Source organism: Streptomyces sp. NBC_01450 (assembly GCF_036227505.1).
Lineage (GTDB): Bacteria > Actinomycetota > Actinomycetes > Streptomycetales > Streptomycetaceae > Streptomyces.
Window position 1 is genome coordinate 4,443,578 of record NZ_CP109480.1, and the last position, 230,686, is coordinate 4,674,263.

General features: G+C 70.2%; 195 protein-coding genes and 4 pseudogenes (2 of these 199 cut by a window edge). 83 read left to right on the top strand and 116 right to left on the bottom strand.

From position 1 onward, the window contains the following. From OG568_RS19765 to OG568_RS19800, 8 genes are all read right to left on the bottom strand, one after another. Nucleotides 1-504, bottom strand: the beginning of a protein-coding gene (locus OG568_RS19765; RefSeq protein ID WP_329532533.1) for an ABC transporter ATP-binding protein. Its footprint begins 642 nt before the window's first position; the window shows 504 of its 1,146 coding nt (coding positions 1-504); it begins with the start codon at nt 502-504; its stop codon lies off the left edge, out of view. Next, nucleotides 497-1,555: an ABC transporter ATP-binding protein gene (locus OG568_RS19770; RefSeq protein ID WP_329532534.1), complete on the bottom strand. Its 1,059-nt coding sequence runs from the start codon at nt 1,553-1,555 to the stop codon at nt 497-499. Before OG568_RS19770 ends, OG568_RS19765 begins: the two co-directional genes overlap by 8 nt. Before the next feature lie 11 nt (nt 1,556-1,566). Then, complete coding sequence (locus tag OG568_RS19775) at nt 1,567-2,514, bottom strand: ABC transporter permease (RefSeq protein ID WP_329532535.1); 948 nt, start codon at nt 2,512-2,514, stop codon at nt 1,567-1,569. Continuing rightward, on the bottom strand, nt 2,507-3,439 hold the full coding sequence (locus OG568_RS19780) for an ABC transporter permease (RefSeq protein ID WP_329532536.1): 933 nt from the start codon (nt 3,437-3,439) through the stop codon (nt 2,507-2,509). The genes OG568_RS19775 and OG568_RS19780 overlap by 8 nt, the downstream gene beginning before the upstream one ends. Nucleotides 3,440-3,595: 156 nt before the next feature. Further along, on the bottom strand, nt 3,596-5,221 hold the full coding sequence (locus OG568_RS19785) for a peptide ABC transporter substrate-binding protein (RefSeq protein WP_329532537.1): 1,626 nt from the start codon (nt 5,219-5,221) through the stop codon (nt 3,596-3,598). Nucleotides 5,222-5,941: 720 nt separating this feature from the next. Continuing rightward, nucleotides 5,942-7,849, bottom strand: coding sequence for a translational GTPase TypA (typA, locus tag OG568_RS19790; RefSeq protein ID WP_329364706.1), 1,908 nt, complete (start codon nt 7,847-7,849; stop codon nt 5,942-5,944). Between the two features lie 170 nt (nt 7,850-8,019). Next, complete coding sequence (locus OG568_RS19795) at nt 8,020-8,667, bottom strand: hypothetical protein (protein WP_329532538.1); 648 nt, start codon at nt 8,665-8,667, stop codon at nt 8,020-8,022. Between the two features lie 135 nt (nt 8,668-8,802). Next, the gene (locus OG568_RS19800) at nt 8,803-11,049 is read right to left on the bottom strand and encodes an ABC transporter family substrate-binding protein (RefSeq protein ID WP_329532539.1); all 2,247 of its coding nucleotides are present in this window, start codon (nt 11,047-11,049) and stop codon (nt 8,803-8,805) included. A 395-nt stretch (nt 11,050-11,444) separates the two neighbouring features. On the opposite strand from OG568_RS19800, the gene OG568_RS19805 reads away from it, so the two are divergent. Genes OG568_RS19805 through OG568_RS19820 form a run of 4 tightly spaced genes read left to right on the top strand, consistent with a single transcriptional unit; the run spans nt 11,445 to nt 15,349 of the window. After that, on the top strand, nt 11,445-11,735 hold the full coding sequence (locus OG568_RS19805) for a hypothetical protein (protein ID WP_329532540.1): 291 nt from the start codon (nt 11,445-11,447) through the stop codon (nt 11,733-11,735). Nucleotides 11,736-11,756: 21 nt separating this feature from the next. After that, nucleotides 11,757-12,578, top strand: a complete 822-nt coding sequence (locus OG568_RS19810) for a hypothetical protein (RefSeq protein ID WP_266436333.1) — start codon at nt 11,757-11,759, stop codon at nt 12,576-12,578. A gap of 18 nt (nt 12,579-12,596) precedes the next feature. After that, nucleotides 12,597-14,576 (top strand): fumarate reductase/succinate dehydrogenase flavoprotein subunit, encoded by a 1,980-nt coding sequence (locus OG568_RS19815; protein ID WP_329532541.1) that lies wholly within the window; start codon nt 12,597-12,599, stop codon nt 14,574-14,576. Then, nucleotides 14,573-15,349: a succinate dehydrogenase/fumarate reductase iron-sulfur subunit gene (locus OG568_RS19820; RefSeq protein ID WP_329532542.1), complete on the top strand. Its 777-nt coding sequence runs from the start codon at nt 14,573-14,575 to the stop codon at nt 15,347-15,349. Before OG568_RS19815 ends, OG568_RS19820 begins: the two co-directional genes overlap by 4 nt. Here OG568_RS19820 and OG568_RS19825 read toward each other — a convergent pair. From OG568_RS19825 to OG568_RS19840, 4 genes are read right to left on the bottom strand one after another with little or no spacing between them, the layout of a single operon-like run. Next, nucleotides 15,324-15,665, bottom strand: a complete 342-nt coding sequence (locus tag OG568_RS19825) for a hypothetical protein (protein ID WP_329532543.1) — start codon at nt 15,663-15,665, stop codon at nt 15,324-15,326. The two genes, OG568_RS19820 and OG568_RS19825, sit on opposite strands and share 26 nt — an antisense overlap. Beyond that, entirely contained in the window at nt 15,662-15,973 is a 312-nt protein-coding gene (locus OG568_RS19830) for a hypothetical protein (RefSeq protein WP_329532544.1), read from the bottom strand. Before OG568_RS19830 ends, OG568_RS19825 begins: the two co-directional genes overlap by 4 nt. A 45-nt stretch (nt 15,974-16,018) precedes the next feature. Beyond that, a complete protein-coding gene (locus OG568_RS19835; protein ID WP_329532545.1) occupies nt 16,019-17,026 on the bottom strand; it encodes a phosphotransferase family protein in 1,008 nt (335 codons plus the stop codon). Further along, nucleotides 17,023-18,198 carry a hypothetical protein gene (locus OG568_RS19840; protein WP_329532546.1) on the bottom strand — a complete coding sequence of 392 codons (1,176 nt, stop codon included), beginning with the start codon at nt 18,196-18,198 and terminating at the stop codon, nt 17,023-17,025. The genes OG568_RS19835 and OG568_RS19840 overlap by 4 nt, the downstream gene beginning before the upstream one ends. 105 nt (nt 18,199-18,303) lie before the next feature. Between OG568_RS19840 and OG568_RS19845 the strand changes: the two genes are divergently transcribed. Beyond that, nucleotides 18,304-19,890, top strand: coding sequence for a hypothetical protein (locus OG568_RS19845; protein ID WP_329532547.1), 1,587 nt, complete (start codon nt 18,304-18,306; stop codon nt 19,888-19,890). Here the strand turns inward: OG568_RS19845 and OG568_RS19850 are convergent. The 5 genes from OG568_RS19850 to OG568_RS19870 form a co-directional block, all read right to left on the bottom strand. Further along, nucleotides 19,853-22,732 (bottom strand): SpoIIE family protein phosphatase, encoded by a 2,880-nt coding sequence (locus tag OG568_RS19850; protein ID WP_329532548.1) that lies wholly within the window; start codon nt 22,730-22,732, stop codon nt 19,853-19,855. The genes OG568_RS19845 and OG568_RS19850 overlap by 38 nt on opposite strands. A 267-nt stretch (nt 22,733-22,999) precedes the next feature. Beyond that, on the bottom strand, nt 23,000-23,431 hold the full coding sequence (locus OG568_RS19855; protein ID WP_266585467.1) for an ATP-binding protein: 432 nt from the start codon (nt 23,429-23,431) through the stop codon (nt 23,000-23,002). 324 nt (nt 23,432-23,755) lie between these two features. Continuing rightward, nucleotides 23,756-24,157 (bottom strand): (deoxy)nucleoside triphosphate pyrophosphohydrolase, encoded by a 402-nt coding sequence (locus OG568_RS19860; protein ID WP_329532549.1) that lies wholly within the window; start codon nt 24,155-24,157, stop codon nt 23,756-23,758. 39 nt (nt 24,158-24,196) lie between these two features. After that, nucleotides 24,197-24,379, bottom strand: a complete 183-nt coding sequence (locus OG568_RS19865) for an SPOR domain-containing protein (RefSeq protein ID WP_266436355.1) — start codon at nt 24,377-24,379, stop codon at nt 24,197-24,199. A 341-nt stretch (nt 24,380-24,720) separates the two neighbouring features. Then, entirely contained in the window at nt 24,721-25,473 is a 753-nt protein-coding gene (locus tag OG568_RS19870) for a GntR family transcriptional regulator (RefSeq protein ID WP_266436357.1), read from the bottom strand. A gap of 302 nt (nt 25,474-25,775) precedes the next feature. On the opposite strand from OG568_RS19870, the gene OG568_RS19875 reads away from it, so the two are divergent. Next, a complete protein-coding gene (locus OG568_RS19875; RefSeq protein ID WP_329532550.1) occupies nt 25,776-26,882 on the top strand; it encodes a threonine synthase in 1,107 nt (368 codons plus the stop codon). Between the two features lie 32 nt (nt 26,883-26,914). Here the strand turns inward: OG568_RS19875 and OG568_RS19880 are convergent, their stop codons facing one another. Further along, complete coding sequence (locus OG568_RS19880) at nt 26,915-29,134, bottom strand: DEAD/DEAH box helicase (protein WP_329532551.1); 2,220 nt, start codon at nt 29,132-29,134, stop codon at nt 26,915-26,917. 395 nt (nt 29,135-29,529) lie between these two features. Between OG568_RS19880 and OG568_RS19885 the strand changes: the two genes are divergently transcribed. Further along, nucleotides 29,530-30,867, top strand: a complete 1,338-nt coding sequence (locus OG568_RS19885) for an IS110 family transposase (protein WP_329532552.1) — start codon at nt 29,530-29,532, stop codon at nt 30,865-30,867. Between the two features lie 98 nt (nt 30,868-30,965). On the opposite strand, the gene ychF is transcribed toward OG568_RS19885, so the two are convergent. Further along, nucleotides 30,966-32,054 (bottom strand): redox-regulated ATPase YchF, encoded by a 1,089-nt coding sequence (gene ychF / locus OG568_RS19890; RefSeq protein WP_266436363.1) that lies wholly within the window; start codon nt 32,052-32,054, stop codon nt 30,966-30,968. Nucleotides 32,055-32,230: 176 nt separating this feature from the next. Between ychF and OG568_RS19895 the strand changes: the two genes are divergently transcribed. Continuing rightward, nucleotides 32,231-32,821 carry a DUF6542 domain-containing protein gene (locus OG568_RS19895; protein ID WP_329532553.1) on the top strand — a complete coding sequence of 197 codons (591 nt, stop codon included), beginning with the start codon at nt 32,231-32,233 and terminating at the stop codon, nt 32,819-32,821. Between the two features lie 93 nt (nt 32,822-32,914). Here the strand turns inward: OG568_RS19895 and ppgK are convergent, their stop codons facing one another. Continuing rightward, complete coding sequence (ppgK, locus tag OG568_RS19900) at nt 32,915-33,661, bottom strand: polyphosphate--glucose phosphotransferase (RefSeq protein WP_329532554.1); 747 nt, start codon at nt 33,659-33,661, stop codon at nt 32,915-32,917. Nucleotides 33,662-33,690: 29 nt separating this feature from the next. Then, on the bottom strand, nt 33,691-34,716 hold the full coding sequence (locus OG568_RS19905; protein WP_266436369.1) for a 4-hydroxy-3-methylbut-2-enyl diphosphate reductase: 1,026 nt from the start codon (nt 34,714-34,716) through the stop codon (nt 33,691-33,693). Between the two features lie 199 nt (nt 34,717-34,915). Here OG568_RS19905 and xseA point away from each other — a divergent pair, with 199 nt between their 5' ends. From xseA to OG568_RS19920, 3 genes are all read left to right on the top strand, one after another. Beyond that, the gene (gene xseA / locus OG568_RS19910) at nt 34,916-36,124 is read left to right on the top strand and encodes an exodeoxyribonuclease VII large subunit (RefSeq protein ID WP_266585428.1); all 1,209 of its coding nucleotides are present in this window, start codon (nt 34,916-34,918) and stop codon (nt 36,122-36,124) included. Between the two features lie 9 nt (nt 36,125-36,133). Further along, complete coding sequence (locus tag OG568_RS19915; protein WP_329532555.1) at nt 36,134-36,379, top strand: exodeoxyribonuclease VII small subunit; 246 nt, start codon at nt 36,134-36,136, stop codon at nt 36,377-36,379. 366 nt (nt 36,380-36,745) lie between these two features. Then, a complete protein-coding gene (locus tag OG568_RS19920) occupies nt 36,746-37,336 on the top strand; it encodes a malonic semialdehyde reductase (RefSeq protein ID WP_329532556.1) in 591 nt (196 codons plus the stop codon). Between the two features lie 121 nt (nt 37,337-37,457). On the opposite strand, the gene OG568_RS19925 is transcribed toward OG568_RS19920, so the two are convergent. After that, a complete protein-coding gene (locus tag OG568_RS19925) occupies nt 37,458-37,976 on the bottom strand; it encodes a DUF4245 domain-containing protein (RefSeq protein WP_329532557.1) in 519 nt (172 codons plus the stop codon). 126 nt (nt 37,977-38,102) lie between these two features. Between OG568_RS19925 and glpX the strand changes: the two genes are divergently transcribed. Next, nucleotides 38,103-39,134 (top strand): class II fructose-bisphosphatase, encoded by a 1,032-nt coding sequence (gene glpX, locus OG568_RS19930; protein ID WP_266436379.1) that lies wholly within the window; start codon nt 38,103-38,105, stop codon nt 39,132-39,134. Nucleotides 39,135-39,311: 177 nt separating this feature from the next. Here glpX and OG568_RS19935 read toward each other — a convergent pair whose 3' ends face one another. Both OG568_RS19935 and OG568_RS19940 read right to left on the bottom strand, forming a co-directional pair. Next, nucleotides 39,312-39,683 carry a WhiB family transcriptional regulator gene (locus OG568_RS19935; RefSeq protein WP_075028724.1) on the bottom strand — a complete coding sequence of 124 codons (372 nt, stop codon included), beginning with the start codon at nt 39,681-39,683 and terminating at the stop codon, nt 39,312-39,314. 199 nt (nt 39,684-39,882) lie between these two features. After that, a complete protein-coding gene (locus tag OG568_RS19940; RefSeq protein WP_329532558.1) occupies nt 39,883-40,575 on the bottom strand; it encodes a DUF1707 SHOCT-like domain-containing protein in 693 nt (230 codons plus the stop codon). 180 nt (nt 40,576-40,755) lie between these two features. Here OG568_RS19940 and OG568_RS19945 point away from each other — a divergent pair, with 180 nt between their 5' ends. The 8 genes from OG568_RS19945 (at nt 40,756) to OG568_RS19980 (ending at nt 51,437) form a co-directional block, all read left to right on the top strand. Beyond that, nucleotides 40,756-42,426, top strand: coding sequence for a fumarate hydratase (locus tag OG568_RS19945; protein WP_266585416.1), 1,671 nt, complete (start codon nt 40,756-40,758; stop codon nt 42,424-42,426). Between the two features lie 177 nt (nt 42,427-42,603). Next, complete coding sequence (locus tag OG568_RS19950) at nt 42,604-43,125, top strand: SH3 domain-containing protein (RefSeq protein WP_329532559.1); 522 nt, start codon at nt 42,604-42,606, stop codon at nt 43,123-43,125. A gap of 385 nt (nt 43,126-43,510) precedes the next feature. After that, a complete protein-coding gene (locus OG568_RS19955) occupies nt 43,511-44,257 on the top strand; it encodes a helix-turn-helix domain-containing protein (RefSeq protein WP_329532560.1) in 747 nt (248 codons plus the stop codon). Nucleotides 44,258-44,359: 102 nt separating this feature from the next. Further along, complete coding sequence (locus OG568_RS19960) at nt 44,360-45,760, top strand: class II fumarate hydratase (protein ID WP_266585410.1); 1,401 nt, start codon at nt 44,360-44,362, stop codon at nt 45,758-45,760. Between the two features lie 126 nt (nt 45,761-45,886). Next, nucleotides 45,887-46,579: a cytidylyl-2-hydroxypropylphosphonate hydrolase gene (gene fomD, locus OG568_RS19965; protein WP_329532561.1), complete on the top strand. Its 693-nt coding sequence runs from the start codon at nt 45,887-45,889 to the stop codon at nt 46,577-46,579. Between the two features lie 377 nt (nt 46,580-46,956). After that, complete coding sequence (locus tag OG568_RS19970; protein ID WP_329532562.1) at nt 46,957-49,122, top strand: SpoIIE family protein phosphatase; 2,166 nt, start codon at nt 46,957-46,959, stop codon at nt 49,120-49,122. A 135-nt stretch (nt 49,123-49,257) separates the two neighbouring features. Next, nucleotides 49,258-50,721 (top strand): catalase, encoded by a 1,464-nt coding sequence (locus tag OG568_RS19975; protein WP_329532563.1) that lies wholly within the window; start codon nt 49,258-49,260, stop codon nt 50,719-50,721. Nucleotides 50,722-50,834: 113 nt separating this feature from the next. Beyond that, the gene (locus tag OG568_RS19980) at nt 50,835-51,437 is read left to right on the top strand and encodes an SMI1/KNR4 family protein (protein ID WP_266585402.1); all 603 of its coding nucleotides are present in this window, start codon (nt 50,835-50,837) and stop codon (nt 51,435-51,437) included. A 74-nt stretch (nt 51,438-51,511) separates the two neighbouring features. Here OG568_RS19980 and OG568_RS19985 read toward each other — a convergent pair whose 3' ends face one another. Both OG568_RS19985 and OG568_RS19990 read right to left on the bottom strand, forming a co-directional pair. Continuing rightward, nucleotides 51,512-55,888, bottom strand: a complete 4,377-nt coding sequence (locus tag OG568_RS19985; protein WP_329532564.1) for a hypothetical protein — start codon at nt 55,886-55,888, stop codon at nt 51,512-51,514. A 417-nt stretch (nt 55,889-56,305) separates the two neighbouring features. Next, nucleotides 56,306-58,603 carry a transglycosylase domain-containing protein gene (locus OG568_RS19990; RefSeq protein WP_329532565.1) on the bottom strand — a complete coding sequence of 766 codons (2,298 nt, stop codon included), beginning with the start codon at nt 58,601-58,603 and terminating at the stop codon, nt 56,306-56,308. Nucleotides 58,604-59,142: 539 nt separating this feature from the next. Between OG568_RS19990 and OG568_RS19995 the strand changes: the two are divergent. The 5 genes and pseudogenes from OG568_RS19995 to OG568_RS20015 form a co-directional block, all read left to right on the top strand. Then, nucleotides 59,143-59,265: pseudogene (locus OG568_RS19995) on the top strand (SPFH domain-containing protein); the annotation flags it as partial. Then, nucleotides 59,262-59,516, top strand: coding sequence for a hypothetical protein (locus OG568_RS20000; RefSeq protein WP_329532566.1), 255 nt, complete (start codon nt 59,262-59,264; stop codon nt 59,514-59,516). The pseudogene OG568_RS19995 and the gene OG568_RS20000, both read left to right, overlap by 4 nt. A 174-nt stretch (nt 59,517-59,690) precedes the next feature. Next, nucleotides 59,691-60,215 carry a PadR family transcriptional regulator gene (locus OG568_RS20005; protein WP_266436417.1) on the top strand — a complete coding sequence of 175 codons (525 nt, stop codon included), beginning with the start codon at nt 59,691-59,693 and terminating at the stop codon, nt 60,213-60,215. Continuing rightward, nucleotides 60,212-60,898, top strand: coding sequence for an ABC transporter ATP-binding protein (locus OG568_RS20010; protein ID WP_329532567.1), 687 nt, complete (start codon nt 60,212-60,214; stop codon nt 60,896-60,898). The genes OG568_RS20005 and OG568_RS20010 overlap by 4 nt, the downstream gene beginning before the upstream one ends. Next, on the top strand, nt 60,895-63,228 hold the full coding sequence (locus OG568_RS20015; RefSeq protein WP_329532568.1) for an ABC transporter permease: 2,334 nt from the start codon (nt 60,895-60,897) through the stop codon (nt 63,226-63,228). The genes OG568_RS20010 and OG568_RS20015 overlap by 4 nt, the downstream gene beginning before the upstream one ends. Nucleotides 63,229-63,249: 21 nt before the next feature. Here OG568_RS20015 and OG568_RS20020 read toward each other — a convergent pair whose 3' ends face one another. Beyond that, complete coding sequence (locus tag OG568_RS20020) at nt 63,250-64,203, bottom strand: LysR substrate-binding domain-containing protein (protein ID WP_266634645.1); 954 nt, start codon at nt 64,201-64,203, stop codon at nt 63,250-63,252. Between the two features lie 233 nt (nt 64,204-64,436). Between OG568_RS20020 and OG568_RS20025 the strand changes: the two genes are divergently transcribed. After that, on the top strand, nt 64,437-64,991 hold the full coding sequence (locus tag OG568_RS20025) for a peroxiredoxin (protein WP_054235005.1): 555 nt from the start codon (nt 64,437-64,439) through the stop codon (nt 64,989-64,991). A 6-nt stretch (nt 64,992-64,997) separates the two neighbouring features. After that, on the top strand, nt 64,998-65,531 hold the full coding sequence (locus OG568_RS20030) for an alkyl hydroperoxide reductase (protein ID WP_266436426.1): 534 nt from the start codon (nt 64,998-65,000) through the stop codon (nt 65,529-65,531). Nucleotides 65,532-65,745: 214 nt separating this feature from the next. Here OG568_RS20030 and OG568_RS20035 read toward each other — a convergent pair whose 3' ends face one another. The 4 genes from OG568_RS20035 to OG568_RS20050 all read right to left on the bottom strand — a co-directional run bounded on the left by OG568_RS20035 (nt 65,746) and on the right by OG568_RS20050 (nt 70,934). Next, nucleotides 65,746-67,224, bottom strand: a complete 1,479-nt coding sequence (locus OG568_RS20035) for an AI-2E family transporter (protein WP_329532569.1) — start codon at nt 67,222-67,224, stop codon at nt 65,746-65,748. Nucleotides 67,225-67,362: 138 nt separating this feature from the next. Further along, entirely contained in the window at nt 67,363-68,061 is a 699-nt protein-coding gene (locus OG568_RS20040; RefSeq protein WP_329532570.1) for a transglycosylase SLT domain-containing protein, read from the bottom strand. Nucleotides 68,062-68,537: 476 nt separating this feature from the next. Beyond that, the gene (locus tag OG568_RS20045) at nt 68,538-69,863 is read right to left on the bottom strand and encodes a PhoH family protein (protein WP_054235001.1); all 1,326 of its coding nucleotides are present in this window, start codon (nt 69,861-69,863) and stop codon (nt 68,538-68,540) included. Between the two features lie 297 nt (nt 69,864-70,160). Further along, nucleotides 70,161-70,934 carry an isoprenyl transferase gene (locus OG568_RS20050; RefSeq protein ID WP_266436433.1) on the bottom strand — a complete coding sequence of 258 codons (774 nt, stop codon included), beginning with the start codon at nt 70,932-70,934 and terminating at the stop codon, nt 70,161-70,163. A gap of 575 nt (nt 70,935-71,509) precedes the next feature. Here OG568_RS20050 and OG568_RS20055 point away from each other — a divergent pair. Together OG568_RS20055 and OG568_RS20060 are read left to right on the top strand one after the other, a co-directional pair. After that, the gene (locus tag OG568_RS20055; protein WP_266585385.1) at nt 71,510-71,845 is read left to right on the top strand and encodes a DUF192 domain-containing protein; all 336 of its coding nucleotides are present in this window, start codon (nt 71,510-71,512) and stop codon (nt 71,843-71,845) included. A 290-nt stretch (nt 71,846-72,135) separates the two neighbouring features. Then, nucleotides 72,136-73,284, top strand: a complete 1,149-nt coding sequence (locus OG568_RS20060; protein ID WP_329532571.1) for a winged helix DNA-binding domain-containing protein — start codon at nt 72,136-72,138, stop codon at nt 73,282-73,284. Nucleotides 73,285-73,358: 74 nt separating this feature from the next. On the opposite strand, the gene OG568_RS20065 is transcribed toward OG568_RS20060, so the two are convergent. From OG568_RS20065 to OG568_RS20145, 17 genes are all read right to left on the bottom strand, one after another. Then, on the bottom strand, nt 73,359-74,132 hold the full coding sequence (locus tag OG568_RS20065) for a class I SAM-dependent methyltransferase (protein WP_329532572.1): 774 nt from the start codon (nt 74,130-74,132) through the stop codon (nt 73,359-73,361). A gap of 12 nt (nt 74,133-74,144) precedes the next feature. After that, nucleotides 74,145-74,804: a nucleoside deaminase gene (locus OG568_RS20070; protein WP_329532573.1), complete on the bottom strand. Its 660-nt coding sequence runs from the start codon at nt 74,802-74,804 to the stop codon at nt 74,145-74,147. A 4-nt stretch (nt 74,805-74,808) separates the two neighbouring features. Further along, on the bottom strand, nt 74,809-75,270 hold the full coding sequence (locus OG568_RS20075) for a GNAT family N-acetyltransferase (protein WP_329532574.1): 462 nt from the start codon (nt 75,268-75,270) through the stop codon (nt 74,809-74,811). A 38-nt stretch (nt 75,271-75,308) separates the two neighbouring features. Next, on the bottom strand, nt 75,309-76,181 hold the full coding sequence (locus OG568_RS20080) for an LLM class flavin-dependent oxidoreductase (protein WP_266436444.1): 873 nt from the start codon (nt 76,179-76,181) through the stop codon (nt 75,309-75,311). A gap of 69 nt (nt 76,182-76,250) precedes the next feature. Next, nucleotides 76,251-76,907: an OmpA family protein gene (locus tag OG568_RS20085; RefSeq protein WP_329532575.1), complete on the bottom strand. Its 657-nt coding sequence runs from the start codon at nt 76,905-76,907 to the stop codon at nt 76,251-76,253. 2 nt (nt 76,908-76,909) lie between these two features. Continuing rightward, entirely contained in the window at nt 76,910-77,506 is a 597-nt protein-coding gene (locus OG568_RS20090) for a hypothetical protein (protein ID WP_266585373.1), read from the bottom strand. 15 nt (nt 77,507-77,521) lie between these two features. Next, nucleotides 77,522-78,127, bottom strand: coding sequence for a pilus assembly protein TadG-related protein (locus OG568_RS20095; RefSeq protein ID WP_329536392.1), 606 nt, complete (start codon nt 78,125-78,127; stop codon nt 77,522-77,524). Next, on the bottom strand, nt 78,124-78,327 hold the full coding sequence (locus tag OG568_RS20100) for a hypothetical protein (protein ID WP_266585371.1): 204 nt from the start codon (nt 78,325-78,327) through the stop codon (nt 78,124-78,126). The genes OG568_RS20095 and OG568_RS20100 overlap by 4 nt, the downstream gene beginning before the upstream one ends. Nucleotides 78,328-78,429: 102 nt before the next feature. Then, a complete protein-coding gene (locus OG568_RS20105) occupies nt 78,430-79,161 on the bottom strand; it encodes a response regulator transcription factor (RefSeq protein WP_329532576.1) in 732 nt (243 codons plus the stop codon). After that, the gene (locus tag OG568_RS20110; protein WP_329532577.1) at nt 79,154-80,572 is read right to left on the bottom strand and encodes a sensor histidine kinase; all 1,419 of its coding nucleotides are present in this window, start codon (nt 80,570-80,572) and stop codon (nt 79,154-79,156) included. Before OG568_RS20110 ends, OG568_RS20105 begins: the two co-directional genes overlap by 8 nt. Then, nucleotides 80,572-81,462, bottom strand: coding sequence for a DUF5936 domain-containing protein (locus OG568_RS20115; RefSeq protein WP_329532578.1), 891 nt, complete (start codon nt 81,460-81,462; stop codon nt 80,572-80,574). The genes OG568_RS20110 and OG568_RS20115 overlap by 1 nt, the downstream gene beginning before the upstream one ends. Nucleotides 81,463-81,478: 16 nt before the next feature. Continuing rightward, on the bottom strand, nt 81,479-82,420 hold the full coding sequence (locus OG568_RS20120) for a type II secretion system F family protein (protein ID WP_329532579.1): 942 nt from the start codon (nt 82,418-82,420) through the stop codon (nt 81,479-81,481). Nucleotides 82,421-82,454: 34 nt separating this feature from the next. Next, the gene (locus OG568_RS20125; protein ID WP_329532580.1) at nt 82,455-83,795 is read right to left on the bottom strand and encodes a CpaF family protein; all 1,341 of its coding nucleotides are present in this window, start codon (nt 83,793-83,795) and stop codon (nt 82,455-82,457) included. Nucleotides 83,796-83,839: 44 nt separating this feature from the next. Further along, complete coding sequence (locus OG568_RS20130) at nt 83,840-84,217, bottom strand: TadE/TadG family type IV pilus assembly protein (protein ID WP_329532581.1); 378 nt, start codon at nt 84,215-84,217, stop codon at nt 83,840-83,842. Beyond that, nucleotides 84,214-85,833, bottom strand: coding sequence for an AAA family ATPase (locus tag OG568_RS20135; protein WP_329536393.1), 1,620 nt, complete (start codon nt 85,831-85,833; stop codon nt 84,214-84,216). Before OG568_RS20135 ends, OG568_RS20130 begins: the two co-directional genes overlap by 4 nt. Before the next feature lie 153 nt (nt 85,834-85,986). Continuing rightward, a complete protein-coding gene (gene cpaB / locus OG568_RS20140; protein ID WP_266436464.1) occupies nt 85,987-86,700 on the bottom strand; it encodes a Flp pilus assembly protein CpaB in 714 nt (237 codons plus the stop codon). Between the two features lie 139 nt (nt 86,701-86,839). Next, nucleotides 86,840-87,715 (bottom strand): hypothetical protein, encoded by an 876-nt coding sequence (locus tag OG568_RS20145; protein ID WP_266436466.1) that lies wholly within the window; start codon nt 87,713-87,715, stop codon nt 86,840-86,842. A 360-nt stretch (nt 87,716-88,075) separates the two neighbouring features. Here OG568_RS20145 and OG568_RS20150 point away from each other — a divergent pair, with 360 nt between their 5' ends. Continuing rightward, nucleotides 88,076-89,773 (top strand): chitinase, encoded by a 1,698-nt coding sequence (locus tag OG568_RS20150; RefSeq protein WP_329532582.1) that lies wholly within the window; start codon nt 88,076-88,078, stop codon nt 89,771-89,773. Between the two features lie 116 nt (nt 89,774-89,889). Here OG568_RS20150 and OG568_RS20155 read toward each other — a convergent pair. Beyond that, nucleotides 89,890-90,293, bottom strand: a pseudogene (locus OG568_RS20155) (transposase); the annotation flags it as partial. A gap of 142 nt (nt 90,294-90,435) precedes the next feature. Here OG568_RS20155 and OG568_RS20160 point away from each other — a divergent pair. From OG568_RS20160 to OG568_RS20180, 5 genes are all read left to right on the top strand, one after another. After that, a complete protein-coding gene (locus tag OG568_RS20160; protein ID WP_329532583.1) occupies nt 90,436-91,005 on the top strand; it encodes a dihydrofolate reductase family protein in 570 nt (189 codons plus the stop codon). 62 nt (nt 91,006-91,067) lie between these two features. Next, a complete protein-coding gene (locus tag OG568_RS20165; protein ID WP_329532584.1) occupies nt 91,068-91,955 on the top strand; it encodes a GNAT family N-acetyltransferase in 888 nt (295 codons plus the stop codon). 108 nt (nt 91,956-92,063) lie between these two features. Further along, nucleotides 92,064-92,960 (top strand): Vgb family protein, encoded by an 897-nt coding sequence (locus tag OG568_RS20170; RefSeq protein ID WP_329532585.1) that lies wholly within the window; start codon nt 92,064-92,066, stop codon nt 92,958-92,960. A gap of 82 nt (nt 92,961-93,042) precedes the next feature. Continuing rightward, a complete protein-coding gene (locus OG568_RS20175) occupies nt 93,043-93,393 on the top strand; it encodes a YciI family protein (RefSeq protein ID WP_329532586.1) in 351 nt (116 codons plus the stop codon). 80 nt (nt 93,394-93,473) lie between these two features. Next, nucleotides 93,474-96,158, top strand: a complete 2,685-nt coding sequence (locus OG568_RS20180) for an ATP-binding protein (protein WP_329532587.1) — start codon at nt 93,474-93,476, stop codon at nt 96,156-96,158. Between the two features lie 155 nt (nt 96,159-96,313). On the opposite strand, the pseudogene OG568_RS20185 reads toward OG568_RS20180, so the two are convergent. Further along, a pseudogene (locus tag OG568_RS20185) lies at nt 96,314-96,790 on the bottom strand (ATP-binding protein); the annotation flags it as partial. Between the two features lie 190 nt (nt 96,791-96,980). On the opposite strand from OG568_RS20185, the gene OG568_RS20190 reads away from it, so the two are divergent. The 5 genes from OG568_RS20190 (at nt 96,981) to OG568_RS20210 (ending at nt 101,507) form a co-directional block, all read left to right on the top strand. Continuing rightward, entirely contained in the window at nt 96,981-97,832 is an 852-nt protein-coding gene (locus OG568_RS20190) for a helix-turn-helix domain-containing protein (RefSeq protein WP_329532588.1), read from the top strand. Nucleotides 97,833-97,840: 8 nt separating this feature from the next. Next, on the top strand, nt 97,841-98,035 hold the full coding sequence (locus OG568_RS20195) for a hypothetical protein (protein WP_329532589.1): 195 nt from the start codon (nt 97,841-97,843) through the stop codon (nt 98,033-98,035). A 65-nt stretch (nt 98,036-98,100) separates the two neighbouring features. Further along, entirely contained in the window at nt 98,101-98,616 is a 516-nt protein-coding gene (locus OG568_RS20200) for a SigE family RNA polymerase sigma factor (RefSeq protein ID WP_329532590.1), read from the top strand. Between the two features lie 88 nt (nt 98,617-98,704). Beyond that, the gene (locus OG568_RS20205) at nt 98,705-99,979 is read left to right on the top strand and encodes a hypothetical protein (RefSeq protein WP_329532591.1); all 1,275 of its coding nucleotides are present in this window, start codon (nt 98,705-98,707) and stop codon (nt 99,977-99,979) included. Nucleotides 99,980-100,169: 190 nt separating this feature from the next. Beyond that, entirely contained in the window at nt 100,170-101,507 is a 1,338-nt protein-coding gene (locus tag OG568_RS20210) for a M14 family metallopeptidase (protein ID WP_329532592.1), read from the top strand. A gap of 69 nt (nt 101,508-101,576) precedes the next feature. Here the strand turns inward: OG568_RS20210 and OG568_RS20215 are convergent, their stop codons facing one another. The 5 genes from OG568_RS20215 to OG568_RS20235 all read right to left on the bottom strand — a co-directional run bounded on the left by OG568_RS20215 (nt 101,577) and on the right by OG568_RS20235 (nt 106,164). Next, entirely contained in the window at nt 101,577-102,176 is a 600-nt protein-coding gene (locus OG568_RS20215; RefSeq protein WP_329532593.1) for a hypothetical protein, read from the bottom strand. Between the two features lie 64 nt (nt 102,177-102,240). Further along, nucleotides 102,241-103,728: a GntP family permease gene (locus OG568_RS20220; RefSeq protein ID WP_329532594.1), complete on the bottom strand. Its 1,488-nt coding sequence runs from the start codon at nt 103,726-103,728 to the stop codon at nt 102,241-102,243. Between the two features lie 185 nt (nt 103,729-103,913). Next, nucleotides 103,914-104,324, bottom strand: coding sequence for a RidA family protein (locus tag OG568_RS20225; RefSeq protein ID WP_329532595.1), 411 nt, complete (start codon nt 104,322-104,324; stop codon nt 103,914-103,916). Further along, complete coding sequence (locus OG568_RS20230; RefSeq protein ID WP_329532596.1) at nt 104,321-105,094, bottom strand: IclR family transcriptional regulator; 774 nt, start codon at nt 105,092-105,094, stop codon at nt 104,321-104,323. The genes OG568_RS20225 and OG568_RS20230 overlap by 4 nt, the downstream gene beginning before the upstream one ends. Then, nucleotides 105,091-106,164: a sugar kinase gene (locus tag OG568_RS20235; RefSeq protein WP_329532597.1), complete on the bottom strand. Its 1,074-nt coding sequence runs from the start codon at nt 106,162-106,164 to the stop codon at nt 105,091-105,093. Before OG568_RS20235 ends, OG568_RS20230 begins: the two co-directional genes overlap by 4 nt. 142 nt (nt 106,165-106,306) lie before the next feature. On the opposite strand from OG568_RS20235, the gene OG568_RS20240 reads away from it, so the two are divergent. Beyond that, nucleotides 106,307-107,587, top strand: a complete 1,281-nt coding sequence (locus tag OG568_RS20240) for an amino acid deaminase (protein ID WP_329532598.1) — start codon at nt 106,307-106,309, stop codon at nt 107,585-107,587. Nucleotides 107,588-107,625: 38 nt separating this feature from the next. Further along, a complete protein-coding gene (locus tag OG568_RS20245; protein ID WP_329532599.1) occupies nt 107,626-109,248 on the top strand; it encodes an N-acyl-D-amino-acid deacylase family protein in 1,623 nt (540 codons plus the stop codon). 21 nt (nt 109,249-109,269) lie between these two features. On the opposite strand, the gene OG568_RS20250 is transcribed toward OG568_RS20245, so the two are convergent. Next, nucleotides 109,270-110,151 carry a S1 family peptidase gene (locus tag OG568_RS20250; RefSeq protein ID WP_329532600.1) on the bottom strand — a complete coding sequence of 294 codons (882 nt, stop codon included), beginning with the start codon at nt 110,149-110,151 and terminating at the stop codon, nt 109,270-109,272. A 228-nt stretch (nt 110,152-110,379) separates the two neighbouring features. Then, nucleotides 110,380-111,087, bottom strand: a complete 708-nt coding sequence (locus tag OG568_RS20255; RefSeq protein ID WP_329532601.1) for a hypothetical protein — start codon at nt 111,085-111,087, stop codon at nt 110,380-110,382. Nucleotides 111,088-111,213: 126 nt separating this feature from the next. Here OG568_RS20255 and OG568_RS20260 point away from each other — a divergent pair, with 126 nt between their 5' ends. From OG568_RS20260 to OG568_RS20275, 4 genes are all read left to right on the top strand, one after another. Next, nucleotides 111,214-112,425: a pyridoxal phosphate-dependent aminotransferase gene (locus OG568_RS20260; protein ID WP_329532602.1), complete on the top strand. Its 1,212-nt coding sequence runs from the start codon at nt 111,214-111,216 to the stop codon at nt 112,423-112,425. Nucleotides 112,426-112,550: 125 nt separating this feature from the next. Beyond that, the gene (locus tag OG568_RS20265) at nt 112,551-112,967 is read left to right on the top strand and encodes an SCO4983 family protein (protein WP_329532603.1); all 417 of its coding nucleotides are present in this window, start codon (nt 112,551-112,553) and stop codon (nt 112,965-112,967) included. 370 nt (nt 112,968-113,337) lie between these two features. Further along, nucleotides 113,338-113,958 carry a tetratricopeptide repeat protein gene (locus tag OG568_RS20270; protein WP_329532604.1) on the top strand — a complete coding sequence of 207 codons (621 nt, stop codon included), beginning with the start codon at nt 113,338-113,340 and terminating at the stop codon, nt 113,956-113,958. Further along, on the top strand, nt 113,955-115,229 hold the full coding sequence (locus tag OG568_RS20275) for a glycosyltransferase (RefSeq protein ID WP_329532605.1): 1,275 nt from the start codon (nt 113,955-113,957) through the stop codon (nt 115,227-115,229). The genes OG568_RS20270 and OG568_RS20275 overlap by 4 nt, the downstream gene beginning before the upstream one ends. An 84-nt stretch (nt 115,230-115,313) precedes the next feature. On the opposite strand, the gene rfbD is transcribed toward OG568_RS20275, so the two are convergent. Both rfbD and rfbB read right to left on the bottom strand, forming a co-directional pair. After that, on the bottom strand, nt 115,314-116,231 hold the full coding sequence (gene rfbD, locus OG568_RS20280) for a dTDP-4-dehydrorhamnose reductase (protein ID WP_329532606.1): 918 nt from the start codon (nt 116,229-116,231) through the stop codon (nt 115,314-115,316). Continuing rightward, nucleotides 116,228-117,202 (bottom strand): dTDP-glucose 4,6-dehydratase, encoded by a 975-nt coding sequence (gene rfbB, locus OG568_RS20285; RefSeq protein ID WP_329532607.1) that lies wholly within the window; start codon nt 117,200-117,202, stop codon nt 116,228-116,230. The genes rfbD and rfbB overlap by 4 nt, the downstream gene beginning before the upstream one ends. A 267-nt stretch (nt 117,203-117,469) precedes the next feature. Between rfbB and OG568_RS20290 the strand changes: the two genes are divergently transcribed. Further along, the gene (locus tag OG568_RS20290) at nt 117,470-119,209 is read left to right on the top strand and encodes a hypothetical protein (protein WP_329532608.1); all 1,740 of its coding nucleotides are present in this window, start codon (nt 117,470-117,472) and stop codon (nt 119,207-119,209) included. A gap of 647 nt (nt 119,210-119,856) precedes the next feature. Here OG568_RS20290 and OG568_RS20295 read toward each other — a convergent pair. The 3 genes from OG568_RS20295 to OG568_RS20305 form a co-directional block, all read right to left on the bottom strand. Further along, nucleotides 119,857-120,462, bottom strand: a complete 606-nt coding sequence (locus OG568_RS20295) for a dTDP-4-dehydrorhamnose 3,5-epimerase family protein (RefSeq protein WP_329532609.1) — start codon at nt 120,460-120,462, stop codon at nt 119,857-119,859. Nucleotides 120,463-120,560: 98 nt separating this feature from the next. Next, nucleotides 120,561-121,514: a glucose-1-phosphate thymidylyltransferase RfbA gene (gene rfbA / locus OG568_RS20300; protein WP_329532610.1), complete on the bottom strand. Its 954-nt coding sequence runs from the start codon at nt 121,512-121,514 to the stop codon at nt 120,561-120,563. A gap of 268 nt (nt 121,515-121,782) precedes the next feature. Then, nucleotides 121,783-123,621, bottom strand: a complete 1,839-nt coding sequence (locus OG568_RS20305; RefSeq protein ID WP_266436529.1) for a phosphoenolpyruvate carboxykinase (GTP) — start codon at nt 123,619-123,621, stop codon at nt 121,783-121,785. 334 nt (nt 123,622-123,955) lie between these two features. On the opposite strand from OG568_RS20305, the gene trhA reads away from it, so the two are divergent. The 4 genes from trhA to OG568_RS20325 all read left to right on the top strand — a co-directional run bounded on the left by trhA (nt 123,956) and on the right by OG568_RS20325 (nt 127,763). Further along, entirely contained in the window at nt 123,956-124,669 is a 714-nt protein-coding gene (gene trhA / locus OG568_RS20310; RefSeq protein ID WP_266436531.1) for a PAQR family membrane homeostasis protein TrhA, read from the top strand. Between the two features lie 113 nt (nt 124,670-124,782). After that, nucleotides 124,783-126,351 carry a DHA2 family efflux MFS transporter permease subunit gene (locus OG568_RS20315; RefSeq protein ID WP_329532611.1) on the top strand — a complete coding sequence of 523 codons (1,569 nt, stop codon included), beginning with the start codon at nt 124,783-124,785 and terminating at the stop codon, nt 126,349-126,351. Between the two features lie 5 nt (nt 126,352-126,356). Beyond that, nucleotides 126,357-126,989, top strand: coding sequence for a TetR/AcrR family transcriptional regulator (locus OG568_RS20320; RefSeq protein ID WP_443075194.1), 633 nt, complete (start codon nt 126,357-126,359; stop codon nt 126,987-126,989). Nucleotides 126,990-127,022: 33 nt separating this feature from the next. Next, entirely contained in the window at nt 127,023-127,763 is a 741-nt protein-coding gene (locus OG568_RS20325) for a Mut7-C RNAse domain-containing protein (RefSeq protein WP_329532612.1), read from the top strand. On the opposite strand, the gene OG568_RS20330 is transcribed toward OG568_RS20325, so the two are convergent. From OG568_RS20330 to OG568_RS20350, 5 genes are all read right to left on the bottom strand, one after another. After that, a complete protein-coding gene (locus OG568_RS20330) occupies nt 127,750-130,152 on the bottom strand; it encodes a galactose oxidase early set domain-containing protein (protein ID WP_329536394.1) in 2,403 nt (800 codons plus the stop codon). The genes OG568_RS20325 and OG568_RS20330 overlap by 14 nt on opposite strands. 5 nt (nt 130,153-130,157) lie before the next feature. Next, nucleotides 130,158-131,363, bottom strand: coding sequence for a glycosyltransferase family 2 protein (locus tag OG568_RS20335; RefSeq protein ID WP_329532613.1), 1,206 nt, complete (start codon nt 131,361-131,363; stop codon nt 130,158-130,160). Next, nucleotides 131,360-133,030: an ArnT family glycosyltransferase gene (locus OG568_RS20340; protein WP_329532614.1), complete on the bottom strand. Its 1,671-nt coding sequence runs from the start codon at nt 133,028-133,030 to the stop codon at nt 131,360-131,362. Before OG568_RS20340 ends, OG568_RS20335 begins: the two co-directional genes overlap by 4 nt. 125 nt (nt 133,031-133,155) lie before the next feature. Further along, entirely contained in the window at nt 133,156-134,409 is a 1,254-nt protein-coding gene (locus OG568_RS20345) for a glycosyltransferase (protein ID WP_329532615.1), read from the bottom strand. Nucleotides 134,410-134,611: 202 nt separating this feature from the next. Next, complete coding sequence (locus OG568_RS20350; protein WP_329532616.1) at nt 134,612-136,642, bottom strand: thioredoxin domain-containing protein; 2,031 nt, start codon at nt 136,640-136,642, stop codon at nt 134,612-134,614. Nucleotides 136,643-136,778: 136 nt separating this feature from the next. Between OG568_RS20350 and OG568_RS20355 the strand changes: the two genes are divergently transcribed. Genes OG568_RS20355 through OG568_RS20365 form a run of 3 tightly spaced genes read left to right on the top strand, consistent with a single transcriptional unit; the run spans nt 136,779 to nt 143,346 of the window. Then, nucleotides 136,779-139,979, top strand: coding sequence for an NB-ARC domain-containing protein (locus tag OG568_RS20355; RefSeq protein ID WP_329532617.1), 3,201 nt, complete (start codon nt 136,779-136,781; stop codon nt 139,977-139,979). Nucleotides 139,980-140,014: 35 nt separating this feature from the next. Then, on the top strand, nt 140,015-142,006 hold the full coding sequence (locus tag OG568_RS20360; RefSeq protein WP_329532618.1) for a tetratricopeptide repeat protein: 1,992 nt from the start codon (nt 140,015-140,017) through the stop codon (nt 142,004-142,006). Nucleotides 142,007-142,011: 5 nt separating this feature from the next. Then, on the top strand, nt 142,012-143,346 hold the full coding sequence (locus OG568_RS20365; protein ID WP_329532619.1) for a hypothetical protein: 1,335 nt from the start codon (nt 142,012-142,014) through the stop codon (nt 143,344-143,346). A gap of 83 nt (nt 143,347-143,429) precedes the next feature. On the opposite strand, the gene OG568_RS20370 is transcribed toward OG568_RS20365, so the two are convergent. Beyond that, nucleotides 143,430-143,705, bottom strand: a complete 276-nt coding sequence (locus OG568_RS20370; protein WP_385074717.1) for a hypothetical protein — start codon at nt 143,703-143,705, stop codon at nt 143,430-143,432. Then, nucleotides 143,698-144,558 carry a mycothiol conjugate amidase Mca gene (gene mca, locus OG568_RS20375; protein WP_266438054.1) on the bottom strand — a complete coding sequence of 287 codons (861 nt, stop codon included), beginning with the start codon at nt 144,556-144,558 and terminating at the stop codon, nt 143,698-143,700. The genes OG568_RS20370 and mca overlap by 8 nt, the downstream gene beginning before the upstream one ends. Nucleotides 144,559-144,708: 150 nt before the next feature. Between mca and OG568_RS20380 the strand changes: the two genes are divergently transcribed. Together OG568_RS20380 and greA are read left to right on the top strand one after the other, a co-directional pair. Next, nucleotides 144,709-145,110 carry a DUF4307 domain-containing protein gene (locus OG568_RS20380; protein WP_266628060.1) on the top strand — a complete coding sequence of 134 codons (402 nt, stop codon included), beginning with the start codon at nt 144,709-144,711 and terminating at the stop codon, nt 145,108-145,110. 190 nt (nt 145,111-145,300) lie between these two features. Further along, nucleotides 145,301-145,798: a transcription elongation factor GreA gene (gene greA / locus OG568_RS20385; protein WP_266436557.1), complete on the top strand. Its 498-nt coding sequence runs from the start codon at nt 145,301-145,303 to the stop codon at nt 145,796-145,798. A gap of 105 nt (nt 145,799-145,903) precedes the next feature. Here the strand turns inward: greA and OG568_RS20390 are convergent, their stop codons facing one another. The 3 genes from OG568_RS20390 to ilvA all read right to left on the bottom strand — a co-directional run bounded on the left by OG568_RS20390 (nt 145,904) and on the right by ilvA (nt 149,231). Beyond that, the gene (locus OG568_RS20390) at nt 145,904-146,752 is read right to left on the bottom strand and encodes an ABC transporter permease (RefSeq protein ID WP_329532620.1); all 849 of its coding nucleotides are present in this window, start codon (nt 146,750-146,752) and stop codon (nt 145,904-145,906) included. Further along, nucleotides 146,749-147,804: an ATP-binding cassette domain-containing protein gene (locus OG568_RS20395; protein WP_329532621.1), complete on the bottom strand. Its 1,056-nt coding sequence runs from the start codon at nt 147,802-147,804 to the stop codon at nt 146,749-146,751. Before OG568_RS20395 ends, OG568_RS20390 begins: the two co-directional genes overlap by 4 nt. Nucleotides 147,805-148,001: 197 nt before the next feature. Beyond that, a complete protein-coding gene (gene ilvA / locus OG568_RS20400; RefSeq protein WP_329532622.1) occupies nt 148,002-149,231 on the bottom strand; it encodes a threonine ammonia-lyase in 1,230 nt (409 codons plus the stop codon). A gap of 165 nt (nt 149,232-149,396) precedes the next feature. On the opposite strand from ilvA, the gene OG568_RS20405 reads away from it, so the two are divergent. The 3 genes from OG568_RS20405 (at nt 149,397) to OG568_RS20415 (ending at nt 150,826) form a co-directional block, all read left to right on the top strand. Next, entirely contained in the window at nt 149,397-149,900 is a 504-nt protein-coding gene (locus OG568_RS20405) for a MarR family winged helix-turn-helix transcriptional regulator (protein ID WP_266438056.1), read from the top strand. Between the two features lie 168 nt (nt 149,901-150,068). Beyond that, nucleotides 150,069-150,581 carry a sigma factor-like helix-turn-helix DNA-binding protein gene (locus OG568_RS20410; protein WP_329532623.1) on the top strand — a complete coding sequence of 171 codons (513 nt, stop codon included), beginning with the start codon at nt 150,069-150,071 and terminating at the stop codon, nt 150,579-150,581. Further along, nucleotides 150,578-150,826, top strand: coding sequence for a hypothetical protein (locus OG568_RS20415; protein WP_266436566.1), 249 nt, complete (start codon nt 150,578-150,580; stop codon nt 150,824-150,826). The genes OG568_RS20410 and OG568_RS20415 overlap by 4 nt, the downstream gene beginning before the upstream one ends. A gap of 38 nt (nt 150,827-150,864) precedes the next feature. Here the strand turns inward: OG568_RS20415 and OG568_RS20420 are convergent, their stop codons facing one another. Beyond that, entirely contained in the window at nt 150,865-152,019 is a 1,155-nt protein-coding gene (locus tag OG568_RS20420; RefSeq protein ID WP_329532624.1) for a cystathionine gamma-synthase, read from the bottom strand. Nucleotides 152,020-152,141: 122 nt separating this feature from the next. Between OG568_RS20420 and OG568_RS20425 the strand changes: the two genes are divergently transcribed. From OG568_RS20425 to OG568_RS20435, 3 genes are all read left to right on the top strand, one after another. Beyond that, the gene (locus OG568_RS20425; protein WP_329532625.1) at nt 152,142-153,260 is read left to right on the top strand and encodes a hypothetical protein; all 1,119 of its coding nucleotides are present in this window, start codon (nt 152,142-152,144) and stop codon (nt 153,258-153,260) included. Nucleotides 153,261-153,347: 87 nt separating this feature from the next. Further along, nucleotides 153,348-154,064: a peptide-methionine (S)-S-oxide reductase MsrA gene (gene msrA, locus OG568_RS20430; protein WP_329532626.1), complete on the top strand. Its 717-nt coding sequence runs from the start codon at nt 153,348-153,350 to the stop codon at nt 154,062-154,064. Between the two features lie 190 nt (nt 154,065-154,254). After that, nucleotides 154,255-154,539 (top strand): hypothetical protein, encoded by a 285-nt coding sequence (locus OG568_RS20435; RefSeq protein ID WP_329532627.1) that lies wholly within the window; start codon nt 154,255-154,257, stop codon nt 154,537-154,539. A gap of 19 nt (nt 154,540-154,558) precedes the next feature. On the opposite strand, the gene OG568_RS20440 is transcribed toward OG568_RS20435, so the two are convergent. Continuing rightward, nucleotides 154,559-155,401: a hypothetical protein gene (locus tag OG568_RS20440; RefSeq protein WP_329532628.1), complete on the bottom strand. Its 843-nt coding sequence runs from the start codon at nt 155,399-155,401 to the stop codon at nt 154,559-154,561. Nucleotides 155,402-155,678: 277 nt separating this feature from the next. Between OG568_RS20440 and OG568_RS20445 the strand changes: the two genes are divergently transcribed. Further along, on the top strand, nt 155,679-158,114 hold the full coding sequence (locus tag OG568_RS20445) for a SpoIIE family protein phosphatase (protein WP_329532629.1): 2,436 nt from the start codon (nt 155,679-155,681) through the stop codon (nt 158,112-158,114). Nucleotides 158,115-158,154: 40 nt separating this feature from the next. Here OG568_RS20445 and OG568_RS20450 read toward each other — a convergent pair. Next, nucleotides 158,155-158,598: pseudogene (locus OG568_RS20450) on the bottom strand (hypothetical protein); the annotation flags it as partial. 91 nt (nt 158,599-158,689) lie between these two features. Between OG568_RS20450 and OG568_RS20455 the strand changes: the two are divergent. Continuing rightward, nucleotides 158,690-159,055, top strand: coding sequence for a MerR family transcriptional regulator (locus OG568_RS20455; protein ID WP_329532630.1), 366 nt, complete (start codon nt 158,690-158,692; stop codon nt 159,053-159,055). Between the two features lie 91 nt (nt 159,056-159,146). Here the strand turns inward: OG568_RS20455 and OG568_RS20460 are convergent, their stop codons facing one another. Beyond that, complete coding sequence (locus OG568_RS20460; RefSeq protein WP_329532631.1) at nt 159,147-160,955, bottom strand: S8 family serine peptidase; 1,809 nt, start codon at nt 160,953-160,955, stop codon at nt 159,147-159,149. 25 nt (nt 160,956-160,980) lie between these two features. Here OG568_RS20460 and OG568_RS20465 point away from each other — a divergent pair, with 25 nt between their 5' ends. Further along, nucleotides 160,981-161,490, top strand: a complete 510-nt coding sequence (locus OG568_RS20465; protein WP_329532632.1) for a hypothetical protein — start codon at nt 160,981-160,983, stop codon at nt 161,488-161,490. Nucleotides 161,491-161,654: 164 nt separating this feature from the next. Here the strand turns inward: OG568_RS20465 and OG568_RS20470 are convergent, their stop codons facing one another. The 8 genes from OG568_RS20470 to OG568_RS20505 form a co-directional block, all read right to left on the bottom strand. Beyond that, nucleotides 161,655-163,049 carry a hypothetical protein gene (locus OG568_RS20470; protein WP_329532633.1) on the bottom strand — a complete coding sequence of 465 codons (1,395 nt, stop codon included), beginning with the start codon at nt 163,047-163,049 and terminating at the stop codon, nt 161,655-161,657. Between the two features lie 175 nt (nt 163,050-163,224). Beyond that, nucleotides 163,225-163,770, bottom strand: a complete 546-nt coding sequence (locus tag OG568_RS20475) for a DUF3455 domain-containing protein (protein WP_329536395.1) — start codon at nt 163,768-163,770, stop codon at nt 163,225-163,227. A 224-nt stretch (nt 163,771-163,994) separates the two neighbouring features. Then, entirely contained in the window at nt 163,995-165,209 is a 1,215-nt protein-coding gene (locus OG568_RS20480; RefSeq protein WP_329532634.1) for a cytochrome P450, read from the bottom strand. Nucleotides 165,210-165,259: 50 nt separating this feature from the next. Further along, complete coding sequence (locus OG568_RS20485; protein WP_329532635.1) at nt 165,260-166,654, bottom strand: NAD(P)/FAD-dependent oxidoreductase; 1,395 nt, start codon at nt 166,652-166,654, stop codon at nt 165,260-165,262. After that, on the bottom strand, nt 166,651-166,878 hold the full coding sequence (locus OG568_RS20490; protein WP_329532636.1) for a ferredoxin: 228 nt from the start codon (nt 166,876-166,878) through the stop codon (nt 166,651-166,653). Before OG568_RS20490 ends, OG568_RS20485 begins: the two co-directional genes overlap by 4 nt. A 197-nt stretch (nt 166,879-167,075) precedes the next feature. After that, nucleotides 167,076-167,765: a GAP family protein gene (locus OG568_RS20495; protein WP_329532637.1), complete on the bottom strand. Its 690-nt coding sequence runs from the start codon at nt 167,763-167,765 to the stop codon at nt 167,076-167,078. A gap of 156 nt (nt 167,766-167,921) precedes the next feature. Continuing rightward, on the bottom strand, nt 167,922-168,398 hold the full coding sequence (locus tag OG568_RS20500) for a hypothetical protein (RefSeq protein ID WP_329532638.1): 477 nt from the start codon (nt 168,396-168,398) through the stop codon (nt 167,922-167,924). Between the two features lie 300 nt (nt 168,399-168,698). Beyond that, on the bottom strand, nt 168,699-170,339 hold the full coding sequence (locus OG568_RS20505; RefSeq protein ID WP_329532639.1) for a multicopper oxidase family protein: 1,641 nt from the start codon (nt 170,337-170,339) through the stop codon (nt 168,699-168,701). A gap of 147 nt (nt 170,340-170,486) precedes the next feature. Here OG568_RS20505 and OG568_RS20510 point away from each other — a divergent pair, with 147 nt between their 5' ends. From OG568_RS20510 to OG568_RS20520, 3 genes are read left to right on the top strand one after another with little or no spacing between them, the layout of a single operon-like run. Beyond that, a complete protein-coding gene (locus OG568_RS20510; RefSeq protein ID WP_329532640.1) occupies nt 170,487-171,548 on the top strand; it encodes an iron-siderophore ABC transporter substrate-binding protein in 1,062 nt (353 codons plus the stop codon). A 44-nt stretch (nt 171,549-171,592) separates the two neighbouring features. Continuing rightward, complete coding sequence (locus tag OG568_RS20515; RefSeq protein WP_329536396.1) at nt 171,593-172,579, top strand: FecCD family ABC transporter permease; 987 nt, start codon at nt 171,593-171,595, stop codon at nt 172,577-172,579. Next, a complete protein-coding gene (locus OG568_RS20520) occupies nt 172,576-173,670 on the top strand; it encodes a FecCD family ABC transporter permease (RefSeq protein ID WP_443077706.1) in 1,095 nt (364 codons plus the stop codon). The genes OG568_RS20515 and OG568_RS20520 overlap by 4 nt, the downstream gene beginning before the upstream one ends. An 86-nt stretch (nt 173,671-173,756) precedes the next feature. On the opposite strand, the gene OG568_RS20525 is transcribed toward OG568_RS20520, so the two are convergent. After that, nucleotides 173,757-174,800: an NAD(P)-dependent alcohol dehydrogenase gene (locus OG568_RS20525; protein WP_266436600.1), complete on the bottom strand. Its 1,044-nt coding sequence runs from the start codon at nt 174,798-174,800 to the stop codon at nt 173,757-173,759. A gap of 171 nt (nt 174,801-174,971) precedes the next feature. Here OG568_RS20525 and OG568_RS20530 point away from each other — a divergent pair, with 171 nt between their 5' ends. Beyond that, complete coding sequence (locus OG568_RS20530) at nt 174,972-175,862, top strand: helix-turn-helix domain-containing protein (protein ID WP_329532641.1); 891 nt, start codon at nt 174,972-174,974, stop codon at nt 175,860-175,862. A 77-nt stretch (nt 175,863-175,939) separates the two neighbouring features. On the opposite strand, the gene OG568_RS20535 is transcribed toward OG568_RS20530, so the two are convergent. The 5 genes from OG568_RS20535 to OG568_RS20555 form a co-directional block, all read right to left on the bottom strand. Next, nucleotides 175,940-176,710 carry a group II truncated hemoglobin gene (locus OG568_RS20535; RefSeq protein ID WP_329532642.1) on the bottom strand — a complete coding sequence of 257 codons (771 nt, stop codon included), beginning with the start codon at nt 176,708-176,710 and terminating at the stop codon, nt 175,940-175,942. 98 nt (nt 176,711-176,808) lie between these two features. After that, the gene (locus tag OG568_RS20540; protein ID WP_329532643.1) at nt 176,809-177,645 is read right to left on the bottom strand and encodes a carbohydrate ABC transporter permease; all 837 of its coding nucleotides are present in this window, start codon (nt 177,643-177,645) and stop codon (nt 176,809-176,811) included. Between the two features lie 15 nt (nt 177,646-177,660). Beyond that, nucleotides 177,661-178,656 (bottom strand): carbohydrate ABC transporter permease, encoded by a 996-nt coding sequence (locus tag OG568_RS20545; protein WP_329532644.1) that lies wholly within the window; start codon nt 178,654-178,656, stop codon nt 177,661-177,663. Nucleotides 178,657-178,721: 65 nt separating this feature from the next. Next, nucleotides 178,722-180,068 carry an ABC transporter substrate-binding protein gene (locus tag OG568_RS20550; protein ID WP_329532645.1) on the bottom strand — a complete coding sequence of 449 codons (1,347 nt, stop codon included), beginning with the start codon at nt 180,066-180,068 and terminating at the stop codon, nt 178,722-178,724. A 145-nt stretch (nt 180,069-180,213) separates the two neighbouring features. Further along, entirely contained in the window at nt 180,214-181,233 is a 1,020-nt protein-coding gene (locus tag OG568_RS20555) for a LacI family DNA-binding transcriptional regulator (RefSeq protein WP_329532646.1), read from the bottom strand. A gap of 180 nt (nt 181,234-181,413) precedes the next feature. Here OG568_RS20555 and OG568_RS20560 point away from each other — a divergent pair, with 180 nt between their 5' ends. Together OG568_RS20560 and OG568_RS20565 are read left to right on the top strand one after the other, a co-directional pair. Then, entirely contained in the window at nt 181,414-182,763 is a 1,350-nt protein-coding gene (locus tag OG568_RS20560) for a mucin-1 (RefSeq protein ID WP_329532647.1), read from the top strand. Nucleotides 182,764-182,774: 11 nt separating this feature from the next. Next, nucleotides 182,775-183,980, top strand: a complete 1,206-nt coding sequence (locus tag OG568_RS20565; RefSeq protein ID WP_329532648.1) for a glycoside hydrolase family 1 protein — start codon at nt 182,775-182,777, stop codon at nt 183,978-183,980. Nucleotides 183,981-184,098: 118 nt separating this feature from the next. Here OG568_RS20565 and OG568_RS20570 read toward each other — a convergent pair whose 3' ends face one another. The 5 genes from OG568_RS20570 to OG568_RS20590 form a co-directional block, all read right to left on the bottom strand. Next, nucleotides 184,099-187,341, bottom strand: a complete 3,243-nt coding sequence (locus tag OG568_RS20570) for a S8 family peptidase (protein ID WP_329532649.1) — start codon at nt 187,339-187,341, stop codon at nt 184,099-184,101. Between the two features lie 263 nt (nt 187,342-187,604). Further along, the gene (locus OG568_RS20575; RefSeq protein ID WP_266436608.1) at nt 187,605-188,288 is read right to left on the bottom strand and encodes an ABC transporter ATP-binding protein; all 684 of its coding nucleotides are present in this window, start codon (nt 188,286-188,288) and stop codon (nt 187,605-187,607) included. A gap of 86 nt (nt 188,289-188,374) precedes the next feature. After that, nucleotides 188,375-189,850 carry an ABC transporter permease gene (locus OG568_RS20580; RefSeq protein WP_266585242.1) on the bottom strand — a complete coding sequence of 492 codons (1,476 nt, stop codon included), beginning with the start codon at nt 189,848-189,850 and terminating at the stop codon, nt 188,375-188,377. Nucleotides 189,851-190,141: 291 nt separating this feature from the next. Continuing rightward, nucleotides 190,142-191,392, bottom strand: coding sequence for a L,D-transpeptidase (locus tag OG568_RS20585; protein ID WP_329532650.1), 1,251 nt, complete (start codon nt 191,390-191,392; stop codon nt 190,142-190,144). Nucleotides 191,393-191,674: 282 nt separating this feature from the next. Beyond that, nucleotides 191,675-192,022 (bottom strand): hypothetical protein, encoded by a 348-nt coding sequence (locus OG568_RS20590; RefSeq protein WP_329532651.1) that lies wholly within the window; start codon nt 192,020-192,022, stop codon nt 191,675-191,677. 110 nt (nt 192,023-192,132) lie between these two features. On the opposite strand from OG568_RS20590, the gene OG568_RS20595 reads away from it, so the two are divergent. Together OG568_RS20595 and OG568_RS20600 are read left to right on the top strand one after the other, a co-directional pair. Next, nucleotides 192,133-192,513 carry a hypothetical protein gene (locus OG568_RS20595; protein ID WP_329532652.1) on the top strand — a complete coding sequence of 127 codons (381 nt, stop codon included), beginning with the start codon at nt 192,133-192,135 and terminating at the stop codon, nt 192,511-192,513. Nucleotides 192,514-192,549: 36 nt separating this feature from the next. Continuing rightward, nucleotides 192,550-193,287, top strand: coding sequence for a DUF2625 family protein (locus OG568_RS20600; RefSeq protein ID WP_266585234.1), 738 nt, complete (start codon nt 192,550-192,552; stop codon nt 193,285-193,287). A gap of 125 nt (nt 193,288-193,412) precedes the next feature. Here the strand turns inward: OG568_RS20600 and OG568_RS20605 are convergent, their stop codons facing one another. From OG568_RS20605 to OG568_RS20625, 5 genes are all read right to left on the bottom strand, one after another. Then, nucleotides 193,413-195,065: a DEAD/DEAH box helicase gene (locus tag OG568_RS20605; RefSeq protein ID WP_329532653.1), complete on the bottom strand. Its 1,653-nt coding sequence runs from the start codon at nt 195,063-195,065 to the stop codon at nt 193,413-193,415. Nucleotides 195,066-195,200: 135 nt separating this feature from the next. After that, nucleotides 195,201-195,404, bottom strand: a complete 204-nt coding sequence (locus tag OG568_RS20610; RefSeq protein WP_028803001.1) for a cold-shock protein — start codon at nt 195,402-195,404, stop codon at nt 195,201-195,203. Nucleotides 195,405-195,624: 220 nt separating this feature from the next. Next, nucleotides 195,625-197,163, bottom strand: a complete 1,539-nt coding sequence (gene hutH / locus OG568_RS20615) for a histidine ammonia-lyase (protein WP_266591384.1) — start codon at nt 197,161-197,163, stop codon at nt 195,625-195,627. Nucleotides 197,164-197,262: 99 nt separating this feature from the next. Beyond that, nucleotides 197,263-198,417, bottom strand: coding sequence for a GGDEF domain-containing protein (locus tag OG568_RS20620; protein ID WP_329532654.1), 1,155 nt, complete (start codon nt 198,415-198,417; stop codon nt 197,263-197,265). Between the two features lie 101 nt (nt 198,418-198,518). Beyond that, entirely contained in the window at nt 198,519-199,325 is an 807-nt protein-coding gene (locus OG568_RS20625) for an enoyl-CoA hydratase/isomerase family protein (RefSeq protein ID WP_329532655.1), read from the bottom strand. Between the two features lie 225 nt (nt 199,326-199,550). Here OG568_RS20625 and OG568_RS20630 point away from each other — a divergent pair, with 225 nt between their 5' ends. After that, complete coding sequence (locus OG568_RS20630) at nt 199,551-200,474, top strand: hypothetical protein (RefSeq protein WP_329532656.1); 924 nt, start codon at nt 199,551-199,553, stop codon at nt 200,472-200,474. Between the two features lie 57 nt (nt 200,475-200,531). Here OG568_RS20630 and OG568_RS20635 read toward each other — a convergent pair whose 3' ends face one another. Together OG568_RS20635 and OG568_RS20640 are read right to left on the bottom strand one after the other, a co-directional pair. Further along, entirely contained in the window at nt 200,532-201,614 is a 1,083-nt protein-coding gene (locus OG568_RS20635; protein WP_266591382.1) for an adenylate/guanylate cyclase domain-containing protein, read from the bottom strand. Between the two features lie 493 nt (nt 201,615-202,107). Beyond that, nucleotides 202,108-203,004 carry a biotin--[acetyl-CoA-carboxylase] ligase gene (locus OG568_RS20640; protein ID WP_266648629.1) on the bottom strand — a complete coding sequence of 299 codons (897 nt, stop codon included), beginning with the start codon at nt 203,002-203,004 and terminating at the stop codon, nt 202,108-202,110. A gap of 322 nt (nt 203,005-203,326) precedes the next feature. Here OG568_RS20640 and OG568_RS20645 point away from each other — a divergent pair, with 322 nt between their 5' ends. From OG568_RS20645 to OG568_RS20660, 4 genes are all read left to right on the top strand, one after another. Continuing rightward, nucleotides 203,327-204,928 (top strand): acyl-CoA carboxylase subunit beta, encoded by a 1,602-nt coding sequence (locus OG568_RS20645; protein ID WP_266585222.1) that lies wholly within the window; start codon nt 203,327-203,329, stop codon nt 204,926-204,928. A 24-nt stretch (nt 204,929-204,952) separates the two neighbouring features. Then, complete coding sequence (locus tag OG568_RS20650; RefSeq protein WP_329532657.1) at nt 204,953-205,162, top strand: acyl-CoA carboxylase epsilon subunit; 210 nt, start codon at nt 204,953-204,955, stop codon at nt 205,160-205,162. 169 nt (nt 205,163-205,331) lie between these two features. After that, nucleotides 205,332-205,460 carry a morphogenic membrane protein MmpB gene (mmpB, locus tag OG568_RS20655; RefSeq protein WP_096239832.1) on the top strand — a complete coding sequence of 43 codons (129 nt, stop codon included), beginning with the start codon at nt 205,332-205,334 and terminating at the stop codon, nt 205,458-205,460. Between the two features lie 46 nt (nt 205,461-205,506). After that, on the top strand, nt 205,507-206,127 hold the full coding sequence (locus OG568_RS20660) for a Maf family protein (RefSeq protein WP_329532658.1): 621 nt from the start codon (nt 205,507-205,509) through the stop codon (nt 206,125-206,127). On the opposite strand, the gene OG568_RS20665 is transcribed toward OG568_RS20660, so the two are convergent. Continuing rightward, complete coding sequence (locus tag OG568_RS20665; protein ID WP_266627975.1) at nt 206,128-206,661, bottom strand: hypothetical protein; 534 nt, start codon at nt 206,659-206,661, stop codon at nt 206,128-206,130. Nucleotides 206,662-207,016: 355 nt separating this feature from the next. On the opposite strand from OG568_RS20665, the gene OG568_RS20670 reads away from it, so the two are divergent. Then, on the top strand, nt 207,017-208,789 hold the full coding sequence (locus OG568_RS20670; protein WP_329532659.1) for an acetyl/propionyl/methylcrotonyl-CoA carboxylase subunit alpha: 1,773 nt from the start codon (nt 207,017-207,019) through the stop codon (nt 208,787-208,789). Between the two features lie 131 nt (nt 208,790-208,920). Here the strand turns inward: OG568_RS20670 and OG568_RS20675 are convergent, their stop codons facing one another. From OG568_RS20675 to OG568_RS20685, 3 genes are all read right to left on the bottom strand, one after another. Further along, entirely contained in the window at nt 208,921-210,087 is a 1,167-nt protein-coding gene (locus OG568_RS20675) for an AI-2E family transporter (protein WP_443077874.1), read from the bottom strand. A 310-nt stretch (nt 210,088-210,397) separates the two neighbouring features. Further along, nucleotides 210,398-211,360, bottom strand: a complete 963-nt coding sequence (locus OG568_RS20680) for a DeoR/GlpR family DNA-binding transcription regulator (protein ID WP_266436649.1) — start codon at nt 211,358-211,360, stop codon at nt 210,398-210,400. A gap of 167 nt (nt 211,361-211,527) precedes the next feature. Beyond that, complete coding sequence (locus tag OG568_RS20685) at nt 211,528-212,976, bottom strand: NAD(P)H-quinone dehydrogenase (protein ID WP_266436651.1); 1,449 nt, start codon at nt 212,974-212,976, stop codon at nt 211,528-211,530. 143 nt (nt 212,977-213,119) lie between these two features. On the opposite strand from OG568_RS20685, the gene OG568_RS20690 reads away from it, so the two are divergent. From OG568_RS20690 to OG568_RS20705, 4 genes are all read left to right on the top strand, one after another. Beyond that, nucleotides 213,120-213,557, top strand: a complete 438-nt coding sequence (locus OG568_RS20690) for a gamma-glutamylcyclotransferase (protein ID WP_054233631.1) — start codon at nt 213,120-213,122, stop codon at nt 213,555-213,557. A gap of 168 nt (nt 213,558-213,725) precedes the next feature. Continuing rightward, nucleotides 213,726-214,550: a purine-nucleoside phosphorylase gene (locus OG568_RS20695; RefSeq protein WP_329532660.1), complete on the top strand. Its 825-nt coding sequence runs from the start codon at nt 213,726-213,728 to the stop codon at nt 214,548-214,550. A gap of 353 nt (nt 214,551-214,903) precedes the next feature. Further along, complete coding sequence (locus OG568_RS20700) at nt 214,904-216,535, top strand: phospho-sugar mutase (protein ID WP_329532661.1); 1,632 nt, start codon at nt 214,904-214,906, stop codon at nt 216,533-216,535. Nucleotides 216,536-216,723: 188 nt separating this feature from the next. Next, nucleotides 216,724-217,962, top strand: coding sequence for a hypothetical protein (locus OG568_RS20705; protein ID WP_443077707.1), 1,239 nt, complete (start codon nt 216,724-216,726; stop codon nt 217,960-217,962). Between the two features lie 277 nt (nt 217,963-218,239). Here the strand turns inward: OG568_RS20705 and OG568_RS20710 are convergent, their stop codons facing one another. The 10 genes from OG568_RS20710 to OG568_RS20755 form a co-directional block, all read right to left on the bottom strand. Continuing rightward, nucleotides 218,240-219,064, bottom strand: a complete 825-nt coding sequence (locus OG568_RS20710; RefSeq protein WP_329532662.1) for a hypothetical protein — start codon at nt 219,062-219,064, stop codon at nt 218,240-218,242. A 30-nt stretch (nt 219,065-219,094) separates the two neighbouring features. Next, nucleotides 219,095-219,976, bottom strand: coding sequence for a phosphate ABC transporter ATP-binding protein PstB (gene pstB / locus OG568_RS20715; protein ID WP_443077708.1), 882 nt, complete (start codon nt 219,974-219,976; stop codon nt 219,095-219,097). A 21-nt stretch (nt 219,977-219,997) separates the two neighbouring features. After that, on the bottom strand, nt 219,998-220,933 hold the full coding sequence (locus OG568_RS20720) for a sortase (protein WP_329532663.1): 936 nt from the start codon (nt 220,931-220,933) through the stop codon (nt 219,998-220,000). An 88-nt stretch (nt 220,934-221,021) separates the two neighbouring features. Continuing rightward, complete coding sequence (locus OG568_RS20725; RefSeq protein ID WP_329532664.1) at nt 221,022-222,476, bottom strand: Ig-like domain-containing protein; 1,455 nt, start codon at nt 222,474-222,476, stop codon at nt 221,022-221,024. Nucleotides 222,477-222,601: 125 nt separating this feature from the next. Beyond that, nucleotides 222,602-223,600 carry a substrate-binding domain-containing protein gene (locus OG568_RS20730; RefSeq protein ID WP_329532665.1) on the bottom strand — a complete coding sequence of 333 codons (999 nt, stop codon included), beginning with the start codon at nt 223,598-223,600 and terminating at the stop codon, nt 222,602-222,604. Nucleotides 223,601-223,770: 170 nt separating this feature from the next. Beyond that, nucleotides 223,771-226,206, bottom strand: coding sequence for a hypothetical protein (locus OG568_RS20735; RefSeq protein ID WP_329532666.1), 2,436 nt, complete (start codon nt 226,204-226,206; stop codon nt 223,771-223,773). Continuing rightward, complete coding sequence (pstS, locus tag OG568_RS20740) at nt 226,203-227,936, bottom strand: phosphate ABC transporter substrate-binding protein PstS (protein ID WP_329532667.1); 1,734 nt, start codon at nt 227,934-227,936, stop codon at nt 226,203-226,205. Before pstS ends, OG568_RS20735 begins: the two co-directional genes overlap by 4 nt. Further along, a complete protein-coding gene (gene pstA / locus OG568_RS20745) occupies nt 227,933-229,237 on the bottom strand; it encodes a phosphate ABC transporter permease PstA (RefSeq protein WP_329532668.1) in 1,305 nt (434 codons plus the stop codon). Before pstA ends, pstS begins: the two co-directional genes overlap by 4 nt. Before the next feature lie 14 nt (nt 229,238-229,251). Next, the gene (pstC, locus tag OG568_RS20750) at nt 229,252-230,181 is read right to left on the bottom strand and encodes a phosphate ABC transporter permease subunit PstC (RefSeq protein ID WP_241757179.1); all 930 of its coding nucleotides are present in this window, start codon (nt 230,179-230,181) and stop codon (nt 229,252-229,254) included. Nucleotides 230,182-230,471: 290 nt separating this feature from the next. After that, nucleotides 230,472-230,686 carry the 3' portion of a hypothetical protein gene (locus OG568_RS20755; protein WP_329532669.1) on the bottom strand. The gene runs 58 nt beyond the window's last position, so 215 of the gene's 273 nt are visible here — the last part of the coding sequence; its start codon lies off the right edge, out of view; it ends in the stop codon at nt 230,472-230,474.

The window sequence follows — 230,686 nt, forward strand, 5'->3', positions numbered from 1 at the left end:
CGGAGCCACCTCGGGGTGGATGTCGAAGGGCTCACCGATGATGTCGCCCACCGTCATACGGGGGTTGAGCGAGGTGTACGGGTCCTGGAAGACCATCTGGATGTTGCGGCGCACGGCCTTCAGGGCGCGCCCGGACAGCTTGGTGATGTCCTGGCCCTTGTAGAAGATCTCGCCCGCGGTGGCCCGCTCCAGGTTCATCAGGAGCTTGGCCACGGTGGACTTGCCACAGCCGGACTCGCCCACGATGCCCAGCGTCTCACCCTGGTACAGGTCGAACGAGATACCGTCGACGGCCTTCACCGCGCCGATCTGCCGCTTGAACAGGATGCCCTGGGTGAGCGGGAAGTGCTTCTTCAGGTTGCGCACCTGAAGGATCGGCTCGCCACGATCGACGGGCGCCTCGATCGCCGCGACCGCCTCCGCCTCGGAGTGGGCGTCGACGACCTCCACCTCGGAGACGTTCGGGGTGGCCTCCTGCTCGTCGTTCTTGCTGAGCTCAGCCATGGATCGTCTCCTTCCAGAAGTGGCAGGCCGAACCGCGGCCGACCAGCTCGGTGCCGTCCTGCTCGCTGACCGGGAGCAGCGCCGGGACGTCCGTACGGCAGATGTCCTGGGCCTTGGGGCAGCGCGGGTTGAAGGCGCAGCCCTTCGGAATGTGCAGCAGGTTGGGCGGCAGACCCTTGATCGCGTACAGCTCCTGGCCCTTCTGGTCCAGGCGCGGGATCGAGTCCAGCAGACCCCGCGTGTACGGGTGCGCGGGGCGCTTGTACAGCTCGTGGACCGGGGCACGCTCCACGATCCGGCCCGCGTACATCACGGCGATCTTGTCCGCGACGTCGGCGACGACGCCGAGGTCGTGGGTGATCAGGATCAGGCCCATGTTGTACTCGCGCTGAAGGTCCGAGAGCAGGTCCATGACCTGGGCCTGGACCGTCACGTCAAGCGCCGTGGTGGGCTCGTCCGCGATGATCAGGTCCGGCTCCAGGGCCAGCGCCATCGCGATCATGATGCGCTGGCGCATACCGCCCGAGAACTGGTGCGGGTAGTCGTTCACACGGGCCGCGGCGGCCGGGATCTTCACCCGGTCCATCAGCTCGATCGCCTTGGCCTTGGCCTCCTTCTTGGAGAGGCCCTGGTGCACCCGGAACATCTCGCCGAGCTGGTAGCCGACGGACAGGACCGGGTTGAGCGAGCTGAGCGCGTCCTGGAAGATCATGGCGATCTTCTGGCCGCGGATCTTGCGGCGCTCCTCGCCGGACATCTTGAGCATGTCCTGGCCGCGGAAGAGGATCTCGCCCTGCGGGATCCTCGCCGGCGGCATGTCGAGAATGCCCATGATCGCCTGCGCGGTCACGGACTTGCCGGAGCCGGACTCGCCGAGCACGGCGAGGGTCTCGCCCGCGCTGACGCTGTAGTTGACACCGTTGACCGCCTTGGCCACGCCCTCGCGGGTGTGGAACTCGACGTGCAGGTCACGCACTTCGAGCAGCGGCCCGTCGTCGGTGCCGCCCTTACGCGGGGCGGGCACCGGGACGGAGTCTTCGATGATGGTCACGTACGCCTCCCTCAGCGCAGCTTCGGGTCGAGGGCGTTACGGACGGCCTCACCGAGCATGATGAATGCCAGCACCGTGATGCTGAGCATGATCGACGGATAGAGCATGATCCACTGCGCCACGCGGATCTGGTTGCCGCCGTCCGAGATGTCGTTGCCCCAGGACACGCCGTTGAGGCCGAGGCCCAGGAAGGACAGGGTCGCCTCGGCGGAGATGTAGACACCGAGCGAGATGGTGGAGACGACGATCACGGGGGCGAGCGTGTTCGGCAGGATGTGCCGGAACATGATCCGCGGGGTGCTCGCGCCCAGGGCCTTGGCCGCGTGTACGTAGTCGGCCTGCTTGGTGGTGATCACCGCGCCGCGCATCACGCGGGCGATCTGCGTCCAGCCGAAGGCGGCCAGCGCGCCGATGACGACCCAGGTCGTGCGGTCCGGGAAGGAGGTCAGCACGACCATGGTGGCGAGCAGGAACGGGATGCCGAAGAAGACGTCCGTCAGACGCGACAGGATCGAGTCGACGACGCCGCCGAAGTATCCGGCGATCATGCCCATCAGGCCACCCACGACCGTCACCGCGAGGGTGGTGCCGAAGCCCACGGCCACGGAGGCCCGGGTGCCGTAGATGACACGGGCGTAGACGCTGCGGCCCTGCTGGTCGTAGCCCAGCCAGTCCCCGGAGAAGACGTGGCCGAACTTCGGCTTCTGCAGGAAGTGCTTGGCCAGGTCGCCCTTGATGGGGTCGGTGTCGGTGAACAGCCCCGGGAAGAAGGTGATGGTCAGCAGCAGCAGGATCAGCACCGCCGACACACCGAAGATCCAGCTGTGCCGGAGGTCGTTCCAGGCGTCGCCCCACAGGCTGCGGGACTTCTCCGGCTTGTTCACCGCAGGCGTCACCGGGGTCGCTCCGTCGGCGGTCGCCACCGCCGTCTGGACGTCGGTCTTGGTCACGTCAGGCATAGCGAATCCTCGGGTCCAGGACCGCGTACAGCAGGTCGACGAGCAGGCTGGCGAGGAGGTAGACGATGACCAGGATGGTCACCAGGCCCACGAGCGTGGTGCCCTCCCGGCGCACGATGGACTGGTAGATCGTGCCGCCGATGCCCTGGATGTTGAACAGGCCCTCGGTGACGACGGCTCCGCCCATCAGCGCGCCGATGTCGGTGCCCAGGTAGGTGATCACGGGGATCAGCGAGTTGCGCATGAGGTGGACGCCCACCACACGGCTCTTGGGCAGGCCCTTGGCGACGGCGGTACGGATGTAGTCGGCGCGCATGTTCTCGGCGACCGACGTACGGGTGAGCCGGGTCACATAGGCCAGCGAGGCGGTCGCGAGGACGAACGCCGGCATCAGCAACTCGTTGAAGTTCGTGGAGTCGTTCACGTTCGGCGGCAGCCAGTTGAGCTGGAAGGCGAAGACCACCTTCAGGATGAAGCCGAGGACGAACACCGGAACCGAGATCAGCAGCAGCGAGACCAGCAGGATCGCGTTGTCCGCGAACCGCCCGGCGCGCATGCCCGCCCAGACGCCCAGGACCAAGCCCAGGACCAACTCGATGGCGAAGGCCAGCCCGCCAAGACGGAGGGTCACCGGGAACGCCTCACCGAGGACGTCCGTGACGGGGCGGCCGCTCGCGATCTGCGTGCCGAAGTCGAAGTGAAGGATCATGTCCTTCATGTAGTGGTAGTACTGCACCAGGATCGGCTGGTCCAGGCCGTACTGATGTCTCAGTGAGGCGATGACGGCAGGGCTTCCGCCCTTGTCGCCGAACAGGCCTCGCACGGGGTCGCCGGGCAGGGCGTAGACCATGAGAAAGATCAGCAGGGTCGTCCCGATGAAGACCGGGATCATCTGGAGCAGTCGTCGTGCGACGTAGCGCCCCATCGTGCCTCCATGTAGTTACTACGGCGACAGCCGACGGGCCCTTCCCTTGCGCACCCCTGAACGAGATGCGCATGGAAAGGGCCCCCCGGCCGCTGCCGTCCCCCCGGGTGCGGCGCACGAGGCGGCGCCGTACCCGGGATCACGGGCTGATTGCGGTTACTTCTTGACCTGAACGCCGGTCAGGATCGGGTCACCGTCCTGGGCGTAGTCGACGCCGGTGACCTTGTCCGAGTAGCCCGCGTTGACCTTGTAGTACCAGAGCGGGATGCTCGGCATGTAGTTGACGAGCTCCTTCTCGATGTCCTGGTACTTCTTCTCCGAGTCCGCGAGCGAGCTGGCGGTGTCGGCCGCGGCGATGTCGGCGTCGACCTTCTTGTTCGAGAACCCGCTCGTGTTGCCGTCCGACTTGGTGCCGAACAGGTCACGGATGAAGTTGGCGTTCATCGGGAAGTCGAGCACCCAGCCACTGCGGTACATGGACTTGACCGAGTGCGCGTCACGCGCGTCCAGGTCGGCCTGGAAGTCGGCCTTGGAGTCGCCGGCGCACTTGACACCGGTGGCGTTGGTGATCGAGTTGCAGACCGCCTCCACCCACTCCTTGTGACCGCCGTCGGCGTTGTACTGGATGGTGATGGCGTTGCCCGGGACGCCGCCGCCGTCCTTGATGAGCTGCTTGGCCTTGGTCGGGTTGTACGTGAAGACGTCGCCGCCGGCGTTGGGCTCGTAGCCGAGGACACCCTTCGCGACCCAGCCGGTGGCGGGCTCACGGGTGCCCTGGAGCACCGTCTTGGTGATCGTGTTGCGGTCGATCGCCATCGACAGGCCCTGCAGGACCTTCGCGTTGATGCCCTTCCACTGCTTGGTGTAGAAGGCCGGCGTGATCGTCTGGATCGCCGAGTACGCCTTGTCCACCGCGCGGGTGCCGAGGTCCGACTTGTAGACCGGCAGGTCCTTCGGGGCGATCTGACGCAGGACGTCGACGTTGCCCGACTTCAGGTCCTCGTAGGCCGTCTCCAGGTTGGTGTAGTTCTTGAAGATCACACCACCGTTCTTGGCCTTGTCCGGACCCTGGTAGCCGTCGAACTTGGCGACCTCGATCTGCTTCTTGTGCGCCCAGCTGACGAACTTGTACGGGCCGTTGCCGATCGGGTGCTCGCCCGCGGCCTTCGGGTCCTTGTAGAAGGACTCGGGCAGCGGCGAGAAGACCTCGTAGCCGAGCTTGTAGACGTAGTAGGGGATCGCCTTGTTGAGCGTGATCGTGAAGGTGCTGTCGTCGACGACCTTCAGACCGGACATCTCCGTGGCCTTCGGCTTGCCCTTCGCCGGGGCGACCTCGTCGTAGCCCGCGATGTCGGAGAACCAGAAGCTGTTGGTCTGCTTGTTCGCCGGGGCGGCGGCCCAGTTCCACGCCTTGACGTAGGACGTGGCGGTCACCGGGGTGCCGTCGTGGAACTTCCAGCCCGACTTCAGCTTGACCGTGTAGGTCTTGTTGTCCTTCGTGTCCACCGACTGCGCGTTCACGTAGACGATGTTGCCCTTCTCGTCGTAGCTCACGAGCTGCGAGAAGAGGGACTTGATGACAATGCTGCCGTTGGACTCCATGGTGTTGGCCGGCTGCAGCGGGTTCTGCGGCTCGCCCACCTCGACCGAGAACTTACCGGCCGGGTTGACGGCGGCCTTGCTGTCGTCGCCCTTGTCGCCACCGCCACCACCACAGGCGGTCGCTCCCAGCGCCACAACCGCGGCTATCGCGACCCACTTGGCGCTCTTGGCACCGCGCATGGGTTCCTCCTCATGAGTCCATTGGTTCACCGCAAAAGGGAGCACTAGTCACATTGCCGACACTTCGGACGGAGAAAGTGCTGGTGCCCCCCGCGCTCGCAAGCCGACGCCACCTGAAGGCGTATGGCCCGTTGATCCGAGCTCTACGCGCCTAACTATCTGCCATGGGCCAGACCCCGACCACACTCACAAGGTCTCGGTTCGATCACACCTGTCGCCTACTTCTTCCAAAATCCGGACAAAGGGTTTGCTGAAAGATCCCTCCGAAACGGACTTGTTACACATCTATCGGTCTCGACCGTCCGCATTGCGGACACACGGAGCGAAAAAAGAGGTTGCGACTATCGTGGCCGTCATGTGGGGGTGCCATTGGCGTGCCCACCCACCCCGGACCGGCGGGGGCAACTGCCCCGGCATACGGTCAACGGGCTTCCACCACAAGGCCGTTCGTGATCAAGCGCGTACATCCCCTGACGGTGTGACCACGGCCTCGATACGTGCCGTGCGGCCGGGACCCACGTGATTGCAGGGTAGTGGGAACCAGCCATTTTGGAGGCCTACTCCTCCGTAATGAAGGGTTTTCCCTACCCTCTCCCGGCTCCCCGCCCTATCGCAGCGCCGTACCGCCGCGCAAGCCGCGCGCCGCGCTCCACGCACCCCCCAACGCAACGGGCACCCCGCGGATGCGAGGTGCCCGAAATCACTGCGGAACGGCCGAGGTCAGCCGTGCTTGGCCCGGCTGGCGGAGCGACCGCGCTCCTTCTGGTCGAGGACGACCTTGCGGATGCGCACGGCCTCCGGGGTCACCTCGACGCACTCGTCGTCGCGGCAGAACTCCAGGGACTGCTCCAGGGAGAGCTTGCGCGGCGGGACGATCGCCTCGAACGAGTCCGCGGCGGCGGAGCGCATGTTGGTGAGCTTCTTCTCCTTGGTGATGTTCACGTCCATGTCGTCGGCGCGGGAGTTCTCGCCGACGATCATGCCCTCGTACACCTCGGTGCCGGGGTCGGTGAACAGCACACCGCGCTCCTGGAGGTTCGTCATCGCGAAGGCGGTGACTGCACCGGCACGGTCGGCGACCAGCGAGCCGTTGTTACGCGTGGTCAGCGTGCCGAACCACGGCTCGTGGCCCTCGTGGATGGAGTGGGCGATGCCCGTGCCGCGCGTGCCGGTCAGGAACTCGGTCCGGAAGCCGATGAGGCCGCGGGAGGGCACGACGAACTCCAGGCGGACCCAGCCGGAGCCGTGGTTCGACATGTTGTCCATACGCCCCTTGCGGACGCCCATGAGCTGCGTGACCGCGCCCATGTGCTCCTCGGGCACGTCGATCGTCATGCGCTCGACCGGCTCGTGCACCTTGCCGTCGATGATCTGGGTGACCACCTGGGGCTTGCCGATGGTCAGCTCGAAGCCCTCGCGGCGCATCTGCTCGACCAGGATGGCGAGCGCGAGCTCACCACGGCCCTGGACCTCCCAGGCGTCCGGGCGCTCGGTGTCGAGCACGCGGAGCGAGACGTTACCGACCAGCTCACGGTCCAGGCGGTCCTTGACCTGGCGGGCGGTGACCTTGCGGTCCTTGACGGCGGCCTTCGCGGTGGCGCCCTTACCGGTGCCGCCGCGGCCGACCAGCGGCGAGGTGTTCGTGCCGATGGTCATCGAGATCGCCGGCTCGTCGACCGTGATCAGCGGGAGCGCGATCGGGTTCTCGGGGTCGGCGAGCGTCTCGCCGATCATGATGTCCGGGATACCGGCCACGGCACAGATGTCACCGGGGCCCGCCTTCTCGGCGGGCTTGCGGGTGAGCGCCTCGGTCATCAGCAGCTCGGTGATGCGGACGTTGGACATCGTGCCGTCGCGCTTGATCCACGTGACGGTCTGGCCCTTGCGCAGCTCGCCCTGCTCGACGCGCAGCAGCGCGATACGGCCGAGGAAGTTGTCGGCGTCCAGGTTGGTGACGTGCGCCTGGAGCGGGGCGGACTCGTCGTAGGACGGGGCCGGGACGGACTCCAGGATCGTGGTGAAGAACGGCTCCAGGTTGTCGCTGTCCTGCGGGACCGTGCCGTTCTCCGGCTTGGTCAGGGAGGCGACACCGTCACGCGCACACGCGTAGACGATCGGGAACTCGATCTGGTCCTCGTCGGCGTCCAGGTCGAGGAAGAGGTCGTACGCCTCGTTCACGACCTCGTCGATACGGGAGTCGGGACGGTCCGTCTTGTTGATGCACAGGATGACGGGCAGGCGGGCCTGCAGCGCCTTGCGCAGCACGAAGCGGGTCTGCGGCAGCGGGCCCTCGGAGGCGTCGACGAGGAGGACGACCGCGTCCACCATCGACAGACCGCGCTCGACCTCGCCACCGAAGTCGGCGTGGCCCGGGGTGTCGATGATGTTGATGGTGATGACCTCACCACCATCCTTCGGGTGGTACTTCACGGCCGTGTTCTTGGCCAGGATCGTGATGCCCTTCTCACGCTCCAGGTCGTTCGAGTCCATCATGCGGTCGTCAAGCGACTCGGCGGCGTGCGCGGCGAAGGCACCGGCCTGCTTGAGCATGGCATCGACCAGGGTGGTCTTGCCATGGTCGACGTGGGCGACGATGGCGACGTTGCGGATGTCGTGGCGCGTGGCCATATTGAGGCGCTTCTCCCGGAGTGAGTGGACGGCCTGCGCGTACGTCAGTGCTACGCGGACCCTGCCGGGCTGGACACGCCACGGCCTTACCCCATGGTACGTGGCCTTGACGGGCGCGGCCTCCGCGGGCCGGTCCGCGGAGGCCGCGGACAGCGTTCCCGGCCTTGTGATCAGGCGCTTTTCGCGGCCGCCGAATCGGGCGGACAGGTCTCTCGAACGGCTGTGCGCTCGGCGGAGCCCGCCTTGTCGGGGCCGTCCCTCAGCGGATCGCCGCAGGAGAGGAACCCGCTGCCGTTGGCGGCCCAGCTCAGCACATGGCCCTTGATCGGCCCGGCGTCACCGCCGGCACAGGTGTAGGTGAAGTCGGCCTCGACCAGATCGATGTACGACCATCCGTAATACGCCCCCTTGAGATCACTCGAGTCCATCTCGATGTACGACCCCACCGCGGCCGGCTCCGCCGACTCCGTCGGGTCCGCGAGCGGCTCGTCCGTCTTGAGATACCGGCCCAGCGCCTTGATCGCGTCCGCCGCGCGGACCCCGGCCGCCGTGGACGTCATATGGGGCTTGTAGCTGACGCCCTTCACCGGCTTCACGAGGACCGAGACGGAGTCCGTCCTCTTCTTCAGCCTGATCGGATCGGCGAGCCCGGTCAGCTTCTGCCCGCGCTCGATGCCGGACCAGGCGTAGGTGCCGTGCGTACACGCGACGGCCCGGTCGTCCTTCTTGTTCTTGTGGTCCTTGCCACCGTCACCGCCGCCGCAGCCCGCGGTGACGGCGAGCAGCGCCGCCGTGGTGAGAGCGACCCCTGCGTTCACGCGAAGACGCTTGCCCATGACCATCCCCGTATCCCCCGTGTCCCCCCATGACCAGCGGTGATCACCGGTCGGGAAGACACTCTGCCCGGCGGGGGCGCGCCGGGCAATCGGCTTGAGGACGATCTGAGGGAGGGACTACTTGTCCTTCTCCTCTTTGTCCGTCGGGCTCCCCGGTGTGTGCTGTGCCCCCTGGGCGCCCTTCTTCAAGAAGCCCATGTCCTCGTAGAGCGGGGTCTGGAACCCGAAGGCGCCGGCGTTGGCGAGGTTCGGGCGGGTGGCCATGAGCTGGGGCCGCTGATAGAGGGGAATCGATCCGGCGGCGGCCCAGATCCGGGCGTCGGCCTTGCGGACCAGGGAGCGCGACTCGTCCTCGTCCAGCGTCGCGATGGCCTGGTCGAAGAGCTGGTCGACCTGGTCGGTGCCGACCCGGGTGTAGTTCTGCTCGACGGTGAGGGAGCCGTCGGCGGCCGGGACGGGCTTGGCGTAGATCGGGCGGGCGTCGGTGGCCGGGAAGGCCGAGGCGGGCCATGAGTACAGCGCCAGGTCGTACTGGCCGGAGGCGATGTGGTCCTTGAAGTAGCTGTCGTCCGGCACCTTGGACGTCTCCGTATGGATACCGATGCGCTCCAGCATCCAGGAGATCCGGTCGGCGACCGCGCGCAGCGACTCCGAACCGGGGCCCGAGGGCAGGACGAACCGCAGCGTCAGCGCCTGGCCGTCCTTGGCGAGCGCGCCGGCCGCGGCGCCCGCGGGGGCGGCCGTGCCCTTGGGCGCGTAGGCGCCGGGCGCCCCGCCCTGCCGGTTGTCCTTGGGGGCGTACTGCCTGCCGTCGAGGTGTTTGCCGGCCTCGTCGCCCGCGTGCTGCTTCCCGTGCTTGTCCGAGTGGTCGTTCGGGTCCTTCTTCTCCCGGTCGACCTTCTCCCGGTCGGCCTCGCCGTTCTTGTCGTCCTCGCCGACGATGTACGTCCAGTCGTCCGGGAGCGCGTCGGAGTCCGCCTTCTTGCCCTCGGGGTCCGCCTTCTTGCCCTCGGGCCCCGCGGCCTTCTCCTTCTCCTTCTTCTTCTGCTGCTGCTTCACCGGTCCCCCGGGCACCCATCCGGCATCCGCCAGCAGCGCCTGCGCCTCCTTGGTGTCCTGACCGCCGAGCGCGCCGCTGTTGTCGGTGTAGGCCGGCTGGCCGGAGAGCGCGAGGTGGCTGCCGACCGGGACGGCGGGCAGGCCCAGCGGATCCAGGACGACCTTGGCGAGTTCGTCGCGGTTGATGGCGCGGGCGACGGCGCGGCGGACGCGCTCGTCGGCGAGTGGACCCTCGGAGCCGTTCAGGGCCAGCTGGGTGTAGGCGGGTTCGAGGGACTTGCGGACCACGAAGTCCCCGGCGCGCATCGCCTTCGCGGGCGTCAGCGGCGCGCCCGACCCCTGCAACGGGGCGCCCGACCCCTGCAACGGGGCGCCCGGCCCCTGCAGCGGGGCACCCGCCCCCTGCGACGGGGCGCTGCCCTTGTCGCGGGCGGCGAACGTGATCCGGCCGGCCTCCTCGGGATCGATCTCGGCCATGTCGACCTTGTCGTTGGCGAGGGCGTCCTCCCGTCTGTCGCGCGGGACGGCGATCAGCGCGATCTCGGAGAGCTTGGCGGGGCGGCCCCACCAGCGCGGGTTGCGGGCGAGCAGGACCTCGCCGCTCTTGTGGTCGATCTTCCGCAGGGCGAACGGGCCCGCGGTGGCCTGGAGCTTGCGGCGCGCTCCGTCGTTGAAGGCGTCCGCGGTGCCCATCACGTCCTTCGGGTACAGCGGCGAGAAGAGCGACTTCCAGTCGGCGTACGGACGGCTGAAGGTGACGCGGACCTCCAGGTTGCTCTTGCCCCGCTCGATCTTCTCGATGCGGTCGTAGCCGGCGTTGCGGGCCGTCCAGTACGCGCTGTCCTTGCCGGACAGGGCACGCCACTGGGCGGCGAAGTCGGCGGCGCCGATCTCGCGGCCGTCGCTCCAGACCGCCTGCTGGTTGAGCTTGTAGAGCACGACCTGCTTGGGCTCGCTCTCGACGATCTTGGCCGATTCGAGGTAGTCGGGATTGAGCTGGGGGGTGCCGTTGGCGTCGAGGCGGTACAGAGCGGGCAGCACGGCGCCGGCGATCCGGGAGGTCCCGGCGTCGGCGTCCGCCTGGAAGGTGTTGAGGGTCTGCGGCATGGCGTCCACCGCCCAGCGCAGGGTGCCGCCGTCCTGGATCAGGTCGCGGGTCGCGGGCGCGATGTCCTGCGCGGCGACGGGCTTGGCGACCTCCTCGTCCGCGCTGCACGCGGCGAGGGCGGGTACCGCGAGCGCGCCCGCGGTGAGGAACGCGACCGAGCGCATCACCGCGCGCGGTCCGACGCCGTCGTGGGACATCTCTGCTACCTCCGGGACAAGCCGCGCCGTGGGCGAACGAGGGTTTCTGATCACGTTCGGCGGTACATTACGGATATATGGAGCTGATCAGATCTACGGACCCACTGAAGAGGAAAGGGTTCGCACACCGGTGACGACACGCGAGGAGCGAGAGCAAGCGCACCCGTGCGGCGCAACGCCGAGCGACTCGACCCGGCCCGTCCGGCGTTCGAGGACGAGCCCCGTTCGGGCCTAAGCGGGGGTCTGAGGGGGCGCACCCCAGGGGACGGCGCCCCAGCGCACGCCCGCCAATCGGTGCACGTCCCTTCACACCGGCAGGTGTGACGCGCAACACTCGCAGGCGCATGAACGTTGCCACCCAGGGCCCAGAAGGCCCACGGAAGCGAGGTCACGTCATGTCCGTGCAAGACGACCTGATGTCAGTCCAGCGCTGCCTCGACGACCTGAACCGGTCGATGGGCCGCCTGGAGCAGCAAATCGGCAGCGGCGGGCTCGAGATGCGCCGCGTCCGTGCCGACGCCGACCATCTGCGCGAGAGCGTCGCGCTGCTGCGCGAGACGGCCCCCGGCCTCACCTCGCCGCGGCGCCCCGATCTCGTGGCCATCCCCGACACCCCGTACGACAACACCCTGTGGACGGACTCGGACGACGAGGGTCTCGGCGCCCGCGACCGGCACGCCCCCTGACCCCACCGACCGGAGCTCTCCTTGACCACTGGTACGGAACCTCATCCGAACAGCGGCGGCGTACGGACCGGCACGCGCGCCGCGATCGCCGCCCCGCATCTGCGGACCGACCGCTGGTGGCTGGCGCCCGCCGCCACCGCGGCCGGGCTGCTGGCCTTCGTGGTCTATTCGACCTGGCGGGCCTTCGCGGACTCGAACTACTACTCCGCGCCGTACGTCTCGCCGTTCTACTCGCCCTGTCTGGCGGACCGGTGCCAGACCATGCACGCGGGCCCGAACGCGGACCTCTTCGGGAGCTGGTGGGGCATCTCCCCCGCCGTCATCATCCTGATCTTCCCGCTCGGCTTCCGGCTGACCTGCTACTACTACCGCAAGGCCTACTACCGCGGCTTCTGGCTGTCACCCCCGGCCTGCGCGGTGGCGGAACCGCACAAGAAGTACACCGGCGAGACCCGCTTCCCGCTGATCCTGCAGAACATCCACCGGTACTTCTTCTACGCGGCACTCCTCGTGGCAGGCGTCCTGACCTACGACACCGTGCTCTCCTTCCGCGACGAGCACTACCGCTGGGGCCACATGGGCCTGGGCACCCTGGTCTTCCTGCTCAACATCACGCTGATCTGGGCGTACACCCTGTCCTGCCACTCCTGCCGGCACATCGTCGGCGGCAAGCTCAAGCACTTCTCCAAACATCCCGTGCGCTACCGGATGTGGCAGTGGGTCGGGAAGCTGAACGCCCGTCACATGCTGCTCGCCTGGGCCTCGCTGGTCAGCGTGGCACTCGCCGACTTCTACGTGTACCTCGTCGCGTCCGGCGCCTTCGACGATCCGCGCTTCTTCTAGATTGGGTGGGGCCTTCTGATGTCCGTGGTTGACAGGCAGGAGTGGGACGTTGTCGTGGTCGGTGCCGGGGGCGCCGGACTGCGCGCCGCCATCGAGGCGCGCGAACGCGGCGCCCGTACGGCCGTGATCTGCAAGTCGCTGTTCGGCAAGGCGCACACGGTGATGGCCGAGGGCGGCATCGCGGCGGCGATGGGCAACGCCAACTCCCACGACAACTGGCAGGTCCACTTCCGCGACACCATGCGGGGTGGCAAGTTCCTGAACCAGTGGCGGATGGCCGAGCTGCACGCCAAGGAAGCCCCGGACCGGGTGTGGGAGCTGGAGACCTGGGGTGCGCTCTTCGACCGCACGAAGGACGGGCGGATCTCGCAGCGCAACTTCGGCGGCCACGAGTACCCACGGCTCGCGCATGTCGGCGACCGGACCGGGCTCGAACTCATCCGGACCCTCCAGCAGAAGATCGTGTCGCTCCAGCAGGAGGACATGAAGGACACCGGGGACTACGAGAGCCGGCTGAAGGTGTATCAGGAGTGCACCGTCACACGCGTGCTGAAGGACGGCAGCCGGGTCTCGGGGGCGTTCTGCTACGAGCGCGAGTCCGGGCGCTTCTTCGTGCTCGAGGCGCCCTCCGTCGTCATCGCCACCGGCGGCATCGGCAAGTCGTTCAAGGTGACGTCCAACTCGTGGGAGTACACCGGCGACGGGCACGCCCTCGCGCTGCTCGCCGGAGCGCCGCTGCTCAACATGGAGTTCGTGCAGTTCCACCCGACGGGCATGGTCTGGCCGCCGTCGGTGAAGGGGATCCTGGTCACCGAGTCGGTGCGCGGCGACGGCGGGGTGCTCAGGAACTCCGACGGCAAGCGGTTCATGTTCGACTACATCCCGGACGTCTTCAAGGAGAAGTACGCGCAGTCCGAGGAGGAGGGCGACCGCTGGTACGAGGACCCGGACCACAACCGGCGTCCCCCGGAGCTGCTGCCGCGCGACGAGGTCGCCCGCGCCATCAACTCCGAGGTCAAGGCGGGCCGCGGATCGCCGCACGGCGGGGTCTTCCTGGATGTGTCGACCCGTATGCCCGCCGAGGTGATCCGGCGCCGGCTCCCCTCCATGTACCACCAGTTCAAGGAGCTCGCGGACGTCGACATCACGGCGGAGGCGATGGAGGTCGGACCCACCTGCCACTACGTCATGGGCGGCATCGCGGTCGACTCGGACTCGGCGGCGACGCGCGGCGTACCGGGGCTGTTCGCCGCCGGCGAGGTCGCGGGTGGTATGCACGGCTCCAACCGGCTCGGCGGCAACTCCCTCTCCGACCTGCTGGTCTTCGGGCGGCGGGCGGGACTGCACGCCGCCGAGTACGCCGCCGAGCACGCCGACGACCGTCCTCCCGTGGACGACGTCCAGATCGACACGGCGGCCGCCGAGGCCCTGCGGCCCTTCTCGGCGGAGGGCCCGGAGACCGCCACCGGCAGTGCTCCGCCGGGGGACGGCACCCGGGCCCCCGCCGCCGGACGCCCGCCCGAGAACCCGTACACCCTGCACCAGGAACTCCAGCAGGCCATGAACGACCTGGTCGGCATCATCCGCCGCGAGGCCGAGATGGAACAGGCCCTGGAGAAGCTCGCGGAGCTGCGGGTACGGGCACGGCGGGCGGGAGTCGAGGGCCACCGGCAGTTCAACCCCGGCTGGCACCTCGCCCTCGACCTGCGCAACATGCTCCTGGTCAGCGAGTGCGTGGCCCGCGCCGCCCTGGAGCGCACGGAGTCGCGCGGCGGCCACACCCGCGAGGACCACCCGACGATGGAGCGGTCCTGGCGTCGCGTCAATCTCGTGTGCCAACTCACCGATCCCACGGGCGGTTTGGCGGCCACCGACCCCGTGCACGGCCAGATCGACCTCAGCCGCGAGACCACCGAACCCATTCGCCCCGACCTGCTCGCCCTCTTCGAGAAGGAGGAGCTGGTCAAGTACCTCGCCGAAGAGGAGCTCTACGAGTGAGCAGCTACGAGGCCCGCTTCAAGGTGTGGCGCGGGGATGTGAAGGGCGGCGGCCTGGAGGACTTCGCCGTCGAGGTCAATGACGGTGAGGTGGTGCTGGACATCATCCACCGGCTCCAGGCGACCCAGGCCCCGGATCTGGCCGTCCGCTGGAACTGCAAGGCGGGCAAGTGCGGTTCGTGCTCGGCGGAGATCAACGGACGCCCCCGGCTGATGTGCATGACGCGGATGTCGGTGTTCACGCAGGAGGAGACGATCACCGTCACACCGCTGCGCGCCTTCCCCGTCGTACGGGATCTGGTCACGGACGTCGGCTTCAACTACGCGAAGGCGCGGCAGGTTCCCGCCTTCGTTCCCCCGGCCGGTCTCGGCCCCGGCGAGTACCGCATGCAGCAGGAGGACGTGGACCGCTCGCAGGAGTTCCGCAAGTGCATCGAGTGCTTCCTGTGCCAGGACACCTGCCATGTCGTGCGCGACCACGAGGAGAACAAACCGGCGTTCGCGGGCCCGCGCTTCCTGATGCGCGTCGCCGAACTGGACATGCACCCGTTGGACGCCGCCGCCGACACCGGTCTGGACCGCAAGCGCACCGCCCAGGAGGAACACGGCCTCGGCTACTGCAACATCACCAAGTGCTGCACCGAGGTCTGCCCCGAGGGCATCAAGATCACGGACAACGCCCTGATCCCCTTGAAGGAACGGGCAGTCGACCGCAAGTACGACCCGTTGGTGTGGCTGGGGTCGAAGATCAGGAGGCGGGATCCGTCGTCGTAGGAGCGGTGGGGCCGCGGCGGCGGTCCCGGGTCGCCCGGTGCATCAGGGCGGCCCCGGTGATCAGGCCCGCGCCGCTCACGAGGGCGCCCGCGAACTGGAGGAAGCCGGGGCCCGAGAAGGCCAGGTTCAACGACTGGAGCGCGACGGCCGCCGTCACCAGCAGCGCGCCCCGGCCCCACAGGCGGCGCCGGACGACGGGACGGCGCTCCCACCCCGGCACCCGGCCGCCGCGCACGGCGACGATCCCGACGGCCGTCGCGAGTCCGAGGACCACGCCTTCGCCGAGACCGGCCGTAAAGAGCCAGTGCCCTGTCATCGGCGTTCGGGGATGCCGGGGCCACCGGGGCGCCGCGAGGCCATCTGCATCACGAGCCCCACGATGAACAGGGCCATACCGGTCATCGCGAAGGGCGCCATGCTGAGGTCGGGCCCTCGGAACGGGCCGATGAACATGTACAGGGACATCCCGGCGGCCCCCACGACCGAGCCGTACCCCCACAGCTTCGGCCGGACGACACGGGGGCGCAGCCAGGGCGGCACCCAGCCCGTGACGATCCCGGCGATCCCCATCAGCGCCGTGCCGGTCATGGCCAGCGCGGCGAAGCCCACCAGATACAGGTGCACCGTCTCTCCCTCCCCCGCAGCACGCCGACCAGGCGCGCTCTCAGATCATGGCACGGGGTTCTCCAGCAGCGTGAGGGTCTGCCCGACGCTGTGTTCCGCGATCGCCCGCATGAACTCCGGATCCGGGAAGTCGCCGTCGAGGAGCCGGAGCGGGCCCGCGACCAGCGAGAGGTGCATGGCCAGGCGGTAGAGGCGCAGCCGGTCCTCGTCGAGACCGTCGGCACGCAGGGCTGCGTAGGCGTCGTAGCCGTCGTGGAAGCGCTGGCGCAGGAAGACGTGCTCCCACTCGGCGTCGAAGTAGAGCAGGCCCTCGATGTCGATGAGGGCGGGGTGGCCGTGTTCGTCCACGAGGACGTGGTCCGGGCCGAGTTCGCCGTGGACGAGGCCGACGCGGCGGCGCGGGCGGACGGCCCCCGCGAGGGTGTGCAGTCGGTCGTGCAGGGCCTCGCGTACGGCGGCGATCCGGGCGTCGCGTGCGGCGGCCTCCGCCAGGTCGGCCAGCGCCCGTTCGAGGACGACCTCTTCGCACGAACCGCCGTACGCACTGCCGCCGTTGTCGACGACGGCGACCTTGCCGTGGCGGGGTGCCGGATGGGCGTGCATGGTGCGCAGGGCCTCGGCCAGTTCCCGCAGGGGCCCAGCGGCGGCCTGGGGGTCGCGGCGCAGCAGGTCCTCCAGACTGCCGCCGCGTACGTCCTCCACCACGGCCGCGTCCGAGGGCACGTGTGTGTGCGTGCGGTCGGTGAACAGCAGGCGGGGGGTGCGGATGCCGAGGGCGGTGAGCCTGTCGTACGCGGCGGTGAAGAGGTCGAGTCCGGAGGCGTGCGAGAAGGAGTCGCGGGGGTCGGCCGGGGCCGCGTCCCAGTAGTCCTCGGCCGGGTCCCAGACGTAGGCGACCGCGGTGGAACCGTCGTCGAGGAAGAGCCGGTAGACACCCTTCTTGGAGCCGCCGCGCAGACGCGTGACAGCGGTGAGCGTCCGGGCCAGGCCCAGCGCGGCACGGGCGAGGGGCGCCAGGTCGTCTTTCGTGAGCGGCCTGCGTGTGACGGTCATCGGACCCACCCTTCCTCGTACGCCGTCCAGTCCTTCTCCCGGGCGGCGAAGTCCACGTACAGGGCGAGGCCGAAGTGTTCTCGGGTGCGGTCGGTGCGCGACAGGCCCAGGCGGGCGCCGCGGACGGCCGCCGTGACCGTCTCGGCCGAGCCGTGGTGGTCCATGTTGTCCTCGTAGTAGAAGGGCAGGCCCATCAGCAGGTCGGTCGATTTCGGGGTGACTTCGAGGGCGAGGGCGGTCTGCTCGGCGACGTAACCGCCGTACAGGCTCTCCAGGGGAAGCGCGGTGTCGTACGACATCACGGCGATCTGGTCGACCCGGCGGGCGACCTGCCCGAAGAACGCCTGGGACCACCACTTGGGGTGTGCCGTGAAGACGCCCGCGACGGAGTGGAGGTTCGGGAGCGGGTCGATCTGGTGGGCGGCGATGGAGAGTTGGGCGTCGTGGGCCCGGGTGACGCGGCGCAGATCGTCGAGCAGGGAGAGGTAGTCCGAGTCGTCGGAGTGCAGGGGCTCCAGGTCGAAGTGGGCGCCCTCGAAACCGGCGTCGAGGACCTGTCCGGCGGAGCGGACGACGGCGGCCCGGGTGCCCGCCCGTTCCAGACGCATCCCGACCTCCCCCTCGGTGGCGAGCACGTCGCCGAGCCAGGCCTGGACGCGGACGCCGGGCAGTTCGCGGTGCACGGCCTCGACCAGCCAACGCGCTTTCGGGTACGCCGACTCGGGCAGGGTCCCGTCGTGTTCCAGCGGTCCCGCGTGCACGTACAGATCCCGGATCCCGGTCGTCCGCAGCCGCTCCGCGAGCGCCTTGACGTCCGCGTCCTTCTTCCGGCCGTCCACCCAGGCGTGGCCCATCCAGAGGGCGTCACGGTCCCTGGTCCGGGTACCGGGGGCCGGGTCTCCGGCGTAGTTGGCCCGCAGGGCGATGCCCGTGGCGAGTGTGGAGAGGACCAACGCCGCAACGAGCCCGAGCGCGACCCGTTTGGGCCAGCGCAGTCGGGGGTGCCGCCAGCCCCGGCCCACCGTTCGAAGCCAGCCGGGGACACGGCTCGAGGACGTACGGCCCTCGTCGTCCCTCGGCCCGCCCGCTCCCGTGTCCGCCCCCGCCCCGGCCGGTGTCGCCGGGCTCTCCGCCGCCGGCTCCGCCTCGGTCCCCGTGCGCCCCTCGTCCATCCCCCGCGCCCCCTCCGTACGCCCCCGTATCCCTCGTACCCTAAGCGGCCCCGCCTCGGCGCATCCCGGTCGCGCCTCCGGGCAAGCGGTCATACGCTCCCAAATGTGACGTCGCCCCTGAGTCGAAGCCGGCCGCGCCGAGCCACGTCCCACATAGCCGCGCGGGTGGCGCATGCCGTGCTCGGCGGACTGCTGGCGACGGGGTGGCTGCTGCTGCCCGTCGCACGGGCGGGTGCCGACGAGGTGGCGGCCGCGCCCGGGCAGGGTGGGACGAGCACCGCTGATCTCGTGCTGCCCCTCGTCGCGGTGGTCGCCGCGGGGGCGCTGGCGGCGTACTCGTACATCCGGCGCATACGACGGGCCCGGACCCGTACGACACCCGGCGGAGCCACTGCGCATCCCGCCCCGTTCGCCGAACTCGACCGGCGGGCACGGCAGTCGCTCGTCGAGATCGACGACTGCGTGCGCACCGGTGCGGAGGAACTCGGCTGGGCGGAGGCCCAGTTCGGTAAGGATGCCGTCGAGACGTACACGGCGGCGCTGGCGTTCGCACGCTCCGAGCTGACGGCGTCCTTCCGGCTGCGGCAGCGACTGGACGACACCGTGCCGGACGACGACCTGGTGAAGCGGCTGCTGCTGGAGGAGATCGCCGCCCGCTGCATGGAGGCGGGGCGGCGGCTGGACGCGGAGGCGGCCGGCTTCGACCTGCTGCGCGCCCTGGAACGGACCCTGCCCGCCGCGCTGGAGTCGGCGGAGGCCCGTTTCCGGGAGCTCGCCGCGCGCACCCCGGCCGCGGAGGCGGCGCTCGCCGAGCTCCACGAGCGGTACCCGCCCTCCGCGTCCCTGCCCGTCGCGGGCCACGTCGAACAGGCCAAGGACCGGCTCGTGTTCGCCACCACCCGCCTCAACCAGGCCCGTCGGTCCCTCGACCGGGGGGAGGGCGAGCGGGCGTCGGCACATCTGCGGGCCGCCGAAGGCGCCGTCGACCAGGCGGGCCTCTTCCTGGACGGTGTCTTCCGGCTCTCCCGCGAACTCGCCTCCGCGGCGGCCCGGTTGCCCGGCGCGCTGCGCGACGCGGAGGCCGAACTCGCGGCGGCGCGCGGCCTCCCGGCCGTCGGTGCGCTGCCCGGACGGATCGCGCATGCCGCGTCGGTCGTCGCCGACGTGCGGCGGGAGAGCGCGGGCGGCGGCCATCCCTACGACCCGCTCGACGCCCTCCGTCGCGTCGTTGACGCCGGAGCACCGCTCCTGGCCGAGGACCGCGTTCCCGTCGACCGGCCCTTCCTCGACCACGCGCTGCTGCCGGCCCGCAGTGTCGTCGCCCTCGCCTCGGACTTCGTCACCACGCACCGGGGAGCGGTCGGGGCCGAGGCCCGGACCCGTCTCTCGGAGGCGGAGCGCCGCCTCGCGCTCGCGCCTTGCGCCCTCGTCGACGTCCGGCACGCCGACGCGCTCGCCCGGGAGGCGGAGCAACTCGCGGAACGGGACGTACGGGCGTACGGGAATCCGTACGCCGGACCCGAGGGTGCGGGCGTCGGCGGTGCGGTGCTCGGCGGGATCCTGCTGGACGACACCCCGGACGCCCCCGCGGCGAGCTTCGGCGGACCGAGGACCCGGGGGCGCGGAGGTTTCAGGGGCGCGGGGAACCGCGCGGTCAGAACAGGCTCAGCAATGCCTCCGCCGGGTCCGTGAGGGGCGTACCGCCGTCCGGGAGCGGGAGTTCGAACCAGACCGTCTTGCCGGCCGGTGTCCGCCGCGAGCCCCACGCGGCGGAGAGCAGACCGACGAGCTGCAGCCCCCGGCCCCCCTCGTCCGTGTCGCGGGCGCGGCGCCGGCGTGGCTGGACGAGGCCCGCGTCCCAGACCTCGCACACCAGGGTCCGGTCGAGCAGCAGACGCAGCCTGATCTCACCCTCGCCGTAGCGCAGCGCGTTGGTGACGAGTTCGCTGACCAGGAGCTCGGTGGTGTCGACGAGCGGCTCCAGCTCCCAGGCGGTGAGCTGGGTGCGCGCGTACTCACGGGCCCGCCCCACACTGCGCGGCTCGCGCGGCAGCGTCCAGTCGCCCACGGAGTCGGCGGGCAGCCCCTGGACACGAGCCATCAGCAGCGCGATGTCGTCCTCGCCGTGGTGGGTGTCGAGGGTGTTGAGGACGTGGTCGCAGACATCCTCCAGGGGCCGGGAGGGGTCGGTGAGCGCGCCGACGAAGGCTTGCAGGCCCTCGTCGAGGGGGTGGTCGCGCGATTCGACCAGTCCATCCGTGTAGAGCGCCAACAGGGCGCCTTCGGGTAGTTCGACCTCCACCTCCTCGAAGGGCTCGCCGCCCACGCCGAGGGGCATGCCGGGCGGCACGTCGAGCATCAGCGCGCTCTCGCCGGGTTCGACCAGCACGGGCGGCAGATGGCCCGCGTTGGCGAAGGTGCAGCGGCGGGTCACGGAGTCGTACACCGCGTACACGCAGGTCGCCAGGTACACCTCGGAGAGGTCGGCGTCGCGGGGCTGGCGGGCCGCACGGGTGGCCTGCTGGACCCCGCCGGGGGTGCCGAGGCCGCGGGCGATCTCGTCCAACGCCGAGAGCACTTCGGCGGGTTCGAGATCGAGGAGGGCCAGGGTGCGGACCGCGGTGCGCAGTTCACCCATGGCGACCGCCGCGCGCAGACCGCGCCCCATGACGTCGCCGACGACCAACGCCGTGCGGTGGCCGGGGAGTTCGATGACGTCGAACCAGTCGCCGCCGACCTCGGTCGCCGCGTTGCCGGGCAGGTACCGGCACGCGATGTCCAGGCCGGAGGCCTCCGGGTCGCCCGGCGGGAGGAGCGAGCGCTGCAGGATCAGCGCGCGTTCGTGCTCGCGGCGGTACAGACGGGCGTTGTCGATGCAGACCGCGGCGCGCGCCGCGAGTTCCACCGCGAGCGCCCGGTCGCGGTCGCCGAACGGCTCGCTGCCCTTCGTACGGGAGAACTGGGCGAGGCCGACCACCGTGTCGTGGGCGACCATCGGGACCGCCAGCGTGGACTGGATGAGGCCGCCGTCCTCGGCGGGGACCTGTTGCGGGCGGGCGGTGCGCAGGGCGTCCGCGCAGGGCGAGTTGAAGGCGTAGTGATGGACCGCGCCCACGGCGACCGGCGCCGGTCCGCCGATGAACGGCGCGTCGGACACGGCGCTGGCGAAGGCGACCCGGCGCAGTTCCGCGCTGCCGTCGGCGAGCGCCCGCGGGGTCTCGTCGCCCGCGAGCAGGCCCTGGTAGAGGTCGACGGTGGCGAGGTCGCAGAAACCGGGCACGACGACGTCGAGGAGTTCGCGTGCGGTGGTCTCCAGGTCGAGGGAGTTGCCGATGCGGGCGCCCGCCTCGTTCAGAAGGGCGAGATTGCGCCGTGCGGCGGCCGCTTCCCGGGCCGCGGCGCGGCGGCTGGTGATGTCGGTTCCGAGCCAGGCGATACCGATGGGGCGGCCGGAGCCGCTGTGCACGCGGTAGAGGTTGACGGACCAGTGCCGGCGCTCGTCGGAGCCGGGTATGAAACCGGTGACGTGCATGTCCGTGATGGAGTCGCCGGTTTCGAGGACGCGGCGCAGCGTCGCGGCGACCCGCTCGGCCTCGGAACGCGGCAGGTAGTCGTGGACCGTACGGCCACGGTGGCTCTCCACGTTTCCGCCGAACACCGAGGCGAACTGCTTGTTGGCGCGCCGGACCCGCAGATCCGTGTCGATGAGCAGGAAGCCGAACGGAGATTGACCGAAAATCGCCTGCGAGGCGGCGAGGTCCGTCTCGATGCTGCGGAGGGTCCGGACGTCCACAACGATGCACACGGCGGCCCGCTCGCCGTCCTCCGTCGTGGTGGGCATCACATAGACCTCGGCGAGGCCCTCCTCGCCCGGCTCGCCGTCCCCGGTGGCCGGCACGCGGAAGGGGACCACACCGGTCCACTCGCGGCCGTCCAGGATCTCCGCCATCTTGCGCTGGCCGCGTTCGCGCTGGTCGGGTTCGAAGAACGCCTCGATGGGGTCCATACCGAGGGCGCGTTCCGCGGATATCCCGAAGAGCTGCTCGGCACGCAGGCTCCACTGGTCGACGAGGCCGTCGGCGCCGATGGAGAACGAGGCGACCTTGATGTAGTCGTAGATCGAACCGGGCGGGCTGCTCTGCCACATCGTGTCACCCAGGGGCTCGCCGGGCGGTTCTCCGTACGGCTCTACGTGCGATGCGCCGCGTGATGCGGCGTGCGGTGCGCCAGGCGGCACGGCCGTGGCCCGGTCCATGTCCGCACCCAAGTCCGTACCCGTATCCGCGCCCGCGCCCGTACCCGTGTCCGTCGGGGTGCCGGCCGCCCGGGGCCTCGCGTCGCCGCTCGGTCCGGAGGGTGCGCCGCCCCATGGTGTGTTCGTCGGCTCGGTTCTCGCGTCGCCTCGCGGCTCGGTCATGGCGTCACTCATCGCCCCGCCCGTCGCTCCGGCCACGGCAAAACCCCCCGCGGCCTCCGCCCTCGCGCCGTCCGACGGGTCCTCGGACTCCGTGGCCTTCGCTGGTATCTCGCTCACGCGATCCGTCCCCTCCAGCTCACCGCGTCCGGCACCGGTCACCGGGGGCGGCTGCCCGCAGTATCCAGCACTACGGCGCCGCACAACACGGTGTTCACGATCACAGCACGGTCCCGATGGTTTTTGGACCGGCCGCGACATACTCCCAGTCTTCTAACCAGGTGGCGCCCCATCGAATCAAAGACTCCGGACAACTCTGGTGGCCTGAAGCGATCGGTCGCCCCACCCTCCGCCCGACACACCCTCAGCACGACAGCCGACGGACCCTCAGTCGGGCACCGCCAGTTCGAACCACACCGTCTTTCCAGTGTTCCCGGGCCGGGTACCCCAGCGCCGCGACGAGCCCGCCACCAGTTGCAGCCCTCGGCCACTCTCGTCGTCCGCGTCGGCGGACCGTTCGCGGGGCGGGTCGGGCAACGGGTCGGAGACTTCCACCAGAAGGGCACCCGGCAGTCCCGCGGGTCCGACCAGACGGACACCGATGGGGCCGGTGGCGTGCCGCAGCGAGTTGGTCACCAGCTCGCTGACCAGCAGCGCGGTCACATCACTGAGGGAATCCAGCCCCCAGGTGCGCAGCTGGCCCCGGACGACGGCACGGGCGGTGCGGACGGCACCGGGCTCCGCGGGAAAGCTCCACTCGGCGTAGTCGCCTTCGGTGTCGATCACGCCGATCACTTCCCAGGCCAGGAACCCACCCATGTCCGGTTTCGTGGGGTTAATGGGCACATACCCGATATCCGGGACGCTTTACCGCACATGTGGGCGCACTGTGGCACGAACGGCGTACGGGACCCCGAGCCGCGGACGCGACTCGCGCTCTCCCGCTCCCGAAAGCCGCACACACAGCGCCGCGCCCCGGCGCCCGCGCTCGCACGTCAGCCGGCGCCTCCCAGAAAGACCGATGCACCCCAGAAAGGCCGCTGCACCCAAGAAAGACCGCTGTCCCCCAAAGAGAGGAGCGGGCACACGACAGCGGGTCCGGCGCCCCTCCGACGTCTCGGTCCCTCCGACATCTCGGCCGTCTCAGGCGTCCCAGCGCCGCAGTACGGCCTTCACGGCGGGGATGTCCTGGTCCAGCCAGTCCACGTCCCAGAGCTCGTCCGGAGTCAGCCAGCGCAGGTCGTCATGGTCCTCGAGAGGCACCGGATCGGCCGAGCCGGGGAGCAGCCGCGCGGTCCACACGTGCAGGACGTACGGCGTCCGCAGGGGCCACTCTCCCGGGACGCGCTCGATGGACTCCGCCGTGACGCCGAGTTCCTCGCGCAGTTCGCGTACGAGGGCGGCTTCGGGAGCCTCACCCGGCTCCACCTTGCCGCCGGGCAGCTCCCAGCGGCCGGCCAGCTCGGGGGGTGCGCTGCGGCGCGCGGCGAGGAGGCGTCCGTCGTGCAGCAGGGCGCCGCCCACCACCACGATCGTTTCGTCCATGCGCCGGAGCCTACGGCAGGGCACACCGGACGCGGACCGTCACTTGGATCCGTTCTGCGCGATCCGCTCGACCCAGTAGAGCTGCTTGTGGCCGCGGTCGTCGAGGCTGTCCGCGATCTTCTGGGCCTCGGCCCGGGTCGCGTACCTCCCGACGCGGTAGCGATTGCCGTTGTCGTCCTGTCGTATGACGAGCCAGGGAAGAGTGATCGTGCCCTCGTTCATCAAGCCCCTCCACTTCCCGCCCCCGGCTCGCGCCGTGCCTCGCACGCTAAGGAAACCGCAATCCGCATATGCCCGAGCCTACGCCTAACCTTTACGCAGCGAATACGCCTTTGCACAAAGAGGTACGCAACCAGCCAAGGCGGAGGGGGCGCATGCGTACGAACGCGCCGTCGACCGCCCTCCGTGCGCCCTCCAGACAGCGCGAACTCCGCCCCGAGCAGGGCATTTGAGAAAGGCCAGATTGCAACCGAGGCCGCGCGCCGGGCACTTGGCGGCCGGCCCGCCCGGGAACGAGGTCGGACCGCGCCCCGCGGACGCCGACCGCCCGTGAACTCCTACGCCTACTTCACCGGCAGGTGATACGCGATGCGATACCGGTCCGCCGGTACGACGACGTCGGCCGTCTCCACCGGACGGCCCGAGGCGAAGTACGTCCGCTGGATGACGACGACCACATGCCCGGGGACACCGCCCAGCGCGAGGAGTTCCTCGGCGAGGCCGGGGCGGGCTCCCACTTCCTCCGTGACGTTGTCCACGATCACGTCGATGGCCGCCATCCGCTCGACGACGCCCATGCCGCCGAGCGGGCCCTCCTCGGGGAGCATCACCGGGGTGCGGCCCGTGACGGCGAGGGGCTCCCAGGAGGTGGAGAGCATCATCGCCTCGCCGCCGTCCCGGAAGACGTAGTTCGTGCACATGACGCGGTCGCCGGGCCGGATCGAGAGACGCTCGGCGATCGCGCCGCTCGCCTCGGCCTGCGCGCTGTGCGACTCCCAGGTGCCGCGCACGGACAGGTCGGCCTGCTCCTGGCGGAAGGGGGTCACGCCGCTGTCCGGGCGGTACCCGGAGCGGGCCACCCGGCGCGGCACCGGCCGCTCCCGCACATACGTCCCCGAGCCGGAGCGGCCCTCGACCAGGCCCTCGGCCATCAGCACCTTGCGCGCCTCCAGGGCGACCGTGTCCGAGACCCCGTACTCCTCGCGGATCCTGGCCTGGGAGGGGAGGCGGGTGTGTGGTGGCAGCGAACCGTCGACGATCTTCTTGCGGAGATCACCCGCGACACGCAGATACGCCGGCTGCTCACCGAAAGTCACTGGCCGCTCCCATCAGGTTGTACAGACAGCAACAGCCTGGCAACCGTGGGTTGTGCCACGCAAGCGCAGGCCAGAGAATCACTCGATGTGATTACTTATGCCTGCCGAGGGCTTTACCCAGGCACTTTCTCCCCGCTATAGCCCGCGTCACACCTCCACACCCCCACCGTTTCCCCCGTCGCCCCGACCGTCCCCTCCTCCGCCGCCCGACGGCGGGGTGGCAGTGAGGCCCAAAACCTTGCGTGCGGTGACCGTCTTCCTCGGGTCGGCTTGACGTCGAGGCGCACGCATAGCCTGCACACATGACACCTTTGCCGGATCGCTTCTGCCCGGCGGACGGTACGCGCGTCCCCGGCGGCTCGCTCGACTGGTGCTGCCCGGTCTGCCGTGGCCCGCTCGACCTGCTCTTCGCACCGACCCCCGCACCCCTCACCTCCCTGACCGGGCGCGTGAACTCACTGTGGCGGTACGCGGAGTGCCTGCCGCTGGCCGCACCCACGGTCAGCCTGGGCGAGGGCCGCACCCCGCTGGTGGAGCTGCACGGGGGCATCTCGGCCAAGCTGGACTTCCTGATGCCGACCCTGTCCTTCAAGGACCGCGGCGCCGTCCTGCTGGTCGAGCTGGCACTGCGGCTGGGGCCCCGGCAGGTGCTCGCGGACAGCAGCGGCAACGCGGGGACGGCGATCGCCGCGTACTGCGCGCGGGCCGCGCTGCCCTGCACGGTGTACGTCCCCGAGGGCACGTCACCGAAGAAGCTGGAGCAGATCGAGGCGCACGGCGCGCGGGTGCATGTCGTGGACGGGGACCGGGAGGCGACGGCACGAGCGGCCCGCGAAGCCGCGGACTCGCCCGGCACGTTCTACGCCTCGCACGTCTTCAACCCGTACTTCCTGCACGGCACGAAGACGTACGTGCACGAGCTCTGGGAAGACCTGGGCGGGCGCCTGCCCGACGTCATCGTCGTCCCCGTCGGCAACGGCACACTGCTCCTCGGCGCCGCCCTGGCCGTCGTCGAGCTGCACCGTGCGGGGCTCATCGACCGGCGGCCCGCGCTGTACGCGGTCCAGGCCGCCGCGGTGGCCCCGCTCGCGCACGCCTGGGCCGAGGGCGCGCAAGAGCTGGTCGGCGTCACCCCTATGGCCCCCACCTTCGCCGAGGGAATCGCCATCCCGCGCCCGCCCCGGGCCCGCCAGATCCTGCGCACCGTAAGCGCCTTCGGCGGCACGTTCCTCACGGTGACGGAGGACCAGATCCAGCACGCCCAGCGGGACTTGGCGGCACGGGGCCTGTACGTCGAGTCGACGGGGGCGGCGTGCTGGGCGGCGGTACGGGAGGGGGTGCTCCGGGGACGTACGGCGGTGGTACCGCTGTGCGGGGCGGGCGTGAAGACCGGGTTGGCCCGGGGGTAGGGCCCGTCCGCCGGTCCACGCAGGCGTGCCCCTCACGGCTCCCGCACACCACCCTGCCCCGACCCCGTGCCGCCCGCCAGTCGTAGTTGCTCCTCCTCCACGATGCGGCGGGCGAGGGCGCTGTCGGAGATGTCGACCGCGTCCGGGCTCTGTTCGGCGGTGTCACTGCGGCGGGCGTAGGCGTCGAACAGACGGGTCTTGTTCTTGAGGATGTGCAGCAGGCGCTGGTCGACGCTGTCGGTGGTGAGGAGTCGGTGCACCTGGACGGGCCGCACCTGGCCCATGCGGTGGGCGCGGGCCACGGCCTGATGCTCCATCGTGGGCTTGACCTGCGGTTCGCACAGGATGACCACGGACGCGGCCTGAAGGTTGAGTCCGATACCGGCGGCCTCGATCTGACAGAGGAGGACCGCGTGACCGGGAGCTGCCGTGAAGTCGTCGACGAGACGCTGCCGGCGCACGGCGGGCACGGCACCGGAGACCGGCCCGAACACGCCTCTCGCCCGCGCCCGTTGCCCCGTCCCCGGGCCGTCCTGACCCGCCTCCAACACCTGCTGAACCGTGCCCAGCACATCCCTGAAGTAGGAGAACACCACGACCTTCAGGCCGTTCTCCGCCGCCTCGGCGACCAGTTCGCGCAGTCGCCCCAGCTTCGCGGACTTCTCCGCGTCGGCGTACGCGGCCCTGCGCATCGCCATGAAGTTCCCGTCCTCGACCGCCCTGAGGTACGCCGCCCGGTCCGCGGCGCTGAGCTCCTCCCACTCGTCGACCTCCACCAGCGCGGGCAGCTCGGTGAGGACGTCCCGCTGGTTGCGGCGCAGGTAGGCGGGGGCGACGGACTTGCGGAAGGCGTGCGGACCGGCGGCCGCGGTGGCGTGCCGTATCGCGGGGAGGAGGGTGGGCTGGAGGTAGCGGACGAGGGTGCGGAACTCCTCGACCCGGTTCTCCATGGGCGTCCCGGTGAGGAACAGGACACGCTCGCAGTGCCCCGTCCAGGCCGCGACCGCCTTGGAACGGCGGGTGTCCGGATTCTTCACGTAGTGCGCCTCGTCGACGACCACCATCCCCGGCTTCGTCCCCTCGCCGTCCGGGGTGGGCAGCCGGTGCAGCATGTCGTACGTGGTGATCGCGACACCGCCGCGCTCCCGCCACTCCTCGTAGGCCTCCAGCCGCTCCGCACCGTGCACCGGCAGGGCCCGCAACGTGCTGCGCGCGCCGATCTCGCGCGTCCAGTTGATCAGTACGCTCGCCGGGCAGACGACCAGGAAGTGGCTGTGCCCGTCCGCCGCGAGATGGGCGAGCACGGCGATGGCCTGCACGGTCTTGCCGAGCCCCATCTCGTCGCCGAGGACGACCCGGCGCTGGGCGAGCGCGAACCGGGCGCCGAAGTCCTGGTAGCCGCGCAGCGAGACCCGGCGCCGGGTGTCGTCCAGCACCTGGGCGTGCACCCGCTCGGCGACCTCCGACGGCAGGAAGCCCTCGACGGCCGCCACGTCCGAACGGTGCTCACTGACCTCGGCGAGCTGGCTGTAGTACTCCGTGGAGCGCAACTCGAAGTCGACCCACGCCTCGATCTCGGAGGCGGGCTCCCGCAGCAGGTCGGTCGAGGCCTGAGCGAGCAGCAGGCGTACGTCACGGGCGCCCGCGTCGGCGGTCAGCTCGCGCAGTTCGGCGACCGCGTCGAGCGCGCTCCGTCGCCGCTCCCGCCCCGCGAGCGCCATCCGCAGCCGTCCGCCGGCGGGCCGGGCCGCGGGCAGCAGCGCCCCGAGCCGCTCGTCGATCCGCGTCGCCGCGTCCACGGCCCGGCGCAGCTCGGGACCGGCCTCGACGAGGGTGCGCAGCGCGATCACCAGGGCGGTCGTGCGGGGCTCGGGCCGGTCGACGTCCATCCGTACGGAAACGGTCTCCTCCACCGCGCGCGCGAGCTGCCGGGCCGCGGCGAGGGCCCGGTCGGCGGTCTGCGCGCCCACCCCCGGCAGCTGCCGCAGCTCGTACCGCCCCGCCTCGTACACCGCCCGCACCGACGCGAACCCGGCCGTCTCCAGCGCCCCGAGCCGCAGCCGCCCCTCGGTGACGTCCTTCAGCCGGGAGACAGGGATGGACTCCAGCTCCTTGCCGACGAGTTCGGCGTGGATCGGTGCGAGCGCCGCGCGCACCGCTTCGAGCGCGCGGGCGTGATCGGCGAGCACACCTCGCGCGGCCTCGTGCAGTGCGACGCCCTCGGCGAGCAGACTCCGCTCACGTTTCCCCACCGGACCGACATTACTGCCCACCACCGACAGCCCGGCCCGGCTCCCGGCGCGCGGGCCACCGCGGTCACACGCCCCGGATCCGCCTGGAAAAAGAAGGGGCTCGACTCCGAAGAGCCGGGCCCCTTCCGATCCGCGTCTTCGCGATCAGCGTTGTGGTGGCAGGTCAGTCCCCCTGTTCCCTTCGGGTGCGCCTTGCCGGCGTGAAAACATGGCTGCGGCGCCTGCCCGCCGACGCCGGTAGCTCGTTGGGACGTTGAGCCCGTAGGTCAGTCTGGTGCCGGGGCCGCAGAGGGGCCACGCACTGTTGCCATCGAGCACGCCGGTCAGATTTTCGCTTCCCCCGCGGCCCCCTGAGCAGGCGTCGGCCCGTACGGATCGATACCAGGGAGTTGTGCATGGCGGACACCGACGACGGTGGCGTCGAGGAGATCGAGCAGGCCGAGGAGCTCGTGGCCCGTGTCGCGGCGATCGATATCGCAAAGGCGTCGGGCATGGTCTGTGTGCGGGTTCCGCATGAGGACAAGCCCGGCAAGCGCGTGCAGCGGGTCTTCAACACCGTCGCGACCAGCGGCGCGATTCTGGACCTGGCCGATCACCTGATCTGCCAGGGCGTCACCCGGGTGGTGATGGAGGCGACGTCGACCTACTGGAAGCCGTACTTCTTTCTGCTGGAGTCGCGTGGTCTGGAGTGCTGGCTGGTCAACGCCCGTGACGTCAAGAACGTCCCGGGCCGGCCCAAGACCGACCGCCTGGACGCGGTCTGGCTGGCCAAGCTCACCGAACGCGGCATGCTCCGGCCCTCGTTCGTACCCCCGAAGCCGGTCCGTGAACTGCGCGATCTGACCCGGGCCCGGGCCGTCATGACCCATGAGCGCACCCGCCACAAGCAGCGCACCGAGAAACTCCTCGAGGACGCCCAGATCAAGCTGTCCACCGTGATCGCCGACATCTTCGGCGTCTCCGGCCGGTCGATGCTGGAGGCACTGATCGCGGGCGAACGCAGCCCCAAGGCGTTGGCGGACCTGGCCCACGGCACCATCAAGGCCAGCCACGCCACCCTCGCCGAATCGCTGACCGGCCGGTTCGAAGAACATCACGCCTTCATGTGCCGGATGCTGCTGGACACCATCGACTACCTCACCGTGCAGATCGACAGGCTCACCGCCCGCATCACCCTGCGTCTGGCCGAGCTGTCCACCACCGAGGACGACGAAGGACCCGGACAGGGCACCCTGATGCCGATCACCGACACCGAGCGCCTCGACGAGATCCCCGGCGTCGGCCCCAGCACCGCGCAGGTCATCCTCGCCGAGACCGGCCTGGACATGACCGTCTTCCCCACCGCCGGCCATCTCGTGTCCTGGGCGAAACTCTCCCCACGCACCCTCCAGTCCGGAAACAAGAACACCTCCGGACCCACCGGCAAGGGCAATCCCTGGCTCCGCGGCGCCCTCGGCGAAGCAGCGATCTCCGCCGCACGGACCGACACCTTCCTCGGCGCCCGCTACCGCAGGATCGTCAAACGCCGCGGCCATATGAAAGCCCTGGTCGCCGTCGCCCGCTCCATCCTGGTCGCCGTCTGGCACCTCATGAACGACCCGACCGCCCGTTACCGAGACCTCGGCCCCGACTTCCACACCCGCAACCTCGACCCGGGCCGCAAGAGCCGCGACCTCGTCCGCCAGCTCAAGGCCCTCGGCCACGACGTCACCCTCACCCCGGCAGCCACCTGACATCCCACAACCCCACCACCCCACACCAGCCCCCGACCGTCACCACCGAGGGGCTATCTCGCCATCCCCACCTGACCGTTGAGTTTTCCGGTCAGCGACTAGACGTTGAAGCGGAACTCCACCACGTCGCCGTCCTGCATGACGTAGTCCTTGCCCTCCATGCGGGCCTTGCCCTTGGCGCGGGCCTCGGTGACCGAGCCCGTGTCGACGAGGTCCTCGAAGGAGATGACCTCCGCCTTGATGAAGCCCTTCTGGAAGTCGGTGTGGATGACTCCGGCGGCCTCGGGGGCGGTGGCGCCCTTCTTGATGGTCCAGGCGCGGGATTCCTTGGGGCCGGCCGTCAGATAGGTCTGCAGGCCGAGGGTGTCGAAGCCGACGCGGGCGAGGGTGGCGAGGCCTGGCTCCTCGGCGCCCACCGACTCCAGGAGCTCCATGGCGTCCTCCTCGTCGAGCTCGGCGAGGTCCGCCTCCAGCTTGGCGTTGAGGAAGATCGCCTCGGCGGGGGCGACCAGGGTGCGCTGCTCGGCCTTGAAGTCCTCGTCGACCAGCTCGTCCTCGTCCACGTTGAAGACGTAGAGGAACGGCTTGGTGGTCAGGAGGTGGAGGTCGTGCAGGAGCTCCTCGTTGCCGGAGCCCTGGACGATGCCCTGCGAGAAGAGTGTGTCGCCCTTCTCCAGGATCTCCTTCGCCGCCTCGACCGCCGCGACCTTGGGAGCGATGTCCTTCTTGATGCGCGACTCCTTCTGGAGGCGCGGCAGGACCTTCTCGATGGTCTGGAGGTCCGCGAGGATCAGCTCGGTGTTGATCGTCTCGATGTCGTCCTTGGGCGAGACCTTGCCGTCGACGTGCACGACGTTCTCGTCCTTGAAGGCACGGATGACCTGGCAGATCGCGTCCGACTCGCGGATGTTCGCGAGGAACTTGTTGCCCAGGCCCTCGCCCTCGGATGCGCCCTTCACGATGCCCGCGATGTCGACGAAGTCGACGGTCGCCGGGAGGATCTTCTGGGAGGAGAAGATCTCGGCCAGCTTCGTCAGACGCGCGTCGGGGACGCCGACCACGCCGACGTTCGGCTCGATCGTCGCGAACGGGTAGTTGGCCGCGAGCACGTCGTTCTTGGTCAGGGCGTTGAACAGGGTCGACTTGCCGACATTGGGCAGACCGACGATTCCGATCGTGAGCGACACGTTGCGACTTCCCGTACGTGAGGGTGGGCGACAGGCCCGCGAAGGTGCGCGGGCCGATCCACCAGTCTACGGGGTGCCAGACCCCTTACCGGCGACCTGTCGAACGCATGGCCAAGGTCGGCCCATCGGCGTGTCTGAGGGGCTATTCCACACATAAACCGACCTAAGTTGGTCCAGTGGAGCAACACAGGACGCGTCCCCCTCAGTACAGACCGCGACGCGGCGCACCTCTTCCCGCCCAGACCGGGCGCGCCGCCGCCGACGGCGTACGCAGGGGTACACCCCCCGCGCGACGGCCCGCGCCCGTGCCCAGGCCCGCTCCGCCGCGACGGCGGATGCCGAACCCCCGGCTCACCGGGCTCGGCGGCGGACTGTTCTGCGGGGCCACGATGTTCGCGCTCGCCTGTCTCGACCAGCTGCTGTTCGGGGCGTCGCTGGTGGTCTACGGGATGTTGTTCCTGCCCGTGTGCGCGCTGACCGCGCTGTGGGTGCGACGGGGGGACCTCGTCACCGCGCCCATCATCGTGCCCATCGCCTTCGCGTTCGGGCTGCTGCCCGTCGCCGACGGGGGCGGCGGGATGGGGGGCGAGCTGATGGGGCTGGTCACCGCGCTGGCGACCCAGGCGGGATGGCTGTACGGGGGGACGCTGGTCGCCGGCGTCATCACCACCGTACGGAAGGTCCGCCTGATGCGCCGCAGGGCCGCCCAGCGCAGGGCGGCCCAGGCGGCCCGTCCGGAGATCCAGCCGCGCCGCCGTCCGGCCTGACGGACAGCGGCGGCCAGACGGACACCGACGGGCCGGCGGACGCGGGCACACCGGCGCCGGGCTCCCGGGCCCGCCCTGCGCGCTCCGGAAGGCCTACGCGGACTTCGCCGCCCGCATCGCCGCTCCCACGATCCCCGCGTTGTTCTGCAACTGCGCCGGGACGATCTCCGCCTTGATGCCCTCGATCAGCGGCAGGAACCTGTCGGCCTTGCGGCTGACGCCGCCGCCGATGATGAAGAGCTCGGGAGAGAAGAGCATTTCGACGTGGGCGAGGTACTTCGTGACCCGGCGCGCCCATTGCTCCCAGGTCAGCTCGTTGTCTTCCTTGGCCTTGGTGGAGGCGCGCTTCTCCGCGTCGTGGCCGTTCAGCTCGAGGTGTCCCAGCTCCGTGTTCGAAACCAGCTCGCCGTCGATGAAGAGCGCGCTGCCGATGCCCGTGCCGAAGGTGAGCATGAGGACCGTGCCCTGGCGGTCGCGCCCGGCGCCGAACTCCATCTCGGCGACGCCCGCCGCGTCCGCGTCGTTCAGCACCGTCACCGGGAGACCGCCCAGCCGGTCGCCCAGCAGGACGCGGGCGTCGGTGTCGATCCACGCCTTGTCGACGTTGGCAGCCGTACGAATGGTGGCGCCGCCGGTGACCACGCCGGGGAAGGTGATGCCGACGGGTCCCGTCCAGCCGAAGTGACCGACGACCTCCTTCACGCCGTCGGCCACCGCGTCGGGGGTCGCCGGATGCGGAGTGAGCACTTTGTAGCGCTCCTCCGCCAGTTCGCCGCGGTCCAGGTCCACAGGGGCGCCCTTGATCCCGGATCCGCCGATGTCCACGCCGAAGATCTGCATGGCCCTACGCTACGTCGTACGACTGACAGTTACTTCTCGGAGGGGGCCGAAGCACCGGCCGCGGTGCGCTGCTCCACCAGCGCCGCCGCCTCCGCGCGCAGATCGCGGCGCAGCTCCTTGGGCAGCGAGAAGGTGATGGACTCCTCGGCCGCCTTGACGATCTCGACGTCCTCGAAGCCACGGGCGGAGAGCCACTCCAGGACCTGCTCGACCAGGATCTCCGGGACGGAGGCACCCGAGGTGACACCGACCGTCGTCACACCCTCCAGCCAGCCCTCCTCGATCTCGTCGGCGAAGTCCACGAGGTGGGCCGCCCGCGCTCCCGCGAGCTTGGCGACCTCGACGAGACGTACGGAGTTGGAGGAGTTGCGCGAGCCGACCACGATGACCAGGTCCGCCTCCTCGCCCATCTGCTTCACGGCCAGCTGACGGTTCTGCGTGGCGTAGCAGATGTCGTCGCTGGGCGGGGAGATGAGCTGCGGGAACTTCTCCTTCAGCGCGTCGACCGTCTCCATCGTCTCGTCGACCGACAGCGTGGTCTGGGAGAGCCAGACGACCTTGGACGGGTCGCGGACCTCGACCTTGGCGACGTCCCCGGGGCCGTCCACGAGGGTGATGTGGTCGGGCGCCTCGCCGGAGGTGCCGATGACCTCCTCGTGGCCCTCGTGCCCGATCAACAGGATGTCGAAGTCCTCGTTCGCGAACCGGACGGCTTCCTTGTGGACCTTGGTGACCAGCGGGCAGGTCGCGTCGATGGTGGCGAGCTTGCCGGCCGCGGCCTCGTCGTGGACGACCGGGGCGACGCCGTGCGCCGAGAACATGACGATGGACCCCTCGGGGACCTCGGCCGTCCGCTCGACGAAGATCGCGCCCTTCTTCTCCAGGGTCTGCACGACGTACTTGTTGTGGACGATCTCGTGGCGGACATAGATCGGGGCCCCGTACTGCTCGAGGGCCTTCTCGACGGCGATCACGGCGCGGTCCACGCCCGCGCAGTAGCCACGGGGGGCGGCGAGCAGGACACGGCGGCCAGGCGAAGCAGTCATGGCACCCATCGTAAGGCCGCGCCCGGCGGGTCGAAGATCGCCTCCTCGGGGCGGCTGACGGCCGGCTGGGCGGGGTGCCCGGACGCGCCCCCGGAAAGGCACGATGTCCGGCACGCGGACCACCGCCGCAGCCGCCGACGAGACCGGCGCTCCGCGCCAGGAAACGGGTACGCGCCCCGTGTCAGTGGGGGCCGTTACCCTCGGGCGCATGGCTCTCAACACGTCCGCGGACGCCCCCCTGCCCGTCGGCGAGGTGTCGCGGCTCATCGGAGGGTGGATCGACCGGCTCGGCGCGGTGTGGGTCGAGGGGCAGATCACCCAGTTGTCGCGGCGCCCCGGCGCGGGCGTCGTCTTTCTGACGCTGCGCGACCCGTCGTACGACATCTCGGTGAGCGTCACCTGCTTCCGGCAGGTGTTCGAGGCGGTGGCGGACGTGGTGAGCGAGGGCGCCCGCGTCGTCGTGCTGGCGAAGCCGGAGTGGTACGCGCCGCGCGGGCAGCTGTCGCTGCGGGCCACGGAGATCAAGCCGGTGGGGGTGGGAGAACTTCTCGCGCGCCTTGAGCAGTTGAAGAAGTCCCTGGCGAGCGAGGGGCTGTTCGCGCCCGAGCGCAAGAAGGCACTGCCGTTCCTGCCGCAGCTCATCGGGCTGGTGTGCGGGCGCGCGTCCGCGGCCGAGCGGGACGTGCTGGAGAACGCGCGGCACCGCTGGCCGGCCGTCCGCTTCGAGGTGCGCAACGTCCCCGTGCAGGGGGTGCACGCGGTGCCGCAGGTCGTGCAGGCCGTGAAGGAGCTGGACGCGCTCGACGCCGTGGACGTGATCGTCGTGGCGCGCGGCGGCGGCAGCGTGGAGGACCTGCTGCCGTTCTCGGACGAGCAGCTCGTACGGGCGGTCGCGGCCTGTCGTACGCCGGTCGTGTCGGCCATCGGGCACGAGCCCGACCATCCGTTGCTGGACTTCGTGGCCGACCTGCGCGCGTCCACGCCGACGGACGCGGCCAAGAAGGTCGTGCCGGACGTCGGGGAGGAGTACGAGCGGGTGCGGTTGCTGCGGGACCGGGCGCGGCGCAGCGTGCGGTCCTTCATCGAGCGGGAGGAGCGTGGGCTCGCGCACGCGCTGGCCCGGCCCTCGATCGAGGATCCGCACCGGATGGTCGACGAGCGCGCCGATCAGGTCGCCGCGCTGCTGGACCGCGGGCGGCGCACGCTCGGGCATCTGCTCGACCGCGCCGACTCGGAGCTGACGCACACCCACGCGCGTGTGGTGGCCCTCTCCCCCGCCGCGACCCTCCAGCGGGGGTACGCGGTGCTGCAGAAGGCCGACGGTCATGTGGTCCGGGACGCGGGCGAGGTGGCGGAGGGCGAGGCGCTGCGGGCGCGGGTCGCCGAGGGTGAATTCACGGTACGAGTCGATGCATAGGGTGGGCGCATGACCAGCAAGGTGGACGAGGCGCTCGGGTACGAGCAGGCGCGGGACGAGCTGATCGAGGTCGTACGCCGACTGGAGGCGGGCGGCACGACGCTCGAGGAGTCCCTGGCGCTCTGGGAACGGGGCGAGGAGCTGGCGAAGGTCTGCCGCCGCTGGCTGGAGGGCGCACGGGCCCGCCTGGACGCGGCGCTGGCCGAGGAGGAGCCGGACAGCGGCGACGGAGACGAGGGCCGCGACTCCGAGTGACGGTCGCCCCCTTCCGGGACCGGTGACGCCTCGGCTCCGGCCGACCGCGCCCACACCCGGCTCACGCCCCGCCCCGGTGGTATCCCGAGCGACACCCGGCCGCCGTCCCGCTCGGTGACGGCGGCCTCGTCGCTCTCCTGGAGCCCCGGCACCCTGGAACGTCCTCGTCGCAACGGCCTCGCCGCCGCCTGATCGCGCGCTCTGCCGGCTCCCATTGCCCACAGGCATCGCGATCCCACCAGCCTCATCCCCTGTGAAGCGGATCACCCTGCCCCAGTTTTGGTTGAACCTTAAACCTCCTCCCCGTAGTGTCGGCATCGCCAACCGATCCCCCCGGATCCACCGCACATCCCGAGAAGGTTTCTGATGTCTCTCGTTCTTGACCCCGCCGCCCAGGACCTGCTGTTCCGCGAGGCCCGCACCGCCAACACGTTCACCGACGAGCCGGTGACCGACGAGCAGGTGCAGGCGATCTACGACCTGGTCAAGTACGGACCGACCGCCTTCAACCAGTCGCCGCTGCGCATCACCCTGGTCCGCTCCGCCGAGGCCCGCGAGCGCCTCGTGAAGCACATGTCCGAGGGCAACCAGCCCAAGACCGCCACCGCCCCGCTGGTCGCGATCCTCTCCGCGGACAACGAGTTCCACGAGGAGCTCCCCACCCTGTTCCCGCACTTCCCGCAGGCCAAGGACCTCTTCTTCGCCGAGCGTCCGGCCCGTGAGGGTGCCGCCTCGCTGAACGCCGCCCTCCAGGCCGCCTACTTCATCATCGGCATCCGCGCCGCCGGCCTCGCCGCCGGCCCGATGACCGGCCTCGACTTCGCGGGCGTCCAGAAGGAGTTCCTGGACGACGACCACACCCCGCTGATGGTCATCAACATCGGCAAGCCGGGCGAGGACGCCTGGTTCCCGCGCTCCCCGCGCCTGGACTTCGACCAGGTCATCACGACCGTCTGAGCCCCCGCGTACGCCCCGGCGCGTAGACACGAGAAGGGCCCCCGGCAATGGCGCCGGGGGCCCTTCTCATGCTCCTACGCACTACGACTCACGCTCATACGCACTACGACGTCCATGCGCGCTACGACGTCTTCAGCGCCTCCGCCATCTTCGCCAGCTGCCCGAACGACCCCGTCCCGGTCACCACCGTGGTCGCCCCCTTGGCCTTGAGCACGAGGGCGTCGTACTTGTCCCCCTCGTACCGCTGCCACGTCGCGGCACCGATCCGCTGGGTGGCCTTCGTCTCCTTGGCGCCCTGGCTGGCCGAGTCGATGAAGACGGCGGCGGGCTGAGTGGACTGCTCGACCGCCACGTACTGACCTTCGGGGTCCTGGAAGCCCAGATGCCAGGCATCGAACTGGGTGCCGTCGTACCGCACCGAGGTCGCCTTCCACGCCGCCGGCAGGCCCACGGGTGCCGCCACCGGATACGACGCCGCGCGGCGTGCCGTGAGCAGCTCGACGCGGTAGTCGACGCGCTTGAGAGGAGGCGCGGAGTCGTCGTGCGGGATGAAGATGTAGATCACGCCCGCCATGAGCCCGATCAGGCCCAGGGAGAGAAGCATGTCCCGGACGCTCTGCTTGCCTTTCGTACCTGCCACGCCCCCTATCGTCGCAGGTGCCCCGGCCTGCTCATCCGTGGGGCCCCCTGCTCATTTTGTCAGCCTGACGATAGAGTCGGGGCACACCCTCATCCGGCCGTCGTCGTATCAGAAAGGTGCGCTCCGATGACCGAGCATCATCTGCCGTCCGAACTCGAGGTGCCTTCCGAGGCCCCCGACCGAAATCTCGCCCTGGAACTCGTCAGGGTCACCGAGGCCGCCGCGATGGCCGCGGGCCGCTGGGTCGGCCGCGGCGACAAGAACGGCGCCGACGGCGCCGCCGTCCGCGCCATGCGCAACCTCGTCTCCACCGTCTCGATGAACGGCGTCGTCGTCATCGGTGAAGGTGAGAAGGACGAGGCCCCGATGCTCTTCAACGGGGAGCGCATCGGTGACGGAACCGGTCCCGAGTGCGACATCGCCGTCGACCCGATCGACGGGACCACGCTGACCGCCAAGGGCATGAGCAACGCGATCGCGGTGCTGGCCGCCGCCGACCGCGGCACCATGTTCGACCCGTCCGCGGTCTTCTACATGGACAAGCTGGTGACCGGGCCGGAGGCCGCCGACTTCGTCGACATCAACGCGCCCGTCTCGGTCAACATCCGTCGGGTCGCCAAGGCCAAGAAGTCCTCGCCCGAGGACGTCACCGTCGTCATCCTCGACCGGCCGCGCCACGAGGGGATCATCAAGGAGATCCGCGAGACGGGCGCCCGGATCAAGCTGATCTCCGACGGCGATGTCGCGGGCTCGATCCTCGCGCTGCGCGACGGAACCGGCATCGACCTGCTCCTCGGCGTCGGCGGGACGCCCGAGGGCATCATCTCCGCCTGCGCCGTGAAGTGCCTGGGCGGCACCATCCAGGGCAAGCTGTGGCCCAAGGACGACGACGAGCGGCAGCGCGCCGTGGACGCCGGGCACGATCTCGACCGTGTGCTGCTCACCGACGACCTGGTCTCCGGCGAGAACGTCTTCTTCGTCGCCACCGGGATCACGGACGGGGAGCTGCTGCGCGGGGTGCGGTACCGGGCGGAGACCGCGACCACCGAGTCGATCGTGATGCGGTCCAAGTCGGGCACGGTGCGGCAGATTCGGTCCGAGCACCGGCTGAGCAAGCTGCGGGCGTACAGCGCGATCGACTTCGACCGAGCCAAGTAACTCCCGCAGGGGCAGCCGGGAAATGCCGGTTGTGGGGCACTGCGGGTCCGTTGTGGCTGGTCGCGCAGTTCCCCGCGCCCCTTTGGGGGCGCATGCCCTACGGGGCGCGTGAAGAAGCGTGTACGGCGAAGGGGCCGCCCCTGTGCGGGGGGATGGCCCCTTCGGTGTGCGCGTGGGTCAGCCCGCCGCGGCTATCGTGCCGCGGGCGGCCTTCTTGAGTTCGAGGTCACGGCGACGGCGGCGGGCGAGCACCACGCGGCGCTCGGCGGCGGTCAGGCCTCCCCACACTCCGTACGGCTCGGGTTGCAGCAGCGCGTGTTCGCGGCACTCGACCATCACCGGACAGCGGGCGCAGACGCGCTTCGCCGCCTCCTCGCGGGACAACCGGGCTGCCGTGGGCTCCTTGGAGGGTGCGAAGAACAGGCCGGCCTCGTCCCGGCGGCACACCGCCTCCGTGTGCCATGGAGCTTCCTGATCCCTGTCCCGCACTGGCGCCCGCTGGGCCGGAACGGCAGCTACCTGCAGGGACTGATGCGGCGGTTGCAGCACGGTCTACTCCTGACGACGGCTTCGCGGGCGTGCCGGGCACCGCGGGAAGTCCCACAGCGCCCTCCAAGAGGCGATGCAGCAAGCCCTACCCGCTGTGCGCGCGCCTATGCACTGAGTTCCCGAGAGCGGAGCCGGTCGTTCAAAACGGGGCGCGGGCGGCTGGACCAATACGCCCCGCGCGCCGTCGCGTTCACAGGCGTCAACGGTCCAGGTGTTTGCGCAAAGTCCTGTCCACCCGGTCCATCGTGCGGTCGAGGATGTCGGCGACCAGCTTGCCGCGCTTGGGGCGCGCCTCGATGTTCCCCAGGACCGCGAGGCCTTCGACGTAGACCACGGGGGCGTCGGGGTCACCCGCGTCCATCGTGTGCGTCTCGAAGTTGCCGAGGACTCCGCCGCCGCTGCCACGCAGCGAGACGTTCTCCGGGACCTTGATCTCGACGTTGCCGAACACCGATATCGCCTTGATCACGACCTGCTGGTACTCGAAGATCGCCTCGCTGAGGTCGATGTCGACGGTGCCGAAGACGGCGTACGCGTGGATGCGGCGTCCGGCGCGCCAGCGGCCCTTGCGCATGGCGGCGCTGAACACCGCCACCACGTTCTCGTCGGCCTCCGCCGGGACAGCGCCCGGCTGGGGACGGTTGGGCACCGACGCGTACGCGTCGGCCGCGCGGCTCGCGCGCGCGGCGGGCAGGTCGCGCACGAACTGGTCCAGCTCGCCCACCGTCTTCGCGGCCAGCACCCCCTCGACCCGCTCGGCGTGCTCGTCGGCGGTGAGGCGCCCCTCGGCGAGGGCATCGCGCAGAATGTCGGCGATCCGGTCACGGTCGGCGTCGGAGGCCCGGAGTTCGGCGTCGGAGGCCCGGGTTTCGGTGCGCTTCTGAAGGTCCACGACAGCAGGGTACCCAAACGCGATAGATCGCGACTACCCCTTCTCGCGACCTGTGGAAAACCAGCCCTTCACACCAACTGAGCCTTACCTCACAGACTCACCGTCGGCGCCAGGTTTTAGGCTGGTTCACGCCGCCAATGGAGGCACGCCGCTTTCTGTCGAGTGAGGAATGGGCCGTAGATGCCTGAGTTCGCGTACACCGATCTGCTCCCCCAGGGAGAGGACACCACCCCGTACCGGCTGGTGACCTCCGAGGGTGTTTCCACGTTCGAGGCCGACGGGCGCACGTTCCTCAAGGTCGAGCCGGAGGCGCTGCGCAAGCTCGCCGCGGAGGCCATCCACGACATCCAGCACTATCTGCGGCCCGCGCACCTGGCGCAGCTTCGGCGCATCATCGACGACCCCGAGGCGTCCGGCAACGACAAGTTCGTCGCTCTGGACCTGCTGAAGAACGCGAACATCGCGGCCGCCGGCGTACTGCCCATGTGCCAGGACACCGGCACCGCGATCGTCATGGGCAAGCGCGGACAGAACGTGCTCACCGAGGGCGGCGACGAAGAGGCCCTCTCGCACGGCATCTACGACGCCTACACCAAGCTGAACCTGCGCTACTCGCAGATGGCTCCGCTCACCATGTGGGAGGAGAAGAACACCGGGTCCAACCTTCCGGCACAGGTCGAGCTGTACGCGACCGACGGCGGCGCCTACAAGTTCCTGTTCATGGCCAAGGGCGGCGGTTCCGCGAACAAGAGCTTCCTGTACCAGGAGACGAAGGCCGTTCTGAACGAGGCCTCCATGATGAAGTTCCTGGAGGAGAAGATCCGTTCGCTGGGCACGGCCGCCTGCCCGCCGTACCACCTGGCGATCGTCGTCGGCGGCACGAGCGCCGAGTACGCCCTGAAGACCGCCAAGTACGCCTCCGCGCACTACCTGGACGAGATCCCGGCCGAGGGCTCGGAGCTCGGACACGGCTTCCGGGACAAGGACCTGGAGCAGAAGGTCTTCGAGCTGACGCAGAAGATCGGCATCGGCGCGCAGTTCGGCGGCAAGTACTTCTGCCACGACGTGCGCGTGGTGCGCCTGCCGCGGCACGGCGCGTCCTGTCCCGTCGCGATCGCGGTGTCCTGCTCCGCCGACCGTCAGGCCGTCGCGAAGATCACCGCCGAGGGCGTGTTCCTGGAGCAGCTGGAGACCGACCCCGCGCGCTTCCTGCCGGAGACCACGGACGAGCACCTGGAGTCCGCCGGGGACGACGTCGTCAGGATCGACCTGAACCAGCCGATGGACGACATCCTCGCCGAGCTGACGAAGTACCCGGTCAAGACCCGGCTCTCGCTGTCCGGTCCGCTCGTCGTGGCGCGCGACATCGCGCACGCCAAGATCAAGGAGCGGCTGGACGCGGGCGAGGAGATGCCGCAGTACCTGAAGGACCACCCGGTGTACTACGCCGGTCCGGCCAAGACCCCCGAGGGGTACGCGTCGGGTTCGTTCGGTCCCACCACCGCCGGCCGCATGGACTCCTACGTGGAGCAGTTCCAGGCCGCGGGCGGCTCCAAGGTGATGCTCGCGAAGGGCAACCGGTCCGCGCAGGTGACCAACGCCTGTGACGCGCACGGCGGCTTCTACCTCGGCTCCATCGGCGGGCCCGCCGCGCGGCTCGCCCAGGACTGCATCAAGAAGGTCGAGGTCGTCGAGTACGAGGAGCTCGGCATGGAGGCCGTCTGGAGGATCGAGGTCGAGGACTTCCCGGCGTTCATCGTCGTCGACGACAAGGGCAACGACTTCTTCAAGGACCCGGCGCCCGCCCCGACGTTCACGTCGATCCCGGTGCGGGGGCCTGGGCTGGCATAGCGTCCCGGGACGCCGGAGGCAGTTGTTCCCTGCCCGGACGCGTCCCGCCACGCCCCTATGCTGTCCCACTTCGTCCCAGGAACGGGTGGGACAGCATTTTTGCGAGCTTTGCCGGAAACCCTCGGTGATGACCGGATCACAGCCTGTGGTCCGCAGGTCATCTCGGAGGGAAATCCCATGATTGGTCGCACTTTGCGCAACGGCCTGGTGGCCGCGATCGCGGCTGCCGCCGTCTTCCCGGTGACAGCCGTCGCCTCCGCCGCCCCGGCCGCCGCGCACGTTCCCGGCACCGTGCTCTCGTCGGCCGCGTCGTCGAGCTGGTACCCGACGTCCCCGCAGTTCTCGATCCCCGGCCTCCCCGGCTCCCAGCGCGCCTCGCACACCATGCCGCTGGCCGCGAGGCACCACCCCCATCACCACGTGATCACCCACGCGTGGCGCCACTTCACCCGGCACCACTACACCCGGCACGTCCAGGGCCGGGTGACGACCCACCACATGCGTCTGCGCGTGCGGTCCGGACCGGGCACCGGCTACCGGATCGTCGGCTCACGGCCGGCCGGCCGCGCGGTGACCCTGGTCTGCAAGAAGCGCGGTTCCTACGTCATGGGCAACCCGCGCTGGTACAAGCTCGCCCACGGCCGGGGCTATGTCTCCGCCCACTACGTCCGCAACAGCCACGCCGTCCGCTGGTGCTGACGACCACCCCGCCGCTCGCCCCCTGAGGTCCGGTGCCGGCCGGCGGGGCGAGGTCCGCCCCGCCGGCCGGTAGGAAAAATCGATCAGCCGACGACCCCACTCCCCTGACGAAACAGCAGGTCAACTCCCCTTCATATTCGGTTCGCATTCGGGCGATCGGGGTGTGACCGGGCGCCGCACGAGGGAACACATCAGGGCGGTCACCCCGGCAGGGGGAGGGAGCGAGAGGAAGAGCCACGTGAGGGTCAAGAGACAGCCGCTGCCCGACTCGCTGGACGAGACACGAAGCATCAATACAGATCGTACTAACACAGAACATATCTGCACTGAACATATCAACACAGAACGCATCGACACGGAGAACTTCGACGAGGAGCAGCTGCTGATGGAGCGGCTGCGGAGCCTCAAGCAGCGGACGGGACTGAGTCTGGCCGCGCTGGCCTCCGTCACCCCGTACAGCAAGTCGACCTGGCACCGCTACCTGAACGGTGATCAGTTTCCGCCGCGCTCGGCGGTCGAGTCGCTCGGCCGCCTGGCGGACACCGACCCGGGTCCCCTTCTCTCCCTGTGGGACGCCGCGTCCCGGGCCCAGTCCAGGGCAGCGACCCTGGCGCTGGGCGCCCCGGGCCCACAGGCCACGGTTCCGGACGCGCCGGTTCGGGGCCGGCGCGTCCGGGGGCCCAACCGGGCCGTCGTCGCCCTCGCGGCGATGGCGGCCACGGTGGTGGTCACCGCGGGCGCCGCCGACGTCCTCGACCCCGACCAGCCCGTGGCCCCCGCGGGCGCCGTCTGTCGCGGCCACGGCTGCCAGGGGCAGTTCCCGACCTCGGAGACCTGCGGCCGTGACGCGCGTACGGAGAGCACCGTCGCGCGCGCCGGGCAGGTCGTGCTGCTGCGTTTCTCCCCCTCGTGCGCGACGGTCTGGTCCGAGGTCCGCACCAAGACCGGCGGGGCGCGGGAGATCTCGATCAGATCGGACCAGGACGAGCTGTCGGCCGCCTACCCGGGTGATCCCTCGGACGGCTACAGCAGCCCGATGCTGGCCGCGTCGAGCCCGTACGGGGCGGAGGCCTGCGCCAAGGTCGGCGGAACGTCGGCGTGCACCGGCCCGCTCGGTGGCGCACGGAGCTGACCGCCCGGGGAAACGGGTGCCGCCTGGCCGGGGAAACGGGTGCCGCCTGGCCGGGAACACGGGGCACGTCCGCGATGCTGTCCCCAATGGAGGTGATCGTCGATGGCCGACGAACAGGCAGCCCCGTACCGGATCGAGCACGACTCCATGGGTGAGGTCAGGGTGCCCGCGGACGCGAAGTGGCGGGCCCAGACCCAGCGGGCCGTGGAGAACTTCCCCATCTCGGGGCAGCGTCTGGAGCGCGCGCACATCGAGGCGCTGGCTCTGATCAAGGGCGCGGCCGCCAAGGTCAACGCGAAGCTGGGGGTGGTCGACAAGGACGTGGCCGAGGCCGTTCAGGAGGCGGCCGCCGAGGTCGCCGAGGGGCGCTGGGACGCGCACTTCCCGGTGGACGTCTTCCAGACGGGTTCCGGTACGTCCTCCAACATGAACACGAACGAGGTCATCGCCACGCTCGCGACCGAGCGGCTCGGCAGGGACGTACACCCCAATGACCATGTGAACGCCTCGCAGTCGTCGAACGACGTGTTCCCGTCCTCGATCCACATCGCCGCGACCGCCGCCGTGACCAGGGATCTCGTTCCGGCCCTGGAACACCTCGCCGCCGCCCTGGAGCGGAAGGCGGAGGAGTTCGCGGATGTCGTGAAGTCGGGGCGTACGCATCTCATGGACGCCACGCCCGTGACGCTCGGACAGGAGTTCGGGGGGTATGCGGCGCAGGTGCGGTACGGCGTCGAGCGCCTCCGGGCCGCGCTGCCCCGGCTCGCCGAACTGCCGCTGGGCGGTACCGCCGTGGGCACCGGGATCAACACACCGCCCGGGTTCTCGGCCGCCGTCATCGCGGAGGTGGCACGGGCCACCGGGCTGCCGCTCACCGAGGCCCGTGACCACTTCGAGGCGCAGGGCGCACGGGACGGGATCGTCGAGACGAGCGGGCAGCTTCGGACCATCGCGGTCGGGCTGACGAAGATCGCCAACGATCTGCGGTGGATGGCGTCCGGGCCGCGCACCGGGCTGGCCGAGATCAGCCTGCCCGATCTCCAGCCCGGTTCCTCGATCATGCCCGGCAAGGTGAATCCGGTCATCCCCGAGGCGGTGCTGATGGTCGCGGCCCAGGTGATGGGCAACGACGCGACGGTCGCCGTCGCCGGGGCCGCCGGCAACTTCGAGCTGAACGTCATGCTTCCGGTCATCGCGAAGAACGTCCTGGAGTCCGTCCGGCTGCTCACCAACGTCTCGCGCCTGCTCGCCGACCGCACCGTCGACGGGATCGTCGCCCACCGCGAACGAGCCCGCGAGTACGCCGAGTCCTCGCCGTCGGTCGTGACACCGCTCAACAAGTACATCGGCTACGAGGAGGCCGCCAAGGTGGCCAAGAAGGCACTGGCGGAACGCCGCACGATCCGCCAGGTCGTCCTGGAATCCGGGTACGTGGAGCGTGGTGACCTCACCCTGGAGCAGCTGGACGAGGCGCTCGATGTCCTGAGGATGACGCATCCGTAAACGGCGTCCACTCCCCGTATGACCTTGGAAGCCATTGGATGACGCCTCCGTTACGTCATTCGCTCCTTGGCGCGAACCGTGACGCGCACCGCAGCGTCGTATGCCTGGGGCACCTAATATCTGGTCATGGCAGAGGGTGGAGCGGTGAGGCGAGTGGCGGCGGGCGGGTCGACGGTGTACTGGGCCCCCGGGAGTCACATCCTGTGGCGATACCGGGAGAACGCCGGTGAGCGCCTCCACATCTGCCGCCCCGTGACCGTCGTACGCGACGACGAGGAACTGCTCGCGGTGTGGATGGCGCCCGGCACGGAGTGTGTGAAGCCCGTGCTCGCCGACGGCACACCGGTGCACGGAGAACCGCTGGAGTCCCGCTACACAAAGGCGCGAACGGTGCAGCGGGACCGCTGGTTCGGCACCGGAGTGCTGAAGCTGGCGCGGCCCGGCGAGCCCTGGTCGGTGTGGCTGTTCTGGGAGCCGGGCTGGCGGTTCAAGAACTGGTACGTGAACCTGGAGGCTCCGCGCGCCCGTTGGGAGGGCGGGGTCGACTCCGAGGACCACTTCCTGGACATCTCCGTGCACCCGGACCGCAGTTGGCGCTGGCTCGACGAAGACGAGTTCGCACAGGCGCAACGGGCCGGATTGATGGATACTCAACTGGCCGCACAGGTAAGAGAGGCAGGGCACTGCGCGGTGGAGGTGATCCGTGCCTGGGGTGCTCCGTTCTCGGACGGCTGGCAGCACTGGCGTCCGGATCCGGCCTGGCCGGTTCCTTCCCTGCCGGATGACTGGGACCGTACGCCCGCGCACGTGTCCTCGTGAGACCCTTGCTGCGCCCCCGTGGTACAACCGTAGGATCGTCCTCCGCATCAAATAATCAAGGCCGGTGCACAGCATCGTCATTGAGGGCGGTGGCCGGGAGGCGGGTGGGAGCACAGCAGCAACTCCCGCAGTATGCGCTGAGCTTGACCATACGTCACCGAGGGGCGGCAGGAAGTGAGCGAGGGGTACGAGGGCCACAGCGGTACGGTCGGCGGACGGCCCGCCGGGCCGCACAGGGCGTTCGGCCCGACGACGGTGTTCACGTCGGCGACGGGCAGGCCCCGTCCTGACGACGCGCAGATTCCGTTCCCGGGACACACATTCCGGGTATCGGGGCTGCGGGACGAACTGCACGCACGGCGCGCAGCCCCGGACGGATGGATTCGACACGCGTGACGGAGCACCCCACCTCGCACGAGCGCCGCCAGAGCGGCGCCGGCCGGCCCTCCACCCCTGCGGACCCCCGCGGGGCGCTCCTGCATACCCCGGAGCCGCTGCGCGCGCCCGGCGCATTACCCGCGCAACCCGCCCGCACCGGCGACGCCTCCACCGGTTCCGCTCCGAGCACGCCCCGCGGCCAGCACGGATCGTCCGGCACCCAGGCCTCGGCGAGCACCGACACGCCGTCGCCCTCCGGCACCGGCGCATCCACGCCGCCACCCGCCGCCCCCGGGCCCGAGCACTCCCAGCCCTCGGCCAGCGAGCCCGACGCGCACCGCCCGCGCCCGGCTCCCGAAGGCATCCCGGCCCAGCCGGGCGCGGAGGCGGACCGGCCGTCCGGGAACTCCGCGGGCACGGACCGGCGCACCGGGCAGGGGCTGCCGCACGCCGGCCCCATGCCGATGCGGCGTGACGGGGACCGGCTGCGCTTCGTGGGCGCGGCGACCCGGCGGATCGCCCGCGGCATCGACCTGGACGAGATCGTCATGGGTCTGTGCCGGGCCACCGTGCCGACCTTCTCGGACGCGATCCTCGTCTATCTGCGCGACCCGCTGCCGGTCGGCGACGAGCGGCCCACCGGGCCTCTCGTGCTGCGCCTGCGGCGCACCGACCGGATCCCCGAGGAGCGGGACACCGAGAACGGCTTCATGCCCGCGCTGCGGCCGGAGCCGAACGAGCTGTCGGCGATGACGGCCGAGCTGTGCGAGGTGCGCCCCGGCGGCGCCCTCGCCGAGGTGCTGCGCGGCGTGCGCCCGGTCTTCGCGGACGCGCCCGCCGCCCGGGCCGCGCTGCCCGAGCTGATCGGCGACGAGCTGATCGTGCCCACCGGCCAGCGCGCGATCCTCGCCCCGCTGCGCGGGCGGCGCCGGGTGATCGGCGCGGCGCTCTTCGTGCGCCGCCCCGAGCGGATGGCGTTCGAGACCGACGATCTGCTGGTCGCGGCCCAGCTCGCCACGCACAGCGCGCTCGGTATCGACAAGGCGGTGCTGTACGGCCGCGAGGCCTATATCGCCGACGAGCTGCAGCGCACCATGCTGCCCGAGACGCTGCCGCGCCCCACCGGCGTACGGCTGGCCTCGCGCTATCTGCCGGCCGCGGAGACCGCGCGGGTCGGCGGCGACTGGTACGACGCGATCCCGCTGCCCGGCAGCCGTGTCGCCCTCGTCGTCGGTGACGTCATGGGCCACTCGATGACCTCGGCCGCGATCATGGGCCAGCTGCGCACCACCGCGCAGACCCTCGCCGGGCTCGACCTGCCCCCGCAGGAGGTGCTGCACCACCTGGACGAGCAGGCCCAGCGGCTGGGCACCGACCGCATGGCGACCTGTCTGTACGCCGTCTACGACCCGGTCGCGCACCGGATCACCATCGCCAACGCGGGCCATCCGCCGCCGGTGCTGCTGCACCTGGGCGGCCGGGCCGAGGTGCTGCGGGTGCCGCCGGGCGCCCCCATCGGCGTAGGGGGAGTGGATTTCGAGGCGGTCGAGCTGGACGCGCCCGCCGGGGCGACGCTCCTGCTGTACACGGACGGGCTGGTCGAGTCGCGGCTCAGGGACGTGTGGACGGGCATAGAGCAGCTGCGCGAGAAGCTCGCCGCCACCGCACAGCTCACCGGCCCGGACCATCCGCCGCCGCTGGAAGCGCTCTGCGACGAGGTGCTCGACATGCTCGGTCCGGGCGACCGGGACGACGACATCGCGCTGCTCGCCGCCCGCTTCGACGGGATCGCGCCGAGCGATGTGGCGTACTGGTTCCTCGAGCCGGAGGACGCGGCTCCGGGGCGGGCCCGGCGCCTGGCCCGCCGGGCGCTGTCCCGCTGGGGTATGGAGGACATGAGCGACTCCGTGGAGCTGCTGGTCAGCGAGGTCGTCACCAACGCCGTGCGCTATGCGTCACGCCCGGTGACGCTGCGGCTGCTGCGTACGGACGTGCTGCGCTGCGAGGTCGGCGACGACGTGCCTCAGCTGCCCAGGCTGCGGCAGGCGCGCGCCACGGACGAGGGCGGGCGTGGCCTCTACCTGGTCAACAAACTGGCCAGACGGTGGGGCGCCACGCGGCTGAGCACCGGAAAGGTGGTCTGGTTCGAGTTGAACCGGGGCTGAATGGGCCGGGGGCCGAGGGGGTACGCGATCCACCTCGCCCCACGGCAGCCCGGTTGCCGACATCCCGTCGGCGGAGTTGACTGCTGAGGTGAGCGAAGCGACCAAACCACCCTTTTTCGTGACGGGAGGACGCTCGTGACGCAGACACCTCAGAAGGCTCCGTACACCACGAACAACGTCGGCGTTCCGGTGGAGAGCGACGAACACTCGCTGACCGTCGGCCGCGACGGCCCGATCCTGCTCCAGGACCACTACCTGATCGAGAAGATGGCCCAGTTCAACCGGGAGCGGGTCCCCGAGCGTGTGGTGCACGCCAAGGGCAGTGGCGCGTACGGATTCTTCGAAGTAACGAATGACGTCAGCCAGTTCACCAAGGCCGACCTTTTCCAGCCGGGCAAACGCACCGAGATGCTGGCCCGTTTCTCCACCGTGGCCGGCGAACAGGGTTCGCCCGACACCTGGCGCGACCCGCGCGGCTTCGCGCTCAAGTTCTACACCGAGCAGGGCAACTACGACCTGGTGGGCAACAACACACCGATCTTCTTCGTCCGTGACACGATCAAGTTCCAGGACTTCATCCGCGCGCAGAAGCGCCGCCCCGACAACGGGCTGCGCGACAACGACATGCAGTGGGACTTCTGGACGCTCTCGCCCGAGTCGGCGCACCAGGTGACCTATCTGATGGGCGACCGGGGCATCCCGAAGACCTACCGCAACATGAACGGCTACGGCTCCCACACCTACATGTGGATCAACGGCGCCGGTGAGCGGTTCTGGGTGAAGTACCACTTCAAGACCGACCAGGGCATCGACTTCCTCACCCAGGCGGAGGCCGACGAGCTGGCCGGTACAGACCCGGATCTGCACCGCATGGACCTCTACAAGGCGATCGACTCCGGGAACGCGCCGACCTGGAGCCTGAAGGTCCAGATCATGCCGTTCGAGGACGCCGCGGACTACCGCTTCAACCCCTTCGACCTGACCAAGGTCTGGCCGCACGGGGACTATCCGCTGATCGACGTAGGCCGGATGACCCTCGACAGGAACCCCGAGGACTACTTCATCCACATCGAGCAGGCCGCCTTCGAACCGTCCAACCTGGTCCCGGGCATCGGCCCGTCACCGGACAAGATGCTGCTCGGCCGGCTGTTCTCCTACCCGGACACACACCGGTACCGGATCGGCCCGAACTACGCCCAGCTGCCGCCGAACCGGCCGCACGCCCCGATGAACTCGTACGCCAAGGACGGCCCGATGCGCTACGAGCCGTCGCAGGCGGCCCGCCCGTACGCGCCCAACTCCTACGGCGGCCCGGCGGCCGACTTCTCGCGCTTCGGCGACCCGGCGAGCTGGGAGGCCACGGGCGAGCTGGTGCGCGAGGCCTACAAGCTGCACAGCGAGGACGACGACTGGGGCCAGCCGGGCACGATGGTCCGCCAGGTCCTCGACGACGCGGCCCGCGACCGCCTGGTCTCGAACGTCAGCGGCCATCTGAAGGCGGACGTCTCCCGCCCGGTCCTGGACCGCGCGCTGCAGTACTGGCGCAACATCGACAAGGAACTGGGCGACCGGATCGCCCACGACGTCAACGGAGGCTGAGCGCCGGGGCATTCAGCGCGTGGCGCCCGAGGTGGAATCGATCCGACTCCACCTCGGGCGCCACGCGCTTGTGGTGTTGTAGGGGAGGCAGCATCCAGACGTGAGGACGAACCGTGCAGCTTCAAGACGTACTGAACCGTCTCGACCGGTGGCTGGAAGTCAACGCGCCGGATGATTTCAGCACGTTGAACCCGCCCGCGACGGCCTCGGAGATCGATGCGATCGCCGAGAACAGGTTCTCGCTCGTCCCGGAGATACGGACGTGGCTGAAGCATCACAACGGCGTGTCGACCCACTTCCGGCACAGCGGCCCCGGCGGCTTCATTCCGGGCGGCCACTATCCGGTCGACGCCGAGCGCATGATGCTCGGCCAGCGGGACATGGAGCAGGACGTGGCGTGGAGCCAGGAGGACGACGACGCGGACTTCGTCGTGGGCCGGACGGCTCATGTGAAATGGGTGCCCATCAGCAGTACGCACGTCGGCACGCAGCTGGTCGTGGACCATCGCGAGGGGTCGACGTACGGCGCCGTCCTGGAGATCGACCAGGATCTGGAACTGTGGGGGGTCGTGCGCTGGAAGAGCCTGTCCGAGATGTTCCAGGAGACACTCGAATCCCTGGAGACCGGACGGCCCGTCGTCACGGCGATCGGCAGGGAGATCCGTCCCGAGACGGTCCGCGAGTCGGACGGTACGAGCAACATCGTCTGGACGTGACGCGGGACGGCCCACCGTGGGGGACCGGCCGTGCCGGCGGCCCCCCACGTCCGTCGCCCTAGAAGGGCGGTGAGTCAGGGACGGATGACGCAGACGTCATCGGGATTGCATCCCTCCATCTGCGGAACCTCCATGTAGAACGCCCCGCCGTTCTGCACCCGTGCCTTCGTGAAGAAGCCCGACAGTCCCGGGCCTCTTCCCGCGTCTCCGTTCTGCTTGCCCGGCATGGAAGCACGCCCGCAGATCTCCTTCCACGTGGGCGGGTCGTACCCGTCGTCGTCGAAGAGGCGCCAGGTGCCGTCGTCCTGCTTCTGCGCGAAGAGCTGCGCGCAGATCCCTCCGTTGACGACCGGTGTCGGTATTCCTCCGCTCTCCAGGGTGGCGGCGAAGGGGAACTCGTCGCACTGCACTCCCTGGGTGTCCCCGGTGGCGTCCGGGTGGGCCGTCCACTTACCGGCGCCGGTTTTGTTACAAATCGTGTTGCGGTTGTGTTCCTGCTGGACCTTGTCCGTCATGCGGTGCATCGGTTTGTTGTACTTCTTGCTGCCCGGATGGCCCGAAAGCTTCTCCCGCAGCACCCAGTAGTAGGCGGCAGCGGCCGGATAGCGCTTGGTGTTGGTCTGCCACGTCGGTGTGTTCTTGGCGAAGACGCAGCCGGTCGAATTGGTTACGGCGACGCTGTTGTCACATTCGACCTCTCCCCAGAAGGTCCAGGACGGCTTGATGGTCGCGGCCGCTCCAGCCGCCTCGGGGGCAGCCGCCTTGAAGTTGAGGAACGTACCCCGGTCGAACTTCTGGGACGTACCGGACACAGCGTTGTTCCAGGTGAACGTCCTGGTCGCCGACGCCCAGTGCGTGTCCACAATGGGCTCCCACATGGTGAGACCGTCCCAGGTGCCCTGGTAGGCCTCGTCGCAGTCCGGTGTGCAGATCGCGTCCCAGTAGTCCAGGGATACGGTTCCCAACGAGGCGTCGAGGGACAGCGGGCTCATGAACATCCGCTCACGGAACACGGCCTTGTTCTCCAGCAGGATCTCCTCGCGAACCGCGAAGATGGCCGTCCCCACCGTCTCGCCGTTGTGCTCCCACCTGATCACGACGGCCAGCTTGTTGCAGCCCTCGCGGCGCGTGATGGTGTAGCCGGAGACGGTGGGGTCGTCGCACCACGACACCAGCGGGGCGGCGGCTGCGGCGACGCCGCTCCTGGAGCTCTTGGACTGCTGCCACTTCCCGGCGCCGTACTTCTTGATGTCGTAGTCGAGCTTCACGCACTGGCGTGTGCCCTCGTGGTCCGTGGCGACGCAGCGCTCCTTGTTCGCCGCCAGCGTCGTGCCCTCGGGATTCGGCTGCTTCTGCCGGTCCGTGTCCTCCCACACCGGGTCGGGCGCGTCGGGGTCGCCCTCCGGGATGACGATATCGGGTACGAAGTCCCAGTCGCCGGGCTCGAACGCCACGGCGTCGAAGGCGATGTCCTCGTCTCCCGTGCCGTCGGACGTGATCGTGTTCAGCTTGACCTCGGGCACGATGCCCTTGGTCCGGAAGATCCCGAGCTTCACCCACCGGTTGCTGTCACCCGGCTGGGAGACGGTCCTGGTGCGCCAGCCGTTGCGGGTCTTGATCTGATACTTGGCGAGCTTGGTCTGCGCACCGTGGTCGGGCAGGTGCACCCAGACCCTGGCGTCCTTGTCGAGCTCCCTGTTGAGCTTCCAGTCACCGGTGATCTTCAGCCGTTGGCCCTTGGTGTCGTCGGCGCGCGTGTGACCGAACCAGAAGTGGCCGCCGAAGCCCGCGCCCAGTTGGTGGAGGTCGACCTTGGCCGGGTAGACGGTCTCGACCGAGTTGTTGGCGAAGTTGAAGCTGAAGGTGCCGGAGTTCGTGAAGGAGTTGGTGCAGCCCGCTCGGACGACAGGGGTGTCGGCGGGGACGTCGTCAATGATGAGGGCGCCGTCCGGCAGGCCGCTGGTGCTGCAGTTCGGCGGATACGCCGTGCCGTCGGGCTCTTCGGGCGTGGTGTCGCCGAAGCGGACGAACTCGTATCCGCAGGTGTCGACGCAGTCGGTCTTCCACGTCACCGGCTTGTTCCACCAGCACTTGACGTCGTCACGGCCGCAGGGGCCGCTGCTCGCGGTGTCGTTGGAGGCGCCGTCGGAGATCCGGCTCGGGTCGCAGCTGTTGGAGGAGTCGCAGAAGGCGTCCTCGGGTGCTTTGAGGTGGGCCCGGTTGTAGAGGGCGCTGCCCTTGACGGTGACGGCCGAGTTGGTGCCGTTCCAGGTGGCGGGGCGGAACGCGGGGACCAGCGTGCCGGGCGATTCCAGGAAGGAGGGCGGGTGGGCGGCGAAGCCGAGGACCTTCTCCTGGTAAGGCCAGTTCTGCGGGCGGGCCGCGGCGCTGGCGTCCTCGCCGCCGGCCGCGTTCTCCATGAACGGCAGCCGTCCGGCGTCCCATTCGGGATTGGCGGGGTTGTTGGCCCAGCCCAGACCCCACGGCGTGCCGTCACCGGCGTTGGGGTGGAAGCCGGAGTTGTACGCCCACAGGGCGAAGTACCAGTTCTCCGGCCGGCCGCTGGTGCCGTGGTTGGCGATCATGCCGGCGGCGCGGGTCTCGTTCCACTTGGAGACGAGGGTCTGCAGGCCCGCGGCGATGTTGGCGGTGTAGTCCAGCGCGGCGGCCCGCTGCTTCTGGTAGTCCCAGGCCGCACCGCCGTGGCCGTCCTCGCGGCCGGCCATCCGCATGTGGTCGGTGATCTGCGTGATGCCGTAGCCGCAGTCCGCCTTGGCGAAGTCGACGTCCCAGTCGTTGCTGGGGTCGCCGTCGTAGAGGTTGATGCCGTAGTAGTTGCCGATCAGCGGGCTGGCGGTGACCCCGGGCACGGCCTCCCGGCCGGCCTGCCACATGTTCGACTCCTGGGTGGTCACCCCGAGCATGACCTGCGCCATGGCGCGACCGCCCCCATCGAGCGGCGGGTTCAGGAAGAGTGTCTGCGGCATGTACGCGGGCATGCCCAGGTTCTTCCAGTTCGCCGGGCGCGAGATGTGCGTATTCAGCAAGCCCTTGACCGCCATGTCGACCGCCCACTCCACCTGGCGCGGCTTGGGCTGCATGGCCTGGTTGCGCGGATCGTTGCGCGGCACGGAGCAGGTGCGTTCCGCTTCCACCGGGTCGCTGGGGTCACCGGCGGCCGTCGCGGCCACCGACGTCCTGGCGCTGCCCGCGGAACCGGACCGCAGTCCCGGGGACGCGGCACGGCCCTGGCCCGCGTACGCCGACACCCGATGCGCCGGATCGACGGTGAAGGACGCCTTGCGTCCGGTGGCGCGGGTGGTCAGGGACATCTTCACCGTACGGGCCCTGGTGGCCTCGCCGGGCTGCAGCAGTGTGCCCTTGCCGTCGGCCCAGGCCGTGTGGGTCAGGACGGCCTCACCGCGTGTGGAGACGGTGACGTCCTTCGGCGTCGACGCGAGCCTCTTCACCGAGGCCGGCGTGCGGATGCCGGTCGGCCTGGTCGTGCCCGTCACATACACGGTGCCCGCGCTGCGGGTCAGTCCGGTCTCGGTGGCCAGGCCCCGCGCCAGCACGGCCGCCCGCGTGGTGCGTACGTTGGGGTGCGCGACGGCACCGGCCGTGATGCGCTTCACCTTGGACGTGGCACCGCGCTTGTCGAGGAAGGTGATCCCCCCGTCGGCGTCGGGCGTCAGGCGGTAGGGCACACCGTCGGTACGGGCGAGAGCCGTGCGCCCGCCTCTGGCGTCGACCTTGATGACCTCCGCGCCGGAGGCCGCGGCTATGGAACCGTCGGCGGCCGGGACGGCCGAGGTGACCTGCCCCTTGACCGGGATCGGCTTGCCGATTCCGCCTGTCGAGGCGTCCAGCCGGAACAGGCGGGTGCCGGGCCTGTCCTCACCGCCGGACTGGGTCAGGATCACCGTCTCACCAGGTCCGCAGCCCGGGTTGTAGTAGGACAGCGACGCCTTGAGATCCAGCTTCGTCACCCGGCCGGAAGCCAGATCGACCACCGCGGTGAATCCGCCCCGAGCCATCAGCTGGGGCTTGTTGGTGAAGGTACGCGGCGCATAGACCACAACCGCCCGCTTACCCGAACCGGTGACGCAGGTGTTGCCGATCCAGGCGTCGGCGTCGAATCCCGGCTCGGAAAGCGATGCGATGGTGCGCCAGCTGTATCCGTCCTTCTTACTGGCGGTCAGGAGATGGAAGCCGTCCGCATCCCCCGAGGTCGTCCACGCCACGTCGGCGGACGCCTGCCACCCCTTGCCCAGCACCGCGGCCCGCTCGGCCGACGGCACCACATCACGCCGGGCCCCGGCCGCCGCCTCCATCGCGGAAGACGCCGGCTCCGGTGGATCAGCCCAGGCCACAGCCTGCGTCACCCCCGCGAGCAACGTACCGGCCACCAACGCGGCCAGCCGTCCCCGCACTCGTCTTCTGAGTCTCAAAATATCCCCTTCTCACATGGCTCCCGCACTACGAGAGCCCTGAAAGGGAAAGGGCACCTTGACCACAATCCGGGCATACCTGATAGGCCGCACACCGATTTCACAGTTCGCGGATTCAGACAAGAATTGAGCGCGGTCAGCCGGTCAGTGCGCAGCGCAAGGTGTCGCCAAGATCCCCTCCCCGTTGACGGGAGAATGGAACAGACACCCAACCCGAGTCAATGAATTTCTCATGGAACTTTAAAGTTTCGGCCTTTGTGGCCGATAATCGCCCGGGAATAAATCGCCCCATGGAGGGAATCCTTCAGATATACGCGACCATCTCGACCATGAGCTTCGGTCCGGTTGGCACGAAAAGGGCGCCCGGTGGGTCACCGGGCGCCCTTTTCCTTGGGCCCTGGCGGGCCGTTTTGACGGTTACTGCTGGTCGAGCGGGTTGAACGGGTCCTCTGGCGTGATCTCGTCGGTCGGGGTCGGTGGCGTGGTCGCCGGTGTCGTCGCCGGGGTGGTCGGGGGCTCGGACGTCGGGGTCGGCGGGGCGCTGGTGGTGGGCGTCTCGATCGTCGGCGGCTCGGTGGTCGGGGTCTGCGACGGCGTCTCGCTCGGCGTCTCGCTGATCGTCGGCGTGGTGCTGGGCGCCATCGCCGCGCCCTGGGTGGTGTCCAGGTCGAACGTGGTGACGCCGCCCATCGCGTTGAAGGTGTACGCCGCCCATATCTGGGCCGGGAAGCCACCGCCGTTGACACGGCCACCGCCCGCGGCGCCCCTCAGGGACACCTGCGTACCCTGCTTGATCACCTTGCCCGCGGTGTTCTTGCGGTCCTTGGGGACCTCTCCGAACAGACCGACCGAGGTGACCAGGTTCGGCGTGTACCCGGTGAACCAGGCCGACTTGTTGTTGTCGGACGTACCCGTCTTGCCCGCGACCTGCTGACCGTTGCGGTCGACCGCCTGGGCCACCGAGAGCTGGGCCGTACCGTCGTTGACCACGCCGGTGAGCACCGAGGTGACGGTGTCGGCCGCCTCACTGCTGATGACCTGGTCGCCGATCGGGTTCGGGAAGTCGACCGAGCGGTCCTTGTGCTCGGCCGAGGCGACGATGGCCGGGGTGACCTTCCGGCCGTGGTTGTCGAGGGTCGCGTAGATGCCGGCCATCTCCATCGGACTCGCGCCCATGGTGCCGAGGGTCTGCGCGGGCACCGCCTGCATGCCCTTGGTGTCCATGCCGAGCTTGCCGGCGACCTTGAGGACCTCGTCCATTCCGACGTCGACGCCCATCTGCGCGAAGACGGAGTTGATGGACTTGTTCATCGCGGTCTGGACGGTGACGTCGCCGTAGTTCTGGTCGTCCTCGTTGGGCGGTGCGAAGCCGATGCTGCTGCCCTCGACGGAGCGACCGCTGGTGCCGTCGTAGACCGTGTCCGCCGTGATGTCCCGGCCGTCCTGCGTCTTGGCCTGCTGGTCCAGGGCCGCCGCGAAGATCAGCGGCTTGAAGGTGGAGGCCGGCTGGTAGTCGCGGCGCGTCGCGTTGTTCACGTAGTGCTTGAAGTAGTCCTCGCCGCCGTACATCGCCACGACCTTGCCGGTCTTGGGACTGACGGAGACCGCCCCGCCCTCGACGTCACCGTCGACCGTGCGCTTCTTGGCGTCCAGCTTGCCGGTGAGCTTCGTCTTGACGGCGACTTCCAGCTGCGTCTGCTTCTTCTTGTCGATGTTGAGCGTGATCGTCCAGCCGCCCGCGTCGACCAGCGCCTTGGCGTCCTCGTAGTCGGCGGCGGCGCCCTGCGCCACCAGCCGGTTGGCCAGCGCGCTGTTGGCCGCGTCCACCAGATAGCCGGTCTGGCCCTCCATGCCGGGCACGCCCTTGGGGTCCTGCGGGATCGGGAACTTCATCGTCGCGCGCTTGGCGGCGGGCAGCCAGCCCTCCTCGACCATGTTGTCGAGGGTGTAGTTCCAGCGGGCCGTGACCAGCCGCTTGCCGGTGTCCGTGGCGACACCCCAGTCGTACTGACTCGGGGCCTGGAGCAGCGAGGCGAGGTACGCGCCCTGCTCGACCGAAAGCTCGCTCGCGTCCTTGCCGTAGTACGCCTGGGCCGCCGCCTGGATGCCGTAGGAGTTGCGGCCGTAGTAGCTGGTGTTGATGTAGCCCGCGAGGATGTCGTCCTTGGACTGCTGGCGGTCCAGCTTCAGCGAGATGACCAGTTCCCTCAGCTTGCGCGTGACGGTCTGGTCCTGGGTGAGGTAGTAGTTCTTGACGTACTGCTGGGTGATCGTCGAACCACCCTGCTTGCCCTTGCCGGACAGGGTGTTGATCAGACCGCGGGCCGTGCCCTTGAGGTCGACGCCGGAGTCCTTGTAGAAGGACTTGTTCTCCGCGGCGACGAAGGTCTTCTGGACGTCCTGGGGCACCTTGTCCAGGCCGACGATCTCGCGGTTGACCTTGCCGGTCCGGGCGAGCGTGCTGCCGTCGCTGTACTTGTAGATGTTGCTCTGACGCTGTGCGTCGGCGTTGCCCTGAGGTATGGAGACGACCATGTAGAGCACGATGAAGGCGCCCATGCCGAGTAGGCAGACGCCCAGGAAGGTGCCGAGGATCGTCTTCCAGTTCACGAACCGGCGTATGCCGGTGCGGCGGGGCTTCCCTCCGAACGAGGGCATGGCCGCCGCGCGGCGGCCACCGTGCTGCCGCGCTCGTCTCTCTTGCGCTCGTCCCATGGCTGAGTCCGCTCCGCTCGCTCTCGTGTCGCGCTCTCTTGTACGCGTGTCCTGCCGCGTTCACTCACACGCTCGCGTGTCGCGTTCATGCTCGTGCGCCACACAGGTTCGCCGCTGAGGTCAGCTCAGCAAACTAACACCACGCGCTATGACAAAGGGCTGCCGATCCGCTCTTTTGTGGACGTGACAATCAGCACGTACTGCCCAGGACTGCGCATCCGCCCCATCTCAACCGACGAGCGAGAGGGGCGGAAGGTTGCCATGCGGGGTAAAGTGATATCACTTAGATAGGACCTGGATGCCCTTGGTCGGGCGGGAGCCGTACGGGCTTCCGCCGCACGAAAACCGGGGACCCATGCCGGAACAGGACTCCACTCCCAGCGGCTCGAACCCCAGCACCTCCACCCCTCTCGCCGATGTGCCGCGGATGCCCGATCCGCGTGTGCGGGAGTTCACCGCGCACAGCATCGACGGCGGACTCGCACGTCTCTCGCTGCGTGGCAACGCCGAGGAGATCACCGAGAAGCTCGAGGCAGTGGGAGAGGGACATCGTGGAACCGGACCCCGAGCGGAAGGCGGCGATGGTGTCGAACCCGTTGGTGGCGTTGTGCGGTGACCGGGCTCCGCAGCCCGTCCTGAACACGGGGTCCCTCCACCAGTGACGGATCCCTCCGAGGAATCGACCCCCCGGCGTCGGCCGCAGCAGCGCAAGCAGGTTCTGCTGCGGCTGGATCCGCTGGTCCATGAGGCGCTGGCGCGGTGGGCGGGGGACGAGCTGCGCTCGGCCAACGCGCAGATCGAGTATCTGTTGCGGCGGGCGCTCGCGGAGGCGGGGCGGTTGCCGGGTGGGGCGGGGCCGATTCCCCGGCGGGGGCGACCGACCGCTTCCGCGACGGGGGAACCGGAGGAGTAGGCACCGCCTCCGCCCCGGGCGGGTGGGGGTTGATCGCGCGGTTCCCCGCGCCCCCGAAATGCCTGGTGACGGAACCGTGACAATCGGCTGTGACCTGCGCGAACGTGGGGCTCGGCATGATCTATTCTCGGTGTGTATACGTGCGGTGTATACGCCGTATGTAGAGTGCTCCGCATGTCCATCGGTCACACCCTCCTAGGACTCCTGGAGTCCGGGCCCCGTCACGGTTACGACCTGAAGCGGGCCTTCGACGAGAAGTTCGGTCACGACCGGCCGCTGCACTACGGCCAGGTCTACTCGACGATGTCGCGGCTGCTCAAGCACGGCCTCGTCGAGGTCGACGGGATCGAGGCGGGCGGCGGCCCGGAGCGCAAGCGGTACGCGATCACCGATGCCGGGATCACCGACGTACAGCAGTGGCTCGCGACGCCGGAGAAGCCCGAGCCGTATCTCCAGTCGACCCTCTACACGAAGGTCGTTCTCGCACTGCTCACCCACCGGGACGCGTCCGAGGTCCTCGACACGCAGCGGTCCGAGCACCTGCGCATGATGCGCATCCTGACGGATCGCAAGCGCAAGGGCGACCTCGCCGACCAGCTGATCTGCGACCACGCCCTCTTCCACCTGGAGGCCGACCTGCGGTGGCTCGAGCTCACCGCCGCGCGCCTCGACAAACTCGCCGAGGCGGTAACCCGATGACCCCCGCAGGCTCCCTGCTCGCGGCCCACGACCTGCGCAAGGCGTACGGCCCCACCAGCGCCCTCGACGGCGCCGAGTTCTCCATCCACCCGGGCGAGGTCGTCGCCGTGATGGGCCCCTCCGGCTCCGGCAAGTCGACCCTGCTGCACTGCCTGGCCGGCATCGTGACACCGGACTCCGGCTCGATCGTCTACAACGGCCAGGAGATGGCGACCATGAACGACGCCCAGCGCAGTGCGCTGCGGCGCAGCGAGTTCGGGTTCGTGTTCCAGTTCGGCCAGCTCGTGCCCGAGTTGACCTGTGTCGAGAACGTCGCGCTCCCGCTGCGGCTCAACGGGACCGGGCGCAAGGAGGCCGAACGGGCCGCCCTGTCGTGGATGCAACGGCTGGAGGTCGACGACCTCGCGGCGAAGCGACCTGGTGAGGTGTCCGGCGGTCAGGGGCAGCGGGTCGCCGTCGCCCGATCGCTCGTCACCAGTCCCCGGGTGCTGTTCGCCGACGAACCGACCGGCGCGCTGGACTCCCTCAACGGCGAGCGCGTGATGGAGCTGCTCACGGAGGCGGCCCGATCGACCAACGCGGCGGTCGTGCTGGTGACGCACGAGGCGCGCGTGGCCGCCTACTCGGACCGCGAGATCGTCGTACGGGACGGCAAGTCCAAGGACATGGAGCGCATCGTATGAGCATGCGTCAGTGGTCCAAGGACCTCGCCATGGGGGTCCGGTTCGCCTTCTCCGGCGGACGCGAAGGGTGGGTCCGGGCACTGCTGACAGCGGTCGGTGTCGGACTCGGCGTGGCGCTGCTGCTGCTGACGACGGCGATACCGAACGCGCTGTCCGCACGCGACCATCGCGGCAGCTCCCGGGAGGACTTCACGTACAGCGCGAAGAAGCTGCCGAAGGCGGACGACACGCTCCTCGTCGCCCGCTCCGACACGACGTTCCGCGAAAAGGACGTACGCGGCCGGCTCCTGGAGGCCGAGGGCGCCCGGGCCCCGCTGCCACCGGGCGTCGGAAAGTTCCCCGCGAAGGGCGACATGGTCGTCTCACCCGCGCTGGACAGGCTGCTCAAGTCCGACGGCGGCAAGCTGCTGCGCGACCGCCTGCCCTACCGGATCACCGGCACCATCGGGCAGTCCGGTCTCCTCGGGCCCGCCGAACTCGCCTACTACGCGGGCATCGACGGGCTGGCGAGCCGGCTGGGCAACGCCGACGTCGAGCGCATCGACTATTTCGGGCCCGCCCCGGGGAGCCAGCCGGACAAGTTGGACCCGGTGCTGCTCCTGCTCGTCCTGATGGTCTTCGTCGTGCTGCTGATGCCGGTCGCCGTGTTCATCGCGGCGGCCGTGCGCTTCGGCGGCGAGCGCCGGGACCGCCGGCTCGCGGCGCTGCGGCTGGTCGGCGCGGACGGACGGATGGTGCGCCGGATCGCGGGCGGTGAGGCACTCGCCGGAGCGCTGCTCGGGCTCGTCCTCGGCACCGGCTTCTTCCTGGTCGGACGTCAGCTGGCCAGCCTGATGAACGTACGCGACACCAGCGTGTTCCCGAGCGACCTCAACCCCTCGCCCGCGCTGGCCGTGCTCGTCGCTCTCGCAGTGCCGGCCGCGGCCGTCCTGGTGACGCTGTTCGCGCTGCGCGGCGTCGTCATCGAGCCGCTCGGTGTGGTCCGCACGGCGAAGCCGGCGCGGCGCCGGCTGTGGTGGCGGCTGCTGCTGCCGCTGGGCGGCCTCGGGCTGCTCTACCCGATGGTCGGCCAGGGCAACGGCAACGGCAACTTCAACCAGTGGCTGGTGATCGGCGGCACGGTACTCCTGCTCGTCGGCGTCACCGCGCTGCTGCCGTGGGTCGTCGAGGCCGTCGTCGCCCGGCTGAACTCCGGCTCGGTCTCCTGGCAACTGGCCGTGCGCAGGCTGCAGTTGAGCAGCGGTACGGCCGCCCGCATGGTCAACGGCATCGCCGTCGCGGTGGCCGGGGCGATCGCGCTGCAGATGCTGTTCGCCGGGGTCGAGACCGACTACACCAAGCAGACCTCCAACGACGTGACCCGGGCCCAGATGGAGATCTCCCTGCGCAGCGGCGTCCAGCTGGGCGAGGCCGGCCGGCAGCTCGCGCAGACCAAGGGCGTACGCCATGCGTCGGTCATCTCGGTGTCCTCGGCCGGCGACCGGCCGAAGAATCCGAACACCCAGATGGAGGTGGCGGCCGGCAGCTGCGCGGAACTGCGCGAGGTGGCACGCCTGGCCTCCTGCAAGGACGGCGACATCTTCTGGATCCGCGGCACCGATTACGACAGCGACACGAAGAAGCTCATCGAACCGGGCAGCACCCTCTACTTCGATCCGTCGTACGACGAGACGCCGGCCCACTCTGCGGCCTGGAAGGTGCCCGCCGGCCTGAAGACCGCCGGAACTCGCGCGGATCCGACCGGTTCCGTGCGCGGCGGAGTGCTGATCACTTCGGGCGCGCTGCCCGCGAACGCGGCGGACAGCCTGAGCCAGAACGTGTTCGTCACCTTCGACCCTTCGGTGCCGGACGTCGACGACTACGCGCGCAACACCGCCGCCCGGCTCGATCCGCTGGCGGACGTGTTCACCCTGGCGGCCAGCGAGCAGTCGCAGCAGTTCCGGTCCATCCGCACCGGACTGTTCGTCGGCGCCACCTGCGTCCTCCTGCTGATCGGCGCGAGTCTGCTGGTGTCGCAGCTGGAACAGCTGCGCGAGCGCAAGAAGCTGCTGTCGGCGCTGGTCGCCTTCGGCACCCGGCGGCGCACGCTGAGCCTGTCGGTGCTGTGGCAGACGGCGATCCCGATCGGGCTGGGGATGGCGCTGGCATCGGTGGTGGGCCTGACCCTGGGCGCGGTGCTGCTGAAGATGACCAACACTTCGGTCCGCCTGGACTGGGTGAGCGTGCTGTCCATGTCCGGCATCGGCGCCGGCGTGGTCCTGCTGGTCACCCTGCTCAGTCTGCCGCCGCTGCTGCGGCTGATGCGGCCGGACGGACTGCGCACCGAGTGACGGGCCCGTGGACCGGGACGCTCAGGCGTCCCGGTCCAACACCCGTACCGGCAACGGCCGCAGCGCTTCTCGGAGCGCTGCGGCCAGTTCTTCGTACTCGCCGCCGCGCGCGGCCCCGGCGCGCATCGCCAGCGCGATCCGGCGGGTCGGCGCCGGGTCCGCGAAGTAGCCGGTGCGGAGCTGGTTGCTGCGGGTCGTCTCGACCCTGACAGCCGTACGCGGCAGCAGGGTCACGCCGAGCCCGCCGGCCACGAGCTGCACCAGGGTGGACAGTCCGGCGGCCGTGGTGGTGACGGGGGCGTCCGCACGCCCGGCCTCCCGGCAGATGTCGAGAGCCTGGTCGCGCAGACAGTGCCCCTCGTCGAGCAGCAGGAGGTTGAGCTCGCGCAGCGCTTCACGGGGGATTCCCTCCCGGCCGCCGAGCGAGTGGTCCAGCGGGGTCACGAGCACGAAGTCCTCGTCGAACAGCGGGAGTTCGAGGACGCCGGGCACACCGAGAGGCACGGCGAGCAGAAGCAGGTCGAGCCGTCCGATCGCGAGGCCCTCCAGCAGGTTGGCCGTCTGCTCCTCGTGGACCTGGAGGTCGAGGTCCGGGTAGCGGTCGTGGACCAGGTTGAGGACGGTGGGCAGGAGGTAGGGCGCGACTGTGGGGATGACGCCGAGGCGCAGCGCCCCGGTGAACGGCGCCCGTACCGCCTCCGCCTCCTCCATGAGCGCGCCGACCTCGTCCAGTACCGCCTTCGCGCGTACGGCGAGGCGCTCACCGGCGGGTGAGAGCAGCACCTTGCGGGTCGTACGCTCCAGGAGGGTCACGCCGAGCGTCTCCTCCAGGACGGAGACCGCGCCCGACAGTGCGGGCTGGCTCATGCCGATCGCGGCGGCGGCGTCACGGAAGTGCAGGTGTTCGGCCACGGCGGCGAAGGCACGCAGCTGGGCGAGGCTGGGCTGACGACGCCCGTTCCCCTTGGAACTCATGACTCCCTTGCCGCTCATGGGGCCCTTGCCGCTCATGGAGCCCTTGGAGCTTGCGTTGCCCAGCGGGCCGGCCATGACCTTACCTCTTACTCATAGTCACTGATAGCTACAGTCGATCAACACGACCGAGTGTAGCTATTTCCGTAATCAATGCAGCTTGTGCCAGCATCAGGAGCGTCCAACCCCCGGGAAACGCCCTCAAAAGGGGCCATTCCCTGCTGCAAGGAGAGCGCGTGCTCACTGTCGGTGACAAGTTCCCCGAGTTCGATCTGACCGCCTGTGTCTCGCTGGAGAAGGGCGAGGAGTTCCAGCAGATCAACCACAAGACCTACGAGGGTCAGTGGAAGGTGATCTTCGCATGGCCCAAGGACTTCACCTTCGTGTGCCCGACCGAGATCGCGGCGTTCGGGAAGCTGAACGACGAGTTCGCCGACCGTGACGCCCAGGTGCTCGGCTTCTCCGGCGACTCCGAGTTCGTGCACCACGCCTGGCGCAAGGACCACGACGACCTGCGTGACCTGCCCTTCCCGATGATGGCCGACTCGAAGCACGAGCTCATGCGGGACCTCGGCATCGAGGGCGAGGACGGTTTCGCCAAGCGTGCGGTGTTCATCGTCGACCAGAACAACGAGATCCAGTTCTCCATGGTGACCGCCGGTTCCGTCGGCCGTAACCCCAAGGAGGTCCTCCGGGTTCTCGACGCGCTCCAGACGGACGAGCTCTGCCCGTGCAACTGGACCAAGGGCGAGAACACCCTCGACCCGGTGGCGCTCCTGGCGGGTGAGTAACCCTCCATGGCCCTCGACGAACTGAAGTCCGCCGTACCGGACTACGCGAAGGACCTGCGTCTCAACCTCGGCTCGGTCATCGGCAACTCCGACCTTCCGCAGCAGCAGCTGTGGGGGACGGTGCTGGCGTGCGCGATCGCGGCGCGGTCGCCGCGGGTGCTGCGGGAGCTGGCGCCCCAGGCGAAGGCTCAGCTGTCGCCGGAGGCGTACACCGCGGCCAAGTCGGCCGCCGCGATCATGGCGATGAACAACGTCTTCTACCGCACGCGGCATCTGCTGTCGGACCCGGAGTACGGGACCCTGCGGGCCGGTCTTCGGATGAACGTCATCGGCAATCCCGGTGTCGAGAAGGTCGACTTCGAGCTGTGGTCGCTGGCGGTGTCCGCGGTGAACGGCTGTGGTCAGTGTCTCGACTCGCATGAGCAGGTGCTCCGCAAGGCGGGCGTCGACCGGGAGACGATCCAGGAGGCGTTCAAGATCGCTTCCGTGATCCAGGCGGTCGCCACGACCCTGGACGCCGAAGCGGTCCTCGCGGAGTAACCTCCGCCTCTTCACTCGGGCCCCGTTCACCCTGGTCGGGTGGACGGGGCCTCGCCTTTCTCGCCCCCGTCGGCCTGAACGGCCTCGTCCTCAAGCGCCGGACGGGCTGAAGATGCGGGGCGGCGAAGCCCCCGCTTCAGGGGCGCGGGGAACTGCGCGACCAGCCCCCACCGGGCCCGCAGACAAAGAACCCACCCGGGGTGAGGTGGAATCCTTACGGCGATGGGGGGCGTACCGGGGCCACATCCATCGCCGTGGCGCCCCGCGGCTCCGGCGCGTGGCGGAGTGCCGGCTCGCGGGAGTACGAACGCAGGTACCCCACCACCGTGTTGGTGACCGCCACCAACGGCACCGCCACCACAGCCCCACCGATCCCGGCGACCAGCCCACCCGCCGCGACGGACAGCACGACCGCCAGCGGATGCACCCGCACGGCCCGCCCCAGAATGAACGGCTGAAGGATGTGGCCCTCGATCTGCTGGACCGCGAGCACGACGGCCAGCGTCATCAGCGCGGTGAACACACCCTGCGTCACCACCGCGACCACCACCGCCAACGCCCCCGACACCACCGCGCCGACGAGCGGAATGAACGCGAAGAGGAAGATGAAGACGGCGAGGGGCACGGCCATGGGGACGTCGAGGAAGTAGATACCGAGGCCGATGAAGATCGCGTCGATCAGGGCCACTATCACCGTGCCGCGCACATACGCCGTCAGGGTCCGCCACGCACGGGGCCCGGCTCCCGCCACCCCCGGCCGCGCCGCCGCCGGCACCAGTTTCAGCGTCCACTCCCAGATGCGCTTGCCGTCGTAGAGGAGGAAGAGCGTCGAGAACATCGTCAGGAGGATGCCGGTCAGCGCTTCCACTATGACCGTCACGCCCTCCAGACCCGCCGACGTGATCTGGTCCGTGTTCGCGCCGATCGCTTCCCGCAGGTTCTTGGCGATCTCGTTGATCTGCTTGTCCGTCACATGGAACGGGCTGGTGAGGAGCCACTTGCGCAACTCGTCGATGCCGTCCTGGATCTGGTTGGAGAGGTTGTCGATGTTCTCCTGGACCTGCCAGACCACGAACCAGCCGACCAGCCCCATGATGACGAAGCCGAGGATCGCGGTGAGCGCGGTGGCGAGACCTCTGGGAAATCCCAGTCGCTTCAGGCGCGCCACGGTGGGCTGGAGGAGCGCGGTGATGAGCAGCGCAGCGACGAAGGCCAGCACGACCAGTTGTACGGCGCTGATCACCCGCATCAACACCCAGACGGTGCCCGCGAGAACGAGCAGTCGCCAGCCGGCCTCGGCCGCGACCCGTACACCCCACGGCACGGCCGTGACGGGATCGGGCCGAGCGCCCGTCCCCGGTCCATGAGTGTCATGCGTGTCATGGGTGTCATGAGTGTGTGGAGGGGCGGGCCCCGGTTCGGATTCGGATGCGGATTCGGGTTCGGGTTCCCGGTCGGGAGCGGCATCGGAAGGGAGTGCGGAGGGATGCGTGTCCGCCTTTGTCGCCACCGCCGTCGTCGTCAAGCTGCGCGGCGAGCGGTCGTCGGTCTCATCGCGCAGGTCGCTCAGGCCGCTCAGGTCGAGCGAGCCCCCCGACTCCTTCTCCACCTCGGCGCGGCGCTTGTCCAACCGCTCACCCAGCTCGGTCAGTCCGGCGCCGAGCCGGCCCAGCAACCCTGGCACTCGCGACATGATCCGTCCTTCTCCCCCGCTTCTCCCCACCACTCCCCCCTGGAGTCGTCGGTTCCGTTCCGACCGTACATGGCCGAAGCCCCTCCCCCTAGGACGGGGAGGGGCTTCGCAAGGTTGAGCGGCCGGAGCGGCGTCGGCTCAGTAGTTGCCGTGGGCCTGCCAGTACGACCAGGCGCCACAGGGACTGCCGTAGCGCTCGTTCATGTAGTTGAGGCCCCACTTGATCTGCGTGACCGGATTGGTCGCCCAGTCGGCACCGACAGACGACATCTTGCTGCCGGGCAGCGACTGGACGAGACCGTAAGCGCCGGAAGAGGGGTTCTGGGCCCGGTAGTTCCAGGTGGACTCGTGGTCCACGATGTTGCTGAAGCACTGGAACTGGCCGCTGGGGATGATCTGGCGCGCGAGGGCCTGGACCTCGGCGACGGTGTACGACGCCTGCGGGGCCAGACTGACGGGGCCTCGGGCCGCGGACCGGCTGGCGGCCTCCGCGGCAGCCTTGCGCTCCTTGGCTTCCTTCTCGGCCTTCGCCGCGGCCTTCTGCTTGGCGATCGCGTCCTGGGCCGCCTGCTTGCGGGCGGCTTCCTCCGCGTCCTTCTTGGCGCTCGCGTCCGCGGCGACGGCCTGTGCGTCGGCCTGCTGCGTCAGGGACGCGGTCTGCACCTGGGCCTGCTGGCCCGCAGGTATGTCCGCGAGGAGGGTCGAGTCACTCGCCGTCGCCTCAGCGTCGATAGACGGCTGGCCAGTGCTGCCCGAGGCAACACCACTCACGGCGCCGACAGCGGTGACCGCGGTGGCCGAGGCCACTGCGAGTCCCCGGACCGAAATCCGGCTCACACGGTTTCCTTCCAGCATCGCCCGTTTAGGTGACCCTCGCGGACGCAATCGTGCCCTTGAACGCTGGCCTCCCAACTGCGGGGTCACGGGAGGCACGGGCCCGGTGGGCAACTCCCTTGACGGGAGCGCCGCGTGGTGCTCGGGCGGCATACGACGACTCTATGGAGTTCTGGTTGTTCCTGAGGTGCGGTACCGCTGGGGGTACACGTGTGTCGTATGCGGGGCCTGACAGGAATGAGACTCTGCCGTAACCCGACGCCGCGAGGCAATTCCCCGTTGAGTGTGAAAGCTCACACCCCGTTTGCCCCGGGAATTTTACGGAAACAAGCGCGCACGAAGACGCCGCCCGGCTAGGCTCTTCGCCTTTCACCGGGCGGCGTCAACTACCGTGCATCCACCACGTTTTGACCAACCGGGTCAAGTGGTGCCAGATGGATTCAGGTGGCCCCAGATGGAGTCAGATGCATCCAGTCGGGTCAGATCTGTCCGTCCTCCAGCATTTCGGTCACAAGCGCCGCGATCTGGGACCTCTCGGAGCGGTTCAGCGTCACGTGCGCGAAGAGCGGATGACCCTTCAGCTTCTCGACGACGGCGACCACACCGTCGTACCGGCCGACGCGCAGATTGTCCCGCTGTGCCACGTCATGAGTGAGAACCACCCGCGAGTTGGCGCCGATGCGGGACAGAACGGTCAGCAGCACGTTCCGTTCCAGTGACTGGGCCTCGTCCACGATCACGAAGGCGTCGTGCAGGGAGCGGCCGCGGATGTGCGTGAGCGGCAGGACCTCCAGCATGCCGCGCGCCGTGACCTCCTCGATGACCTCGCGCGAGGTGACCGCCGACAGCGTGTCGAAGACCGCCTGCGCCCAGGGGCTCATCTTCTCGGACTCGGAGCCGGGCAGATAGCCGAGCTCCTGCCCGCCCACCGCGTACAGCGGCCGGAAGACCATCACCTTCTGGTGCTGGCGCCGCTCGAGCACGGCCTCCAGCCCCGCGCAGAGCGCGAGCGCGGACTTGCCGGTGCCGGCCCGGCCGCCCATCGACACGATCCCGATGTCCGGGTCGAGCAGCAGGTCGAGCGCGATGCGCTGCTCGGCGCTGCGGCCCTTGATGCCGAAGGCCTCCCGATCGCCGCGCACCAGCCGGACGTTGCCCTCGGAGGTGACTCGGCCGAGGGCCTTGCCGCGCTCCGACTGGATCGTCAGACCGGTGTGCACCGGCAGGTCGGCCGCTTCGGGGACGTACGCGTGTCCCTCCTCGAAGAGGATGTCCACCTGCTCGCCGGACAGGGTCAGTTCGGACATTCCGGTCCAGCCGGAGGAGCCCGTGATGGCCAGTTCCGCGCGGTACTCCTCGGCGAGGAGCCCGACGGACGAGGCCTTGATCCTGAGCGGCAGGTCCTTCGATACGACGGTGACGTCGTACCCCTCGGCCTGCAGGTTGCGGGCGACCGCGAGGATGCGGGAGTCGTTGTCCCCCAGGCGGTACCCGCTGGGCAGGACGCTGGGGTCCGAGTGGTTGAGCTCGACGCGTACGGTCCCGCCGAGGTCCCCGATCGGAATGGGGGAGTCGAGGCGGCCGTGCCGCACCCGGAACTCGTCGAGCAGGCGCAGGGCCTGCCGGGCGAAGTAGCCGAGTTCCGGATGGTGCCTCTTGGCCTCCAGTTCCGTCACCACGACGATCGGAAGCACGACCTCGTGCTCGTCGAAGCGGCTCAGGGCGTTCGGGTCGGCCAGCAGGACGCTGGTGTCGAGAACATAGGTGCGCCGGTCAGGCTTGTGGCGCTTTGTGCTGGTCACCACGGAAGGACGTACCCCCTCGGATGAGGTCGGGGAGCGACGGAGAGGAGCTGGACCGGTCCTGGCCGCATTGCGCGGGCCGGAGACCGGCCCTCCGTCTCGTCCGTACTGACCGCACGGTCGGGCTGGTGCAAAGGGCCTCCCGGGCGGACGGCCCCGTGCCGTCCGCTGAGATACGACACCCGTGGTTCGGGCGTCGACCTGCATGGCTTATGCCCTCGAACATGCGCGGCCATGCAAGAGCATGTGGCCACGCGTTCGTTAACTCCGGATGACGTGCACCCCTCGCACCCCCCTGGGTCAGCCTCCGTAACGGCGATGTCGCGCCGCGTAGTCACGCAGGGCACGCAGGAAGTCGACCTTGCGGAACGCCGGCCAGAAGACTTCGCAGAAGTAGTACTCCGAGTGGGCGGTCTGCCAGAGCATGAATCCGGACAGCCGCTGCTCGCCGCTGGTACGGATCACCAGGTCCGGGTCGGGCTGGGCACTCGTATAGAGGTGCTTGCCGATGAGGTCGATGTCCACGGACTCGGCGACGTCCTCGATCGAGGAGCCCTTGTCGGCGGCGTCGAGGAGCATGGAGCGCACGGCGTCGGCGATCTCCTGGCGGCCGCCGTAGCCGATGGCGACGTTGACGAGTATTCCGTCGACGTGCGCGGTGGCCTCCTCGGCCTCCTTCAGCGCGGTCTGCATCTGCGAGGGCAGGATGTCCGGCGTGCCCACGTGGTGCACGCGCCAGCGGCCGTCGGCGGCGAGGGTGCGTACGACGCCCTCGATGATGCCGAGCAGCGGGACGAGCTCGTCCTCGGGACGGTCGAAGTTGTCCGTCGACAGCAGCCAGAGGGTGACGACCTCGACATCGGTCTCCGAGCACCAGCCGAGGAACTCCTCGATCTTGTCGGCGCCCGCGCGGTGCCCCTGGGCGGCCGTGCTGCCGGCCGCCTTCGCCCAGCGCCGGTTGCCGTCCATGATGACCCCGATGTGCTTGGGCACCTGGTCGTGGTCGAGGTGGCCCTCCACCCTGCGCGTGTAGAACCTGAGCAGCAGCCGGCGCAGGTTGTCCCGCAGGTTCACGTGTTGTCAGCCCCTCCGTGCGGATCGGACGGGCGCGGCAGAGCGGCCTCGCTCAGCGCAACCCCTGTCCATATGACGGTCCCCGGGGGCGAAGCCTACCCCCGCGAAACCAACGCCCCTCCAAGGGGTGTCCGTGGTCCGACAAGGAACCGGGGTGTGCGGCGCTGAGTTACCAGGGCCGGTCCCCGAGGTCAGGGGGGCGCACGGGGGCGCAGGCGGAGGCGTCGACGGGGTGGCGCGTGAGGGCACAAAAAACGGGCCGGTCCGTGGGGGGGAGACGGACCGGCCCGAGGGGGGGTTTCCACCATAACCCTTCGTAAGTGATGCTGCGTGCATCGGCGTGCCACAACTACTCTCCGAAATCGGCCGACGACGCCACGGTGGCTGCGGAACCTCTGATTCAGGGCATGATCATGGCCGAATCGCAGCGGATTCAAGGGGGATGGAGAGGTAAACGGAGAGTTCTGGAGGATTTGCGAACAACTGGGCCTTCCGCGCCGACTCGCCCCCACGTACTCCGGGAGAGTGACGCACGTCGCTGTCGCCCGCTTGACGGCGCCGCTAACTTCGCACCCATGGCCACGCTCACCACCCCGGGAATCCCCGCACCGGTGCCGCTCGAAGTCGCCGTATCGGCCCACGCCCGACGCCGTGGGCTGCTCGGGCGCGACGGGATCGACGGGGCCCTGCTGCTCTCGCCGGCCGGCGCGGTGCACACCCTGGGGATGCGGTTCGCGATCGACGTCGCCTATCTGGACCGGAAGTACCGCGTCCTCGCGGTGCGGACGATGAAGCCGGGGCGCGTGGGACGCCCCCGCCCACGTTCCCGCCACATCCTGGAGGCGGAGGCCGGGACGATGGAGCGATGGGGTGTGCGGCGCGGGGCGCAGGTCACGGTGCACGACCGGTGACGTCACACCAGGCAGGGGGCGCAGCACCGCGCAGCCCCCTCCACTGCGCGGTGCCACACGCGCAGCTTTGCTCACGCGAATTACCTTGGTCTGAACTTACGTGAGGCGAACACGCCGGACGACCCACCCCCGATAACGATGTGGAAACCCCGTGGAGAAGTCCGTGGAGAAGTCCGTCATACGGACGGACATCTCGCCCCCGACCGGACGCATCAGGGTGTTTTCGGTCAACCGGTTCCCGGACGCTCCAGCGGACAGGATCTGACCTCATTCCCTCCTACCTTCGCCGCATGACTCTGAAGATCACATGGGACGAGGCGAGCGCGCGGCGAACGGAGCGCCAGTTCCTGGCCGTTCCGGCGCGGGCCGGGACTCCGGTCGCCGACATCGTCGGCGCGATGCTCGGCGCGCACGCACAAGTCCTGTCGGCGGCCGAGGTCTCGGTGGGCGTACGCGCCGACGGAGTCACACGGGCAGAGGTACGCGCCGCGCTCTGGGAGGACCGGTCGCTGGTGAAGACATACGGCCCGCGCGGCACCGTACATCTACTCCCCACCGCGGAACTCCCGCTCTGGACTGCCGCGTTGACCGCGATCCCGTCCGGCCGAAGCCCGTTCGCGCCGGCCGTCCGGCTCACCGAGGAGCAGGCGGACGAGGTCGTGGCGGCGATCGGGGACGCCCTGGACGGCGCCCGGCTGACCGTCGACGAGCTGAGCGACGAGGTGGTGGCTCGCACCGGGCCCTGGGCCGGGGACCTGGTGATGCCCGCGTTCCAGGGCATGTGGCCGCGCTGGCGGCAGGTCATGCACCGGGCGGGTCAGCGCGGCGCGCTGTCTTTCGCCCCGAACCGGGGCCGCAAGGTGACGTACACCCGGCCCCCGCGCTTCGAGCCGCTCCCCGCCGACGAGGGGCTCGCCCTGCTCGTACGGCGCTATCTGCGCGCGTACGGACCCGCGACGCCGGGGCACTTCGCCAAGTGGGCGGCGGCGCCCCGCGGTTGGGCCACGGAACTCTTCGCCTCGCTGGCGGGTACGGGGGTCATCGAGGAGGTCGACTTCGAGGGGCCGGCCTGGGTCGTGGCGGGCGACACGGAGTTTCCGGGGACACCGGTGCGCGGGGTGCGGCTGCTTCCTTACTTCGACGCGTACGCCATCGCCGCACAGCCCCGCGAGACGCTCTTCCCCGGACGGGCCTACGCACGTGCCCTCGCGGGCGGCCAGGCCGGGAACTTCCCCGTCCTGCTCGTCGACGGTGTGGTCGCCGGGGTCTGGCACCAGCGGCGCCGGGGGCGGCGTACGACGGTCACCGTGGAGCCGCTGGAACGGCTGCCTGCGGCGCGGGAACGGGAGCTGGCGGAGCAGGTGGAACGGGTGGGCGACATCCTGGAGGCGAGGGCGGAGTTGGTGGTGGGGGCGGTGACGGCGGGACCACATGCCTGAGTGCCGGGGTGTCTGGGTGCCTGAGAGTCTGGGTCTCTGGGGGTCTGAGCGCCGGGGTGCTGCGCCCTCACGCCCTACGTACGCCGGGTCCTGCGCGCCTCGATCAGGAAACGGGCGCTGTGGGCGACGAACGGGCCCTTCGCCTCGATCCGCTCGTGCAGGGCACGCAACTCGGTCCCGTACCGGTCCGCGGTGAAGCCGGGGACCATCCAGATCACCTTGCGCAGGAAGTGGACGACGGCACCGATGTCGTGGAACTCCATGCGCAGCCGCTCCGCGCGCAGATCGACGACGTCGAACCCGGCGGCCTCGGCGGCGGCACGGGCGCGGTCCGGGTGCCGGCCGTTCCTGACGTCCTCCGGCTGCGGGCCGAGGAAGTGCTCGACGAGTTCGAACACGCTCGCCGGGCCGACCTGCTGGGAGAAATAAGTACCGCCGGGGCGCAGGACGCGCGCGATCTCGGACCAGTGCGTCGTGACCGGGTGCCGGCTGGTGACCAGGTCGAAGGCGCCGTCCGCGAAGGGCAGCGGGGCGTCCTCGGGAGAGGCGACGACCACGGCGCCGCGGGGGTGGAGCAGGGCGGTGGCCTTCGCGACGTTCGGCGGCCAGCCCTCGGTGGCGACGGTGAGCGGGGGCAGGGCCGGGGCGGAGGCCAGCACCTCGCCGCCACCGGTCTGGATGTCGAGCGCGGCGGACGCGTGCGCGAGCCGCTCCCCCATCGCCCGCGCGTAGCCCCACGAGGGCCGCTCCTCGGTGGCACGGCCCTCGAACCAGGAGAAGTCCCAGCCCTCGACGGGCGCGGCCACGGCCTCGTCGACGAGGGCTTCGAAGGTGCGGGTGATGGTCATGGGGAGATCTTCTCAACGGGGCGGTGGGGAGGCGAGGTGGTTTCCTTCGGGGCATCGTCGGTGCGGGTGCAGGTGCGGGAAGGCCAGCCGGTAGACCGTCTCGACGCTCGGAGCGTCGAGGATGCCGTCGACGGTCAGGCAGTGCCGCGCCAGGGCCACCGAGCTGTCGTCGGCCTGGTTGCGGAGGCCGGACGGGGCGTGCCGCACGGCCCACAGGTCCATGAGCAGCACGCTGAACGCGGCGAGCGGCGCGGCGGCAGGGCCCTGTCTGTGGGCCCAGCGCGCGGCGATCTGCCCGCCGACGCCGGGCACGTGCTCGATGCCCGTCCAGTACTGGTCGGACGCGGCGTACAGGACGTGGCGGACGTGGCTGTGGATGAGGGCGCCGCTGCAGAGCAGGCAGGGCTCGAGGGTGGTGTAGAGGCGGTGGTCCTCGTAACGGCCGCCCGCGGGCAGCTGGGCGAGGGCGTTGACCTCGGCGTGGGCGATCGCGGTGCCGGCCAACTGGCCGGGCGGGGCGGTGGATTCCTGGCTGCGGTTTCGTCCCGTGGCGACGGGCCGCCCCGCCCCGTCGAGGAGGACCGCGCCGATGGGACGGCTGCCGGCGCGAAGGGCCTCCCAGGCGAGCTCGAAGGGGAGCTGCCAGGGGGCGGGGAGGACGGGGCCGGTCACCGGTTCACTCCTCGTGGAGCACGAGCAGGGTGTGCTCGTCGTCGCCGTGGCGGACGGTCCCTTGGCTCTGGAAGCCGTGCCGTTCCAGGAGGTGTACGGACGCGGTGTTGCCCGTGAAGGGATCGGCGTACAGGGGGCGGTTCTTCTCCAGTTCGAGGAAGCGGGCCAGGGCCTTGGTGCCGATCCCCCGGCCCCAGTACGGGCGGCCCAGCCAGTAGCCGATGAAGCGTCGCTCGCCCTCCCACCAGGAGACGAGGTTTCCTGCCGGCTCACCGTTCACGGTGACCGTCCGCACGAGTACGGTGTCGTCGCCGAGGACCCTGGTCCTCCAGTGCGCCATGAACGCCTCCCGCGGCCGAGGCGTGAACCTCGACCGCCGGGCCGCCTCGGGATCGTGCTCGTAGGCCAGGAAGCTGTCGAGGTCGGCTTCGACCACGTCCCTCAGTCGTACGTCGTCATCGCTCATGCCGACGAGTGTGGCAGCGGGTACTGACAACGACCGGCCTACGCGATGAGCCGCCGTACCTCCTCGGCCGCGAACCGCACGAAGCCCTCGGGGTCCGGTTCGTCGGCGGTGGGCTGGAGGACCACGGTGTCGGCGCCGGCCTCCGCGAGGCGCTGTACGGCTTTGGCGACCGCGCCAGCGTCCCCGGCGACGCCGTGCTCCGGCAGCGGATCCTCACCGTTCGCCTCGATCTCGGCGCGCAGCCGGGCCGCCGCGTCCGGCCCGGTGGCCGTGTGGAGGTAGACGACCACCCGATGGTGGTCGGTCCGGCCCGCCGACTCCCGCCCCTCGTCGATGAGTCGCCGCGCCCGCCGTACCCCTTCCGGCGCGGTGGCCGCGGTGAGGACGGTGCCGTCGGCAGCCGCGCCGGAGAGCCGGAGCGAACGCGGCCCGGTGGCGCCCGCGAGCACCTCCGGTGCCCCCGTCGGCGGCCAGTCGAGGGCGACGCCGTCGAGCTTCACATACCGGCCGTCCGTACTGACCCGCTCGCCCCGCAGCAACGCGCGCAGCGCGTCGAGGTGCTCGCGCAGCAGCGTCACGGGCGACTCCGCACGCGCCCCGACCTGCCCCATCCAGTCCTGTACGCCGTGGCCGACGCCCACGATCGCGCGCCCCGGGAACATCCGGTGCAGCGTGGCGGCCTCCATCGCGGTGACGGCGACGTTCCGCAGCGGGACGGGCAGCAGTCCCACGCCGACCCGGACCCGTTCGGTCCAGGCGAGGGCGGCCGCCGCGGCCGAGATACCCCCTTCGAGGAAGCAGTCCTCCCACAGCCACAGTTCCTCCAGACCCGCCTCGTCCGCCGCTCGCGCGACGGCACGCAGACGTTCGGGGGGCAGTTGGGGCCGGAACACAGCACCGAGAACAGTCATGGAGCCTTCCTACCGAGGCCCCGGCGCGCGGACAACACCTTTACGCGTCGGCGGTAGCGGCGCCCGTTCTCAGCTCTGGGCTCCCGAGGAGCTACCGCTCGCCGCGCCACGCGGGAACGTCACCTCCACGCGTCGGTTCTTGCGGCGGCCCTCCTCCGAGGTGTTGTCCGCGATCGGGTAGTCCTCGCTGTAGCCGCGCACCTCGAAGGTGACGTCCGTCGAGCCGAGCGCCGCCGCCAGTTCGTCGTGGACGATCTCCGCGCGCTTCTTGGAGAGGACCAGGCCGTGGGCGTACGAGCCGAGGTTGTCGGTGAACCCGAACACCCTGACCGTCGTCGCCTTCTGGTTCTTGATCTCGTCCGCGATCGCCTGGATACGGGAACGGGCATCGGGGTTCAGCTTCGAACTGTCCTTGGGGAACAGCACCTCGGCCTGCAACGCGAACGTCACGTCGGAGTTGGTGTCCTCGCGCCGTTCCTCGCCGCCGAGGTCTTCCACGACCGACTTGATGTCCAACACCTTGGCCGGCGCGAGCGTGGCGCCGTCGGCGAGCTTCAGGCCGGGGCTGGTGGGGTCGACGGTGGGGGGTGGGGAGGTGGTGACGCTGCCCGGCGGGGCACTGGGACCGGTGCCGTCGGCGTGCGCCGGGCCACCGGTGAGGCTCAGCGCGGCCAGTACGGCGAGGGCCGTGAGCGTGGTCGCTGCGCTGCGGGGTGGGAGGGCCATGGTCACTCGCCGTCGGAGATCTGGATGGAGGCGGGGGGCATGGAGCCGACTTGGAAGTCTACGTTGGTGGTGTCGGCGGGTGGGGCTGGGAACTGGGCGAACCAGTCGGAGGTCGCGCCCTGACGGACGCCGCCGGTGAACTGCGTGCACAGGCAGCGCCCCGAGGTGTCCCTGAGGATGAGGTACTTCTTCTTGCCCTTCTGGTCGACCAGACTGGCGCCGGCGATGGAGCCACCGTTTCTCTTCAACTCGTTCTCGTCGCCACGCCAGTCGGCGGCAACCCAAATGGTGCCGGTGTTGTTCGTGACGGTCCCCTCGACGGTCACGAAACCTCCTGTGTCGCGTTTGGCGGAGGTGACCGCAAGCACCAGGCCGTTCTCGCCCTTGACCTCCGCGAGCGGCGGTGAGGCGTCCGGCGTCTTCGACTGCGTCGTAGCACCGCCGCTGCCGCTCGTCGCGTGAGCCGACGGAGACGAAGACCCCTTGTCGGATTCACTGTCCCCTCCCCCGCCGCAGCCGGCCACCGTGAGGAGCAGCCCAGTCGTGATCGCCACCGTGCTCAGCGCCCTGCGGCCCTTCATGGTGTGCCGAAAGTTCATCGGTACGACTTCCTCTCACTCGGCCAGATGCACAGAGAACAGCACGGACGCGTCGGGGAGTTCGTCCGAATGGAAATCTTCGGGGTCGATGTTGACGGTCTGGCCGTCGCAGTCCAGCCGCACGGGCTTCGTGGGATCGGCGTCCGCGGCGAAGGTGCAGCGCGGCTCGATGACCGCGATGGCGTGGGCCTTGGCGTGCTGACTTTCCGTGCCCGGGATGATCGAGTCTCCGACCGTGAACTGGGTCTCGATCTCTACCTGGTAGCCCGGAAATCCGTTCACCGCCGTCGCGGTGAAACCCTGCACTGTCGAGTCGTTCTCGGCGGCCAGCTGGCTGGCCGCGGCTGCGGCTCCGGTGCCCTTGAACAGGTCGCCCTTGAGCCAGTCCAGCCAGTGGTCATTCTTGCCCACCGCCCCTGCCAGGCCCGTCATCAGCTCATCGCGCGAGTCCCTCGCGGCCGCCAACGCCGCAGCGTCCGCCGCGGATTGAGCTCCATTCCGGGCGGACGCTGCTTGGGCGAATGCGAAGAAGGCGAAGGCGGCGAAGAGCAGAATCCCTGTCAGCCAGATGTAGATGGGAAGGGTCTGCCCCCGGTCACCCCGCAGGTATACGGCGGTCAGCCGCCGCCGATGACGCTGTTGACCGCATTCATGATCGCGCCCGAGATCGCGCCGTCCAACCCCAGTCCGTCGATCATCGTGAAGATCCCGGCGATGATGATCATCAGGCCCGCGTACTCCACGAACCCCGCCCCCGCGTCCCGCCCCTCGCCCCGCATCCGGGAGACAACGGTCCGCTTCCACCTGTCGAACCTGTTCATCGTCACTGCCCTCCCGCGCGACGCAACTACCAACCCGAGCACCGTACGTGAGACCGCGCCTACTCCGTGTGGGCCCAGGGGCCCAACTTCCCGTCGGTGGAGTCATCGGCTCCACCCCTCGCGTGCCGTGCCCAGCCAGTGGGCGATCGCTTCGCTGCGCGAGGAACTGTGCAGCTTTGCGAAGATGCGGTTGATGTGATTCTTGACGGTCTTCTCGCTGATGAAGCAGGCGGCGGCGATCTGCTGGTTGCTCATGCCGGACGCGATGAGATCCATGACCTCCACCTCCCTTGAACTCAGGCCGAAGTTGAGCCGATCGGGCACGCGGCGACGGAGCCTCGCCGCGAAGCCGGACCGGGCCTTTGACGACTGTGCCACAAGCGGTTGCAGATGCGAAGAGGAATCGTTCGGTTCGTACGAAACACCGAGTGAATCCGGGACAGTCGCCCTCGCGTGCCGTACCTCCCGTACGGCGGTGATCAGTTCGGGGGCCGTGAACTCGCCGTGGACGAGATAGCCGACCGCGCCCCGGCGCAACGCCTCGGCCACGACCTCGGGTTCGCGGCTGTAGGTCAGCATCATCACGGGGGCGAGCAGGGAGAGGGCGGGAAGGGCCGTCAGCCCGTCCGTGCCGGGCATGCGGACGTCGAGGAGGACGACGTCCGGGCGCAGTCGGGTGGCGGCTTCGATGGCCTCTTCGCCGTCGGCCGCCTTCGCGACCACTTCGAGGTCGGGGTGGCCGTCGAGCAGCGCGGCCAGGCCGGCCCGGACGACGGGGTTGTCGTCGGCCACGAGTACGCGGAGGTTCGGGCCGGGAAGTGCCTGGTCAGGCATGTGCGGCCTCCTCTTGGGGGGTGGGGGGAGGGTGGGGGACGGCAGAGCGGCGCGGGAGGGTCAGGTGGATCTCCGCGCCTCCTTGCGGGGAGCGGTTCAGATCGATGCGGCCGCCCAGCGACGCGGCTCGCTCCGCCATGCCGAGCAGACCGAAGTGGCCGGATCTGGTCAGGTCGTCGAGGGCGACGGACGGGGGCGGACCGACTCCGTCGTCCCGTACGCGCAGTGCGCACTCGGCTTGCGACACGTCGAGTTCCACCGTCACCCGCGTCGCGTCCGCGTGACGGTACGCGTTCTCCAGCGCCTCGGACACGATCGCCAGGACGTGGTGGGCGGTGGCGTACGGGAGGACCGGCGGCTCGCCCCGGTGGTGGAGGGTCGTGGGGAGGTGGGTGCGGGACTCGAAGGCCCGTACCCGAGAGTCGAGTTCGGACAGGACGTCCGTGTTCGCGCTCGTGAGGTCCGTGTGGCGGCGCAGGTCGGAGAGGAGGTCGCGGGACTCCGCGGCCGCCCGGCGGGCCGCGCCCGCGACGATCGTCGCCTGCTGTCCCAGGGTGCGCGGGTCCGCGTCTCCGGCGGCGGCCGAGGTGGCGAGGGCCTCGGCCGCCAGGGCCAGGCCGTGCAGGGTCTTGGCGACCGAGTCGTGCATCTCGCGGGCCAGCCGGGCCCGTTCGGACTCCACCGCCTCCGCGACGGCCAGGCGGGAGTTCGCCTCCGACAGCGCCTGGCTCGCCGTACCGAAGCGGAACATCAGGTTTCGCAGGGTGACGCCGATGATGCCGGCGCCGACGCAGAAGCCCGCGATGAGCAGGGTGCTGGCGCCGGACCCCGGGTGGTGTTGCCAGGCCCTGTACACCGTCACCAGCACGATCAGCTGGAGGCCGGTGAAGATGCCCGAGCCGCGCCAGCCGTACAGCAGGCCTGCCAGAAGTGGGGTGCAGACCGTCGCGTACGCGAGGGGGGAGGCGGGGGACGCCGTCAGGAGCAGGACCGCGCCGAAGGTCAGGTCCACGGCCATGAGGCCGGGGTGCGCGAGGAGGCGGGGGCCGAACCGGTCCCAGTCCCTGAGCATGGCGTACGAGCCCATGACGCCGAGGACGGCGGCGGCCAGCACCGTGTAGCGGGGCGGGCCGTTCACGGCGTTGGTCATGGCGAAGGGGGCGCCGATCGCGATCGCGGCGAGGCGGACGCCGAAGGCCTGGCGGCACAGCGCCTGGAGGGCGTTGAGCTGGAGGCGGACGCTTCCGGGGGCCGGGGCGTCGTCGGCCAGGTAGCCGTCCTCGGTGCTCGCGAGGTGCCGCCGCGCCCACAGCCGGGTCAGCCACGGCGGGGGCTGCGACAGCCACAGCGGGAGAGTGGACAGCGTCGAGAGCGGTGACGGGCGCGGCATGGGTGTACGGCGGCTGGTCATCAGCGGCCCAGGATCGAGCCGAAGTTCGTGCCCGACCCCAGGAACATGCCGGTGGCGATCAGGATCATCGTCGCCGGGAGCATGAAGACGAGGGTCACCATCGTCGCCTTGGGGATGGTCTTGGCGGCGCGGCGGCGGGCGTTCTGGGCGTCGGTGCGGCGCATGTCCGTGGCGAGCTGGATCAGGGTCTCGGCGATGGGGGAACCGAGCTCCTCGCCCTGCTGGAGCGCCGAGACGAACTGGGCGACCTGCTCGGAGGAGTTGCGTTTGCGCAGTTCGTCGAAGGCCTGGCGGCGACTGACGCCCATGTCCATCTGGCGCAGGGTGATGCGCAGTTCGTCCGCCCAGGGGCCCTCGTACTTCTCCGCGACCCGGTCCAGCGCCTGGCGGAATCCGAGGCCCGCCGAGACCACGACGGCGAGGACGTCGAGGAAGTCGGGGAGGGTGCGGTCGATGACCTCCTTGCGTTCGCGGACGGCCTGCCAGATGAGGGCGTCGGCGGCGACGAGCCCGAAGGTCAGGGTGAGGACGGCGAACAGGAGTTGGCCGTTGGAGAGGAAGACGAGGCCCAGTACGACACCGAAGACCCCGTACACCGCGCGGCGGGCGGCGTAGCGGTTGAGGGTCAGGCCGCCGGGGTTGCCCGCCATGTCGATGCGGCGGCGTTTGGCGTCGACGCGGCGGGGGCCCATCAGGCGCAGCACCGTGGGTGCGAAGCGCATGCCGAGGCGGTCGACGGCGGACTCCGCCGTGGAGACGCGTGTCCCGCCGACCTCCAGGGCGAGCGCGAGGTCGCTCGGGAGTTTGGCGTCGGCGCGGATCATGCGGATGCCCAGCAGGGCGCCCGCGACGGCCCCGGCCGTCAGGAGGGCGAGCAGCAGTGCGAGCAACGTGACCCCTCCTCTCTCAGACTTCGATCTTGCCGAGGCGGCGGATGACGAAGAAACCGACGGTGTAGAGGCCGAGCGAGATCAGGACGAGTGCCTGGCCGAGGCCGGAGCCGGTGACGCGGGCGAGGGCGCCCTCGTTCGAGGAGTTGATCAGGAGCAGCGAGCCCAGGCCGAGCATCGGGACCGTGAAGGCGGTGGCGTTGACCTCGGAGAGCATGGTGCGGACCTCGCGGCGGGTCTCTTTGCGGTCCTCGAGGGTGTGGGTGAGGTTGCGCAGGGAGCTGACGACCGAGCCGCCCGCCTTGTTGGCGAGGACCAGGGTCGTGACGAGGACGATCAGCTCGCGGGAGGGGAGGCGTTCGGAGAGTTCGCCGAGGGCGTCGTCGATGGTGCGGCCCAGCATCAACTGGTCTGCCACGTGCGCGAGTTCCTCACCTGCGGGGGCCTCGAGTTCCTCCGCCGCCATCGCCAGCGCCGTCCGCAGGGCCAGGCCCGCGGCGGTGGCGTTGGCCAGCAGGCGTGCCACGTCGGGGAGTTGGCCAATGAAGGCCTCGATGCGTTTCTGGCGCTGCCAGTTGAGGAAGACGGCCGCGCTCCACACGCCCACGAGGGCGGCGATCGGACCGAAGAAGGGGGCCAGCACCGATGCCGCGATCAGCCACAGCGCGACGACGACGGCGGTGACGTACGTGGCGAACTCCCCCGCCGTCACGTCCAGGCCCGTGGCCGACAGGCGCAGATGGATGGCGCGGCCGAGGCGGGTGCGGCGCAGCCGGCGGTCGACCGCGGCGAAACGGCGTACGCGGCCGGCCGCGGTGCGCAGCGGGCCGCCGCCGGAGAGGCGGTCCACGAGGGCCTGGCGCTGGGCACGGCCCGAGGCGTACGTGTGGACGCCCGCGACGGCGAGGGTGCCGCACAGGACGGTGGCGCCGAGGGCGAGGAGTGCGGGGTCGTTCATGGCTGCCTCCCTTCGGGGGCGGGGTCGGGGTTGGTCATCCGATGGCCCGCCTCGTGTCGAGTACGTCGAGGACCTCGGCCACGCCGAAGGCGGGCGGCAGCGGTTCGTTGGCGACGTACAGCTTCTCGGCGACCACGCGTGGCAGCGGGAGGTGCTCGAAACGGCCGTGTACGACGCGGTCGGGGCCGGCCGGGCGGGGGACGAAGCGGGTGACGGGGACGACGCGGAACTGTTCGCGGCCGTGCGAGACGACCAGGGCGATCTCGGTGACCTTGCGGGAGCCGTCGGCGTGACGGGTGAGCTGGACGACGACGTCGACGGCCGAGTTGATCTGGTCCTTGAGCGCCTCGAAGGGGATCTGGACCTCGGACATCGAGCCGAGGGTCTGGAGCCTCATGAGGGCGTCCTCGGCGGAGTTCGCGTGGACGGTGGCCAGGGACCCGTCGTGACCGGTCGACATGGCCTGGAGCATGTCGAGGGTCTCGCCGCCGCGGACCTCACCGACGATGATCCGGTCGGGGCGCATACGCAGGGAGTTGCGGACCAGGTCACGGATGGTGATCTGGCCCTTGCCCTCGACGTTCGGGGGCCGGGACTCCAGGCGGATGACGTGTTCCTGCTGGAGCTGGAGTTCGGCCGAGTCCTCGATGGTGATGATGCGCTCTCGGGAGGGGATCAGGCCGGAGAGGGCGTTGAGGAGGGTCGTCTTCCCGCTGCCGGTGCCGCCGCTGACGATGAGGTTGAAACGGGCTCGTACGAAGGCCGCGAGCAGCATCAGCATCTGCTCGTCGAGCGAGCCGAGGTCGATGAGTTCGGGGAGGGTGTACGCGCGGGGGAAGCGGCGGATGGTGAGGGTGGGCCCGGTGAGGGCGAGCGGCGGGATGATGACGTTGACGCGCTCGCCGGTGGGGAGCCTGGCGTCGACCATGGGGTTGGACTCGTCGACGCGGCGGTTGACCGTGGAGACGATGCGCTCGATGGTCTGCATCAACTGGTCGTTGGAGGCGAAGCGGAGGGGGAGCTGTTCCACCCGTCCCGCCCGCTCCACGAAGATGGAGTCCGGCCCGTTGACCATGATCTCGGTGATCGACGCGTCGGCGAGCAGCGGTTCGAGGACACCGAGGCCGAGGGCCTCGTCGACGACCCGCCGGATCAGTTGCGAGCGCTCGGCGGAGGACAGGACCGGGCCCTCACGGCTGATGATGTGGCCGAGCACGCGCTCCAGGCGTACCCGCCGTTCGGCTGCCGCCAGGCTCGACATCTCCGCGAGGTCGATCTCCTCGAGGAGCTTGGCTCGGTACACGGCGACGAGGTGTCCGTCCTCGCGGGCGGGGCCTGACTCGTCGGGGGTGGAGAGTCGGCTGCGCAGACTCATGGGTTCAGCTCCTCCCGGTCATTCGTCGGTTGTCCGTTTCCGGTTCAGTTGTCGGTGGGCATGGTGGCGTGGCGGGTGACGGTGTAGGGGCCGAAGAGGGGGATGACGGACGGGACGTGAACGGTGACCGTCGCGGTGGTCGTGTCCGCGCCCTTCGCGGGAGGGGGAACGTCCGGCTTCAGCCATCCACTCACGGCGGCGTGACCTGCGGCGGTCCCCTCTGCGGGGCCACCCTGCTGCGAGGCGACCCGTGCCGCCGCCCGCGCCCCCGTCCCCGCCTGGTTGATCCCGTAGCCGATGAGGCCGAGCTGGATGGCGGCCATCCCGATGACGAGCAGGATGGGCAGGAACCCGGCGAACTCCAGCATGGAGACGCCCCGGTCGTCACGGAGCCGACGCCTCAGCCACCGTAGGGGCCTCATCCGTTGTTCCCCTCCAGCGCGGCGCCCGCGTTCCCCTGCACCTTGAAGCCGGCGTCGAAGCCCGGGAAGAAGAGCGGCACGTCGACCTTCACGGTGGCCTTCATCACCGAGCCCGCCGCGCCGCAGCTGATCTTGGCACCGCTCCAGGCGCCCGGCAGATGCTTGCTCCCGGCCGTCTGGCACGCCCCGGGTACATCACCGTTGACCGCGTACGCCGCCGTAGCCGCCCGTGCCGCCTCGTCCGCCGCGTTCCCGGCCAGCGAGTACGAGTAGCCGTACAGCACGCACTGCCAGAGGATCGTCATCACGACGAGCAGGATGGGGAACATGCCGGCGAATTCGAGGGTGACCGCGCCCCGGTCGCCGCCCTTGCGCCGCAGGGCCAGTGCGCCCCGGTCCGAGGAGGTCTTGCGGCGTCTGCCGCCGCCCCCGCCGGTCTCCTGGGCGACCACCAGTCCCAGTTCCGCCGCCAGCGCCCACAGCGCCCCTTTGACCGTGGAGCGGGCGTCCAGGTCCTGGAGGCGGCCGGCGTCGACGACGGACTGGAGTTCCTTGAAGGCGGCGGGGACGGGGGTGCGGGCGACCTTGGTGCCGGTGACGCGTTCGACGAGGGAGGGCTGGATCTCCGAACCGCGTGCGAAGCGGTTGACGACCGTGGTCGTCTCCTCCGCCTTGCGGATCTGGAGGCGGTCCCACATGCGGACCATGCGTTTGGCGGCGCGGACGGCGACGACGTCGGGGGTGACGAGGAGGAGGGCCTGGTCGGCCATCTCGACGGCCGCCGCGGTCGCGGAGTTCATCTGGGCGCCGCAGTCGACGACCACGACGTCGTGGCGGGAGCGCAGGGCGGACAGGACCTGGCGGGTGACCCGGTCGGTGACCTCCTCGCCGCGTTCGCCCTCGGCCGGGGCCAGCAGCAGGCCCACTCCGCTGTCGTGGGTGTAGACGGCGTCCTGGAGGACGCGGGGATTGATGTCGCTGATTCCGGCGAGGTCGGCGATCGACCTGCGGAACTGCACGTCGAGGTAGGAGGCCACGTCCCCGGACTGGAGGTCGAGATCCACCAGGGCCACGTCGTGTCCCGACGCCCTCGCGGCGAGGGCGAGTTGGACCGCGGTCACCGTCGCGCCGACGCCGCCCTTCGCCCCGGTGACCGTGACGACGGTGCCGCCGGGGCCCGTGTACAGCTCGGGCGTGCCGCTGCCGAGGTGGCGGCGCATGCCGAGCGACCATCCGGCGGCGGCCTGGACGCGTTCGGCGAGGGCGTCGTAGCCCAGCGGGAGGCCGATGATGCCGCGGGCGCCGGAGTCCATGGCGGCGGTGAGGATGCCGGTGCTGGTGTCGGCGGTGATGAAGACGACGCCGACCGCGGGGAAGCGCATCACCACGTCGCGGATCAGGTCCAACGCGGGGACTGGGCCTATGCGTTCGTGGACCAGGACCACTTCGGGCAGCTCGTCGAGGGACTCGGCGGCGAGCCGCGCCAGCGTGTCGAGGAGCGCCGTCGAGTCGGGGACGGGCGGGGCCGGTTCGGCGTCGGCGAGCTGGCTCAGCAGGGTGGTGAGCGCGCGGGCCGAGTCGATGTCACCGACGGCCGGGAGGATACGGATGGTCATCGGCGCGGCCCCGTGATCGTCGACCTCGTACTCATCGACCTCATGGCCGTCGGCCTCGTACTCATCGACCCCGTAGCCGTCGACCTCGTACTCATCGACCTCGTGCGGGGCCATCGGCGCAGCCCCGTGGGGATGGACTTCATGCGCGGCCTCCTACTTGTCCTCGTCGAGGGTGTACGTACGGTCGCCGGGGGCGACGGTCGCGTCGGAGCCGCCCGCGACCAGGGCCAGGCGGACGTGTTCGGCGAACGACTCGGCGAACGCGACGCGTTGGGCGTCGGCGGTGTCGAGCGCGAAGGTGATGGGGACGGCCTGGGTGGCGCTGTTGCGCCGGTCGGTGCTGGACTGGCCGGGGTCGAGGGCGGTGAGTTTGCCGACGTCGATGACGCGGGCGTTCGCCACGATGACCTTGGACTGGTCCTTCTGCTTGTCGTTCTCGGCCTTGAAGGTGGCGTAGATGTTGACCCGGGAGCCCGGGTCGATCTTCCCGGCCACGCCGGTCGCCGCGTCGATCATGATCGCGATCTCCTGCTGGCCCGCTTCCAGCGCGGGCCGGTCCACGATCATGTCGGTCTGGAGCAGGGAGCCCTTCTCCAGCTGGGTGACGGCGATCTTCCCGCGGATCTGGCCGAGGTTCGTGACCGCGGTGCTCGACAGCCAGCGCTTGGGCATCGAGACCTTCTGGAACTGGTCGGCGGACAGTTCCTTGTAGGGCGCGATGTCGCTCTTCAGGCGGTACGCCGCCACCTCCGGGCCGACCTTGGAGTTCACGTCGCGGATCACCGAGAGCACTCCGGCGAAGGCGCCGAGGGCGCACAGGACCGAGAGGACCAGCAGGATGACGCCGCGGCGCTGACGTGAGTTCATGACGCGGACAACCTCGATCGTGGGGCGGGGACGGCGGGGTCGAGCGGTCGTGCCTGGTGTTGTTCGACGTGTCGATCAGCTTGTTGTTGATCAGCGTGTTGTTGTTGATCAGCGTGTTGTTCGGCCGTACGGACGTGGCTTATGTGTCGCCTCGGGGCAGAGCGCGTACTGGGGATGCTGCCCGCACAGTGGCCACCGGAAGCTCAGGAGGCGGGGGAAGCGGTGCGGCACAGAACCCGCAACGGTCGCCGATGAGTTCGAGACCGCACCAGTGGCACTCCTCCCGGCGGACGGACGACACGAGCTGGTAGAGCACGGAGACGTCGTACAGACCGGCGGCGAACTCGGCGAGCTTGGTGGTGCCCCACCAGCGCGCCGACTCCTGGGGCAGCGGTACGGACGCGACGCCCTGCACACGCCAGGCGGGCGCGAGGGTCGCGGTGACCCAGTCGGAGGGCGGCTGGCCCGCGGCGACGAGCAGCCGGGTGGCGAACTCGGGCCCGGTCAGCTCGTCCTGCCCGATCCGGGCCAGCTGCGGGCGCGGATGGGACAGTACGGCGAACTGGGCGCCCGGCACCCAGGACTTGGCGTGCGACTTCAGCGTCACCGGGACCCGGTCGAGCTTGGCGACGGAGCCGAGCAGGGCGCCGGCGTAGATGTAGTGGGCGAGCAGCCGGGCGGAGGAGGCGAGCACGCCCGGACTGAAGTCGCAGACCGAGAGCTGCCGCAACTGCTGGGCCAGTAAGGCCACTCCGAGCGGCGGCAGGTCGATGCCGAGCAGGGCGATGCGGTCGCTCTCCAGGACGGAGCGGACGGTGTGCAGCCGCCGGGTGACCGCGTCCTCGACCGAGGCCGGGTAGAGCGCGATGACGTATCCGTGCTGCTCGATGAGGGCGTGCATGCCCGTGAGGGAGCTTTCGAGACTGTCGAGGGGCTGGACCACGGCGGGTGGGGTCTGCCGGTCGTGCGGTGGGAGCACCAGATCGGGACTGGTGACGGCTATCGCGGTCGGCACGCTGCACACACCCCGTTCACTGTGGCGGGGTGGTCGACCACCGCCTCAGATGGCCCCTGTGACGTCCTCTTGCATCAGCACCATATCCACGGCATGGCCGCCTCAACACCGAATCTCCCAGATCAACTCACGGAAGGTACGGGCTTGATCAACGGAGAGTGAGACGAATATGCCACAAGTCGCCCACCCTGTGGGCCCATTGAAGGGCCCGATCGCCCCCGCCGCCCGCCAGAGGCCTTGACAACCGAATTGGTCTGGACCAACTTGTACGCAGCAACGTCCGACGGTGGCCACCGTTCCGCATCCCCTCTCCCCCCTCCCCTCCCCTCACCGGAGGTCCCAGTGGACCGCGTCATACGTATGCCCCGACCGCCCCGACGGAGATGGGCGGGCGCCCTCGCCGCCGTCGTCACCGCCTCCGTCCTCTCCCTCACCGGCCTGGCCGGCCAGGCCCAGGCGGCGGACGTCAACAACGCCAAGAACGGCGGCTACGAGTCGGGCCTGAGCAACTGGACCTGTACGGCGGGCAGCGGTACGACCGTCTCCTCGCCGGTGCACGGCGGATCGGCCGCGCTCAAGGGCACGCCCGTCGGGCAGGACAACGCCCAGTGCACCCAGGCCGTCGCGGTCAAGCCCAACTCGACGTACACGCTGAGCGCGTGGCTGCAGGGCGGGTACGCCTATCTGGGCGTGACGGGCACCGGCACCACGGACGTCTCGACCTGGACCCCCGACTCCGCCTCCTGGAAGCAGCTCTCGACCACCTTCACCACGGGCGCGTCCACGACCTCGGTGACGGTGTACACGCACGGGTGGTACGGCCAGGCCCCGTACTACGCCGACGACCTGTCGGTCTTCGGCCCCGACGGCGGCGGAGGCGGCGACCCGGCCCCCACGGTCCCGGCGGCTCCGACGGGCCTGACGGTCCCCTCCACCACGTCCTCCTCCGTCTCCCTCTCCTGGAACACGGTGTCGGGCGCGACGGGCTACAACGTCTACCAGGCCGGTACGAAGGTCCAGTCGACGACGGGAACATCGGCGACCGTCTCGTCCCTCGCGGCCTCCACCTCGTACTCCTTCCAGGTCACGGCGACCAACGCGGCGGGCGAGTCGGCGAAGTCGACGGCGGTGACGGGCACGACCACGGCGTCCTCGGGTGGTGGCGGCGGCACCCTGCCCAAGCACGCGGTCACGGGCTACTGGCAGAACTTCAACAACGGCGCGACGGTCCAGAAGATCTCCGGCGTGCAGTCCCAGTACGACATCATCGCGGTGGCGTTCGCGGACGCGACGGGCACGCCGGGCGCGGTGACCTTCAACCTCGACTCGGCCGGGCTCGGCGGCTACACGGTCGACCAGTTCAAGGCGGACATCAAGGCGAAGCAGGCCGCGGGCAAGAAGGTCGTCATCTCCATCGGCGGCCAGAACGGCACCGTGTCGATCAGCGACTCCACGTCCGCGACGAACTTCGCGAACTCCGTCTACTCCCTCATGCAGACGTACGGCTTCGACGGCGTCGACATCGACCTGGAGAACGGCCTCAACGCGACGTACATGACCCAGGCCCTGCGGTCGCTCTCCTCGAAGGCCGGCTCGTCTCTCATCATCACCATGGCCCCGCAGACGATCGACATGCAGTCCACGTCGAACGCGTACTTCCAGACCGCCCTGAACATCAAGGACATCCTGACGGTCGTCAACATGCAGTACTACAACAGCGGTTCGATGCTGGGCTGCGACGGCAAGGTGTACAGCCAGGGCTCGGTCGACTTCCTCACGGCCCTCGCCTGCATCCAGCTCCAGGGCGGCCTGGCCCCCTCCCAGGTGGGCCTGGGCCTGCCGGCCTCGACGAGTGGCGCGGGCAGCGGCTATGTGTCTCCGACGGTGGTGAACAACGCGTTGGACTGCCTGGCCAAGGGCACCAACTGCGGCTCCTTCAAGCCCTCCAAGACCTACCCGGACCTGCGCGGCGCGATGACCTGGTCGACGAACTGGGACGCGGCGGCGGGCAACGCGTGGTCGAACTCGGTGGGGGCGCACGTGCACGGGCTCGGCTAGAAAGGCGCCCTTCGGCCGGACACGGTGCCGGCCACCCCATGCAGGGGTGGCCGGCACTCGCCTGTCGGCGTTGCGTTTGACAATGCGCCGATGTGATGAATCCACCCGTGACGGATGACGAAGTGGTCGGGTTTGCGCTCGTAGCGGCGGTGCAGGCGCCGGCAGCCGGTGAGCCGGGCAAGGGTGCGTTCGACGGCCCAGCCGTGTCGGCCCAGGTGCGTGGAATTCCCGATACCGCGGCGAGCGATGCGGGGACGATGCCCCGCGGGCGTAACCATCGCCGCAGGTGGAAGTAGTCGTATCCCCTGTCCGCGTGCAGCTTGACCAGGCGTCGGCGTCGTCTCCGACGGCGTGAGCGAATCGGTGGGATGCCTTGCACGACCGATTGCGGGGCTTGGCCGTCATGGATGCTGGCTGCCGATATTCCCAGCGAGATGGGCAGGCCGCGGCGATCGACGACGAGGCGGATCTTCGATCCGCTCTTGCCACGGTCGGGCGGATACGGTCCGCTCAGAGGCCCCGCCGGTACCGACCCCGACACCGCTACCGATGCCGTCCCGGGCGAGGCGGATCACGTTACGTCGCGATGACCGATGCCCTCCTGAATCGGGGTGCCTAGTGTCATCTCGTCCCTGGTGGCAACGGATCGGAATCGGACCCGCATGCGTCTGCTCACGTACCTCGTCGGCTGCAGTGTCGACGGCTTCACCGCCGGTCCTGACGGACAGGGCGACCCCTTCGGCTTCGACGGCGATCTCAAGGCCGCCGTTCTGGCCGAGTACCCCGAGACCGTCCCTGACCATGCCCGCAGGTCGCTGGGCGTCGTCAGCACGGCGAACAGGCTGTTCGACACGGTCGTCATGGGGCGCGGCGTCTACGAGTCCGCTCGGGCGGCCGGTGCCGACAGCCCGTATCCCTGGCTGCGGCAGTACGTGGTCTCCTCGTCCCTGAAACGGCCCGCGTCAGGCGTCGATGTCGTCGCCGAGGACCCGGCGGAGTTCGTCCGCGGGCTGAAGCGGCGGCCGGGCATGGGCGTCTGGCTGTGCGGCGGCCCGGTGCTGGCCGGGCGCTTGCTGCACGAGGTCGACAAGCTCGTGGTCCACCGCCACCCGGTGGTGTTCGGGGCCGGCGTTCCGCTGTTCCACGCGGCATTCGACCCTGCCGCCTTCACGCTGACCGACTTCCGGGTCTTCGCCACCGGCGCGACTGTCACTACGTACACCAAGCAGTAGGAGCACACGTGTTGTTTCGCCCCACGACCGAGGCCGATCAAGAGCGTGTCGCAGCAGTCATCGTGGATGAACCGGTGGGCTGGATCGACGCCGACCGCTACCTGGACGAGTTGAAGCAGGGGATGTACCGGCCGGACTGGACCTGGATCGCCGAGGACGACGGGCGGATCGTGGGCCGTTCCTTGTGGTGGGGGCAGCAGGACAGCGCTCACCCCGTCGCCCTGGACTGTCTGCATGTCGACCCGACGCTTCCCGACCGCGCGGAGGTGGCGGCCGGGCTGCTGACCGCCGCGCTGCGGGCGTTCGCCGACGCCGGTGCGCCCAGAACTCCGCTGTACAACCTGACGCTGCCCGTCGGCTGGCGTGACACCCCGGCCGCGGTGGCCGCCGTGGAGTGGCGGCGCCGGGCCGCCGTGGCAGCAGGCCTCACGCACGAGGTGGAACGGCTGCGCCTGCAATGGACGGCCGACGTCGGCCTCCCCGCCTCCAGGGGCCGGCTGACGTTCGCCCCCGCTTCGGACGAGGAGTTCCTCCGGCTGTTCCGTCGGATAGCCGTCGGCAGCCTGGACGACGAGACGCGCAGGAACATCGCCGTCAAGGGCGCCGAAGCCACGGCCAGGGACGAGATGGACTTCTATCTCGGCTGCCCCGGTCGGCGCGAGTGGTGGCGCGTGGCCCACACCCCGGACGGGCAGGTCGCGGGCCTCGCCCTCCCCTCCGCGACACCGTATGCCCGCAACGTGGGCTACCTGGGCGTCGTCCCCGAGTTCCGCGGCCATGGGTACGTGGACGACCTCCTCACCGAGATCACCCTCATCCACGCGGAGTCCGGTGCCGAACTGATCACAGCCACCACGGACACCGGCAACGCCCCCATGGCCGCGGCCTTCGCCCGCGCCGGCTACCGGACTTCGGAGATCCGCATGCTGTATTCGGCGCCGGTGGCGTAGGGCGGAGAGACGGAGGCCCCTTCGCCCGGGGGAGACGGACGGTTGATGAAGGGCGGCAGCGGGCGCGCCGTATGAAGAGAGCCGTATGAAGAGAGGAGAGCCGGTCTGATGCCGGTTTTCATCGAAGAGTTCACCTTGGCCGGGAGCGGCAGCGGTCCCTACGCGCTCACCACGGGCCCGGACGGGGCGCTGTGGTTCACGCTGGTTCACAGCGGGGGCATCGGGCGTCTCGTGCCCGGAGGGATACTCACGCACCATCAACTCGATCCGGACTGCGGGCCGATGATCATCGCTGTCGGGCCGGACGACGCCTTGTGGTTCACCGAGCACCGGGCGCACCGCATCGGCCGGATCACCCTCGACGGCAAGGTCGAGGAATTCACCGTGCCGACCGCGGAGTGCGGTCCGTTCGGAATCGCCGCCGGCCCGGACGGAGCGCTGTGGTTCACCGAGACCGCCGCCGACCGGATCGGCAGGATCACCACCGACGGCCGAATGACCGAGTTCCAGCTGCCGGCCACGGGGAGCTACCCCTCCGCGATCACCGCAGGCGCCGACGACGGGATGTGGTTCACCTTGAACCAGGCCGACGCGATCGGGCGGATCGGCATGGACGGAGCCGTCACTCTGCACCCGTTGCCGACCAGGTCCGCCGCCCCGGTGGGCATCGCGGCCGGGCACGACGGGGCGGTCTGGTTCGTCGAGATCGGTGCAGGGCAGATCGGGCGGATCACTCCCGACGGCGGGATCACCGAGTTCCCGCTGCCCGACCGCACGTCCCGGCCGCATGCCATCACCACCGGCAGCGACGGCACGTTGTGGTTCACCGAGTGGGCCGGCAACCGGGTGGGCTCCCTCACCCCCGACGGCACTGTCACCGTGCACGACCTGCCGACCCCGGGCTCGGAGCCACACGGGATCGCTCTGGGCCCGGACGGAGCTCTGTGGACAGCGCTGGAAATCGGCGCACTCGCCCGCGTCGGCGTCCGTGTCCGCACGCAATGAAGCAATGAAGCAACGAAGCAACGAAGCAACGAAGCAACGAAGCAACGAAGCAACGAAGCAACGAAGCAACGAAAGGGAACGCATGAAGTACGCACTCGTGATCTTCGAGACCGATGAGTCACGCCACCGGATCCGGACCGACCGGGCCGCTCACCGAGCGGCGTACGAGACCTGGATCGGCAAGATCGCGGCGGCAGGCAAACTGATCAGTGGCGATGCCCTGGACACCGAGTCGGCCTCCGCGACGACCGTGCGCAAGACCACCGAAGCAGCGCCCGCCACGGTGACCGACGGGCCCGCACACCCCGGCGAGGAGACCCTGGGCGGCTGGTTCGTCATCGACGTGGCCGACCGTGAGGAAGCCGTGGAACTCGCCAAGGGGCTCGGCACCTTGGAGACCATCGAGATCTGGCCGGTGCTCGAAGGCGCCTGAGGACAGCCCGTTGCGGCATCGCCCCTCCCCGGACGTACAGTGTCGATCATGATGCTCGGTTGCTGGCGGGGGGGCGGACGGTGCAGGGGCGCGCAGACGAACGACGGCACATCGAGCGGCTGCTCGCCAACTCTCGGCGCGGAGCGAGCAGTTCACTGCTGCTGCACGGCGAGGCCGGCATCGGCAAGACCACTCTCCTTGAGCATGCGGCCGCCCACGCGGACGGCATGCGCGTGCTGCGGGTCGAGGGCATCGAGTCGGAGATGGAGCTCGCTTTCGGAGGGCTCCATCAGCTCTTCCTGCCGGTGCTCGATCTACTCGACCGGCTGCCGGGACCGCAGGCCGGGGCTCTGCGCGCCGTCTTCGGCCTGAGCGACGAGCCCGTACGGGACCGTCTCACCCTGGGGCTCGCCACACTGTCGCTGCTGTCCGAGGCGGCCACGGACGACCCCCTGCTGTGCCTGGTCGACGACCTGCAATGGCTCGACCGGCCGTCCGGGGACGCGCTGACCTTTGCCGCCCGGCGGCTGCGGGACGAAGGCATCGTCATGCTCTTCGCCACCCGCGGCACCTCGCCGGAGAGCGGATCGAAGGCGCTGCCGCGCGTACACGTCACCGGCATCGACCGGCGGTCGGCCGTGGCGCTGCTGCCCGGCCTCGCTCCCCCGGTCGCCGAGCACATCCTCGACCAGGCGCAGGGAAACCCGCTGGCGCTGCGGGAGTTGGCCGCCGCGCTGACCCCGGCGCAGCGCGCTGGACAGCTGGGGCCGCTGGCGCCGGCCGAGGCGCGGCCCGAGCTGCCCCATCAGCTCCAGGACGCGTTCGCACAGCAGATCCGCCGCCTTCCCGACGCGACCCAGCGCACTCTCGCGGTGGCCGCGGCCGACGACACCGGGAACCTTCCCACCGTGCTGGCAGCCGCGGGCCGGCTCGACGGGGAGGTCAGGGATCTAGAGCCCGCCGAGCGTGCCGGACTGGTCTTCGTCTCCGCGCAGAAACTGCGTTTCCGGCACCCCCTCATCCGGTTCGCCGCCTACCAACAGGCCCCGCTGGCCTGGCGGATCGCGGCGCACCGGGCGTTGGCGGCGGACCTGGACGGCGCCCAGCACGCGCACCGGCGCGCCTGGCACCTGGCCGCCGCGACGACCGGCCCGGACGAAGAGGTCGCCGCGGAGTTGGAACGGGTCGCCGAGTGGGCCGGAAGCAGGCAGGCGATGGCGTCCGCGTCCGCGGCGTACGAGCGGGCCGCCCGCCTGACCGCCGATCCGCACCGGCACGCCCGCCGCCTGATCGCCGCCGCGCAGAAGGCGAGCGAGGCCGGCCAGGACGAACGGTGCCGCGCTCTCACCGACCAGGTGCCAATGCCGTTGCGGGACCCAGGGATGGCGGCGGACTTCGCCCGGGTACGCTCCGTGGTCGAGCTCGGCTACGGCAGCCCCCGCCGGGCCGCTCGCATCCTGGCCGACTGCGCGGACACGATCTCGGCCGACCGCCCCGACAAGCTCGCGCCGCTGCTGACCGACGCCATCCACGCGGCCTTCTGCGCGGGCGACGCACCCCTCATGGTGGAGATCGGCGTCCGCACACCCCATCTGCCGATCCTGGCCGTGCCCGCCCACCTCCTGGCGGGCGACCTGCCCGGCGCGCGCCGGGCCCTGGACACTCTCGTACGGGCCGGACGCCTCGCCGACGTCGGGCTCATGGACCAGTTGGTGACCGCGATCTACTGCCACCTGATGGCCGATCACGCGACCGCGCACGAACTGGCCGCCACGGCGGTCGCCCACTGCCGCGAGCAGGGCATCGGTGGATGGCTGCCCACCACGCTGCATCTGCGCGCCCAGGTGGAGCTGGCGCTCGGCCGGCTCGACGACGCGCACGCACACGCCACCGAAGCGCTCCGGCTGGCCGACGGCTACGACCTGGACCACCGAGCAGCCCATCTGCGCGCCCTGTTGGCGGTGCTGGCCGCCGTCCAAGGGGAGGAGGCGCAGACCCGGAAAATGGCCGAACAGGCACTGGAGTACACCCGCCCGCGCGAGGTCGGACGGGGCGCGGCGGAGGCGCTGTGGGCGTTGGGGCTGCTCGACCTCGCCCTCGGGCGGGCGCAGGACGCGCTGCGCCATCTGGAGGCGGCCCGGCAGGCGGCGGGCCACCCCTTCCTGGCCCGGCACCTGTTGCCGGATCTGATCGAGGCGGCCGTGCGCGCCGGACATCCGGAAGGGGCGCGGGCACCCGCGGACCAGCTCATGACATGGGCGGCCGACCTCGGACAGCTCCACTTCACGGCCCAAGCGCACCGCTGCGCGGCCCTGACCAGCCCGGACACACAGGCCGAGCAGCACTATCTGGCCGCGTTGGACCTGCACACCGACGGCAACGACTTCGATCGGGCGCGTACCCAACTCCTCTACGGCGAATGGCTGCGCCGCTCGCGCCGCAAAATCGACGCCCGCGACCAACTGCGCACCGCACTGAAAATCTTCGATCAGCTGAACGCCCGACCCTGGGCCCACCGCGCTCGCACGGAACTCCAGGCAGCCGGCGAAACCCACGACCCGTCCGACGCCACCGACTCCCCCCTGACTCGCCTGAGCGCCCAGGAGCGCGAAGTCGTCCGCCTCGCGGCCACCGGCGCCACCAACCGCGAAATCGCCACGCACCTGTTCCTGAGCCCACGCACCGTCGGCCACCACCTCTACCGCGCGTTCCCCAAGCTCGGCATCACCTCCCGAACAGAACTCGCCGACCTGCTCACGCCCTGACGGGCGCAGAAGAACAGGCAGGTCAGCCACCACGCCATGCTCGGCATCGCCCGACTCCACAACCTCAGCCTCGCCAACTGACGGAAACCAAGCTGGTCAACCGACATGGCGTAGATCATTTGCGGGACAGCCCTCAGCGAGATGAACGGCGCTTCCGATCCGTACTCAGCCGCGCTCGCCCGCGGCAGCGTCGCCCACATCCGCGTCCCCCCGCCCGGCTCCCGCGACTCCCCGAAGCCCCAGTCGCCGTCGCAGGCCCGGCATGCGCAGGCCAGGACCCGCAGGGCCGCGCGGCGGCGGGCGTCGCAGGCGGCGGCCAGGCGGGGGTGGGTGTGGCGTGGGTGACGGTCGTAGACGATCACGCGGAAGGCGTCACCCCGATAGCGGAGCGACAGGTAGAAGTCGGGGGATTCGGTGAACTGACACGCGGCCGCGGTCAGTTCACCGATCGCCTGGAGTGCCGCGTCCATGATGTCGCGCAGGTCGTGCGCAGCGAGGAACGCGCGCGTGGCCGCTCGCGCGAGCGCCGGGCTGGCCAGCGCCGCCGGGAGGGTGAGGCTGTACGCGAGGGTTTCGGGGCTGGGCCGGGTGGGGTCGGCGGGGTAGGCGGTCGCGAGGGGGCATGGGGACATCGGTCCTCCTGAGGGGGGAGGGCAGCGGTGGCTTGTCGCGGGCAGGGGCCTGCGATGCACTTCCAACTGCCAAGAGTGGCTGGCGCGTTACCGAACGTAGGGATTGCGGAGTCACTGTGTCCATCACTTTGGGGATAATTACCCCCTTTGGACGTGGACCTGCCCCGCCAGACGCAGGCAGACTGTCGCCATGGCAACCAGAACCACCCCGACGGAACGGCAGAAGCGTCTCGGTGCCGAGCTGCGCAAGATGCGCCTGGCGGCGGGATCCACCACGGAGTACGCGGCGGGTCTTCTCGGTATCGACAGGACACGGCTGTCCAACATGGAGTCGGGCATCCGCCCCTTCTCGCCCGAGCGCGTCCGCACCCTCGCATGCAACTACGCCTGCACGGACAAGGGTTATGTCAAAGCCCTGGTGGCCATGGCGGACGGAAAGGAGCGCGGCTGGTGGGAGCGTCATCGGGGCACGCTGCCCTCCGGGCTCCTGGACATCGCGGAGCTGGAGTGGCACGCCACCCGTGTCCGGACCGCTCAGGTCATGCACGCGCCGGGGCTGCTCCAGACCGAGGAATACGCCCGAGCCGTCTTCGCCGCCGTCCTGCCGCCGCTGACCCGGCTCGAGGTCGAACTGCGGGTCGCACATCGGATGGAACGCCAGCAGGTCTTCGAGCGGCCGGACCCGCTCCCGTACATCGCCTACGTCCACGAAGCGGCCCTGCGCATGCCGTACGGCGGGGCGGAAGCGACCCGGCAGCAACTCGGCCATCTGGGCGCCCAGTCCGAGCGCGAGAACATCGAGGTCCGTGTGATCCCCACGTCCAAGGGCGGGTTCCCCGGCGCGGGACACGCGGTGCTCTTCGCAGACGGGGCCGTGCCCCGGCTCGACACCGTGCAACTGGACTCGGCCCACGGACCGGAATTCACCCATGCCGAGGCTCAGCTCACGAAGTACCGTGCCCATCTGGACTGGATGGACGTTGCGGCGATGACCCCAGCGGCGTCACGCGACCTCATCCAACAGATCGCCCACGAACTGTAGGAGACGTCGTGACCGACCACATCGCCTGGGAAGACCCGTTCTGCGGTGAAGGCAACAACTGCTTCCGCCTCGGCACCGACCCCCAAGGCAATGCCTACATCGCCATAGCCGGCGCCGAAGACCACTACCTCACCGACACCCGCGAAGCCCTCCGCACCCTCATCCGGGACATCAAGGCCGGCAAGGCGGACCATCTGCTCTGAAACATTTCCGTAGGGCCGGCGCATCAATGAAGTGAAGGCGGCGGTACCGAAGACACGGGGGCGGAATGAGACAGGTCCGGAGGGACGATTACGCCGAGTTCGCGGCGGCGCGGGCGGGGCATCTCTACCGTTCCGCGTGTCTGCTCACCGGCGGGGACACCCATCTCGCCGAGGACCTGGTGCAGGAGACCCTCGGTCGCCTGTACGTCCGCTGGTACCGGGTCTCCCGCGTCGGCAACCCCGCCGGGTACGCCCAGACCGTCCTCACCCGTACCTTCCTCGCCCACCAGCGGCGCCGCAGCAGCCGGGAACGCGCCACGGACGAGTTCCCCGATCTGCCTGACCCGCACGCGGCCGGCATCGACACGCCCCTGCGGCTGACCCTGGTCGAGGCACTCGGCCGGCTGTCCGCCAAGGACCGGGCCGTGGTCGTGCTGCGCTACTGGGAGGACCGCAGCATCGAGGAGACCGCCGAGGCCATGAACGTCAGCTCGGCCGCCGTACGCACCCGCTGCACCCGCGCCCTCGCCCGGCTGCGGCTACTGCTCGGGGACGCCCTCAGCGAGCACGCCAGACCCTGACGCCGACTAGGCGCCGACGACCGTACGGACGCTCCGACACACAGCTTCGACAGACAACCCTTACGGAGAGCAGAGAGGGTGATTCGCCATGCCCGTTGACGACCGCGACCACGACCACGACTACGACTACGAGGACCGTTTCGAGGAACGGCTCGGCGGGGCCCTGCACCAGGCCGGCGGGGCCTACGAGACCGACCGGCGCGCCCTGGTCACCGCCGGCGAGGCGCGCGGCCACCGACTGCTGCTGCGGCGCAGGGCCGCCGTCGTGGGCGGCGTGGCCTCGGTCGCGCTCATGGGCCTCGGCGGGACACTGCTCCTGCCCGGAAGCGGCGGGGACGGACAGCGGTCCGTGGCCACCAGTGCGAAGACGCCCGTCGCTTCGGCCACCCCCAAGGCGTCGTACACCGGCGACCAACTGATCGGCATCCTCGAGAAGCTGCTTCCCCGGGGCAAGTTCGGCTCGGCGCAAGCACGCGGCACGGACGACAAGCTGCCCCCGTACGCCCAGGTCGTCTACAACGACGGCAAGGGCAAGGCGGCCATCGCCGTCGGCTTCGACCGGGTCCTGCCGGGCAGCGAACAGGCCCGCCAGACCGTCGCATGCCCGGACAAAGCCCTGACACCGCACGACAGTTGCGCCGTGACCAGGCTGGCCGACGGCTCGGCGCTCAAGATCGTCCAGGGGTACGAGTACCCGGACCGCCGCGCGGACACGAAGCTGTGGACGGCGGACCTCGTCACCCCCAAGGGTCAGCACGTCGGCGTGAGTGAGTGGAACGCCGCGGCCGAGAAGGGCGCGGCTGTCAGCCGTGCCGAACCCCCGTTGTCCACGGCCCGGTTGAGGACACTCGCCACGGCCGGCGCGTGGCTGGACGTCGTCGACGCGATCCCGGTGGATCCCAGGGCCCCGACGGCGGCCTCATCACAGCCCGAGGGCATCGACGGCGGCGCGGTCACTTCGACGCTCGTCTCACTGCTTCCCAAGGGCGTCAAGGTGGTCGCCAAGAGCGGCCCGGACAGCGGGTACGCCTATGTCGTCCTCGACGACGGCAAGGGCAGGAGCCTGGTCCAGATCAACGTGCAGCCGAACATGTCGGACGTCGAGGACCAGCTCTTCGGAACGGGCGCCGAGACGCTGGCCGACGGCACGAAGGTCGTCACACACAAGAAGCCGGGAGAGAAGGGCGGCGCCCACGTCGTCATGTGGACCGCCGACACCATCAGGACCGACGGGTTCCGGGTGGTGGTCAGTGCCTTCAACTCCGGCAGCCAGGTGACGGCCGCGACACGCACCGCCCCCGCGCTCACGTTGAAGCAGCTCCGCGCGATCGCCCTCAGTGCGAAGTGGCGCGGCCTGGACTGAGGTCCCCCACCTCTCTCACGACTCGGGCCCCGTCGGGCGGAGCTGCCGACGGGGCCCGCCGCATGACCGGTTTCCGCCACCGACCCTTTATCGACTCTTGACCTGACCATGCCAACCGCTCACCATGAGCGCCACACCCGCACTCCGTACGTCGCAGTGATTCCACCCCCCACTCCGCCAAGGAGACTTCATGCGACTTCACAGACGCGGCAGGCGCACCGCTACCCTCGCGACCCTGCTCGCGCTCGCCCTCGCCGCCCCCATCAGCGCCACCGCCACCCACGCCACGGCGACGGGAGCGAAGGCCCCCGCACCCTCGGCCGACGACATCCGTCAGTACGAGATCCACCAGAGCACCACCCCGGTGACCCGCACCGCCATCCAGCAGACCGGCGTCACCGTGGACGAGGCCGACGAGGAGACCGTCGTCGTCTCCGGCCGCACCGACCAGGTCAAGGAGCTGCGCCGACTCGGCTACGAGGTGTCGCTGCTGGGGTCCGCGCCGAACCGGTCGAACGGCGCCGGTGACGTCCGGCTCCTCGACTTCCCCTCGGCCGACTCGAAGTACCACAACTACGCCGAGACGAACACGGAGATCGACCAGCGGCTCGCGGCCTACCCGAGCATCATGAGCAAGCAGGTGATCGGCAAGTCGTACCAGGGCCGGGACATCGTCGCCATCAAGGTCAGCGACAACGTCGCCACCGACGAGAACGAGCCCGAGGTCCTCCTCACCTTCCACCAGCACGCCCGCGAGCACCTGACCGTGGAGATGGCGCTGTATCTGCTGCGCGAGCTCGGGGCCGGATACGGCAGCGACTCCCGCGTCACCAACATGGTGAACAGCCGCGAGATCTGGATCGTCCCGGACCTCAACCCCGACGGCGGTGAGTACGACATCGCGACCGGCTCGTACCGCTCGTGGCGCAAGAACCGCCAGCCCAACTCCGGTTCCTCGTACGTCGGTACGGACCTCAACCGCAACTGGAACTACAAGTGGGGCTGCTGCGGGGGTTCGTCCGGTTCCACGTCCTCCGAGACCTACCGCGGCGCCTCGGCCGAATCCGCGCCCGAGGTGAAGGTCGTCGCCGACTTCGTGCGCGGCCGGGTCGTCGGCGGGAAGCAGCAGATCAAGGCCGGCATCGACTTCCACACGTACAGCGAACTCGTGTTGTGGCCCTTCGGGTACACCACCGCCGACACAGCGACCGGCATGACGGCGGACGACGCCGCCGCGTTCAAGGCCGTCGGCCAGAAGATGGCGGCCAGCAACGGGTACACCCCCGAGCAGTCCAGCGACCTCTACATCACCGACGGGTCGATCGACGACTATCTCTGGGGTTCCCAGAAGATCTTCGACTACACCTTCGAGATGTATCCGACGTCCAGTTCCGGAGGCGGGTTCTACCCGCCCGACGAGGTCATCGAGCGGGAGACCTCACGCAACCGGGACGCCGTGTTGCAGTTGCTGGAGAACGCGGACTGCATGTACCGGTCGATCGGGAAGGCGACGCAGTACTGCAGTTGACCACCGGGGCGCTGCGGTGAGGGGGGACTGCGGGCCCGTTGTGGCTGGGCGCGCAGTCCCCCCTCACCCCTATGGGGTGCTCTCGTCCGCGGCCTCTTCGGAATCCTCACCGTCTTCGAAGTAGGCGTCCAGGACCGCGTCCAGCTGGTCCTCCCACTCCTTGAAGCGCGCCCGGGCCGTCGCCTCGATCTCGATCGGGTACCAGCGGCGGTCCGGGGTGTGCACCGTGATGGTGAACCGCTTCCCGAAACGGGGCGACTCCGTCTCGACGGCGCCGATCTCGTCCCAGCGGAACTCCGCCTCCTGGTCGTCCAGGCGCAGCCGTACGCCGCTGTGGTCGGCCTTGATCGAGGCGCGCCGGTCGGACGCCTCGAACTCCGGCCCGTCGGGGTCGGGTTCGGGTTCGGATCCCGAGTCGGATCCGGATTCGGCGGTGGCCTCCTCTTCGGGCTCGGAAGGGGCATCGGCGGACGCCTCGTCGGAGACGGTGTCCTCGGGGGCGGCGTCCTCGACAGCCGCCTCCTCGGACACGGCCTCCTCGGACTCGGCCTCCTCGACGACCGCGTCCTTCGGCTCCGCCTTCGCGGGTGACGTAAGCCCGGGGATGTACGCCGGGTTCACCGCGGCGGCGTCCAGGGGCTGGCTCTTCGAACCTATGCGCTGCTCCACAGCGGGCAGTATGGTCGAAGATCCTGTGTCGGGCACAGCCAGCCCCTACATAGCTACGCGGCTGTTATACGAAGAGGCTCACCACCGCCGCGACCGCGAAGCCCGCCACCGACAGCACGGACTCCAGGATCGTCCAGGTCTTGAGGGTGTCCCGTTCGGAGATTCCGAAGTACTTCGCCACCATCCAGAAGCCGCCGTCGTTGACGTGCGAGGCGAAGATGGAGCCCGCCGAGATCGCCATGATGACCAGCGCGACGAACGCCTGGGAGTGGTCGCCCTCGGTCAGCAGCGGGGCGACGATGCCGGCCGTGGTGACGATGGCGACCGTCGCCGAGCCCTGGGCCACGCGCAGGACCAGGGAGATGAGGTAGGCGAGGACAACCACCGGCAGGCCGACGTCGTTGAAGGTGTCGGAGAGTGCCTGGGCGACCCCGCTGCCCTTGAGGACCGCGCCGAAGACCCCGCCCGCGCCGACCACGAGCAGAATGTTGCCGACCGGCTTGAGCGAGGCCGTGGACACCGTCTCCAGCGACTTGCGGGACCAGCCGCGGCGGATGCCGAGCAGGTAGTACGCCAGCATCAGAGCGATCGTCAGCGCGACGAAGGGGTGGCCGAAGAACGTGATGACCGAGCGGCCGGTGGAGGGATCGAAGGCGATCGAGGAGAAGGTCGCGAGCAGGATCAGCACCAGCGGCGTACCGATGATGGCCAGGACCGTGCCGAGCGGCACCGGCTTCTCCTGCGGAGTGACCCCGGCGGCCCGCTGCTCCTCGGCCAGCGCCGCCCTCGCCTCGTCGGCGGCTTCGGCCATGTCCTGCGGCACGGGGACGAAGATCCGCCTGCCGATCCACGCGGACCAGGCCCAGGCGGCGAGCACGGCGGGGATGCCGCAGACGATGCCCATGAGGATGACCCAGCCGAGCTGGACGTGCAGCAGTCCCGCGGCGGCGACCGGGCCCGGGTGCGGCGGCAGGAACGCGTGGGTCATGGAGAGACCCGCGAGCAGCGGGAGGCAGTAGAGCAGGATCGACTTGCCACCGCGCTTGGCGGCCGCGTACACGATCGGCGCGAGGACGAAGATGCCGACGTCGAAGAAGACCGGGATGCCGAAGATGAGGCCGGTCAGTCCCATGGCGAGGGGCGCCCGCTTCTCACCGAAGAGGTTCAGCAGCCGGGACGCCAACACCTCGGCCCCGCCGCTGACTTCGAGGATCGCGCCGAGCATCGTGCCGAGCCCGATGATGATCGCGATGTGGCCGAGGGTGCCGCCCATGCCGGACTCGATGAGGGAGACGGCGTCGGAGCGCTGGACCGTGCCGAAGAGTTCGGTGACGGAGAGACCGGCCCCGAGGCCGACGGCTATGGAGACCGCGAGCAGCGCGACGAAGGGCTGGAGTCTCGCCTTGATGATCAGGACGAGAAGCAGGGCGATGCCGAGCGCGGCGAGGGTGAGCAGACCGGCGGTGCCGTGGATGAGGGCGATCAGGCCGCCGGTGTGGGGCGGGGCCGGTGGTGTGGTGGTGGCTGCGAGCAGGGGCAGGGCTGAGGACATGAGCGGAGGACCTCTGCATTCGGGTAAGTGGGGCATGCGGCTTTCGGGCAGGGCGGATCACGGCACGGCGCCCCATGAAAGGGGACGCCGTGCCGTGATGACGTACGCGGTGCGGGAGTAGAGGTGCGGGAGAGGAGGGAGGCGAGCCTCGGCTCAGCGTCGGCCCGGCCGGCCCGCGGACGGCGTCAGCCGAGTACGGCCAGCGCGTCGATCTCGATGAGGAGGCCGGCCGGCAGGCCGACGTAGACCGTGGTGCGGGCGGCGGGGGGCGCGGTGAGGCCCTGCTCCTCGAAATAGGTGTTGTAGATCTGGTTCATCTCGGCGAAGTGGTCGACGTCCGTGAGGTAGACGCGGATCATCATCGCGTCGTCCCAGCTCGCGCCGCCCTCCTCGAGGATCGCCTGGACGTTGGCAAGGGTCTGGAGGGTCTGTTCGCGCAGGGTGGGGCCCGCGGGGGTGGGGGGCTTGCCCTCCTCGGCCGGGAGGAAGCCGACCTGTCCGGCGACCTGGAGGAGGTTCCCCTTCTTCACGCCGTGCGAGAACTTCGCGGGCGGTGTGGTGTGGGTCTTGGGGGTGAGCGCGGTCTTCTCGGTCATGGACGTCGGGAACTCTCTTCCTTGGCTGAGGGTTTGCCGGAGTACTCGTGGCTGATGGCGTCGGCGGTACGGCGCACCAGCGGGAGCAGCGTGAGGAGTTCGTCGGCGGTGACGACGACGTTCGGCGCGGAGACCGACATCGCGGCGACGACGCGTCCGTCGACGCCGCGGATGGGGGCCGCGACGCAGTTGATGGACTCCTCGTGACCACCGAGGTCGGTGGCCCAGCCCTGTTCGCGCACCGTGGCCAGCTCCTTGAGGAAGGCGGCGGCGCCCGGGGTCGAACGGGCCGTGTACATGGGGTAGTCGAGCTTGTCCGCGACGGCGCGGCGCTCGGGTTCGGGGAGGTCGGCGAGGAGGAGTTTGGCGACGGCGGCGACCGTGATGGCCACCGGCTTCCCGATCCGCGAGTACATGCGCACCGGATAGCGGCTCTCCACCTTGTCGATGTAGAGGACCTCGTTCTCCTCGTACACCGCGAGGTGGACGGTGTGGCCGCAGCTCTCGTTGAGCCGTACGAGGTGGGGGTGGGCGATCTCGCGGACGTCGAGGTTCTCGACCGCTTCCTGGGCGAGGGCGAAGAGGCGGGCGCCGAGGCGGTAGCGCTGGTCGGACTGGCGGTAGACGAGGCCGTGCTCGTGCAGGGTGCGCAGGAGGCGCAGCGCCGTGGACTTGTGGACGCCGAGGCGGTCGGCGACCTGGCCGAGGTCGGCGGGGCCCTCGGCGAGCAGCGGCAGGATGCTCAGCGCTCGGTCGACGGTCTGGCTCATGGGGTACGTACCTCCTCCTGGGCCCGTGTGACGGCTTCGGTCCAGCCGGGGCCGAGTCGAAGTGTCTCCCACGCCCGGTCGTCCAGTGCGGCCAGCCGGTCGGCGTGCTCGCGGGAGGGGGGCGCGGCGAGGTCGCCGGGGACGGTGAGGGCGGCGGCGGCCATGAGGTGGCCGTGCCGGAGCCGGTCCCGGGCGGGAAGTGCGCGCAGGGTGGCGGAGAGGAACCCGGCGGCGAAGGCGTCGCCGGCGCCGACCGGGGCGACGACGTCGACCTTGAGGGAGGGGACGAAGGTGACCGTGTCGCCCTCGCCCTGGAAGCCCTCGCCGTCACCCTGGAAGAGGGTGGCGCCCCGGGAGCCCTGCTTCACGACCAGGGCCCGGGGTTCGGGCAGCGCGGCGCGGATCGCGGCCGGGCCGCCGGTGACGCCCCAGGCCGCCTCGGCCTCGTCCTCGCCCACGAAGACGAGGTCGCTGCCGCGGGCGAGGTCCAGCAGGACCTTGCCCGGTTCCTGGTGGTGCCAGAGATGGGCCCGGTGGTTGACGTCGAAGGAGACGAGGGGGCGCCCCGCGCGCGGCGCGGTGAGTTCGCGCATCAGGCCGAGGCAGTCCTCGGACAGCGCCGCGGTGATGCCGGACAGGTGCAGTACGCGGCCCGACCGCACGGCGTCCACGCCCACGTTGTCCTTCGTCATCGCGGAGGCGGCGGATCCGGCCCGGTAGTACGCGACCTCGTGGGCGTCGCTCGCCCGGTCGCCCGCCGTGCGGAAGTAGATGCCCGTCGGGCGGGCGGGATCCCGTCGTACGGCGGAGGTGTCGACGCCGTACGCGGCGATCGCCTCGACGAGGTGATCGCCGAACCCGTCGGTGCCGACCCGGCCGATCCAGCGCACGGTGTGTCCGGCCGAGGCGAGCACACACGCGACGTTGGACTCGGCTCCGCCGATCGCCCGTTCGAACGACGGCACGTCGGCGAGGCGTCCCGGCCGGGTGGGCAGGAACGTGACCATGGACTCGCCGAGCGCGACGACATCCACGACGTCCGGGGCGTCGACAGGTCCGTTGGGGGTCACGATGTCTGGGGCTCCTCGCTCTCGCGGCCGACGGGGACCGGGCGGCACCGTTGACCCTGCGTTGGCTGGGATGTTAGACAGCAGTAAGCGATATACGCAATGACCGTTGCGCATGATGCAACCCCCCTGAAGGGAAGGTCCCATGACCGCCTCTGAAGCCGCCGCCCTCGGGGCGGACCGTCTCGCCGCGGACCGCGTCGACCACCGCTTCAAGGGCCTTCCCCCGGACGCCGAGGGCCTGACCGTCCGCGAGCTGGCCGCCCAGCGCCGCAACCTCTTCACCGGCGGCTTCACCACCCCCGTCCTCGCCCTCTCCGCCGAGCGTCTGACGCACAACCTCGAACTGATGGAGACGTACGCCGTCCGCCACGGCCTCGCCTTCGCCCCGCACGGCAAGACCTCGATGGCCCCCCAGCTGTTCTGGCGGCAGATCGAGCACGGCGCCTGGGGCATCACGCTCGCGGTGCCCCACCAGGTGCGCGTGGCGCGGGAGTTCGGGATCGAGCGGATCTTCCTCGCGAACGAACTGGTCGACGCGGCGGCGCTGCGCTGGATCGCGTCCGAGCTGGCGGCCGACCCGGAGTTCCGCTTCGTCTGTTACGTCGACTCGGTGCACGGCGTCGAGCTGATGGACGCGGCGCTGCACGGCTCCACCCGTCGGGTGGACGTGGTCGTCGAGCTCGCCGCCGGTGAGGGGGCCCGCACCGGTGTCCGTACGGAGGCGGAGTGCGCGGCGGTCGCTGACGCGGTGGCCGCGACGCGGACGCTGCGGCTGGTGGGCGTGGCGGGGTACGAAGGCGAGGTCCCGCGGGCGGACCCCGAGCGCGTGCACGCGTGGCTGCGGCGGCTGACCGCGCTGGCGGTGGACTTCGACAAGGCGGGCCGGTTCGAAGGGGTGGCGCAGATCGTCGTCAGCGCGGGCGGCAGCGCCTGGTTCGACGCCGTCGCGGACGTCTTCTCCGAGCTCCCCGACCTCTCCCTTCCCGTACTGAAGCTGCTGCGCTCGGGCGCGTACGTCTCGCACGACGACGGTCACTACCGCCGCCTGACCCCCTTCACCCGGGTCCCCGAGGAAGGCGCCCTGCACCCCGCGTTCCGCCTCTGGGCCCAGGTCGTCTCCCGTCCCTCCCCCGAGCAGGCCTTCGCCAACGCGGGCAAGCGCGACGCGGCGTACGACCTCGATCTGCCCGAGGTCCAGGTGGTGCGGCGGGACGGCGCCGAGCGGCCGGCGCCGGGTCTGACGGTGACCGCGCTCTCCGACCAGCACGCGTGGCTGCGCACGGACCCGGAGGCGGATGTGGAGGTCGGGGACTGGGTGGGCCTCGGGCTGTCCCACCCCTGCACGTCCTTCGACAAATGGCAGCTGATTCCGCTGGTGGAGGCGGACGGCACGGTCGTGGACTATGTCCGTACGTTCTTCTAGGAGGCCGTTGTGACGAATGTTTCCTGGAGGTCCCTGTGATGGATCTCGTCATCCGGGACGCCGAGGTCGTCGACGGCACCGGAGGCCCCTCGTACCGCGCCGACGTCGGGATCGAGGGCGGCAGGATCACCACCGTGCTCAAGGAGGGGGCGGCGGCCGGCTGTCTGCGGCCTCTCGCCCGGCGGGTGCTGGACGCCGAGGGCCTCGCCCTCTCCCCCGGCTTCATCGACATGCACGCCCACAGCGACCTCGCCCTCCTGCGCGACCCGGACCACAGCGCCAAGGCGGCGCAGGGGGTGACCCTGGAGGTCCTCGGCCAGGACGGGCTGTCGTACGCGCCGGTCGACGACCGCACCCTCGCGGAGATCCGCAGCGCGATCACCGGCTGGAACGGACCCGGTGACGACATCGACTTCAGCTGGCGTTCGGTGGGCGAGTACCTGGACCGCCTCGACCACGGCTTCGACGGCGAGGGCATCGCGGTGAACGCCGCGTATCTGATCCCGCAGGGCAGCGTCCGGATGCTCGCCGTCGGCTGGGACGACCGCCCGGCGACGGCGCGGGAGCTGGAGCGGATGCGGCGGCTGGTGGCCGACGGGATGCGCGAGGGCGCCGTCGGCATGTCCTCCGGCCTCACCTACACCCCCGGCATGTACGCGAAGGACGCCGAACTCACCGAGCTGTGCCGGGTGGTGGCGGAGTACGGCGGCTACTACTGCCCGCACCACCGCTCGTACGGGGCGGGCGCCCTGCAGGCGTACGAGGAGATGGTGACCCTCACCCGCGAGGCCGGCTGCCCGCTCCACCTCGCCCACGCGACCATGAACTTCGGCGTCAACGAGGGCAGGGCCCCGGAGCTGCTGGCCCTCCTCGACGACGCCCTCGCCGCGGGCGCGGACATCAGCCTCGACACGTACCCCTACACCCCCGGCTGCACCACCCTCGTGGCGATGCTGCCGAGCTGGGCGAGCGAGGGCGGCCCGGAGGCGATCCTCACGCGCCTGAAGGACGAGGAGACGGCCGAACGCATCCGGCACCACATGGAGGTGATCGGCGCCGACGGCTGCCACGGCGTGCCCATCGAGTGGGACACGATCGAGATCTCGGGAGTCAACGACCCGGCGCTCGCGTCGTACGTCGGCAGCACGGTCCGCCGGTCCGCCGACCGGCTCGGCGAGAGCCCCTGGACGACCGCCCGCCGTCTCCTCCTCGACGACCGGCTGGGCTCGACGATCCTCCAGCACGTCGGGCACGAGGAGAACGTCCGCACGATCATGCGGCACCGGGTGCACACCGGCGGTTCGGACGGCGTCCTGCGCGGCGAGAAGCCGCACCCACGCGCGTACGGCACGTTCCCGCAGTATCTGGGGAAGTACGTACGGGAGTTGGGCGTCCTCTCCCTGGAGGAGTGCGTCGCCCATCTCACCGGCCGCCCGGCCGCCCGGCTGCGGCTGCCCGACCGCGGCCTGGTCAGCGAGGGGTACCGCGCCGACCTGGTCCTGTTCGACCCGGCCACGGTCGCGGCGGGCTCGACGTTCGAGGACCCGCGCAGACTCCCCACGGGCATCCCGTACGTCCTGGTCGACGGGCGGTTCGTGATCGAGGACGGGCGGCGCACGGACGTGCTGGCGGGGCGGGCGGTCCGCCGGACTCCCCGGTGACCGCCCGCCGCCGCACCGCGGTCACGGCTTGGGCAGGGTGCACCCGCTCGCGCTCAGGTTGAGCTTGTTGCCGGTCGTGAAGCAGGCCGGGATCTGGTAGGTCTCCTCGGCGTAGTTGATGCCCGGGTGAATGGTGACGTTGCCGCTCGCGTCGACCTCGCAGGGGTTGTTCAGCGTGCAGGTCTCGCCGTCCTCGTTACCGGTGTTGTTGACGGCGACGACCTTGCCGGTGGCCTGGTCGATGACCGGCGAGCCCGAGGTGCCGCCGATGGTGTTGCAGGCGGAGGTGTAGCGGATCGAGTCCTTCCAGGTCCAGTCGCCCTCCTTGAGGCGGTACGCGAACCCGTCGATGCTGCAGTTGTAGAGCCGCTTCCAGTAACCGGAGGCGACCGTGATGGCGGTGCCGACGGTCGGGTGCGTGTCCTGCACGGTCAGCGCGCTGATGCCGTACGAGCTCTGAATCGTCGCGTAGGTGCTGGTGAGCTGGTAGATCGTGACGTCCGTGTCGGTCATCGTCGAGTACGCGACCTTGCTGGCCCGCAGGGTCGCCACCCGGGTGCCCGCGGAGTTGAGCAGGCCGAAGGTACGGCTGGACGCCTGGTCGACGATCACTTCGCCGGGCTCCGGAAAGCCCGTCTCCAGGCAGTGACCGTTGGAGAGCACGAGCGCCGGGTCACTGGCCGCGGAGTTGGGGAAGCGGATGACGGAGCCGGAGCAGTTGCTGAGCGCCACGGTCCCGGCGAGGCTGACGGCCTGGAGGGTCGGCGCCGCCGCCTTCGTGTCCGCCTTGACCGCGGACGCGGACACGGACGCCGCCGCGGGTGCGGGTGCCGCGACCGCGGGTGCCACGCCCGCCCCGGTGATCACCAGGGCGAAGAGCGCGGCGACGAGAGGCTTTCTCATGTGGGGGTCCCCTCTTGCGACTTGGGCGACCGGAGATCTTCCGGCCACTTCCAGTTTTGTCATGCGCATTGTCAATCGAGGGGGCGAGGGGGACAAGGAGCGCTTTCCGGCCATGGGCAGGTCGGCATGACGGGACGGAGCGCTTCGCCTACTCGGGCGAGCGAACGGGGGTGAAGGCCACTGCGGGGCCCACCGCGTCCCGGGCAGAACCCGCCGGGGACCCGGCGGCTACTTCGGCCGCTTGGTGGCGCCCTGACCGTGGCCGGGGTTGCCGTTGCCGCGGCCGGTGGTCGAGGTGGCGCTGGGGGTGGCGGTGGCAGTGGGGGTGGCGGAGGTCTCGGCCGACGGGGACCGCGGCGCGGTCGTGGACGGGCTCACCGAGGTGGACGCGGACGCCCCCGGGGAGGTCGGATCGGCGGCCTCGCGGGAGGCGGTCGGCGAATCGCCCGGCGCCGCCCCCTCTTCCCCGGCGGTCGCGGCATCCGTGGGAGCCGTCGACTCCGGGGACGCGGACGCGCCCCGGCCGTCACCGTCGCTCCGCCCCGAGGTCGAGGAGCCCCCGGACGACCCGGAGTCGAACAGTCCCACGACCACCGCGGCGAGAACGGCCGCGCACACCACGCCGCCGGCCACCGCCACCCCCCGCCGCGGAAGCCGCTCCCGGCGGCGGCGGCGCGAGCCGCCACGACGCCCCTCCTCGCCACGCACCACGGCGCCGTCGTCGCCGTCCGTCCGCGTACTCGGCGCACCCGGCGCACCCGGCGCACCCGGCCCGTCGTACGCGTCCTGCCAGCCGTGCGCCGCCGCCGGATCCGCGTACGCCTCGTACGCCGGAGGTGTCTCGCCATCGCCACTCGGGAGGTACACCCTCGGCTCGGCCTCGGTCTCGGTCTCACCGTTCTGCCAGGACATAGGAGCGGAATCTTGCCAGGACATGGGCGCGGATTCTATGGACCGCAAGGGCTTGCGGCACAACCCGGGAAGAAAGCGACTCAAAACGTCACGTCTCACGTGGTGGAAAACACGCCCCGTCGAGCGTTACGCGGCCGTAAGCTCACCGTCATGCAGGTGATCCAGTCGACCAAGCTCGCCAACGTCTGTTACGAGATCCGGGGCCCGGTGCTCGAGGAGGCGATGCGGCTGGAAGCGGCGGGTCATCGGATCCTCAAGCTGAACACCGGCAACCCGGCCGCGTTCGGGTTCGAGTGCCCGCCCGAGATCCTGGAGGACATCCTCCGGAACGTGTCGACGGCGCACGGCTACGGTGACGCGAAGGGTCTGCTCGCCGCCCGCCGCGCCGTCGTGATGCACAACCAGACCCTCGGCATCGAGACCGACGTCGAGCACGTCTTCGTCGGCAACGGCGTGTCCGAGCTGATCGTGATGGCGATGCAGGGCCTGCTGGACGACGGCGACGAGGTCCTCGTACCGGCACCGGACTACCCGCTGTGGACCGCGGCCGTGTCCCTGTCCGGCGGCACCGCCGTGCACTACCACTGCGACGAGCAGTCCGACTGGATGCCCGACCTCGCGGACGTGGAGCGCAAGGTCACCGACCGCACCAAGGCGATCGTCATCATCAACCCGAACAACCCGACGGGCGCGGTGTACGACGAGGCGATGCTGCGCGGGCTCACCGACATCGCCCGCCGCCACAACCTCCTGGTCTGCTCGGACGAGATCTACGACAAGATCCTCTACGACGGCGCCACCCACACCCCGACCGCCTCGATCGCGCCCGACCTGCTCACCCTCACCTTCAACGGCATGTCGAAGGCGTACCGGGTGGCGGGCTACCGGGTCGGCTGGATGGCGATCTCCGGCCCCCGCGCGCACGCCGACTCCTATATCGAGGGCCTGACGATCCTCGCGAACATGCGCCTGTGCGCGAACATGCCCGGTCAGCACGGCGTGGTCGCCGCGCTCAGCGGACGGCAGACCATCAACGACCTGGTACTGCCCGGCGGCCGACTGAAGGAGCAGCGGGACGTCGCCTACGAGCTGCTGACGCAGATCCCGGGCGTGAGCTGCGTGAAGCCCAAGGGCGCGCTGTACCTCTTCCCCCGGCTCGATCCGAAGGTCTTCAAGATCAAGGACGACCGGCAGATGGTCCTCGACCTGCTCCGCCGAGAGAAGATCATGGTCGTCCAGGGGACCGGCTTCAACTGGCCCGAGTCGGACCACTTCCGGGTGGTCACCCTGCCGAGCGTGGGCGATCTGACCGACGCGGTGACCCGGATCGGGAACTTCCTGGATGGCTACAGCCAGTCATAACGGTCCGCGATCATCCCAAATCACTCACTCTCCGTGAGGATCTCCGCCACTTTTGCGAACCAGCTCAACTTTAGACGAAATCCAAGCTAGGATGGTTTCCTGAAAGACCACAGGAGGCCGTCCCCATGTACGAACCGATCCGCTCCAAGTCGGTCCACACGACGGCCGGCACCCCCTCCGACTTTCCCCACCGCTCGCGCGAGGAGGAGCTGGACATCCAGCTCGCCGGACACCTCGCGGCGCTCCTCGCGGTGACCGACGAGATCCGCGCGATCGAGCCGTCCGCCGACCTGGACACGGCGGCCCAGCGGCTCGCCGAACAGGTGGCGCGGCTGCGGGGAGCAGTGGCGCCGGCCCGCGCGTCGGCCGCCGCCGCGCACGAGCCGCACGTCGTCGCGCTCCACCAGCGGGCCCACGCCCTCGCCGGCCGCACCCTCGTCGTCGCCGCGTCCCGAGCGGACACGGCGGTCGCGATCCTGGCCGCCGAGCGCATGGACGCCCACGCCCCGGCCGCCGAACCCCGCGAACTCGCGGCCCGCTGAGAGACCGAGCCCCCGGGCTCCCCCGTACGGCCCCGGTCCGCGCGCACCCGCAGCGACGCGCGGACCGGGTGCCATGAACTGTCGCGTGTCGTGCCGGGCAACTCGTCACCCGCGAGCAGCCGTTGACGCCTCGCCCCGACCATTGGCACACCCCTTTTCCCGCCCATGGCTTTGATGCCTGCATTCGGGTGGACTGCACACCGCAATTGCCTGCCAAACGGCTGCACCATCACGTAGAACTCGTAACGTCGGTGGAAATGATGGTGGTTCGGACTCCGGCACTGTCGGCACCGCCACGGCCATTTCGGTGCCGGCGGCCTGCGGTCGGCCACGTCTTTGGGCCCTCACTATTTCTACGAGATGTGAAAAAATGAGACGTAAGCGATTGTGGGCGGGGCTTACCGGTGCGGCCGCGGTTGCGACCGGGGTGACCGCCTGGGCAGTTCAGTCCCACTCGGCGACGACCCCGGAATCCGAGGCCACTTCGGCGAACTCGAAAGCCCAGCAGGCCAATACGCTTTTTCAGAGCGCCCTGCTGCAGGAGAAGTACCAGGACCCCGAAGGGGCGGCCAGAACCTACCAGCGGGTGCTGCGGCTCGACCCTCGCAACAAACTGGCCTGGTACAACCTGGGCGTCATCGCGCAACGGAACGACAGAACAGCCGAAGCCCGTGAGGCCTACGACAAGGCGCTGAAAATCGATCCGAAGTACGCCTCGGCCCTCTACAACGAGGCGATCCTGCTGAAGTCGAGCGACACCGACCGGGCTGTCACCCTCCTGAAGCGTGCCATCGCCGCCACACCCCGGGCCGCCACCGCTCATCTCCAACTCGGCTGGATTCTGGCGAAGAAGCACCGTGACGACGACGCCGAGGCGGAGTTCCGCCGTGCCGTCGCGGCCGATCCCTCGCTGTACTCCCAGGTCCCGGAGCAGTTCCGGGACGCCGTAAGCCCCACACCGACATCGAGCCAGGAAGGTGTCACCGGATGACGTCGACTGCAACTCCCAGGTTCTCCGTCTTCACACCCAGCCACCAGCCCCGCTTCCTCGATGACTGCCTCAAGGCCCTGCAGGCGCAGACCTGTCCGGACTGGGAGTGGATCGTCCTGCTCAACAACGGCGCCCGGTGGCGTCCGGAGCGACACGACGAACGGGTCCGGGTGGAGATCGCGGACAGCATCCGCGGCGTCGGGGCGGCGAAGCGCAGGGCCTGCGAACTGGCCCGCGGCGAGATCCTCGTCGAACTCGACCACGACGACCTCCTGGCGAAGGCATGCCTGGCGGAGCTGGCCAAGGCGTTCGACGCGCACCCCGAGGCCGTCTTGGTCTACAGCAACACCGCGCAGATCACCGAGGAGGGCAAGCGGGACGACACCCGCTTCAACGAGGCGCACGGCTGGAAGTACGAGGACGTACGCGTCGACGGCCGCAAGCTGCTCCAGGCCGTCTCCATGGAACCGACACCGCACAACGTCTCCTACATCTGGTACGCGCCGAACCACGTGCGGGCGTTCCGCAAGGAGAGCTACGAGAAGGCCGGCGGGTACGACGCCACGCGCTCGGTGCTCGACGACCAGGACCTGATGTGCCGTCTGTTCCACATCGGCGACTTCCACCACATCCCCCGCTGTCTCTACCTGCAGCGGATGCACCCCGCGAACACCCAGCGCGATCCGCAGATCAACGCGCACATCCAGCGCGAGACGGTCGCTCTGTACGACAAGTACATCGAGGCCAACGCCCTCGCCTGGACGCACCGGCGTGAACTGCTCGCGCTGGACCTCGGCGCGGCCCACCGGAAGCCACCCGGCTACCTGGGTGTGGACCAGTACCCCGGTGAGGGCGTCGACATCGTCGCGACCCTGCCCGGAAAGCTCGACCTCCCCGACAACTCGGTCGGTCTGATGCGGGCGGTGGACTTCCTCGAACACGTGCCGGCGAAGGTGCCACTGATCAACGAGCTGTACCGGCTGCTGGCGCCCGGCGGCATGCTCGTCACCATGACGCCCAGCTCCGACGGCCGCGGCGCGTACCAGGACCCGACCCACGTCGCCTTCTACAACGAGAACTCGTTCTGGTACTACACGGACAACCAGTACCGTGCCTTCGTGCCCGAGATCCAGGCCAAGTTCCAGTCGTCACGGCTGGTCACCTACTTCCCGACCGAGTGGCACTCCCAGAACGACATCTCCTACGTCGTCGCCAACCTCATCGCGATGAAGGAGGGCGCCGAGCGGTGCGGAGGACCGCTGCTGGTCTAGGGCGGGTAGGCGGACCACCGAGACGCCCTGCGGAACCTGACGTTCCGCAGGGCGTCTCGATGTTCGGGACCGTGCTCTCGCCGGTCAGGCCAACAGGCCCGCGCTGTTCGTACGCGCCGCCGTGACCAGAGCGGCGAAGGGGGGCGCGGCCAGGGCCGCGGTCAGTTGGTCCTCCCACCGTGGGAGGGGTACGAGGCCGCATCGGGCCCAGTTGTCGTGGCCGAGGACACCGAACGCCGGGCGGGCGGCCGGGCGTGGGAACTTCTCCGAGCCGGCCGGGCGGATCCGCGCCGGGTCGAGGCCGGCGAGGCGGAAGGTCTCCGACGCCAGGCCGTACCACGTGGTGCGGCCGGCCGCCGTGCCGTGGTAGATGCCCGCGGGTGCCCGCCCGGCCAGGGCCGCACGGCCGAGGGCGGCCAGCTGTCGGGCGAGCGCGCGGGACCAGGTCGGCTGGCCGTGCTGGTCCGCCACCACGTCCAGGGTCTCGCGCCGGCCCGCGAGTTCGAGCATGGTGGCCACGAAGCTGCGGCCGTGCGCGCCGTAGAGCCAGGCGGTGCGCACGACGTAGCCGGTGCGCGGCAGTAGTTCCGCGACGGCCCGCTCCCCCGCCAGTTTGCCGCGCCCGTACGCGTTGACCGGCCCCGTCGGCGCGTCCTCGGGGTAGGGCCGACGGCTGTCGCCCGGGAACACGTAGTCGGTGGAGACGTGCAGCAGGAGCGCGCCGCTGTCCGCGCAGGCCTCTGCCAGGTGGCGGACGCCCGTGCCGTTCACGGCCGTGGCCGCCGCCTCGGACCGTTCGGCACCGTCGACGTCCGTCCAGGCGGCGCAGTTGACGACCACACGGTGGCCCGTGACGGCCGCGCGGACGGCGGCCGGGTCGGTGATGTCCAGCTGATCACGGCCCAGTCCCGTCACCACGGCGTCCGGATGGGCGGCGAGTTCGGCCAGCACGTCCTGCCCGAGGAGCCCGCGCGCGCCGGTCACCAGCCATCTGGGCCTCACCGGAGCCCGGCCCTCTCCTTGAGCGGCGCCCACCAGGAGCGGTGTGCCTGGTACCAGGAGACCGTGGCGGCCAGGCCCTCGGCGAAGTCCACCCGCGGTGTGTACCCGAGCTGTTCGCGGATCTTGCTGTCGTCCAGTGAGTAGCGCAGGTCGTGACCCTTGCGGTCGGCCACGTGCTCGACCCGGTCCCAGCCCGCGCCGACCGCGTCCAGCAACAGGCCGGTGAGCTTGTGGTTGCTCAACTCGGTCCCGCCGCCGATGTGGTAGACCTCCCCGGCCCTGCCGGCGTGCAGGACCAGGTCGATGCCCTGGCAATGGTCGGAGACGTGCAGCCAGTCGCGCATGTTGCGGCCGTCGCCGTACAGGGGGACCACCTGCCCGTCGAGCAGGTTGGTGATGAAGAGCGGGATGACCTTCTCGGGGAACTGGTACGGCCCGTAGTTGTTCGTGCACCGGGTGACCACGACGTCCAGGCCGTGGGTGCGGTGGTAGGCGAGCGCCAGCAGGTCGGAACCGGCCTTCGAGGCGGAGTACGGGGAGTTCGGCGCGAGCGAACACTCCTCGGTCCACGAGCCTTCGCCGATCGAGCCGTACACCTCGTCGGTGGACACGTGGACGAAGCGGCCGACGCGGTGGTGGTGTGCCGCGTCCAGAAGAACCTGGGTGCCCGTCACATTCGTACGGACGAACGGACCGGCCCCGTCGATCGACCGGTCCACATGCGACTCGGCGGCGAAATGGACCACCGCGTCCTGGCCCGCCATCACCTCGTCGACCACGTCCGGGTCACAGATGTCGCCCCGGACGAAGGTGTAACCCGGGTGTTCCGCCACCGGCGCCAGATTGGCCTCGACCCCCGAATAGGTGAGTTTGTCGAGAACGGTGATCCGCGCTGTCGGGTCGAATTTCAGCCGTCGACGAACGTATTCCGAACCGATGAATCCGGCACCGCCGGTTACAAGGATGCGCATGGCTCTCCGTCTTTCTCGCCGCCCAGCGTCCAGAACCGGGGATATGCCCGGTCACCGGAACCTGCCCCACACGCTACTCAAGGACGCGGCCCATTCCCGGCAAGCCGGACCGGCTCCGGCCGATGTCCTCGAATTCGACGTCGGGCGCGCTGCCACGCCGGAAGCGCGGGCGGAACGCGGGCGGTGCCCCGAGGCCGAAGCCTCGGGGCACCGTCGCTCGTTCCGAGCTGAGGCGGGCAGTCGGTACCGCACCGCCGTTGTTCGCTTGTGTTACGGGGCGCCAGGGCCGCAGATCACGAAGGCCGTCACACCGCTGACGTCGTTGGTGGTGGCCTGCCACCCTGTGGCAGGGCTGCCGCCGACCGGCGCACTCTGGTTCACGACGGCGCCGGGAACAGGTGTCGAGTATCCGCCGCCGAGGGCCTGGCCCCCCGCGGGGCAGAGGGCAGTCGACTGCGGACCCTGAGCACCGGTCACGACGCTGGTGGCACCCAGGTCACCCTGGGCACCCTGCACGCCCTGAGTACCCTGCACACCCTGAGTACCCTGCGGGCCGGTGCCACCCTGCGCACCCGTGGTGCCGGTGGCACCCTGCACGCCCTGAGTACCCTGCGGGCCGGTGGTGCCCTGCGCACCCGTCGGGCCCGTGGCACCCGTGGTACCGGTGGCACCCTGGTCACCCTGCGGACCCGTGGCACCGGTGGCACCGGTCGAACCCGTGGCGCCCTGCGTACCCGTCGGGCCCGTGGCACCCGTGGCACCCGTGGCACCGGTGTTGCCCTGGAAGCCCTGCGGACCCTGGACACCAGCGGTGCCCTGGACACCCTGGAGACCCTGGATACCAGCGTCACCCTGGAAGCCCTGCGGACCCTGCACACCGACGTCACCCTGGACACCCTGGAGACCCTGGATACCAGCGTCACCCTGGAAGCCCTGCGAACCCTGCACACCGACGTCACCCTGGACACCCTGGAGACCCTGGATACCAGCGTCACCCTGGAAGCCCTGCGCACCCTGCGCACCCTGCACACCCGGGCCGCCCTGGACACCAACGTCACCCTGGAAGCCCTGCGCACCCTGGACACCCGGGCCGCCCTGGACACCAACGTCACCCTGGAAGCCCTGCGCACCCTGCACACCGACGTCACCCTGGACACCCTGGAGACCCTGGACACCGGCGTCACCCTGGAAGCCCTGCGGACCCTGGACACCGACGTCACCCTGGACACCCTGGAGACCCTGGAGACCCTGCGCACCCGGCAGACCCTGCACACCGACACCGATGGCGCCCTGAGTACCCTGCGGGCCGGTGGCGCCGGTGGTGCCCTGGTCGCCCTGCGGACCCGTGGCACCGGTCAGACCGGTCGAACCCGTGGCGCCCTGCGGACCCACCGGACCGGTGGAACCCGTGGAACCCGTGGCCCCGGTGTCGCCCTGCGTTCCCTGCGGGCCCGTGGCGCCGGTGGAACCGGTGGCACCCTGGTCACCCTGCGGACCCGTCGCGCCGGTCAGGCCGGTCGAACCCGTGGCACCCTGCGGACCCACCGGACCGGTGGCACCCGGGCCACCCTGCGTGCCGGGGTCACCCTGGAAGCCCTGCGAACCCTGGACACCCGGACCACCCTGCGTACCGGGGTCACCCTGCGACCCCTGCACACCCGGACCACCCTGGACACCAGCGTCACCCTGGAAGCCCTGCGAGCCCTGGACACCCGGACCACCCTGCGTACCGGGGTCACCCTGCGAGCCCTGCACACCCGGGCCACCCTGGACACCAGCGTCGCCCTGGAAGCCCTGCGAGCCCTGGACACCCGGACCACCCTGCGTACCGGGGTCACCCTGCGACCCCTGCACACCTGGACCACCCTGCACACCCGGACCGCCCTGGAAGCCCTGCACACCCGGGACGCCCTGGAAGCCCTGCGGCCCCTGCACACCCGGGCCACCCGGCGAACCGGGGCCTCCCTGGGGACCCTGCGAACCGGGGCCTCCCTGGGGACCCTGTGAACCGCTGCCCAGGCCACCAGGACCCTGCGGGCCCTGCAGACCGGGGTCGCCCTTGTCTCCCTTGTCGCCCTTATCGCCCTTGTCGCCCTTGTCGCCCTTCGGCCCCTGAACGCCAGGGACACCCTGGGGGCCCGTGTGTCCACGCGGTCCCTGAGGGCCAGTGTGGCCGCGCGGTCCCTGCGGCCCATGGTCGCCGTGCCCGTCTGCCCTGTCCCCCTCCGCCAGACCCTTGCCGCCGTCCTTGCCCTTGTCATGGTGGGCGCTCACGGCGCCGTTCGGGCTGGGCAGCGCCACACTGCTGTTCACGCCGGACCGGTGGATCGCGTCGGCGACAGCCACCGCGCTCGGAGCGATATTGAGCACGACGGCAAGCGCGCCCACCGAAACCATGGTCGCGGATTTCACGCGTGAAACACGTGAACTTCGCATTGTTCTACGGCTCACTGAGAACCTTCCTCGCGGAACTTGGGGAAGTGACCACACAAGGAGCGCACGCACTGAATGCGCTCACCCCACCGTGGCAACCGACAGCGACATTGTTCACTTCCAGTGATGGAATGATCGCGAATCAGCCCCTGGCATAGTCCAAAATCACTCGGGTGGCTGCAATGAGCCGAAATATTGCAGCGTGCGCCAGGAATTCCTGCTCAATGGGACTCGGCGACCGCGAGACTTCTGCGATACGCGTTGCAGGCATCGAGGGAAGGCAGCAGGCCCGCCCGTCGGGCCTCCTCCAGCGTGGGCGCCGCCGCGTCCTTGCCGGAAAGGCACGGTACGAGATCCTCGGGCCAGGCGATGGCCAGCGACGGGTCGAGTGGATTGATCCCGAACTCCCGCTGCGGCGCGTAGCCCTCCGAACACAGGTAGACGACCGTGGAGTTGTCCTCCAGCGCCATGAAGGCGTGGCCCAACCCTTCCGAGAGATAGACACTGCGGTGTGTCGTGTCGTCCAACCGAACCACCTCCCATTTCCCGAAAGTCGGGGAACCGGTGCGGATGTCGACCACCACATCGAGGACGGCGCCGCTGACGCACATCACATACTTGGCCTGTCCCGGCGGAACCGACGCATAGTGGATACCGCGGAGAGTTCCGCGAACGGAGCGAGAGCAGTTGGCCTGCGCGATGCGGAACCCCTGGCCGAGAGAATCGTGAAATCTCTCGTCCTTGAACCACTCATGGAATCGGCCCCTGCTGTCCGCGAAGACCGTGGGTGTGTCCACCCAGGCCCCTTCAATTCCCAGTGGTCGCACGTAACCGATTCCTTCCACCACACAGCTGTTCTTGCCGAACTTGACGTCCCTGTCTTCGGGACATCCGCCGCGCGACTTTAGTCAGGAGAAGGACACCGTCACGCGAAAGCCCCCGGACCGCTGCGCAGCAGTTCCTCGCCACGCGATCCGGCGTCCCCGCCGCCCCGCGGGGGCGCTACGAGGCGCGGGGAATCCGCCAACAGACCCAGCAGGTAATGGCCGTATCCGCTCTTGAGCAGCGGCTGGGCCAGCTCCCGAAGCCGGCCGTCGTCGATCAGGCCTGCCCGCCAGACCGCCTCCTCGATACAGCCGATCTTGAAGCCCTGGCGCTCCTCGATCACCCGCACGAATTCCGACGCCTGAACCATGGAGGCGAAGGTCCCGGTGTCCAGCCAAGCGGTGCCCCGGTCGAGCCGGGTGACGTACAGTTCCCCGGCCTCCAGATAGACGCGGTTGAGGTCGGTGATCTCCAACTCGCCCCGGGCGCTGGGCCGAAGGCCGTGCGCGATCTCCACCACCCGGTTGTCGTAGAAGTACAGTCCGGGCACGGCGTACCGCGACTTCGGCCGGGCCGGTTTCTCCTCGATGGACAGCACCCGGCCCTCGTCGTCGAACTCCACGACGCCATAGGCCGAGGGGTTGGCGACCTGATAGGCGAACACCCTGCCGCCTTTGAGACCGTCGTAGCGGGCCAGCCGTGTGCCCAGGCCGGTTCCGTGGAAGATGTTGTCACCCAGAATCAGCGCGACCGGCTCGTCTCCGATGAAGTCGGCACCCAGGACGAGAGCGTGGGCGATCCCCTCCGGGCGCTCCTGAGTCACGTATTCCAGCCGCAGGCCCAGTTGACTGCCGTCGCCGAGCAACCGGCGGAACTGGCCCTGGTCTTCCGGGGTGGTGATGATCAGAATCTCCCGGACGCCGGCCATCACCAGTGTGGAAAGCGGGTAGTAGACCATCGGTTTGTCGAAAACCGGCAGCAGTTGTTTCGACACCGAACGGGTCAACGGCCACAGCCTTGAGCCGGTACCCCCGGCCAGCAGAATTCCGCGCACGGGATCACCCTAGGCGAATTGCCCACAGACCCACCCTTTTTGCACGATGTGCGGCGTGTATCGCCCTACGCCGGCGACAGGGCCACGCGCCTGCCGGCCGCGACGGTCGCCCTCCGGCACTCCCATGCCGGGCACGACAAGCAGGGGCCCTCTCCGTACGTCCTCGTACGGAGAGGGCCCCTGCCCTTTCGTGATGCCGTCACCGCGGCCGGCCGTGACGATCGCAGGTCAGGGCAAGTCGGACCGGCCGCGGAGATCCGTGTCGGGGCTAGCCCAGGCGCCGCACCAGCGCCCGGTACTCGTCCCACAGTTCCTTCGGGGTGTGCTCGCCGAAGGTGTTGAGGTGCTCGGGCACGAGCGCCGCCTCCTCGCGCCACACGTCCTTGTCGACGGTGAGCAGGAAGTCGAGGTCGGCCTCGGAGAGGTCGAGTCCCTTGGTGTCCAGGGCCCCCTTGGCCGGCAGGATGCCGATGGGGGTCTCGACGCCCTCGGCCTTGCCGTCGAGGCGGTCCACGATCCACTTCAGGACGCGGCTGTTCTCGCCGAAGCCCGGCCACACGAACTTGCCCGCGTCGTTCTTGCGGAACCAGTTCACGTAGTAGATCTTCGGGAGCTTCGCCTGGTCCTTGTCCTTGGCGACGTCGACCCAGTGCCCCATGTAGTCGCCCATGTTGTAACCGCAGAACGGCAGCATGGCGAAGGGGTCGCGGCGCAGCTCGCCGACCTTGCCCTCGGCGGCGGCGGTCTTCTCGGAGGCCACGTTGGCACCGAGGAAGACGCCGTGGTTCCAGTCGAAGGACTCCGTCACCAGCGGTACGGCGGTGGCGCGGCGTCCGCCGAAGAGGATCGCCGAGATCGGCACGCCCTTGGGGTCCTCCCACTCGGGCGCGATGATCGGGCACTGCGAGGCGGGGACGGTGAAGCGGGCGTTGGGGTGGGCGGCGGGCGTACCGGACTCCGGCGTCCAGTCGTTGCCCTTCCAGTCGGTCAGGTGGGCCGGAGTCTCCTCCGTCATGCCCTCCCACCAGATGTCGTTGTCGTCGGTGAGCGCGACGTTGGTGAAGACGGAGTTGCCCCACAGCGTCTTCATCGCGTTGGCGTTGGTGTGCTCACCGGTGCCGGGCGCGACGCCGAAGAAACCGGCCTCGGGGTTGATCGCGTACAGCCGGCCGTCCTCGCCGAACCGCATCCACGCGATGTCGTCGCCGATCGTCTCGACCGTCCAGCCGGAGACGGTGGGCTCCAGCATCGCGAGGTTGGTCTTGCCGCAGGCGCTCGGGAAGGCGGCCGCGACGTACTTGGACTCACCGGTGGGCGGGGTCAGCTTCAGGATGAGCATGTGCTCGGCGAGCCAGCCCTCGTCACGCGCCATGACGGACGCGATGCGCAGGGCGTAGCACTTCTTGCCGAGCAGCGCGTTGCCGCCGTAGCCCGAGCCGTACGACCAGATCTCGCGGGACTCGGGGAAGTGCGAGATGTACTTGGTGGAGTTGCACGGCCACGGTACGTCCGCCTCACCCTCGGCCAGCGGCGCTCCGAGCGTGTGCACGGCACGCACGAAGAAGCCGTCGGTGCCGAGCTCGTCGAGGACGGGCTGTCCCATGCGCGTCATGGTGCGCATGGACACGGCGACGTAGGCGGAGTCGGTTATCTCGACGCCGATCGCGGAGAGGTCGGAGCCGAGCGGGCCCATGCAGAACGGGACGACGTACATCGTCCGGCCCTTCATCGAGCCGCGGAAGATGCCCTTCTCCCCCGCGTCTCCTCCTCCGGTGAAGATGGCCCGCATCTCGTCGGGCGCCTTCCAGTGGTTGGTCGGGCCCGCGTCCTCCTCCTTCTCGGAGCAGATGAACGTCCGGTCCTCGACCCGCGCGACATCGGACGGGTCGGAAGCGGCGTAGTAGGAATGCGGGCGCTTGATCGGATCGAGCTTCTTGAAGGTGCCCTTGTGAACGAGCTCCTCGCACAGGCGCTCGTACTCGGCCTCGGATCCGTCACACCAGACCACGTTGTCCGGCTGGGTCAGTTCTGCGATCTCGTTGACCCACGAGATCAGTTCCTTGTGTTGGGTGGGGACGGTGGAGGGAGCCGCGATGTCGCGCGCCACGATTGCTCCTAGATGAGGGGTTTTTTGTTGAGGCCCCGTGGGGGCTGCGACCCGGATGCTTCGGGGTAGGGAAACCCATGGCGCTCATCCGGTGCCGACCGCACTCATTTGATCATCCGACGGGTTCGCCCATATGTCCAGAGGGCCGCACACGTGAGCGGAGTGACCATCGCCACGTGTATCCGCGATTCTTTGCGTACACGTTGGGTTCAGCTGAAGGTTTTTTTGCGCGGAAGTCGCCTTGCGCCACGCTCGTGAGAACATGGCCACTCTTGTGCTGTTCAGTGCGCCGTACTGACACGTAACTTACGGTTCCGTAGGTAGGATTCCACCTATGACTGCGCCCGTCCCCGACGCGCCCACGGACTCGCCGGCCGCAGGCCGCAGCCCCGCAGCGCTCCCCCCGTCGCACCCGGTCAAGCCCAAGCTCCGCGGCTGGCTGCACCTCGGCATGTTCCCGGCCGTCCTGATCTCCGGTCTGGTGCTCACCGCCCTGGCCAGTTCCACCCGCGCCCGCATCGCCTGCGGGATCTTCGTCCTGACGGCCTGCCTCCTGTTCGGAGTGAGCGCGCTCTACCACCGCGGCAACTGGAGCCCGCGGATGGACGGCGTGCTGCGCAGGCTCGACCACGCCAACATCTTCCTGATCATCGCGGGCACCTACACACCGCTGACGATGCTGCTGCTCCCGGGCGCCAAGGGGCAGTGGCTCCTGTGGAGCATCTGGGCCGCCGCGGCGGCGGGCATCGTCTTCCGGGTGTTCTGGGTCGGCGCTCCGCGCTGGCTCTACACCCCCTGCTACATCGCGATGGGCTGGGCGGCCGTCTTCTTCCTTCCGGACTTCATGCGCACGGGCGGGATCGCCGTCCTGGTCCTGGTGATCGTCGGCGGACTGCTCTACAGCGCGGGCGGCGTGATCTACGGGATCAAGCGCCCCAACCCCTCACCCAGCTGGTTCGGCTTCCACGAGGTCTTCCACTCCCTGACCCTCGCGGCGTTCGTCGTGCACTACGTGGGCATCTCACTGGTGGCGTACCAGCACGGGTAACGCACCCCCCTCCTCTCTTCATGGCCACGGCTCACCAGCCGTGGCCATTTTCGTGCGCCCTGACAGTGCACCCCCATTGACATCAACCCTCTTTTGACAGTTACTCTCATTTCATGGTTACTGTCACTCAGGACGATGGCGTACGGCGCGACCCGCGCCGTTGGTGGGCCCTCGGGGCCCTGGTCGCGAGCATGCTCACGCTCGGCTTCGACACGACGATCCTCAACGTCGCCCTGCCGACGATGGCGGGCGAACTCGGCGCCACCACCGGCCAGCAGCAGTGGATGGCGGACGCGTACGTGATCGTCTTCGCCGCGCTGATGCTCCCGGCGGGACTGCTCGGCGACCGGTTCGGACGGCGGCGGATGCTGGTCGTCGGACTCGGGATCTTCCTGGCCGGTTCCGTGATGGGCTCCCTGGCCGACGACGTGAACTGGGTCATCGCGGCCCGCACGGTGATGGGCCTCGGCGCCGCGCTGGTCATGCCGCTCGCCCTGTCCGTGCTGCCCTCGCTCTTCGGACCCGACGAGCGCACCAAGGCCGTCGGCATCATCTCCGCCGCCTCGTCGCTCGGTCTGCCGCTCGGCCCGATCATCGGCGGCTGGCTGCTGAACCACTTCTGGTGGGGCTCGGTCTTCCTGGTCAACGTCCCGATGGCCGCGATCGGCATCGCCGCCTGCGTCTTCCTGCTGCCCGAGACCCGCGACCCCGCCTCCCCCAAGGTCGACGCCCTCTCCACCGCGCTCACCGCCGCAGGCCTCGGTGCCCTCATCTACGCGATCATCGAGGCGCCCGGCCGCGGCTGGGGTGACCCGCTGATCGTGGGCATGCTCGCTGGGGCCGCCGTTCTGATCGCCGCCCTGGTGCTGCGCGAGCGGCGCGTGGAACGCCCCATGCTCGACATGTCGCTGCTCACCCAGCGCGGGTTCCTGTTCAACACGATCGCGGCGACCCTGGTCATGTTCGTCCTGTCCGGCCTGCTGTTCGTGCTGCCGCCGTATCTCCAGGCGGTGCTCGGCCACGACGCCTTCGGCACCGGCCTGCGGCTGCTGCCCATGATGGGCGGCCTGATCATCGCGGCCCGGGCCGCACAGCCGGTCGTCGCCCGGTTCGGCTCCCGTGCGGTGGTCAGCGCGGGACTGGTGGTGCTGGCCTTCGCCGCGCTGCTCGGCAGCCGTACGACGGTCGACTCGGGCTACGGCTTCACCGCGCTGTGGCTGTCCATCACCGGATTCGGCTTCGGCTTCTCGGTCGTCCCCGCGATGGACGGCGCCCTCGGCGCCCTGCCCCGCGACCGGGCCGGCAGCGGCTCCGGGCTCCTCATGACGACGCGCCAGGTCGGCAGCGCGATCGGCATCGCCCTCCTCGGCAGCCTGCTGGCGAGCACCTTCCGGGACCGTCTCGACGTCACCGCGCTGCCCGCGAAGGCGGCCGACACCGCCGGGGAGTCCGTGGTCGCGGCCCATATCGTCGCTCAGAAGGCGGGCTCGGCCGACCTCGTGGCCTCCGCGAACAGCGCGTACGTCCACGGCATGGGCCTGGTCCTGCTGGTGTGCGGCGTCGCGGCCCTCGTCACCGCCCTGCTGGCCGCGGCGTTCCTGCCGAACACCCCGGTCACGCACGCCACGAAGGAGGACGCGGACCCGGCCATGGCAACCGTCGTGGCGGATGCCGGACAATGAGCAACATGACGGCCGCACCCTCCCCCTTCAGTCCCGCCGACCCCCCTCAGCTGGGACTCCGCGAGCGGAAGAAGATCAAGACCCGCGAGGCGATCCGCACCGCGACGTACGCACTCGTCAGGGAACAGGGGTACGACGCGACGACGATCGAGCAGATCGCCGAGCGCGCCGAGGTGTCGCCGTCGACCGTCTTCCGCTACTTCCCCACCAAGGAGGACATCGTCCTCACGGACGAGTTCGACCCGCTCATCATGGAGGAGCTGCGGGCCCGGCCCAAGGACGAACCATGGATGAACACCCTCAGGTACGTGATGCAGAAGGCCATCCGGCTCGGCATCAAGGACGACCCCGAGGTGTCCCGGTTGCGGACCCATCTGATGGTCCAGGTCCCGGCGGTGCGCTCGCGGATGATGGAGAGCATGTCGGTCACCGGCAACATGCTCTGCCAGGCGATCGGCGAACGCACCGGCCGGGACCCGGACAGCCTGGAGGTGCGGGTCTACGCGATGGCGATCATCGGCGGCCTGATGGAGACGTCCCTGTACTGGGCGGAGAACGACCACCGGGACGACTTCAAGGACCTGGTGGACCGCACGATGGACGTCCTGGAACACGGCCTCTCCACCGAAAACCCCTGAGGCGAGGGCTCTCCGGCATGACATCCTGACCCGGTGAACGGACCGGAGATCCATGTCGCCTTCGCCCCCGAGCTGGGGCTCTTCGTCCCGCACCGGCGGCGATCGGGCGCCACGGCGATCGTCACCGACGGCTCCTCCACCCTCGGGCATGTCGTCGAGTCGCTCGGCGTCCCGCTGACCGAGGTGGGCGCTCTCGTCGTGGACGGCGGCGAGGTGCCCGTCTCACACATCCCCGCGGCCGGCGAAAGCGTCGACGTACGGGCGGTCGAGCGCCCGCAGCGGGTGCCCGGTGCCCCGCTCCGCTTCCTCCTCGACGTCCACCTCGGCACCCTCGCGCGCCGGCTGCGCCTCCTCGGGGTCGACACGGCGTACGAGTCGACGGACATCGGCGACCCGGCCCTCGCCGCCCGCTCCGCCGCCGAACGGCGCGTGATGCTCAGCCGCGACCGGGGGCTGCTGCGCCGCCGCGAGCTGTGGGCGGGCGCGTTCGTCTACAGCACCCGGCCCGATGACCAACTCCGGGACGTGCTGGGCCGGTTCGCACCCGAGCTGCGACCCTGGACGCGCTGCACCGCCTGCAACGGCCTGCTCAAGGAGGCCACCAAGGAGCAGGTCGTGGACCAGCTGGAGGGCGGCACCGAGCGGTCCTACGACGTGTTCGCGCAGTGCGAGGAGTGCGGGCGCGCCTACTGGAAAGGCGCGCACCACGACGACCTGGAAGCCATCGTGGGGCGCGCCCTCGCCGAGTTCGGAAGCCAGACTAGCGACGCCTGAGGTCCTTGGCGCCGCAGGCCAGCCCGTCCCTGTTGGGATCGAGACCCAGTGGGTCGTCCTTGCCGTTGACCTTCAGGCGTCCGTAGTCGTTCGTCTTCAGCCAGGCGCAGCGCGCGGCCGTCGTCTTCTTGACGCCGTCCGGGAAGACGGTCGGCACGCAGACGTTGATCGTGCCGTAGTGCCGGTCGCAGCCGGAGATCGTGGTGCTGACCTTCTGTGAGGTCCGCTTCTTGCCGCCCTTGGTGACCGTGCCCTCCAGGGAGTCGGCGAAGGAGTGGACGTGCGCCGAGGCGGTGTCCGTGGCCAGGGCGGCGGGGCCCTGGAGGTGCACCCACTTGGCGACCGAGGGCACTCCGTTGGCGTCGACCCCGAAGAGCATGTACCAGCCGGGCGGGGCCATGTTGGGGTTGCTCGTCACGTTCAGGTCGACGTTGTTGCCGTCCACCGACAGCGGCAGGTCCACGAAACGCTGGTTCGGGTCGGAGGAGTGCGTCACCGCGGCCGGGCGGATCAGCTCGGCCTTCACGATGGGCCGGTCGACCGTGATGCGTTGCGTGTCCCCGTACACCCACTCGTTGTCGATCACCGAGGTGATCGTCGGGCGGGTGCCCTTGAGGAGGTAGGGCGGGGTGTAGAGGGACACGTTGTGGTTCCAGGTGCCGTTGCCCGGGTTGTCGCCGGTGGCCATCACCCGGCCGTCGGGCAGCAGGAACGCGGAGGAGTGGTAGCCGCGGGCCTCGGGGTCGGCGGCCACCGGGTCGAAGGTGGAGGTCGCCGGGTCGAACATCGACGCCTCGAAGACGGGGTTGGCACGATTGTGCAGGCCACCGCCCGTCTCCAGCACCTTGCCGTCCGGCAGGAGGACCGCGGAGACGTACATCTTGCCCTGGTCGCCGGTCTCGGCGACCTTGCCGTTGCCGAGGTCGACCGTGCCCTGCGGGATCCGCGGGCCGACGGTGTACGTCGGGTTCGCGGCCTTCAGGTCGATGATGTCGGTGAGCCGGTTCGCCTCCGGGTTGGAGTCGATGTTGCCGCCGCCGAGCGTCAGCACCTTCTGGTCCTGGGCCGGGGGCAGCAGCACGCTCGCGGACTGGTCGCGCTCGTCCTTGCTCTGGAGCCCGGAGATCGCCGTGACGGTGTTCGCGTCGTAGTCGTAGATCGCCGAGCCCGTGCCCGGCGTGCCGTTGCCGAAGACATGGCTGCCCGAGTAGAAGAGCCGCCCGTCCTGCATCAGGATCATCGACGGATACAGACCCCAGTACGACCACGTCTGGTTGACCTGTGTGAACGGCAGCCACTGCTGCTGCGCCGCCGACCAGCGCTCGGCCGTCACCGAGCCGGTGGAGTCCTCGCGCAGCCCGCCGAACGAGATGACGTCACCGTTGCCGAGTTCGGTGGCCGACGGATACCAGTGGCCGTCGTTCAGGTCGTTCGTCTTGCTGTAGGTCTCGGTGACCGGGTCGAAGATGTACGAGTCCTTGTACCCCTCGTAGCCGTGCCCGCCGGCGACCGGGAACGCCTTGTTGCCGCTCATCACCAGTACCCGCCCGTCGGCGAGCTGGACGTGACCGGAGCAGAACATGTCCTTCGGCGTGGGGATCACCTTGTACGTGCCGTTCACCGGGTCGTAGACCGCGCTGGTGAACGTGCCCGCGTCGAAGTTCTCCTCGCTGTTGCCGGACCCGGCGATCAGCAGCACCTTGCCGTTGTTGAGGACGACGGAGTGCATGGAGCGCACCGGGTTCTGTGTGGGCAGCACGTCCCAGCGGCCGTTCGCGCACTCGTCGGCGGTGGCGGTGCAGGTGGCCGGTGGGATCGGGTCGGAGACCTGTTCCATCGTGTAGTCGTCGGTGGTGGCCGAGCCGGTGCCGTACACCGAGACGCCCCAGGTGATGCGGTCGGTACCGGCCGGGACCGCGGGCGTACGGACGCCGGCCTGCGTCCAGCTCGCGGCCATGTCCAGCGTCTTGAGGTCGGTCCAGTACTGCCAGCCCGCGGTGGTGTCGTGCCGGAAGAGGGTGATCGAGGCGTCGGGCGTCGTCGTCTTGTACCAGAGCCCGAGGTCGTACTGCTTGCCCGCGGTCACCACCGGCGCGCAGGTCGCGGACTCCGTGATCAGGGCCTTGCGGTCGCCGTCCACGCGCCGGGTCAGCGTGACCTTCATGGCCTTGGCGCCGGAGTGGGAGTCGGCGACGGTGGAGAAGGTGAAGTCGTTGTCGCCCCAGCCTGACTTCTCCCAGCAGTACGGCATGCCGTCCGTGCCGCCGGTCTCGAAACCCGGGTTGGTGACGAGGTTGGCGGCGGAGGCGGGCTGCGGCGAGACGAGCAGCAGCCCGGCCGCCAGGCCCGCCACGGCCAGCAGTGAGGTTCTGCGTCTGGGTCGTACCAGGTGTTTCACGCGGCTCTCCTTGTTGTGCGGCTCCCGCCCGGGGCCTCATTGCTGCGGCGCGGCAGATAGACCAGCGCCTCGGTGCCCACGAAGCGCAGGACGAAGGTCGTCACCAGGGCGAGCGCGGTGGCGGACAGGGCGCCCATCCCGAAGTGGCCGACGAACAGGGCGATCAGCGGGATGCGCAGCACCAGGTCGGCGTTGGCGAGCAGCGCGAACCGGCCCACCCGGTCCCACCAGGTGCGGTGTTTGCGGCGCTCGCGGAACAGCAGCTGCTCGATGAGCAGGAAGTTCCAGGCGACGCCGAGCTGGTTGGCGAGGATCTCGGCCGGGACGTAGTGCATGCCGGCGGCGGTGAGCGCGTACAGGCCGAGGAGGTTCGGCAGGAAGCCGGTGGCGCCGATCAGGCCGAAGACCACCATCCGGGCGACCGGCGAGGCGGTGCGCAGCCCGACGAGATGACGCAGGAACCGGAAGCCCTCCTGCGCGGTCGACTTGGACTCGCCGGCGAACCGGTCCTGGAAGACGAAGGGCACCTCGGTGACCTGGCGGGGGCGGCTGCGCACGGCGAGTTCGAGGAGGATCTTGTAGCCGAGCGGCTGGAGGACGTCGGCGGTGACCGCGCTGCGGCGGATCGCGAAGAAGCCGCTCATCGGGTCGCTGATGCCGCGCAGTCTGCGCGGGAAGAGCGTCTTGGTCAGCCAGGTCGCGCCGCGTGAGACGGCGATGCGGTAGCCGCCCGCGAGGCCCTCGCGGCTGCCGCCCTTGATGTACCGGCTGGCGACGACGAGCCCGGCGGCGGACCGCTCCCCCGAGGCCACCAACTCCGGCACCAGGGAGGGCGGATGCTGGAGATCGCCGTCCATGACGACGATCCAGTCCGAGCTCGCCGCCTTCAGCCCCTCGACGACGGCGCCGCCGAGCCCGCCCACGGGTTCCTCCCGGTGCAGCACGGTCACCGGGAACGGGCAGTCCTGCGCCTCCCGGGAGATCACCTCGGGGGTGTCGTCCGTGGAGTCGTCCACGAAGACGACCTCGCAGGGCAGCCGGGAGGGCACCGACTCGGTGATCCGGTGCAGGAGTTCGCGGATGTTCGCGGACTCGTTGAAGGTCGGGACGACGATGGTGACGGCGCCCGGTTCGGGCACCTCGACCGCCCTTACGGCGGGATCGCCGAGCTCCCCGGGGACAGTGCTCTCGAAGCTGCTCATCGACCGCCTCCGGACGTCGCCGTCGTCATGGTGTTTCCCGTGCTGCCGTCGATCTGCCGGATCTCGATCCGGTCCGCGCCCTCGCCGAAGGTGGCGACCGGCGTCGAGTGCTCGATGGCCGCCTTGACGTTGGGCAGGTCGACCGCGTCACGCCGCACCGTCGGGGAGGCGACGACGTAGTTGATGTCCCTCCAGCCGCGCGGCATCGTCTTGGTCACCGCGGGGTCGAGGTCCGCCTTGTAGAACCAGATGACGCCGAGCCCGGGCCGGTATCCGTCGTGGACGAGGTCGAGCCAGAGGGCGTCGTCGACCAGGACCCGGGTGTCGGCCGGGTTCTGGACCTCGGTCTTCAGCCAGGTGGCCGCCGCCCGGTAGGGGGCGTTGGCGTCGGCGGTCACGGCGGTGTGGTCGCCGTCGTACCAGCGGGGCAGGACGTAGAGCGCGGCGACCGCCACGAGCGCGGCCGCCGTCACCCGCCGTCCCCAGGTGACGTACGACTTCTCCGCCTCGCTCCGCCATCTGCGCAGCACCAGATGGGCGAGGCTGGCGGTGCCTCCCGCGAGGACCAGCGCGAGGAACGGCAGCGCCTGGATGACGTACATCGCGGGCAGATAGCCGCCGGGTCGCAGCGCCACCAGGGCGAGGATCGCCACGGTGAGCGCGGGTCCGGCGAGGGCCCGGGCGGTGACGGACCAGCGCCAGGTGGCCAGGAGCAGCAGCGCTCCGGCGAGACCGCCGATGATCAGCACCCGGTCGTAGTAGAGCCAGGAGTGCAGCACGCCGTACGAGCCGGAGCCGGGGTCGAGGATGAAGCCGGAGCCGGGCCGGCTCATCTGGTACGTGATGCCGCCCCAGAGCGAGACATGGCCCGCGCCCGGGAACAACTCGCCCTTGAGAAGGGCGAACAGCGGATACGCGAGGCCGATCAGGGCGCAGGCGGTGATGGCTCCGGTGAGGGCGAACTTGCGGGTGTCGCGGTGACCGTGGCGCCACATGGTGACCAGGAGCGCGGGCAGGACGACGAGCATCGTCTCCTTGGTGAGCACGGCGGCCGCGGCCGCGATGCCCGCCCCGAAGTGGTGCCACAGGTGGCGGCTCGGGGACGCGGCCAGGCAGAACGCGAGCAGCGTCCACATCACCGCGATGTTGTCGAGGAAGATCTCGCGCTGGAGCACCACCGACAGCGGCGAGAGCCCGAAGAGCACCATCGCGAGGCCCGCCGCCCAGCGCGGCAGCGAGAGACGGCGCGCGAGGACGTACAGGAGGACCGCGCTGACGGCGCTGACGGCGAGCATCGCGACCCGCATCGAACCGACCGTCATCAGCGAGGGGCTGATGTGGGCGGGGATCCAGGTCAGTGCGGCTATCTGAATCCAGCCCAGCGGGGGGTGGTCGTACCAGTACGTGTAGTGCGCGAGGCCCTTGCTCTGCTGTACGGCCCACGCCTGGGCGAGGTAGGTGCCCTCGTCGTCGCTGAGGGTCGGGTAGTCGGTGATGTTCCAGCCCTGCACGGCGATGATCGCCAGCAGCAGAACGCCGCACAGCAGCAGGTCGGCGCGCGAGGTGCGCAGCCGCCGGAGCGGCGGGTGGTCGTGGACGATGTCGGGCGCGTCGGGTCGCTTCGCGGGGACCGTGGGCATGGTCACCGCGGGAAGTGTCGAGGTCACGCGGGAAGGTCCTCTCGGGACTTTCGGTACGTTGCTGAATGTTCGGGCCCAAGGCCTGCGGCACCAGGGCATACGGAACCAAGGCCTTCCCGCCGGACGGGACGTCCGACAGGAGGCCTCAGGCCCTAGTGGGTCGCTTCGGCCTCGGCGAGGTGCGCACCGACATGACTGGTCAACTCCCAGTCGTTGCGGCCCCTTTGCTCACGCCAGACGGCACGGACGGCCGCACCGGCGAGAAGCACCTGATAGAAGGGGCCACCGACCACGAGCTTCAGATAGTGGACGAACCGGACGCGGAGCCCGTACTGCTTGCCGAAGTCGTGCAGTCCGACGAGCTCGAAGACGAAGGTGACCAGGGCGGTCACGGCCGGCAGGAAGGTGATGAAGGCGATCCCGACGGGGACGTCGAGGAAGAGCGCGATGGCCACGTTGAGCGGGATGACCACCCCGGAGACGGCCTGCAGATACGGCGTCATGAGCGTGTAGCGGGCGAGCAACCGCTGCCCGAAGCCCGGCAGTTGCTTCCAGTCCCTCTTGCGGTAGACCTGCAGGAAACCCTGGTTCCAGCGGGTGCGCTGCTTCATCAGCGAAACCAGGCTGCCCGGGGTCTCCTCCCGGGTCACCATGTCGGAGTCGTAGGCGACGACGACCTTCTTGCCGACGCTGGAGAGCCGTACACCCAGGTCGCAGTCCTCGGCGAGGCACTCGGGGTCCCAACCGTCCGCTTCCCGCAGTACGTCCGTCCGCACGAAGACGGTGTTGCCGCCGAGCGGGATGAAACCTTTTTGCGCATGCAGGTGCAGCCGCGAGCGGAACCAGAAGAAGTACTCGAGGCAGTTGCGCAGGCTGTACCAGCTGGAGTTGAAGTTGATGAGCTGGACCCCGCCCTGGACGACGTCCGCACCCGTCGTGCGGAACGCGTGGTCGACATGGGCGAGCAGCTCCGGGTGGACCTGGTCCTCGGCGTCGAAGACCCCGACGACGTCGCCGCGGCAGTGCGGCAGCGCCGTGTTCATGGCCTTCGGCTTGTTCTTCTTCTCGTGGTGGTCGACGACGACCCGCACCCGCTCGTCGCGGGCCGCGGCCCGCCGGGCGACCTCGGCGGTCTCCGGATCGTCGTGCCCCACGATCACGATGATCTCGAAGTCGGTGTGGCTCGACTCCAGCAGCCGCTGGATGGTGTGGTCGAGCACGGCCTGCTCGTGGCGGGCCGGCAGCAGCAGCGAGAACGCCAGCCGGTCATCGCCGTCCGGTCTGCTGAAGCGGGTGGACGCCAGCACCTCGGGTGTGCGCCACGCGTGCATCTGCCACCAGAGAGTGAACGCCGCCATCCAGAACAAGGCCAGTGAAACGGCAGCAATAAAGACAGACGTGAGCAACAGATCCCCCCAGATCCCAAAACCCCCAGTCGCGACGAAGTGTCACATCCGCCGCGTCACGGTGCAGAGACTATGGGTGAACTGTGAAGCGCGCAGGCTGTTCTGGTGAAGAGCATGTTTCATCACAGTCGGATCATTTGCTGAACAATTCGAACAGTCATCGCGTTTCAACCAGTTGATGAACAGGCGGATGATCTGCGTTTCAGCCGCTCAGAGCCGTGCGAAGCCGGTCGGGATCGGTCGTCGGGGCGTCACAAGTGAAGTTACGGCAGACGTACGCGGCCGGTTCGCCCTGGACGAGGGGGCGGTCGACGAGGAGCGGCAGCTCGTCACTCTCCGGAGCGCCTACGGCGACCACGGCACCCGGCGCGGTACCGAGCAGCGCCGTCCGGTGCAGGGCCTTGGTCAGGGGATGCCCGTCGGGCCCCACGACCGCGACCTCACGCGGCCCGTCGAGCAGCGCCTCCGCCACCGCGAGCCCCCAGCCGATGAAACGGGGAGCGCGCGGCCCGAGCGCCTTCACGACGCCCAACGCCCTTTCGGCGGCCGTCCGATGGGGTGCGGCGCCGGTCTGGGCGGCATAGCTCAGCAGGGCGCCGGCGGCCGCGCTCCAGCCGGAGGGCGTAGCGTTGTCGGTGGGGTCCTGGGGCCGGCGGATGAGCCGCTCGGCGTCGGCCGCGGTGTCGTACAGCGCCCCGGACTCGGGATCGGCGAACTGCACGATCACCTGGTCCAGCAGGAAGCCGGCGAATTCCAGCCACACCCCCTCCCCGGTGACGGAGGCCAGCGCGAGGAACCCCTCGGCGACGTCCGCGTAGTCCTCCAACACCCCCGCGTTGGCCCCGACCTGCCCGTCCTTGCTGGTACGGGACAGCCGTGCGCGGTCGTCCATGTGCAGCCGTACGAGGAGATCGGCGGCGGCGATCGCGGCGTCCACGAGGTCGGGACGGTCGAAGTAGGCGCCGGTCTCCGCGAGGGCGGCGACGGCGAGCCCGTTCCAGGCGGCGACGACCTTGTCATCGCGCCCCGGAGCGGGCCGCTCGGCCCGCGCGGCGAGCAGCCGACGGCGCATGCCCGCAACCCTCTCCGCATCGAACACCCCGTCCTGCTGCGGAAGTTGCAGCACGGACGCCCCCTCTTCGAAGGTCCCCTCCTCCGTCACCCCGTAGTACCGCACGGCCAGTTCGGCGTCCTGCTCACCAAGAACGTCGCGGAGCTGCTGCGGGGTCCACACGTAATACGCGCCCTCGACGTGCTTGCCCGTCCCGTCATCGCTGTCGGCATCGAGCGCGGAGGCGAACCCGCCCTCGTTCGTGCGCAGTTCGCTCACCATGAAGTCGGCGGTCTCGAGGGCGACACGACGGGCCAGCTCGGAGCCGGTCGAACGCCAGAGATGCGCATAGACACGACACAAAAGCGCGTTATCGTACAACATCTTCTCAAAGTGGGGCACAACCCACTCGCGATCAACGGAGTACCGCGCGAACCCCCCGCCCAACTGGTCGTAGATCCCGCCCCGCGCCATCCGCTCACAGGTGTCCCGCGCCATCTGGAGAGCACCCTCGGAACCGGTCCGGGCGTGGTGCCGCAACAGGAACTCGATCACCATGGACGGCGGGAACTTGGGCGCGCCCCCGAAGCCGCCGCGCGAGGCGTCGTACTCCCGGGTGAGCCCGAGCAGCGCCCCCGCCAGCTCCTCCTCCCCCGGCACCCGATCGTCCCCGAAGCTCATCTCCCGCCCCGCGAGATCCCGCACGATCTTCCCCGCGACCTCGGCGACCTCGTCCCGCCGATCGGTCCAGGCCCCGCGCACCCCCTCCAGCACCTGCCGGAACGACGGCATGCCGTGCCGGGGCGCGGGCGGAAAGTACGTCCCGAAATAGAAGGGCTCGGCCTCCGGCGTGAGAAACACGGTCATGGGCCACCCGCCCTGCCCCGTGGCGGCCTGCACGGCCTCCATGTAGACGGCGTCGACGTCGGGCCGCTCCTCACGGTCGACCTTGACGCTGACGAAGTGCTCGTTGAGGTAGGCCGCGGTCGCCTCGTCCTCGAAGGACTCGTGAGCCATGACATGACACCAGTGACAGCTGCTGTACCCGACACTGAGCAGCACGGGCACACCCCGCGTCCGCGCCTCCTCGAAGGCCTCGGCCGACCAGGGCCACCAGTCGACGGGGTTGTCGGCGTGCTGGAGCAGGTAGGGGGACGTCTCGTGGGCCAGTCGGTTCGGCATGGGTCCATCCTGCCGCAGTACCCGGCCCCTGACGCGCCGGGCGCAACCACCCATTGATCGCGTCGCGCCCTCGCGCTCACGCCCCCCACGAAGGACACTGGAAATCAAAGGAGTTGCCGCTGGAGGGGGACGTGACATGCGGGAAGGCCATCGGGCGGAAGCCGAGCGGCTGTTGACCCGGGCCGTGGAGGAAGAGGTGCGGCGCTCGGGCGGGCGCGGCGACGGAGCCGTGTTGCTCTCGCGGGCCCGGGCCGCGCTCGACACCATGGCTGAGGCGGCCGCCGACGAGTACGCGGCGTACACCCGCGCTCTGGACGAGGCGGATGCCGGGCAGCTGACGTTCGGGCAGCGGTACGCCCGCGAGGGCGCCGGAACTCCCCTGCTGGTGGCGGTGGTTGCCGCCGTCGCCGCCTGCTCGGCGGACCTGGCGCTGGGCACGGGCGCCGGAACGGCCGTCGGCGTGGGGGCGACCGTCGCCGTGGTGGGCGCGGCGGCCACCGTGCTCAAGGTGACCGCCTCGCACGTACCCGCCGCGAGCCGCCGGGCGGGAGCCCTGGGCCAGCCGGGCGGTCCGGAACAGTTGCGGCTCCAGTGGCTGACGGCGCTGGAGGTACGGGGAATCCGGCCCTTCCTCGACCAGCAGCGGGTCATCATCGCCTCCGCGGCTGCGAAACAGGGCGCGCCCCAGCTGCGGCGCACCGACAAGAGCGCCGCCGCCCGCAGACGCAACGTACTGGAGCAGTCGTTCGGGCAGCTTCCCGAGCCGGCCGACCCGTTCACCGGGCGCCGGACCGAGCTGTCCCGGGTGGCGCAGTGGGTGCACGCGGCCCGCGCCAGCACCGAGACGAAGCCGACCGTGGTCGTCCTGCACGGCGCCCCCGGCTCCGGCCGCAGCACCCTCGCGATCCGGGCGGCGCACAGCCTGAAGGACCAGTTCCGCGGTGCGTGCGTGGTGGACCTGCGCGGCGACAGCACCGAGGAGCCGCCCCTCACCACCCGCGACGCCATGCTCCACCTCCTCAACCGGCTCGGCGCACCCCGCGAGCAGCTCCTCTTCCGTGAGCGTTCCTCGCAGGACCAGCAGGTCAGACGCCTCAGCGAGCTGTACCACCAGCACCTGACGGGCTTGCCGGTCACGATCGTGCTCAATGACGCGAGCGACGCCGAGCAGGTCCGCACCCTGGTCCCCGAGCGCTCGGAGAGCCTGGTCCTGGTCACGGCCCGCAAACCGCTCGACCTGCCCGCCGACCTCCCCGCCTGGGTGCACCAGCTCCCGGTCGAGGCGCTGGACGCGGCGGGCGCCGAGGAACTGCTGAACGCGGTGGCCCAGGAGAAGCCGGACCCGTACGACGCCGAAGCCTGCGACCAGGTGCGGGAGCTGTGCGGCAGTCTCCCCCTCGCCCTGCGCATCGCGGGCTCCTCCCTCGGCCCGCGCACCCCGCGCCAACTGGCCTCCGGCCTCGGCGCGTACGGCCCCGTGGAGCCGGTCGAGCGCGTGCTGTGGCTGCGCTACACGGACCAGACCGACGCGGCGCGGCGGCTGCTGCGCCGACTGGCGCTGGCGGGCCGCGCCTCGCTCGGCGCCGCCGCGGCGGCCTCCCTGCTGGCGACGGACGAGCAGGAGGCCACCCGCCACCTGACCGCGCTCGCCCAGGCGGGCCTGATCGACCACGTCCGCGGCAGCCGCTACCGGCTGCACGACCTCGTCCGGGCCTTCGCCCAGGCACGGCTGCTGGACGAGGAGGAGCCGGCCGAGCGGACGGCGGCGCAGGAGCGCCTGATCGTGAACTACGCGGAGCTGGCCGACTCGGTGATCCGCCTGGTCGACGGCAAGACGTCGACCCGGGCGGATCAGTTCGGACCGCACGGCTTCACCTCCCTCGACGCGGCCCTGCGCTGGCTGGACGACGAGTCGAGCTTCATCACGGCGGCCCTGCGCCAGGCGGAAGGCGTGAACCAAGCGGCCGTACTGAACCTGCTCGGCGCCCTGTGCGACTACTGCCTGCTGCGCGGCGACCTCTACCGCCTGGGCGAGATCAGCGAGTTGACGCAGGCCGTCGACCAGGGCCTGCTGGTGCGCTCGGTGCAGTGGCGCACCGGCATCGCGGCCCGCCAGCTCGGCGAACTGGACAAGGCCCACACCACCCTGTCCTCCGTGGTGAACCTCTACTTCGAGGCGCACCACGACGCGGGCGCGGCCCGGGCCCTGGGCTCCCTGGGCATCACCCTCCACCACCAGGGCAACCTCACCGACGCGGCCGCCAAGCTCCAGGAGGCCATGGACCTGCAGGCCTCCCCCGAGCTGGCGACGGACCGCGCCTGGACGATGCACGCGCTGGCCGCCGTGGAGCGCGACCGGGGCCATGTCGCCCTCGCCCTGAACCTGCTCACCGAGGCCCTGGTCCTGCACCGCGAGGGCGAGTCCGTGCACGGCGAGGCGTGGGCCCACTTCCAGCTCGGCCAGCTCGGCCTGCGGATGGGCGACGTGCCGCGCGCGGAACGGGAACTGCGTGACGCCCTCGACCTGTACGGCCGTACACGCGATGCCCGAGGCGAGGCCTGGGCCCTGACCCAGCTCGCCCGCGCCCGCCTCGTCGACGGCGACCCCTCCACCGCGGTCGACGGTCTGCGCCAGGCGGTCTCCCGGCACCGGGAGAACGAGGACGCGCGCGGCGAGGCATGGACGGTCTACTACCTGGGCCAGGCCCTGGAGGAGACCGGCAATCTCGACCAGGCGGTCCGTGAACTCGAGCGCTCCCGCACGATGTTCTCCCGGATGCGGGACGTGTACGGGCTCGCCTGCGCCCGCCATCACTCGGCGCGCGTGACCCGCGACCAACGGGCCGCTCAGACCGGTTCCCTGCGCAACTCGGGCTTCGCCCGCCAACTCCTGGTGGACGCGCGCGCCGACTTCCAGCGCATCGGCGTGGCCCACGGCGAGGCGTGGACCTGCCTGGAGCTCGCGGTGGTCGACGCCGGCAACGCCCGTACGCCGGGGGCCCTCGCCCTGTGCGACGAGGCGGCGGGCCTGTTCGCCTCGTACGGCGACCGGCGCGGCGAGGACTGGGCCAGGTTCCTGAGGTGCACCCTTCTGCCGTACGCCTCCCCTGGCGGCCTCGAAGTGGGCAGCGCCGTCGCCCAGGAGGAACTGGCGCAGCTCTCCCGCACCGGCCATCCGCTGCGCGACGGAAAACTCGACGACTACGTGGAGGCGTACCAGCTCTTGCTGGAACGGGGGGTCGACCTGGACGCGGGATGGCAGGCTTGGCGCCTGAGAATGGTGCCGAACCGGCATGCCCGGGAGGTCATGGGGGTGCCGGTGACCGCGGCGCGCTAGCGCGGTGGGGATGGTGGGGTACGAGGGGGACTTCGGTGTCGTTCGTCGGGCGCACGCGTGAACTCGCTGCGGCGCGAAGGGAGTTGCTGGCCAGACGGCTCCTCGTGGTGACCGGCGGACCCGGCTCGGACCCGTCCGCGTTTCTCAACGTACTCGCACGAGAGGTCGCCGACGAGACGGGGCTTCCGGTGTACCGCGTACGGGTGGCGGCGGACTCCGGGGAGTGGTCGTCCGAGGTCGTGCTGTCACGCCTGTTGGAGGCGTGCGGGGAGGCGGCCCGGGAGGCACTCGCCGAGCCGGCCGTGCGGACGCCGGGCGAGGCGGCGGACCGCGTCGTCGAGGCCTGCCGGGGCGTGTTCGTCGCGCATCCCTGCGTCGTGGTGGTGGACGGAGTCCCGGCCGGGACGACGGACAAAATCCCCAGCGGCACGATGGACGCGATCCCCACCGGGACGGCGGACGGGTCCCTCCTCGCCGGCCTGATCAGCGTCTTCGCCGAGTCGGAGTCCTTCCTGCTGGTGGGCTCGGCGGACGCCCAGGAGGGCGCCGCTCCACCGTCGGCCCACGCCCCCGACGACCACACGGCCCTCCTCGAACGGGCCGTCACCGCCCACCGCGGGGGCCGTCTCGGCGAGGCCGACCAGCACCTCCGCGCCCTCCCCTCCGACCGGCGCGCCGACGGCCGGGCGCTGCTCACCCGGGCCGCCGTGCACTGCGACCGGGGAGATCCGCGCGCGGCAGGACCGCTGCTGAGGCGAGCCGTGGAGGCCTACCAGGTCGGCGGCGACCGGCACGGCGAGGCGTGGACCGTCTTCCTGTACGGGCGGATGTGCCGATTACGCGGCCGGACCGAGGACGCGCGGAGACTGCTGCACTCCGCGCGGGAGGCGTTCCGGGCGGTCGGGGAGGCGCGGGGCGTGGCGTGGGCGAGCGGCGAACTCGCGCGGCTGGCCACTCGGTCGGGCGCCCCGGCCCCGGAAGCCCTCGCCGAGGCGCGTCGGCTGCACGAGCGCGCGGGCGACCGGCGCGGCGCCGCCTGGGCGCACCTGTGGTGGACCGTGGCGCGGGCGGACGAACCCGGCTTCCCCTGGCAGCAGGAGTTCACGGACGTCCTACGCCGCTTCCATGAGGTCTCCGACCGGCTCGGGACGGCCTGGACACTGCACCACCACGCACTGACCCTGACCCGTGCGGACGGGACGGACGGGACGGACGGCGCGGACGGGCCGGACGAGCGCCGGCGCGAGGCGGACCGGCTGTTCGAGAGGGCCTTGGCGCTCTTCGAAGAGGCGGACTGCCCGCACGGGCGGGCCTGGACCATGCTCGAGTACGCGCTCCGCTCCCCCGCCCGCCGCTTCCTGAACGGCGACTGGGCGGCCGAGATCCGCCATGTGTTCCATGGGATCGGCGACGAGGCGGGCGAGGCCTGGGTGGACCTCGCCGAAGCCGGACCGCCCCCGGACGGCGAGCCGCCGTACGAACTGGCCTGCCGCTACCCCGCCGCCCTGCTGGACGCGGTGGAATGGACCGAGGCAGGCGATCCGCTGATCCCGCGCGCCGCCCGCGACACCCAGCCCGAACCCCGCCCCGACTTCCCCCGCCCCGGCGACCGCGACCGCCCGGACGACTCCAGGGCCCACGTCCGGCTGACCCTGCTCGACGAGGTGCCCGTCCCGGACGTGCCCGCCCGTATCGCCCTCCAGGTCGTGCCCGGGCCCGCGCATCCGTGGTCCACCGCCCCGCTTCCCCCGCTCACGGCCCGCGCGACCCCCCTCGGCCACGCGGAGATCGACCCCGCGTACGCCGTCCCCGTCGTCGGTGCGAAGTCCTACGGCGCGGGGTCCCACGGCGCGGAGTTCCGCTTCACCCCGCACCGCCCCGGCTCGCACCGGCTGCGTTTCACCGTCGAGGATCCCGCCACCGGGACCGTCCTCCAGCAGGTCGAGGCCGAGATCGACGTGGTCCCGTCCGATCCGAGGCCGCACCGGCCCACCGCGCCCCGCCCCGCATCCGCACGGAGGGCCTGAGCCCGATGGCCCGCGAACTTCTCACCCAGGTCGTCCAGGACCCCAGCCGCGGCTTCACCCGCCGCCCGGACCTCACCGTCCGCCACCCGGACCTGGTCCTCGCCCTCGACGCCCACGCCGACGACCACATCAGGGCCCGGATGTACGGCCCGGCGGCGCCCCCGTCCGCGACCGAGCACGCGCTGAAGCTGAATGTGAAGCCGGCCGCCGTCATTGCCGCCGCAGCGCATCTGCGGGCGCTGTGGAAACGGGAGCTGGTCGACTTCCAGCCCGTCGACGGACGCGGGATCCCGGTCGGGGGCCGCCCCTACTTCCCGTACGCCACCTGCCCGGATCTCACCGCCGAGCCCCGGGAGGAGCTGCGCGGGATCCTCGAGGAGCTCGCCCGCCAGGGCTCCCATCTGCTGTACGGGGAACTCCTCGGCGACGGCGGCCAGGGCACCCGGCGCTTCGGCGAGATCCTGACCGGCGCGCTGAGCCGCGAGGAGCCGTTGCGCATCCGCGTCGACTCCGACCTGGTCCTGCCCTGGCCGATGCTCGCGCTGCCCGAGGACACCGCGAGCGGGCCCGGAGGCCCCGTCGGCGACGCCTTCCGCCGTTTCCTCGGCTACCGGCACCAGATCGAGCAGACCGGTGGCCACCACCCGAGCCTCCCGGCCCTCCCGGACCTCCTGGACCCCGCCGACAACGAGCACGCCCGGCTGCCGCCCCCGTTACCGGTGGTGAGCCTCAATCACGACCAGGGCATCGACCCGGAGGGCGCCACCCGGGCCGCCGAGGTCGAGAGCGCCCTCGCCACCGGCACCGTCCGCGTCGAACGCACCCGGTGCGACGAACTGCTGGGCGCCCTGCGCTCCGGCGGGCTCGACGAGCAGCTGATGTACTTCTGGTGCCACGGGCACTTCAGACCCGTCCCCGACGACAGCGCCCCGCTGTTCGCCGTACGGCTGAGCGACCACAAGGACATCGACGTCCGTACGGTCCTCACCGAGCGCGGCGTCGCCGAACCCCCGCTCCCGCGACGTCCCCTGGTGTTCCTCAACGCCTGTTACGCCGGGCTGCCCGCCGACGCCGAGCCGGCACGCCTGGGCGGCGCGCTCATCGAGGCGGGCGCGGGCGGGGTGCTGGGGCCCCAGATCGAGATGCCACGGCTGTTCGCCGCCGAGTACGCCCACGCGTACATCACCCGCTATCTCGGCGGGCGGGAGACCGCGGGCGAGATCGTCCACGGGCTCGCCCGACACTTCGCCGACGTGTGGAGCAACCCGCTCGGCCTCGCGTACGCCCTGCAGTGCGGCATGGACAGCAGGCTGGAGCGGGCCGCCGTAGGACCGCCGTAGGACCGCAGGGGCGGGCGGTGCCGTGGGTACGCACTCCGGCCACCCACGACCGGAGCCCGCGCACCGCCCTCGGCCCTGAGCCCTCAGCCCTTGGCGGGCGAGGCCTTCCCGCCGGGACCGGCACCGGGGCCGCTCCCCTTGCCGGAGGCCGCAACGCCCTTCTTGGGCTGCTCCGGGTCCTCCTCGAAGGTGACCTTCCCCATGTGCCGGTTCATGGACTTCATCAGGCCCCACACCGCCAGGGCCAACGCCGCGAAGACGATGAAGCCGAGGACGCCGGGGGTGACCTTGTTCTCGTCGACCTCCTTGGCGAGGGGGACGAGGTGCGTCAGTGCCAGGCTTGCGCTCATGTCAGGCATTGTCGCGGATGCCCGCGAAGAGGTCGTCCTCGGGGAGGGAAGTGTCGACCAGAGAGGTGGCGAGCTCGTACTCCTCGGTCGGCCAGACCTCCTTCTGGATCTCCATGGGGACCTTGAACCAGCCGCCGTCGGGGTCGATCTGCGTGGCGTGCGCGATCAGCGCCTTGTCACGGATCTCGAAGAACTCCGCGCACGGAACATGCGTGGTCAGCGTGCGCTCGGCGCGCTCGAACTCCGACCACCGCTTCAGCCAGTCCCCGTACGGCGACTCCAGACCGCGCTCAAGGAGGGCGTTGTGCAGCGCCTCGGTGCGCGGGCGGTTGAAGCCCTGGTTGTAGTAGAGCTTCTGCGGCTGGAACGCCTGGCCGTACTCGGACTCCGGGTACTTCTCGGTGTCCGTCGCCCCCTCGAACGCCACCATCGAGATCTTGTGGGTCATGATGTGGTCGGGGTGCGGATAACCACCGTTCTCGTCGTACGTGGTGATCACCTGCGGACGGAACGAGCGGATCTGCCTGACCAGCTCTCCGGCCGCCTTGTCCACGTCCTCGAGCGCAAAGCAGCCCTCGGGCAGCGGCGGCAGCGGGTCGCCCTCCGGAAGGCCGGAGTCCACGAATCCGAGCCACTCCTGCTTGATGCCGAGGATCTCGCGGGCCTCGTCCATCTCCTTCTTGCGTACCTCGTGGATGTGCTCCTCGATGTACTTGTCGCCCTGCAGCTTCGGGTTGAGGATGGAGCCGCGCTCCCCGCCCGTGCAGGTCACGACCAGCACGTCCACCCCCTCGGACACGTACTTCGCCATCGTGGCCGCGCCCTTGCTCGACTCGTCGTCGGGGTGGGCGTGCACGGCCATCAGTCGCAGCTGGTCAGTCAAGACTCGATCCTCAGTAAGTCGGCCAGTCGGCAAGTCGGCGCCCGGCGTGTTTCGGCGTGATGGGCGGCTTCTATAGTGACGGAATCGGGGGGCGAATAATTCCGGGACCCCCTCCCCGAGAGGACGATCATGAGCACGGCGAGCACGCAGTTGCCCGAGGGTCGCTACGGCCGCTCCGAGGACGAGCGCGCGGACCGGAAACTCAAGGTCATCGGCAGTGTGCTGGGCGTGGCTCTGCTCGTCCTGATGGGCTGGTTCGCGTACTACTACGTCTTCTCGAACAAGATCAGCGCCGAGGTGATCACCTTCAAGGCCGTCTCGGACAACGCGGTCGAGGTGCATCTGGAGGTGCGCAAGGACTCGGGCGCCCACGGCTACTGCACCCTGCGCTCGCAGGCCGACAACGGCAGCGAGGTGGGCCGCGCGGACTTCCGTTTCGACCAGGACTCCTCCCGCATCGACAAGGTCGTCACGATCCGTACCACCGCCCGCGGCGGCACGGCGGAGCTGCTCGGCTGCCACGCCGACTGACACCACCCGCCGCCGTCCCCGGCATCACCCTTGACGCGTACGCGCTGACCTGCGTTGACGGAATTCTGATGCCTTATGTCCTCCCCCTTCTGCCGCGGAATTGTTAGGCTCGTGGTTTCGCCCACCCGTGAAAGCACATCCTTCTGGGTAGGGCGATGCTTTGTATTCCCAGTACCTACGAGGAGCACCTGTGACCCAGACCAGCGAGAACGTCACCTGGCTGACCCAGGAGGCGTACAACCAGCTCAGGGCCGAGCTGGATTACCTGTCTGGTCCTGCGCGCACGGAGATCGCCGCCAAGATCGCGGCCGCGCGCGAGGAGGGCGACCTGCGCGAGAACGGCGGGTACCACGCGGCCAAGGAAGAGCAGGGCAAGCAGGAGCTCCGTGTGCGCCAGCTGACCCAGCTCCTGGAGAACGCCAAGGTGGGCGAGGCTCCCGCGGCGGACGGCATGGTCGCCCCCGGCATGGTCGTCACCATCGCCTTCGACGGCGACGAGGACGACACGCTGGACTTCCTGCTCGCCTCGCGCGAGTACGCCAGCGCCGACATCGAGACCTACTCGCCCCAGTCCCCCCTGGGCTCCGGCGTGAACGGCAAGAAGGTCGGCGAGGACGCCCAGTACGAGCTGCCCAACGGCAAGCTCGCCTCGGTGAAGATCCTCAAGGCCGAGCCCTACAAGGGCTGAGCCTCGAGCAATCCCCATGACGATGCCCCCGGCCGCGCGCCGGGGGCATCGTCATACGCGAGCAACCACCGTCACCCGCACACCACCGCCATCACACCGTCACCTTCACGCCGTCGCCGAGCGGTACTTCCGCACCGCCAGCGTCCGGAATACGACGATGATCAGGACCGACCAGAGCAGCGAGGCCCACACGGGGTGCTGCATGGGCCAGGTGTCCGACGGTGAGACGCCGGGGTTGCCGAACAGCTTTCGGCAGGCCTGCACCGTGGCGCTGAAGGGGTTCCAATCGGCCACGGGCTGCAACCAGGAGGGCAACCTGCTGGAGTCCACGAACGCGTTCGAGATGAACGTGACCGGGAAGAGCCAGACCAGTCCGCCCGACGTGGCCGCCTCGGGCGTGCGCACGGAGAGACCGATGAGTGCGCCGATCCAGGTGAACGCGTACCCGGACAGGAGCAGCAGACCGAAGGCGCCGAGGACCTCGCCGATGTTGGTGTGGGTGCGCCAACCGACCAGCAGGCCGACAACGGCGAGCACGAACAGGGTGAGGGCCGTCTGCACCAGGTCGGCGAGGGTCCGGCCGGTCAGGACCGCGCCGCGCGCCATGGGCAGCGAGCGGAAGCGGTCGATGAGGCCCTTGTGCATGTCGTCGGCGATGCCCGCGCCGGCTCCGGCGGTGGCGAAGGTGACGGTCTGCGCGAAGATGCCGGCCATCAGGAACTCGCGGTAGGTGGACGGCTCCGTCGTCCCACCGATGTTCATGGAGCCGCCGAACACGTACGAGAACAGCACCACGAACATGATCGGCTGGATCAGTCCGAAGATCAACATCTCCGGGATGCGGGACATCCTGATCAGGTTGCGCTTGGCGATGACCAGGGAGTCGCGCACGGACTGGACGATGGCGCCCTGGGGGGTCGCCGCCACGGGGGCGGTGTCTGTCACGGCACTCACTTCGTGGCCTCCGTCTGCGTGGTTTCGTTCTCCGCGGGGTCCTTCTTCACGGGGCCCTTCTTCGCCTTGCGGCCCCTCGCGTCCCCCGCCACGCCGTTCTCCTCGTCCTTCATCTCGGCGACATGTCCGGTCAGGGAGAGGAAGACGTCGTCGAGCGTGGGCCTGCGCAGCCCGATGTCGTCGATCTCGATGCCGCGGGTGTCCAGTTCGCGGATGACCTCGGCGAGGAGCTTCGCGCCGCCGGTGACGGGCACGGTGAGCTTGCGGGTGTGCTCCTCGACGGTCGTCTCTCCCTTGCCGAAGCCGCGGAGCACCTCCGAGGCCGTCGCTATGTGCTCGCGCTCGTGCACGACGACCTCGACGCGCTCGCCGCCGGTCTGCGCCTTGAGCTGGTCGGCGGTGCCGCGCGCGATGACCCGGCCGTGGTCGACCACACAGATGTCGTGCGCGAGGTGGTCGGCCTCTTCGAGGTACTGCGTGGTCAGCAGCAGGGTCGTACCGCCGGAGACCAGCTGCTTGATGACCTCCCACAGCTGCTGCCGGTTGCGCGGGTCGAGGCCGGTCGTCGGCTCGTCCATGAACATCACCGGCGGTGAGACGACCAGCGCGGCGGCCAGGTCGAGCCGGCGGCGCATACCGCCCGAGTACGTCTTCGCGGGGCGGTCGGCGGCGTCCGTCAGGTTGAACTGTTCCAGGAGCTCGGCCGCGCGGACCTTCGCGGCCTTCGCCCTCATCTGGTAGAGCTGGCCGACCATCTGGAGGTTCTCCCGGCCGGTCAGGTACTCGTCGACCGCCGCGAACTGTCCGGAGAGGCCGACCCTGCGCCGTACCGCGTCGGGGTGCTTGAGCACGTCGACGCCCGCGACGAACGCCTTGCCGCTGTCGGGGCGCAGGAGGGTCGTCAGACAGCGGACGGCGGTCGTCTTGCCCGCGCCGTTCGGTCCCAGCAGGCCCAGGACGGTGCCTTCCGGGACATCGAGATCGACGCCGTCCAGAGCCCTTACGTCACCGAAGGTCTTCACCAGACCTTCGGCATAGATGGCGCCTGGCATGTGAGTTCTCCACGTCGTTGGGGAATTTTCACGGCAACTGCTTACCTTTGCCCGTCTCGTCCCGCCTCACAGACTGCGACGAGCACAGCGAGAGACCCGGCGAGAGCTGGGCGTGGCACCCACCGTAACGCGATGTATCGCGTTACTCAACAGATTTTTCCGAGCTTCGAGGACGGTGGCCCCGGCCTCGGACGATGTCAGTCGATGACCCTGTAGCCCGCCTCGCGCAGGGCGCGGCCGAGCTCGGCGCAGTGCTCCGGACCCTTCGTCTCCAGGTGCAGCTCGACCTCCACCTCGGTGAGCCCGAGCCGGGGGTCGGTCCGTACGTGACTCACATCGAGGACGTTAGCGTCCGCCACTGACAACACCCCGAGAAGTGTGGCCAGGGCGCCGGGACGGTCCGTCAGCCGCAGCGTGACCGCGAGGTAGCGGCCGCTCGCGGCCATGCCGTGGCGCAGGATGCGCTGCATCAGCAGCGGGTCCACATTGCCGCCCGACAGCAGCGCGACGACCGGGCCCTCGAAGGCCCCGGGCTCGCTCAGCAGCGCCGCGACGGGACTCGCTCCGGCCGGCTCGACGACCAGCTTGGCCCGCTCCAGACAGAGCAGCAGCGCGCTCGACAGGTGGCTCTCGGACACCGTACGGACCTCGTCCACCAGCTCCGCGACGATCCGGAACGGCACGTCGCCGGGCCGTCCGACCTTGATGCCGTCGGCCATCGTCGCCGGGTTGTCGATCGACAGCGGGCGTCCGGCCGCCAGCGAGGGCGGATACGCCGCCGCGCCCGCCGCCTGCACGCCGACGATCCGCACATCGGGGCGCAGCGCCTTCACCGCGACCGCGATGCCCGCGGCCAGCCCCCCGCCGCCGATCCCCACGACGATCGTGCGCACCTCCGGGCACTGTTCCAGGATCTCCAGCCCGACCGTGCCCTGACCCGCGATGATGTCGGGGTGATCGAAGGGATGGATGAACACCGCGCCCGTCTCCGCCGCGTACTCCTGGGCGGCGGCCAGCGTCTCGTCGACCACCTGACCGTGCAGCCTCACCTCGGCGCCGTATTCACGGGTGGCCGCGACCTTGGGCAGCGGGGCGCCGGTCGGCATGAAGACCGTGGAGCGCACGCCGAGCAGCGAGGAGGCGAGGGCGACGCCCTGCGCGTGGTTGCCCGCGCTGGCGGCGACCACACCCGCGGCGCGCTCCTCCGGAAGCAGCCCCGCGATCCGCACATACGCGCCCCGCAGTTTGAACGAGCCGGTGCGCTGGAGGTTCTCGCACTTGAGGTGCACCGGGGCGCCCACCAGCTGGGACAGGTACCTGCTGCCCTCCATCGCGGTCGTCCGCGCCACGCCCGCGAGCATCTTCTGGGCGCCTCGCACGTCGTCCAGAGTCACCTTGGACAAGGAGTCGGCCGTGCTGTAGTTCATGACCATCAGTCTCGCAGTTCACACCCGAGGGATCCTGGTGTGACCACGGGCCGAGACCGGTTTTACTCAGCGTCGGTACGACCCGCGTCCGGGCCGCGTACCCTTTCCCCCAACCCAGCTCCCCACGCATGAATTGAGCCCCCGGCCATGCCCACAACACCAGAAATGTCGATGGACATGACGACCGTCGGTGACACCGGTCTTCTCGACACGCTGCAGCACGAGGTCGCCCTGTTCGCGCGCCGTGCCGAACAGACCCGGCTCGGGGGGGTGGGGCAGGTCCGCAACTCCATGGACCGTGCCGCATACCTGCTGCTCAACCGCCTCGACAAGGAAGGCCCGATGGGCGTCAAGGCGCTCGCCGCGAGCATGGGCATCGACTCCTCGACGGTCACCCGGCAGGTGGCGCCGCTGGTCGACACCGGTCTCGTCAAGCGGACCTCGCACCCCGAGGACGGGCGCGCCGTGGTGCTCCAGCTGTCGCCGCGCGGGCAGTCCCGTCTCGACGAAGTGCGCTCCTCCAGGCGGCAGTTGATGGCCGAGCTGACACACGATTGGGCGCCGGAGGAGCGCGAGGCCTTCTGTGCGCTCCTCACGCGCTTCAACGGCGCGCTCTCGTCCCGGATGGCCACCACGGGGGGCACGGCGGGGGAGCAGCCGGCTTCCTGACCCGCCGGCCGCTTCCCGAGCCTTCACGCGTGTGTGCCCGCCGGACTCTTGACCGCGGGGGCGCGTCTGGCCTCATATGAGACCGGGCCCTTGTCGCACGCGGTGCGGCCCGTCGTACACGGCCGGGGCCCCTGGTCCCTTCAGGGTCGCCCTCGATCGGGAGGCGTGGTGCGAGAACGGCGTGCGTTCCTAAGCGCCCGCCGGGCCCGGGAGTTCGAAGCGTTCGTCGCGGGCGCGGCAGGGCGGTTGCTGCATGCCGCCACGCTGCTCACGGCGGAGCCGCCGAACGACAACCCGCGCGCGCGGCGCCTGCTGACGCTGGCGCTCGCCCACACGTACGCCTCCTGGGACCGGCTGCGCGGCGAGGACCCGTACGACCGGGCCCGCCAGCAGCTGGCCGTCCGCTTCGCGCGCGGGGCGTGGCACCAGTACGGGGCCCTGGGGCGCTCCCGTCCCTCCCCGTCCCCCTCCGGCTCCGTCGCCGTCCTGGCCCGGCTGACGCCCCAGGAGCGGCTGATCCTGGTCCTGAGGATGTACGAGGGGGTCGCCGAGGAACAGACGGCGGCCCTGCTCGGGCTCCCCGTGGAACGGGTCCGGGCGATCTGCGCCCGGGCGATGACGACACTGCTGCACCCGCCGCGGGGACCGGCGCCGGCCATGGCGAAGGTGGTGCCGTCATGAACCTGCCCGAGCGTGAGGCGACCGTACGGCGGCTGCTGGAGCAGAAGCAGCCCTCCGTGCCGCCCGACCTGTACGCGGACATCGTGCGCCGCGGGAGCCGGATGCTGCGCCGCAGGACGCTGGCCCGGCGGGTGATGTGGCTGCTGCTGTTCGCCGCGACCGTCGCCTTCGTGGTCTGGGCGTCCGTGGCCCGCCCCTGGGTGGAGCCGCCGTCGCAGACGACTCCACCACTGACGGGCTGGTGACCCCGAGGAGGAGCCAATGAGGTGGCTCCGACCCGGCTTCAGCCCAGGGCCTGCTGCAGGTCCTGGAGCAGGTCGTCGACGTTCTCGATGCCCACGGAGAGGCGGACGAGGTCGGCGGGGACCTCCAGGGCCGAGCCGGCGGCGGACGCGTGCGTCATGCGCCCGGGGTGCTCGATGAGGGACTCCACGCCGCCCAGGGACTCGCCGAGGGTGAAGACCTTGGCGCGGTTGCAGACCTCGACGGCCGCTTCCTCGCCGCCCTCGACCTGGAAGGAGACCATGCCGCCGAACGCCTTCATCTGCTTGGCGGCGATCTCGTGACCGGGGTGCTCCGGGAGGCCCGGGTAGAGAACGCGGGTCACGCGCGCGTGCCGGGTGAGCATGTCGGCGATCTTGGTGGCGTTCTCGCTGTGCCGGTCCATGCGCACCGAGAGGGTCTTGGTGCCGCGCAGCACCAGCCAGGAGTCGAAGGGCCCGGCGACCGCGCCCATCGCGTTCTGGTGGTAGGCCAGCTCCTCGCCGAGCTCCTGGTCGCCGACGATCAGCGCGCCGCCGACGACGTCCGAGTGGCCGCCCATGTACTTGGTCAGCGAGTGCACGACGACGTCCGCGCCGAGCGCGAGCGGCTGCTGCAGGTAGGGGGTGGCGAAGGTGTTGTCGACGACGAGCCTGGCGCCCGCCTCGCGCGCGATCTGCGCGACCGCGGCGATGTCGGTGATGCCGAGAAGCGGGTTGGAGGGGGTCTCCACCCACACGACCTTCGTCTTCGGCGTGAGGGCTGCCCGTACGGAGGCCGGGTCGCTGGTGTCGGCCACGGACCACTCGACGCCCCACCGCGAGACGACCTTCGCGAAGAGGCGGAACGTGCCGCCGTACGCGTCGTTCGGGATGACCACGTGGTCGCCGGGGCTGAGCAGCGTACGCAACAGGCAGTCCTCGGCCGCCAGTCCGGACGCGAACGCGAGGCCGCGACGACCGCCCTCCAGGGCGGCGAGGTTCTCTTCCAGTGCGGTCCTGGTGGGGTTGGCGCTGCGGCTGTACTCGTAACCGCCGCGCAGCCCTCCGACGCCGTCCTGCTTGTAGGTCGAGACCTGGTAGATCGGCGGGACGACCGCGCCGGTGAGGGGATCGGCGGTGTTGCCCGCGTGGATCGCGAGGGTCTCGAAGTGCTGACTGATGTGCCTGTCGCTCATGGGTCCTGAGCGTAGTGCGCCCGCGGGGTTGATGGCGGCTCACGGCCTGCGCAGGGCTCCTCGTGGCCGCCGGGACCGGACCGGGTTGGCCAATTGTCGGACCCGTCTGGTTCGCTTGAGGCATGGAGATTCTCTGGGTCCTGATGGCGCTGGCCATGTTCAGCCTGGTCCTGCTGCCGGTTTTCAGGCGCAGGCGTACCGGCATTCAGCTGGTCTCGCCCAGCGACCCGGACGCGGCGGACCCGGCGAACTACGGATTCCTGCGTCAGGAGGAGCTGGACATCCGCATGCCCGGACCGGACGGGGACCTCCTGGACGTCCTGGACCTGGTGCAGCGCACACAGGACTACCAGGCGGCCTCTCAGCTCCTGGCGGGCACGGAGATCTCGGGCGAGACGCGCTGGCAGCGGGTGCAGGCCTTCGCGGGCGCCGCGTCCCTGGAGCTGCAGCAGCGCCCGGGCGGGGTCAGCGAGATGCCGGGCGGGCAGTGGCTGCGGGTGTGGCGGGCCGAGAAGCCCAAGGACGCGGGCGGCGCGGCGGTGCACGCGGAGTTCCTGGTGCAGCAGGCGTGGCGGACGTCGACGCCGGGGACGGACGAGTTCCGGATCATCATGGAGGAGGCGAGGACGGCGTGCGGCGAGGCGGCACTCCTCTCCCCCGGTGACCCGATCCCGTACATCATCGAGCTGTCGGTGGCCCGCGGACTCGCCTACTCCCAGCCGGAGTTCGAGGCGCTCTGGCTGAAGATCCTGGACCGCGCGCCGGCCCACATGGGCGCGCATCTGGCGGCGCTGCACTACTGGTGCGAGAAGTGGCACGGCTCGCGCGAGGTGGCGTACTCCTTCGCGGAGGCCGCGGCGGCCCGCGCCCCTCAGGGCTCGCTGCTGGCCGCCATGCCCCTCTTCGCGGTCTTCGAGCACCTCCCCGAGGTGAACCTGGTCCGCGGCTTCTATCAGAGCGAGGTCGTCACGAAGGCGGTCCACGGCGCGCTCTACGCGGTGCACGCGGCCCGCCCCGACGACCCGATGCTGGCGCACGTGCGTCACCTCCTGGTGCTCTTCCTGGTCCGCGGCGAGCGCTGGGCGGAGGCCATGAACCAGCTGGTGCACGTGGACGGCCACGTGGGCGCCCTCCCCTGGACCCTCACGCCCGATCCGGCGGCGGACTACGCGCTCTACCGCGCCCTGGCGGTGGCGGGCTACGAGGCGAACGGCGGAACGCCGGCGTCGCTGCCCCGCTGAGCGACGCCCCGGAATTCCGACCGGTCTCCACACGTTCTGGATCACGCCCCCCGCTCACCCGTGCCCCTGTGACCCCGTGGAGACCGCATGTTCCTGCACAGCCGCACCCCGCAGCTCCCGACGGCCGAGCAGGCACTGCACGGCCGTCCGGAGCCGATCTTCACGGTCCCCGACCGGCACACCGTCCTCGGCACCCCCCTCCTCGGCCCCTACCCCGAGGGCCTGGAGATCGCCGACTTCGGCATGGGCTGTTTCTGGGGCGCCGAGCGCAAGTTCTGGCAGCTGCCGACGGGCGTGTACACAACCCTCGTCGGCTACCAGGGCGGCTTCACCGAGCACCCCACGTACGAGGAGGTCTGCTCGGGCCTGACCGGTCACACGGAGGCCGTCCGCGTGGTCTACGACCCCGCCCTCATCTCCTACGAGCGTCTCCTCCAGGTGTTCTGGGAGTCCCACGACCCGACCCAGGGCTTCCGCCAGGGCAACGACGTCGGCACCCAGTACCGCTCCGCCATCCACACCCACACCGCCACCCAGGCAGCCACCGCGAGCGCCTCCCGCGAGGCCTACCAGAAGGTGCTGGCCTCGTCCGGCTACGGCACGATCACCACCGAACTCCTCCCCGCGCAGGGCCGCACCTTCTACCCGGCCGAGGGCTACCACCAGCAGTATCTTGACCGCAACACAGACGGCTACTGCGGGATCGGCGGGACGGGCGTCAAGCTGAGCACCCCGTTCGGGACGAACCGAGGAGCGTCCTGCCCGACGGGCATCGCGCCGGCGCGGCAGGCCATCGAGGAGTAGTCCGCGGTTCGCCAGGGCCGCTTTCCCGCGGGCGTGGAAGCGGGACCGTATGACGGGCCGGAGGCCGCCGTTCGGATCACCCGAGGCGGCCCTTCAGGTGATTGCCGGACGCCTCATGGGCCGGGCGGCCGTCGCGGGGGTACGACGTCTCAGCAGAGCGCGAACCCAGAACACCGTGAGGAGTTTGGCGATGTACGCAGCAGTCCGGCGGTACGAAGGGGTGACCGATTCGGCCGAGGCCGCACGTCTCGTGAACGAGGGATTCGTGCCGCTCATGCGTCAGGTATCCGGCTTCGTGGCCTACTACTGGATCGACGCCGAGGACGGAGTGATGGTCTCGACCAGCGTCTTCCAGGATCGGGCCGGTGCCGACGAATCGATCTCGAGGGCTGCGGACTTCGTGCGGGACAACCTCGCGTCACTGCTCCCCAACCCTCCCCAGGTCGTGGCCGGCGAGGTGGTGGCTTCCGCATGACGGCGTTCGGCCCGGCCCCTCAGTGGTTCGAGCCCCTGATCTGATGACGAGAGACCTGTTTCCGTGCCGTCCGCCACCGTGACCGTGCCTGCTCGACCACGCTGTCCCACTGTCGGCGGACCTCGTGGTCGGAAGGACGGTGGCCCTGACGGATCCGGCTGAGCTCGTCTCGTACTTCTCGTCCCAGTGCCGCCGACGCGACCATGACGAGCATGGCTGCGAAGAGGGCGGAGATCATCGCGAAGACGGCACCGACCACCCCGTAGCGTGAGGCTGAGGAGTTGAACAGGCGCGGCATGTAGATGGTCGCGCCCACGGAATAGGCCACCGTCAGAACGGCGGCGGTGACGCCGAAGGGGAGCAGGTCCGGCCGGCTGATCCGCTTCCCTGACAGGATCCAGCCGCTCCAGACAAGGAATGCGGCGGTGACCGGCACCTGGCACACCGAGGCGGCCAGACCCAGTGCGCCCCCGCCAAGGAGCGCGGAGACCGTCGCGGTGACCACCCCGTAGCCGCCGAGGGTGAGGATCCACCACAGGCCGTTGCGCGTGTTGCGCACACTGAGGGGCTTGAGTTCCCATGTCTGCTCGAAGAGCCGCTGCACGGCTCGCGTGAAACTCAGCACCGAGATCGTCAGAAACACGGCTCCGAAGATGCCCACGCTCGCACTGGTGCCCTCGGCGGATGAGAACAGCGAGCTGACCGCCGTGGCGCCTGCGCCGCTGAGGTTGTAGCGCTTGATGATCCGCTCTGCGGCGTCGTAGTGCACGAAGTTGCCCAGGACAGCGCCGATGAGGATGGACAGCGGGACCAATGCCGTCAAGGCGCTGGACGCCAGGGCCATCGAGCGGTCGAAACCCACGATCTTCTGAAACCGGTTGACGACCCGCAGCGCGAAGGCAGGACGCAGCCAAAACGTCAGCGTTCTGACGAGGCGCTTTCGATTGATCCCCGCCGTGCTGTCCTCCGTGAAGATCGGGACCTTTATGGCGACGTGAGCCTAACGGACGGTCGCCGGACCGATGAGGGGCGACACGAGAAGCAGCTCCACTCCGCCGGACCGCCGGGCCGAGAGGAACGGGGTCGCGAACGGAGAGCGCGGGGAGGAACATCGGAATCACGTAGGCAAGGTGGTGGCTATGGGGACGCCCTCGATGCATTTCAGCGAGAGTCCTGAGGATCCGTTCGCCCTCAGGCGTGGCGCCTCGGCCGCGCTCGACGATCAGGGCACCGTGGTCGGCTGGAGCGTACGTGCACAGGAGTTGCTGGGCTATCCGGCCAAGGAAGTGATCGGACGGGCGTGGCAGGACTTCCTGGTCGACGCCCGTGACCTGCCTGTCGCGCGGTCCGTCGTCGTGGACGCCATGAGGACGGGCGGCTGGTTCGGGGTCCTGCCCGTCCGGCACCGCGACGGACGGCGGGTGGAGATGGGATTCCGGGCCCGCGCGATCACGCGGGACGGGGACCGTCAGGAGTGGGTCCTGGTCGGAGCCCCCGCCGCGGAGGTCAGTGCCTGGCAGCGGGACCGTGCGCTGCTGGACGGCCTGTACCGCCGGTCCCCGATCGGTCTGGTCACTTACGGCCCGGACCGGACGGTGACTCGGGTCAACCGTGCGGTCGAAAAGGCGAGCGGTGTCCCGGCCGATGCGCCGGTGGGCCGTCTCCCCCGCGAGTTCATGGTCGACGAGGACGCGGGTCCGGCCGAGGAGCGGGTGCGGCACGTCCTGGAGACCGGCGAGCCGTTGATCTTCACGGAGCAGTCCGCCCGGGCGCGCCACGATCCAGGTCGGGAACGGATCGTGTCCGTCTCGGCGTTCCGGATGGAAGACCCTTCGGGCCGGATTCTCGGCGTGGCCGAGACGATCGAGGACGTGACCGACCGCCACCGGGCCCAACGCAGGCTCGCCCTGCTGAACGAGGCAAGCGCCCGGATCGGAACCTCCCTGGACGTGACACAGACCGCTCGGGAACTGGCCGAGGTGGTCGCCCAGGGCCTGGCCGACTACTGCTCGGTGGACCTCCTCAAGCCGGTGACACTGGGTGACGAACCGGTTTCCGGTATGTCAGGCCCGCTGCTCCGAACCGCCCTCTCACCGCCAGAACACCGCGTCCCCTTCCAGGAAGGCGATGTGGTCCCGCTGCTTCCGGAATCTCCGCAGGCGCGGTGCCTGTTCGAGCGTCGCCCGGTTCTCGAAGGACTGCTGTCCCTCCGCCCCGAGTGGTACGCCATGGACCGGCGCCGGGTCGAGATCGCCCTGGGTCTCGGAGTTCACTCGCTGATCGCGGTGCCCCTGGTCGCGCGCGGTCTGGTTCTGGGCGTGGTGAGCCTGTGGCGATCGCGCCATTCGGAGCCTTTCGAGGACGACGATGCCGCCGTGGCCCAGGAACTTTCCTCGCGCGCGGCCGTCTGCATCGACAACGCACGCCGCTTCACCCAGCAGCAGAGCGCCGCCCTGACCCTGCAGCGCAGTCTGCTGCCGAGCGCGGCGTCCGATCTGCCGGCCGTCGAGGTGGCCTGCCGATACCTCCCAGCGAGTGGTGAACCGGGCATCGGCGGTGACTGGTTCGACGTGATCCCGTTGTCAGGAGCCCGGGTCGCCCTCGTTGTGGGAGACGTGGTCGGCCACGGGATCCACGCCGCGGCCTCGATGGGCCGCCTGCGCGCCGCCGTGCGCACCCTCGCCAGCCTCGACCTGGAACCGGACGAGGTGGTGGCGCGGCTGGACGATCTGGTCAGTCTGCTGGCCGCCGAGCTGGAGGCGAACAGCGACGGCGACGGGTCGGCGATCGAGCAGATGATCGGGGCCACCTGCGTCTACGCGGTCTACGATCCGGTCTCCCGGCACTGCTCCCTGGCACGCGCCGGCCACCCGGCACCGGTGGTGACCACGCCGGACGGCGAGGTGACCGTGCTCGACCTGCCCGCGGGCCCACCGCTCGGACTGGGTGGACTGCCGTTCGAGACGTACGACCTCGACCTTCCCGAGGGAAGCCTGCTCACGCTCTACACCAACGGTCTTCTGGAGGCGCGCAACGGCGACATCGACGCCGCGCTGGAGCACCTGCACGCATATCTCGCCCACTCCGCCGATCCCCTGGACAGCACCTGCCATGCCGTGGTCGAAGCGCTGCTGCCCAAGGGGCACCTCCCCACCGACGACATCGCGCTGCTCATCGCCCGTACCCGGGTGCTGCCCCGCCAGGATGTCGCCGCATGGCAGCTGCCCCTGGAAGCGACCGCCGCCGCCCGTGCCAGGCAGCTGACCACGGCGAAACTGGCCGAATGGGGGCTGACGGAACTGGCCTTCACCACCGAGCTGGTCGCCAGCGAGCTCGTCACCAACGCCTACCGGTACGCGGCCGGCCCCGTCACCCTGCGCCTCATCCGTACGCAATGCCTGATCTGCGAGGTGTCCGACGCCAGCCACACTTCCCCTCATCTCCGACGGGCCCTCAGCACGGACGAGGGCGGCCGAGGACTCTTCCTGGTCGCGCAGCTCACGGAGCGGTGGGGCACCCGCTACGCCCACGACGGCAAGACCGTCTGGACGGAGCAGCCGCTGCCGCACGCATGACCCGCGACGGGCCCTCCGCGTTGAGTGGATGTCCGACGGCCGGGCCGGCTTGGGTGTTCAGCAGGTTCGTGGTCCGGTTTCGCCACCACGGCACGAGTTGGACGAGGCCGAACATCACCTCGACGCCGAAGAACAGCCACAGCAGCCGCGTGGCACCGTGGGCCAGCGCGTACGACTGCCACGCCGCGAACAGCGTGCGCGCGATGCCGTCGAGCAGTCCGTGCACGGCCAGCGGCCGGACGATGCGCAGGACGGCCCAGACGACCACGACCGAGCCCATCAGATTCGCGTACAGGATCTGCACGGGGTCGAGTTCGGGCAGGGCGCCCAGCCCGAGTGCGTTGCCCGACGACGACAGCGCATCGTGCACCAGCCTGTACGTCCACGGCGTCGCGAAGCCCGCGGTGACGACGAGGTCGTACCAGGCGCTCGCGCGTACGACGCGAAGATAGGAGGGACGTTCGGGGGCGATGGTCCGGATCACGATGAGGCTCCGACGGGTCTCGGGACGGCGACGCCTCACGGTAAACAGTGGAGTACGGTCCAAGGTCAAGCCCACCAACCGACGGAGGGGCATGCGTATCGGAGAGCTGGCCGCGCAGGCGGGCATGAGCAGGGACACCATTCGCTTCTACGAGAGGGTCGGCCTCGTCTCGGGTCGGCGGCTGGCCAACGGTTATCGCGACTTCCCGCCCGAGGCGGTGTCCTGGCTGCACTACGTCCGCACCGCGCAGACGCTCGGGTTCTCGCTGGCGGAGATCGCGCGGCACGGCGAGGAGCTGCGGGAGGCGCCGGACTCCGCGGCGGCACTGTCCGTGCTGTTCGAGCAGAAGATCCAGGTCATCGACGCCCGCATGGCCGAACTCGCCACCCTGCGGGCCGAACTCGCCACGCGTGTCGACACCGGGTGCCCGTTGCGGGCGGCCGGCCGGCCGAGCTGACCAAGAGGCGGGGGCGTCGCGGGCAAGTGGAACGGCGCCCGTCCTCTTGAGGCGGGCGCCGTTGTGTGTGCTGGTCGTTGTGGGCGTGGGCCTAGCCGACCATGGACGAGGCGTACGGGGACAAGGCCGGGGCGAGTTGGACTCCGAGGGCCAGGCCGAGGGCGACGAGCGCGTCGGGGAGGCCGCGTCCGACGCGGGCCGCCTCCAGCGTGCCGGGGGCGGCCAGCGGGCGGCAGCTGCCGGCGATGATGTCGAACAGGCGCTGCACCCGGCCGGGTCCGCGGGGCAGCAGTTGGCCGTGGAAGTCCTCGTGGTGGGCGAGGACGAGGGCGGCGAGACCGGCGACGTGAGCCGACGCCGTACCGGTGCCGTCGAGAGCCGTGTATCCGCCGAGCGGCGAGCACGACAGGACTGCCACGCCGGGGGCAGCCGCGTCGACGCCGGGGCCGTAGCAGCTGAACGGCGCGGCGAACAGCCCTTCCGGTGTCAGCTGCGGGCCCGAATGGGTGGCTTGGGAGGTGTCCGGCGGGTAGGACCCGAAGACTCCCAGGGCGCCCACGGTGAACACGGTGGGCAGCGAGCCCGGGAAGGCGACCGGTCCGGCCGTGTCGCCCGCCGGGGCGACACAGGCGATACCCGCCGCGTTGGCATCGGCGAGTTTGCGTGAGACCAGGGCCGACGAGTACGGGGTCGCCACCGCGATATGGGCGATGTCGACCTCGTGTTCGATGCAGTAGTCCAGAGCGGCGATCATGTCGCTGAAGCAGCCGTCGGGCACGACCTGACAGACATCGATCTCCGCGTCGACCGCGATGCCGATGACACCCATGCCGGTGTCCGCCCCGGCGATGACGCCCGCCGCGTGCGTACCGGTGCCCACCGGGTCGTGGGCCCAGCCCTCTTCCGTGCCGCGTACGAGATCGGCCCCGGAGCGCACGCGTTGTTTGAGATCGGGGTGTTCGGCGGCGACACCCGAACCGATGACCGCGATCTTGACCCCGAAGGCACGGAACGTGGGAGGCAGTCGGTCCAGCCGCATGGCCTGCTGGCCCCAGCCGTACTGCTGTCTCTCTTCCAGCCCTGGGTAGACCTTGGCCAGCGGGGTCAGGGTGACCAGGTTCTCCCGGGTCACCGACAGGTCCGGGCGATGGATCCAGCGGTCCGCGTATCCGCCCGCGGGCCGGACATACAGGGACTGAATGGACTGGGGGGTCTCCGTGGCCAGCATGACGGTGACCGTCCCGTCGGCCCCGGTGAGGCCCTGGCCCGGCCATGACGCCCCGATCAGGAACACCCCCGCGCCGGCCAGCGGTTCACCGTCCGGACCGCTGACACGCAGCGAGATCGCCACCGGTTCTTCCAGCGCCGCGACCAGCCCTGGATCACGCAGCGGCAGGATCCCCGCGGTCGGCACGGCGGCGGGTCCGATTCCGGACAGCGGCAGGTCCGGCTCGATGTGCACGTGCAGCGACCGCATCGCCGGCACTTGGGCCTCGGCCGCCTCGATGACCGCGATCTCCGGACAGGAGGGAGGCAGTCCGCCCGATTGGGCCTTCTCCGACGGCCGGAGTCTGCGGATCACCTTGACCTCGGGCATCCGGTCCAGTTGGTCACACACCGCGTCCATGCTGAGTTCGGGCACTCCCGGCGGGAGCAGATGCTGCGGCAGCGGTGTCACCATGTACCGCTCCCGGCGCGGCTTAACCGGGAGCGGTGACTGCGCGCCCTTCTTGCTCGGCCCCGTTCGCCCAGCCTCGGATCCGGGCCCGCCCACGCCCGCACCCTCGGCCCCGCTCTCGCTGCTGTTTCCGGGCCTTTCCTTGACCATCACGTCCACCTTCACCACGTCTACGTCGTCGTTGTGCTCCTGATCCGGCGGCGGGGCGGCTCGCGCGTCCACGATCTCGCGTTTCCACGGTGATGCGGTGTGCCCGGAGACTGCTCCGGGCACACCGCATCACGCCGCCCTATGGTCAGCCGATACCGTACGGCTGGCTCATCTGACCCATCTGGCCGAAGCCGAAGCCAGGCTGCTGGTACTGCTGGAACGGCTGGCCGAACGACTGCTGGCCGAACCCACCACCCCACTGCTGGCCCTGCTGGCCCTGCTGGCCCTGCTGGCTCTGGTGACCCTGCTGGCTCTGCTGGAGCAGCGCCACGATCGCGGTCGGCAGCGCCTGCTGAACGGACTGTTCCACAGCCTGCTGAATGCCCGTGTGCAGCGAGCGGTGCAGCGCGAGAGCCAGGTACGGGTGTGCCTGCTGGGCCAGGCCCTGCTGCTGGAGCTGCTGCTGGATCTGCTGGATCTGCTGGAACGTCTGCTGCAGTCGCTGCGCGACCTGCTGGCTCGTCTGCTGACACGCCTGCTGGATCGCCTGCTGGACCACCTGGGCGATCTGCTGCGAGCCGCCCATCTGCTGGCCGAACTGCTGTAGGGGTTGAGTACCGGTCATCACCGACATGAATGCTCCATTCGATGGCACCACGGGGGAAGCCGACATAAAGATTTTATGCCGCCTTATCGGACTATCCGACGACCTGAAGCTAAGGCGAGCGTGCCTCCACCGCAATCCGACGACCGCCCTCGGGGAGGCATCCGTCAACGTGGGATGCCCGCATCGTCGAGGTGTCGGTGCATGACTTCCGTGGGAAGGCTCGGGTTGCTGAGGGCATGGGAGGAGGTCTCCGGGTTCCCGCAGCTTCGGAGGATGAGGTCGACGGGCAGCGCGGGGTGCGCGGCCGCCATGGCTCGGACACGATCGTCGGGGTCGGCAAGCAACCGGACCACGGCGTCGACGGGCGCCTGGGCGTCGAGCCCCACCAGCCACCGTTTCTCTGGATCCGGGTCGTCGGCGAAGCGTCGTCCGCTGCCCGCGGCCGGGAAGTTCGGATGGCGCAGCAGATCACCCTTGGTGATGACCTCGCAGTCCAGATACGTCTGCAGCACCACCTCGCCGTCGACGGTCGGTTGGTTCTCGCACAGCAGGAGCCGTACGGGGTAGTCGTCGTCCTTCGCGAGCAGGTCGACGGCGTCGGAAGGCAGGTGCCGGCTGTACGCGGCGCTGCGTCGTAGCAGGGTGTTGGCCGACTTGGCGCATTGGCGCAAGACGTCGGGATCGGCGCAGAGTCGAACCCATTCGACGGGGTAGAGCCGGTCGGACGGGCCGATGGTGACGCGAATGGCGGTACGTTCGGTCTCCGTCAGCTCGGGTCGTACCGATACCGCCAGCCGGACACTGTGCGCGTCGTCGTTCGCCAGCGTCCGGACGATGCCGATGGGAACGTTGAGGTTGGCCGCCAGTTCCCGCCGGTCCTCCTCTTCGGTGCTTGCCGCGAGCCGTTCGGCGGTCGCCGTGCTCATGGCGCCGTACCGGATCACGTCCTGCCTGGCGAAGCGACCGATTCCCGCGTCGAGAAGGAGGTCCGTGCAGTCCGCGTCATCGCGGCAGGCCTCCATCATGGCCGCCTGACGTACTTCGTCATCGGCGTCGCGCAGCAGGCGATTTCGGGTGTCCTCGGAAAGTGAACTCCACTGGCGGCAGGCTGCCTGCCGAAGGTCCGCGTCCTGATGGTCGGCGAGCCCCGCGACCAGGCTCGGAGCCGCGTGGCGGCAGAAGGCCGCGCTCCGGCGGACCAGTGGTTGCGGATCGGCGAGCAGGCGCCGCTGAGTGGACAGGGGCAGTGGCCGCGCGGGGATGCGGAACCATTCGGGTCCGATGGCCAGGAAACGGCGGACACCCGGATCGGGATCGGCTACGAGCCGGGCGCGTTGTTCCGGCGTCGCCGCGGGGTTCCCGACGAACACCGTCCGCAGCCTGTGGTCGGGATGCCTGACGATGGCGTCGACCACCTCGTCCGGCAGAGCGCGCCAGGCGATCGTGTCCCAGGCCGCGATGGCTTCCTCGCACAGCAGCCTGGTCAGTACCTCGGCCGGCGCCGCGGGATTTCGCGCGAGCGCGGCAAGGGTCTCCCAGTGGCTGCGGTCTCCGTACATGATGCCCCTCCCAGTCCGCCAACGAGCCTCGCGGGCCTGCGGATTGTGGGCATGTCGCGCGTACGAGGTCAACGTCGGCGATCACGCTTGCGAGGCGGTCCTGGCGGACGGGGAGGGGCGCGGCGGGGGTTCCTTGAGATCGCCCCAAGGGCCCCTGCCATCGCTCGTTACCGCATCACTTGGCGGGCTTGTAGAAGGCGTAGGTGGCGGAGTAGGGGACGCTGACCTGGTCGGTTCCGGTGCAGACGGTGGTGGGGGCGACGCCGCCGTGGGTGTTGAGGCGCTGGATGTAGGAGACGTCGGCGAAGACCCCGGTGCCGCGCGTGGCGGTGGACTTCAGGAGGAGCTCGGGGATGGTGCCGGTCTTGGGGGAGTTGGCGACGGCGGCCCCGTTGACGGCGCTGCCGTCCACCGTGGACACCCAGACGGGGCCGCGGGAGTGGAGGGCGACGGGGCGGTGGGAGCGGTCGTTCTCGGCCCAGAGGGTGGCGGCGGGCTCCAGGAGCGTCCAGGCGCCGTTGGCGCAGGTGTAGGTCTGGACGCCCGCGGCGGAGAAGACGCCGGTGAGCCGGTTGCCGTCGGGGACCTTCAGCGCGGCGGGAGCGTCGACGCGGGCGGGCTGCGAGGCGGCGGCCTGGCCGGCCGTCGCGCCGAAGAGGGTGGCGGCGGTCACGGCGGCGAGCGCCGTGGCGGTCAGGACGGGACGCTTGGCGAGCTTCATCGGGTGTGTCTCCAGAACGTTCGGCAGCCGGGGCGTCCTTGTCGAGATCACCCACGCCCCATGGGTAGGGAGTATCACCGGATGAGTTTCGGCTTGGCGAGGGACTATGGGGCACGCCCACGGTCATGCCGCCGCGGACTCGGGGACGTCCGCCGTGCCCTGGGAGCGGCCCCTGAACGTGGGGGGACTCTGAGGCTTCGTCAGCGCGTGGTGTCGGTTCAACGTCAGTTCTGGTCGACGAGCAGGTGGATGGGGCCTCGTAGGACGGGGCTGGGCCGGTACGGGGGTGGGTCGGTGACCAGGCTGAGGCCGTCCAGGCGGCGTACCAGTTCGGTCAGGGCGATCTGGGTTTCCAGCCGGGCCATGGGGCCGCCGAAGCACAGATGGATGCCGCTGCCGAAGCCGAGGTGCTGGTTGTCCTGACGATCGGGGTCGAAGCGGTCGGGATCGTGGAAGCGGTCCGGATCGCGGCTGCCCGAGGCGAGCATGAGCATGATCTGCGAGCCCTTGGGGATGACGGTGTCGCCGACGGCGATGTCGCTGTACGCCGCCCGCCACGGAATGATGTGCACGGGGGGCTCGTAGCGCAGCAGTTCCTCGACCAGCCGTACGACCAGGTCCGGTTCGGCGCGCAGGCGTTGCAGCACCTCGGGGTGGCGCAGCAGCGTCAGCATGCCGTTGGTGATGAGGTTGACGGTGGTCTCGTGACCGGCGATGAGCAGCAGGTTGGCGGTGCTGACGATTTCGGCGTCGGTCATCCGCCCTTCGGGCCCGTCGTCGTTGGCCAGCCGGGTCAGGAGGTCGTCGCCCGGCCGGCCGTGGCGTTGTTCCAGCAGCCCGCCGAGGTACTGGCGCAGGTCTTTGGTGGCCTGCACGCCGTTGTCCAGTTTCTCCTGCGGGTCGGTCTTGGGGTTGTAGTCGATCGATTCGATGATGGCGTTCACCCACACGTGGAACCGTGGTTCGTCCTCGCGCGGCACGCCGAGCAGGTGGCAGATCACGGTGACGGGGAACGGGTAGGCGAAGTCGTCGACGATGTCGATCCGCTGCTTGCCCTCGAAGTCGTCGATCAGGCCGCTGACGATGGCCCTCAGGTCGGGTTCCATGCCGCTGACCAGCCCCGGGGTGTGCGGGGGGCCGAAGTGACGCATCGCCAGGCGCCGCAGACGGTCGTGCTCGGGCGGGTCGACGTTGATGAACGACGGCGTGGTACGTGCCTCCGCCGCGGCCATCGGATGCGCCAGGTTGCGGACGTCGGAGCTCAGGTGGGGGTTGTGCAGGATGTCGGCGAGCTCGCGGTAGGTGCTGATGACATAGCTGCCGTCCTCCTGCAGGGCCACCGGCGTCCTGCGCAGCTCGGCGTAGAGCGGGTACGGGTCGGCCCGGGCGGAGTAGTCGAGGATCCGAGGCAGGATGTCGGGCGTCTGGATCGTGGTCATGTCGCTTTCCCTCCTGTTCCCTCCCACCGGTGGTGCTGCCGCATGGCGGCCTACCGGTGGTGCTGCCGCAAGGCGGTGACGCGCCGCTCTCCCGGGTCATGGCCGGTGACGACCACCGTGGCGCCCTGCGCGAGCAGAGTGGGGCCGGGGAAGTCGACGGGCACCGGTTTCGCGTCGAGGGGCTGGTCGGGCGTGGGGCAGGGAGGCGGGAAGGGCGCCGCCGTCTCGATCAGCCGCCGGTAGTGGTCCAGCCACTTCGCGTTGTTGAAGCTGACGGCGGCGGTGACGCGGCCCTGGTACCCGTACGCGGCGACGAAGCGGTGGTCGGCCACGGATCCCTGGGTGACGACGACCTCGTCGGCGTAGGTCGGTACACCGACGGACTTGATGTTGACGCCGAACTGGATCGACCAGAACGTCGGGATGGACAGGTGCGGCCAGCGGTCCGCCTGGGCGCTGAGCATGTTGTGCGCCGCGATCTCGGCCTGCTCCACGGCGTTGGCCCAGTGCTCCAGCGAGATGAACCGGTACTCGTAGATCGGGTTCGGGCTGCGTGCCACGTCTCCGGCGACGAAGATGTCGTCGGTGACCAGGCCGTTGAGGTCGAAGGCGCGGCAGCCCGCGTCGCAGGCGACTCCCCATACGCCGACCGCCAGTCCCGAGTCGCGCAGCCACTCGGTGTTGCGGATGCCACCGAGCGCCACCACCACCACGTCGGCGTCGACGGAACTGCCGTCGGAGAAGTGGGCGCGGCGAACCCGCCCCTGCGCGTCGCCCTCCAGCTGAGTGACCTTGACACCGCAGCGCAGGTCGACGCCGTGGGAGCGCTGCATGTCCGCCGCGATCTCGCCGATCATGGCGCCGAGTCCCCCGACCAGTGGGTACGGCGCGAGTTCGGCGACGGTCACCGGGATGTCGCGCTCGCGGCAGATGGAGGCGATCTCGGAGCCGGTGAAGCCCGCGCCGATGATCAGTACGCGGGAGGGCCCGGCGGCGACCGCCCGCTGCAGACCGGCGGCGTCCTCACGCGTGCGGACCACGAAGACGCCGTCCAGGGCCGCCTCGGCCTCGACGGGCCAGGGCCGGGCCCGTACCCCGGTGGCGATCAGCATGCGGTCGAAGGAAATCGTCCGGCCGTCTGCGAGCCGCACATGGTTGTTCACCAGGTCCAGTCCGTCGGCAGGGACGCCCAGGAGCCACTCCGCGTCGATGTCACGGCGCCGTGGCAGTGTGGTGCCGTCGGCCGGCACCCATCCGGTCAGTACCTGCTTGGACAGCGGGGGGCGGTCGTAGGGCTCCCCCAACTCGTCACCGATCATGGTCAGCGTCCCGGTGAACCCCTCGGCGCGCAGGGCCTCCGCGGCGCGCAGTCCCGCCAGTGACGCCCCTACGATCACGACGCGGCCGTCACGCTTGAACCCCTGCAGGGTGTCGGCGGTGCTCATGACGTCGACGCCCCTACCGGCGTCTCCCGGCCCTCCAGCTGGTCGACCAGAATGGCCTGGAGCGGGCAGGCCGCCGCGGCGCGCAGCACCTGTTCGCGCTGGGTGTCGTCGGGGTTGGAGTCATACATCAGCGCTTCCTCGCCGTGCATCCGGAACGCGTCCGGAGCCAGGAACGCGCACTGCGCGTACCCCTGACACCGGGAAAGATCAACGACAACTCTCATCCCGACCTCCATTTCAGGGATCGCGAAACCGCGGACCCTGAGGCAGCACGCTCGTCAAAGAGGTCCGCAGGAAGAATCGATCATCGCGAATGAGGCCTCGGCGTCTGCAAAACCGCCCGGAGAACCTGACCTTGCCGTCAAAAGCGTATCCCCCGGGCACGTCGTCCGCACCCGGGAAAAGGCCCGTGCGGGGGCCGTCAGGGGGTGAGGATGGAGATGCCGTCGCCGAGCAGTTTCAGCCCCATGACGAAGAACAGGACCCCCATCACGGCGACGTTGTGCCGCGCGGCCCAGTCCCTCCAGCCGCCGAGCGTGGTCTTCGCCCGGTCTCCCCCGATCAAGAAGACCCCCAGCGGGGCGAGCAGTCCGAGTGTCCCGATCACTACGAAGATCGCCAACGACGCGATCTGCTCCTCGACGGGAAGTCCGGACGAAGCGATCGAGGCGCCCGCGGCGATGGTCAGCGGGGCGTTCTTGGCGTTGAGGGCGGCCAGTGCCACCCCGAGTCCGAAGATCTTCAACGGCGTCAGTCGGTCGATCGAGGCCATCCATTTCGGCAGCTGCGCGTCCGATTCGCCTTTCGGGCGCCGGCGCCACTGCCGAAGGCCGAAGAAGACGAGCAGCGCTCCCAGGACAAGCTTGAGGACGCCCACCCAGGTGGCCGGCTGGCTGCCGGTGGTGGAGGAGGAAGAGGAACCCCCTGGTCCGACGATCGCCAGCACCGCCGCGCCCAGGACGGAGAGCCCGAGAATCCAGCCGACGGTGAAGAGGATTCCGTTGAGCCGTCCCCGAGGTGTGGCGAGTACGAGGATCATCGCGATGATCGGGAGCGGGCTGACGGCGACGGCGGCCGCGAGACCCAGGACATCACCGAGAACTTGCCCCATGGCGGCCTCCGGTAGGGGAAGGGGATCGGAGCGATCGGACCGGGCGCGGCTCGGCAGGGTGGGCAGGAGTCGCCCCGGCAGCGGCACACCTCCACAGTCATCGTCGACCGCACATCGCCCGGCCGCACGATGTGGGCGCCCAAAGGGGCCCCGGTCTCAGAACGCCTCGGTCATCCCCGCCACCCCGCCGATGAGCGCGCTGAGCAGCATCAACGCGCCCAGCGCGCCGAGCAGTACCAGGAGGCCGCGCGGTGCTCGACGCCCGCCGCCCTTGCCGTAGACGACCAGGATTCCCAGGAGCAGCACCATCAGGCCGAGCAAGGAGATCGCCAGCCACCCGAACGAGGACGCGGGGCCCGTCCGCTCGTAGGAACCGGAGGCCACCCGCTGCAACGCGACGATGCCGCCGACGGGCAGCCGTTTGCCGATCGAGGCGTCCGGGTCCACGACGGTGCCGTCGGAGGAGCGGAAGACTCCGCTGCAGTGCGGGTACCGATGGCCCCCGACGTGTTCCCAGACGCAGGATTCGACCCGGAGATGGCCCGAGGTGCCCGCCAGGCCCGTGGCATAGGCGAGGTGCGTTCCCGCGAACCAGGTCAGGCCGATTCCCGCGGCCACCAGAACGACGACCATGACCGCCGGACGGCCTGCCCGAGTTCTTTCCCTGAGCCGACCCCAGCCGTTCATCCGTTCCCCCCGAGCCAGTCCGACCGGGGCGCCGGTCCGGGCCCGGCGCCACTTCGTTCATGGTGCGTCAAGCCCGGCCCTGCCACACGCGAACAACAAGGACCCGACCGCCCCTGCCGCCGCGAACCGCTGCTGGGGCGGCCACGCCGGCGACCAGGAGTTCCTGGCCGCCTGGCCGGCCCACCCCGACTTTCGCGTGATCAGGTGACAGCGCGCCGATGTTCCGTGTTCACCGCGCGCGGTCACTCACTTCCGGTAGCCGAGGATCGTCATCATGCCGGACTCCGAGTGGTACTGGTTGTGGCAATGGAGCATCCACAGGCCCGGGTTGTCGGCGTAGAAGTCGACGACGAGTTTGTGGTGCGGCACTACGTGGGCGGTGTCCTTGCGGGCTCCTTGCGCGCCGAAGCCGACGATGGCGAAGGTGTGGCCGTGCAGGTGCATGGGATGCCACATGTCGGTGGCGTTCATGAGGGTCAGGCGGATCTTCTCGCCCTGGCGGATCGGGTGGCGTTGCTTGATGTCGTACGGCTGGTGGTCGAAGGCCCAGTCGAACTTCTTCATCCCGCCGGTCAGTCTGATGCGCAGCTCGCGGTCCGGTTCGTCGTCGGTGAGGGCCACGGAGTCGTCCGGCACGAGGCGTCTGGCCGGGACGAGCTTGCCGTCGAGTTCGTCCGGGTGCACGGAAGGGCTGGGAAGGTCCCCACCGCTGGTGCGCAGGACGGCCAGGGCTCTGGCGCCCTTGCCTTCGGCGAGCGCGACCAGCGGGAACACTCCGTCCTTGGCGGTGATCAGCACGTCGTAACGTTCGGCCATGCCGAGCAGCAGCGTGTCCGTGGTCGCGTGCTCGACGGGGTAGCCGTCCGTGTGCGTGATCGTCATCTCGTGCCCGCCCAGCGCCACTCGGAAGGCCGTTTCGGCGCCGGCGTTGATGATCCGCAGTCGGATGCGGTCGCCCTTGCGGGCCCGGAAGACCGAAGGAGCGTGCGCGAGACGGCCGTTGACGAGGTAGAACGGGTAGTCGACGCTGCCTCCCTCGCTGTGCAGGATGCGGCTGTAGGACTTGTGCAGGACGCGGGAGGGGCCGTGGGGCTTCTCATGGCCGGATCCGTGGTCGGAGTTGCCGTCGTGTTCGTCACTCTCGCCCATGTCCATGTTCGCCCGCATGCCCTTGCCGTCGACCAGCTGGGCGAGCACGCCGTCCGGGTTCGAGCCGCTCACGCCGTCCACCCAGTCGTCCAGGACGACGACCCACTCCCTGTCGTAGGACAACGGCTCCCTGGGGTCCTCGACGATCAGCGGGGCGTACAGGCCGCGGTCCAGCTGCAGTCCCGAGTGCGAGTGCAGCCAGTACGTGCCCGGGTGCGTCACGGCGAAGCGGTAGGTGAAGTCGTCGCCGGGCTTGACGGAGCGCTGGGTCAGGCCCGGTACCCCGTCCATGTCGCAACGCATGCGGATACCGTGCGAGTGCAGCGTCGTGGGCACGGGCAGATGGTTGAAGAGCTTCATACCGAGGGTGTCGCCCGCCGTGACCCGCACCTCCTTACCGGGCAGCTCGTCGCCGTACGCCCATGATCTGACGGTGCGTCCCCCCAGGTCGAGGTGGGTCTCGACGGCGTGGAGCGTGAACGATCGGAGGGGGCCGCCATCGCGTCTCCTCTCGACGGCGAGGACCTCCGGATCGGACGGGTTCACGTATCCCTTGGGTCCCTTGGGGACGAAGGGCCCGCCGTCGTGACCGCCGACTTCGCTCCCATGGTGCTCGCCGGGCCCGGGGTGCGAGCCGGATCCGGAGGGAGAGTCGGACCCGGAGCAGCCGGCCAGGAGTCCCGAGCCGGCGGCCGCGATCGAGGCACCGAGCACGGTGCGCCGCGTAGGTGTGTGCATGAATGAATAACACACGTTTCAGGCTGATATGTCCTAGAACCCGGCACGGCGTGTCCTCCATTGGGGCAGGTCCCCACTCCCCCGCGACACTCCTCCGCACCACAGGGTCTAAGGTTAGGCTTGCCTTAGTCATTGATCGGAGTACCTGTGCGCACCTTGGGGTCGAAGGCCGTCCTGGCCGTTGCCATCGTCGGCGGTCTGCTGGCCGGATGTTCGTCCGGGAACGGGGACGGTGAAGACGGCTCCGCACAGAGCAAGGGCACCGCCGGCGGCGACCGCAATCTCGTGAGCGGAGCCTCGCAGGGCCCCTCCGTCGCCCCGAGCGCCGTCGCCGCCGGGATGGGCGCGGGCAGCGCCAAGGACGGTGAATTCCCGCGGACCGTCGGGCACTTCGAGGGCAAGTCGGAGATCAAGAGCGCGCCCGAGAAGATCGCCGCGCTCAGCACCGGCCAGCTGGACGACCTGTTGACCCTGGGCATCGTGCCCACCGTGACGACCCGCGCGGACAACGCCGGGCTGGTGCCGGGCTATCTGAACGACGCCTTCCCCGCGTACAAGAAGCAGTTGTCGGCCATGACCGACGCGGGCACCCGTACCGCGCCCAACCTGGAGACGCTCGCCGCCGCCAAGCCCGATCTGATCCTGATCAACGACTCGCTCGGCGACCTCTACCCGAAGCTGTCGAAGATCGCCCCCACCGTCGTCACGGCCGGCAACGGCATCAACTGGAAGCGGGACCTGCTCCTCGTCGGTGACGCGGTCGGCAAGGGCGACAAGGCGCAGGAGCTCCTCGACGGCATCGTGAGCGACGCCGCCACCCGGGGGAAGCGGCTCGGCGATCCCGCCGTGTCCATGGTGCGGTTCACACCGGACCGGACGCGGATGTTCGGGGTGTCGTCGTTCACCGGCTCCATCGCCGTCGACATGGGGCTCTCCCGGCCCAAGTCGCAGCAGTTCAAGGCGATTTCGCAGGACATCGGGGCGGAGAGCATCGATACCGCGGACGGGGACTGGATCTTCTACTCCGTACAGGGCGACGCCGCCAAGACCGACGCGGGCAGCGTGCTCGCCGGGCCCCTGTGGAAGTCGATGAAGGCGGTCAAGGCCGGGCACGCCGTGAAGGTCGACGACGACCCCTGGTACCTCAACGCCGGCCCCACCGCCGCCCGGCTCGTCGTACGACAGCTCGCGGACACCCTCGGCAAGTGACCGGACGTACGTCTGCCGCCCGCCGCGCGTCCGCCCCGGCAGGCGTGCGGCGGGCTGGCTGGCTGGTCGTGGCCCTCCTCCTCGCCGTCACCGCCGCCGCCCTCAGCCTCGCCGTCGGCACCCGCCCCGTCCCGCTGTCCGCCGTCCTCGACGCGCTGGTGCACGGTGGGAGTTCACCGGACGCGCTGGTCGTACGGTCGCTGCGGGTACCGCGGACCACGATCGGACTGACCGCGGGTGCCGCCCTCGGACTCTCCGGGGCGGCACTCCAGGCGGTCACCCGCAATCCGCTCGCCGACCCCGGCATCCTGGGGCTGAGTCAGGGAGCGGCGGCCGGTGTCGTGTTCGCGATCGCGCTCGGCTGGGCGAACGGCTTCGGCGGGTACGTCTGGTACGCCTTCACCGGCGCGGTCGTCGCCGCCTGCGTCGTGTACGCCATCGCCTCGCGCGGACGCGGCGGCGCCTCCCCGGTGAAACTGGCGCTCGCCGGAACCGCCCTGTCGGCGATGACGGCGGGAGCCACGACCGTCGTCCTCACCTCCAGTTCGGCCACGCTGGACCAGTTCCGGTTCTGGCAGGTGGGCGCGCTCAGCGGACGCGACGCGGGAACGGTGGGGCGCATGCTGCCCTTCCTCGCCGCGGGCGCGCTGCTCGTACTGGCCTGCGCCCGCGGCCTGGACGCGCTCGCGCTCGGCGACGACACCGCGCGGGCACTCGGCCACCGGGTCGCGCTCGTACGAGGCTGTGCGGCGCTCGGCGCGACCCTGCTGACCGCGGCCGCGGTCGCCGCCGCGGGCCCCATCGCCTTCGTCGGCCTGGCCGTCCCCCACCTCGCCCGCCGGCTCGTGGGCGGCGGCCACCGCTGGACCCTCCCCCTCTCCGCGCTCCTCGGCGCCGGCCTGCTGCTCGCCGCGGACGTGGCGGGCCGGGTGGTGCGCGCCCCGGCGGAGGTACCGGCCGGGGTGATGACCGCGCTGGTCGGCGTGCCGGTCCTGGTCGTACTCGTACGGCGGAAGGGCGTGGCCTCGTGACCAGGGCCCCCACAGCACGCCCGACGCCCACCGGGCCCAGAGCCCCTCACACCACGTACCCGCACGCGGCCGGACTCGCCGTCCTGCGCCACCGGCGCCTCTCCCTCCTCCTGCACCGGCGCGCCGCGGCCGTCGTCACCGTCCTCCTCCTGCTCCTCGCGGGCGTGATGCTGCTCGCGGCGTGCGTGGGACAGACGTATGTCCCACCGGGCGAGGTCTGGCGGGTGCTGCGCGGCCACGGCGGCCCGTACGACCTGGTCGTCGGCGAGCTGCGGGTCCCGCGGATCGTGCTCGGCGCGCTGGTCGGGACCGCGCTCGGGCTCTCCGGGGCGCTCGTACAGACCGTGACACGCAACCCGCTGGCCAGTCCGGACGTCATCGGCGTCGGGCACGGCGCCGCCGCCGCGACCGTACTGGCGCTGGCCACCGGAACCGTCGCCTCCCCCGGCGCGCTCCCGGCCGTCGCCGTCACCGGCGGTCTCGCGGCCGCCGCGCTGGTGTACGTACTGGCCTGGCGGCACGGAATGCAGCCGAGCCGGTTCGTACTGACGGGGGTCGGCATCGGCGTGGCGCTGTCGGCGGTCGTCCAGCTCTACCTGACCGACAGCGAACTGGCCGCCGCCGAACAGGTCAAGCTGTGGCTGACGGGCAGTCTGAACGGGCGCGGCTGGGAGCAGGCCGGCCCCCTCGCCTGGGTCCTCCTCCTCTCGCTGCCCGCCCTCGTGTGGGCGAGCCGCGCGCTGCGCCCGCTCGGCCTGGACGCCGACACGGCCGCCGCGCTCGGCGTCCGCGTCCAGCGCACCCGGCTGGGCCTGACCGTCCTCGGGGTGGTGCTCGCCGCGGTCGCGACCGGCGCGGCGGGTCCGGTCGGCTTCGTCGCCCTCACCGGCCCCCAACTGGCCCGCCGCCTCACGCGCACCCCACAGCTCCCCCTCGCCGCCTCCGCCTTGACGGGCGCGCTGATCGTGGTCGGCGCCGACCTGGTGGCCCGCACGCTGATGCCGCCGCTCGAGATTCCCGTCGGGGCGCTCACGTCCTTGGTGGGCGGCCCGTATCTGCTCTGGCTGCTGGGCAGGTCCGGCCGCCGCTGACGGACTCGCCGTACGTACGGTGGAAACGCCGAGGGCGCCGATCGGTCGTACGACCGATCGGCGCCCCACTGAGACGTGACCCGCGACTAGATGGTGGCGGTGTCGATCACGAAGCGGTAGCGGACGTCGCTCGCCAGCACCCGCTCGTACGCGTCGTTGATCTCGGACGCGCTGATCAGCTCGATCTCGGCGCCGAAGCCGTGCTCGGCGCAGAAGTCCAGCATCTCCTGGGTCTCCTGGATGCCGCCGATACCGGAACCGGCGAGGGTCTTGCGGCCGCCGATCACCGAGAAGAGGTTGAGCTTGACGGGCTCCTCCGGGGCACCCACGTTCACGAAGGCGCCGTCCGTCTTGAGCAGGGACAGGTAGGCGTCGAGGTTCAGCGGGGCGGACACGGTCGACAGGATCAGGTCGAAGGTGCCGCGCAGCTTCTCGAAGGTCTTCGGGTCGCTGGTGGCGTAGTAGTGGTCGGCGCCCAGCTTCAGCCCGTCGTCCTTCTTGCGCAGCGACTGCGACAGGACGGTCACCTCGGCACCGAGCGCGTCCGCGATCTTGACGCCCATGTGGCCGAGGCCGCCCATGCCGAGGATCGCGACCTTCTTGCCGGGGCCGGCGTTCCAGTGCTTGAGCGGGGAGTACGTGGTGATGCCGGCGCAGAGCAGCGGCGCGGCCACGTCGAGGGAGATGCCGTCGGGGATGCGGACGGTGTAGTTCTCGTCGACGACGATCTTCTCGGAGTAGCCTCCGTAGGTGGGCTCGCCGTTCTTGTCGAGGGCGTTGTACGTGCCGACGCCGCCGCTGCCGGTGCAGTACTGCTCCAGGCCCGCCTTGCAGTTCTCGCACTCGCGGCAGGAGTCGACCAGACAGCCGACGCCCACGCGGTCGCCGACCTTGAACTTGGTGACGCCGGAGCCGACCTCGGCGACGATGCCGGCGATCTCGTGACCGGGCACCATCGGGAAGATCGCCTCGCCCCAGCCCTCACGGGCCTGGTGGATGTCCGAGTGGCAGATACCGGCGAACTTGATGTCGATCAGGACGTCGAACTCGCCGACCGGCCGGCGCTCGATGGTGGTGCGCTCCAGCGGAGCCTTGGCGGCGGGAGCGGCGTACGCAGCAACAGTGGTCATGCCGGGGGTTCTCCTAAGGAGTGGTCGTGCGCCCGGCTGCCTTCCGCCGGGCACGCTCTACAGCCTGCCTCACGGCGGAGCCTTCACCCAGGTCACGGCTTTGCGTACGTCCGCTGGTCCTACTACTGGCGGGGTCAGGTTCACCGGCGTACGACCGTGAATACTGGACGTATGGACGAACAGCCCTCCCCGCCCCTGGACCGGCGTGCCGAGCTCAGCGAGTTTCTGCGCACCCGCCGGGCCCGGCTGAAGCCGGAGGACGTGGGACTGCCCGACTTCGGCCGGCACCGCCGGGTGCCGGGGCTGCGGCGCGAGGAGCTGGCACAGCTGGCCGGGGTGTCCGTGGCGTACTACACCCGCCTGGAACAGGGCAACGGACGGAACGTGTCGGCGGAGGTACTCGACGCGATCGCCCGCGCCCTGCGGCTGACGGATGCCGAGCACGCGCATCTCACCCACCTCGCGAAGCCCAAGGCGCACAAGAAGAAGCAGCCGGCGCGGCCGCAGCAGGTACGGGGCGCGCTGCGGCAGCTGCTGGACTCGATGGACGGCATCCCCGCGTACGTCGGCGGGCGGCGTACGGACATCCTGGCGTGGAACCGGATGGCGGCGGCCGTGTTCGGTGACTGGTCGGAGCTGGCGCCGCAGGAGCGGAACTGGGCGCGGCTGGTGTTCCTGAAGCCCGAATACCACGATCTGTTCGTGGACTGGGAGCAGAAGGCGATCGACATCGTCTGCCTGCTGCGCATGGACGCGGGCTGCCACCCCGACGATCCGCGACTCTCGTCCCTGGTCGGCGAGCTCTCGGTGAAGAGCGAGGACTTCCGGCGGCTGTGGGCCACGCACGACGTCAAGGAGAAGAGCCACGGGGTGAAGCGGCTGCGGCATCCGCTGGTGGGCGATCTCTCACTCCAGTACGAGTCGTTCCGGCTGCCGGACGACGGTGAGCAGGGGCTGGTCACGTATCACGCGGAGCCGGGGTCCGCCTCGGCGGAGGCGCTGCGGTTGCTGGCCAGCTGGGGCACGGACGCGACCCGCGCGGGCGCGAGCACGCCCCAGTAGCCCCGGCTCAGACCGGGGCTCCGCCCCGGATCCCCGGCCGGCGTCTTCAGCCCGTCCGGCGTTTGAGGGCGAGCCTTTCAGGCGTGGTAGGGCGGGGTCGCTCCCCACGTCCACTTCGGTACCGGTTGGTCCCCCGGAGGGGTCGCGTCGGGGGCGGAGAAGTGGACGGCCAGCCGCGTCCCCCACTCCGCGTACGCGAGGAACGCGGAGCGGAACTCGGCGTCCGTGGGCAGGCCCGCGTCGTCCGCCGCGTCCTGGAGCAGGTTGACCCACCGGCGGCGCTGCACCTCGGTGATGTTCTTGCCAAGATGCATGGCGACCATGTGCCCGTGTCCGCCCTGGCTCTCCGAGTAGGCGGGCGGGCCGCCGAAGACCTCGCCGAGCCAGAGGGCGACATGCATCGCGTGTTCGGGGGCCAGACCCTCGAACACCGGTGCGAGGACGTCGTCCTTGACGACCTTGGCGTAGAACGCATCGGTGAGGCGCGTGAAGGCCTCGGCGCCCCCGGCCCAGGCGTAGATCGTGGGGACCGACGCACCCGTGCCCCGTACCGTCGTCGGCGTGTAGTGGCGCATCTCCTGGATGTAGGGGATGTAGGGCTGGACCTCGGCGTAGAAGCCGGCGAACAGCTCCGACTTCCGGAAGCCCTGGACGTGGTCCTCGGTCGAGGTCCAGGTGATGCGCAGGACGAAGTGCTCGAAGTCCTCCTCGCAGCGCGCCAGCTCGTAGTCCACACAACTGGGCGCCGCGGCGAGCTGGGCCGCGGCCCGGGTGTAGGCGGCCAGGAACTCCGCGGACTTCTCCGCGGGAATGCGGTAGCGGACGTACTCGACAGTCGATTCGGTCATAGCTCCCACACAAACACGGAGGGCCTGTCGGAAGCTCTCCTTCCGACGGGTCGCTACGCCGTGTCACCACTCCTGCGCTCGCAGGGTCGGGTGCGAAGTCAGCCCTTGACCGCGGAGCTGGCGACTCCCTGGACGAACCAGCGCTGGAAGAACGCGAAGACCACGAGGACGGGCAGGACCAGGAGTACGCCGAAGGCGAGGATCTGGCCCCAGTCGGGGGGCAGCTGGCCCTGGAAGACGCTCATCTCCAGGGGGAGAGGGCGCACCGACGGATCCGAGACCATCAGCACCGGCCACAGGAACGAGCCCCACTGGGTGAGGAAGGTCAGGATCGCGACGGAGGCGAAGGCCGGCTTGCTCATCGGGACGATGATGGCGAAGAAGGTGCGCCAGGGGCCGGCGCCGTCGAGGCGGGCGGCTTCCTCGATGCTGGGCGGGATCGAGCGGAAGAAGGTGTGGAACTGGTAGATCGAGAAGGCGTTGGCGATGAAGGGGATCGCCTGGATGAAGAGGGTGTTGCGCTGGCCGTTGAACATGTAGAAGAGCGGGACGGCCACGGACTCGAAGGGGACCAGCATCAGGAGCAGGACGAGGGTGAAGACGGCTTCCCTGCCGCGCCACTTCAGCCGTGACAGACCGTACGCCGCCATGGAGTTGACGAACAGGCCGCCCGTGACGACCACGAAGGCCAGCAGCAGCGAGATGCCCATGAAGCGCCAGAAGTAGCCGGTGCTGTCGGAGTTGAGACTGTCCAGGACGGCGGAGTAGTTGTCGAAGGACAGGTGGGTGGGCAGGAAGCCGGACAGGCCGTTCAGGACTTCGTCGGAGGGCTTGAGGCTGCCCATGAGCAGGTAGAGAACGGGCAGGACGAAGATGAACGCCAGGACGCCGAGTACGGCGTAGTCGAGGAAGCGGCGCAGCGGCGTGCGGGTCATGTGTCAGGCCCCGTTTCAGGTGTTCTCGGGCCGGACGACGCGGCGCTGGATGAGGGTCAGGACGACGACGATCAGGAAGAAGACGACGGTGATCGCGGATGCCTGGCCGATGTTGTTCTGGTCGAAGGCGGTGGTGACGGCCTGGTACATCACGGTGCGGGTGGCGTCCTCGTCGAGTCCGCCGCCGCGGATGAGGACGTAGACCTGGTCGAAGACGCGGAAGGAAAGCACCGAGGTGAGCATCACGACGAAGACGAGGGTGTCGCGGATGCCGGGCAGGGTGACGTGGCGGAACTGCTGCCAGCGGGTGGCGCAGTCGAGTTCGGCGGCCTCGTAGAGCTCGGTGGGGATCTGCTGGAGCCCGGCGAGGAGGATGACCATCTGGAAGCCGACGCCCTGCCAGACGGACAGCACGATGATCGAGGCCATGGCGGTGGCGCCGTCGCCGAGCCAGTCGAAGGCGCCCCAATGGCCGAAGCTCACCGCGTGCAGCGTCGAGTTGAGCAGGCCCTGGTCGCTGCGGCTGAGGATCAGCCGCCAGATCACGGCGACCAGCGCCATGGGGAAGACGACCGGCATGAAGAAGAAGGACCGGAACAGGCCGATGGCCTTGAGCTTGCGGTTGAGCAGGATCGCCAGTGCCAGCGCGAGGCCGGTCTGCAGCGGTACGACGACCACGGCGAAGGTCAGGTTGTTGAGCAGGGCCCGCAGGAACGGGCCGGACAGGTCCGGGTCGGTGAACAGGCGCCGGTACTGCTCCAGGCCGAAGAACGACGGCGCCAGCGGGGAGCCGAGCCGCACGTTGTAGAAGGAGAGGACGACGGCGTAGCCGAACGGCACGCCCACGAAGGCGATGAGGCCGGCGACGGCGGGGGTGGACATCAGCAGTCCGTGCACCCAGTCGCGGTTCTTTCGCACCGTTCGCGCCGGCCTCGCGGGCTTCACAGGTGTCACGGGCGGGGCCTGCTCCGGGTCGGGGGACGCGGCGTGCGCGGGTTCGACGGATTTCACGGGTGGGTCCTGTTCCCGGCCGGGGGCGGGCGTCGCTTGCGTGCGCCCGCCCCTGCCGATGGGTCCTACGGGATCTTGTAGCCGGCGTTGTCGGAGAAGTCCTGGTCGATGGCGCGGGCGGCCTTGGCCAGGGCGCTCTTGGGGTCGGCTCCGCCGTAGATCGAGTTCAGGGCTTCGCTGAACTTCGAGGTGACGACGGGGTATCCGGCGGTCACCGGGCGGGTGACCGCGACGCAGGACTTGGTGATGTCACTGTCGCCGCAGGGCTTGGCGAGCTGGTCGGCGAAGAGCTGGAGCGGGCCGCCCTGCTTGTACAGGGGGCTCGCGGCGAGCGCGGTCTTGGTGGCGGGCACGGCGCCGTTGGCCGTCGTCATCGCGGTGACGTTGGTGTCGCCCAGGAGGTAGTCCATGAACGCTCCCGCCGCCTTGGCGTTCTTCGAGTCGGCGCCGACACCCCAGGACCAGGAGCCCTGACCGGTCTTGGGGCCGTTGCCGAAGTCGGGCAGCGGCAGCACGACGAGGTCGTCGCCGAGGGCCTTGCTGTAGGTGGGGTACATCCAGTGGCCCACCCAGCTCAGGGCGACGCGGCCCTTGGCGAAGGCGTTGCCGTCCGTGTTGGGGTCGACGGACGTCTTCCAGGACTGGAAGGTCTTCATGGCCGAGACCACAGCGGGGCTGTCGAGGGCACCCTCCGCCTTGCCGTCCTTGATGAGGGAACCGCCGGCCGACCACACGATCGGGGCGAAGCCATAGGTGCCCCACTCGTTGGCGTAGCCGCCGCTCTCCTGGAGGTCGAGGGTCTTGCCGTCGGAGTCCTTGGCCTTGAGCGCCTTGAGCGCGGCGGTGAACTGCGCCGCCGTCCAGTCGTCGGACAGGCTCGTCGGGTACTTCACCCCGGCCGCGTCCAGCAGCTTCTTGTTGCCGTAGATGCCGAGCCCGGAGTCGTACATGCCCAGCCCGTAGTGCTTGCCGTTGATCTCGCCCTGCGCCTTGCTCGCGTCGGTGGCGTTGGCCAGGGTCTTGGCGGAGACGTACGAGTCGATCGGGGCGAGCTTCTTGTTGTAGACGAAGTTCGCCATGGTCGGGCCGTCGAACTCCATCACGTCCGGCAGCTTGGAGGCGTCCGTGGCGGTGATGGTCTTGGTGTAGTCGCTCTCGGGAATCAGCTTCAGCTCGACCTTGATCTCGCTCTGCGAGGAGTTGAACGACTTCACCGCGTCCTGCAGCGCGGCGGCCTCGCTCTTCTGGCCCTGGTGCGCCCAGACGCTGATGGTGCCCTTGCCGCTGCCCTCCTCGGCGGAGGCGTTGCCGCTGCCGCTGCCTCCGCCGCAGGCGGCCAGCGCCGCCAGGGGGAGGGCGAGGGCCAGCCCCGTCGAGGCCGTGCGGCGGAACCTTCTGGTGGTCGAGCTCATGGACTGTGCCTCCGTGCTGTGGCGAGGTTTCGAAGTGCGGAAGTGCTTTCGGGGCGTGGGGGTGTGGGGCTCACGGCCTTGCGACTCAAGGGCTTGCGGCTCAAGGGCTCGGGGCTGAATGGCTTGCGGCTCAAGGGTTCGGGGGTCACTGTGGTCCGCGCGGGCTCGGCGGGGCGGTGGTCTCGCGCAGGACGAGGCGGATGGGCATCTGCACATGTCCCGGCGGTTCGGCGGCCGGCTCGTCCAGCTGCCGCAGCAGCAGCCGGGCGGCCTCGGTGCCCTGGCCGGTGACCGGCTGGGCGATGGTGGTCAGCCCGACCACGTCGGCGAGTTCGTGGTCGTCGAAGCCGATGACGGACACGTCGTCGGGCACCTTCAGCCGGTGGCGGCGCAGGGCGCGCAGCGCGCCCATCGCCATCTCGTCGGACTGCGCGAACACCGCGGTCGGCGGGCGCGCGGCGGCCAGCAGCTCGGTCATGGCCCGCTCACCGCCCTCGACGGTGTAGTCGCCGTCCGCCTCCAGGGCCGGGTCGTGCTCTATTCCGGCCTCGGCCAGGACGTCCAGATACGCCTGACGCCGCTCGACGGGGGTGGTCCAGTGCAGCGGCCCGCTGGCCCCCGCGATCATGCCGATCCGGCGGTGGCCGAGGTTGACCAGGTGCCGTACGGCGCTCTCCGCGCCGATCCGGTCGTCGATGCCGACCACGGTGAACCCGGGCCGGGCACCGCCGACGGTGCTGGCCAGCGGCACCCCCAGCGAGCGCAGCGCGGCGGACTCCTCCTCGTCGGGGATCAGCAGCGACAGCACGGCGTCCACCCGCTTGCGGACCGGCAGCTTGGTGAAGAAACGCTTGCGCGTCTCCGGCGAGCCCAGGTTGTAGAGCAGGACGTCGTACCCGGCGGCGCTGAACACCTTCTCGGCGGCGTCCAGCACGGTGCCGAAGAACCAACGGCCCACGTACGGGACGACGACCCCGATGGTGAAGGTGCGGCCGCTGGCCAGGCTGGATGCCGAACGCGACGCGGTGTAGCCGAGCCGGCCGGCGACGGCCGTGATCTGTGCCCGCACCTCGTCGGACACGCCCGGCTGACCGCGCAGGGCGCGGGACACGGTGGACGCCGAGACTCCGGCGGCGCGGGCGACATCGGTGATGCTGACCGTCACAGCGCATTTCTCCCGTCGGTTTCACATCGATGTGATCTGTGGGTGACGTGACCGTAAACCCGCCTTCGTTGTTGCGCAAGCGTTTGCGTTCATATTTACTTGGGCCGATTCCCAAGAGATCTCGTTGTGATCCATGATCAGCGCACGCGTTTGGGCGCTGTGAGCCGACAGGAACTGTGCATGCGATACGCCCCGCCCGGCCTCTGTGTGAACGACTTCGCCCTCCTGCGCGACGAGGACGGCACGTACGCGGTGCTGCACCTGCAAGGCCCCTGGACACCGGAGTTCGACCATCTGCGGATGGAGACCTCCTACGGCCGGGCCACCTCCACCGACCTGGTCCGCTGGCAGCCCCAGGGCAGCGCCTTCGGCAACGGCCTGCCCGGCCGCTTCGACCAGCAGGCGGTGTGGACCATGCACCCCTTCCGGCACGGCGCCGGAATGGCGATGTTCTACACCGGCGTCTCCGGCCTCACCCCGGGCGGCTGGCCGCTCCAGTCCGTCGGCCTCGCCCACTCCGACCGCACCGACGGCACCGGCTGGCGACGCCACGGGACCGGACCGGTCGTCGAGGCCGACCCGCGCTGGTACCGCACCGGCGAGCGCATGGGCTGGCGCGACCCCTTCGTCGTGCGCGACGACGCGTCGGACGGCTGGGTCATGGTCGTCTGTGCCAGCGACGCCTCGCTGCCGGTGGAGGTCAGCGGCTGCGTGGCGCTGGCCACTTCCGACGACCTGGAGCACTGGACGGTCCACCCGCCGCTCATCTCGCCCGGCGACGTCGACGAGTTGGAGTGCCCGGTCCTGGAACGCCTCGACGACGGGTCCTGGCTGCTGCTCGGCTCCATCGGCCAGACGCGCGGCTTCGAGGCGTGGACCGCCCCGAGTCTGCGGGGCCCCTGGACCCGGCGCGGCCCCCTCGGCCCGACCGGCTCCTACGCTCCTCGCGTCATCGCCGCGCCCGACGGCTCCCGCGTCGTGCTGCACACCACGCCCCGCCGGGTGGATCTCACCGACGCCGGGGAACGCTGCCGCGGGATGCTCGCCCAGCCCAAGTCCCTGGTCGTTGCCGACGGTTCGGCACCCCGCCTGGAGTGGTGGCCCGGTCTGAACGCCTGGCTCGGCGAGGAGACCGACCGCCCCGTCCTGAACGCGGTCGGCGCCATCGGCGTGTCAGGCCCCGTCGAGATCACCCTGCGCACCGAGGCCGCGGACGGCGACCGGCCCGCCCTCGTCGTCGGCTGCGACGGCAAGAACCTCTGGGTCACCGGCCCCGGTGGGGCCCGGCTCGGCGAGACCGCCCTGACCGAACCCGCCACCACGCTGCGCATCCTCACCATCGGCGAGTACGTCGAGGTCTACGCCGACGGCGTCTTCGCCCTGACGACCCTGTGCTACTCCGGCCACCCCGCCCCCTGGAGGGCCGTCACCGAGGGACACAGCCGCGCCGTCCCCGTCCGCCCGGTCCGGCTGCCCGACCCCCACCGGGACGACGCCTCGGCCGTCTGGCCCGGCCCGATGTCGAGCTGAAAGGCCCAGCTGTGAACAACCCTTCCTCCGGTCACCCCTTCCCCGACGGCTTCCTGTGGGGAGCCTCCAGCGCCGCCCACCAGATCGAGGGCAACAACGTCAACAGCGACTGGTGGCACCGGGAGCACGAGGCGGACAGCACCCTCCCGGAACCCAGCGGCGACGCCTGCGACAGCTACCACCGCTGGCGTGAGGACATGGACCTGCTCGCCGAACTGGGCTTCACCGACTACCGCTTCAGCATCGAGTGGGCCCGTATCGAACCCGCCCCCGGCCACTTCTCCAAGGCGGAGATCGCCCACTACCGCCGTATGGTCGAGGGCGCCCTCGACCGAGGTCTGCGCCCCATGGTCACCCTCCACCACTTCACCGTGCCGCGCTGGTTCGCCGAGCGGGGCGGCTGGACCGCCGAGGGCGCGATCGACCTGTTCGAACGCTACGTACGGGCGACCGCGCCGGTCATCGGCACCGGCGTACGCCACGTCCGCACCATCAACGAGCCCAACATGATCGCCCTCGCGGTCGCCTTCCGTGAACTGGGCACCGAGGTGGCACCCATCGCCGGCATCCCGCTCCTCGACAGGCCGACCACGGACGCGCTGATCCGGGCCCACCACAGGGCGCGGGCGGCGGTGAAGTCGATCTCCGCCGACATCCAGGTCGGCTGGTCGATCGCCAACCAGGTCTACCAGGCCCTCCCCGGAGCCGAAGCCGTCACCGCGGCCTACAGTCACCCCCGCGAAGACGTCTTCATCGAAGCCGCCCGGGGCGACGACTGGATCGGCGTCCAGTCCTACACCCGTACGAGGATCGGCGCGGACGGCCCGCTCCCCGCCCCCGACGGCGCCGAACGCACCCTCACCGGCTGGGAGTACTACCCCCAGGCCCTCGGGCACGCCCTGCGCCACACCGCCGGGATCGTCGGCGACGTCCCCCTCATCGTCACCGAGAACGGCATCGCCACCGACGACGACACCCGCCGCGTCGACTACACCACCGGAGCACTCCAGGAAGTCTCCGCCGCCCTGGAGGACGGCCTCGACGTACGCGGCTACCTCCACTGGAGCGCCCTCGACAACTACGAATGGGGCTCCTACAAGCCCACCTTCGGCCTCATCGCCGTCGACCCCGACACCTTCGAACGCACCCCCAGGCCGTCCGCCGCCTGGCTCGGCGGACTCGCCCGCACCCGCGTGCTGCCGCGCATCACGTCCTGACGAGCCGCAGCGACGCGGGTCCGCCACCAACAGGAACGGGCCCTTCGAGAGTGAACTCTCGAAGGGCCCGTTTCTGTTGCGATGCGCCGATACCGCGGCCTCGGCTACGTACTAGCGGTCACTTTCCGTAGTACGCGTTGTAGATCGAGACCGTCGACTTGTTGCCCTGCTTGTCGGCGATCTTCGCGTGGAAGGAGATGCCCTTCCCCTTCGCCGGGTTCTTGACGGTGATCTTGCCGTTCTTGACCTTGAGCAGCTTCCAGGTCTGGCCGTAGTCGTACGAGACGTACACGTACAGCGACTTGAGGTTCTTGCCCGCGGCCGAGCCCTGCACGGAGACCGGGATCGTGACCGTCTTGCCGGCCGCGACCCGGCTGTCGAGGCCGGTGGTGGCGTTGAAGCGGACCGTGGAGGTGGGCAGCTTCGCGAAGTCGGCCTTCTTGGACTTGAAGGTCCAGCTCACGTCGATCCGCGTGGAGGCCGCGGCGACCTTCACCGTGCGCTTGACCGAGCTCGTGAGCTTGTAGGTGGCCTCGGCGGCCGGGACCTTGAACTCCTTCAACCCGATGAGCGGGTCGTCGTTCGAGGCGACCTTCGCGCCGTTGCGGTACAGCGTCGTCGTCACCGAGGTGTACAGCGAGGAGCCCGGGTGACCGCTCCCGTCGGCGAACAGCGGCAGGTAACCCGCGATGCCGTTGCCGTCCCGGAAGACGCCGTAGTCCGCGTTGATCTTCGGGCCGAAGACGGCCGTGTTGAACGTCCTCGTGTAGCTCTTGCCCGCCTTGAGGATCTGCGGGTAGTCGTCCGTGTAGTAGGCCTCGCTGATCGGCATCCCGGTGGCGTCGACGCCGGCGTCCTGCTCGAAGTCGAACAACCACTGGATCTTCTCACCGGTCGACACGTACAGCGTGCGCGAGGACGGCAGCTTCTGGGTGACCCCGAGGCTCATGCTTTCGTCGTCGGGCAGGAAGCCGTACGCGGTGACCGCGCCCGTCTTGCCGGACGCCGCGGCCCCGAGGTTCGCCTTCACCTTGGCCAGCTCGCTCGCCTTGTAGTGCTTGACGTGCGCGCCCTGGAGCTTGGTCGTCTTGGTGCCGGTGAAGGTGTCGTACTCGGTGCCCGCGCCCTTGGTCCACTGTCCGGCCCAGCTCTGGAAGAGGCCGGAGGAGATCGCCGGGCCGACGTGTGCCACGCGCACGTCCTGGAAGGAGTCCAGGCCGATGCCGGTGCCGATGCCGGTGGCGTCGTCGAAGAAGTCGACGACTGCCGACAGCGGCTTCGCCCCCGCGTCCGGCACCGTGATGTCGGCGCCCTTGGCGGTACGGGCGTCGAGGGTCACCGTGGTGTTCTTGGTGACGCTCAGCCGGGGCTGGACCAGCCAGTCGACCCCGCCCTTCGCCTCGACCAGGTCCTTCACGAAGAGGGAGTTGAGCACGTACTTGCCCTTGGGGACGCGCAGGGTCGCGGTGTCGGCCGTGCTCTGCGACGTGTAGTCCCGGGCCTCGCCGAGGCCGGAGTAGCCCTCCAGGTCGGTGAGGTGCGTGGGCGTCTCACCGGCGCGGTTGAGGTACTTGAAGGTGACGTCGTACGACTCCACCTCGCGCTCGACCGCGACGGCCGTGCGCACGGCCTGGCCGCCGCCGCTCGCCGTCACGTACGCCGAGTACGCGCCGTCGAGGGTGCCGCCGAGCTTCGTGTTCGCGGTGACGTCGACGGAGGCCTTGCCGCCCGCCGGGACGGTGACCGTCTTGGCGCCGAGCGCGAAGAAGCCCGCCGGAGCCGCCTGGCCCTTGGGGTCGGTCGCGGAGATCGCCAGGGTCAAGGTGACGTCCGTCGTACCGAGGTTGCGGTACGTCAGCTGCTTGGTCGTCGCCGTGTCGTCGGTGTGCGGCCACTGCGCGATCCCGAAGCTCACCGACGACGGGTCGGCGATCACGGTCTGCTTGATCGCCTTGTCGACGGCGATCCGGCCCGAACCCTGCTGGAACGGCGTGTACTTGCCGCCCTTCGCGGAGCCCGTCAGCGCACCCTTGAGCTCGGTGTACGTCCAGTCCGGGTGTTCCTGCTTGAGGATCGCCGCGGCACCCGCGACATGCGGGGTCGCCATCGACGTACCGGAGATGGTCAGGTAGCCCGCGGGCTTCTCGCCGACCTCCTGGTCGATGAGACTGCCCGGAGCCGCCGCCGCCGTGATGTCCACGCCGGGCGCGGTGACGTCCGGCTTGATGCTGCCGTCGCCGACGCGCGGGCCGGTGCTGGAGAAGTCCGCCAGCTTGTCGTTGTCGTCGACGGCGCCGACCGTGAGCGCGGCGTCCGCGCTGCCGGGCGAGCCGATCGACTCGGGGCCCTCGTTGCCCGCCGCGATCGCGAAGAGGATGCCCTTCTCGGCCGAGAGCTTGTTGACCTCGGCCTCCAACGGGTCGACGTCGGGGGTGTCCTGGCCGCCCAGGCTCAGGTTCACGATGTCGGCGCCCTGCTCGGCCGCCCACTCCATGCCCGCGAGGATGCCCGAGTCGTCGCCGCTGCCGGTGTCGTCGAGGACCTTGCCGTTGAGGATCTTCGCGCCGGGCGCGACACCCTTGTACTTGCCGCCCGACTTGGCGCCGGTGCCCGCCGCGATGGACGCGACGTGCGTGCCGTGGCCGAAGTGGTCGGTGGCGTCGGCGGCGGCGGAGAAGTTCTTGGACTCGATCACCTGGGTCTTGAGGTCCGGGTGGCTCGCGTCGACACCGGTGTCCAGGACGGCGATCTTGACGCCCTTGCCGTCGTATCCGGCCGCCCACGCGGTGGGGGCGCCGATCTGCGGCACGGACTTGTCGAGGCTCGCCTTGCGGACGCCGTCCAGCCAGACGTGCGCGATGCCGGAGGCCGTCTTGCCTTCGTCGGTGACCGCGGACCACAGCTCGGCCGCGTCCCGCTGGGGCGTCTGCACCGCGTCCGCGTTCAGGGCCTTCAGGCTCCTGCGGAGCGTGCCGGCCTCACGGACGTCGGCCTTGGCGGCCGCCGCGGTTCCCCGGTAGCCGACGATCACCTTCAGGCCCCGCTGCTGGGACTTGCGGACCGCCGCCTTGTTGAGCTCGGTGACATCGAACAGCCGGCGGTCGAGCTTGCCGTCGGCTATCAGCGCCTGCGCGTCGGCCGGCACCACCAGGGTGTGGCCGTCGGCCTTGCGGATCTGCACGGGTACGTGCTCACGGCCCTTGGCCCGCTCGAAACCGACGACGCGCCCCTTGGCGTCGACGACCACCCGGTCACCGGTGATCAGGGTGATGCGGTGCTTGGCCGTGATCCCGGCGGCTTTCCCCGCCGCGGAGACACCCCCCGTGCGCTGCTCCGCCCGCGCCGACGCCGGGCTGGTCATTCCCGCCGCCAGCGCCACGGACGCCGCTACGGCGACGCTCGCAGCGCACGCTCTCTTCACTTGTCTGCGCAAGTCTCCCCCTGGAGATCAGGTCCGGACGAATCCCCGTTCATCCGGTCGGGGGAAGCCTCGTACGCATGCACGTACACCCCCCGGAATACGCAAGTATGCCCGGGGGGTGATCGCCCCCTCAATAGCGGGGTGAGGGTGAAGAGTTGACGGAGTTGTTCCGCTAAGCCCCCGCACGCTCCTTTTGTGCTTCTTTAAGCACCCGCGTTCTCCTTGACGGAGATCTTTCCCTTGCGGATCGTCGCGAGGCGCGGGGCCTTCTTCGCGATCGCGGAATCGTGCGTGACCATGATGAAAGTGAGCCCGTGCTCCTTCCACATGGTCTCCAGCACCTCCATGATCTCGTCGCGCATGGACTCGTCGAGGTTGCCGGTCGGCTCGTCGGCGAGCAGCACCTTCGGCTGCTTGACCAGGGCGCGGGCGATGGCGACACGCTGCTGCTGGCCACCGGAGAGCTCGGCGGGCAGATGCCCGAGCCGCTCGGCGAGCCCCACCGACTCCAGTGCGTCGGCGGCCCGTTGCCGCCGTTCCTTCACCTTCACACCGAGGGGTACGAGGGCGGTCTCCACGTTCTCCTGGGCGGTGAGCGTGGGAATCAGGTTGAAGCTCTGAAAGACGAATCCGATGTTCTCGCTGCGCACTTTGGTGAGCTTCGCCTCGGACAGTTTGGCCATGTCCGTGCCGTCGAGTTCGACGCTGCCCGCGGTGGGCCGGTCGAGACCGCCGAGCATCTGGAGGAGGGTGGACTTTCCGCCACCGGTGGGGCCCTGGATGACGAGCCGGTCGCCGTCCGCGATGGTCAGGTCGACACCGGCGAGCGCGTCGACCGTCTCCTTGCCCCGGGTATAGCGCTTGGTGACGCCTCTGAGTTCGTACATGGTGCAACTCCTGGATGAGGTGAAGGGGGTGCCCGGTACAGCGGGCGACAGCGGGCACCCCCCTTGAGGGGGCGGGGCCCAGGGGCCTATTCGACGCGGCGCAGGGCGTCCGCGGGGCGCAGCCGGGAGGCACGCCAGCCGCCGAAGGCGCCGGCGATCAGACCACCGGTGACGGCGAGGGCCACCGCGCCGGCGATGGTGCCGAGGCTGACGGGCGCGGTGAGCGTGACGTCGAGGGCCTTGGCCGCGGCCTGCCGGCCGGGACCGCCGAAGCCGCCACCGCCACCGAAGCCGCCACCGCCGCCCTGGCCTCCGCCGCCGCCCGAACCGCCCACCTGCGCCTGCAGGGTGGGGCTGATCTCGGTGACGATGTAGGCGCCCGCGAGGCCGATCGCGATACCGAGGGCGCCGCCGACCAGACCGTTGACCATGGCCTCACCGACGACCTGTCGGGTCACCCGGCCCGACTTCCAGCCGAGCGCCTTGAGGGTGCCGAACTCACGCACGCGCCGGGAGACGGCCGAGGAGGTGAGCAGACCGGCGACCAGGAACGCGGCCACGAGCACCGCGATGGACAGCCACTTGCCGACGTTGGAGGCGAGGCTGGAGGCGGTGGAGAGGGAGCCGGAGACGGTGGACGCGAGGTCGGCCGAGGTGGTGACCGTCGTCCCCGAGATGTTCTTCTGGATGGTGCTCTTCACGCTGGAGATCTGCTGCGAGTCCGACGCCTTGACGTAGATCGTGGTGACCTTGTCCTTGGAGCCGCTGAGCGTCTGCGCCTGCTTGAGCGGGATGTAGAGGTTGGCCGCCGCGTCACCGCTGTCGGGCGTGGCGATACCGATCACCTTGTACTTGACGCTCTTGACGGTGACGGTGGAGCCGACCTTGAGCTTCTGCTCCTTGGCGTACGAGACGTCGGCGACGACCACCTTGGCGTCGGTCTCGGACGTCTTGAACGTACGACCGCTGGTGATCTTCGAGGAGGTCAGCGGGCCGAGGTCGGGCTTGGTGACGTCGGTGCCGTACACCGAGTAGTTGTTGACGTCGAAGTTGGCGCCGCCACCCTCGACACGGCCCTGCGGGGACTGCTGGGCGTTCGGGCGCCCGCCGCCCTGGCCCGTGCCACCGCTCTGGTTCTGCTGGAACTGACCCCGTGTGAACTGGCCGTTGATCTTGATGACCTGGAGGCTCAGCCCGCCGACGGAGTCCGCGACGCCCTTCTGGGAGTCGACCTTGGTGACCGTGGAGGAGGCCAGGGTCTGGAAGCCCTGCACCATGACGCGGTCGCTGCTCTGCTCCTTGGTGGAGCCGTTGTCGTTCGCGTCGAAGTTGAAGCGCGGACGCTGGCTGGTGCTCGTCGCCGGCGCCGCCGCCTTGGTGACGGTCATGTCCGTACCCAGTCCGTACAGCGACTGGAGGACCTTGCCCTGCGCCTTCTCCATGCCGGACGACACGGAGCTGACCACGATGACCAGGGCGATGCCCAGGGCGAGTCCGGAGGCGACGACGAGCGCCGCCTTCCTGCGGCGGCGCAGTTCGCGCCTCAGGTAGGTGAAGAACATGGCGGAAAGCTAGGTACGGCGCGTGATGGAGGGATAAGCCCCGCATAAGAGAAGGATGAGAAGACTGTGGCGGCCCAGGAATTCACCTGTGGGCCGCCGAGGAATCCTGTGCACCCGCCAAGGCCGACGGCCCGCACCCCTGGCGGGGCGCGGGCCGTCGTACTGAGCAGCCGTCACGTTCGAACGAGCCGTCACGTTCGAACGACGAAGACCGCAACCATCAATTGAGGAACCACTACGGCGAGCAACCACGTCCGCGAAAGCGGCGACGGTTTAGCCGCAGAGGCGAGCCTAGGCGGCCGAGCCGGCCTTCCAGGCGGACCAGCTCAGGTTCCAGCCGTTGAGGCCGTTGTCCGGGGCGATGGTCTTGTCGCCGGTGTTCTTGACGACCACGACGTCACCGATCAGCGAGTGGTTGTAGAACCAGGCCGCGGGCGTGTTCGCGTCGCCCGCACCCTTGGTGTCCGACAGACCCACACAGCCGTGGCTGGTGTTCACCGCGCCGAAGATGGACTTCGCGCCCCAGTAGTTGCCGTGGATGAAGGTGCCGGAGTTCGACAGACGCATGGCGTGCGGCACGTCCTTGATGTCGTACTCGCCCTTGCCGTCGGAGTTCGTGAAGCCGACCGTCGAGCCGTTCATCCGGGTCTCCTTGAACTTCTCGGAGATCACCATCTGACCCTGGTACGTCTTGTGCTCCGGGGATCCCGAGGAGATCGGGATCGTCTTGATCGTCTTGCCGTCCTGGGTGACCTTCATGGTCTTGGTCTGGGCGTCGACGATCGAGACCTGGTTGCGGCCGATCTTGAAGGTGACCGTCTTCTGCTGCACGCCGTAGACACCGCTCGCGCCCTGGACGCCGTCCAGGTTGAGCTTGAGGGTGACGGTGGAGCCGCCGGTCCAGTAGTTCTCGGGACGGAAGTCGAGCCGGTTGGCATTGAACCAGTGGCCGACGACCTCCTGGCCGCTGCTGGAGGAGACGGTGATCCCCTTCTGCACGGCGGCCTTGTTCGTGATCGCCTTGTTGAAGTTGATCGAGACCGGCATGCCGACGCCGACCGTGGAGCCGTCCTCCGGCGTGAAGTTGCCTATGAAGCTGTTGGCCGGGGAGACCGTGGTGAACGAGGCGTTCTCGTGGGCGACGAGGCCCGCGGAGTCGGTGGCCTCGGCGGCGACCTTGTACGTGGTGGCGCGCTCGAGCTGGGCCGTGGGCTTCCAGCTCTTCTTGTCGGCGGATATCTGACCGGAGACGGGCGTGCCCGACTCGGTCGTCATGGTGACGGTCTGGAGCGTGCCCTTGCTCACGGTGACCGCCGCGGCGTTGTTGATGGAGGCGTTGTCGGAACCGTCCGCGGGCGTGATCTTGATCTGTGCCTGGGAGCTCTTCTTGGCCGCCGCCGCATCGGCCTGAGCCTGCGAGGTCTCGCCGTCCGAGGCACTGGCCTTGCTGCCGTCCCCACTGCTGCACGCAGAGAGCACCAGCACTCCGCCGAGCAGTGCGGACGCGGCCATCAGTCGCTTGCGCCGCTTACTGTCCGTCATCACACGCTTCTCCATCGTCGCCGAATCACCTGGAACCACATGAGCCCCGTAAAAACCCTTAACGCTACGACCGGTTCGTCCCGTTCCACATACTTCCGATATGTGGGTCACACCACGTCGATCCACAGCGTCAACCGAATCGAACGGAGCCGCCGGACCCCGATCGAGTGGTACCGACAGCCGGACCGGAATCACTGGTGCGGAGGTGGTCGGTGCGTCGTCAGAGACGACAGAACCCCGGGCGGCGGTTGCCACCCGGGGTCACGTTTTCCCCAAGAGGCGTCAGCCGACTCCGACTTCCTCGTCGTCATCCTCGTCGCCATCATCCTCGTCGAGGTCCCATTCCGGCGAATCGGGGTCGTAGTCGATCGGCTCACTGCTCCAGGAAGCCTGCGCGAGATCGACCCCGGGCACCTCGCTGACCAGGTCGAACGGATCGACGAGATAGGCGAGGGCCTCCGCAGTGTCTTCCGTCACTGCGTTCTCCGCATGGGCCCGCTCGTCGGCCGGCATGGCGGAGTCGTCCGCGATCCGACGCAGCGCGGCCTTGGAGACGGCGTTCGCGTCGTCGACTTCCAGTACCAGCTCCACGCGAAGCCGGACAAATCGTGATGTCTCAGGAGTACTCATGAGACGGAGCGTACGGCCCGTGGCTCTCGCGACTTTCCCACGACCCGCGCCTTTCATTAGCATCGGCCCACACGGCCAATTCGCCAGCGCCACAAGGGGATCGATATTACGTGTCCGCCGCTCGTCGCTCGTTGCTGACCGCCACCGCAGCGGGAACCCTTCTGGGGGCCCTGTGGTTCGTCCCGTCCGCCAACGCGACTCCGGAAAAGCCTGTTCAGGCCAGTGCCATATCGACGAACACCACGTCGAGAACCGCGGTGCAGGCCTCCACGGAGTCGAGCGACACCCAGTCGGGCGCCGCCGATTCGAGCGACGCCGGAGCGAACGACACGGGGGCCGCCGACACCGCGTCCAACGACAGCGGGACCCGGCTCGCCGACACCGGAAGCGTCAACACGACGCCGTACGTAGTCGGCGGAACCCTTTTCCTCGGCCTCGGCGCCGGCTTTGTGACCTACTCGGTGCGCCGGGAGCGCGCGGCGGCCTTCTGAGCGCGACGCTCCGGCCCGGAAACCCACGGGATACCCATGCGAGACCTGACCGAGCTGACTGATGTCGAGGAGCCCGCGTGGCCGCTCCTCTCCGAGGCGATCTCCAACAGCAGGGTGTCCATGGATGTGCTGCCGGTGGACCCGGCGCAGGCCCGTGGATCCCTGCTGCAGCTGCAACTCACCGCGCGCTCCTGGCTCGGCTCCTTCGTGCTCAACTGCGGCGGGGTGCTGCTGGACAGCGGCTGGTTGCGCATCTACGGCAGCCCCGACGACGACGCGCCTCCGGGGACGCCGAGCTTCGCCGAGGTCAACGACATCCCCGAGCGGTTCGACCCGGCGTGGCAGCCGGAGGCCGGGCTGGTCGTCGCCCATGACGTCCTCGGCGGGGTCTTCGTGGTCAACGGATCCGAACCCGCACGGGCGAACCGCCCCGGCGGTCCCGGCGAGGTGCTGTACTTCGCGCCGGACTCCCTGCGCTGGGACGCACTCGGCGTGGGCTACGGGCCTTGGCTCAGCTGGATGATGGACGGCGCCCCGGAGCAGTTCTACGACACCCTGCGCTGGCCCGGCTGGCGCGCCGAGACGGGGCCCCTGCCGGGCTCCCACGGGATCACCTTCGACCCGGTCCTGTGGACAGCCGCCAACCGCCGCGACCTGCCCGCGGCCCGCCGCCGCGCCGTCCACATGTCGGACCTCATGGACCTCCACCGGGGCACCGGCCTGGAGCTCGACAAGATCGACCCGGGCTTCCTGGGCAACTTCGACGACTACTGAGAAGTTCCCGGGTCCCTAGAGCGCGCCCCTAGAGTGCGCCCCTTGGGGCGCACTCTAGGGGCGCGGGGAACTGCGCGACCAGCCCCCACGGCCCGCAGCTGTGAACCGAGCCACAAGCGGAGCGGCTACGCCGCGCGCCGCCCGCCGCCCTGCCCGCCACGCTCCGTACGTCGCTGCTGCGGGGCACGCCCGCGACCGCCGGAGCGACCCGCACCCCCCGTACCGCCACCCGTGCCGCCACCCGTGCCACCGGCGGTACGCCGCGGCTGACGGCCCTGCGACTCCGAACCCGAACCCGAACCCGACCCCGAACCCGAACCCGTACCGGCAGGGCGCCTCGCCCCGCCTCCGACCCGCGGGCGCGACCGCTTCTTCGGCTGCTCGGCCGGCTGCGGCACCTCGATGACGACCGGGACGCCTGAGGGCTCCTGGGCGCCGGTGAGGCGGGCCAGTTCCTCGTCGCTGGATGTGATCCGCGCCGTACGCGGGGTGATGCCGGCGTCCGCCATCAGACGCGTCATCTCCCGCCGCTGCTCGGGCAGTACGAGGGTGACGACGCTGCCGGACTCACCGGCCCGGGCGGTGCGTCCGCCACGGTGCAGGTAGTCCTTGTGGTCGGTGGGCGGGTCGACGTTGACCACGAGGTCGAGGTCGTCGATGTGAATGCCGCGCGCCGCCACGTTGGTGGCGACGAGCGCCGTGACCTGGCCGTTCTTGAACTGGTCCAGGGTGCGGTTGCGCTGCGGCTGGCTGCGCCCGCCGTGCAGCGCGGACGCCCGGACACCGTTGGCGAGCAGCCGCTTGGTGAACCGGTCGGCGCCGCGCTTGGTGTCGACGAAGAGGATCACCCGGCCGTCGCGCGCCGCGATCCGCAGGGCGACGGCCTTCTTGTCGGTCTCGTCGGCGACGTGGAGCACATGGTGCTCCATGGTGGTCACCGCACCCGCCGAGGGGTCCACGGAGTGCACCACGGGGTCCGTGAGGAACATCTTCACGAGCCGGTCGATGTTCTTGTCGAGCGTGGCCGAGAAGAGCAGTCGCTGACCGCCGGGCTCGACCTGCTTGAGCAGCGCGGTGACCTGCGGCATGAAGCCCATGTCGGCCATCTGGTCGGCCTCGTCGAGGACGGTGATCGCGACCTGGTCGAGGACGCAGTCCCCGCGCTCGATGAGGTCCTTGAGCCGCCCGGGGGTGGCCACGAGCACCTCGGCGCCGCGGCGCAGCGTGCCGGCCTGCCGGCCGATCGACATCCCGCCGACGGCCGTGGCCACGCGCAGGTTGACGGCGGTGGCGTACGGCGTGAGCGCGTCGTCGACCTGCTGCGCGAGCTCGCGCGTGGGGACGAGGACGAGCGCGAGCGGCGCCCTGGACTCCGCCCGGCGGCCCGCCGTACGGGCCAGCAGGGCGAGTCCGAAGGCGAGCGTCTTGCCGGAGCCGGTGCGGCCGCGGCCCAGGACGTCACGTCCGGCGAGGGAGTTGGGCAGCGTCGCGCCCTGGATCGGGAAGGGCTCGGTGACGCCCTGCGCGGCAAGGGTCTTGGTGAGGGCCGCCGGCATGTCGAGCGCGTCGAAGGAGTCGACGGCGGGCAGCGCCGGGGTGATGGTCTCGGGCAGGGAGAACTCCTGCGGCGCCACGGCCTTGCGGGCCGGGCCCTTGCCACTGCCGCTGCCACTGCCACGGCCGCCGCCGCGGCCCGCGCCCTTCGCGAAGCCGCCGGCCTGGGCGCCACCACGTGCGTTTGCCGGCCGCTTACGGGCGGGACGTTCGGATCGAGTCATGCTGGATCTGGATTTCCTTCCTGGGCCCCACGGACTGCACGCACAGCGCTCGCTACTGACAAGCACTCACAGCACGAGCCGGGACCCGCACCCCGAAGGTGCGGGCCCCGGCTCTGGAAAAGCGCGTCCCCGAAATCAGGCGGGGATGATGTTCTCCGCCTGCAGGCCCTTCTGGCCCTGCGCGACGTCGAACGAGACCTTCTGGCCCTCCAGCAGCTCACGGAAGCCGGAGCTGGCGATGTTGGAGTAGTGGGCGAAGACGTCGGGGCCGCCGCCGTCCTGCTCGATGAAGCCGAAGCCCTTTTCCGAGTTGAACCACTTCACGGTGCCAGTAGCCATGTTGTTCTCCTGAACAGGTAGGGCCCCAATCCGGAGATGCACCGGGAAATGCCGGAGATGCCGGTAAAACAAAACGCGCCTGCGGAGGATTCCGATCAGGCGCACAAAGTAAATGGGTACCAAAAACGTATCAATGAGACAGTAGCACACTCAGGGGCGGGTGTGCGACGCGGTGCCGTGGGCCGGGGAGCACCCCCGGCCCACGTACGACACACGCAGGCTACGCGAGCGGACCCGTCACCGGCTCCACCGCCGCGACCACGTGACCGCCGCGCACGAACGCGTCCGCCGCCTCCAGGTCCGGGGCGAGGAAGCGGTCGGGGCCGGGGCCCTGGACGCCGGCCGCGCGGACGGCCTCGATGACCGCCTGCGAGGCGGGAGCCGGGGTGAGGCCCTCGCGCAGTTCGATCGCGCGGGTGGCCGCGTACAGCTCGATCGCGACGATACGGGTGAGGTTGTCCACGGCGGTGCGCAGCTTGCGCGCGGCCGACCAGCCCATGGAGACGTGGTCCTCCTGCATGGCGGAGGAGGGGATGGAGTCCGCGGACGCCGGTACGGCGAGGCGCTTCATCTCACTCACCAGCGCCGCCTGGGTGTACTGGGCGATCATCAGGCCCGAGTCGACGCCCGCGTCGTCCGCGAGGAACGGCGGCAGGCCGTGCGAGCGGTTCTTGTCGAGCAGCCGGTCGGTGCGGCGCTCGGCGATCGAACCGAGGTCGGCGGCGGCGATGGCGAGGAAGTCGAGGACGTAGGCCACCGGGGCGCCGTGGAAGTTGCCGTTCGACTCGACGCGGCCGTCGGACAGCACGACCGGGTTGTCCACGGCGGAGGCGAGCTCGCGCTCGGCGACCGTGCGGGCGTGCGCGAGGGTGTCGCGGCCGGCGCCCGCGACCTGCGGGGCGCAGCGCACGGAGTAGGCGTCCTGGACGCGCGGGGCGTCGCCCTGGTGGTGGCCGGTGAGCTCCGAGCCCTTCAGCACGGCCAGCATGTTGGCGGCGCTGGCGCTCTGTCCGGGGTGCGGGCGGATCGCGTGCAGCTCGGGGGCGAGCACCTTGTCCGTCCCGAGGAGGGCTTCGAGGGAGAGCGCGGCGGTGACGTCGGCCGACTTGTAGAGCGTCTCCAGGTCGGCGAGGGCCATGACCAGCATGCCGAGCATGCCGTCGGTGCCGTTGAGGAGGGCGAGGCCTTCCTTCTCGCGCAGTTCGACGGGGGTGATGCCGGCCTCGGCGAGCAACTCGCCCGCGGGCCGTACGACACCGTCGGGGCCCTCGGCGTCACCCTCGCCCATCAGCGTCAGCGCGCAGTGGGAGAGCGGGGCCAGGTCGCCGGAGCAGCCGAGCGAGCCGTACTCGTGGACGACCGGGGTGATCCGGGCGTTGAGGATGTCGGCCATGGTCTGGGCGACCTCGGGCCGCACACCGGTGTGCCCGGAGCAGACGGTCTTGAGCCGCAGGAACATCAGCGCGCGGACGACCTCGCGCTCCACGCGCGGGCCCATCCCTGCGGCGTGCGAGCGGACGATGTTGCGCTGCAGCTGGGCGCGCAGCTCCGGGCTGATGTGCCGGGTCGCGAGGGCGCCGAACCCGGTGGAGACGCCGTAGACCGGCTCCGGCTTGGCGGCCAGCGCGTCCACGATCTCGCGGGCCGCGGCGAGGGCCGCCACCGCCTCACCGGAGAGCTCGATCCGGGCGCCGTCGCGCGCCACGGCGAGTACGTCGGACGCGGTCACTCCGGACGTCCCCACCACCACAGTGTGCATATCCATATTCAGGAGCGTACGCAGTGAATTCGATGATGTCACTAGTGGGTGCCCGGTTGACCCCTTACTTCGGCCTACGTCACACACGCCCGCGAGAACTCAGGGACGGGGGTGCTCGTGCCGCCCCCGGAAGCGGCGGCGTTCGCCCCGCGTCGGGGAGGGCGCGTCGGCGAGGCGTACGACCGGGTCGTCCGGCCCCTCGCGCCCGGCGACGACGGGCTTCGCGGCCCGTACCGCCTTCGCGCGGTACTGGGCGGCGTCGGCCAGCCTGAAGAGCCGCCGCGCCGAGCGCACCGGACCGATCGGGTCCGCGGTCGAGGCGACCCCGCACGCGACCCCCTCCCCCAGCTCCAACTCGGCGGCGCGGCGGCACAGTTCGTCGGCGATGCGGACGACCTCGTCGGCCGGCGGCCCGACCGCGAGCAGACAGAACTCGTCACCGCCGAGGCGGGCGGCGAGGGTGCCCGGGAGCATCGCCCCGCACAGCGACAGCACCGACCCGAACCGTTCCAGGAGCCGGTCGCCGACGGCGTGCCCGCGGGTGTCGTTGACGTTCTTGAGTCCGTTGAGGTCACAGACGACGAGACTGACCGCGGCCCCTTCCTGCCGGTGCAGCTCGATGGCCTCGTCCAGGCGTACGTCGACGGCGCGGCGGTTGGCGAGCCCGGTGAGGGCGTCCGTGAACGCGAGACGCCGGGCCTCCTCCAGACGCTCGGTCTGGGCGATCCCGGCGGCGACCACGGAGGCCAGCACGGTCGCGAATTCCGCGTCGGCCCGGTCGAAGACGGGGGCCGCGGCCGGGCGGGCCACATACAGCTCGCCCCACGCCCGCCCGTGCAGCACGATCGGGGCGACGACGCAGCAGCCGCGGCCGCGCTTGCGCAGGGCCGCGACGCGCTGGTGGCAGTACCCGGCGGGACCGGCCGCCGGCCCGCCCGCGGTCTCCACCCAGGCGTTCGGGCCGCCGCCCCCGGCCCAGCGCTCGTGCAGGAACTCGGTGATCTCCGGGAACTGGTGCACGGGGTAGGCCTCCGCCTCCGGGAACTCCTCCTCGTCCGGCGCGCGTTCGCCCACGTTCGCCAGGACCCGCAGCCGGCCGAGCTCGCGCTCCCACACGGAGAGCGCGGCGAAGCTCCCGGCGAGCGCGTGGCAGGCGCCGAGCGCTGCGGCCCGCCAGGACTCGCGTGGGGTGTGCGCCGCCGCCATCCCCTGCGCCAGCTCCACCACGGCCCTCAGCCGTCTGTCCTCACCCATCACTCCAGGCTAGGGATATTCACGGCGATTCGGGACATTAGTAGGGCGAACAGGGGTCCGAGTGGCCGTACCGGCCGGAGGGCGCCGGGAAGCTCCGGGGACTACTCCCCCGGCCACTGCGGCTTGCGCTTCTCGTTGAAGGCGGCGACTCCCTCCGCGCGGTCCCCCGAGAAGGCGACGGACCGCCAGGCGGCGTCCTCCACCTCCAGGCCCGCGCGCAGGTCGAGCCCCTGCCCGAGGCGCAGCGCGCGCTTGGCGGCGCGCAGGCCGACGGGGGAGTTGGCGGCGATGCGGGCGGCGAGCGCGAAGGCTTCGGTACGGTCCCGGCCCGCGTCCACGAGTTCGTCGACGAGGCCCAACTCCCGTGCCTCGGCCGCCTCCAGCCGCCGCGCGGAGAAGATCAGCTCGGCCGCGCGGGCCGCCCCGACCCGCCGCGGCAGCAACTGCGTGCCGCCACCTCCGGGAATCACCCCGACCGACACCTCGGGCAGCCCGAGCACCGCCGTACGGTCGGCCACGATCAGGTCGCAGGACAGGGCGAGCTCGAAACCGCCGCCGAGCGCGAAGCCGTGCACGGCGGCGATCGTCGGCATCGGCAGCTCCAGGACGCCGGTGTACGCGGCCCGCGCGACGGGGCGCTGGCGGACCAGGTCGGCATCGCTGAAGGAGTTGCGCTCCTTCAGGTCGGCGCCGACACAGAAGGCGCGCTCGGCGGTGGAGGTCAGCACGACCACGCGCACGTCTCGCTCGCGGCCGAGTGCCTCGCAGGCGGCCGTGACGGAACGGGCCATGTCCGTGGACACGGCGTTCATGGCCTTCGGCCGGTCGAGGGCGAGCTCCGCGACGTGCTCGTGCCGCCGTACGACGACGAACTCCCCGAACCGCCGCTCGTCCCCTTGCTCCGCCATGACGCCCTCCCGGTGAACGGTTAACGCGGGTTAACTCCCGACGCCTCCGATCATCGCAGCCGCCCCCGCCCCGCGAAACCCGTACCCTCCCCTCCCCTCCCTTCACCCGCCGCTCCCCGTTCGAGTGACATCCCGCCCAACTCCCGCCCCACGCCCCCAAAACGCGCATAACCTGCGCACCGCCCGGCGCTTCGGGGGACGCAGGCACATCGGGGAGGGATGACCATGACGAACGGCACGACAACAGACGTGACGAAGGAGCCACCGGACACTCCGTGGACCCCGTACGCACTGCCCACGGCATGGCGCTCACCGGTCCCGGGTGCCGCGGCAACCCGCCGGACCATGCGTCCGGCGACCGCCAACCCGCTGATCGCCCGGCTGTCGGCCGACCGCCCCGCAGCGGGGCCCGCGGCACCCGGCGGCGCTCCGGCGGGCCGCATGCCGACCGCCGAGCCCCTGGTCGGCCGTCCACCGACCGGGGACGCGTCCACGGGCCCGGCGGCGGCTGACGGCGCGGTGACCCACCCCGTGGCGGTCGGTGGGGCCGGTGTGGAGGACGAGGCGGTCGGTCCGGGCTGGGGGCGGTCCGGACGGGGGCGGCACCGTAAGCCGCGGCCCCGGCGGGTGCTGTTCGCCGTGGGTGGGCTCGCGCTGGCCGCGGGGGCGTTGAGCCTGGCGCGGATGGCGCCGGAGTCGATGGTCGGCGGCGCGGCCGGGAACACGGAGGCCGAGCCGAGGCCCGGAGTCGCCACGGGCGAGGCGCTCGACGCCGCGCCGACCGTCTGGGCCACGCCCTCCACGCATCCCGCGTCCCAGGGCGCGACCCCCGCACAGGTCGCGGTGAGCGCGACCCCGGCCTCGGGTGTGAGCCCGGCGCCCACGGCACCGTCGACGGCCGCACCGTCATCGGCGGCGGCGATCCCGTCCGCCCGGGCGAGCGCCCCCGTGGAAAGCGTGCCGGACACGACCGGCATCCCGACCGCACCCGTCGCCGTACCGTCGCAGCCACGTACGCAACAGCCATCGGCCCCGAGCCCCACCACCCGCGCCCCGGCCCCGTCGCCCAGCCAGAGCGCGCCGGGTCTGTGCGTGCCGATCGTCGGTATCTGCGTGAACGATCTGGCGGGCCCCGCCGGAGGGCATTGACCCACAGGACGTTGAGCCGGAGGGCGTTGAACCGGAGGGCGTTGAAGGAGACAGGCCTCAGGGCTGGTCGCCGTCGCGGCGGGCCAGTAGCCATGGTTCGACCACGCCGAGGCCACGGACGGGGCGCTGCCACATCGGCTGGAGGGCGAAGTGGTAGTCGGGCGGCTCCTCGCCCTCCTTCTCCGCGGCGGCCGCGGCCTCGGCGGCCTCCGCCTCGGAGGCGGGCGCGTCCCCGGTGCGGATCAGTTCCTCCGCGAAGGCGCCGTCCACCAGGACGGCATCCCGTGGCGCTATCGACGTAAGACGCGAGGCGAGGTTCACCGTCGTACCGAAGACGTCGCCCATGCGGGTCGTCACGGTGCCGAAGGCGATGCCGACGCGCAGCTCCGGCATCGTCTCGTCGTTGGCCATCGTCTCGATGAGGCGCAGGGCGATCTCGGCGGCGACCCCGGCGTCGTCCGCGGAGTACAGCACCTCGTCGCCGAGGGTCTTGATGAGGCGCCCCCCGTGCGCGGCCACCAGGTCGGCGGCGGTGGTCTCGAAGGCCTCGACGAGCTCGCCGAGTTCCTCCTCCTCCATCCGGCGCGTCAGCCGTGTGAAACCGACGAGGTCCGCGAAGCCGACGGCGAGACGGCGGTCGACCATCTCCTCGTCGTCGCCGGCCTGGACGACCCGGCCGGTCGCGGCGGCGAGCTGGCGCCGCCAGACGTAGACGATGAACTCCTCCAGCTCGGGCAGGAGCAGCTCGATCAGGGGGTACGTGACCTCGGTGCGCGTCATGCCCGGTTCGGGGGGCTCGGTCAAGCCCTCAAGGAAGGAGTCGATCTGCCATTCGGCCAGGCGGGCCGTGGTCTGTCCGGTGGAGCGGGCGACCTGGACGGCCATCGCCTCGCTCAGCAGGCCCGCCTCGACGAGACCCGCGAGCCGCCGCAGCGCCAGCACGTCGGCCTCCGTCAGCGCCTTGGCCTGGCCGATGTCGGCGAAGCCCATGGCCCGCCAGAAACGGGAGGCCAGTTCCATGGAGACACCGGCGCTGCGGGCGGCCTGGAAGGGGGTGTAGCGGCGCTCGGCGCCGAGGATGAGCGTTTCGAGGCGGAGCGCGAGGGGGTTCTCGCCGGAGTCGGCGAACTGCTCGTCCATCCGGTTCTGCGCGTCCAGGCGGCTCTGTCCGTCCATCCACCCGGTCGTCCCACCGGTCCTCTCGCCGGCCGCCCCGCCGGTCGTGCCACCGGTCTTCTCGCCGGCCGTCCCACCGGTCTTCTCACCGGTCGTGTCACCGTTCGTGTCCACGCGTGCGCCCGCGTCCCCCCGCCCGTTCGCGCCGTGCGGGCCCTGCGCGCCGCTCGTGTCGTCCGCATCGTGGGTGTCGACGCGTGCGGGCGCCGGGTCGGTGACCGACCCTGCGGTACGCCCCGGCTCACCGTCGGGGGCGGGGTGCGCACCCGTGCCGGAGTCCGTGTCGTCGACGGTCACGCCTGCTGCCCTTCCGATCTGCCGCGGTCAGGTATCGACCGCGCTCAACTCTACGGCAGGTGTGCGCTGGCTCACTCCTGACTCGTACGCCCGGTCGGGGCTCGGCACCACGATCGGTTCCGGGCCCCACGGCTGAGTACGGTCCGCCGGCCTCCTCGGCTCACGCCGGCCGCAGATGGACGATGTCCCCCGCTCCCACCGGCTGCTGTACGCCCTCCTCCGTGGCCAGGACCAGACGTCCGTCCCCGTCCACCGCCACCGCTTCCCCGGTGATCGACGTGCCGCCGGGCAGTTCGGCCCGCACCACCCTTCCGAGGGTCGCGCATCCCGCGGCATACGTCTCCTGGAGACCGGAGGCGACGGGGTCGCCACCCGCGGCGCGCCACTTCTCGTACCACTGCTCCAGGGAGCGCAGGACGGCCCGCAGCACGGTGTCACGGTCCGTGGTCGTGGCGCCCGCGAGGGCGAGGGAGCCCGCGCCGGGCACGGGGAGTTCGTCCGCGCGCAGGGTGACGTTGATACCGATGCCGACGACGACCGCGTCGCTCCCGGCGCGCTCGGCGAGGATGCCGCCGGCCTTGCGCTCCTCGCCGTCCACGGTGACCAGCAGGTCGTTGGGCCACTTGAGCGCCGTGTCGACGCCCGCCACCCGGGACAGGGCCGTGGCCACCGCGACCCCGGTGAGCAGCGGCAGCCAGCCCCAGCGCTCGACGGGGACCCCGGTGGGCTTCAGCAGGACGGAGAAGAAGAGGCCCGAGCGGGCCGGTGCGGTCCACTGGCGGTCCAGGCGGCCCCGCCCGGCGTTCTGCTCCTCGGCGACGAGGACGGCGCCCTCGTCGGCCTTCTCCTCCCCCGTGGCGAGGGCGACGAGGTCGGAGTTGGTGGACCCGGTGCGCTGTACGACCTCGACATCGCACCAGAGCCCGTCCTCGCGGACCAGAGCCCGGCGCAGGGCGGTGGCGTTGAGCGGCGGACGGGAGAGGTCGGACCACCGGTCCGACCTCGACTCACCGTGCCCGTCGGAGGGGCTTCCTTCTGCACCTGGTGGTGTTGTCATGCAACCCAGCCTAGGTTTGACATCCTCCGCCCCGCGAGAAGGGGACGGATTCCAGCCCTGCCGGGCTGAGGTTCACGGGCGCTCGATCACTCTCGTGATGTCACCCCTCCGGCGTGTCCCGCCGCGAGGTACCCATCCTACGGCCGGTCCCGGTCTCTCCGCGGCCTGATCCGGAGATCTCGTCCCCGCTGAAACCAGAGGGGGAGTGTGGTAAACGCCGCACTGCCGAACCGTATCGGCACCACTACCCTACGAGTCAGTAGCAACCCCCTGAGCACGTCACCCTCATTTTCCCACTGAGCAGGCAGGGAGCCGCACCCCGATGTCCGAGCCGGAAGAGCTGCACCACCCCGACATCCACACGACCGCGGGCAAACTCGCGGACCTGCGGCGCCGCGTGCAGGAAGCGACGCACGCCGGCTCGGCACGCGCTGTCGAAAAGCAGCACGCCAAGGGCAAGTTGACGGCCCGTGAGCGGATCGATCTGCTGATCGACGAGGGCTCGTTCGTCGAGCTGGACGAGTTCGCCCAGCACCGCTCGACCGACTTCGGCATGGAGAACAACCGGCCCTACGGCGACGGTGTCGTCACCGGCTACGGCATGGTCGACGGCCGCCCGGTCGCCGTCTTCTCCCAGGACTTCACCGTCTTCGGCGGCGCCCTGGGCGAGGTCTTCGGCCAGAAGATCATGAAGGTGATGGACTTCGCGCTGAAGACCGGCTGTCCGGTCATCGGCATCAACGACTCCGGCGGCGCCCGTATCCAGGAGGGCGTCAGCGCGCTCGGCATGTACGGCGAGATCTTCCGCCGCAACACCCACGCGTCCGGCGTCATCCCGCAGATCTCGCTCGTCGTCGGCCCCTGCGCGGGCGGCGCGGTGTACTCCCCCGCCATCACCGACTTCACGATCATGGTCGACCAGACCTCGCACATGTTCATCACGGGTCCGGACGTCATCAAGACGGTGACGGGTGAGGACGTCGGCTTCGAGGAGCTCGGCGGCGCGCGCACCCACAACGCGGTGTCGGGCGTGGCCCACCACATGGCGGGCGACGAGAAGGACGCCATCGAGTACGTCAAGCAGCTGCTGTCGTACCTGCCGTCCAACAACCTCAGCGAGCCCCCGGTCTTCCCGGAGGAGGCGGACCTCGCCCTCACGGACGAGGACCGCGAGCTGGACGTGATCGTGCCGGACAGCGCGAACCAGCCGTACGACATGCACGCGGTGATCGAACACATCCTGGACGACGCCGAGTTCTTCGAGACCCAGGCGCTGTTCGCGCCGAACATCCTCACCGGCTTCGGACGGGTCGAGGGCCACCCGGTCGGCATCGTCGCCAACCAGCCGATGCAGTTCGCCGGCTGTCTGGACATCGACGCGAGCGAGAAGGCGGCCCGCTTCGTGCGCACCTGCGACGCCTTCAACGTCCCCGTCATCACCTTCGTGGACGTGCCCGGCTTCCTCCCGGGCGTCGACCAGGAGCACACGGGCATCATCCGCCGCGGCGCCAAGCTGATCTACGCGTACGCCGAGGCGACCGTCCCGCTCATCACGGTCATCACCCGCAAGGCCTTCGGCGGTGCCTACGACGTCATGGGCTCCAAGCACCTGGGCGCGGATCTCAACCTCGCCTGGCCGACCGCCCAGATCGCCGTGATGGGCGCGCAGGGCGCGGTGAACATCCTGCACCGCCGTACCATCGCCGACGCCGAGAGCACCGGAAACGCCGAGGCCACCCGGGCCCGCCTGATCCAGGAGTACGAGGACACCCTCCTCAACCCCTACACGGCGGCCGAGCGCGGCTACATCGACGCGGTGATCATGCCGTCCGACACCCGCTCCCACGTCGTACGGGGTCTGCGTCAGCTGCGCACGAAGCGGGAATCACTCCCTCCGAAGAAGCACGGCAACATCCCGCTCTAGAACCCCGGACCCTTGGGAGCAGACATGACGATCAAGGTCGTACGGGGCAATCCGACCCCGGAGGAGCTGGCCGCCGCCCTGGCGGTGGTCCGAGCGCGCGCCGCGGCGGTGGCCACCACGCCGCCCGGCGCGCCCGGCACCCGTGACTCCTGGTCGGACCCGTCCCGCATAGCCACCCAGCCCCTGCCCCAGCCGGGCCCCGCGGCATGGACACGCACCTACTGGCCCGCCTAGGGCCTACCGGCCCGCCCAGGGCCGTCAGGGGGCCGTAGCCGATCCGGATTCCCGGGTCGGCCCGCACCCCGTCGAGGTCCAGCGGCGCGGGCTTGTGCGGCGGCTGTTCGCGCAAGTTGAGTACGCGTACTCAGGCGCCCGGAACCCTCGCCACCGCACGATCGAGGGCATGCTGTGGTCCGACCCGGAGAACGAGCCGCCGAAGGAACTGCGCGACATGCAGGAGATGTTGCGGCGGCTCGGCCTCCTCATGGCGTTGGCCATGCTGCTCGCGATGATCGTTCTCGGCGTGATGTGACACGAGGCGATGGAGCACGACACGCCCGCGCCGATACCCTGACCGCATGACTGATCAGCCGCGCCGCCGCCTCGTGCTCGCCTCGCAGTCCCCCGCCCGGCTCGGACTGCTGCGCCAGGCCGGACTCGACCCCGAGGTCATCGTGAGCGGCGTCGACGAGGACGCCGTCTCCGCCCCGACCCCCGCCGAACTCGCGCTCGCCCTGGCCGAGGCCAAGGCCTCCGTCGTGGCCGCCAGGCCCGAGGTCCAGGGCGCCCTGGTGATCGGCTGCGACTCGGTTCTCGACCTGGACGGCGAGGCGCTGGGCAAGCCCGCGGACGCCGAGGAGGCCACCGCGCGCTGGAAGGCCATGCGCGGCCGGGCCGGCACCCTCCAGACGGGTCACTGCATCTACGACACGACCGCCAAGCGCTACGCGTCGGCGACCGCGTCCACGGTGGTCCGCTTCGGCGAGCCGACCGACGCCGAGATCGCCGCGTACGTCGCCTCGGGCGAGCCGCTCCATGTCGCCGGGGCCTTCACGCTCGACGGCCGCTCGGCCCCGTTCATCGAGGGCATCGACGGCGACCACGGCAACGTCATCGGCATCTCACTGCCGCTGGTGCGCCACCTGCTGGCCGAACTGGGTGTGAGCATCACCGAGTTGTGGACCCCGCGGGAGAAGTGATCAGGACACGGTCGGCGTCGGGGGCGCCGTGACCGGGGATCCCCCGGTACCGCCGTTCGTACCACCGTTCATTCCGCCGTTCGTGTCTCCGTTTCCGTCCTTGCCGCCCGCGCCGTCGCCCGGCGCGGCGTCGGCGGGACCCACCCCGCGGTCGAACGCCAACAGAGTGAAAACGATCAGCGCGAGCACCACCATCATGAACACGAACGCGCCCCAGCCCACCAGCCCCACGGTGAACGCGCCGAGCAGACCGTGCACCACCGCGGCGCTGGTCAGCAGGATGCGGCCGAAGAGGCCCGGCCCGCGGCCGCGCACCGCGACGAGCAGCGCGGCGACGCCGCACAGCGCGAAGTAGAGGCCGAAGAGCAGCCCCCCGACCTTCGACGAGACGGACATCATGTCCGAGTCCAGACCCGCCAGGGACATGTCCTGGCGGTCGACGACCACGCCGAGGAACCAGTTCAGCAGCGCGATGCCGATCGCCTCCACGAAGAGCACGATCGCCGCCACCCACGCCACCGGTCTGCGCACCACCGGTCCCCACCCACTTCCGAGTGCTGTTACCCCAAGTATGTTCGAGACCTCCCGAACGCTACTAACGGGTAAACGCCGGGACAAGGGTTCGGCCGCGGGCAAAGAATCATTGGGCCATTCGTAGGGACTCCACAAAGAAACGCTGTGCGGCGCAGCACGGCCGCACAGAGACCTTGGCCACACAGGAGGGCTAGGGTTCAGCCAAGGATTGCTGCGTACCGCGGTGTGACAAGGGATCTCGCGGGTCGAGCGAGCCTCGAATCACGCTCCGTGTGGGCAAGCTCACCATTGGGGACGGGTCGAAAGGTCGTGTCGGCAGTCCCTAAACTCGGCTTGTTTCAAGGAGGGAGCCATCGTGCGCAAGGTGCTCATCGCCAACCGTGGCGAAATCGCTGTCCGCGTGGCCCGGGCGTGCCGGGATGCCGGGATCGCGAGCGTTGCCGTGTATGCGGAACCAGACAGGGACGCGTCGCATGTCCGGGCGGCGGACGAGGCGTTCGCTTTGGGCGGTGACACCCCCGCCACCAGCTACCTGGACATCGCCAAGGTCCTCCAGGCCGCCAAGGACTCCGGCGCGGACGCCATCCACCCGGGCTACGGCTTCCTGTCGGAGAACGCCGAGTTCGCCCAGGCGGTCCTGGACGCGGGCCTGACCTGGATCGGCCCGCCCCCGCAGGCCATCCGCGACCTCGGCGACAAGGTCGCCGCCCGCCACATCGCCCAGCGCGCCGGCGCCCCCCTCGTCGCGGGCACCCCCGACCCGGTCAGCGGCGCCGACGAGGTCGTCGCCTTCGCCGAAGAGCACGGGCTGCCGATCGCGATCAAGGCCGCCTTCGGCGGCGGCGGACGCGGCCTGAAGGTCGCCCGCACCCTCGAAGAGGTCCCCGAGCTCTACGACTCCGCCGTCCGTGAGGCGGTGGCCGCGTTCGGCCGCGGCGAGTGCTTCGTCGAGCGCTACCTCGACAAGCCCCGCCACGTCGAGACCCAGTGCCTGGCCGACACCCACGGCAACGTCGTCGTCGTCTCCACGCGTGACTGCTCGCTCCAGCGCCGCCACCAGAAACTGGTGGAAGAGGCCCCCGCGCCGTTCCTGTCCGACGCCCAGGTGGCGGAGCTGTACTCCTCCTCCAAGGCGATCCTCAAGGAAGCCGGATACGTCGGCGCCGGCACGGTGGAGTTCCTCGTCGGCATGGACGGCACGATCTCCTTCCTCGAGGTCAACACCCGCCTCCAGGTCGAACACCCGGTCACCGAGGAAGTCGCCGGCATCGACCTCGTCCGCGAGATGTTCCGCATCGCCGACGGCGAGGAACTCGGCTACGGCGACCCCGTCCTGCGCGGCCACTCCTTCGAGTTCCGCATCAACGGCGAAGACCCGGGGCGCAACTTCCTGCCCGCCCCCGGCACGGTGACGCTGTTCGCCCCGCCGTCGGGTCCGGGCGTGCGCCTGGACGCGGGCGTCGAGTCCGGCAGTGTGATCGGCCCGGCCTGGGACTCCCTGCTCGCCAAGCTGATCGTCACCGGCGCCACCCGCGAGCAGGCGCTCCAGCGCGCCGCCCGCGCCCTGGAGGAGTTCCAGGTCGAGGGCATGGCGACGGCCATCCCGTTCCACCGCGCGGTGGTCCAGGACCCGGCCTTCGGCCCCGAACTGACCGGATCCACCGACCCGTTCACGGTCCACACCCGCTGGATCGAGACCGAGTTCGTCAACGAGATCCCCGCCTTCACGGCCCCCGCGGACACGGAGGCCGACGAGGAGCCGGGGCGCGAGACGGTCGTCGTCGAGGTGGGCGGCAAGCGCCTGGAGGTCTCGCTGCCGTCCTCGCTGGGCATGTCCCTGGCCCGCACCGGCCTCGCCGCCGGCGCCAAGCCCAAGCGCCGCGCCGCGAAGAAGTCGGGCCCGGTGGCCTCCGGCGACACCCTCGCCTCGCCCATGCAGGGCACGATCGTCAAGGTCGCGGTCGAGGAGGGCCAGGAGGTCAAGGAGGGCGACCTCGTCGTCGTCCTGGAGGCCATGAAGATGGAACAGCCCCTCAACGCCCACCGCTCCGGCACCATCAAGGGCCTGAGCGCGGAGGTCGGCGCGTCCATCACCTCCGGCGCCGTGATCTGCGAGATCAAGGACTGAGACACGGCCGTACGGCATCCGAAGCGCCCGGGGGACTGAGCAGTCGGTCCCCCGGGCGCTTCGGCTTTCCCCGGGGGCGGGAGAGCGTCCCCCTGGGGAGGGGCGACGTCGAGCAGGTGCTCGCGCCCGGGTCAGCCGGGTGAGCGGCCGGGATGGTCCGGCTCGGGCCGGGCCCGCATCGCGCCGATCACGGACCAGGCGACCGACACCATCGGGACGGCCACGACCGCGCCGATCACACCGGCGAGGATGCCGCCCCCGATGACGGACACGGCCACGACCACCGGGTGCAGCCGGACCGCCCAGCTCAGCACGAGCGGGTGCAGGACATGACCCTCGATCTGGCCGACGACCACGATCAGGGCGAGCACCGCGAGCGCGACGACCGGCCCTCGTGAGGCCAGCGCGACGACCGTGGCGACGGCCAGCGCGATGGGCGAGCCCACCAGCGGGATGAACGCGGCGAAGAACTCCAGCAGGGTCAGCGGCAGGGCCAGCGGCACGCGCAGCGCGAACAGGGCTATCCCGACCAGTACGGCGTTGGTGGCGGCCACGATGATGATGCCGCGGGTGTATCCGGCGAACGTCCGCCACGCGACGCGTCCCGCGCGGCCCCAGCCATCCCGGGCGCTCTCGGGCAGCAGGCCCTGGAACCAGTGCCAGAACCTGTCCCCGGAGTGGATGAAGAACAGCGAGCAGAACAGGGCGAGCACCGCTCCGGTCAGTACCTCCACCGCCCGCCCGACGCCGCTGAGCGCGCTGCTGATGAGTGTGGAGCGGTGCTCCGAGAGGTACTTCGTCACCTTGCCCTGAAGATCCGACAGCACGGTGGGGCGGACGCGGAAGGGAGGGCCCTCCAGCCACCGCTGGATCCGGTCGATGCCCCCGGCGAACTGCTGCCCCAACCGGCCCGACTCGCTCGCGACCAGGCTGCCGACCAGGGCCAGCAGCCCGAGCACCAGTACCAGGCTGCCCACCACGCTCACCACGACGGCCAGCGGCCGTGGCATGTGCCGCGCCAACAGATCGGCCAGGGGGCGCAGCACCGAGGTCACGACCAGCGCGAGGAACAGGGCCACGGCGACCAGTTGCAGCCGGCCCAGGATCTTGAAGGCCGCGTACACGGCCGCCCCGAGCACCAGCAGTCGCCATGCGTACGCCGCGGCCACTCGCAGCCCCTGGTTCACCGGCGCGTCGTCGCGCCCCGTGGCACGCCGGATCGCCGTCCCCGCCGTACGGGCCCGTGTCACCGCTCCCACTCCGCGGGCGGGCCGACTTCCCAGCACGACGTACCGCATCCGTCGCCGGTGCGAACGGCGCGATCCGTCGTTCACCTGTGCGTCACCGCCTCCCGTCGCCGTGTCAGGGACAGGTTGCGGGTGGACGCGGAGCCGTCGCAAGCCGGGGCATACGCGGACGAACCGCCCCCATGGACCGTGAGCTGGGCCGCGTCCCCGTATCGCGGCCGGGGTGACGGTCGAGTGGAGGGTGCCTGGCGTACGCCATACGGCCCACGGAATCCGCGCCCGACGGCCGTGAGCCCGGGCCGGGTGGGTGGTACCGCGCGCTCCCGGCCCCGTCAGCGCCGGGGCACGCCGGTCGAATCGGTCAGCGGCGGCGCAAATCCGCCACTCGCGCCCGCTCTCCCGGGGACTGCTCGCCCAGGACGGTAGCGCTGCGCAACTGCGGTCCCGCACCCGGCACCTGGCCGCGGCGCGGACCGGGGAGGGGCATGTCCCGGCGCGGCTGGCGCCCCGCCGGGGCCGTGTCTCCTCCCGCGCCGGCACCCGACTGCCCGGCCACCGCGATCTGTACGCCCTGGTCCGCCAGGGCCTGCAGTTCGGTGGCCGCTCGGTCGTCGTGCGCGGGCGGCTCGTCCGTGACCAGGCGGGTGATCAGATCGGTCGGCACCGTCTGGAACATGGTGTCGGTGCCGAGCTTGGTGTGGTCGGCGAGGACGACGACCTCCGCGGCGGCCTGCACCAACGCGCGGTCGACGGACGCCGACAGCATGTTGGAGGTGGACAGGCCGCGCTCGGCGGTCAGCCCACTGCCGGAGAGGAAGGCCCGCGAGACCCGCAGCCCCTGGAGGGACTGCTCGGCGCCGCTGCCGACCAGGGCGTAGTTGGAACCGCGCAGGGTGCCGCCGGTCATCACGACCTCGACGCGGTTGGCATGGGCCAGCGCCTGCGCCACCAGCAGGGAGTTGGTGACGACGGTCAGCCCGGGCACCCGCGCGAGCCGGCGCGCCAGCTCCTGCGTGGTGGTGCCCGCGCCCACCACGATGGCCTCGCCCTCTTCGACGAGACCCGCGGCGAGATCGGCGATGGCCGTCTTCTCGGCGGTCGCGAGATGCGATTTCTGCGGAAAGCCGGACTCCCGCGTGAACCCGCCCGGCAATACCGCACCGCCATGCCGGCGGTCGAGGAGTCCTTCTGCCTCCAGTGCGCGCACGTCCCGCCGTACGGTCACTTCGGAGGTCTGGACGACGCGGGCGAGCTCACGGAGCGACACGGCCCCGTTCGCTCGCACCATTTCGAGGATCAATTGGCGACGTTCTGCAGCGAACACGAAACTGACAGTAACCCCAACGACCGTCTGCTTTCAGCAGTTTGCGCCGAATAACAGAAGTTGTTCGCATGGCAGTAGGCGAAGTGGTATACGCGCCTACTCGTGCCGCCTATGCCGTACGAATGGTCGACAACTCCCCGTGACCAGCGGGAAGTCGGGCTGGGACGTCAGCCTTCGTCGCCCGCCTTGCGGGTGTGCAACTGCCGGGCGACCTCGGCGATCGAGCCCGAAAGGGAGGGATACACGGTGAACGCGTTCGCGATCTGTTCGACCGTCAGATTGTTGTCGACCGCGATCGAGATGGGATGGATCAGTTCCGAGGCGCGCGGCGCGACGACCACACCACCGACGACGATCCCGGTTCCGGGGCGGCAGAAGAGCTTGACGAAGCCGTCCCGGATGCCCTGCATCTTGGCGCGCGGGTTGCGCAGCAGGGGCAGCTTGACGACCCGGGCGTCGATCTTGCCCGCGTCCACGTCGGCCTGCGTGTAGCCGACGGTGGCGATCTCGGGGTCGGTGAAGACGTTGGACGAGACCGTCTTCAGGTTCAGCGGAGCGACCGCGTCGCCCAGGAAGTGGTACATGGCGATACGTCCCTGCATCGCCGCGACGGAGGCGAGGGCGAAGACGCCGGTCACATCACCGGCGGCGTACACGCCCGGGGCCGTGGTCCTGGAGACCTTGTCGGTCCAGATGTGCCCGGAGTCCCTGACCCGGACCCCGGCCTCCTCCAGACCCATCCCGCTGCTGTTCGGAATGGCGCCGACGGCCATCAGGCAGTGCGAGCCGCTGATGACGCGGCCGTCGGAGAGCGTGACCTCGACCCGGTCGCCGACCCGCTTGGCGGACTCGGCGCGGGAGCGGGCCATGACGTTCATGCCACGGCGCCGGAACACGTCCTCCAGCACGGCGGCGGCGTCCGGGTCCTCGCCCGGCAGCACACGGTCGCGGCTGGAGACGAGCGTGACGCGCGACCCGAGCGCCTGGTAGGCACCGGCGAACTCGGCACCGGTGACACCGGAACCGACCACGATGAGCTCCTCCGGCAGCTCGTCGAGGTCGTAGACCTGCGTCCAGTTCAGAATCCGCTCGCCGTCCGGCTGCGCGTCGGGCAGCTCACGCGGATGTCCGCCCGTGGCGATGAGCACGGCATCGGCGACGAGCGTCTCCTCGGTCCCGTCCGCGGCCCGTACGACGACCTTGCGCGACCCGTCCAGGGCCTGCATGCCCTCCAGCCGCCCCCGCCCGCGCAGCACCCGCGCGCCGGCCCGGGTCACGGACGCCGTGATGTCGTGCGACTGCGCGAGCGCGAGCCGCTTCACACGCCGGTTGACCTTCCCGAGATCGACCCCGACCACCCGGGCGGCCTGCTCCATGGGTGGGGTGTCGTCGGCGACGATGATCCCCAGCTCCTCGTACGACGAGTCGAAGGTGGTCATCACCTCGGCCGTCGCGATAAGGGTCTTCGACGGCACGCAGTCGGTGAGCACCGACGCCCCGCCCAGACCGTCGCAGTCGACGACGGTCACCTCCGCGCCGAGCTGGGCGGCAACCAGCGCCGCCTCATATCCGCCGGGTCCGCCACCGATGATCACGATCCGAGTCACGTACTCCATTGTCCCGCACGCTTCAAGGTGCTTCCGCCCGGGGGCCGCGCCCGCCCGTATCCGAGCCCCTTCCGTTATGTGCTCATCCGTTATGCGCTTATGCGTTCTGTTACGCAAGAGGCTCCTGTGCTCCCTGCCGTACCCTCGACCTCATGTCGCTCTACGCCGCGTACGCCGGCAATCTCGACCCGCGGCTCATGACGCGCCGCGCCCCCCACTCGCCGCTGCGCGCCACGGGCTGGCTGAACGGCTGGCGGCTGACGTTCGGGGGCGAGCACATGGGCTGGGAAGGCGCGCTGGTCACCCTCGTCGAGGCCCCCCGCTCGCAGGTCTTCGTGGCGCTGTACGACATCGCCCCGCTGGACGAGGACTCCATGGACCGCTGGGAGGGCGTGGGCCTCGACATCTACCGCCGGATGCGCGTACGCGTGCACACCCTGGAGGGCGAGGAGCCCGCGTGGGTGTACGTACTGAACGGGTACGAGGGCGGACTCCCCTCCGCGCGCTACCTCGGTGAGATCGCCGACGCGGCGGAGTCGGCGGGCGCGCCCCACGACTACGTGATGGAACTGCGCAAGCGCCCCTGCTGAGGGCCGCCCTTCGGCGCACCTCCAGCGCCCTCCACTAAGGGCACCCTTCGTGGGAAACGACGGTCCACCCCCTCCCCACCCCTTCGTTGGAAACGACAAGACAACGATCGCAAGACCGTGACCTCCCTCATCTACGCGCGTAGGCCTGGACCAGCTACGCTCATGCGCGTGAACGCATCTCTTCTTCCGGACGACATCCAGGGCGACCCTCACGCCGCCGCCGACGCCGCCGCCACCCGCCTGCGGGAGCTCACGGGCGCCGAGACCCACGACGTCGCGCTCGTGATGGGCTCCGGCTGGGCTCCGGCCGTGGACGCCCTCGGCACCCCCGAGGCCGAGTTCCAGGTCACCGAGCTGCCCGGGTTCCCCCCGCCGGCGGTCGAGGGCCACGGCGGCAAGATCCGCTCGTACAAGATCGGTGACAAGCGGGCCCTGGTCTTCCTGGGCCGCACCCACTACTACGAGGGTCGCGGGGTCGCCGCCGTCGCGCACGGGGTCCGTACCGCCGTCGCCGCGGGCTGCAAGACCATCGTGCTCACCAACGGCTGCGGTGGTCTGCGCGAGGACATGCGCCCCGGCCAGCCGGTGCTGATCAGCGACCACATCAACCTGACGGCGACGTCCCCGATCGTCGGGGCCAACTTCGTCGACCTCACCGACCTGTACTCGCCGCGGCTGCGCGCCCTCTGCAAGGAGGTCGACCCCACCCTGGAGGAGGGCGTCTACGCGCAGTTCACCGGGCCGCACTACGAGACGCCGGCCGAGGTCCGGATGGCCCGTGTCCTCGGCGCGGACCTGGTGGGCATGTCGACGGTCCTCGAAGCCATCGCCGCGCGCGAGGCCGGTGCGGAGGTTCTGGGCATCTCCCTCGTCACCAACCTCGCCGCCGGTATGACGGGCGAGCCCCTCAACCACGAGGAGGTCCTCCAGGCGGGCCGCGACTCGGCGACCCGCATGGGCGCCCTCCTCACCCAGGTCCTGGACCGCCTGTAGGGGTCCCGTCCCCCACCCGGGGGCTCCGCCCCAGACCCCCGATCGGCCTGAACGGCCTCGTCCTCGAACGCCGGACGGGCTGGAGGCTTTCAGGGGCGCGGGGAACTGCGCGACCGGCCCCCACCGGCCGTCGACCAAAAGACAACGGCGGACGGGGGATGCGGGGCGAAGCCCCCGCCCCAGGGGCGCGGGGAACTGCGCGACCGGCCCCCACCCACCCGCAGCCGACGGTCGCCCCAGGGGGTCCGGGGGCTGAGCCCCCGGGGATGGGTCGGGTAGGGGCGGCGGGGCGAGAGAAGGCACCCTGGCCGGGTACACAGCAAGGGCACCACAAACAGAGAGGTTCACCCGACGTGCAGGACGAACTCATCGCACGGGCCGAGGCGTGGCTCGCCGAGGACCCCGACCCGGAAACCCGCGAGGAACTCGCCGAGCTCATCGCCGCCAAGGACGTCACCGAGCTCACCGCACGCTTCACCGGCACCCTCCAGTTCGGCACCGCCGGCCTCCGGGGCGAACTCGGCGCGGGCCCGATGCGCATGAACCGCGCGGTGGTCATCCGCGCCGCCGCCGGCCTGGCCGCGTACCTGAAGAAGCAGGGCGAGACGGACGGCCTGGTCGTCATCGGCTACGACGCCCGCCACAAGTCCGCCGACTTCGCGCGCGACACCGCCGCGGTGATGACGGGCGCGGGCCTGCGCGCCGCCGTACTCCCCCGCCCCCTCCCCACCCCGGTCCTGGCGTACGCCATACGGCACCTCGGCGCCGCGGCCGGCGTGGAGGTCACCGCCAGCCACAACCCGCCCCGCGACAACGGCTACAAGGTCTACCTGGGCGACGGTTCGCAGATCGTTCCCCCGGCGGACGCCGAGATCGCCGCCGAGATCGACGCCGTCAGCGGCCTCGCCGACGTCCCCCGCCCGGAGTCCGGCTGGGAGACCCTCGACGAGGGCGTCCTGAACGCCTACCTGGCCCGTACGGACGCCGTCCTCGCCCAGGACTCCTCCCGCACCGCCCGCACCGTCTACACGGCGATGCACGGCGTCGGCAAGGACGTCCTGCTCGCCGCCTTCGCCCGGGCCGGCTTCCCGGAGCCCGTGCTGGTGGCCGAGCAGGCCGAGCCGGACCCGGACTTCCCGACCGTCGCCTTCCCCAATCCGGAGGAGCCCGGCGCGATGGACCTGGCCTTCGCGAAGGCCCGCGAGACGGACCCCGACCTGATCATCGCCAACGACCCGGACGCGGACCGCCTCGCCGCGGCGGTGCGGGACGGCGCAGACTGGCGGATGCTGCGCGGCGACGAGGTCGGCGCGCTGCTCGCCCAGCACCTGGTGAACCGCGGTGCGCGCGGCACGTTCGCGGAGTCGATCGTCTCCTCCTCCCTCCTCGGCCGGATCGCCGGGAAGGCGGGCCTGTCCTACGAGGAGACCCTCACCGGCTTCAAGTGGATCGCCCGGGTGGAGGGCCTGCGCTACGGCTACGAGGAGGCGCTCGGTTACTGCGTCGACCCGGACGGCGTACGCGACAAGGACGGCATCACGGCGGCCCTCCTCATCACGGAACTCGCCTCCGAGCTGAAGGAAGCGGGCCGCACCCTGCTCGACCTCCTCGACGACATCGCGGTGGAGCACGGTCTGCACGCCACGGACCAGCTCTCGGTCCGCGTGGAGGACCTGTCGGTCATCGCGAACGCGATGCGCCGGCTGCGCGAGCAGCCCCCGACGGAGCTGGCGCGCCTGGCCATCACCAGGTCCGAGGACCTGACGAAGGGCACGGACACGCTTCCGCCGACCGACGGACTGCGCTACACGCTGGACGGCGCGCGCGTCATCGTCCGCCCCAGCGGCACCGAGCCGAAGCTGAAGTGCTACCTGGAGGTCGTGGTCCCGGTCGGCTCGCACGCCGAGCTGCCGACGGCCCACGCGAGGGCGGCCGAGCTCCTCGCAGCGATCAAGCGGGATCTGTCGGCGGCGGCCGGCATCTGACCGCGTGTTCCTGACCCCGTGCCACTGACCCCGCGCCTGTGATCCCGCGCCTCCGCGCGGGCCCAGGTCCAGGACTCAGCCACTTACGGGTGATTTCCGCCCGGCAGTTGACGCAGCGCTCCGGTGCGCCACCATCCGACCGAGGAACGGTTGGCGGTAGCGCACCGCCGAGCCCCAGGAGCTGCCGCGTGTCCTCGACCGCCTCCCGGCCGACATCCTCCCCACCCCGGAACGCTCCCGGCGCATTCCCCCCGAACACCAACGCGAACACCAGTACGGGCACGAGGGCGGGCACGGGTACGGGCACAGGCACCCTGTGCGCCCTCCGCACCCATCTGCGCCTGGCGGCGCCCGCCCTCCTCGCCTACGCGGCCGTACGCCTCGTGGGCCTGTTGCTCCTCAACCAGTGGGCGCACCATCAGCACCACGGCGTGTGGCCCATCCTGGCCACGAAGTGGGACGCGGACTGGTACCTGGGCATCGCCCACCACGGCTACACCCACCACCTGGGCACCCGGTACGACGCGAACAACCTCGCCTTCTTCCCGCTGTACCCGTACCTGGTCAAGGCGGTCGCGGTCCTGACCCCGGGCACGCGCGCCACGACGGGTCTGGCGATCTCGATCGCCGCCTCCTTCCTCGCCGCGTGGGGAGTGTTCGCCGTCGGCCACCATCTCCACGGCCGGCGCGTGGCCCTGCTGCTGACCTTTCTGTGGGCGGCTCTCCCGGTCGGCCTGGTCCAGTGGATGGGCTACACGGAGTCCCTCTTCACGGCGTTCGCCGCCTGGTCGCTGTACGCGGTGCTCACCGGCCGCTGGCTCTGGGCGGGCACTCTGGCGTCGCTCTCCGGCCTGACCCGCCCGACCGGCATCGCGACGGCGGCCGCGGTCACCGTCACGGCGCTGCTCTCCCTGCGGCACCGTTTCTCGCCCCGCGCGCTCGCGGCAGCGGCCCTCGCCCCGGCGGGGTGGCTCGCGTATCTCGGCTGGGTGGGCGTGCGGCTCGGCCGCTGGGACGGCTACTTCGCCGTACAGCGGCTGTGGCACAACGAGTGGGACGGCGGCGTGGAGACCGTGCGCCGGGTGCGGGAGGTCCTGGTGCAGGACTCCACGCCGGAGCTCTTCCTGGTGACGGTGACGGTCACGCTGCTCGTGTCCGTGGTCCTCTACGCCCTGTGCGTCTGGGACCGGCAGCCGCTCCCCCTGCTGGTCTTCACCGGCGTCCTGCTGCTGATCGTGCTGGGCAGCGGCGGTGTCTACTTCCCCCGTGCCCGCTTCCTCATGCCGGCCTTCCCGCTCCTGCTCCCCCTGGCCCTCCACCTGTCCCGCGCCTCGTCCCGTTTCCGGGCCCTCGCCGTGACCGCGGCACTGCTGGGTTCGGCGTACTGCGGCGCGTACATGGCGCTGGTGTGGCCGAGCGCGCCCTGAGCCGGCGTCCGTACGGCACCAAACCTGGACTCGAACGTCTCTCGATTCACGGGGAGTTGGGCTGTCGCATGCTCCTCGGCTGCCTGCTCCGTCCCCGCGCGTCTCACGCTGGAGGGAAGCGCGGATGTGCTCCTCACCCCCCTTGGACGCATCCGCCCGCCAGGTGTCCCGCGCCCCCATCACCACGATGAGCGGGACGCCGCGCATGGGCCGGACACGGGGTTCAGCCCGCCCCCCAGGCAACTGGACCCCGTGTCGGGCTCCGGCCGCGCCGCCCTCACACGCGCATGAGGTAGCTGAAGCCCGTGTTCGGGCCGACGCAGGACTGGAGCGTGAGGTCGCCCCAGTACAGGCCCTGGGACGGGGTGCCGCGGCCGGGGCTGACGTAGTGGGCGTACACGCGGTACTCGAACGTGCCGCGTGGCGTCGTGGCGGTGACGACGGTGCCCACGGGCAGCTTGGCGAACCGCTCGAAGCCGCAGTAGTCGTGGCCGACGACGACGGCGGTACGCAGCGCGTAGCCGTCCTCCGTCCCCAGGTCGGGCCCCGTCCACTGCACGGCGTCGCGGCACGCGTCCACCGCCTCCTGCCCACCGCGTACCACCCGGGCCGACCAGGAGCCGATGCGCAGGGTGGTCGAACCGTCCGGGCCGCGCCGACCGAACGTCTCGGCCCCGGCACCGGCACCGGCACCGGCAGACGACGGCTTCGGTGACGGCTTCGCGGGCGTGGTGCCGGAGCGCGGCGAGTTGGACGGGGGTGGCGTGCGCGACAGGTCCGGGAGCTTCGTCGTCGGCGACACGGTGGGCGCGCTGGGGGACGGCGAGGACTCCGGAGCGGGGGCGCGGGACGGTGGAGTGGGAGTGGGTTCGGGCGTGCGGGGGCGGGCCGATGTCCCGAGTGGGGTGGGCGCGGCCGCGTCCGGGGCTGTCCGCTCGGTGGACGGGACGGACGCGGGTGGGCCCGCCAACGCCTTCTCGGGCGCACCGGGAACGGCGCAGCCGGCGAGGGCGACGGAGGCGACAGCGGCCAGGACGGCCGCGGTACGGGCCACCGCGCGGCGGGATCGTCCCTCGCTCGTCGCTCGGAGGGTGCCTGGCATCCGGCGCCTCCGTTCGTGTGACCGCTCGTCCTATCCGAAGCGTCCGTTCACGTAGTCCGTCGTACGCGGGTCCCGCGGGTTGTTGAACATCGCGTCCGTGGTGCCGTGTTCGACGATGGCGCCGGGGGTGCCCTGCTCGGCGAGGAAGAACGCGCACTGGTCGGAGACCCGGGCGGCCTGCTGCATGTTGTGGGTGACGATCACGATGGTGACCTCTTCGGACAGCTCGTGGATCGTCTCCTCGATGCGCCGCGTCGAGGTCGGGTCCAGCGCGGAGCACGGCTCGTCCATGAGCAGGACCCGCGGTCGTACGGCCAGCGAACGCGCGATGCACAGACGCTGCTGCTGGCCGCCGGAGAGCGCGCCGCCGGGCTGCCGGAGCCGGTCCCGGACCTCTTTCCACAGGCCCGCTTTCGTCAGGCACTCCTCGACGAGCCAGTCCTTTTTCTCACGGCCGGCCTTGATGCCGCCGAGCTTCAGGCCGGCGGTGACGTTGTCGTAGATGGACATCGCCGGGAAGGGGTTCGGCTTCTGGAAGACCATGCCGATCTGGCGGCGGGCGTGGGTGATGCGGCGGCCGCGGTCGTAGATGTCCTCGCCGTCCAGCAGCACCCGGCCCGCGAGGGAGGCGGAGCCGATCAGTTCGTGCATGCGGTTGAGGATCCGCAGGAACGTGGACTTGCCGCAGCCGGACGGGCCGATGAGCGCGGTGACCTTGCGGGCGGGCATGGTGAGCGACACGTGCTCCAGGACCTTGTGGTCGCCGAACCAGGCCGAGAGGGAGTCGGCCTCCAGGGTCGCCGGGTTGCTCTCGCCGGGGCCGGAGACGGCGGGCCTGCTCGCCCTGGTGCTCCGCATCTTCACCGTCGGGTCGAGGATCTCGTCGACGAGCGTCGGGTTCGTGTCGGACATGATGGTGGAACTCCTCGTCGGTCAGAGCAGGTTGGGCAGCAGGCGGGTGGTGGCGCCGGAGACGGCGAGGCCGAGGGCGGTCAGCACGGGCACGCAGACGATCCAGGTCTGCCAGCGGCCCCACACGCGGTACGCGGCCATGGTGAGCAGGGCGGCGCCGAGCAGCCCCTGCGACCAGAGGAAGACCGAGAGCCAGGCGGCGTTCTCCGTGCCCAGGACCTGCTCGGACTCGTCGATCCAGCCGAGTGTCAGCGGGCGGGGCGGGGCGGGCTGTACGGCACTCGCCAGGGTCGCGTCCACGCGGAGGGTGCCGGAGGGGGTGTAGGGCGCGCCGTCGGCGGTGATGAGCGTGAGCCGGCCCTGGCCCTCCTTGAGCGTGGGCGGCAGCGGGTCGCCCTTGCGGCGGATGGAGGAGACCTTGTAGGTGGCGGTGCCCTGACCGGTCGTCAGCCGGATCTCGGTGCCGAGGGGCAGTTGGTGCAGGTCGTTGAACGGGCTGCCGTACCCCCACTGACGGCCCATGATCACGCTGGTGCCGGCCTGTCCCGGCAGCGGGGTGTCCCGGCGGTGGCCGGGGCCGGACATCAGCACCCCGGAGGTGGTGCCCTCCCCCACGACCTCCTTCAGGCCCAGCGCCGGGATGCGCAGCAGGGCGACGGGCGCGCCGGGCTCCAGCATCTTGCCGTCGTAACCCCGCTGGCCCACCGGTGCCGTTCCGAGGGCGAGTTGACGGCGGAACTCGTCGTACGCGGTCTGCTGGTCACGCGCGTGCTGGAGGTGGCCGACGATGGTGAGGTTGGCGGCGAAGCCGAGCAGCAGCGCGGCGAGCACGCACAGCGCGGCCCCGGCGAACGCGAAGCCGGGGCGCTCGGCCCGCGGCGGCCCCGCGGCGGACCTGGGCTCGGGCGCCGGCACCGGCGGCGCGTCGGCCGGCGGGGGCGGGGACAACACGGTCACGGGGAGCGCTCCTGTGGAGAGGTGTGTGGTGGAGATACGAAGGCGCGGGCGGCGGGATGGGGGGCCCGCCACCCGTGCTCCCGAGCCGCTACGAGCGGGGGTCGCCGAACTTCAGCAGCCCCTCGCGGCGGCCGAACCGCATGGCGAGGACGCCGGCCGTGACGAGGATGACGGCTCCGAGGCCGGAGAACAGCGCGATCTGGCTGCCGGTGGAGGCGAGGCCCCCGGTGGGCGAGGTCCCGCCGGAGGTGGAGTCGCCGCCGGTGCCGCTGCCACCGGTCGTGGTGGTGCCGGACGTGGTGGTGCCGGACGAGTCGCCCGAAGAGCCGTCGGTCGGTTCACTGCTGGAGCCGTCGGTGGGCTCGTCGGAGGGGTTGTCCGTCGGGGAGTCGGTCGGGCTCGCCGACGGGGACTCGGAGGAGGGCTCGGGGACGGTGAAGTCCACCGCACGCACGGGGTTCTTGCCGCCGGTGCAGTCCGGGCTGTAGTCCCAGTTGCTCGCCCCGGCCACGGCGTCGTCCGGCACGGTCAGAGTGGACCAGGTGACCGTCCCGCTCGCGTCGGCCGTGGCGGCGGGGAAGGTGGCGTCGTTGTGGAACATGGTCATCGAGTACATCGCGCTCGGCCGGCATCCGCGGATGAGGACCCTCACGGTCTGGCCGCGCTGCAACTCGGGGTTGTAGGCCAGCACCTTCCCCGCAGCGTCGCGCATCTCGTACCTCGGCAGCTGCACGGTCACCTCGAAGGGCGCGGATTCCGAGGCTCCCCATTCGGCGGCGTTCCCCGGAGTGAAGCGGGCCGTGACGCCGTGGTCCCCCTCGGCGAGCGTCGACGTCTTGAACTCGGCCTTGCCACTCGCGACCGTGGCCTGGCCCAGCGTGGTCGCGCCTTCCAGGAAGGTGACGGTACCGGCCGCCGCCGCGGGCGACACCGTCGCGGTGAGCGTGGTCTCCTCGCTGGGCGCGACCACGGCGGGGGAGGCGGTCAGCGCGACCTGGGTGGCCTCCGCGCCTTCGCCGACCACCCAGTTGTCGCCGGTGACGGTGATCTTCTGGGTCCAGTACGGGTCGCCCGGCACGATCGAGTCGGGCGGAACGGCCCAGTCGTAGTTGTCCACGCACCGCAGGCGCAACTCGTAGGTGCCGTCGCCCGTGATGGCGTCCGCCAGACTGCTGACCACCATCCCCGGGTTGTCCGCCGCGACCAGCGAGACCGCCGGGGTCGCCGCGGTGTAGGGGGCCTTGCTGGTGATCCCGTTGAGCGCCTTCACCTCGGTGCCGTCGGCCTTGACGACGTACAGGGCGAGGACGCTGTTCCAGTTGAGGTCTTCGATGGTGGCGGCGGGACACGCGCCGGGGATCCCGATCGAGCCGGCGATGGGCTGCGGGTCACTCATCTTGCCGCCGGCGGGCGTCATGGTGAACTCGCCGACGGACGCCGCCCGGGCAGGCTGGGACTGGGACATGGCCAGGACCACGAGGCCCAGGGCGAGTAAGGCACAGGCGGCCACGATCGCGGCCGCTCTTCGGAATGGTTGTGGCACTGTCACGGCGATGCCCCCCGGGGGACGGTTGACGGATTACGTTGACGGATTTCAGGGACAGCGCGTGGGGCCGGGCACCTGGAGGGTGCCCGGCCGTCACGCGAGGATCAGCTGACGATCACGGATCACCGCTCGCCCTTGAGGGACGCGGTGGTGCTGTCGCCGCAGTTGGACACGGCGCCGAAGCCGTAGGTCGCGATCGTGGAAGTGGCGGCGCAGACCTTCGAGCCCGTACCGACGAAGGTCTCGGCGATGACGGAGTCGGAGAGGCTGGCGGTCGGGACGACGTTGTAGACGTCGCGGAGGAAGCCGGGGTCGAAGGCCGTGTTGAGCGCGATCGCGGAGCCCGTGCCCGTGGTGGGAGCCAGGCCGTTGATACCGCGCAGACGCGACTCACCGCGCCGGTTCGGGACGTCGGAGAGGCCCTTGCCCTGGGCGATCCACTGGGCGATCGAATACGGCATGAGCTGGTTGCCGTTGAGGATCGCGGCGCCGTTGTGCTCCTGGATGGTGCCGTCGACGCAGGAGCCGACCTGCGCCTCGGTGATCCCGATGGCCGACAGCCAGAAGGTCCGGGTACCGGAGCCGGACTGCGGCAGCAGCGGCTGCGCGTTCGGGAACTCGGTGGAGTTGCACTGGTAGATCGCGGCCAACTGCGCCTTCGTCAGGTTCGTCGGCAGCGTGCTGCCCAGGTCGGTGGCGTAGGTCACACCGTCCTTGGCGTACGGGATCCACGTGAGGTCCGTGGTGGTGGTGTCCACCGGGCCACGCGAGGAGCGGGCGAAGTCGATGCAGTGGGTGCCGGCGGTGATGTCGGCGTTCAGCGCGTTGATACCGGCCGAGGAGCCGTCCGGGCGGGTGACGGTGTCACAGCCGGTCGCCTTGGTCTTCACGGTGGCGGTGCCGGTGGCGTTCCACGACGCGACGATCTTGCCGCCCGTGTTCGTGACGGCGTCGCCGATGCCGTTCATGACGTACTGCGTGGTGTCCGAACCGACACCCGCCAGCTGACGGTAGTCGGTGACCGGGCTCGGGTCCGCCGAAGCGGGGGAGGCCAGGATGCCGAGACCGAGAGCCGCGACACCGAAAGCAGCGCCGACCTTGGCGCGAGACTTGACGTTCACTTCTGAACCCCTTGTTTTCTGGATTTCGAAGGCTGGCCGTTCAAGCAAAATCCGGATCTTTTTCCTGCCGGCCCGTCGGTCGGCCACCGCAAACAATTCCAGGATTTCCGCGCGGCGACCAACCAATTCCCCGTGAGAGAAAGGTTACGGGCAGACTTCCTAGGCGCCTCCTAGGGAGTCCGGCGCTGCGCGAAATGCAGCATTATCGGACCCGAAAGTCCTGCCGCCCCGCCCAGGAACAGGACGACGAGAAGAATCCAGCGAATAACTCCCAGGATCTCTCCGGGGGTGAATCCCGCCTTGGCTTCCGCGACATTCTGCTGCGGCCCGGAGGAGGGTGGCGCGGAGCCGTTCACCGCGGCGGCGGAATCCGAGGCCGAGGGGGTGGCGCCGCCGCCCGTCCCGCCCGCGGACGCTCCGCCGGTGCCCCCGCCGGAGGAGGTTCCTCCGCCGCCGGCTCCGGATCCGAGCCCTCCCGTGCCACCCTGGTTCGACCCGTCGGACGGAGGGCTGGTCACCGTCTCGCCGCGCTCCAGGGCGTCGGCGGCGGTCCGGGCCTGCAGACGCTGCTGGGCAGGCAACGGCGCGTAGCCGAAGGGCAGCTGGCCCGCCGACACGCCGAGCGTCTGGCCCGATCCCGCGACGTACCTGATGAACTGGGCGTACGCCTTGCGAGCCTTCGCGTCCTGGTTCACCGAGGCCGCGGCGTAGGCGACGGCCGTCAGCGGATACGCCTGCCCCTTGGCGCGCGCCGGGTCGGGCTTGAGCACCGATGCGTCTTCGGACGACGGCCGCATGGTCGCGACGTCGGCCGTGAGCGTGGCGGCCGAGGGCTTCACGAAGTTGCCGTCCGCGTTGCGCAGCGCCGCGGTCGTCAACCCGTAACGCTCCGCCGACGCGGCGTCGACGATCGCCATCACGGCACGCTGACCCGACATGGGCGCGTCGTTGATGAGCTTGGCCGGCGACTGGGCGGTGTCCCCCGACTGCCACTGGATGGTGCGGGTGCTGTTGCCCCGGCGGGTTCGCACGGCCCCGTCGTGCAGGTCGGCCGTGTAAGGGTCCAGGTCGGTGATCGCGTAGCTGAGAGGGGGCGTCCCGTTGCCGAGGGCCGGCGTGGTCGTCGGGTCCACCTTGGGGTAGTCGGTCAGCGTGGTGTTCTCCGCCAGCTTCAGGTCCTGGAAATAGCGATTCACCCGCATCCCCCATCGGTCCTTCGTCCCGGAGAGGAAGCCCCGGGCGTCCGCGTCCGACTGGAGCCAGTTCCAGACCATCCGCGTGGTGTCGGAGGACTGCAACGGGACCATGAGGCTCCTCAGCTGGTGATTGCTCAGCTGCGGGAATCCAGGATTCAATTCCTTGAATTCCGGATCCGCGACGAGGGAAGTGCTGTTCCCTTTCAGATAATCAGGGGTGGCACCCAGCGTCACGTCTTCCACATAGGAATGGGTGAGCATCTTCGCCACGAGCCGCGGATTCAGTTTCATTCCCTGGACCACGCCGGACGGACCTTCTATGAAGAAGGCGATCGCCAGTCCGGACACCGCCACCGGCGCGTGCACGACCTTGGATCCGTCGTCCGGCCGGGCGACCGGGTCGACGGTGAAGCCCAGCAGGGGCGCGTCGACCGACGTGCTCAGGACCTGGCCTCTGGCCTCCTCCTCGCCGCCCTGGGTGAAGGCGAACGTGCTCCCCGTGGACGAGCACAGCTTCGGCTGCCAGGAAGTGACGGCGTCGGTCATCAGTTCGGAGCCGACCGTGGGCAGCTCCGGCTGGCCCTGCGGACAGAACGCGTCGACCGGCTGGAAGTCCAGCCGGACGACCATCCGCTGAGCCCAGTTCGTCGTGGACAGCGGCGAGCTCTGCAGTGAATTGCCCGCCTGGTTCGGTTTGGTGATCTCGGTGCCGTCCGCGTCGTGCGTGCCGCGCGGGACGACGACCAGCCAGCAGTGCCGCGCAGCGGGGTCGCTCCCGGCGGGCGCCGTGTTCATGCCGCAGCCCAGGTGGGACGCCTGGATGCCGTCCTGCGCCTCGAAGGTCACCTCGCCCGTGCCGTCGGCGTAGGTTCTGGCGAACCGCTGCTCGTTGGTGTCCAGCGGACCGAAGTAGGTGAAGTCGTGGGAGGACTTGGTGGGGGGAAGGTCACCGACCGGGCGGAACGGGACGAAGCCACCGGGGTACTGGGTCTCGCCCGGATCGGTGCCGACCAGCCGCCCGTTTCCGGCCCCGAGTATCGAGCCGTCGCCGCCGAAGACGCACTGATCACGGTCGGGCCCGGCCGGATCGTCGCCCCAACACTGCATGATCTGCAGGAAGTTGACGGCGGCGTTCTGTCCGTCGATCGTCGGCGCCCCGCCCTGCCAGGTGACCCGCACCCCCTGCGACCGCAGGTTCTTCGTCTGGTGGACGGTCACCTTCAGCTTGGAGAAGTCGTCGTACTTGCCCTGCTTCCCCGTCACCGTGACCGCGGAGTCCTCCCCCGTGCCGTCCGCGGCCACGGCGGACGTGGTGGCGGACGGCAGCGGGAGCAGGGCCAGGACCAGCGCGGCCAGCAGCGCGCTCACGGCGGCGGCGACGCGCCGCCGTGACCGGGACATGGCGGTCATGCCACACCCCCCTTGCGGCGGGCGCGGTGGGACATCATGCGCCCGATCAGGGGTGGACCGACGACCACGCCGATCAGGAGCACGGCCGACAGTGCCATCAGCGCGGTGCGCAGACCGAGGGCGTCGCCGGTGCCGAGGGAGACCGGGCTGGCGGCGACCGAGGTGTCGCCGGTGCCTCCGCCGCCGCCGAGCACCTGGCCGGTGTCGGGGTCGACGACGCCACCTGCCGTCGTCCCGTCCGTACCGCCGGTGCCGCCCGCCGTACCGCTGCCGCCGGTGGTGGTGCCGGCCGCTCCCGTCGCGCCCGATCCGCCCGTCGAACCGGAACCGCCGGACGTGCCCGAACCGCCGGTCGTGCCGGAGCCACCCGAGCCCGAGCCGCCGCCGGACGTACCGGAGCCGCTCGGCGCGGTGGACTGCTTGGCGCCGCCGGTGCCGGTGGCGCACTGGTCCGACCCCTTCTTGTCGCACGCCGCGGGATACGGGGCGTTCTGCGCCAGGAGGTTCTTCCCGTCACTGGAGAACGTCGGGTTGTTGCAGTTCTTGATGTTGATGTCGTCCGACACGGCGCCGGGGATCCTGCGCACCTGCTCCATGGCCGCCTGCACGAGGTTGATCGGCAGCGGCGAGTAGCCGAGCCGGTCGGCCAGTTGCTGGCCCTCGCAGAGGAAGTAGTTGTCGAACGCGCTCAGCGTGGCGCCCTTGGCCTTGGTGAACCCCATCTCCTCCTTGGTCGGGACGATCATGTAGCTGTAGCTGGACAGCGGGTAGGTGCGCCGGTCGCCGTACGTGTAGACCCCGTCCAGGTTCTGGGTGAGGTAGTTCGCGGACCGCGAGTCGTTGTTGATCTGCGCCTGGGTCAGGGCGACGGCCACACTGGAGGCGGTCGGCTCGACGTAGTACCCGGACTTGTTGAGGACCTTGACGACCGGGAAGCCCGCGTTCCTGGCGTAGGAGTACTCGACGTAGGTGATGGCGCCCTCGGCCTGGGGCTGCTTGGTGTAGCCCGCGACGCCGAGCGAGCCGGACTGGGCGACGAAGCCCGAGCCGGGGATGTTCGGGAAGTACGACGTCAGACCGCAGGGCGTGGGCTTGCCCGCCCGACGGCAGTAGTCGTTCCACAGGGTGCCGTACTGCTTGGACATCCACAGGGTGAACTGCGCGGTGGTGCCGGAGCCGTCGGAGCGGATGACCGGGACGATACGGCGGGCAGGCAGGGCCAGCTTGGGGTTGTCCGCCCTGATCTCCGGCGCGTTCCACATCGTGAGCTTGCCGGTGAAGATCTTGCTGAGGACCTCCCCGGACAGCCGCAGGTTGGTGACCCTGTTGCCGCCGATCTTCAGGTTGTACATGAACGACGTACCGCCGGCCACGATCGGCATGTAGGCGTACTTGCGCTGCGGCGGAGTGTCGGTCGTACCGAACTCCTTGAGGCCGTAGGGGATCTCGGACACACCGAAGTCGGACGTGCCGTTCGCGAACTGGGTACGTCCGACCGACGAGCCCACCGACGCGTAGTTCACGGTCATGCCCTGCTGGCGTACGTTGCGGCGCCACTGCTCGATGGCGTTGGCGCTCCATGTCGAGCCGGAGCCACTGATCTTCACGTAGGTGACCGCGAAGGCACCTGGCGGATGTACGGCCATGAGCGCGCAGACCAGTGCGACGACCAGCGCCAGCGCCTGGTACACGCGCACGCTGCGCGGACGACGGACGGGTGCGGATATCACGGGGTGCTCCTCGTCGATGCGGAACTGGTCGAGGCGGGACCGGCCGACGGCCGGCCGGCGGTTGCGTACACGTCGAAGCGCTGCGCGTCACGGCGGGACGCCCTGACCCGGCGGTGTTCCTGGCGGCGGGTCAGCTTGCCCGGCCCACGGCCGCCGACGACGCGGGCCGCGACGAACAGGACGAGCACCAGCACCAGAAGCACCGCCGCGGTGCCGAAGCCGCGGGCGATGTAGGTGGGCTCGGGGGACTCGACGAGCTTGAAGGCCGCCAGCGGCAGCGACACCATCGGGTCGTGGAGCGGGTCGGTGTTGAGCTCCTGGGTGAAACCGGCGGTCAGCAGGACCGGCGAGGTCTCGCCCACACCGCGCGCGGTGCCCAGGATGACCGCCGTGGTCAGCCCCGACCGCGAGGTGGGGAGCACCACGTGCCAGACCGTGCGCCACCGTGAGGTGCCGAGCGCGTAGGACGCCTCGCGCAGCGTGCCGGGGACCAGTCGGATCACCACGTCCGCCGCGCGGATGATGATCGGCAGCATCATCACGGAGATCGCGAGCCCGGCGGCGAGGCCGGACTGACCGAAACCGAGGCTCAGGATGAAGGTCGCGTAGATGAACAGTCCGGCCACGATGGATGGCAACGCTGTCATCGCCTCGACGATGGTGCGGACGAACCGGCTGAAGGCGCCCGGGACCTCGTTGAGGAAGACCGCGCACACCAGCCCGGTCGGTATGCAGATCACCAGGGCGATGGAGATCTGCCACAGCGTGCCGACGATGGCGTGCACGATGCCGCCGACGCTGAGGGGCTCCAGCGGACCCGCGTCGGCCATCGACTGGGTGTAGAAGTTCAGGTGCGGCAGCGCCTCGCGCCCCTCGTAGAGGGTGTAGACGACCACGAAGGCCAGCACGGTCAGCATCACCAGGCCGAGGCTCTGGACGATCGCGGCGGCCACCCGGTCACGGACCGCGGGACCGTCCTCGTCGAAGGAGACCAGCAGTGCGTACAGGGCGATGAAGAGCGCGTAGGCGATGACGACGAAGCCCAGGGCGCCGTTGAAGGGCAGCAGCCGGTCGAAGATCAGCCAGGTGAGGGCGAGGGACGCGGCGCCGGCGCCGACCATGGCGTACACGTCGGTGGCGCGCAGCGTGGAGAGGTTGCGGCGCGAGTCTCCGCGCGTCGAACTCGCGCCGGGCAGGTGGGTGGCCGGGGCCGGGGACGGTGCTTTCGGCGCACCCGCGGGGCTCGGATCGGCCCCCGGCCCCTGGTCGCCGGGTGGGCTCTGTGGAGCGGTGACGGTCATCGGGCTCGGTCTCCTCAGGAGTCGCTCGTCGCGCCGGAACGGCTGCGGGCGACGATCGACGAAGCGGCGAAGTTGACCACGAGGGTCATCAGGAAGAGCGCGAGGCCCGCGGCCATCAGCGCCGACATGCCCATGGGGCTCGCCTCGCCGTAGCGCAGGGCGATCAGGGACGAGACCGAGCTGGTGCCGTTCTGCAGGATGTGCGGCTGGATCACGAACACCGGCGAGATGATCAGGTACACGGCGATGGTCTCGCCGAGTGCCCGGCCCAGGCCCAGCATGGTGCCGCCGATCATGCCGCCCTTGCCGAAGGGCAGGACGACGCTGCGGATCATGCCCCAGCGGTTGGCGCCGAGCGCGTACGCGCCCTCCCGCTCACCGACCGGAGCCTGCGAGAAGACCTCCCGCACCACCGAGCAGATGATCGGCGCGACCATCAGCGACACGACCATGCCCGCGATGAAGGTGGAGGAGGTGTAGACCGTCGCGGTGGCGAGCGGGTCCTTCGGATCGGCGCCGTCGACCTTGAAGAGGGGGATCCAGCCGAAGTAGGTCGAGATCCAGCGGGACACGGTGACCACGTGCCCCTGGAAGAAGAACAGGCCCCACAGGCCGTAGACGACCGACGGCACGGCCGCCATCAGGTCCACGACACTGATGAGGGTCTGACGGATCCGCGGCGGCGCGTACTCGGAGATGTAGAGCGCGGTGCCGAGCGCCAGCGGTACGGCGAACACGATGGCGACCATGGCGATCAGCACCGTTCCGACGAGCACGGCCGCGATGCCGAAGTGCCCGCCTTCGGGCTCCCACGCCTCAGTGGTGACGAAGTCCCACTTCGCGACCGACAGCGCCTGCCAGGCCCGGTACGTCAGGAAGCCGCCGACCAGCAGCATGATCGCGAGGACCAGCCCGCCGCCGCCGCGCAGGACGCCCCTGAACACGCGGTCGGGCAGCCCCCGATCGGGGTGCAGGCGTCTCGGAGGGTCGTCCCCCGGAGCCACAGATCGCTCAAAGATTCGCGTTGTCACATGGGACGACACTCCTGACGCGTGATGGACGCACGCACACACGAACGTGAACGAGACGCCCCCGAGGGGCAACTTCCGGTGTTGACGTGAACGCGGCGACAGGAGAACACCCGAGGGGCCGGGGTGCGCTCTTGTGGCGCACCCCGGCCCCTCACGTACGTGGTCGAGCCGTCAGCCCCGTCCGTTCGCCCGGGGTCGCCCCATCACTCGGCGTCTTCCCACGGGATCACCCCACCCGACCCGAGCTCGGCCAGAAGAGCCCGGAAACGTTCATAGGCGGCCTGGCACGTCGAGTGCCGCTCATAGGCGCGCGAGGACACGGCCACGGCGCCGCCGGTGCCGTCACGCAGCCGCCAGACCCATCCACTGCCTTCCGCGGTGTGGTGCACCGCGCCGGGTAATTTCCCGATGTCGGCGC

Coding starts and splice junctions, on each gene's coding strand:
- OG568_RS19805 (WP_329532540.1), top strand. CDS start 11,445: ATGTCCGTGCAAGACGACCTGATGTCAGTCCAGCGCTGCCTCGACGAC.
- OG568_RS20080 (WP_266436444.1), bottom strand. CDS start 76,181: ATGACTGTTCTCGGTGCTGTGTTCCGGCCCCAACTGCCCCCCGAACGT.
- OG568_RS20365 (WP_329532619.1), top strand. CDS start 142,012: ATGGCCCGCGAACTTCTCACCCAGGTCGTCCAGGACCCCAGCCGCGGC.
- ppgK (WP_329532554.1), bottom strand. CDS start 33,661: ATGCAGATCTTCGGCGTGGACATCGGCGGATCCGGGATCAAGGGCGCC.
- xseA (WP_266585428.1), top strand. CDS start 34,916: ATGGCTCTCAACACGTCCGCGGACGCCCCCCTGCCCGTCGGCGAGGTG.
- OG568_RS19780 (WP_329532536.1), bottom strand. CDS start 3,439: ATGGGGCGCTACGTCGCACGACGACTGCTCCAGATGATCCCGGTCTTC.
- OG568_RS20425 (WP_329532625.1), top strand. CDS start 152,142: ATGGAGATTCTCTGGGTCCTGATGGCGCTGGCCATGTTCAGCCTGGTC.
- OG568_RS20105 (WP_329532576.1), bottom strand. CDS start 79,161: ATGCCTGACCAGGCACTTCCCGGCCCGAACCTCCGCGTACTCGTGGCC.
- mmpB (WP_096239832.1), top strand. CDS start 205,332: ATGCTGTGGTCCGACCCGGAGAACGAGCCGCCGAAGGAACTGCGCGAC.
- OG568_RS20100 (WP_266585371.1), bottom strand. CDS start 78,327: ATGAACAGGTTCGACAGGTGGAAGCGGACCGTTGTCTCCCGGATGCGG.
- OG568_RS19905 (WP_266436369.1), bottom strand. CDS start 34,716: ATGGGTGCCATGACTGCTTCGCCTGGCCGCCGTGTCCTGCTCGCCGCC.
- OG568_RS20245 (WP_329532599.1), top strand. CDS start 107,626: ATGGATCTCGTCATCCGGGACGCCGAGGTCGTCGACGGCACCGGAGGC.
- OG568_RS20065 (WP_329532572.1), bottom strand. CDS start 74,132: ATGACCATCACCCGCACCTTCGAAGCCCTCGTCGACGAGGCCGTGGCC.
- OG568_RS20090 (WP_266585373.1), bottom strand. CDS start 77,506: ATGAACTTTCGGCACACCATGAAGGGCCGCAGGGCGCTGAGCACGGTG.
- OG568_RS19945 (WP_266585416.1), top strand. CDS start 40,756: ATGCCTGAGTTCGCGTACACCGATCTGCTCCCCCAGGGAGAGGACACC.
- OG568_RS20525 (WP_266436600.1), bottom strand. CDS start 174,800: ATGACCACTGTTGCTGCGTACGCCGCTCCCGCCGCCAAGGCTCCGCTG.
- OG568_RS20190 (WP_329532588.1), top strand. CDS start 96,981: ATGGCAACCAGAACCACCCCGACGGAACGGCAGAAGCGTCTCGGTGCC.
- OG568_RS20075 (WP_329532574.1), bottom strand. CDS start 75,270: ATGAGCGATGACGACGTACGACTGAGGGACGTGGTCGAAGCCGACCTC.
- cpaB (WP_266436464.1), bottom strand. CDS start 86,700: ATGAACTCACGTCAGCGCCGCGGCGTCATCCTGCTGGTCCTCTCGGTC.
- OG568_RS20225 (WP_329532595.1), bottom strand. CDS start 104,324: ATGACCGAGAAGACCGCGCTCACCCCCAAGACCCACACCACACCGCCC.
- OG568_RS20635 (WP_266591382.1), bottom strand. CDS start 201,614: ATGGACGAGCAGTTCGCCGACTCCGGCGAGAACCCCCTCGCGCTCCGC.
- OG568_RS20200 (WP_329532590.1), top strand. CDS start 98,101: ATGAGACAGGTCCGGAGGGACGATTACGCCGAGTTCGCGGCGGCGCGG.
- OG568_RS20205 (WP_329532591.1), top strand. CDS start 98,705: ATGCCCGTTGACGACCGCGACCACGACCACGACTACGACTACGAGGAC.
- OG568_RS19970 (WP_329532562.1), top strand. CDS start 46,957: ATGGATTCGACACGCGTGACGGAGCACCCCACCTCGCACGAGCGCCGC.
- OG568_RS20315 (WP_329532611.1), top strand. CDS start 124,783: ATGGTTACTGTCACTCAGGACGATGGCGTACGGCGCGACCCGCGCCGT.
- OG568_RS20575 (WP_266436608.1), bottom strand. CDS start 188,288: ATGTACGAACTCAGAGGCGTCACCAAGCGCTATACCCGGGGCAAGGAG.
- OG568_RS20355 (WP_329532617.1), top strand. CDS start 136,779: ATGCGGGAAGGCCATCGGGCGGAAGCCGAGCGGCTGTTGACCCGGGCC.
- OG568_RS20535 (WP_329532642.1), bottom strand. CDS start 176,710: ATGACCGAATCGACTGTCGAGTACGTCCGCTACCGCATTCCCGCGGAG.
- OG568_RS19955 (WP_329532560.1), top strand. CDS start 43,511: ATGGAGCGGCTGCGGAGCCTCAAGCAGCGGACGGGACTGAGTCTGGCC.
- pstB (WP_443077708.1), bottom strand. CDS start 219,976: ATGTCCGACACGAACCCGACGCTCGTCGACGAGATCCTCGACCCGACG.
- OG568_RS19950 (WP_329532559.1), top strand. CDS start 42,604: ATGATTGGTCGCACTTTGCGCAACGGCCTGGTGGCCGCGATCGCGGCT.
- OG568_RS20350 (WP_329532616.1), bottom strand. CDS start 136,642: ATGCCGAACCGACTGGCCCACGAGACGTCCCCCTACCTGCTCCAGCAC.
- OG568_RS20210 (WP_329532592.1), top strand. CDS start 100,170: ATGCGACTTCACAGACGCGGCAGGCGCACCGCTACCCTCGCGACCCTG.
- OG568_RS20630 (WP_329532656.1), top strand. CDS start 199,551: ATGACGAACGGCACGACAACAGACGTGACGAAGGAGCCACCGGACACT.
- OG568_RS20420 (WP_329532624.1), bottom strand. CDS start 152,019: ATGAGCGACAGGCACATCAGTCAGCACTTCGAGACCCTCGCGATCCAC.
- OG568_RS19885 (WP_329532552.1), top strand. CDS start 29,530: ATGGCGGACACCGACGACGGTGGCGTCGAGGAGATCGAGCAGGCCGAG.
- OG568_RS20060 (WP_329532571.1), top strand. CDS start 72,136: ATGACTCTGAAGATCACATGGGACGAGGCGAGCGCGCGGCGAACGGAG.
- OG568_RS19990 (WP_329532565.1), bottom strand. CDS start 58,603: ATGGGACGAGCGCAAGAGAGACGAGCGCGGCAGCACGGTGGCCGCCGC.
- OG568_RS20550 (WP_329532645.1), bottom strand. CDS start 180,068: ATGAGCTCGACCACCAGAAGGTTCCGCCGCACGGCCTCGACGGGGCTG.
- OG568_RS19825 (WP_329532543.1), bottom strand. CDS start 15,665: ATGACAGGGCACTGGCTCTTTACGGCCGGTCTCGGCGAAGGCGTGGTC.
- OG568_RS19775 (WP_329532535.1), bottom strand. CDS start 2,514: ATGCCTGACGTGACCAAGACCGACGTCCAGACGGCGGTGGCGACCGCC.
- trhA (WP_266436531.1), top strand. CDS start 123,956: ATGACTGCGCCCGTCCCCGACGCGCCCACGGACTCGCCGGCCGCAGGC.
- hutH (WP_266591384.1), bottom strand. CDS start 197,163: ATGCACACTGTGGTGGTGGGGACGTCCGGAGTGACCGCGTCCGACGTA.
- OG568_RS20255 (WP_329532601.1), bottom strand. CDS start 111,087: ATGTCCTGGCAAGATTCCGCTCCTATGTCCTGGCAGAACGGTGAGACC.
- OG568_RS20150 (WP_329532582.1), top strand. CDS start 88,076: ATGCCCCGACCGCCCCGACGGAGATGGGCGGGCGCCCTCGCCGCCGTC.
- fomD (WP_329532561.1), top strand. CDS start 45,887: ATGGCAGAGGGTGGAGCGGTGAGGCGAGTGGCGGCGGGCGGGTCGACG.
- OG568_RS19785 (WP_329532537.1), bottom strand. CDS start 5,221: ATGCGCGGTGCCAAGAGCGCCAAGTGGGTCGCGATAGCCGCGGTTGTG.
- OG568_RS20370 (WP_385074717.1), bottom strand. CDS start 143,705: ATGCCTGACATGAGCGCAAGCCTGGCACTGACGCACCTCGTCCCCCTC.
- OG568_RS19800 (WP_329532539.1), bottom strand. CDS start 11,049: ATGTCCCACGACGGCGTCGGACCGCGCGCGGTGATGCGCTCGGTCGCG.
- OG568_RS20260 (WP_329532602.1), top strand. CDS start 111,214: ATGCAGGTGATCCAGTCGACCAAGCTCGCCAACGTCTGTTACGAGATC.
- OG568_RS19855 (WP_266585467.1), bottom strand. CDS start 23,431: ATGGGTGGGTTCCTGGCCTGGGAAGTGATCGGCGTGATCGACACCGAA.
- rfbB (WP_329532607.1), bottom strand. CDS start 117,202: ATGCGCATCCTTGTAACCGGCGGTGCCGGATTCATCGGTTCGGAATAC.
- OG568_RS20085 (WP_329532575.1), bottom strand. CDS start 76,907: ATGGCCCTCCCACCCCGCAGCGCAGCGACCACGCTCACGGCCCTCGCC.
- OG568_RS20625 (WP_329532655.1), bottom strand. CDS start 199,325: ATGGCGGAGCAAGGGGACGAGCGGCGGTTCGGGGAGTTCGTCGTCGTA.
- OG568_RS20240 (WP_329532598.1), top strand. CDS start 106,307: ATGACCGCCTCTGAAGCCGCCGCCCTCGGGGCGGACCGTCTCGCCGCG.
- OG568_RS20570 (WP_329532649.1), bottom strand. CDS start 187,341: ATGACCAGCCCGGCGTCGGCGCGGGCGGAGCAGCGCACGGGGGGTGTC.
- OG568_RS20650 (WP_329532657.1), top strand. CDS start 204,953: ATGACGATCAAGGTCGTACGGGGCAATCCGACCCCGGAGGAGCTGGCC.
- OG568_RS20480 (WP_329532634.1), bottom strand. CDS start 165,209: ATGACCACGATCCAGACGCCCGACATCCTGCCTCGGATCCTCGACTAC.
- OG568_RS20125 (WP_329532580.1), bottom strand. CDS start 83,795: ATGAGTCTGCGCAGCCGACTCTCCACCCCCGACGAGTCAGGCCCCGCC.
- OG568_RS20560 (WP_329532647.1), top strand. CDS start 181,414: ATGCGATACGCCCCGCCCGGCCTCTGTGTGAACGACTTCGCCCTCCTG.
- OG568_RS19920 (WP_329532556.1), top strand. CDS start 36,746: ATGTCTCTCGTTCTTGACCCCGCCGCCCAGGACCTGCTGTTCCGCGAG.
- OG568_RS20455 (WP_329532630.1), top strand. CDS start 158,690: ATGCGTATCGGAGAGCTGGCCGCGCAGGCGGGCATGAGCAGGGACACC.
- OG568_RS20605 (WP_329532653.1), bottom strand. CDS start 195,065: ATGACTCGATCCGAACGTCCCGCCCGTAAGCGGCCGGCAAACGCACGT.
- OG568_RS19860 (WP_329532549.1), bottom strand. CDS start 24,157: ATGGACGAAACGATCGTGGTGGTGGGCGGCGCCCTGCTGCACGACGGA.
- OG568_RS20335 (WP_329532613.1), bottom strand. CDS start 131,363: ATGAGCAGCTTCGAGAGCACTGTCCCCGGGGAGCTCGGCGATCCCGCC.
- OG568_RS20175 (WP_329532586.1), top strand. CDS start 93,043: ATGAAGTACGCACTCGTGATCTTCGAGACCGATGAGTCACGCCACCGG.
- glpX (WP_266436379.1), top strand. CDS start 38,103: ATGACCGAGCATCATCTGCCGTCCGAACTCGAGGTGCCTTCCGAGGCC.
- OG568_RS19865 (WP_266436355.1), bottom strand. CDS start 24,379: ATGAACGAGGGCACGATCACTCTTCCCTGGCTCGTCATACGACAGGAC.
- OG568_RS20395 (WP_329532621.1), bottom strand. CDS start 147,804: ATGCCAGGCGCCATCTATGCCGAAGGTCTGGTGAAGACCTTCGGTGAC.
- mca (WP_266438054.1), bottom strand. CDS start 144,558: ATGGCCGTGCACGCCCACCCCGACGACGAGTCGAGCAAGGGCGCGGCC.
- OG568_RS20270 (WP_329532604.1), top strand. CDS start 113,338: ATGAGACGTAAGCGATTGTGGGCGGGGCTTACCGGTGCGGCCGCGGTT.
- OG568_RS20030 (WP_266436426.1), top strand. CDS start 64,998: ATGGCCCTCGACGAACTGAAGTCCGCCGTACCGGACTACGCGAAGGAC.
- OG568_RS20020 (WP_266634645.1), bottom strand. CDS start 64,203: ATGAGTTCCAAGGGGAACGGGCGTCGTCAGCCCAGCCTCGCCCAGCTG.
- OG568_RS20170 (WP_329532585.1), top strand. CDS start 92,064: ATGCCGGTTTTCATCGAAGAGTTCACCTTGGCCGGGAGCGGCAGCGGT.
- OG568_RS20585 (WP_329532650.1), bottom strand. CDS start 191,392: ATGACGGACAGTAAGCGGCGCAAGCGACTGATGGCCGCGTCCGCACTG.
- OG568_RS19875 (WP_329532550.1), top strand. CDS start 25,776: ATGACACCTTTGCCGGATCGCTTCTGCCCGGCGGACGGTACGCGCGTC.
- OG568_RS20690 (WP_054233631.1), top strand. CDS start 213,120: ATGTCGCTCTACGCCGCGTACGCCGGCAATCTCGACCCGCGGCTCATG.
- OG568_RS20015 (WP_329532568.1), top strand. CDS start 60,895: ATGAGCATGCGTCAGTGGTCCAAGGACCTCGCCATGGGGGTCCGGTTC.
- OG568_RS20130 (WP_329532581.1), bottom strand. CDS start 84,217: ATGAGGCCCCTACGGTGGCTGAGGCGTCGGCTCCGTGACGACCGGGGC.
- OG568_RS20645 (WP_266585222.1), top strand. CDS start 203,327: ATGTCCGAGCCGGAAGAGCTGCACCACCCCGACATCCACACGACCGCG.
- OG568_RS20405 (WP_266438056.1), top strand. CDS start 149,397: ATGTCGATGGACATGACGACCGTCGGTGACACCGGTCTTCTCGACACG.
- OG568_RS20220 (WP_329532594.1), bottom strand. CDS start 103,728: ATGTCCTCAGCCCTGCCCCTGCTCGCAGCCACCACCACACCACCGGCC.
- pstA (WP_329532668.1), bottom strand. CDS start 229,237: ATGACCGTCACCGCTCCACAGAGCCCACCCGGCGACCAGGGGCCGGGG.
- OG568_RS20735 (WP_329532666.1), bottom strand. CDS start 226,206: ATGACCGCCATGTCCCGGTCACGGCGGCGCGTCGCCGCCGCCGTGAGC.
- OG568_RS20275 (WP_329532605.1), top strand. CDS start 113,955: ATGACGTCGACTGCAACTCCCAGGTTCTCCGTCTTCACACCCAGCCAC.
- OG568_RS20265 (WP_329532603.1), top strand. CDS start 112,551: ATGTACGAACCGATCCGCTCCAAGTCGGTCCACACGACGGCCGGCACC.
- OG568_RS20600 (WP_266585234.1), top strand. CDS start 192,550: ATGCGAGACCTGACCGAGCTGACTGATGTCGAGGAGCCCGCGTGGCCG.
- OG568_RS20710 (WP_329532662.1), bottom strand. CDS start 219,064: ATGCCAGGCACCCTCCGAGCGACGAGCGAGGGACGATCCCGCCGCGCG.
- ilvA (WP_329532622.1), bottom strand. CDS start 149,231: ATGAACTACAGCACGGCCGACTCCTTGTCCAAGGTGACTCTGGACGAC.
- OG568_RS20530 (WP_329532641.1), top strand. CDS start 174,972: ATGGACGAACAGCCCTCCCCGCCCCTGGACCGGCGTGCCGAGCTCAGC.
- OG568_RS20135 (WP_329536393.1), bottom strand. CDS start 85,833: ATGACCATCCGTATCCTCCCGGCCGTCGGTGACATCGACTCGGCCCGC.
- OG568_RS20620 (WP_329532654.1), bottom strand. CDS start 198,417: ATGGGTGAGGACAGACGGCTGAGGGCCGTGGTGGAGCTGGCGCAGGGG.
- typA (WP_329364706.1), bottom strand. CDS start 7,849: ATGGCCACGCGCCACGACATCCGCAACGTCGCCATCGTCGCCCACGTC.
- OG568_RS20505 (WP_329532639.1), bottom strand. CDS start 170,339: ATGCACACACCTACGCGGCGCACCGTGCTCGGTGCCTCGATCGCGGCC.
- OG568_RS20590 (WP_329532651.1), bottom strand. CDS start 192,022: ATGAGTACTCCTGAGACATCACGATTTGTCCGGCTTCGCGTGGAGCTG.
- OG568_RS20230 (WP_329532596.1), bottom strand. CDS start 105,094: ATGAGCCAGACCGTCGACCGAGCGCTGAGCATCCTGCCGCTGCTCGCC.
- msrA (WP_329532626.1), top strand. CDS start 153,348: ATGTTCCTGCACAGCCGCACCCCGCAGCTCCCGACGGCCGAGCAGGCA.
- OG568_RS20380 (WP_266628060.1), top strand. CDS start 144,709: ATGAGCACGGCGAGCACGCAGTTGCCCGAGGGTCGCTACGGCCGCTCC.
- OG568_RS20685 (WP_266436651.1), bottom strand. CDS start 212,976: ATGGAGTACGTGACTCGGATCGTGATCATCGGTGGCGGACCCGGCGGA.
- OG568_RS20415 (WP_266436566.1), top strand. CDS start 150,578: ATGAACCTGCCCGAGCGTGAGGCGACCGTACGGCGGCTGCTGGAGCAG.
- OG568_RS20160 (WP_329532583.1), top strand. CDS start 90,436: ATGCGTCTGCTCACGTACCTCGTCGGCTGCAGTGTCGACGGCTTCACC.
- OG568_RS20250 (WP_329532600.1), bottom strand. CDS start 110,151: ATGAGAAAGCCTCTCGTCGCCGCGCTCTTCGCCCTGGTGATCACCGGG.
- OG568_RS20640 (WP_266648629.1), bottom strand. CDS start 203,004: ATGACAACACCACCAGGTGCAGAAGGAAGCCCCTCCGACGGGCACGGT.
- OG568_RS19835 (WP_329532545.1), bottom strand. CDS start 17,026: ATGACCGTCACACGCAGGCCGCTCACGAAAGACGACCTGGCGCCCCTC.
- OG568_RS19840 (WP_329532546.1), bottom strand. CDS start 18,198: ATGGACGAGGGGCGCACGGGGACCGAGGCGGAGCCGGCGGCGGAGAGC.
- OG568_RS20495 (WP_329532637.1), bottom strand. CDS start 167,765: ATGGGGCAAGTTCTCGGTGATGTCCTGGGTCTCGCGGCCGCCGTCGCC.
- OG568_RS20485 (WP_329532635.1), bottom strand. CDS start 166,654: ATGAGCACCGCCGACACCCTGCAGGGGTTCAAGCGTGACGGCCGCGTC.
- OG568_RS20475 (WP_329536395.1), bottom strand. CDS start 163,770: ATGAAGCTCGCCAAGCGTCCCGTCCTGACCGCCACGGCGCTCGCCGCC.
- OG568_RS19915 (WP_329532555.1), top strand. CDS start 36,134: ATGACCAGCAAGGTGGACGAGGCGCTCGGGTACGAGCAGGCGCGGGAC.
- OG568_RS20610 (WP_028803001.1), bottom strand. CDS start 195,404: ATGGCTACTGGCACCGTGAAGTGGTTCAACTCGGAAAAGGGCTTCGGC.
- OG568_RS19815 (WP_329532541.1), top strand. CDS start 12,597: ATGTCCGTGGTTGACAGGCAGGAGTGGGACGTTGTCGTGGTCGGTGCC.
- OG568_RS20490 (WP_329532636.1), bottom strand. CDS start 166,878: ATGAGAGTTGTCGTTGATCTTTCCCGGTGTCAGGGGTACGCGCAGTGC.
- OG568_RS20010 (WP_329532567.1), top strand. CDS start 60,212: ATGACCCCCGCAGGCTCCCTGCTCGCGGCCCACGACCTGCGCAAGGCG.
- OG568_RS20675 (WP_443077874.1), bottom strand. CDS start 210,087: ATGCGGTACGTCGTGCTGGGAAGTCGGCCCGCCCGCGGAGTGGGAGCG.
- OG568_RS20445 (WP_329532629.1), top strand. CDS start 155,679: ATGGGGACGCCCTCGATGCATTTCAGCGAGAGTCCTGAGGATCCGTTC.
- OG568_RS20580 (WP_266585242.1), bottom strand. CDS start 189,850: ATGTTCTTCACCTACCTGAGGCGCGAACTGCGCCGCCGCAGGAAGGCG.
- OG568_RS20540 (WP_329532643.1), bottom strand. CDS start 177,645: ATGACCCGCACGCCGCTGCGCCGCTTCCTCGACTACGCCGTACTCGGC.
- OG568_RS20055 (WP_266585385.1), top strand. CDS start 71,510: ATGGCCACGCTCACCACCCCGGGAATCCCCGCACCGGTGCCGCTCGAA.
- OG568_RS20500 (WP_329532638.1), bottom strand. CDS start 168,398: ATGGTCGTCGTTCTGGTGGCCGCGGGAATCGGCCTGACCTGGTTCGCG.
- OG568_RS20110 (WP_329532577.1), bottom strand. CDS start 80,572: ATGACCAGCCGCCGTACACCCATGCCGCGCCCGTCACCGCTCTCGACG.
- OG568_RS20320 (WP_443075194.1), top strand. CDS start 126,357: ATGACGGCCGCACCCTCCCCCTTCAGTCCCGCCGACCCCCCTCAGCTG.
- OG568_RS20660 (WP_329532658.1), top strand. CDS start 205,507: ATGACTGATCAGCCGCGCCGCCGCCTCGTGCTCGCCTCGCAGTCCCCC.
- OG568_RS19960 (WP_266585410.1), top strand. CDS start 44,360: ATGGCCGACGAACAGGCAGCCCCGTACCGGATCGAGCACGACTCCATG.
- OG568_RS20435 (WP_329532627.1), top strand. CDS start 154,255: ATGTACGCAGCAGTCCGGCGGTACGAAGGGGTGACCGATTCGGCCGAG.
- OG568_RS20120 (WP_329532579.1), bottom strand. CDS start 82,420: ATGAACGACCCCGCACTCCTCGCCCTCGGCGCCACCGTCCTGTGCGGC.
- OG568_RS20035 (WP_329532569.1), bottom strand. CDS start 67,224: ATGTCGCGAGTGCCAGGGTTGCTGGGCCGGCTCGGCGCCGGACTGACC.
- OG568_RS20005 (WP_266436417.1), top strand. CDS start 59,691: ATGTCCATCGGTCACACCCTCCTAGGACTCCTGGAGTCCGGGCCCCGT.
- OG568_RS20470 (WP_329532633.1), bottom strand. CDS start 163,049: ATGTACGGAGACCGCAGCCACTGGGAGACCCTTGCCGCGCTCGCGCGA.